Below are 205555 nucleotides of genomic sequence, written 5' to 3'. Positions count from 1 at the left end.
CTCCCACTAGCTAGGATATTACTATCGGGACTGAAAGCAACTGAACGTACTGCGTTATGGTGTCCCTGCAAAGTTTTAAAACACTGACCACTATTAACATCCCATAGTTTTACCGTTTGATCGTCACTCCCACTAGCTAGGATATTACTATCGGGACTGAAAGCAACTGAACGTACTGCGTTATGGTGTCCCTGCAAAGTTTTGAAACACTGACCACTATTAACATCCCATAGTTTTACTGTCTGATCATAACTGCCACTGGCTATAGTATTATCATCTGGACTAAAGGCAACTGACCATACCCAATTGGTGTGTCCTTGTAAAATTTTGAAGCACTGACCACTATTAACATCCCACAGTTTTACGGTTCGGTCAGTACTTCCACTGATGAGAGTCTGCCCATCTGAACTAAAGGCGACTGACCATACCCAATAATTTGTATGTCCCGGCAAAGTTTTCAGGCATTGACCAGTGTTGACATCCCACAACTTAATTGTTCCATCTTCACTCCCACTCGCCAAGATTGTACCTTGAGGACTGAAAGCAACTGAACGTACTCCATTATTGTGTCCTTTAAAGGTAAGAACTTGTTGCCCATCTAAAACTTTCCACAAATGAATCTCACCAACAACATCACCCGTAGCTAAAAGTTTCCCATCTGGACTGATTACGACGGTTGAAATACTACCGAATATTTTAATAAAAACACACTTAGCCAACGCTGAGTAAGCAAAGTTTATATGGTGCAAATTTACATCCTGTAAATACGCTTGCCAAATGGTTAGATGAGAAAAATCATAGCAACTCAAATCCGTCTTCAGTTGAACAAGCAGATTCAGGATATTTCCTCCAGCATATCCTAGTTTTCTCGGGTTTCGCTCTCGCATCGTTGATAGAAATTGAGTCATATGATACTCAATATTTATGGCACTCCCAAATTCCGCGAACAGTTTATTCACAACTGGTTTTAGTATTAGGCGAACTTGAGTATCTCTCACATAATCGTTTGCCGTAGCCTTGATCAGAGCATGGCTGTTAAACAGTGCCATTTCCCAATTGATGATATCTTCGTAAACCTTTTCGATCAATCTGTCAGTCATATACTCCATAACTACTGGCTGTTGCGTAAAACCTGTTTCACTTTCTTCAAGTAACGATCGCCGTCCTAGAGAATCCAAAGCTTCTATTAGTTCTCGTAATGCTACTCGCCATACAATGTCCTCTTCTAAGTCAGTTAATAAAACTGGATCGCGGTTGATTGCTAACCAGTACATTACCTCCTTTTCCCAAGGTGACAAGCGACTAAACTGTTCTTCTAACAAATCGTAAATATCACCAAAAACCGCTGTCCCTGTTTCGATAAATAGAGAGATATTACCGTTAAATAATCTTTTAATAGTTGCAGGAGCTATCTGCAATGCCAAGGGATTACCTTGATAAAACTCAATTAGTCTTCTAAGTTCTTCATTTGAACCAGATAAACCTTTTTCTTTAAGTATTTCCTGAGCTTCTTCTTTCAAACCAGTTAGCTGTAGTGACCGAACTGGTCGTGTTTTTCCTTCTAGTCGGTCAATTTCTCTGGGCTTCTCTCGGCTAGTTAACACCAAACAGCTACGTGATGGAGTCTCTCCCACACACTGAAATAGGTCAGCATAATTTTCATAACCTTCTCGATAGTACCCAGCCCGATTGCCTCCGCGTAAAATCGCTTCAGCATTATCTAATACCAGCAGACACCGATGCTGGCAACAATAATCAATCAATAGCGATATTCTGCCCTCTATGGCTTCGGGTAAATTAATTTCCCGCTGATCGGATAAAAATATGATTAGATCCGCCAGAATTTCTTTGATGGGTGGCGCGTTACGAAGGCTTCGCCAGATAATGTAATCAAACTCATCCTGAATTTGTTGTGCAAGGTTTACAGACAGAGCCGTTTTACCAATTCCTCCCATACCCAATAGTGCCACCAAATGACAACTGTCTTGTAAAATCCATTGCTTTAGCGTAGTTAACTCGTCAGTACGTCCAAAGAAAACAGGTACAATCGCCTCTCCCCAATCTTGGCGCTTTTTGACGGCGACTGGCATTTCGCACTCATCGCCGATTAGTTCAGGCAAGGATGTACGAATTAGATCGATTAGCCGATGTAGTTTACGTTCGTCATCTCCCCAAATATGAAACTTTTTGTAAAGCTGCCTTAAGTTCTGGTTCAGAGCGTCCTCGCTCATCTCCAAGTCAACCTGGATTTTAGGGCGGCTGTGACCTGCTAGAAGTCTTTCAAGAACAGCTTTACACTTCCGCGATCGTCGCAGACTATCGAAGGTAGCTTTAACTTGCTTTTTATCCATACTTGGTATTTCTCAGGAAACTGAGAATTCTTTTACTACCAATATATGAGATAACCTTTCGATAGTTTGGCTCTATACAGACAAGCTATTGAGGAGCCAATGACTATGAATCCTTGGAAATATACAGAGAACTGCATCAACGAGATAGTTAGGCAACTTTTGGAATTAGCTCCTGACATATCACGTATAGCTCCTTGCACTAAGGCAGTTACCATACCTCTGCAAGTTTACCGTAAAGGTTTTAGCTTTGAGCCTTTAGGAGAAGCTAGTTGCAAGCCTTGCTACGTAAACAAAATCTTAATTTTGAATTCAGAGGCTCACCAGAAATTTGCTGACACGGTTCCCTCCGACTCTTTAGTTGATGCACTGGCGTTGTTCGGTTTACATGAAGCATCCCACGTTTACCAAGGATTCAAGGAATATGCCGATGTTGGCAGAATGAAGGTTATTACTGGGTCAGAGTTGATGGGACAGTATGACCTGACCAGTGATTTCCTTGCAGCCCACACTCTTAGCTTGCTCTATACCTTGCAAAAAGAAGGAGTTTACAACGAGGAAGCTTATATAGGGAACTTCTACAAACTATGGTGTGAGATGGGGAAAAACTTGCAAAATATTTTTCCAGCAGGTAACAAGCCAGCAAAACAGCAGCGAGTTTTTGGCTCTCTGTTGATGGCAAATCTTACTGAAGTTGCCTATCTGCGAGGTCATCCTCTGGCCTTCAACTCCGCCCTGTGGCCCAAGTGGTCAGACTCCCTAGACCAGTTGATGATCTTTGGCAAGAACAATAATATTTGGCTGCTTCCTACTTCTGTAGACCCACTGCTGATGAAGCAAATTCTCAGTGCTATCTCCACAGGCAATCACAGTGATGCCCTCTTTCTGATTCGGGAAGTATTAAGGTGCTTACCCAAAATTTAAGGTGAACTACTCGCGATAGCCCCACAATCTTCTTACCTTGTAGGCTGTGGGGCCATCGCTTTCTTATTTTAACTCCTTTCTGTTGACCTAATGTTACTACGAAGCTTATACGCAATACTATTATTTAATTACGTACTTTTATAAAAATTATTTGATAAATATAAATTACGAAACTTACTTCTAGACATATAAACTGCTTCCTTGACTGTCCATTGCTTATGCAAAAGCAAATCAGCAACATTTCCCAACTGAACTAAACCTCTATAATCACCGGTGATTTGAAAAATAACTCTAGCAATAACTTTACAACAAGCATCAGGATATTTGACAACTTGCAATTCAGAAAACCGAATTACTACCCAATTTTTCTCTAAGAAGAACTGATTGCGCCGACTATCTTTACCCCTATCCACGCAATGATGAGGCTTTCCCGTTCGCCCATCATAAGGTTCATCAATCTCAATATCTATAGCTAAACCTGTTAATTGATGAACTAGAATAAAGTCGGCAGTATAACACAAAGATGTACCAGGTATAGGAAACTCACCCCCCATACAGAAGTCATAAAACCCAGAAAAATAACGGCATAAGTAAACAAAAAACTGCTTTTCACTGACCCCTTGCTGTACTCCTCCCTTACCCTGACCTGCTGGCGGTTGAACAATTTTTTTCAATAACCTCAAAAGCCGCTTATATCGCTCCTGTAATAAAGAATTATATTGCTCAATTTCCTTACCTTTTAACTGCAAATGACGCCATTGATAACTTTCATATTTAACTAATTGTTGTTGATACTCAGCCAGTCGTTGCTTGTAGCGATCGCGCACTTGAAAATCAACAAACCGCAGATAAGAGAAAGCCGCTACTGCACTAACTGACGCACATACCAGCGATGACCCGAAAGCCATAAGACTCATCCCAAACAGCCAGTTAACCAACATTACTACCGCAACACTGGCTATCCAAAGTTGAATTACTAGGGAGTAACGGAAATTAGTTAAAACTGGCGGTCGCGGTGTCAAAGGCAGCTTTATTGTAGGAGTAGCACTTTCTTCCAAAACTGGTATCGGGTTATCCGCGCAGAACTGACGAATTGAATCAGGGATAAGAATAACTGGATAAAAGCCTCTTATTTGGCTCATAATTATGCTTTTTGTAGACGATGTATAAGCTCAAATTATGCGTATTTTCAACCTTTAACTTACTAAATATGCGCGTCGTATCCCATCATTCCCAGGAATTATACACACCTATACCTAATTTCCGATGTCATCGACTTATACATGGGCTAACGCCCAGATATTGGGGTGAAAATAATAATTTGGTACGCCACTACTTATGCCTACAAATCAGCCCAATAATACACAAAAAATTGCCACAGACCGTCTCAAATCGACGCGGGACAAACTGACTAGAAAAATCAAATTGGCATTGAAGACTGCAACACCAGAAGAAACTCTGGAAGTGTGGATGCTAATGAAACAGCAGGAACTCAAGAGAACGACTCCTGGGTTATCGGAACAACAGATGGAAAGCGTAGTAAAGTCGCTAATCCTAGAACTAGGCTATGACATCATCGCTACCTCCACTACCTTACCTGCTGCATCGCCAGAACCAGAAGTCCAGACAGATGAAAGCGAAGTGGATGACGCGGATGAGGATAACGATGCTAATTTCACTAATGACGATATTGAAGACGATGAAGATGACCTTTCAGAAGAATTACCCGACATATTTGAAGAAAAAATTCCCTCTCGCAAGCAGCGAGTTCCTGCCTTGAAAAAGGTTGAAACTTTAAGGGGTTCTAACCGAAATGGCAGGCATTCTTAAACCCCTAAACTTGAGACTAGGTTTTACACAAATATGTCCCTGCCAAAATGTGAAGCTGATCTCCTCATTTCCTACACTAATGCTCATTTAGTTGGAGTAGTGGATTTCAAACCTGACTCCCTAGAAGTAATACCAGAGATGCAAAATAAGGAAGTAGGCGATGAAGAAATTGAACCAGATGAACTCACGCCAGGAACCCTAGCCATACTCGCTCGAATTGAAACTTTTGATGAATATTTTCATTGTTGTGGAAGGTGGTAACTAATGTATTTAGCTAAAGATTCGTTAGCCAGATATTCAATACAAGCAGTAGAACTCTGGAATCAATTAGAAACTGCTGAAACTCCCGAAGAAGAAGAGGCTATCCTCAAAGAAATTTGGGAAATTCAGACAGACCACGAAATTGCTGCTGACACGCAAGCCGAACTAGCAGACCAACTAGATGCTGAAATTTGTGCCGTAAAAGCACGCTTAAAACACTTAGTAGAACTGCATAATAAGGCAATTGAACGACTGGAACGGTGGCGCAACAGTCTAGATAAAACCCTGCTACAATTTCACTCAATGGGAGTAATTCCTACAGAGATTGTGGGGCGCTCGCGTCACATCCGACTCAAGGAAAATCCGCCGAGTTGCGAAGTGTTAATAAATCCTTGTGATTTGCCAACAGAGTACCGCACAGAAAAGCTAGTTGTTACACCCAACAAACGCAAAATCCTAGCTGACTGGAAACAAGGCATTCCCGTTGATGGCACTCGAATTGAGCGTAAACTCAGAGTTGAATACGGAATCGTGCCATCAAATCTGACCGCTGCCACTGAAGTAATTTCTAATCGTGCATTAAACTCTCAGGAAACTCATTCTACCACACAGAAGACTGGGCGTAAAGAAAAAGCGCTTCCTAAAAACACTGATACTTCTAATAAGAAGGTGAAAGCAAGAGTCGGCTAGCAGAAGGTTTTCAGACAAAAGATTGGGGAGATTTCACTAACCGCAGATAGCTATTATATGCTATCTGCTAACCTTTTTTTGAATTAATCTAGTATAACTATTTCCATGAAAAGACACAATAACCACTCGTTTGACATTTCAACATTTGATAGAATTACTTACCGAGTTTATCGAGGTAAACTTATCATGTTGATTCAGGAAGGAGACAATCACCTTGATATATCTTTTCCCATAAAAGATGGGCGATTATTCGTAATCCTTGGTTCTATGCGAGCCGCTGTCGCTGAAGCAATGACCGATTACTTGGAAATAGAAGCCTACGCCGATGAACCCCTTTTACTACTAAGTGGAGGTTTGAACAAAAATGATTTTAATTAACACCAGTTAGGGGGGCTATCGCCCAGATACACTATGATAAGCTATTAAATAACACCGCTCAAATGAAATGGTTAACACCAAAGAATGTAGTCGTTGCTGCCAGTTTATCGGTAACGAGCGAAGAGTTAATTGAGTATACAATTCAATCTGAAGATGAAGAAACCATAGAGGAGAGATTTCAAAAAGTTGGGCTGCTATTTGACCGAACTCGCTGGCAAGCTCAAAAACCTTATCTAGCTCTACTTTCGCCAGCTAAAGTTAAAAAATCAGTCGCTACTGAATCATCAACCTCTGCGAACGATTTAGACTTCATAGATGATAAAAAATGGGCAGAGGAAGATGAAGAAAATACTCTCTCTGAAACCGAAGAATCCAGCAATTTACAATCCGAACCTCAAGAAGAACCTTATATCTTCGATAAATGTATCGTCGAACTGCACCTAACATTTAAACCAGATGATGGTCATTCAGAGGGACGGATTGTAATCATTTCAGCAAGCAGTCACGGCGATTTTCCTGTTAGCCAAACGATAAGGGAGTCATCCTTGGGAGAATTACCGCCTCCTCTAAAAGAACTGCTGAAGGAACTTGTAGCAGATTTTCCCAATCGCCAAGTGCGGCGACAGATTGCTAATGCTCACAACCAAAAGAAAAGAACCACTAGCCCAAATAAACCCAGAGGCGAAGCAAATAGCACCACCGCGTCCGCAACTTCTACTCAGTCTAAAACTACTGGAACGCAACTGACCTTATTTGGGATTTGAACAATATACCTACTTTTGAGAGAACAAAATGACTTCAAAAAAGAAAGTGCTAATTTCCTTTGAGGGACAACAACATCCTGTTGATGAAGACATAGCAGCTGATGATAATGAACTGCGTAAACTGCTAACAACTTATTACCCAGATTGCGCCAACGCCGACATTATTAGAAAGCCCGGAGAACTGATTACAGTAGCTAAACGCAACGGCTCTAAAGGAGTAAAATAACCATGAAGATGACTCCTTTAGAATCCCTCATCAATGCACCAGAAGAAGTTAATCCTGCACTATCTATGTGTCGGAAATTACAACGGTTAGAGCTTTCTGGAGAACTCGATAGCGCGACTATGAAAGAAATGGCGAACGCTATTGAGTTAGCTATTTCTAAAGGGACAGACGATGTAAAAGCAGTTGAGCGAACTAAGGAACGATTGTTAAATAGTCGCTCTGTAGCTGGTGCAGTTCCAATGGGGTTTTAATATGGCTGCAATTTGGAATGCTAAATCCGCTCTGCAAATATTACAGCAGTGCCAACCAATCACCGATTTTAAATCAGCAACCGATTATTTGTGGACTAAGCTTAACACTTATCAGCTACTTACTCTTTACCAGGAATTGTTTCCTTTGGAATGGGAAAAAAGCCAATCCGAACTCGACTCGGAAGATGAAAGTCACAGTCCGAAGGAGTTGGAGTTTATTTCGCTAGTTAGCGAACATCTGTTTCCCATTGACGACATAATTATAGAGGGTGCTTATGAAGAGCGCCTCTATCAAATTCCTGTCTCGCCCAAAGGAGTAGATTGGCAAGACCATGAAGAAGGAATTGACGCATTGCGAAGCGGATGGCAGATATTACTGCCGCTTTCGCAGTCAGGTAGATGGTGGTTGGAATCGGTAGCAGGTGAGGAAGGGGAATCGTGGTACGAATGCACGTTTGGATACAGCTTGAAAGACATTGCAAATCCCGAAAAAACTAACTTCAAACTTCTTAAAAGATTAGCCCGTCGTGTTGCACCTCCTATCAGCGATTTGCCGACAGCATTAGCACTCCTTGACTTGGAAACAGGAAATATTTGGCTAGACCAAAGTGTTTGCTGTGAAAGTTACTGGAATCGCAATTTTGAATCAAGACCCTGGACAATTGAAGACATTAAATTCCTAGCTAGTGAATGGAGAAAAGCCACTCAGCTATTAGATAAAGCCTGCGAATTGATTGACTGGATTGAATCTGACCCTAACACCAATTTTTCGCACATCTTAGCATTATGGAATCTGACATTGCATCTGAAATAATTCGAGAGGTACTAGAGGTTGCCCCGCGAAAGTTGTCCGCTATTCAAGCCGAACTTCTCTTTATTGAGGGCGGTACTTACATTTTTCACTATCAATCGGGGGATAGTTCCAAGTACAAATGTCTGTCTCCAGCAACTCTGCGAGCAGCTTTTGCAAATACACCGATTGATTCGGGTTGGATAAACCCTGAATCGGGGATAGTACGTTGGGGAACTGGCAGCGCCGGGGAATGGACAATCAAATTTGTACCACCTCAGAAACACGAAATAAATCTATTGGAATCAAAGCACTTGGTTCCTTTACCAGCAATGGTGTTTTTGGGATTGAAATCTGATTACTGGATTTGGGCAATTAAAGGCTCGAAATTTAACCCAGAAGCAGAAGCTTTCCACGTTCCGCTGCCCAACGTTTATTTGCACTCATACCAATCTTGCGGACGCATCTGCTGGGGAGATAATAAACCGCCTGTAGCTGCGCCCAATACGATTACAAAAGCTTGGGAAATGTTCATCTCTAGTCCTTTCAACGGACATTTGAGTGATGGCAAATCTAGGGCACAACCCAGTGATGTACGCGGACAACTCGAAAAAGCGGTTAAACGTTCATCTTACCCTGTTAAAGATTTAATTGCTACCAAGCAAATAATTGCCAAATTAGTTGCAGCAATAACTGATGATTGAACCACCAAACCCTAATCCCTACCAGCTCGAACTGGTTGATTATAAGATTGTCAAACTCGGAGAAAATCTGCCGCCTCACTCTAGCAGTATGTTCGAGTACCTGATTGGCAGCAATGGTATTTTTGCTAGAGCAGTTAGACCGGGTTTAGAAGTGATAATTCCGGTTCAACTTTTTACCGCGTCACTCAGAGGATTAGAACCGATTGAGCCTTTAGTCCGATTAACTCCCGGACGAATCCCTCAGCAGATACTCATCCAGATGTGGAAGGAAAGTTGTATCGCCGCGCTTGCAGAACCGCCGTTAGAAATCACTTTTCATATTCATCAGGAACAAGGACAATGGCGGATGGTAATTCCAGAGCAAACGCAAAGTTCTGCTAAATGCAAAGCGATTGAATACGGTTTAGATTCTTCGTACATTAACGCCACTGTAGAGGTACATTCGCACAATCGGATGGCGGCTTTATTCTCTGGTGCTGATGATGCAGATGAAGGGGGTTTCCGCATTTTTGCAGTTTTGGGGAAAGTAACTGAATCGAGTGCTGAAATTATTTGCCGCGTGGGAGTTTATCGGCAATTCTGGCACATTCCTGCTGACTGGATATTTGAATTGCCTAGTTTCATTGTAGATGTCACAGTGGGCGGACAAAAAAACGATTTGATTTCTAAATTCTACTCTAGTTCTATTGCGCCATCTTTGTTAGATGACCCCATCGAATTGTAAACAACATTTGGAGATTTACCCCATGTTTAATTATGATTATTTGTCAGCTTCGCCTCTGATTGTCAGACAAGCTGATTCGATTGATATTTGGCTTATTGGGGCGGGAGGAACTGGTTCCTGGCTGTCGTATCACATTGCACGGCTGGCACGGAGTTTGGGTAAGTTGGGGAAGAAGGTGCAGTTTGCGATCGCAGATCCCGATCGAGTTGAAGAAGCCAACATCAGCAGGCAAGCTTTCTGCGATCAGGAAATCGGACTGCCCAAGGCGCAGGCTCTAGCGTTGCGATACTCTATCGCTTGGGGGGTGGACGCGACGGCTTTCGTGCAGGAATTTGACCCCAAGCTAATCCGCTACGCCTACGACAAACTGACCATCCTGGTGGGGTGCGTGGACACGGCAGCCGGCAGAGCGGCAATTAATCAGGCTCTGGAGTTAAACCAATTTTACAGCCGTTCTGAAATTCCCCGCGTGTGGTATCTGGATTGCGGAAATCATGCAGCAGCCGGACAAATTTTGCTGGGCAGTTCTTTGGAAACTGACCCGGAGTTCTATAATTTTGGGGGGCTGGGATGTGCTAGGCTGCCATCTCCGGTGCTCCTGGCTCCTGACCTTTTGAAACCGAAACCTGAAGAGTTGACAAATAACCTATCTTGTGCTGAGATGGCGGTGCTGAACTTGCAGAGCGAGAGCGTGAATGTTCGGGTGGCGGCTGAGGCGGCGGATTATCTGTATCGGATGGCTGCGGGGAGTCTCAAACGGTTTGCGACTTATTTTGATTTGGAGAGTGGGACGGCGAGGTCGATTTATATTACGCAGCAGTCTGTGTGCGCGGTGGTAAAAGCGATCGCAAGTGAAGCAATAATACCATGCTAACCTTACTCCAAAAGATATTTTTGATGCCTCAAATTGTCCAATCTTCGATTGCCAACCCTGCCACTTTCCCGAAATCTCGATGATTGCGAGTTAACAGAATCAATTTACGGGACAGTGCAATTGCGGCAATTCTTGCATCCATCTTTGCCAGTTGAAGCCGTCGTGACTTTAATTGTTCAAATGTTGTAGCTGCACCCGCATCAAATGAGACGAGGGGCAATACTTTAAAGTCACTAACCAGTCGCGCCATCATCTCATATCCTTTCACTATGTCATTGAGGGTGCGATCGCGATTAATATAGGCGTGACAGCCAAGCATTTGTTCGTGAAAGGTGACAATTGATACAGCACCCAAATTCTTTTTCTGTGTTTAGTTTGCCATCGAACGACACAGAAACCGAGTTTCTTTATCAAAAATTTGTTTCGTCAGATGGATGTACTAGGGAATCTGCTATTTGATCTGCTAGCTTTCTTGCGCCTACTGCGTCAATTTCCTGTAATTGCCCCAACAAAGTTTGCAGACCACTAAGTCGAATTTGTCTATCTATTATCCAACTGCGATCTGAATCCCAGAGTTCAGCAAAAACTTGAACTAAAAGTTCACTTTCGTCATTTCTACTACTGGGTAAGAGTTCCTGATTTTGGATGAGCATTTTGAAAAGTAAACGGCGGAAATATCTATAATTCGTTGATTTGCCAACACGGTACAATTTTCTTCTCAACCACCAATCAGGAAGTAAGACTTCTTGAAAACGCTCTAAAAACTCCATCAGCCATTGATCTGCTTGAGTTTCATACTTAAGATTATCCTGAGACACTTGCCCCAGCAGGTCAATCAATTTTTCCCAAATATCCCTGACGCTACCGAAGAATCGCAGATTTGACTCCGGCTGATTTCTAAGGTCAAAAAGATATTCTCCAAATGTACAGGCTGTGTAATTTCTAAATGAGTAGTCAATTATGTCCGAAGAATTGCTCTCAACAATACAGTAACTCAAACTATCTACAACATGACCTAAAACAATGCAATCTACAAGGTCAACATTTTTGAGAACCTGGAGAATTAGATTAATTCGTGTAGCAACTTCGCTAGAAGTTGATTTTACTATCGTATCTATTATTTGAGATTGAGCTGAAGAAAGTTGTGTTTCTACAGAATCATCTCCATCCTCTTCTTGCTCTGCTTTGTTATCTACATACACTGTTGCCCTTTCGTGCAACAAAGCAAAAAGCACTTGCTCGCGTAATAAACTGATTAAATCCAGCTCTATATCGCTATCTGGCTTTGCTTCTAGCACCGGAATCAAGGCTGCTGCTAAAAAATCCCAATCCAAGTAATTGTGTAACCAGCGAGGTTGTTGTTGCAGAGGTTGGAGCAGCATTTCTGGAATCCATTGAGAAGCATCAATTATAGAAATTACTGGATTGTTTTTCTCCTCAAACTCATTTTGAAAACTAGACCATGCCTCTTCAATTTGAGGATCTTCTCCTTTGCTTATTTCTTCATCAATAAATTCCGGACGCGGAACTAGATAAGACCCATCTGGGTTAGCAAAATTTTGGATAACCTTAGCATAGGATATTGCATGAGTCACGGAAATGAGGCGGGCTATTCGGGGTACAATATTGATGAGTTCTTGGGTGAGAGGGTGAACAAGCCCATATTCTCTTATCCATGAACTCATAAAAGCAGATGTATTGCAATTGCGGACACCAATAAAGCAACGGAAAGCAGATGCTCGAAGTAAGGTTTCAGATTTGCATCTTCGCAGTAATTTAGGGGCTGCATGAGCGAGAAAAGCTTCAGCATCCATATTATAATTCTGACAACGACTGCCGTCATCTAAACTTATCGGTAGATTAGAAAAATCACTAGCATAATCAGTGATGTAGTTCTCCAGCTCTGGGTTGAGATTATCAATAGGAAACTCTAGAATAACAGCAATGGTTGCCCAAATTGTATCGATAAAAGCTTTCTTTCCCAAGCATTCTTGTAGAGAAAAAAGCTGTTTTTCACTGGTCAGAAGAGTAACAAACTCCCTATGTAGTTCCGGTGTCTTTTGCAACTCACCATCTACAATTTTTCGGCACATCATTACGATTTGGAAATGCTGAAGATTCCAAATTGCAGATTCGGTTTGACCATCAACTTCAGGATCTTCAGGTAGAGTACCGACGAAGCCAAAGCTTCTAGTTCCATGTTCATCCTTTTCCGACAGCCAGTTGTTGCCATCAAACCAAGCTCGGATTTTTAATGCACGATAGCGACTGACCGCTGGAATAAAATTAAGTTGGTGATTATCCCAGTCTGCCAAAATCTGAGATGTTGCATCAAAAGGAATGTCTCCCTCTAGCCACATTCGGAGTGCTATCTCTAAAAGGGGAATTTTTCTGTGAGATAACTGATGAAATTCAGCTAACTCTTGATATTGTTCCTTTGACAGTCGGTTCCATGCCTTCAAAAAATCGAAGGCAAAATCTTGTCCTCGATCAATCTCTTCAAAATCTAACCAGATTAAAAGTTGTAGTGATGACAATAGAGGTAGTAGGGAACCTTTCAAAAGATTGGGAGCGCATTTAGCCAGCGAAATGAGTACCCCAAGTATTGCAACAGTGTCAGCACGCTCAAAGATAATTGATATAGAACGTTCGAGTGCTGCTTTAGTCGGACGACTGTAGAGCCATCCCTCCAGCGTCATTAAGAAACAAGCGACAATATTTGGAGACCAAGGATACTTGCGATGCCAATATAGTGCATGACGACCACCTTTAAAATATTTTCTACTATCGCCAACAAGTAAAGTTACACCATCAATATCAGTTTTTGGCATACCCTCCAGTTTGTTTTTTACCCAGCGATGCTCATGCCAGTAATCTGTGGCTACCTTACAAAGGGTTGCAATAACATCAATGGCAAGAACTTCATTAATTTGTAAGAGAGACAGGAGCGGAATAAACTTGAATGTACAGACATCAATCTCGTCCGCTCCTTTTGTTCCAAGATAATTGGTTAACCTATTAGAGTTATTATCGAATTCATAACGATAACCTGGCGGTGAAATAGTCAGAGCTAAAAGTAATTCAGCACCAAGTTGTGGATTGATACGAACTACACAATTGAGATATATACCTCCTTGCTTAAGCATGAACTTGCGAAAGTTCTTATTAACTTTTCCTGATGGCCCTTTTGGATGTGGAGGCTCAAGCACACCTACACCATCTCTAGTGAAAGAAAAAGAGGTTTCAGTTGGTTCTAATCTATTTGCTGCTGTAATCTCTCGTCCTGCTAAAACTCTCAAAAACCAGGCTGAACGTTCTGGAATAATCTTGAGCGCAAACACTATACAGGCAAAAGCATTTGATGAAAAATTACCTAAATAGTATTGCTTTTTATGGACAGGGAAGGGTAACGCTCCTTTCTGTCTTAGCTCGATTATCTGGTTTAGGTCTTCCCAACTGTCTACTCGCGCTTCTGGTTCAGGAGCGGGTGGATCGGGATCGGGCAGCAATATTCTTTGGAGCAAGTTAAGAACAAACTCTGCAACCTCAACCCGTAAGGAAAAATTTTCTGCAAATATTCCCCAGTTCAGCCAAGCCTCAGCCGCTCTGAAAACTAAACAAGATTCCTCGATTACAGTCTCTGGATTTTGAGATAAGAGCCATCGCCACACAGGTTCCCACAAATGCGCTTTTGGAATTCCCGTTATCTGCTCCTGTATGACCAGCCTTGTGCCCGCAGACGTAGATTCAGAGATTCCTGCAAGGGCTGGATTTGGAAAAGTTGCGATCGCTAGAAGACGAGAGATGAGACGCTCGATGAAAAAAGGAAGGTGTTCGCCAGAACAACTCTGAAGGACGTAGCCTCCCTTTCTACTCAAAATTGCGCCATCGAGAAGTAAGTCAATAAGTTGTAAATGATTACCTTCCTTTGCCTCTTGAAGCAATTCCTGCCATATTTCAGTCTCTTCTGACTCCATCGCAAGATACAAAGCAAACCAGCGCACTGGCTGAGACCAAAGAGGATTTCTCAGCTTCGTTGCAAGCTCACTGACATCTAGTTCGCGACGTTTCCCCAGAAGGTAGCGAAACCTTGCACAATCTCCTACAAAACGGTGTGTGACAGCTACTTTTTCTTCTACAACTCGAAGACAGTCTCGTCGCACCAGGGTATATAGGATTTTGGATTCAATCCCAGAGTCATAAAGAGATAGATCGGGAGTAAATTTATCGGCTAATGAAATGGCTGTTTTAATTAAGACACGACTTTCTTCACTGGCTTCATGGCTATCCCCCACATGAGAGCGCCAAAACCAAGCGAGTAGGTCTAAGTCATTTTTGAAGGATGAAACATTGATATTATCCCGTTGAACGCTACTAATCAGCCAGTCAAGAAGCTTAAGGTTTAAAGCAGGGCCAAACTCATCAGCGCGTTGAACAAGGCTTGCAACATCGCCTGGTAAAGCATTGGATAACTGAAGATCGTTTATAGGTAATTGTGGAAGCTTAACAACATTTATAGAAACTTCTGCGCCAAGTCGGGCAACAATTTTGTCGCGAACTCTGGATTCAGCATCTGTATGTGCCACGAGTACAAAGCGCACATCCGTTGATGTTTCGTTAGCTAGAGCATTTTGAAGGAGGTTAAGTACACAATCAAAGCTTTGATCATCGGCATCACTCAGGTCATCTATGATGATGATGGGTTTCTCAATTACCTGAGCTGTTAAGAGTTCATCAATACGTCTCGTATGTGGGCTAGATGTAGAGTCTGGGGTTTCTGTGAAGGAAATAATGTCAGATGGATGGAGAAACAAGCGCGTATAATCTTGAAAGCTTGTTTGCATACCCAGCTTGCAAAGCGCTGATTTTCCAGATGCCGATGAACCGATGATAAGGGTGATCCGCTTCGTGAGTACAGATGCTTGTAGCTGTGAGAGTAAATCTGTCCTGGGTAGAGATAGACTGCCACCCAGTGTATGTCGAACAGCACGAAGTCGATAGTGGGATAGGCTGAATAATCTTGCCTGTGTTGCTCGGAACGCTTCCAAGCTTTTATCATTTATGAGTTCCCGCCATATAAGAGCGCTTATACGCTCAGGAGATAAGCCTGAACCAAGTTGAAGAAGATAGCCTAACCATCGTCCTATAGTTGTTTCTGTATCCTCATCCCGTGAAAGATTTTCTAACTCTGTCGTTAAGTCGGTTCTTGGGTCAGCAACAAACTCATAGCTGACACAAGTTTTGAATGTATCAAGCCTTTCTGCTTGATCTCTTTGTAATATAGGGTTCCATTCTTTAATAACTTTATTAGGATTCCTATTATCCTCAAACTTTCCAGAGATTTTGAACCGTAAGTGTTCTACCAATCCAGGTGTATGCTTAGAGGCAAGATTGAAAATTTCCCAAAGTTCTTCAAGCGCTTTACCAATCGCCTTGCCTGAAAGAGTTCGTTTGACTTGTGTGAGGGTAACAACTTTACCTGATTCAGTAATGTCTGAAATGGCTTCAGTAAGAACTCTATGAGCTGTATTCGGGTCTTGGCGCTCCGCTTCAGAAGCTTCTTTCCATTGACGAACAATTTTCAGCAGTGTCAACATAAATTGGTGATCGAATCCGCTCAAAGCCAGTAAACCACCCTCTGCTTGTTTAGGATAAAATTCCTGCCAAGCACTCCTTAACTCATCTAACTGAGAGAGCAGGCTGAGTTCGGAGGCTGTTACATTCGGGCTTGTTGTTTCGCTATTGACCATGCCTAATCCTAACTTTTCCTATAAGAGTTTGTTGCCCCTTTGGACTTAAAGGGCGGCTATCGCCGCCCCGTAGAAAAAATCCCTAACTTAAATCCTATCTATATAAGTAGGGTCAGCCTGAATTCGCTCATCAAAATCCATATTCTCCCATTCTGCGATCGCTCTCCCCGGTCTGTCCATCAAATCAACAGGAGCGCTACTGGGACGCACGAATGGGTATTTATCCTCATCTTCAGGAGCGATCGCCAATTCCACCAGCTCAGTATCCTCATCTTCAAACAGAGCCGGATTAACAATTGCATCAACCTTTAGTTCCATTTCAATCACCTCAAAAACACTTCCAACGGTCAACACTTGACCGAGTTTCAACCTGTTAAGGCTTAGATAGACTTTTCTTACCTGCCTTACCAACTGTTTCAACAATTCCTATTCTAACACCTCGATTCTAGGGAGAAATCAACTCATGGTCGCCACAGTTGTTACCGAACAAGGACTCAAGATTCCCGTTTTTGATGCCGCTTACACTGATGCCAAAGGTCGAAATGCAGGCAAATTTTTCAACAATCCAGAAATCCTGCGCCACTCTATTCTGCAAGCAATGTTTCAACCAGAGGAACTGAAGTCATTAACGATCGTCAAACTCGACAAATCCAATCCAGATTCTCGCCAATTACGCGCCAGCATCCATGACCCAGAAGACGGCATCAAGCGACGCATGATATTTCAATCTGGAAACAGCTATTATTTTGGTGACGAAACCCTAGCCAAAAAGATAGGAGACTTATTCGTAACCGAAAAAGACACTGCCTGTCGCTACGGTTCCCTTCTAGTCAGCACTTGTATGTCCGGCGTATCAGAATGCGACCACCTGCGAGTAAAAATTGTTGATTTCACCGACCCGCAATATGCTAAATATCGAACCGGAGACTGTCACGGTGCAATCAGTTCCGACTTACTCAAAAGCATCGGCGGCGAGAAAAATCGAGCCAGCCAATTTCGTTTCGCTTGGCTTCGCAGTTGGAATACAGACAATACAGAATCCACACCCCAAGTCAGCTTTCTGGCTAAAGGAACGCTCCGTCCCGATGACAATTTACTCGATTCATTAGCCGACTCCGAAGGTAACAAACCCCAACTCATTTTAGACCGCTCTAGCATTAAAGGCATCAATAAAAAACAACTCAAAGAACTCATTCCTTGTGGCGATTACGAATTACCCAAAGCCATCCTTGGAAACCGCAAAAACAGTCAAATCGGCATCACCCAAACAAGCTGGCAGTCCACTGGGGTTTGGTTCGACGAAGCAGCCCAAAGACAAGACCTAGTGCCAGCAGCTAAAGCCGAAGCCCAAAGACTAGCAGCACTACAGCGCGACCCGATGAAATTGCGCCAAGCCATGATTGAAGATTACGACAGGCGCGAAGCATTTCTGGCTCGTTTGAACGAAAGAAAACTCAAGGAACAGCAGGAAAAATTATCAACTACAAGTGACGACGAAATTAACGGTGACAGCGAGGAAAATACCGAGGATAAAAAGCGGGAAAGACAGGACATCCAGATGCTCAAAGCCGATAAATTCGGACTGATGATAGGCAGTCCCGAATTCACCAATATGGCAGAAAGGTGGCTGGCATCCAAATGGCGAAATCTGGCAACCAGGGGAGCTTTATCAATGACTTCTGCAATGGCACTACCCTGCGAAGATTTACCCCAAGGCACGGTTTGCGCTAACCATTTAGAAGAAGGAGAATGCGTTCAAGGTCGATTCCCAATTCTTAACAAAGATGGTCTGAGGATATATCAAAATGTACACGCAAAAAACCTGGAAAATATTCCAGAGGAAACCCGCGCTGTCATGGCGAAAATCAAAGGGGTAATTTGGTTCAATCCCAAAGACTTAGAAAAGTTCCATCAAGGAGACTTTGACGGTGACGAACCATTTGGCATTGAATCTGGAAAACTTCCTCACATTGCCCAACAAATCTTACCAGCACAAGACGGGTTATTTGACTTCGGGGAAGTGGTACAAGCGGAGAAAATTCCCTATACGAAAGTTCGGTATCGAGAAGACGATTCTGAAGTCAGACAAGGTAAAGTTAAAGCAGGTCAGCGCAAATTTACCACCCTAGAACAAATTGGAGTTGCCAGCTCTCAAAATGAAGTCGGAATCGTCGCTTTAGCCATTGGTAAAGTAGCAGCAGCACTCCCCAACCCCGGCGAAGATGAAAAGCTATTTCTCAAGCAGCAAAAGCGATTTATCGCCGCTCTCAGCATCATGGAACAGTACGAAGTTGACTACCAGAAAAACTCGCTGCGGGGTAAAGATGCCAAAGAAGTGAAAGAGAAAACAGGTTTAAATCCCGACACTTTACTAGAAAAAGTAGATGAATGGTGCGAGAAACACAAAAGCTGCACTTACTTTTTCCAGTACAAAGGAGACGATCGACTGTACAAACAATTTCCCATGCCCGCCGACTTTCCCAATGCTGTTTACGTCCTAGCCAAAGAAGCTGTTAACCCTTATTGGGAACAGACGCGACTCATCCACCGCAACCGAGATGAATTTCAGCACATTCTTCCCCCCATCCCAGCTCATCTCATCGTGTCGAAAGACAATCGCCAGCAACTGAATGCAGCAGGCATTGAGTATGAAAAAGAAGGGAAGGAATTGCACGTTTCCTATGAGTACAAAAATGCCTTAGTAGAGAGAGGAATCGAGTACCGACACAGCAAAGAAAATGACCTGCCTTGGGAAGAAAACGAATTGCAATGGGCGAAAGACCTGGTGCAGCGATTTCAAGAGGACAAAAGTATTATCTACGATCGCACTGGCAGCGATATCAAAACTCGAAAAGAGGAAATGGGCAAACTTTATGACAGCTATCGAGCCGAAATTGACGAAATCTGGGATACTCCAGATAGAAAAACTAGGGCGGCTCATGCCTTATTCCAAGCTACCCACACTTCCGATAATCTGAGCAAACACCGGACAATTTGCCAGAAGGTGGCAGAGGATTTGGAAATTACCTTTTCCCTCCAAGAAGACTACGAATTGCTGCACGAAGCCTTACCGCGAGATGTCTACGTGCTGCAAGTTCCTTTCCAAAAAGTTAAAACTAAAGATGGCAGAACCATTGACCTTCCTAACCAATGGAAAGACGCACTCGATAGCAAAGGAATTGCATACGAAGCCACTGCTCATCCCGAATTGCCGCTAGTTGAATTCGCCTTCAAAAACTTACCCCAAAGCATGGTGGCGAAACTGGATACCAAATACGGAGACAATTCTAACGATCGCATCGACACCGACTCTTTGAAGGTAACAAACTACTCCGGTAATGAAACCAGACTCCTCATCGTTCCTCCCGTCGATTGTCGGTGGATTGAGTCTCAAGATAAAGCAGGTAGAGGCGCACTTGTCTACAAATTATTCATGGATGAAATCTCCGATGCTTTGTCAAATTATCGGGTAAATCAAATAGAAGTAGTTAATGTCAAACATCCCGATAATGACTACTCAGAGGAAGATTTCTCCAAGTCAAAATGGAAGGATCAGAAAGTCACTGTGCAAGTGGGAACGATCGATTTACCTCCCACTCACGAGAAGTATTACCGATTTCAAGGCACTCCCATTATCCAGCTTGACGGGAAAAATTTGGGTACATTTTCCCCCGAAAGTCCTAAGTTGCCCCCTGGAACTACTTTTGAGGCAATGCTTTCCCCCGACAAAGGCGGCAGGTCGGTTATGCTGAAAGTCGATCGCGAATCGATTCGGTTGCCTGAAATTCAATTGCCACCGATCGATTCACCTGAAGTATCTCAAAGTTCTGAGTTGGGGAAAACTGGGCGTAGTGCGATCGCACAAAACGATAACACGCCCCAACCTCCAAAACTCCCACAAGAACGGGTTTCAAAACCAGAAACAGCCGTTAATAGCGGAAAACGCCATACCACCAACGCTAAAGCTGACAACTGGCGGCTTTCTCTGCAAGACACCCTCTTTAGCGTCGTTTCGGAAACCTACAAGCAACGGCGGTGCCCACAGGCGACGGCTATGCGATCGCACCTTCCTTCCGATAGCACCCAGCACTTCAAATTTGGCGACAACCAATGGACGGCTTACGTACACCCTAACGGGGATTGCTTTGTCAGAAACGAGTCCAAGCGCACCGTGTTTAAAGCCAACGTTAACACCGGGGAGGTTCAAATTCCCCTGACAGAGCAAGCAGCGGCTCGTTTCCAAGAGATGATTGTAGAACGGGAAAAAGCTTTGTCTCAGCCCCGAACTACTTTCACGCCTGCGCCTGAATCGAAACCGAGGGAGTTGGAAATGGTTTAGTCGAGTGGGGGTGGTTGGGGAAATGGGGGCGATATGCCTCCGGCACGCTTCGCGATCGCGGAAGCCCCAATGGAAAATTTTCCATTAGCTTTTGTCACATATCCACCTACATGAGCGTGCCAACCGACTGCTTGTACGACGTGAGGTAAAAAAAGCGGGTTGAAAAAGTAGGTAATTTTGTGCATTTTTTACCTACTTTTACCTACTTTTACCTACTTTTTCTTCCTAGTACCTCCTAGCGTTGTTTATCTACCAGGATAGCTACATTTCTTGCTTCAAAAAAATTCTAAACTTTCAAGCAGTTTAATTAAGGTTCAACCGACCTATGACTAAATCCTTTTCATCAGGACAATAGTAATGAGATTCTTTAAATGTACTCCAAGTGTAACCAAGAATATTGCCGTTGTCTTCATTAGTATAGATTCGTATTGTTCCCTTTCCAAGTCCGTCATGAAAACGCTTATTTGATTTACAAGGATTATTTTGTTCATTTTCTGCTAGTCCATCTCCGTCAGGTTGAGAATTATCATCAGAACTATCCGGTTTACGCCGCGAATCAGCCTTACCATGTCCCGAACAACTTTGGTCAATAACTTTAACTTCCCACTGTAAAGTTTTTTTGACCATTGGTTTTGTAGAATCTCTTTTTTTAGGAGGTTCAAGCACCAACATTACGTGTCCTGTATTATCTTTAGTCTTTGGATTGTTATCAGGTATATACTTGATGGCAATGACATCTCCGGGTTGAACTTGTGTTATTTGTTGAATTTGAATGAAATCTTTTTGATTTACAATAGCGTAGTGGAAGTCCTCCGCTAAGGGACGCCCCCGACCGCTTTTTTTTATCCACTGCTTAAAACGTTCGTCCGTGAAATAATTACCATAACTATGTTGCAGTAATTTGCTCATAAACCCACTGCAATCTGTTTTTGATACATAATCAGCGGCTCCATTAATGCCCTTCCAAGTTACATTAGGTTCGCCGTGTTGATAGTTATTATTCTCCCAACGCGAACGCAATCCCTCAAGTAGTAATAAAGCATCTTCCAAGTGTTTTGGTTTTGTTGAAGTTTGAGCCTTAACTGGCGACGAGGGCAGTAGCGCGCCGATCGCACTAACCCAGGTCATAGCCCAAGCTTTTGCTAAAAAAGTACGTCTTGGTATCAGCATAAAGAGTTCATTGATAGCGAATAGTAATCTTTTAGTCTCAGAAAACATCCCTCGATCGGGAATTTTATTGACAAAATTTAAGTTCCTCCCGCGCTTCGGGATGGGTAGCAAGATAATCTTTCAGCCACAAACAACCCTGTGCTAGAAGTTCGTCTAATTCCCTAACCCGCCAAATTCTCGCGGTTTTGTCCTTTGAACCAGTGATAATGAACTTCCCATCAGGGCTAAAACTAGCGCGAATAATAGTATCCCCATGCCCTTCCAGTTTTGCTAGGGGCGCACTTCCGTCAGCTAAACCAGTCCCAGTCGCCTCTAGTGCTGCTAGTGCGTAAGAGCGCTCTCAGCCAAGTTGCATCCTTCACACAGGGGATGCAACTTTTTGTAAGAAAGAACCGATCGCGATTGTTACTGAAAGCCAGAAAAAGCTTTATATTTTAACCCTTCTATTTCCTAATATTTCCTAATATTTCCTAATTTCTCCTACTTGTCCCTAAAAATTCCTAAATTTTCCTCCAATTATCACAAATCTTAATTAAATTAAATTAATTCTCGCTGCTTTTTAATAGGTTTTTTGTACTCCAACACCTCCTCAATCCTCGTAGTTAGTGTGGTAGTCGCATAGCAAGCCATGTCAAATAGACGTAAGAGGGGGGTAAAAATGAGTAAATCGCCCAAATCACCCAATTGTCAGAATTTGTGCAAATGGCAACGACATATCTTCGCTTCAACACAAGTGGCTGACGGATACCTCTCCTCTGGCTACCGCCAGTATTGGGGCGCTCACTTGCTCTTAAAATCGACCAAATGCCACAAAAACACTACGCGCCGACTGAAATCGCGCATCCAACCAATGCTACCGCCCCTGAACCGACTGCGATCGCCCTGCCTGACTATTGGGCGCAGCCGGATTTTAACTTTGGGGATACGGTGACAGACAATGAAGAATCTTATATCGTCATGGGCCTAGTAATGGACACAGACTTGGACATTTGGAAATACCTGTGTCGCAGCCGGGATAACACAGAGCGATTCTTCTGGGAATATCAACTCAGGCTTGCTTAAACTTCCAGCACGAAACATTAAGACTTTGTTGAGCGACGGCGATCGCGAACTAAGAGCCGTCCTCAACAAATAAGCAAGATGGGCTGCAAACCATGCTCAACAATGATGTAATTTGCAGACTTCCATACAACAATGTCCGACTTTGACAATTTCATTGGCTACAAGCAATCCAGGCAGCAGTATCCACCCTCGAATCAGCCATCTGGATGATAAAAACTGCTCTAGTAGCTTCTCACTAATGCGACTTGTGACCGAACAAAACATAAACCGAAAGAAACAGGCTCATCTCCAACAAAATTGCTGACAATTGAATCAATGAAAGCAATGGATCAATCACCGCGCAAACCTTGCCATCAAGGTTCAGGAAAGTGTAGCGAACATCGGTTGCTCAGCATTAAATTAACTTGATGCCAACAACTGGTTTGACCTAATCGATTGCCGTTCAACTTTGCCTTAATAAACCATTTAGTTAACCCTAGAGAATTGATGTGCTTACAACTGCAACTCTCCCCAAAAACCAACTTTCCAAACCCAACGGAAAGACTGAAGTCGTCCGAGTGCGCCTAACCACCTTTGAAAAGGTAGATTTAGTGAAACGTGCCGCAGAAGCAGGTGAAAAAAGCCTGTCTGACTACTTGCGTAAACGCGCTTTTAGCCTTGACCGCACAGTCCCCGCTATCAATGAAGGAACTTGTGCCCAACTGCGAAAAATGAGCACGCACATTATTTGCCAAATGACCAGGGGTGTAGAGACAGCAGTAAAAGCAGGACAGTTACCCAAACAAAGCCTAGAAGTTCTGCAAGAATTCAGCAGAATGCTAGGCGAGTATCACCAAGAACTAAGAGGCAAAGTCAGAAAAGAACTTTTGAGCGAAACCCGCGAACCAATACCCCCGCTTGTGGATTACCAATAAAGCGATCGCGCAACTAGCCAATAGTCCTGTTTGACAATCTAAAGCACTGCTGAAAGTTCAATATCGAACCTAACAATCGCATCTAATTTCCTCGTAGGAGGTGAGAAAAGATGGCTGCAAAACTCTCAACTAAGCCAAACTCCAAAAGACAATTTTCTGCCCCAAAGCGCACTTGGTCTGTCCTAACAGCCACAGCTCCAAAACACGTCAAAAAACTGGAACACATTCAGGAAACCCTCGATGCTGCCATAGAAACAATCCAAGAAGAAGGTGGCATTGAGGACTGGGAGGATTTCAAAAACTTCGTTGAATCCTTCAACAAACGACCCGACAGAATCAATGAATCTGGCAATCACAAAGCTAGTGTCAGCATGGATTTAGTTACTGAAGGAAAAGGAGGTGAGGTGTCTGGCTTTGTTTTCTATTTAACTAAAGACCCCAGCCAGAGAACTAGCGGTGTCTATTTAGTTAAAAATTTGAAACAAGCTGACGTTGAAACCAAAGACAATAACAATTACTATACTCCATCCCAAATTATGGACTTAATCGGGCTGGATGCCAGTGATGAATTAGAGGAGGACAGCATTTCCGAAGAATTTGATGAAGAACTAGATGATGAATTGGAGGGTGATTTAAGCGATCTAGAAGAAGATGCAGACATTCCCAGCCAAAATACGCAAACTCGCAAATCATCGCAGTCTAAACGGCAGCTAGGAAAGCCAACAACTTCTCAAAAAACTGCCAGCAAAACGCCCCAAAAGGAGGAAGAAGATGATATTGACGAGTTACTATCCGATGATAGCGAGGATGCTTCTATTCCCAATGGTGTCTTGGGTAATATCGCTAAAAATCGTAGCCTTCAAAATAATAACGGACAAATCAAACAACAACTGTCTAAAAACTCCGAAGCAAAATATCCCTTACTTGACACCCTAGAAACTGTTCTAAAAGAAACCGAACACCAAGGTGCAAGTGTCGCTTCTATGGGAAGCGAAATTAACGGATTAACCGTAAGTGGCTTAACCGTCCAAACTGCCTCTTTAATGGGGCTACTTGGAGCCAAGAGTATTGGGGAACTAATTGATTACATTGAACGAGCGAGGGAAAAGGAACAGGCAGAAAAACTCGAACAAATTCTCGAACAAATTGACTCATTAAACACCCGCACCGACCGAGTTGCTACTCGTGCTAAACAAGCTGATGTCATTGCAGGTATCGAAGCAATAGATACACGCACTGAAAAACTTGCTGAACGAGCTAAGCAGGTATTAGAACCACCGACTGCAACTGAACCAGAGGAACTGGAAACGAGCCAGCCTCAGAGAATAGATCCCGACATAGAAACCAAGAGTTCCAACGGAATTAAAATCAACAATTCCGAAGCCAAAGCAGAGCAAATTGGCAAAAAGATTGACGACATAGAGAGCAAACTTAACCCAAACTCTCAGAAATCTAAGCCTCTCCATCTCGATAAAAATACCAGCATCAGCGAACAGCTAGACCAAATCCAAGACTATCTAGGCAACCTCTCAAAGAGATTGGATCGCCTGGAAAGCATCGTTGACAAACTGGAGCAGAAAATGACCATTCAGATGCCTGTTGAATCAGAATTTAATCCTAATTCAAAAGTGCCAGAAAGTCCTCAAAAAGTTCAGCCCACTGTTAACGGTATCAACGCAGAGGAAGGCGAACCAGAGGATCTTCTTAGCAAAATGGTAGCTCAAACAAAAGTACAGCAACAGCGAGAAACTGTAGCAGATTGCTTAGTCAATTATGCTTTCGCTACAGGGCAATCTCCCCAATCAGGCATTGCTTTTGATGGTGGCGGCAGCTTGTATGTAACTGCTGAAAACAACGAAGTTAAACTTGTCGTCAAAGGCAGCGATAATAGCGAACTTTTTTCGGGAACCAAGAATGGAGAACGCTGGAAATTTGAGCCGGGGGACAAGCTAACTCCAGAAGAAAGAGAAGCCATTTTCAAATTGCCTCAGTCGGAAGCAGAGTATAACAAGCTAGCAACTGCCCAAGCTTTAGTTGAAAAGTTTCAAGACACCTTCCCCAAACGCTTCAGCGGGGAAAAAGATCCAGTGTTTCCTTGGAGAGAATCGCGTCACGAAGACGGCACTCCAGGGGCAGTCAAATACGAATTTGAAATACTGGATCTGCCGGACGGGTCAAAACAACTGATCGGAACTGACCCCCGCCAAGGTGACGCACAAGTGTTCGATGCCGTTCTGGTCAAAGGAAAGCCACCAGACGTTCGACAGTGCCACATTGCTGTTGAAGAAATGGAGGCTGTAGTCGGCTCCCCAGAGCCACAAAAAACCCAATCTAGAGATTCTCACGCATCTAAAGACTACAACTATACCTCGCCAGAACGCAAAGAACGATCGCGAGAAGACAGCAACGAATTGCAAGCTTAAACCACTTTGAGGACAAATCCCATGCAAAACGATTACTTACACAACAACTACCGCTCTCATGGCGATCGCACCAGCGTTGCTAACCAAAGCATTATCCACAAACGCCGCAGCCATTTTAGCAAATTCATGCGTAAATTCAAACTCAATAACGCCGATTTAGCCTTCATTGCAATTTGCCTAATTGCAGCCATTTATCTAACTCTTGTCCAACCCTTATTTGTCAGCGTATTTAGCTGTGCATCTCTGGTGTTCTTCGGACTATGGCAAATTGCCCGCAGCATTCCCATCCTCGAAAAACTGCTAGGCAGCAAAATTCGATTCTGGCACTTAGCCGTTGCTGTCATCACAGTAACAATGTTCCTGAATAACTTTCAGACCCCAGCCCAAGCCGTTTTTCTAAGCGGTCTCCAAGCATTTATGACCAATCTAGCAACCGAAGCTGGAGCCGCCGGAGGAGGAACGGCCATTGACGAATCAACCATCGCTTTAATTTTCAATGCCATTCGAGGCGTATTTCTCTTATTAGTAGCCGCCGCAGCTTTATTCGCTTACAACCAAGCGCAGCAAGGCAACGATTGGCGGCCAATTGTCACCCAAATTGCCCTCGCCTTCGGCATTGTAATTGCCATAGACGTTGTTACCTTCTTATTCGTCGGCGACGGTAGCGGTACAACAGCTCGTTTTGCCCCCAACCTGCCACCGCTGGGAGTAATTACAACTTTGACCTTTTAGAACTAAAAAAAAGGAGTCACCAATGGCTTTACGAGATCCCGAAAAAGACTTTATCAGAGTCAATAAAATCCTGGGCAAACAAGCAAGTATCGGGTTCATCCCTGCCAATCAAATTCTACCTTGGTGCTTCTTAACCGCCATTGCATACACCTTAACAATGGGTCTATTTAGCCTGGGATTGGGTTGGTTCTTCACTGTCTCGCTTTGGCTGATTGTAAGCTGGTGGCTCCTCACAGGAAATCAACCCCACCTCTTTACTGACAAATTCCGCAAGCCCCCCGGAGATGAGTGGTGCAGCGGCGACAGCTTCTATATTTCTCCCATCTCTTCCCTGCGCCCTCCTAGCATCCAAGGCAAACCTTACGATTCGCAAATCCGAATCAAATTGAAGCCCAAAATTGTACCCAATCAATATGGTGGAAGGAGCAAATTTATGCCTTTCCAAAATGAAATCAACCTCTGCTGTTTGGTGGAAATTGAAAAAGATGGCAGGCAAGTGTCTGGGATGCTCCTCAATAACGGAACTAGCTACCAACTGGTATTTGGATTCCGCCTCCGAGGACTTCACAACCTACTATTCAGGAACGAAGTATCAGCATTTGCAGCTTCTCTTGAAGAAGGAATGAAAGACATCCCACCCAGTGAAAAAATCACTTTCTGCACCGGTTGTTACAGTAGCGATGCTGCTCGGCAAAAAGAATTAGAACAACTAGCTGACACCGCTGAACTCCAACCCGTATCTGTACTGCTCCGAAATGAACAGCGCCGCCTCCAACAACAAACTAATCAAGGCACTAGACAAGTATGGGAGCAAATTGCTTTCTGTACTTGGACAGCCGATAACGAAGGCGAAACCATCTCCAGAGATTTCATTGGCAAAGCCATTGATGGAGTCAAAAAATTGTGCGATTCCATTGTGGAAACCATTGCAGGCAACACCCGAATTTACAGAGAGCAATTTTACACCAAGCTGCTCCTCAACTCTTTTGAACAAGGATTCCTCCGCTGGGAAATTCTCCTGAACACCAAAATGGGACTCGAAATCAGTCCCATGAATTCCTCAGAACTTTGGGAGTGGCTGTGGCTGCGATTTAACAGCAGTAAACCACCGCAAATCCCACAAATTGTTAAACTTGAAGAAACCCATTCTGGCTATCAACTCAGCGAAATTAAGACAACTGACAAACACATTTGTACAGTTTTAATTGAAGGAACGAATGGCATATCCTCCTGCCCCGAACACCGCAAGACCAACAATCGCGTCTATCTCACCGGAAAGGGAAAAGAATGCGCTGTCCTGACAATGTATGACGCGCCCGCAGGCTGGATTAATACCCGCCAGCAATTGAAATGGATTTGGGAGGTGATGTCCTCAAGCTACGTCCGCGATACAGAAGCTTGGATAGAAATTAGCGCCGGAAATTTCCTCGTAATTAATGATAACTTAGCCCGACAAGCTAAAGGAGCAAAAGCCGCTAGTAGCAGAGCTATAACTAAAGGGCAAGGGCGCGATATTGGCGCTGAAATTAAACAGGAGGAATCTTTCGATGCCCAGCGAAGGCTTTACCAAGGAGCCGTACCTCTAAATGCAGCCGTTGCCTTTTTAGTGTACCGAAACACAGCGGAAGAATTGAGGCAAGCCTGCAACGTACTCTCTAATAGTTTTGGAACTGCGAAAGTCATCCGCGAACGGAACGTTGCTTGGGATATTTGGCTGCAATGCCTACCGATTACTTGGAAATGGTTGCTGCATAGCGGTTCATTTTTGAGCGAACGCCGCCTCACCCTCGACACTGAAACTGCCGCTGGAATTCTGCCGCTAACAGTTCCCCGCGACTTGGATAGAAAAGGAGTTGAATTTATCACCCATCGAGGCGGCAAGCCAATTTTTATCGACTTGTTCTACAACCAAATTAGCCGTGCTTTAATTACTGGCGAATCAGGTTCAGGCAAAAGCGTTTTGGGTTGGCGTTTTACTCTTGAAGCCTTAGCTAATAACATCCCTGTTGTCGGGATGGACATCAGCAGCGGTGGTAACAGTACCTTCAAAACCGCCATCGAACTTTTGGGCGACCAAGGCGCATATTACGACATCAGCCAAGGGTCTAGCAATTTAGTAGAACCGCCAGACCTCCGCAAGTTCGACAAAGCTGAAAGAGAACGGCGGATGGAATCTTGGAAAGAATTTATCCGCAAAGCTGTGGTGGCGATCGCCATGGGCAAAATTCACAACCCCCACCTAGCCCAGCGGGTAGATTCAATTATCCTGCGAATGCTCGATATGTACCTTAGAGATCCCGAAATCATCGCTCGGTACAACAAAGCTTTTGAAAGAGGTTGGCAATCTCCCGAATGGCAGCAAATACCAACTCTCCAAGACTTACTGAGGTTTTGCAGCAAAGAAAGGCTCAATCTTAAGTCTTTTGAGGAGTTAGACAGACTAGCCATCAATCAAATCCTCAGCCAAGGAAATGCTTTGCTAACATCCCGCTTGGGAAAAGCCATCGGTCAGCCCAGCACGTTTTCGCCGGAACCTGCTGTTAAATTCTTCGCCCTATCGGGACTTTCTAACGAACAAGATGCCTATTTAATGGCAATTAACGCCCATGCTGCTTGCATCCGCAACGCTCTTTCTCACCCCAAAAGCTTATTTATTGGAGATGAATTGAGCGTCCTACTCAAAAAAGATGGTTTTGCATCAGTTGTCGGCGAACTCTGCGCCACTGGCAGAAAAGATGGCATAGCTGTCTTGCTATTGAGCCAAGATTTTGATGCTATCTGCGAATGTTCCGCAGGAGCACAAATTCTGCAAAATATGGTCTACCGAATTACCGGAAGAATAACCAATTCTGGGGTGGCAGCCGCTCACAAATATTTGGGGTACGACCCGCAAATTATCAGTTCAAATGCAACGGAATCTTTTCTGCCAAGAGCTGCTGACCTCTACTCGTGCTGGCTGATTGAGAAAGGAGGAAGATTTTGGCGATCGCGATTCTACCCCGGAGAGATGATGTTGGCATCAGTTGCTAACAATCAAAATGAAAAAGAAGCCCGCGATCGCATCATGGCTCAATATCCTCCTACCCTCAAAGGGCAGCTTCAAGGGCTAAAGCATTTCACCCAAGAATACATTGCAGCGGTGAAAGAAGGAAAAGGCTTCGACCACATTGGTCAAAATTTAGAAATTGCCACCCTAGCTGCCAATGCTCAGCCAAAAATGGCATCCGACGTTCACAGCAACAATTCTCAAGTTTTTGCAAAAATACAAAAATAACTTCCATGAAATATCGACTTCAATTGATGCAGCAACCTGCTACAAAACTAGCAGCAGTTTCCCTGTTAGCCAGCTTGGAATTAATCGTTCAAGTCAGGCCAAGTTTAGCTCAAACAACTCCTCCTTTCGTACCCGGTACACAAGAAACGACTGTAAAAACTCCAGCCCCAAGCGTTTTCGTACCCGGTACACAAGAAGCGGCTGTGAAATCTCCAGCCCAAAACATTTTCGTGCCAAGTACACAAGAAACGACCGTGAAAACTTCAGCCCCAACTGCGGGAAGTTTCTTAGCTCCCATTGCAGATGTTTTCAAACAAGTCAACGATTTTATCGGCGACATCCAAGGGTTCGTGCAAAACGAGCTATTTGGCTCCTTAAACGAACTCCTTTCCTCTTCTCTCGGAGCTATCCAAATTCCCGATCTGAGCCAAGTCAGCAGCCAAATTATTAAAGCTCCAACATCCCAGACAGAAGGAACAAAACTGTCAGATTTACTCGAAACTAAATCGAGCAAATTAGACGGCAAAGGTTCGTATAACATCATGTCTGACTTAGACGCTCAAGCTCAGCGCAGCGCCGCTATCGGCATAGCTGACGGAGCAACCCTCAGCAAAGAAGCTCAAGAAAACAGCTTCCAAGTGTTAGAAGCCACTCGCCAAGATACCGAACAAAACATCCAATTGGGCGAAGAATCGCAGAGCCTCGATGTTACTCAACAAATTCTCCAAAACCTCTCGCAACAGACCGCATTGAGCGCACAAGTCCAGATGCGAAATTTACAGGAAGCTCAGCAAGCTCGCACAGATCGAGCCATTAATAACGTGCTGCTATCGCAAGCTGCTAAGGAAATATCCGCGCTCAATACGGGAGAGCGCCGAGGCAGCACTGCGTCTGGAAACCAATCCAGCTATCAGGCGGGAATGCTGATGCTCCCCGGCGGTGGCTATTTGGGAAAACCGAATGACAGCAGCACAACCCCGATTTCAACTAACAGGTTTGTCGCTCCCAATTAATGCTCCGAGCCGTTAAATTGAATCCGCGATTATCTGCCTAGTTTAGGTACAGACTGACAGTTTTGTCGAATACAAAGTTGAAGTTTTTTCCGAGGAAAAATGAAAGAATTTCTAGCACAAATTACACCCCCAACGAGTGGTGCAGAAGGGTCATCCTTAGACATCGTTAGCGAGTCAATTAACCTGGCTAAGACTACCTCAGAATCTTGGGACAAAGTTTGGATTAGCACGATTGACCCAATCGCTTCTGGGCTATGGGTCGGTCTAGTATCCCTCGGCATCACCCTAGCAGCCATCAGCATCCTGTTCTTAACTCTAAGCAGCGGGAAAGACATTATCGAAAAGCAGTCATGGTCAGAACTGGCAGCACTGTTCGTCTGGCCGCTCGTCATCATGCTGTTCCTCGGCGCTAACGGCAAATTGCTAGCCAATACCGTCATTTTTACTAGAAGTTTTGCCTACAGACAAGTCCAAAGTGTCCTAGAAGCGCAACTAGGAGAAATGACATTTAGGGACGCGATCGCCAACGTCACTATCAGTAACATCGGCCGCCAACAACTAGAAAATCTCTACGGTGAATGCCGAAATAAAGTCGGACAAGAACTGGTAACCTGCTGGAATTCCAAGCAAGAAGCGGCTCAGAAAATCGTTACCGAAGCTGAAAGGCAAGCCGCCGGCTCTGCCCCTCTGCAAGCGCTGCGGGCTTTTGGTGAAACCCTCTGGAATAATAGCTTGCTCGGTGCTGCTCAAGATGCCACGACTTTTATAACTGACCCCGGTTCAGTGTTTCGAGAAAAAGCAATACCAATCATCCGATTCATTCTTTATAGCATCCAGTGGGCGTTTGTCAACATCCTTGAAGCAGCCCTTTTACTAACAGCATTCTTTTCGCCGATCGCGATGGGGCTGTCGCTACTTCCCTTGCAGGGCAGGCCCATTTGGGCTTGGGCAACTGGATTTCTGAGCTTATTTGGTGTCCAACTTGGATACAACATCGTTGTCGGGCTAGCAGCCACCGTGCTAGTCAATTCTGGAGCCGAATTAGCCAGCGATGTCGCCTTCCTCTTTTTCATCAGCATTTTCGCACCCGGCTTAGCTCTATTAATCGCCGGCGGCGGCGGAATTGCCCTATACAACGGCATTGCTAGCAATGCTAAACAACTCGTCGATGTTTTGAGCAACGCCATAGGAGCAGCCGCTAATTTGGCGATGAACAAAGGATTTAAGTAATGTCACTAATTACCGAAAGATTTTATGAAACTACAAAGATTTTCACAGTCTGCATTGTTGCCAGAAGCTAAAAATCTGCTGGCATTGTGCTTCCTCATCCTAACTGGAGTAAATATCCTCGCCCTAATTCTGCACCTCTTCGTCGCGTACCGAATCAACTCGGTAGCTGCTATGAAGACAACGCAAGTCCAGCTAATCAACGGTCAAACTTACTACGTAGCAGAACGAGATCGGTTTTTTCGGTATCCCTCAGTCATCCAAAATTTTGTCAAAAATTGGGCCGAGTTAACCTTCAACTGGGACAATAAAATACCAGGAACTAACGATACAGATTCAGGGATTAAAGTCAATTCCAAACGAGTTCCTACCAGCAGTTATTTTGCTTCGTTACTCCTAGAACCCAATTTTGGCAAAGCTTCTCTCCCTGACATCGCTGAACTCGTCCCCAATAAAGTTTTTACGGGTCAATTGCGAGCAACTGTCATCATTTCTTTTTTATCCGAACCCAGAGAAGTCCGTCCCGGCGAATGGGAGATTGACATGATTGCCACTCGGTTGCTTGTCGATCGCACGTCAGGAATCGATCAAAGAATTCCTTTCAATCGCACTTTCCGAATCAAAGCAGTAGAAATCCAAACCCCGCCGCTAGGTAGCCAAGCCTCAGCTTTTGAACAAAAAGTTTATGAGCTTCGCTCGGCCGGCTTAGAAATCAACAAAATTACCGAATTTAAACCCAAATAATCGGATAAAAATCGAAATAATAGGAGATAAAAACATGAGTGAAAAAGAACTTCAAAATGGGCGCGAATTTGATGGCGAACCCGATGAAATTGAAGAAGTTTCCTACAATAGACCACCTAACAGCACAACTAGCCATCCTTTTAATGGCAACAACTCCTCTAATGAAGCCAATAACTTTTCCCATAGTTCTAACAGTTTTCAGGCAGCTAACGCTCCTGATGGCGCTGGCAGCAATGGTAAAAAGACGTTCGGCTTGCGCTCAGTTGAGCCGTTGAGCCGTGAGGAGGAAAGAGAATTAGCTGGACATGACGGAGAAACCGATGAATTATTGACCTCTGAACACAGAATTAAACAGGACAACGAAGGAGCAGAAACTCATCCTGTTTCTGAGAAGCCCGAAGTTCGGACGTTTTCAGTATTAATGGGTACTGGCGCAGTTCTCGGAATCTTGGGATTCTTTTGGTTTGTCTTCTTTGCTCCTAAACCCGTCCGCCAACAGGCAAAAACGACGAACCCTAAACCTGTTCAAGTTTCTGAAGACGAGTCAGGAGAACTAAAAAGCCGACTGGCATTTCAAGATCAGCAGCGGGCGCTGGAAGTTCAGCCGCCTGAACCTAAAAATCGATCGACCCCTGCTCCCAAACCAATGCCTGCACCAAAACCTGCACCAGCCGCTAGAAGGTCTCAACCCCCGAGGCCGGTTCAAAACTTTAATCCGCCACCAAGGACGGTACAGACCATTCCTCCTCCACAGCCGCCATTACCGCGCCCTGCACAGCAGCCTGCACCGCCCCCGCCTCGCCCTCGTCCGACGCCATTACCGCGCCCTGTGCCGCCACCCGCACTGCTGGCACTTCGACCTGCGCCACCACCCCCATCGCCCTCACCAGAAAAAGTAGATCCTTACGAGCGCTGGGCGCAATTAGCTTCTCTGGGGCAAAGCAGAAGTCAAGCAGTTAAAGAGCTAAATGCTGGAGGTATTTCTGCTAGTTCCCCAACTTTAGATCGCGCGATCGCGCCGGGGATGACAGCGGCAAGCTACCCTGCCATACCGCCAGCAATACTAGCAGCAACACAAACACCACCCCCCAGCACAGTAGCAATTGCGCCTACAGCAGCACAGGCACCGCCCCCTAGTGCAGTAGCAATTGCGCCGGTGCCATTGCCCCAACAGCAGCCGATGCCACCGATTTCTCAAAACCCGCAGCCAGTGCTAGTCAGTTCGCCAAAAAGCCCACAATCGGCTGCACCAATGCAAGAGATACCCGCGATCGCAATTGGAGTTACTGACTCTGCTGCAAACGCCAATAGAATGACCCCTGGAGAAGCTGGAATCCTCAACCGCACGACCGCCGGCGAAAACACTGAAGGCAGCACAGCAATGAGAGAGATAGCCATCGGGTCATCTGCTCAAGCCAAGGTAATCGTGCCGATGATTTGGGACGAAGCAGGCCAAAGCCCAACAGCCGGAAGGTTTGCCGTCCAATTGACCGAGGACGTGATAGCAACTGACGGGGCGATCGCCTTGCCGTCCGGCACCGTCTTAATCACTCAAGTAGAAAATGTCACGCGCGGAAATCGGCTGGTTTCTCAAAGCGTAGTGGCGCTTGTTTACCCCGATGCTGCTGGCCGCATCCAACAAGTACCCATTCCACCCGGAAACTTAATCGTTCGCGGAACCGATAACCAACCTCTTATTGCCGACAGTTTATTTGACAGAGGTTCTGAAATAGCCAAGGCTGATATTTTAGTGGGAATTCTCGGCAGCTTGGGGCGGGTAGGAGAAATAATTAATCGACCCGCCCAAGAGACTTTCAGCCAGCAGAGCGGCTTTTTTGGAAGTACGGCTGTTAAAACAAGAACCTCGCGTGAACCCAACATCCTAGCCGCCGCCTTAGAGGGATTCTTTACACCTACTGCCCAACGGCTGCGAGAAAGATCGGATCGCAACGCCCAAGAACTTTTAAAGCAAGGAAATGTAGCGATTGTACCAGAAGGAACTCAAGTTTCAGTATTTGTCAATGCCTTTGTCACAGTGCAAAGATAACGGAGGTAAAATAACCATGAACAAACTCACTCGAAAAATTAGTTTGGCTTTAATTTATCCTGCCTTAATAATTGCCACTGTATTCACTACAGTTAATATTGGGCAAGCTCAAACATCAGCGCTAAAAATTGTCGGAAGAGATGCAGCAATCAATACAACTACCAACCTTCAAGTATGGTCTGGCCGTTCCAGCGTTATTGACTTTAGCCAGACTGGTGAAGTCATTATTTACATCCGGTTAGCAGATCCTTCCAGGGCTGTCTTTAACACTGATGCTGAATTAAAAACTAACCAAGCTAGAACCATATTTGTCCAACCAATTCAACCCTTACAATTCCCTGGCGCTACAACAGCAAACATTACTAACCTGTTCGTTAAAACTCGCTCTCCAGAAGGAATTGAACGCCTTTATACCTTTAATATCGTTCACCAGAATGGGCAACCTACTAATAATGGCATTGCCATCTCTACGATAGTGCCTGGCCAAGAGCCCTGCGTAACTTTAGCAGACAATCGAACGGCGACGATCGGCGACATCGAACGGGGATTAGACATTGCCATCCGAAGAGGTTACACGCCTCCCAATGACTCCGTTGTCTTCAAAGTTCGAGAGTTCATCGCTCTAGCTCGAAATGGCACAGCTATTGCTAAAGCTGCTGAGAAAAGTAATCTATCAATGTCTGTTGTTATTTCACTAGGGCAGCTAGGGTTGAGTCGCGAACCTTTGTATGAAATTCCAAAAACGCCATCTCCTTCGCTCCCTCCTTTAACTCGAACTCCAGGAAATTAAATCCGTTTGCTCAACCAGAAATTTCAACTTCGTATCAAGCAACAGTCCGGACAGTTTTTAGCTCACAGCCTGAAATCCTTGCTGGTATGCTCAACTCATCAATAAAGGGTTTCCTTATCAAAAACCTGCTAATTTTGTCACTTCAGGAGTTGTAGGACTTGACCTAAATATTTCCAATAATCTACATCGTTGGGTTGAGCTCCTACAATCAACCTACTGTTGCTACTGTTGCATGATTTTGAAGAACTGGTAAGTTATTTCTGCCTTGCTAGAGTAGAAACTTGGTTATTTTACTCTAAGTTTGACCTCAGTTCCTACTTTCCCATCTCAAATTTATCGGTCATTTTTTAGGAACTATCTCAGTGAAGCTATAGCTATAGATTGGGGTTTAGCCACTTGTAAGTCTTCAATAAGATTATCAACCCACCCCTGATAAGAGATGTAGGGCACCTTAAAAACAGGTCTTAACTCTTCCCAATCCTCCACTTTAAAAAGATAGGGCGCTAATTGTTCTAAGTACGAACGACTGAACTGAAATTCCATGTCGAGATTCCGAATCTTCGACAGTAATTTCTCTGAAATGGAAAGTTTTTCAAAGATATCTAATTCTGAAATACCCTTAACTGCCATGCTGTCTATTAACAAGACATAAAGCCTTTTGCGGGATGTTATATCCGGTAATAAATCAGCTTTAATACGCTGTAAAAATAAGTCGCGCTTCTGAATTTGTTCGGCAGTTAGCGTGGCATTGAAATATTGAATAAATGGATATTTTTCTCTTGTTAAGATACTTTCCGATACTTCTGCTGTCGTGCTTTTTTTTTACGAGCGATCGCCTCATAGGGATCTTCATCCCCTTCCGCATATTGCATCAACTCTGTCATAGACCAACCGATCGCATAGGCAAACTGGACTAACTTTTGCAATCTGGGATCGGCTTTGCCCTCGCTCCAGTTCACCAGCGTGTTGAATGAAACTCCTGTAATCCTTCCTAGTTCCCTAGAACTACCAACGCGCTCATCCTCCACCAACGCCTCTATTAACTGACCGAGACGTTTCTGGATTCCACTATCGAGCGCTAAATTTTCCTCTACTTTCGTTGACATTCCTGTTTTCTAATAGCTAAGGAGTTGCCGCAGGCATAATTGTATCGCCTGTATTATACCAGAATAACTCGTTTTACAGTCAATAGTATGATTCGCCTAACTTAATCTAAGCTCCAATCGCTAGCCTTAGACGGGATAATGATAGCCACTAATACTTTGACCCAAAACGTAACAATTCTTTACTTGATCAAAGTTATACTCGGCTATATGCTAGTTAAATGATAAATACTTTTATCAGACCCTCTAAAAATTTTGCCTCACCCTAATCCTAGTCGGAATCGCAAGTGAGGCTATTCTACCAGTGGAAGAGATACAGTTGTACAGAAAAACAACCTTAGAATCCCCATTCTGATTTTTTTCTGAACTGGACTCTTCCCAGACATTAAACACCGACGGCTGTTTGACAGCGATAGCCACCGGACCTACTGAAGTTGTCATCTGACTTAGAGTTAACTGCCAGATCGGGCAGACTCTTGACTGTACTTCCATCGACCGGACTTAACCGACTCTTGATGGCGGTACATCACATCTATCGGCCGAATTGTTAGAGCCGACTCTTGATGATGGTACATCTCTGGCCGACTTGTTAAAGCTGCCTTGATGGTTTTTCCATATTAAACCATTAGAAGCACTGAATCAATAGGTATGTCTTAGAATTTCTAGTATTTAAGACATTTGCTGCTCCAACATTCGGCTTCCTCTACCCTTTGGAATAGGAGCCAAAATGCACTACAACGACCTAAGCACCCGCCTGTACCAGGGCTTGTCGCGGATTCCTCAAGACTGGCAACTCTGCTTGCTCGACGGCAAGAAAGTCCCTCAAGGCACGGGCTGGCAGCAAAAGCCACTGACTCCCGCCCAAATGAAAGAAGCCGTAACCAACGGCTGGACGGTAGACAAAGCCGATGGCACTCAATACCGCTGCTACCCCAAAGGCTACGGACTGATCACCGGTACGCCAATTGCCGCCAACGGCGCTGCTTACGTAGTCATTAGGGCAATCAAAGACTGGCAAAAGCAAAAGAACTCAGAAACCGCGAAGACGGAGGAGAGTTGATAGCGATCGCTGACATTTACCCCCAGCCCTGCCACCGCCGCTACTGGGTGAGTGATCGCAACGGCCCCACAGAAGAGCGATTTACTTCGTAATGCGAGAAAACTTTGTAATTAGCAAACCCATCAACCTGACAAGCACGATGGACCGACCATAACAGGTGGAGACAGATCACCCCCATGTCTGGCAAGAAAATCTGCGATAATCAAAACCTTGAGGTTAATATAGACTCTAATAACCTTAGCAACAGCTCCTACGCGGAGCCAAAGCAATCGCAACGGTCACATAAGTCATCTACAGAACCCCGCCTCTGCCAAAGAAAATTCTACGAAGAATGCCCCAGTAGTGCAATCACAGATACAATCTATACGGCTGGAGTCACTGGTATGGATTTCTGGGAAATAAGCGAAACCAGTTTGAATGGTCGCAAAGATTTTTCCAAAGGTCGAGTTGAATTGCAAATCCGCGATCGTTTCGACCTAACAGACTTTGCTGAAATTGCCTATCAAGCCAAGGAAATTATCGCCCAGAACTTCGGAGAAGAAACCCTCAAACTGCACTATGCACTGGCAATGATTGCCTTCCGCAAGCCCGAAGTCGGGAGAGAGCAAATTACAGTATCAGCATCTAAACTCCTAGCTGACTTTGGTGAGAATAACAAAAAGAAACACTACATCCCAAAAGCCGAACGAGACGCCAATAGCCAGCCAGCCCGATACCTTTCTAAAGAAGAAAAACTAAGAGCCTTAGCCTATCATGGATATCTGCTAAAACGATTAGAAGTTTCCGTTAAAGCTTGGCGGATACGCAATAAAATATTTACTATTGAACACTCCAATCTCTGGGAGATTTTTCAAATTACCGAGGTGTTTCATCAAGAAAAAAACACCTTGATCGATATTGAAATCACTTATCGCCCTGGCAAATGGTTTGACAAATTTGCAGGTCACGAATACTTGCGGGAATTTGGCTACCTTACCAGCGAGGCGCTAAAACTAGATTATTACCAGGAAAAAATGGCTCTCAGACTGGCTTATTTTGCCCTATTTGCCCTGCAACAGCACAAAAGCGGTCGGTATCAAATAGAAACACTGCTGACGCGAATCGGGTATAAGAACGACATAGAGACAGCCAAGAGAAACGGAGTTACTGCCTCGAATTTAAAGCGCAGCTTCGATCGAGGGCTGAAAACACTGGGAAATTTTGAATACCCCTACCTCTTTGACTACGAGCCCGATGTCCCTGACTGGGCGCATCCAAACAGCAAAGTCAAAAAGCCTAATCACTGGTTTGAAACCTGGCTACAGCTTAACGGGACTTTACGCCAGCCAGAAGCACTACCCAAACACCCACTACAACCTGAACCAAAACTAGAGCAACCGCAACCGCAAAAAAAACCCGCCCACAAGCAGAAGTCAGCTCAGCCAGCAGCCAACCTAACCGAACCCATAGCTTTTGGTCAGTGGGTGAGAGAAGCTCGGAAAACTCTGGGAGAAAGCCTGAGAACAATGGCAAAAGAGCTGGGGATCTCAGCATCCCAGCTATCTCAGATTGAGAACGGCTGCTATCCACATACCATCAAGCCCAGCCTGAAAACCAAGATAATTCGTCACCTTGGCTTAAATGAGTAACTAGCCAACCAAAAGGCATCTTGCATCCAGCGGAAAGACTCCCAGTTCAGGGGGTCTTTTTAGCTTTTTGAGCAGCAGAGTGTTTAAACCGCTAAACACCTAAAAAATTGGCAAATTTGCTTTAATCTCTTATCTGATAATGGTTTCAGCGCCTAAACACTTTGGGGGTATTCGGAAAAGTTTAGGGGGTATTCGGAAAAGTTTAGGGGGTATTCGGAAAAGTTGTAAATTTGAAACCTTTGTCCTGTATAGCTTTCAGCGCTTAAAAATCTCCTGAGTAGTTTGAGTAGTTTAACGGAGTGTCACTAACCACAGCAGCCGAGTCAGACAGGCTAAGGATTGATTTCAAATTCTGCCCAATATAAAACGTGACGAGAGAATTTTATCTGAGGTGCTGGAAGCATTGCCGTCAAACCAAACGCATGGGAAGTACCCGCAGCCTTGCTGACACCAGAGAAACACCCCTACCCCTACGAAAAGACCCCTCAACCCCGCCTGACCCCATCTGGCCTTCCTTCCATTTGACCAACACCGGGGGTGTCCAATGACATCACCCATCTCCCCCCTGTCCGAATGGCTGGCTTCGGCCATAGACCCCGAACTCATCGCCCTCAACGTCCAAACCCTAGAAGGCGACACCCCCTACCCCTACCTCCTTTCCGAAATCACCGCCGCCTCCGGTAGAGTCCACCCCGACGCACAATGGCGGTGGGCCAGAAAACACTACAGCCACATCGAACACGGTGGCTGGTGGTGCTCAGGCATAGACCCCCTCAACAACTGGCAACCCATGTATTGGGGCTGCTTCAAACCCCACCAGCCCCGAAATACCTTTGACCCCAAAGGCAAAATCAAACCCGTCAAATACGAACACCCCCCCAAAACCCCCACCAGAGCCTTCTTCCTGCAAGTTCCAGACCACATCTGGGCAAAAGTCGCAGCACGCTACGGTGTCCCCATCGACCCAGAGGATTTGGAAGGGGGAGCGGGGGAGAGGGGGAGAGGGGGAGATGGGGAGCGGGGGAGATGGGGAGATGGAACAGGAAAGACGAAGATTTCCCCTCTGCTCCCACGCTCCTCTGCCCCTAGCCCGTGCTGCCCCTCTGCCCCTAGCCCGTGCTGCCCCTCTGCCCCGGGGCCCCCCTGCTCCCCCTCTCCCTCTCTCCCAAACCAGCCTCAGTTCTGGCAATGGGTATGGGACAACAACATCCCCGTCATCATCGTCGAAGGCGTAAAAAAAGCCGGATGCCTACTCACACTGGGTTACGCCGCCATCGCCCTCCCCGGTGTCACAGGCGGTGTCAGAACCAAAACCCCGCAAGGCGAAAAATGCGACCCCTACCTCATCCCTGAACTGCAACACTTCGCCACAGAGGAACGTGAAATCTACATCTGCTTCGACCGCGACAGCAAACGCCAAACCATCCAAAACGTCAACCGGGAAATTGGCAAACTCGGCCGCCTGTTCGCAGCCGCCAAATGCCCCGTCAAAGTCATCAACCTGCCAGGGCCAGAAAAAGGCGTTGACGATTTCGTGGTATCAAAGGGCTCCGATGCCTTCAGCGCCCTCAAAAATGAAGCGCAAGGCTTCCAATTCTGGCTTGATAGGGAATCATGGCTTTTAACCTATCCCGCGTCTTTAAAGCTAAATTCTCGCTATCTGGGAAAACTCCCCTATCCAGAGTCCGGGTTAGCCTGCATCAAAGCCCCTAAAGGCACCGGCAAAACCCAAGCCCTGACTAACTTAGTCTCACAATCCCTTGACACAGGCGATCGCCGCGTGCTGATAATTACCCATAGGATTCAACTAGGCAGGGCTATCTGTGCCAGCTTAGGAATCAACTACATCGACGAAACTAGGGACTCAGCCGAGGGTAAACTGTTCGGATACGGCTTGTGCATAGACAGCCTCCACCCCCTATCTCAAGCTAAATTCAATCCTGAAGACTGGTTCGGTGCGATCGTCATCATCGATGAGTGCGAACAAGTCATTTGGCACGCCTTAAACAGTTCAACTTGCCGCGAAAACCGAGTCGCCATCTTGCAAACTCTGCAAGAACTCATCCACAATGTCTTGACAAGTGGCGGCTTAGTTGTTGCCCAAGATGCAGATTTATCGGATTACAGCATTGACTACTTAATAGCGATAGCAGGTATCCCTATTTCGCCTTGGGTTGTTGTTAACGAGTGGCAGCCCAAACGAGGGCGAGATGTGACGTTTTTTGCCACTTCTAACCCAGCTTCGCTGTATGTGCAGATGGAGCAAATTCTGTCTCAAGAAGTCACTTGTTGTGACCTTGAAAGTCATGCAGAATGCTGTCCGATAAGCTTAAACTGTGCCGAATGTGAATGTAAAAAACCTGCTAAATGCGTTTCAGAAAACCCTAATGAATGTGAATGTAAAAAACCTGCTAAATGTGGTTGTGAAACAACTGCAAAGTGTAGCCATATAAACTTTGCTGAAGATAGCTCTGTAAACACTACTGAATGTCCTCCTATAGAGCGATATCGACCGCGCATTATGGTTGTAGAAGACTCACAAAAAGTTACAGGCAAATGGTCTTGTCGCAACCTAGAAACGCAACTGCAAAAACGCTTTCCTCATCAGCGAATTCTCAGGATTGATAGCGAATCGGTATCAGATCCTAATCATCCCGCTTACGGTTGCATTGACCAACTGAATGCGCTCATACAAAACTATGACATCATCATCGCCAGCCCGACAATTGGCACTGGTGTCAGCATCGATATCCGAGGTTATTTTACAGCAGTTTTTGGCATCTTTCAAGGGGCAGTAGCCGTCAATGACGCTTTACAAGCCCTAGCCCGTGTTAGGGATGAAAATGTACCTTGGTTTGTTTGGACTAAACAATTTGGTCTGGGGAAAATTGGCAATGGCAGTGCTAGTTATCGAGCCATAATTAAATCTCAGCAGAAAGTCATTAAAACTAATATCAAACTGTTGCACGGTGTTGATTTTGACATAGATATCGCTCACGACCCTGTTCACTTGCGAACTTGGGCTTTAATGGCTGCTAGAATTAATGCGGGAATGTGGAATTACAGAGAGGCAATTTGGGAGGGATTAAAATCGGAAGGGCATCGGGTAACGCTGTGTCGAGAAAATCAATTACAGCGGGAGATTAAAGTTCTGCAAATTCAACAATTGGCAGCTAATAATTGCCAAGACTGGGATTTATTAGAACAGCTAACTGAACAAGCGCAAGAATTAGAAGAGGAATTAGACAACTTAGAAACTGTAGCTAATTATCTTAGCGATGAGGCTAAAATAATCAGGGAAGAGAATAAAGTGGCTGAGGCTTCAGGAGTTACCAATGCTGAAAATATTACTCTGTCTGAATACCTGAAATTGAAGGACAAACGGGCTAAGACAAAGGCAGAACTAGAGCAGCAGCGTAAGTATCAATTATGGGATACTTATGGAGTGCCTATTACGCCCGAACTCAAACTCAAAGATGATGATGGCTGGTTGCCCAAAATTAGCCTGCATTATTATCTAAGTTATGACCCTGAATTTGTCAGGTTGCGAGATAAAAATCACTTGGCTGGACATCAGGAAAGGGGTAAAGGTAAGGTTTGTCCCCAAGATTTGCGGTTACTTACAGCTAGGGTGGAAGCACTTAAGAAATTGGGAGTGATGGAGTTCTTAAACCCAGACGAAGAGTTTCGAGGAACTGATGCGCTTGTGATAGCTTTTGCTGAGAGAGTTAAGCTTTGTTCTGTTGATGTGAAAGACTTTTTAGGCATTAGTGTCAATCCCAAGGCTAAGCCAATGGAGGTGGTGCAGTATATTCTAAGGTGTAAACTTGGTTTTACTTTGCGGCGAGTTCGCCAAGAAAGGTCGGAGGAACGAGATGCTAAAGGTCGGCCAAAACGCATTAGAGTTTACCAGTTTGAGTTTCCCCAGGATGGTAGGGAGGCGATTTTTGAAGTTTGGCAGCAGCGGGATAAAGAGGCAGTGTCGGCGGAAGGTGCTACTCAGTGTTTAGGAGGGGTATCTAGTGGCACAGGGTCTGATAATAATATAGGGATATCTGAGGGTGTGTCGCCTCTGGATGAGGAATGGGTTCACACTACTCAAGTGTTTGGAGTGGAAGCTGCACCCGCAGAAGCATTAACAACAGAAGGGATGGGAGTTGCAGCTTCATATCAGGCGATAGAACCCGAAAATCATGCTATTCCCACTTATGAGGCAAAAGTACCCCAAATAGCACCGTCTGAGCTGAAAGTTGGCTCGGTGGTGAGGTTCTGCGGTGAGGTTCATAAATATGTCGTTAGAGCTGTTGCAGGGGCTCAGGTAATGGTGAAATCCCTGTTTTCGGGGCAATTCGTCAATACTTACGCACACCGCTTAGAGCTTGCAGAAGGGGGGACAGGATGAGTTATTTATGGCGATCGCGATTGATGCTCAGTATTTATTCAGGAGTTGCCTGCTGCTCAACATACTTTTTAAGTTGCTCATTCGGTAATTGTCACTTCACCCATAACGAAAGCAGTAGCCACTTTATCCTTCCAGCAAGCTACTGCTTTTGTATACGTAAGTTATGCGCTTGCTCCCTCTATAGCAGCGGTACGAAGTTCTAAGCATTGCAGGCATTATTAGTGCAATTTTATGGTTCCATCTAGCGTGCCAAGTTAGGGGTGAAATGACAGTAATGTCCGATTAATTTTTGATTAACTTTTATCTCCGCGCCTACCGTCGCGGAGTGGAAGACAGCTGAACTAACAATTCCCGCACCCGGCCTACAAACAAAGCGAGCTACTGAAACCACTTTCCGCAGAGAGTGCTAATTGTGGCGACTGAACGCTTACTCGCCACTGTCCCCTCGCATTGGCGCCCGTCACGCGCGAGGCGATCGCAAAGAAAGAAAACACAACTTTTCGCTTTCCTGAAACCGCTTAGATCCTCGTACAGCAGGTCGGAGCCTTTGAATTAATTATCAGAGGAGGTGTATTTCTCCTCAGTTAATCATCCAAAAGGCTGAAGTTAATTATCCGTTTTTTCAGCCCGTGTAGCCATGCTGCACCATGTTGTCAACTGTTGCAATCTAAAAAAGGTTAGCAATGCTTACCGCGAAAATTTTGATTTGGAGTTTTCTGTTAATATGACTATCCAAACTATCAACGATGTACTATTTCCCCCTTTCCTTTTTACCACTCTCTTTTGCTTAGCCTCAGTATTCCTGCACAAACCTGAAGCAGCCCAAGAAGAACTCACAGACAATCGAACCCAAGTAAATGTGTCAACAGTCGCAACACCATCCGATGGTATTGGCAGTGCCGTAAATGGAGCAACAATTGAAATTGAGAAACCAGCCAGATCCCATCACACTCGCCATCAGACCACAGGCAAAAAAACACCGAACAAACCAGCAAAACCAATTGATTTTGCCGCACATTCAGGCGCAAGCACAACCTCAGTTCCTGCCGTTAATACTTCACTAATTTCACTTAGGCAAGCTCGCAAAATTGCTAGCGCCATCAAAGCTGCTGCGCCAGAACTGGGGTTCAAGCAAAAAGTTAACGGCTCTGATTCCTCTATTGAATGGTTGCAGGCTCAAATCAAAAATCGGCTGGAAAATTATCCCCTAATTGTGATGCCTATCATCCTCAAGCTTGCTCCCAAAGCGGTGATTGCAAATACTCTAGCATCTGCTACTTCCGAACTAGGTGAAAGTGCGCGTTCAGTGTCCTAACAGCGAACGAAAAGTTTCTCAACCAACCAGCGTACTCGTTTACCCTCCGAAACTTATAACAATGCCCAAGTCTTACGAAGGCTTGGGCAGTTTTTTTGACCTGAATAAGCGATTTTCCAATAAAATCCTAATTTTTTATTAAAGGGGAACAAAACTAGCAAAACAACTTGCAAAGTGAATCAAAAAATAGTATAATCAAATTCTTACAAGCGCCACTTCTATTTGAGCGTACTGTTATGGCGGCAATTAAACCTGTTACCTTCCGAGACCTCATAGATGCGATCGCCACCTTGCCAATTATCAATTTGCCTGAGAATTTAAGTCAGTTGAGTAGCAATAAAAGCCAATCTAACTGCAATAAAGGACGCGGGCGGAGGCATCCTCGGCGCAGCGCCCCGCAAGTGGCCCATCAAGCGATAAAAGCTTTTCGGCAGACTTGACGAAAAGACACTTTCGTCCAATAATAAGGGAGCTTTCATTTTGGAGGGCTGCGCCGTGAAGGTTCAAGGCAACGGGCGTGCTAAGATTTTGACGCCCGCCGAAATATCTAGGCTGTTCGACCGGGGTTTTGTTACAGCAAGGGATAGGCTTTTGTTTGCTGTGACTTTTTATTGTGCCTGTCGTATTTCAGAGGCATTAGCTTTAACAACTCAGGACATTGTTGGCGGTGTGGTGACGCTGCGGAAAGCGACAACTAAGGGCAAGTCAGCAACGCGAACGCTGCCGCTACATCCCATGTTGGCTAAGTTTTTATTGGCTTACAATCCAGATGCGGGTTTTTTGTTTCCGGGGCGAGAGGGTACGAAGCCTTTGACACGCTCTCAGGCAGACTTGATTTTTAAAGAAGCTTGCAAACGGGTAAGAATTAAGGGAGCTTCCACACATTCGATGAGGCGGACAGCCCTCACGAATTTGAGCAATGCTGGGGTGCCACTGCGGGTGATTATGGAGATATCAGGTCACAAAAATTTGTCGAGCCTCCAGCGCTATTTAGAAGTGCAGCCGGAACAGCTTGTCAAGGCACTCGGGATTCTGAAGTGAAGCTATCGCGACTTTGGTTCGCCAGATTGTTTCAACAGTTGAAGGGCTCTCCCGTAAGTCTTCTTTGAATTGAGGCGATATTTGGACGCAAGGCTCGCGATGGCTACCCATTTCTTCCCGTCTGGCTAGCTAAAACAAAGGCAACTGCTATCCGCGACAATCCTGACTGGTTTGAGCCGCCTGCTCAAGAGTGAGGTGTGAATAAGCTTTCCTGACTCTTGAGTTGTAATTGACGTAATCCCCATAACTCCATAAAAACTATCTTACGGAACCAGTCAAAGGGCAGATAGATATATACGTACTGCTGCAAATGCTAGGAAATGCCCAAATCATTAAAAATGACTCCACCAATCAACAATCCGAAGGTACTTATCAGTGCGACACCAGCAGTAAATACACCGGAATCCTGATTGTCATTACACCCACAAACCGCCAATATTGACCCCTTAAAAGTTAGATATTTGGGGTAATTTTGATTGGTAGCAACTACTATATCACTAAAAAAAAGCTCAAAGAATTAAGCTATTTTCGGGCGAAAAGCCCTTGTAAAAATTTAGGGATATTCATTGATAGTCAGAAGATTGAACTGACAAATTTATCAGTACAAGACAGGTTTGGCGTTGTCAAAGAGCGGCAGCCCAGTAGGAGCGTGGTGAAGAAGGCTCTCAAACACCTTCCATTTGGTTGACGACGTTAGCGCAGCTCTCGAAGAGGATCGCTCGATCTGATTTTTTTCAACCGCGATCGACAATAAATCTTGTTGATTATCGATCGCGAGCACCTAGGATGACGTAAATACGTCGTTAGCGCAGCCGGAGAAGAGGATCGCACTCAGCCAGCGGGCTGGTCAAAGAGCGGCTATCGCCGCTATTGGGAGTGACCTGCTCAATTAAGTTTCATAAAAATAATACGGGAAGCGGGAAACGAGCGCGACTTTAGTCCTGAGAGGGAAGCGACGCGGGGACTTTAGTCCCCGTGTTCTTTCTTCTTTAATCTGCCGAATGGTGCGGGTCTTCTATGTATTTTTTCACAACCTCGCTACTAATATTGCCCGCTGTACTAACAAAATAGCTGCTCGTCCATAAAGACGGCAGCTTTTTTAGTTCTGGAAACTCAGCCCTTAAGTGATGACTAGAGCGTCCCTTAAATAACTTAACCACCAGCGCAGGAGTATCCGTTGGCTTAACAGCCACGAACAAGTGTACGTGATCTGGTGCTACTTCTAAGGCTAGAATGTCCCAACCTTTCTCAGTTGAAAGTGCTAAAAATATTTCCCGAAGTCTAGTCGCTACGTTACCAGTCAGAACTTTCTTGCGACGCTTGGGAATAAACACGAAGTGATAGTTAAGCAGGAATTAGACGTGATTGTGGGTTTGATACTCAGGTAACGGCAACATACACGAAGTTTTGTTGTTATAGCTAGACTTGTCTACTATACTCACTTAAACTAAACAAATCAAAAAATTTTTAGGAAAAAGAGGTGACTAAAGTCAAAAAAACAATGGGAGTGCAGCAGGTATTACTATCTCCAACTAAGGAAGTTGAGGCAATATTGGAGTATCTTTGCCAGCAATCTGGAAAGCTTTACAATAGCGGTGTTTATTTGGCTCGTCAGAAGTTTTTCAAAACGGGAAAGCTGTTGACTGGAAAATTTGACTTGTCTTCTGAACCGTCAATTTCAAAATCAATGGTTGCCAAGTCGTTGCCCTCAACACCCATGCAACAAACGTTGATGTCGGTCACGGAGGCATTTAAAGGTTTCAAAGAATTAAAAGCTTTGTACCTCCAAGGTCAATTACATTTTAGACCTAAACCTCCCTGCTACCTAAAAGGATCTAAACTGTTTAAAGTGGCTTACCCGAATTCTGGAGGATTGAAGCCAGCACTTGTCGGCAATCAGTTGCGATTTTCCTTGGGTTTAACAATACGGCGCTGGTTTGAAATTTCTGAATTTTTTGTACCTATGCCGTCAAATCTTGATTACTCAAGGGTTAAAGAATTTACAATTCTCCCCAAAAATGGTGCTTTTTACCTGGAAATGTCTTACGAGGTAGAACTACAACAGCACGATTTAGATCGCAGCCAAGCGCTGTCAATAGATTTGGGAACTGCTGACAATCTAGCAGCTTGTGTTGATACGCTAGGAAATTCCTTCTTGATTGATGCTCGCGCCATGAAGGCGATGAATCAGTTGTGGAATAAAAAAGTAGCAACTAGGAAAGAAGGAAAGCCCGCAGGCTATTGGGACAATTGGTTAGACCGCATAACCCGAAAACGCAATCACCAAATGCGCGACGGTATCAACAAAGCGGCTAAGTTAATTGTTGACCACTGCTTGAAACACGGTATTGGTAATCTAGTAATTGGATGGAACCCCGGCTTTAAATCTAATGCCGATATGGGCAATTTGAACAACCAGAAGTTTGTTCAACTGCCTTTAGGAAAGTTGAAAGACCGATTAAAACAACTGTGCGATTTACACGGCATTAAGTTTACTGAAACCGAAGAAGCATATACCTCGCAATCCAGTTTTCTCGATGGAGACTCCCTACCCAGATACGGTGAAAAACCGCCTGAGTGGAAAGCATCTGGAAGACGAATCAAACGCGGTTTGTATCGCTCTGCTGACGGAACAGTAATCAATGCAGATTTGAACGGCGCAGGAAACATTCTAAGAAAAGTAGCCAGTAAGTTGGGTGTAAACCTAAACCAACTGAGTAGACGGTGTTTGACTACCGTAGCGAGAGTAAGACTTTGGGTATTACCTAAAGCTGCTTTGTCCGCAGAATCTCAGTGTCTTCAGACGTGAGAGTGTCAACCATTCTTAACAATAGCGAACGCATTCACCTAGGAAAGCCTTCATCACGGGCGATCGCCCTCAAAAAAGCCAGTTAGCTGTTAACAATTAGGATTGACTTCTATTTCAGTTAGGAATGAAAAATCAATAACTTGCACAATTAAACCTCAGAAGCCTTGATCCAAGGTAAACTATTGCTCTATTAGTCACCTTATTTATTTTTCATTCCTCAGTGGATCTGGCGATCGCGTTTTTTTGCGACTGGGCGACGTGCCGTTTTTTGACGCCAGCAAGTTTTTTCCTGATAGACTTGTTACAGTTCCTCCACCGTATTCACCGTTCTGGCGTTGTAACTTACTGGCAACTGAGTCACCTCTTTCGTAAGGATTCAGGTCATGAAAAAAGCAGTAAAACCTATACAGTGTAACCATTTGGTCAAATAATCATCAAATATCCATTCTTATTAAGAAACCATGAAAGCTTTTATTTTCGTACCTATTGAGAATTAAGCTGTTGATTTAGCGAAAGCTTGAATTCTAGAAGTCCTTCTGTGACTACGTTTCAGATACCTGAATCCTTACCCTCTTTCGACACAGTTCCCTGAAGTTGTAGGAGATGCGATCGATAGATTATGCAAGATCCGACTTTTCCGACTTTACGATCCGACTTTTCCGACTTACAAAGGCGGGGGAGAGGAAGTATTATAGAGATCAGATGCCGTTTCACAACCTGTGGAAGCAATTAATAGACTTTCATAGCTTTTGAACGATACAGTTATAATCAGGGTTTCACGCTACACAAGGGACTTCTACTTAATTACTACCATATTGTTCAGAGCGTGTATGATCGCACGTCGAGCGTGAAATTACGGCTATTGTTTAGCTCGTAATTTACAGAATAGTGCGTCCATCATTTTTATATCAGTAAATCCCCTATGGATGGAGGGATATAAGGATGTACCAATTATCTCCAGAACTATTTGCTCTCGAAGTGAATGTAAATTGCGACATTTCTTCTCAACCTTTTTCTACGTTACTCACGTCCAAACAACGAAATGTTGAATTTTTACCTCCCATGACGTTTTCTTTACAAGAATTTTATGGATTTCCCTTGACAAGCATCTCTCCAAAGAATTATCTTAAGTATGTCTAGAGATAGATGACAAATAAATAAGCTGATGAGTACGGCTGGCAAAAAGATTAAATTGAATCTATAGGGGGTAGGGGCTCAAAAAATCAGATTATTAGTGTGATCAGGGCATTCAAGAGCGGACGTATGGGTGCAATAGTAGCGTCCGGCAAGAAATTTCGTACTGAGCCAACTTTTTGAAAGGTGCTCAAAGATTGGGAGAACAGTGGGTGCAGTTGACTGTTTTCTAAGTGAAGGCGAGGGTTCGACTAACACAACAGCAATAGCATAATTCACCTATTGCTTAACAAAACCATCCAACAATAGCAAGGTGCCGGAATAGGCTGCGGTTGGAGCAGAATTGAGCCTCGATCGGAACCCATGCCAATTGAACGCACAAATTATCGAATTACAGGAGTATGACCATTCTTAACTACAACGAAAGCACCTATCTGCAAGAAAATCCCGACGTGGCACAAGCCGTAGCTTCAGGCATTATTCCCAACGGCTTCGAGCATTGGGTAAAGTTTGGTTTTATTGAAAAAAGAACGCCACAAATTTCCTTCAACGAGCAATTTTATCTAGATGCTAACCCCCAGGTAGCAGCAGCAGTTGCCAACGGTAGTTTCTCAAGCGGATTTGAACATTATGCGCGGTTTGGAGCGGCTGAAGGTCGAGATCCCGTTGCCAGTACCACACCCACAGGATCTCAACTTCAAGAAATCTTAAAGCGCGGGTTTGTGCGGGTTGCAGTTAACGAGGATGCACTCGGATTTAGCAACCGGGAAGCCGACGGTTCATTTAGTGGGATTGGCATTGATTTTAGTCGCGCCATTGCCACTGCTTTGTTTGGGAACCCGAATGCAGTAGAATTCGTAGTCGTCAAGGCGGGTGAAGACTTTAATAGTGTTGCCAGTGGCGCAGTGGATATCGCCGCCACCCTGCCCACTCAATCTGTGCTCCGCGATGCCAGTTTAGGAGTAGATTATTCGCCTACCGTTTTATTCGACACTCAAGCGGTATTGGTGCGTGGTAATAGTGGAATTAGTTCTGTTGAGCAGTTACCAGGAACAACCATCGGCGTATTAGCAGGAACGCGCTCTGGGCAAAATTTAATAGATGCCGCCCAACGTGCCGGAATCGCCCTCAACATCCAAACTTTTCCCTCACAAGATGCTCTGTTTGGCGCTTACGATGCGGGGCAATTGGGGGCAGTTTCGATTAATCGCGGGGTTCTAAGCAATCGCATTCCCACCTTATCCAATCCGGGAAATCAAGTCATCCTGGATGAAGCCATTTCTAAAGAGCCTTTAGCACTCATCGTGCCGGAAAATCAGTCTGAATGGGCTGATGTGGTGCGCTGGGCGGTCAACGCTCCCATCCAAGCCGAATTCTTTGGCATCAACTCCCAGAATGTGAATGAATTTCTTGATGGAAATTCTGCCAGTAAGCGCTTCTTAGGCGTGGAAGGGAATTTAGGAGAATCTTTGGGACTCAAAAATGATTTTGCGTTGAAAGTTATCCAACAAATTGGTAATTACGAAGAGATTTACAATCGCAATTTCAATCCCGAAGTGCTGCCGCGCCAGCTCAATGAACTAATGTTTGTCGAGCCTGGGGGACTGCTTTATTATCCACCATTTTCGGGGACTGACGAATTAAGTGTGCCCTTGGTAAATAACGACAACCGCAACGTTTTACAGGAAGTTTTAGACCGGGGGTTCGTGCGCGTTGGGGTGAGAAATGAAGCACCTGGACTGGGTTTTTCTGACCCCAACGGCAACTTAAGCGGATTTGATGTGGATTTGGGTCGGGGACTAGCAGCTTCCCTATTTGGCGACCCCAACGCAGTGGAATTCGTGATTCAGAAAACGGGGGCTCAGCGCTTCAGCGATGTCGCCAATGGCATCGTTGATGTAACTAGCCGTAACGCTACACATAACCTCAAGCGGGATGCTTTACTGGGGGTAGATTTTGCCCCCATTAATACTTACGATGCTCAATTTGTGGTAACACCAACCGCCAGCGGAATTACCTCTTTTGAACAGCTTGCAGGTCGCCGAATTGGCGTGAGTGCAAATACCACTTCTGAGGCAACTCTGCGAGAAAAGCTGAGTGCTTCGGGTATTAATGCGGAAATCGTAGCCTTAGATAGCTTCCAGGTCCTATTTGATAGTTATATGAAGGGCGAATTGGATGCGCTCACCGGCGATGGAGGTCTGATTGTCTCTCGTCTTCTCACCTTACCTCCTGAGCAGCGAGACCAACATGAGCCATTTCCAGAAGTTTTGGGAGAGGAGCCTTTAGCAATGGTGGTGGACGAGAATCAATCCCAGTGGAAGGATGTGGTTTCTGGAGTTACTTATTCTCTTTATGAAGCGTTAGAACTGGGTTTAACTTCAGAAAATGTACGCCAGGAAATCAATAGTTCAGATCCAGTTGTCCGCCGCTTTTTGGGAGTGGAAGGAAATGTGGGTGAAAGTCTGGGTTTGTCGAATAATTTTGCTTTGAATGCGATTTCCGCAGTGGGGAACTATAACGAGATGAACGCTCGCAACTTCCCAGGTATTCCTGTTAGCCCTTTGCAAGCGCCTTATACTGAGGGCGGTGTCCTGTTCTCGGTTCCTTTTGCTTGATTTTGCTGAATAGGGGTGATTCATGAATCACCCTTACAACAATAAACCGTGCATCTTCGCTTTCAATCCATTGACTAGGTGAAATCATCATGCAAGCCACTACTAACCCCATTGCCAACCGAGCCGAAGAACAACAACTTTTACACCGTCTTGCCGCAGGCGAAACTCGTGCTTTCTGGCACCTCTTCCAACAAATGTGGCGATCGCCCCTCTATCTTTCTTTAAATTGACACAACTTTGAAGAAGTAGGGCGCTCGCGGCTGACGAGAAAACCTACAGCAGCATTTCCCAGCAAATATCCCACCCAAAATCTCAACAGTTTTTTGACAATGCCTAAACTATCCAATTTTGAAGCCAGCGAGTTTTCTTTAACCCCGAAAGCAGTTATAGTTCACGATCCAAGCGACTATAATGTATTTAGTCATTTGAAGAACTTGCCAAGTCAGGAACTTCAAGAAAATTATCTGTTCAGAGCGCTTCCTGATGCTCAACTGTTTCGGGAAGATCATCAGGATTTTGCAAATTCTCTCAATCGGGAACTAAAAACTTTCTATGTATCAGACATACTCAGATTGAAAGGTGAAGAGATTAGCCAGCAATTTAGCAGCTACCTGACAACTAACCCCAATTTAGTTTACACTCGTGATGCCATTATTACTATGCCCTGGGTTCCGGACGGATATATAATAGGAAGGATGGTCAAAAAAATTCGGCAGAAAGAGCCGGAATTTATGTCGAGCGTAGCCAAATTGCTGGGACTCAAACCAATTCTGGAAATTCCCGAAGGTTTATTTCTAGAAGGTGGAGATGTCATCCCTATTTGTTACCAAGAGAAAAAATATTTAGCAATCGGGTATGGCAGAAGAACAACCAGAGAAACCTTAGATTTCTTGATTTCAGAGTTGTTGCCAAAGGGAATTATAGACGGCATTATTGGCATTGAACTGGCCCAATGGCGTATAAACCTTGACGGTGGGATGGTTCCTGTAGCTGAAGATTGCATTATAGCCCATCCCGAGAGCCTAATAAGTGGCGTGCTTTTAGATGGGAGTGAAACAGCAATCAATCCTATTAACTTTTTTAAAGATATAGGTTTCAACTTCATTGAAGTCACACAGGAAGAATCTCTATACAAGCAAGCTTGTAACTGTTTTTGTTTGGGAGGGCGAAGAATCTTTGCTTACGACCTCTGTGAAAGAGTGCAAGATTTATTAAAGAAATCCGATGTGGAAGTCATTAAGGTGAAGGGTCAAGAGTTAGTAAAAGGTACTGGTGGCCCTAGATGTATGACTAGACCAATTTACATGGATGTGACTTTATAAACTTGCGTGGGAAAAATTTATGAGAAAGGTTTTACCTTTCTCAAGCCACCTTTCGTGCCAATATCATTTGAAGCTTGTCATGTCAATACCAGAATTCGTTTCCGATAAAAGTCTTACTCTACATGGGTTATTTGAAGCACAGGTAGAGAAAATCCCAGAAGCAATCGCTCTTGTTTTGGATTCAGAGCAATTGACCTATCGCGAACTCAATGAGAAAGCCAACCAACTGGCACATTATTTAAGCTCTTTAAATGTCGCTTCAGAAATGTTGGTAGGCATTTGTCTTGAGCGTTCTATTGAGATGATAGTGGGAATGCTGGGTATCCTCAAGGCAGGTGCTGCATTTGTTCCGCTCGACCCATCGCAGCCTCAAGAGCGCTTGGCGTTCATTCTAGCGGATACAAAAGTTGAGGTATTGCTAACTCTCAAGAAACTGGTAGCAGGAATTCCATTACCTCCAGGTCATTTTGTTTGCTTGGATGCTGAAGAGGAGAATATTTCTGCAAAAAGCAAGAGTAATCCTGTGAGTGGCGTTCAGCCTAAGAACTTAGCTTACACAATCTATACTTCGGGTTCTACAGGACAACCAAAAGGTGTAATGGTAAGCCACCGAGCAATTTGCCAAGGCTTTTTGTGGATGCAAGAAATTTTTCCCATCACGCAGCAAGACCGGATTTTGCAAAAATTACCTTTAACATTTGATTTTTCATTCTGGGAGCTATTTTGGCCTTTAATGACTGGGGCTAGGGTTGTGCTTGCCAAACCAGGCGGTGAAAAAGATCCCGCTTATTTAGTTAGGCTGATCGCTCAACAAGAAATCAGTGTCCTTGTTTTTGTTCCTTCTGTATTGCAAGTATTTCTTTCCGAAGAGGGATTGGATAATTGCCGAAATATCCGAATGGTATTTACAGGGGGAGAGCCTGTAACTGCGGCATTAAAAAAACGATTTTTTAACCAATTTTCTAATTGCAGACTTTACGATCTTTTTGGCGCTACAGAAAATATTGTAGTGGCATACTGGCTTTGCAAGTCAGAAGAAAATTTATCTGGCTGCCCTCAAGGTCGCCTATTTCCCAACCTGTCAATTTATGTCGTTGACGAAGAGTTGCAACCAGTTCCCGAAGGAGAAAAAGGAGAGTTATTAGTTGGGGGATGGGGACTAGCAAGAGGATATCTCAATCGTCCAGAATTAACGACGCAAAAATTTATTTCCAATCCTTTTCAGGAAAACTCACAAGAACGATTTTATAGAACTGGAGATTTAGTTCGCTATCTCGGTGATGACACAATTGAAATTCTCGGTCGCATTGACCATCAAGTAAAAATTCGCGGTTTTCGGATTGAATTGGGAGAAATTGAAGAAAAACTGAGCAAACATCCATCTGTTAAGCAAGCTGCTATTACTGCTAGGGAAGATGTACCCGGTGATAAACGATTAGTCGCATATCTTGTACTCCACTCATCGCCAGAGTCAGAGTCAAATTTTATACGAGAGTTGCGCCAGTTCCTCCAACAACAACTTCCCGACTACATGATTCCCTCGCATTTTGTAGTATTGGAAAGCTTGCCATTGAATCCAAATGGTAAAGTAAATCGTCGAGCGTTGCCCAAACCAGAAATCAACCCAGCAGAGTTATCTACTTTTGTTGCACCTCGCACTGCTATTGAGGAGATATTAGCAGGGATATGGGCTGAAATTTTGAGAGTTGAGCGCGTAGGAGTTGACGATAACTTCTTTGAATTGGGGGGGCATTCGCTGTTAGCGGCCCAAATTATCGCTCGAATACGCGATCGCCTGAAAGTAGAGTTACCTTTTAGCCGAATCCTAGAATCTCCTACTGTAGCAGGTTTAGCTCTAATAGTAGAGGAAGTTCTTCAGCAAGAACAACGACCAATAGGCATAGCTTTACAACCTATTTCGAGAAACCAAAGGATTCCACTTAGTTTTTCTCAGGAACAATTGTGGTTTTTGGCACAAGTAGAACCAAATATTCCGGTATATAACGAACCTTGCACTATTCGTTTTCCAGGTGCTATTGATGTAAATGCTTTAGAAAAAGCTCTGAACGCAATTATCAACCGTCACGAAAGTTTGAGAACGCGCTTTATGACGGTAGACGGACAGCCAGCGATGGTTATCGATCCATTCTCTACTTTTAATTTAGCAGTAATGGATTTAAGGCAACTGCCAGAACAGGAACGGGAGGCAGAAGCTTTGCGGTTGGCGAAAAGAGAAGCTATACAGCCATTTGACTTTAGTTCTGGTCTACTGCTGCGGGCTGCATTGATGCAACTCTCAGATGAAGACTACAGGTTATTTCTGACTTTTCACCACATTATTACCGATGCTGTTTCGCTTTACGATGTATTCCTAAAAGAATTAGCAACACTCTACAAAGCTTTTTCTAATAGTCAGCCATCACCTCTGGCAGAATTGCCCATACAATATGCTGACTTTGCTGTTTGGCAGAGGCAGTGGTTTACAAAGGAAATTCTGGAAAGTCGATTAAATTACTGGAAGCAACAGCTAGCCGATTTACCCGTACTACAACTACCGTTAGACCGTCCACGACCCCCTGTTCAAACTTTCCGGGGTGCGAGGCAATGTTTCGCTCTATCTAAAAACTTAACAGAAACACTCAAAGCTCTCTCGCGACAAGAAGGGGTCACTCTCTACACGACGCTGCTGACAGCATTTAAAACCTTGCTCTATCGATACTCAGGGCAAGAAGATATTGTGGTGGGAACTGTTAGTGCAGGTCGCAACAAACCAGAAATTGAAGGACTGATTGGTTTTTTTGTCAATACCCTGGTGTTGCGTACTAATTTGTCGGGGAATCCTAGTTTCCAAGAGCTACTTTCTAGGGTACAGGAAGTAACTTTGGCAGCTTATGCCCATGAAGATTTGCCGTTTGAAAAGTTGGTAGAGATACTTCAACCAGAACGAAACCTCAGCCAAAACCCTTTATTCCAAGTAGCATTTACTGCACAACCTTCAATGTCATTTTTGGATGAGGGTTGGACTTTAAGTTACCCAAATGTGAATACTGATACGGCTAAGTTCGATCTGACTTTGGATGTAGAGGAAAGATTAGAGGGGATTATTGGTCAGTTTGAGTATAACACTGATTTGTTTGAGGCTAGTACGATCGCTCGGATGGCGGGACATTACCAAACTTTGCTGGAGGCGCTCGCAGTCAATTCAGATCAGCCGATTTCAAAATTGTCTCTCCTAACACAAACAGATCGTTACCAGCTATTAGTGGAGTGGAATAACACAGAAGCTCAGTATCCCTTTGATAAGTGCATCCATCAGTTGTTTGAAGAACAGGTAGAGCGATCTCCCGATGCTGTAGCAGTGGTATTTGAAGGAGAACAACTGACCTATCGAGAGCTGAACATAAGGGCAAATCAGCTAGCACATTACCTCCAAACGTTGGGTGTAGGGCCAGAAGTTTTGGTGGGCATCTGTGTAGAACGTTCAAGTGACATGATTATAGGACTGTTAGGTGTACTCAAAGCCGGTGGTGCTTATGTCCCTATAGACCCCGCCTATCCAACAGATCGCATCAGTTATATGCTCGATGATTCACGATTGCCAGTTTTACTAACTCAACAAAAACTGGTTGTCTCGTTACCAGAACATCAAGCACGGGTAGTCTGCTTGGATTCTGAGTGGCAAGAAATCTCGGCTCAACGCGAACTTTTTCTTATCACTGGTGTGACACCGGAAAACTTGGCTTATGTCATTTACACCTCTGGTTCAACCGGCAAGCCCAAAGGGGTTTTGATTCCCCACTCTGGTTTGCTAAATCTAGTTTTCTGGCATCAACGAACCTTTGAGGTAACATCATCAGACCGAGCTACCCAGCTAGCCGGAACCGCGTTTGATGCTTCCGTGTGGGAAGTGTGGCCTTATTTAGCATCGGGAGCGAGTATTTATTTAGTCAAGCCAGAGATTCTTCTGTCTACAGAAAAACTGCGCGACTGGCTTTTGACCAAAGAGATAACAATTACTTTTGTCCCCACCCCAATAGCAGAAAAGTTGTTGTCTCTTCAATGGCCCTCTGACGGAGCCTTACGAATTATGTTAACGGGTGGAGATAAACTTCATCAGCATCCATCAGCTTCAATTCCTTTTAAAGTAGTCAATAACTACGGGCCAACCGAGAACACTGTGGTCACGACTTCTGGATTAGTCGAAAGCGATGCCATACAGAATACGTTGCCTCACATCGGTCGTCCCATAGACAACATCCAAGTTTATCTTCTCGATCGCCATCTCCAACCAGTTCCTATTGGTGTTCCTGGGGAACTCTACATTGCCAGTGTGGGGTTAGCGCGAGGATACCTCAATCGGCCCGATTTAACTCAAGAGAAATTTATTCCCAACACTTTTAGCAATGAACCAGGTTCTCGACTCTACAAAACTGGCGACTTAGGTCGTTACCTCCCAGATGGCAACATTGAATTTCTCGGTCGCATTGACAATCAGGTAAAAATTCGCGGCTTCCGCATCGAATTAGGCGAAATTGAAGCAATATTGAACCAGCATTCCGGTGTAAGAGAGACAGCAGTTATCGCCAAAGATTTCGTTGCAGGTGATAAGCAATTAGTGGCTTATGTTGTTCCGTATCAAGAAGGAACACCCACAATTACTGACCTGCGCCACTTCCTCAAACAAAAACTGCCTGATTACATGATGCCGGGTGCTTTTATCGTTCTGGAGGCACTACCACTAACACCCAATGGTAAAGTGGATCGTCGCGCCTTACCCGCACCAGATTTGCGTCCCGAACTGGAAGAGTTTTTTGTCGCCCCACGCACTCCGATTGAGGAAATGTTAGCCAGCATTTGGAGTAACATCCTCTTAATTGACTCTGTAGGCGTTCATGACAATTTCTTTACCTTGGGCGGACATTCCTTATTAGCAACCCAAGTAATTTCAAGAGTGCGCGACACGATATCCATCGAATTACCATTACGCAGTTTGTTTGAAGCTCCCACGATTGCCGAATTCGCTTCACGGGTTGAGATAGCGCTCAAAAACGGAAAATCTGTAGAAGCTCTGCCTCTTCTACCAATTCCCAGGTCAGAGTCCATCCCCTTATCCTTTGCTCAAGCGAGATTGTGGTTCCTCGACCAATTACAACCAGAAAGTGCATTTTATAACATCCCACTCGCGTTGCATCTGAGCGGTCAGCTTAATATAGCGTCGCTACAGAAGGCTATCAACGAAATTATCCGGCGGCATGAAGCCTTACGCACCAACTTTGCAATAGTAGGAGATCAACCCGTTCAAGTTATTGCCTCAACTCTTAGTTTTCAACTACCAATTGTGAACTTGTTGCACCTCTCTGAGAGCGAACGAGAAATTGAAGCGAAACGATTAGCTACGGTTGAAGCGAATCGACCTTTTAACCTGGAGCAAGAGCCTTTACTCCGAGGTACGGTGCTACAGCTAGGTGAAACAGAGTACCTCTTGCTGCTCACCATGCACCACATTATTTCTGATGGTTGGTCGCTGGGCGTATTCGTGCGAGAACTAACAGAACTTTACCAAGCTTTCTGTACAGGAAAGCCTCCAGTTTTACCAGAGTTACCAGTACAATATGCCGACTTTGCTCTTTGGCAACGACAGTGGCTAACTGGAGAAATACTAGAAACCCAACTTCACTACTGGAAGGAACAACTCAAGAACGCTCCGAATTTATTAGAATTGCCCACAGACAGAGCGCGATCGGCTGTTCAAACCTTCCGTGGAGGATATTACTATGCAGCCCTTTCCAAAGAATTGAGCGCGGAACTTGCCACGTTGAGTAAGCGAGCGGGAGTCACTATGTTTATGACGCTTTTGGCAGCGTTTCAGACATTTCTCTACCGATACTCAGGGGAAGATGACATCGTAGTAGGGACGCCTGTAGCTGGTCGCAACCGACGGGAACTTGAAAGGCTAATCGGCTTTTTTGTCAATACTTTAGTGCTGCGTACCAACCTCGGCGGCAACCCCAGTTTTGAGCAGTTACTCAATCGAGTTCGGGAAGTGGCGCTGCAAGGTTACACGCATCAAGACCTGCCATTCGAGCAGTTGGTAGAAGCATTGCAACCAACACGCAATTTAAGCTACACGCCTCTATTCCAGGTGATGTTTGCTCTTGACGACGGAACAGTACCTTCTATGGAACTGCTTGATTTAGCGGTAAGCTCGTATTCCGTGGAACTCGGCACAGCCAAGTTTGATTTGACCCTATCAATGGAGAATACGGCTGATGGATTGGTAGCAGAATGGGAATACAACTCGGATCTGTTTGATGAGACTACCATCATTCGGATGGCGGAACATTTCCAGACCTTGTTGGAAGGAATCGTCGCCAATTCCAAACAGGCGATTTCAGAATTGCCTCTACTGAAACCAGGAGAGCGACAGCAGCTATTAGTAGATTGGAACAACACCGCTAAAGACTATCCCCAAGAGAAGTGCATCCATCAGTTGTTTGAAGAACAGGTGGAACGGACACCCGATGCCGTAGCAGTGGTGTTTGAAGAAAAACAACTCACCTATCGAGAGTTGAATGTAAAAGCCAATCAGTTGGCGCACTACCTGCAAAGCTTGGGCCTGAAACCAGAAGTGTTAGTAGGGATTTGTGTAGAGCGCTCTCTGGAAATGGTAATCGGTTTGTTGGGCATCCTCAAAACTGGGGGTGCTTACGTTCCTCTCGACCCTGCATATCCGAAAGAGCGGTTAGCTTTCATGGTGGAAGACTCGTCATTACCCGTTCTGCTTACCCAAGAGAAATTAGTGGAGAAACTTCCTGCACACTCAGCGCGTGTTATCTGCTTAGACTCAGACTGGAAAGAAATTGCTTCCCACAGCGAAGAAAACCTGTCAAGCGGAGTAAAGCCAGAAAACTTGGCTTATGTTATCTACACATCAGGGTCTACAGGAAAACCCAAAGGCGTTTTAATCCAACATGAATCGCTAGTCAATTACACAACGGTTGCGACTGCTGAATATAGAATACAGAAGTGCGATCGCATTTTACAATTTTCCTCAATTAGTTTTGATGTCAGTGCCGAAGAAATTTATACTAGCCTAACTTCTGGTGCCACACTTGTATTGCGTACCGATTCAATGCTGGACTCCATTGAGGGATTTTTGCAAAAGTGCAAGAATTGGGAAATCACTGTAATGGCTTTCCCGACAGCCTACTGGCACGAACTGACTGCTTTCTTAACTCAAGAAAGGGTGGTATTACCCTCATCATTGCGCTTAATAATCATTGGCGGAGAAAAAGCACTGCCCCAACGACTGAAAACTTGGCTTGAGTGTGTGGGAGAGCGAGTTCGTCTGGTGAATAATTACGGCCCGACAGAAGCTACTGTGGGGGCAACAATACATGATTTATCGGTAGCGGACACGACATTGAAGGAGTTGCCGATAGGTCGTCCGATTGTGAATGTCCAGACCTATATTTTAGATCGGAATGGACAACCTGTACCTGTTGGCGTTCCCGGTGAGTTGCACATCGGTGGTGCTGGTTTGGCACGGGGATACCTCAATCAGCCCAATTTGACCGATGAGCGTTTCATTCGCAATTCCTTTAGTGACTCTCCCACTTCGCGTCTCTACAAAACTGGAGATTTGGTTCGCTACTTGCCCGATGGTAATATCGAATATCTCGGTCGCATTGATAACCAGGTAAAGATTCGTGGCTTCCGCATTGAAATCGGAGAAATTGAACAGGTACTAGCTCAATACCCAGATGTGCAAGAAGCAGTAGTTGTTGCCCGTGAAGACATTCCTGGTAATAAGCGTCTTGTTGCTTATATTGTCTCTAATCTCATCCCAGAGCGCGTTTTTTATCAAACCGAGTGTGTAAGTGTAAAAAAACTCCCAGAAGAACAGGGGTTATTGAAAACGTTGCAGCACACAATCACAGATAGACTGCGCGATTACCTCAAACAAAAGCTGCCTGATTACATGATCCCGTCTGCGTTTGTCCTTTTGGAAGCAATACCCCTTACCCCTAACGGGAAACTAGACCGTCGCGCCCTAATAGCGCCAGATAGTTCTCACTTTTGGAATGAAACCTGTTTTGTTGACCCCCACGACACACTAGAATTACAGCTTTCACAAATTTGGTCAGAAGTTCTCGGTGTATATCCCGTAGGAGTTAGAGGCAACTTTTTTACGATGGGAGGTCATTCTCTTTTAGCTGTACGGCTAATGGCGCGTCTTGAACAGCAATTTGGAACAAATCTACCTTTAGCAACCCTTTTTTCCAGTCCAACTATCGAACAGTTAGCCATTCATATTCGTTCGTCAAGAGATTCTGGCAGATGGTCTCCTTTGATCCCGATTCACTCTAGCGGTTCCAAGAAACCTTTCTTCTGCGTACCTGGCATTGGCGGAAATGTTCTTTACTTTTACGATCTAGCACGTCATCTGGGTTCAGATCAACCGTTTTACGGTCTACAAGCACGAGGTCTTGACGGAGAATCAGAACCTCTCACACAGGTGGAAGATATGGCTGCCTACTATATTCAGGCAATACAGACCGTTCAAAGCCAGGGACCCTACCTCCTGGGAGGGCATTCGTTTGGAGGTTTAGTTGTTTTTGAGATAGCCCAGCAGTTGCAGAAACAGGGGCATGAAGTCGCTCTTGTGGCAATTATCGATGCTGTAGCGCCAATTTTTAGTAAAAAGTCAATTTCAGTTCATGAAAATGATCTAGATTATACCGAGTTTGCCAATTATATGGAATATATGTTTTATCCTCAATGGAACTTATCCAAAGAGACTTTTGCTTCCCTGAACCAAGAGGAACAATTGGATTATCTAAAAGAACAATGGATCGAGTTGAATTCCTTACCTAAAGATGTAGCAAGTAAGTCATTTAGGGGTTTAGTGGAAGTTTACAAGGCTAATACTAAAGCCCATCGTAATTATTACCCAGAACAGGTACTCCCCAATCGGATTTCTGTTTTCCGCGCCAGCGAAATAGATGCAATTGATGTGGCTAGGGAGGGGCTAACTGATTTGCTAAAAAATCCAACATTAGGCTGGAGCCAATTTTCTACAACTACCGAAAATTATCTGATTTCGGGAAACCACATGACCATGATGCAAAAACCTCACGTACAGGAATTAGCTGCACAACTAAAAATTAGTTTGGATGTAGCACAATCTCATTCAGAAGAGCTATAATTAAAAGGCTTTACTCCCAAATATAAAGTCAAGTTCATCCTCTACTAACTATTTTGCAAGTGAATCAATTATGAATGCTAACGAACACAAATGGCTCATTCCCTCTTATTCTTCTCCTTCAGAAGACGAAAAAGATACTTGGAATAAAGTTCACCAAAATTATTCTAATCATACTTACAGCCTGACAAAAGATCCTCAAATTTGCGAAAATCTAATCAATCCTCTTCAATCCCCTAATTTTAAAATCCCAAATTCTCCCGACATAAAAGTTCTGATTCCGGGTTGTGGTTCGGAAATAGGACTTCAGAAAACTTTGCTAACTCTCTGTCCTCAGATTGGACAAGTTTACTGTACTGACTTTGCTGAAAATGCGATTGAAAGAGCCAAAAATAATTGGCAAGAGACAAATGGAGATACAAAATTAAAAAATCAACAATTAAATTTTAAAGTTGCTGATTCTACCAAATTAGTGGAAGAATACCCAGATTGGCAAGAAAAATTTGATTATGTCCTTGTTGTTAATTCAGTTGTTGCGGGGGAAGACGATCAAAATCGTCAGATGATTGATGAGTTTTATAAAATTCTCAAACCAGGTGGTAGGCTTTACGGTTTTTTCCCCAGTATTTTTTGTGACTTGGAGATTGCTTATCTAGTTCAATCTAAAGCTCATTGGTTAACTGATGGGCAAATTAATTTAGCCCATAGTGCCTGCTATGACAACAGGTGGAATTCTCGCCAGATATTTTACACCCCCTTACGGTTGAATCGAATTTTCAAGGAAGCAGGCTTTAAACGACTCAGCTTTGAAGTTTCTTTTGACGATTCTGATATTGCAATCTCCAATCTCAAGGATATTTTTGGCGTTGACGAACCTGATGTTTATAATTGGGAGCTTTTAGTCAGGCTTGAGAAATAAGAGCTTATTTTTCAGCAATACTCACAAAAATAAGACATATAGCAACAGATAAGGCGGTTAGGACATGAACCAATGCTACAACTTAGACAACAAAAGGCTTTTAGCACTGTTACCTGTTACCTGCTATATGTCCGCTTTTTAACGATTCCATAAAAACTGTAGAGAAGATGCTGAATGACGAAACTCCCTCCGTTCCATAAGATACGCGTTTTTCTTATTGTCTGGTTTGGACAACTAATATCCCTCATCGGGTCGGGTCTAACGAGCTTTGCATTGGGAGTGTGGGTGTACCAGCGTACAGGTTCAGTCACCCAATTCTCTCTAATTTTGCTATTTGCTCTCCTACCCAGTATTTTAATTTCCCCGGTAGCGGGTGCCTTAGTTGACCGATGGAACCGGCGGTGGTGCATGATTCTATCTGACTCCGGCGCGGGGATAACTACAGTGGCGATCTCCCTATTACTCGCTACCGGGAACCTTGAAATTTGGCACATCTACCTGGCTGTCAGCCTCAGTTCCGTCTGCAAAGCGTTTCAGTTGCCAGCTTACACTGCTTCGACCTCTTTATTAGTACCGAAGGAACACTTGCCGCGTGCTAGCGGTATGGTTCAATCAGGAGAAGCGTGCGCCCAGCTAATTTCACCGCTGCTAGCAGGATTCTTGCTGGGAATCGTCCAACTTGAAGGTGTCATTTTAATTGACTTTGCCACCTTCCTGTTTGCCCTCACCACCCTATTGCTGGTTCGCTTTCCTGACGCTAAGACTGCTGCGGTTCCAGTTAATGGAAAAGCCTCTCTCTGGCGCGAGGCACTTGAAGGTTGGACTTATATTACTGTTAGACCCGGACTTTTAGCTTTGCTAATTGTTTTCGCTATCAATAATTTTGTTTTTGGACTGATTGAAGTTTTATTCCCGCCACTGGTACTTTCTTTTACTTCTGTTACCGTTCTCGGAACCATTCAATCCCTCGGCGGTGCCGGGATGCTGCTGGGTAGTGTAGTTATGAGTATTTGGGGAGGTCCCAGAACTTTAATTCGTGGCGTATTTGGTTTTGCCTTTCTCAGTCAACTGTGCATTTTAGCATTGGGATTACGCGCCGATGCCGCCCTTTTTGCTCTGGCTTTCTTCTTGTTTTTCTTCAGCTTACCGCTCATCAATGGCTGGTGCGATGCCATCTTACTCCGAAAAGTGGCTCCCAATATTCAAGGCCGAGTCTTTGCCACAATTAATATGATTTGTTTCTCGTGCATCCCCCTCGCCTATGTTGTGGCTGGCCCTCTAACTGAACGAATCTTTGAACCTCTAATGGCGACTGATGGTTTATTAGCTGGAAGCATCGGTCAAATCATTGGCGTGGGGCCGGGCCGCGGTATTGGCTTGCTATTTATTACGATGGAAATTCTAGCCATAGGGGTGACAGTTGCAGTTTACCGACATCCGCGCGTGCGGTTTGTGGAACGCGAATTACCAGATGCGATTTAGGGCTTGGGGAAACCTATGAGTGTATCGGTGGTGATTCTCAGTCGGCGCGATAGCTTCACCAATTTCTGTGGGTGATGGTGGCGATCGCCAGTTATGTGATCGGCGAGGATTAATGATGCCTCAGTCGTGTCGGTGGAAACGGCTGAGTCCCCACCGCCTCATTTATGTGATACTCTCAAAAAACTATTCCATTACTAGGGCAAGATTTGGGGATACCCGTTTAGGGCAACAGTTGGGGTGCGGGCCGTCAGGAGGGCGATCGCTTGTTGAGTGAGCTTGCAGAAAACGACCTGTAGCGTGCAGCCGTTGGGGGCATAAAGCGATCGTACCTCTGTCGCCACTTAGGAATGAAAAATCAATAACTTGCACAATTAAACCCCAGAAGCCTTGATCCAAGGTAAACTATTGCTCTATTAGTCACCTTATTTATTTTTCATTCCTTAACTGGCTCCCTTTCAATTAACCACACAAAATTCAAAGAGGGAGGCTATCTCGCCTTGACATCCTCACCGGGAATTGAGCCACGGTGATTCCAAGAATCACTTCTTAGACCTTTCTGCTTCATCGCAACTGCCATCAGACTGATGCCTATCCGGTCTTACGTTCGCTCCACAGACTTTCACCGCAAGCCCTGCGGCAAGAATATTTTTTGCTGCATTGATATCTCGGTCGTGGTGCGCCCCGCAGATTGGGCAATTCCATTCCCGAACATTCAATGGCATTTTTTCCATGATGTGACCGCAATTGCCACACCGCTTAGAACTCGGAAACCATCGGTCAATCTTGATTAAAGTACGACCGTACCAGTCACACTTGTATTCAAGCTGTCTTACCAACTCGCCCCAACTCGCATCACTGATGGAGAGGGCAAGTTTGGGGTTCTTCACCATATTCTTCACGGCCAAATCCTCGACGGCGATCGTTTGGTTTTCGCGCACCAATCGAGTGGTCAGCTTGTGAAGAAAATCCTTTCTCGCGTCAGCGATGGACTGATGCACCTTTGCCACTTTGAGTCGTGCCTTGTGGCGATTGTTCGATCCATGAAGCTTGCGACTCAACGCCTTCTGAGCTTTCCTGAGCTTGCGGCGTTTCGCATTGAAGCCTTTGGGGTTGGCAATCTTCTCGCCATCGCTCAAGGCAACCAGGCTGGTCACACCCAAATCTACCCCAATTTCACTGGAGCATTTTGGCAATGGCTCAATCTCGACATCCACCAGCAAGGAAACTGTCCAGCGTCCAGCAGGCGAGAGCTTCACCGTAATGGTCGATGGAGTTGCACCTGGTGGCAATTCTCGACTCCAGCGAATCGACAGGGGTTCAGAACACTTGGCAAGAAAGACTTGCCCGTCTCTGAACTTGAAGGCAGACTTGGTAAACTCTGCGCTGCCGCCGTTGCGTTTCTTCTTGAAGGTGGGGTATTTCGCCCGCCCGTCGAAGAAGTTCGAGAATGCTTTCTGAAGGTGTCTCAATCCTTGCTGCAATGGGACACAGCTAACCTCGTTGAGGAATTGCAGATATTCCTGCTTTTTCCATTCGGTCAACATTGCCGAAGTATCGCTGTAACCGACTCGCTTCTTCTGTTCGTACCAAGCCTGTGTTCTCACAGCAAGGGCGCGATTGTAGACCAAACGAGTACAGCCCATCGTGCGTCTCAACAAGGTTTCTTGTTCAGGCGTGGGATAGAAGCGGTACTTAAAGGCTTTTTGCGTCATGTCTCACATTATAGCAATTATCCTGTGAGATGCGTAAGTTCTAATGTAAAGCCGTGCTAGAAGCACGGGGTTTCTAACCCATTTTAGCAGGAGCTAGTGGAATTAACGCATTGGCTTGACCAACAACTAACTGAAGATTCGATCCGGCGATATCTCGAAGCTGCTAATAAAGGTAATTGGACAGCGATTTCTGTACTGCAAAGATTTTTGCAACGCATCCATAAAAATTTTTGACAACAGAATCATTACCATTAAGCGAACGCAATCTTTCCTTGTAACTATGAGAGAGATTGGTATTAGTGCCAATTCCTAGCAACACTAATTAATGGCCAAAAACTCTGCCTATTTCCGTAACAAAAATAAAACACAGAATCAAGTAGTAGCCATTGGAGAAAGAGCGCTTGTACAATGCGTAAAAAGCTGGTGTCCTCCCAGTTGGGAATCAAGATTTCCCTGGAAAATCATCCCTTTCTGGATTTCTATACTTCCTGAGCGACCGCACTCTGATGCAGAAATTCTCAAGTTTGAACCGCTCCACTATCACTTTGACTTTCGCTTTTGGCATGACCGACTTATCAACTTATTCTTCACAGATGGGGAAACTGCTGAAGATTGGCAAGCACGAGTTCAATTAGCTTGTGAAGTTATCGAAATAAAACAAGTGGTGCGCTTGTGCTACCGCAATATACCAATCCTTTCAGCCGACTACAACTTCTTGCCACGCTTGGAGGAAGCTTACTCGAATTGCTCCTTGCTGCCTGGTAATATTTGCCCCCACAAAGGTTATAAACTTTTGCCAAATACCAAGCATCCTAATTTAGGAACCTGCCCGGGTCACGGCTTAGCATTTAACTTCAAAACAGGGCAATTATGCCGGAGAAAGGAATTTACACAGCTTGATTTCAGTTGATTGATTTAGGGGAATATCGCGCTGCAATTTCTTTATCAAGAAATTTGCCTGAAAACCTGTCAAAAAAAGTCAGGTGCAATCGATTCACAGCTATGAACTTATGTCAATCTTAAAAGGAAGTCGAGATTTGATTTCGGCGCTGTTGCTAAGAGATTTGAAGGGGATGCCAACTTCAATCGAATTGCCTGCTAATTTTGCCAAAATTCACACGCCGCGCTTTGAGTGCGGGGAGATGGTGCGCTGGACGGGTGTTGGCGAAGAAGCTGATTGGGGGATAGTTATTGGCAAATTTTACAACTGCGAACCGCGCCGGTACTGTTGGATGTGGTGCTACATAATTTGGCTGGCTGCTAATTCCAAGAGCGCAGCTTGGTGTCAGTTTGATACGGCGCGGGAGGAAGATTTGGAGGGGTTTGAGGATGAAAAAGCCACGAAGTTTGACAAGTAGAGAGCGCAATTTGATTGCCGTTTACAGTCAATGCCAATTGGGAATGACGCCGAAGCAGTTTTATGGCAAGTGGGCGGTGAGTTACGAGGAAATCGCTTTTATTTGTTCCCGTTCAAATTCTACAGTGCGGGGTTGGTTTAAAAAGGGAAAAAATCGAAGATTTCCTACTCCTGTCGATTTGCGTCATCTGGCAGTAATGGACTTTCTGCTGGAACATTTTGAGGAAATTCCAGAGGCACTGGCAACCTTGCTATGTCGGCTTTCTGAAGATAATAGCGTGCATTAGTAATGGCGCGTCTGCTTGAAATTAGTGTATAGAACAATTGCCCGTGTTTTCTCAAATTGATAAACTTCAAAGCGTTTCACGGAGGCGGATCACCCGTTATGGATCAAAGAAACTCTTTCTCCCCCTCTCCCCCTCTCCCCTTCTCCCCTGCGAGTTTCTGAGGAGATTTCTAATGCCTCATTTCCAAATAGACGCGCCACTATTGTTTTTGATTTTATATACATCAAGCCTTTTCAGCATCAAAAAATAATTTGAGCTTGTTCTAGCACAAATATAGTCAATTGTCAATATCACCGTGACCTGTCTTTGACAATATTGTTTCAATTAAGGTAATGGCAGGTAATCAAACACAAACACAATTTGTTACTGTTATCAGGAGGTTAAAATGACCTATTTTGAGAAGTTGCACCCGTGGTGCTTAATTCGCTTACTTCCTAATTGCCAGCGTATTGTTGTGGCGCGATTTCGCAAGAGAAACGATGCAGATGAGCATCTGCGGGTTTTGCAACGGTTGGTTAAACATCGCACATTTGTGATTATTTTTGATAGTCAAGAACAGCCAGCTTTGCCTCAAGATTGATGGGCAAAACTTATTTTGAAGTCGAATTAGTCAAAGTACCTGCATTAGATTAATAACTCCGCTTCTCCACAATTTCTCCTAGTTATCAATCCAACTGATAACTGGGAGAGTTTTTGATGGGTGCATAAGTCCTAACTATGGAAAATTTGAGTAGCAGTCAAATCAACAGAACAAATTATACAAGATTTACGCCCCAAGTGTTTAAATAAACTATTGGTAGCGGTAAGGTGCTTATGGCTCACCCTACATATAGAGGTTATGCGTAAGTCCTGTTAGAGTTATTATTATCGTCTCCATCAATTAATGATTGTGTAAATTTCAGCTAGCGCTGATTAGTGTTTGAAAGATAGTGGAAGAAACCAACCCTATGATTCAAACACTGGTAAAACCGAATTTTCAATTAACTTCTCAACAAAACAACGCCCTCCAACTCCTCGAACAATTTGTAGCAAGTTCTAAACGGGTATTCGGGCTATTTGGATATGCAGGTACGGGAAAATCAACCCTTGTCAACCTGGTAGCAGAACAATTAGTCAGCGCCGGAAAAAGAGTCGCTTTCACCGCTCCCACCAATAAAGCTGTAGGCGTATTGCGACGGATGGCTGCTGAAAAAGGACTGAGAGGAGTAGACTTTATGACCATCCACCAGCTATTGGGGTTAGCTCCAGTCAAACAGGGGCAAAATAAAATCCTCAAACAAGTTTCTCCTTCTTTCCTTCACCTGTACGACACTATTTTTCTCGATGAGTGCAGTATGGTTACAGCAGAACTGTGGAATATTATTCAAGAAAGAATTGCTAGCGCTTTACTCATCGGCAGCAATCGGCAGCTTATTGTTATGGGCGACCCCGCACAATTGCCTCCTGTTAATAAGGGCGAAATAGAAGAGAAAAAATCTCAATCCTTCAGCGTGCCTGAAAAAGCCGTTTTAACAGAGGTCGTCAGGCAAGGTGCGGGCAGCCCCCTGCTAGAATTCGTAACAGCTTGCCGCACGGCTGTCAAGAGCAAAGAGGCGTTCAAACCCTTCTCCAAATTCAGCCTTGATAAAAAAAACGGAGCCTTCTTAGTCCGAGAAAAAACGCTGCTGAAATACGCCTTAAAAAAGTTCTCTTCTACTTTCCCTCAAGACCCTGATTGCTTTCGCATCCTCTGCTACACTAACGAGCGCGTCGCCTACTGGAATAGCAAAATCAGAGCCAAAATCTACGGAAAAAATGCTCCCAGATTTATTATTGGAGAGAGGTTGATTGCTAAAGCTCCCGTTATTGCTCCCGACGGCAAAACCGTCATCCTGCCCACATCAGCAGAAGTGGAAATTGCCGAATTTCAAGAGGATAGGTACTCTGGCTATAAAGCCTGGAATCTCCAGGTTAAAACCGATGCAGGCGACCGACGCCAAATCTATATCCTCCACGAAAATGACGCTCGCCGATTCCAACAGAACAATGCTAGGCTGCTGCAAAATGCTAAAAGCAATCCGAGCTTATGGAAGGCATGGTACGACCATTGTGAAATCTTTGCAGATATGAGAAATTGTTGGGCAATTACTGTACACAATTCTCAAGGCTCTACTTTCACGGAGGTGGGAATTGATAGCAGTGATATCGGCAGGAAAGTCGCTACTAAATTGCTGTACCTCGCTAGGGTTTGTCCCAGTCAAAAAGCTCAATTTCTCAAAGAGTACCGCGACAGTATTCGAGCGCACAATCAGCTTATGTACGTGAGTTGTAGTCGTGCGAAGCAGCGGGTTTTTGTTACTAAGTAAGCCTAGTTTATATTGGCTGAATGGCACTTTTAGAGTTTAAGGGCGATGCCTGCGGACTTCGACGGTTCCGGCTGAGCGCAAACCGTCGAACGCTAGCTACTCCTACTTGCTTGCAGTCTGACCAGACGATCGCCCTTGAAATGTGCTACTTTTTTAATCGTACTCAAGGGCGATTACAGTAATCTTTATATAAAGATAGCATGGGGTACAATAACAATACGGGAGTAAAAGCTGAGAAAATTGTTAGGTTGCGATCGCACTCTTTATCTCACCAAAAAAGTTGCACCAACTTAAAACAGTGCCACACAGACGGAAGTAGTGTCAAAGTTTCCCGGAGGATGGTATGAGTTTAACTAGAGCAATTCCAGAACTGGGTCAGTTAGTCAAAGTGCGATCGCGCCAATACGTCGTCACCGAAATCCGGCCCACTGCCATACCTGTTAATCCCATGCTACCAGGATTACAGCAGTTGCAAAACCTGGTGATGCTTTCCTCGGTGGAAGATGATGCTTTGGGAGAAGAATTACAGGTAATCTGGGAATTAGAACCGGGGGCTTTTATTCGCGAACGGATGGAACTACCGCCACCTACAGGTTTTGATGAACCCGCTAAATTAGACGCTTTTTTGGATGCGGTACGCTGGGGGGGCGCTTCAACTGCTGATATTCGTACTATACAATCTCCCTTTCGCAGCGGTATTGATATTGAAGATTATCAGCTTGACCCCGTTGTGCGTGCCATTCAAATGCCCCGTGTTAACTTACTAATTGCTGATGATGTAGGATTAGGGAAAACCATTGAGGCGGGATTAGTCGCGCAGGAGTTGACAATTCGCCATCGTTGCCGTCGCATTTTGATTATCTGCCCTTCAGCGCTACAAATTCAATGGCGTGACCAAATGCGGGATAAATTTGGTTTAGATTTTCGGATTGTGGATAGTAACTTGATGAAGGAGTTACGGCGTTCTCGCGGGATTCATGTTAATCCTTGGCAGCATTTTCCCAGATTGATTACCTCGATCGACTTTATCAAGCGCGATCGCCCCCTGCGTCTTTTTCGCGAACTCCTCCCCGCCGAAGGCGAACCCCTCTATCCCCGCCGTTTTGACTTGCTGATTGTCGATGAAGCGCACAACGTCGCACCATCCGGCGGCGGAAAATATGCAGTTGACTCGCTCCGAACCACTACAATTAGATTATTAGTTCCTCATTTTGAACACAAATTATTTTTAACCGCAACTCCCCATAACGGTTATCCCGAAAGTTTCACCGCTTTATTAGAATTGTTAGACTCCCAAAGATTTGCTAGGGGTGTTTCTCCTGACAAAAACCAACTGCAAGTTGTCATGGTGCGGCGACTGAAACAGGAGATGCAAAACTGGGATGGTTCGCCTTTATTTCCAGTAAGGAATTTAGCCCCTATTTTAGTAGATTATCCCGCCGGAGAACGGAGGGCGCACGCAGCTTTAAAACATTACACCGAATTACGCGGTAAAGGTGTGGCAGATAATACAGAAAAGTATGCTACTGAATTTGTTTTAAAACTGTTAAAGAAACGCTTGTTTTCTTCACCAGAAGCTTTTGCGATTACCTTAGCTCAGCACGAAAAATCTTTAACTTCAGCCCGTCGCCGGACTGCTACCACTTTATCACGACCAACTGAGGGAATTTTACGCCGTCAATTAGAACAAGTTGAAGAAGAATTTGCCGATGATGCGGTTTACGAAGAAGCAACCGATGAGGCAATTACTAATACTAGCAGATTGTTTCGCCCACTTTCGGCAGCAGAACAACAATTATTACAAGAAATGCGAGACTGGGCAGAAGATGCTGCCAAACGACCGGATGCCAAAGCTCAAGAGTTATTGAATTGGATTCATACTCAGATCAAACCTAATGGGAAATGGTCGAAAGAACGGGTTATTATTTTCACCGAATATCGCGCCACTCAAAAATGGTTGTATAATTTATTAGCAGCCGAAAGATTAATCGAAGGAGACAGATTGATGACTCTTTATGGCGGCATGGTTTCGGAAGATAGGGAAAAAGTCAAAGCAGCTTTTCAAACCGACCCTGATATTTCACCTGTGCGGATTTTACTGGCAACTGATGCAGCTTCGGAAGGGTTAGATTTACAGAATTATTGTTCTAAGTTGATTCATTATGAAATTCCTTGGAATCCGAATCGGATGGAACAGCGGAATGGCAGAATTGACCGTCACGGACAAAAAGCTCAGGAGGTTTTAGTTTATCATTTTGTCGGCAAAGATTATAAACAAAATTCGGTAACGGGAACTAAACCGGGTGATTTAGAAGGTGATTTAGAATTTTTAATGCGGGCGGCATTAAAAGTTAATAATATTAGAGAAGATTTGGGTAAAGTGGGTATGGTGATTGCCCAGCAAGTAGAAGAAGCAATGTTAGGATATCGGACTACTTTAGATACTAGCAAATCTGAACGGGAATCGGAACCTGTGCGACGGATGTTAAAGTTTGAGCGCAAAGTGAGAGAACAGATTGATAAATTGCGGGAACAATTAAACGAAACTCGCCAAAATTTACGATTGACTCCTGATAATATAGAATCAGTAGTAAAAATAGGGCTAGAGTTAGCAGAACAACCGCCACTGATAGAAACTCAGATAGCAGGTTTAAAGGGAAAAGCTTTTTATTTACCAGCCCTAAAAAGCAGTTGGGCGATGTGTAGCGAAGGGTTAGCCCATCCCCATACCAAGGTGATTCGCCCCATTGTTTTTGACCCGGAATTAGCCCAGGGTAAAGATAATGTGGTGTTAGCACATTTGAATCATCGGTTAGTACAAATGTGTTTGCGCTTGTTGCGGGCTGAGGTGTGGTCTGGCGAGGAAAGAAAATGCTTGCATCGCGTGACGGCGAGGTTAGTTTCTGCTAGTTCGGGGTTGGAAACTCCGGCGGTGGTTGCTTATGGTAGATTGGTGATTTTAGGAACCGACCAACAACGGTTACATGAAGAGGTGATTACGGCGGGGGGAATGTTGAAGGATGGGAAATTTACCCGGTTAAAAGTGATGCAATTGCAAGGGGCGTTAAATGCAGTTTTACCAGACGCAGCGCCAGATAGCGTTCAACAAAAATTAGCAAATTTTTGGCCGAATTATGCCGATGAATTGCTGAAAACTTTGCAGGCGCGGATGAGTGATAGAACTGCTAGTTTACAACGGGATTTGCAGAACCGGGCTGATAAAGAGGTGGCGGATATTACGGCTATTTTAACTGAGTTAAAGCTTAGTATTGAAAAAGAGTTTGTTGAACCGGAGTTTAAGCAATTGGAGTTATTTAATACGGAAGAAAAGGCACAATTTGAGCGAAATGTCAATAGTTTAAAGTTGAGAATTGAGCAAATTCCTCGCGAGATTGAACAGGAAACGGATCTGATTAGGGCGAGATTTGCTAATCCAACGCCGCGATTGTTTCCTTTGGCGGTGACATATTTAGTTCCGCAGAAGCTTGTGAGGTAAATTAATATCAATAAAGGCACTGAAGTGCCTACTACAAACAAGTTCGTAGTAAGCACTTTAGTGCAAATGGAGATAAAACAAATGGCGTACAGCGATTTTAAGTTAAATGAAGTAAGTCAACGGTTTGGTTTGAGGGTGAATGAAGCGTCGGGAATGTTTGCGGATGTACCGGAAGCAGAATGTAGCGATTTACTGGTGACAATTCTCGGTGAAAATGTTGATTTGGCGGTGGCGATTAATACGGAAAAAGCTCGTTCGGAAATGATTATTAGTCCTGTTTTGTTAGAGATTAGGCGCAAATTTAAGGATAAAATTAGTTTATTTTCGGGGGTGGACTTTCCGGTTGATGTCCAACAAGGTTTAAATGGCATTTGTGATTTTATCATTAGTTCATCGAAAGAACACTTATTTATTCGCGCCCCGGTAATTACGGTGGTGGAGACGAACAATGAAAGCTTAAAATCGGGGTTGGCGCAGTGTATTGCGGAAATGGTAGCAGCACAGTTATTTAATGAACGACAAGGAAATGAAATCAAAAGTATTTATGGAGTCATCACCATCGGCACGATTTGGCAATTTTTAAAGTTACAGGATAAAGTAATTTCGATTGATTTAAGCGAATATTATATTAAGGATATCAAGAAAATTTTAGGTATCTTAGTCAGCGCCATTCAACAGCCATAAAAACCTATTCCCCATTACCCATCATGTCTACCGCACGTCACCACGCTGAATGGTTATCTCTGGTTGAAGCTTCCGGGCCTTTTTTAAGTTTACCGGTATTGCTGAAAGTGTTTCCCAGTGGGTTAGATGCCCATGACTCGGAACATTTTAAGCTGTTACGGTTAGCCTATGAAGAATGGCAGGATAATCAACTCGGGGCGCGTCCTGAAAAAGCGATTCATCGCGCTTGGGTGGAATTTGTTTTGCGGCAGACTTTGGAATTGCCGGAGGAGGTATTGTTAGAAGGGCAGCGCATTCCGCCTGGGTTGCAAACCACTGTTGCAGAACAGGGCGAAACTCTCCGGCCAGATTGGGTAATTGTTAATCCTCAAGAAACACCCAATGCAGGGACACCCCGGCTATTAGTTCAGATTGTACCTGCCGAACAGGATTTGGAGAAACCTTTGGCAGGACAACGCTGGAAAGCAAGTCCCGCGACTCGGATGATGGAATTATTGCACGCTGCTAATGTGCGGTTGGGGTTAGTAACTAATGGCGAACATTGGATGTTAGTTAATGCGCCTAGAGGTGAAACCACGGGTTTTATTTCTTGGTATGGGACGCTGTGGTTGGAAGAACATTTGACTTTGCGGGCGTTTCGCAGTTTGTTGGGGGTGAGGCGGTTTTTTGGGGTGGATGACTCGGAAATACTGGAAACTTTGCTAACTCAAAGTATTAGCGACCAGCAAGAAGTTACTGACCAATTGGGTTATCAGGTACGGCGGGCGGTGGAGGTGCTGGTACAGGCATTAGACCGCATTGACCAAGATAGAAATCGCACTCTTTTGCAAGATATTTCGGAACCTCAGCTTTACGAAGCGGCGCTGACGGTGATGATGCGTCTGGTGTTTCTGTTTTCAGCGGAGGAACGGAAGTTGATTCCTTCGGCGGGGGGAGAAGCGCTTTATCACGAATATTATGCGGTTTCTACCATTTCTGCTAAGTTACGCAGCGATGCGGATAAGTTTGGTGAGGAGGTGTTGGAACGCCGCAGCGATGCCTGGTGTCGGTTGTTGGCGACATTTCGCGCCGTTCATGGGGGAATTCGCCACGATTTGCTGGATATTCCGGCTTATGGCGGCAGTTTGTTCGACCCGGACAGATTCCCGTTTTTGGAGGGGCGAGTGCGGGGAAGTCGCTGGCAGGAGATTTCTGCTGAACCTATCCCGGTGAACAATCGGATTGTGTTGCATTTGTTGGAAGCGTTGCAAATTTTGCAAATCAGAGTGGGTGGGACGCTGGAACCGCGCCGGCTTTCGTTTCGGGCGCTGGATATTGAGCAAATCGGTCATGTCTATGAAGGCTTGCTCGACCATACGGCAGTCAGGGCAACGTCTCCGGTTTTAGGATTGATTGGGACGCGGGAACGGGAACCAGAGGTGGCGCTTTGGGAGTTGGAGCGGCTGCAAGCCAAGGGCGAGGAGGATTTGGTCAAATTTGTCAAAGAGCAGTCGAATAAGTCCCCTGCTGCCCTGCGTAAGGCTCTCTCAGCGGAGATTTTGCCAAGGGTGCAGGAGCGGTTGCGAGCCGCTTGCAATAATGATGGGGATTTGTATCAGCGCGTTTTGCCCTTTGCCGGATTGATTCGCCTGGACACGCTGGAGTACCCAATGGTGATTCCAGAGGGCAGTGTCTACGTCACGAAAGGTTCAAATCGTCGGGAAACGGGGACGCATTATACGCCGCGCAGTTTAACCGAACCTATCGTGCAATATACCCTGGAACCGTTGGTTTATGAAGGGGTGGCAGAGGGGAAGCCGAAGGAACAGTGGCGGCTCAAGTCAGCGAAGGAGTTACTGCAACTCAAAGTCTGCGATATGGCGATGGGGAGTGGGGCGTTTTTGGTGCAGACTTGTCGCTATTTGGCGGAACGTTTGGTGGAGGCGTGGGAAGGGTTGGAACGGGAAAATCTGGGGAAGGTAGTGATTGCGCCGGAGGGGACTTTATCTAAGTTTCGTCCTGATGAGTGTCCGATTCCGAAAGATAGTGATGAACGGTTGACGGTGGCGCGGCGGATTGTGGCGGAACGCTGTCTTTATGGAGTAGATAAAAATCCTCTGGCGGTGGAGATGGCGAAGTTATCGCTGTGGTTGATTACGTTAGCGAAAGCGCGTCCGTTTACGTTTTTAGATCATGCCTTCAAGTGGGGGGATTCGCTGGTTGGGGTGAATTTGGAACAGTTGCGCTACTGGAATTTGGACACGACGGGTACGCCTGCTTTGTTTGCGGATAAGATTCGCCGGGAGGTTGAACAGGTAATTGAGTTGCGGCGGCAAATTGCAGCAAAACCTGGGATGACGGCGCAAGACCAAACCGAGAAGGCTTATTTGTTGGCGAAGGCAAATGCTGTTGCTAATGATTTGCGCGATGGCTGCGATTTGCTGGTTGCTAGTTATTTTAATGATTTGTCTGAGGTGGAACGAGAAGGGTTAAGGCAAACGCTGTTAACGGTGTTTCGGGATGGGGCGAGTGTTTCTGAGCGGGTGCGTCAGGTGCTGCCTGATTTGGAAAAGTTGCGACCGTTTCACTGGCATCTGGAGTTTCCAGAGGTGTTTTCGGATGATTCAGCACCCAAGGGGTTTGCAGCTTTAGTCGGAAATCCACCGTTTCAGGGAGGGCAAAAAATTACGGGTGTACTGGGTACGGATTATCGAGATTTTTTAGTAGAAAAAATTGCTAATGGAAAAAGAGGGCTTGCTGATTTATGTGCTTACTTTTTCTTAAAGGCACAACAGTTACTTAATTCTCAGGGTGGATTTGGTTTAGTTGCCACAAATACAATCGCTCAAGGGGATACTCGCGAAGTTGGTTTAGATCAGTTAATTGCTACAAATTGTGTAATTTTTCGTGCCGTTTCTAGCCGCAAATGGGAAGGTTCTGCGAGTTTAGAAGTGGCTCATGTTTGGTTACAAAAAGGTAACTGGCAAGGTAAATTTATTTTAGATGAAAAGCCTGTTGATGGAATTACTGCCTTTTTGACAACGCCGGGTAAAGCTGTTGGTAATCCTTATCGGTTAGCTGCTAATCAAGATAATTCTTTTAAAGGTTCGTATGTGCTAGGTATGGGTTTTGTTTTGACTCCAGAAGAAGCACAAGCTTTGATTGAAAAAGACCCTCGTAATAAAGATGTTTTATTTCCTTATTTGAATGGCGAAGATTTGAATTCTCGCCCGGATCAATCTCCGAGTCGTTGGGTGATAAACTTTAAGGATTGGGCTTTGGATGCTGAACATGATGATCCGAAAAAGCCAAAAGGCAAACCTTATGCTGCTGATTATCCTGATTGTTTGGCGATTGTAGAAGAGAAGGTTAAGCCTGAGAGAGAAAAGAATACATTCAGTAAGTCAGTGCGTGAAAAATGGTGGCTATATGAGCGATCACGTTCAGAACTTTATAATGCGATCGCAGGTATGACTCGGGTATTATTTCACGGATTCACTAGCAAATATGTTTGTTTTGGTTTCGCCCCAACAGGGATAGTTTATGCAGGTCCTCACGTAGTTATTGCTTTATCAGGTTACAAAGATTTTTCTATTTTACAATCATCTTTACATGATGTTTGGGTTTTTGCTAATTGTTCTACTCATGAAACACGATTGAGATACGCCCCATCAGACTTATTTGAAACCTTCCCCTTCCCCTCATCAACCTCAAACTTAGAAAAAATAGGCGAAAAATATTACACCCACCGCCAAAGCATTATGCAAACTCACCAAGAAGGATTAACTACAACCTACAACCGCTTCCACAACAGAGACGAAACCGCCCCCGATATTCAACAACTGCGAGAATTGCACGTAGAAATGGATAACGCCGTCGCCGCCGCCTACGGTTGGCAAGACATAGACTTAGGGCATGACTTCCACGAAACCAAACAAGGATTGCGCTACACCATCAGCGAAACAGCACGGCGGGAAGTGCTAGATAGACTCTTGCTGCTGAATCACGAACGCTACGCCGAAGAAATCGCCCAAGGGTTGCACGACAAAGGGAAGAAAAAGGGTAAAAGTGGGGGGAAAACTGCTAAAAAACAGGTATCATCTGAGGGACAGTTAAGCTTATTTTGATTAGCAGATGAAACAAACGTTCGTAGTAGGGACTGAAGTCCCTTTAGCACTAAAGTGCTTACTACAAACGTAAAATGTTCGTAGTAGGGACTTTAGTCCCTCTAGCACTAAAGTGCTTACTACGAAATTTATTCTACTTTTAGCCCACTGCATAATCACTCATTTCCCGCATGAAAGGAGGATAAAAACCTAACACAATATCTTGTTTTGGTACACCCAAATTGACTAAATCTGCTGCAATATCATGTTCTGTTGAATTGTAAAAAATCCAGATTTTCTCATTGCGAATATCAAGATGTATTATACAATCATGTACCCAGCGTTTATGCTGCCAACCCAGATGCACAATTTGATAGTGATTTCGCTGTGTATCAAAGATAGTTTCAACTTCAATATCACCATAAGCTGGCTTAATTTCTGCGTAATCCATCAATAATTGCTGTACAATTTGCTGATAGTTGGTTAATTGATCCGTTAGTTTTTCCATTGTGAAATTTGCTCCAGTTCAATGTCGTAAATAATCAATTTTACGGAATTTTCTTGCAGCATTGATGCTGGAAAATCACGTTGAAAGAAGCTGTTATAGATTAAATCGGGTATGGCTAAATAGAGAATGCGATCGGGTTCTTCACGACGCAATGCAGCCCGATAGTTAATAAACTGCCCCAGTGCTGTATGAAACTCAGAAATTGCCGATGCACTAGCTAAAAAACTTTTGACTTCCACCGCAATTTTCTCATTTCCTCGCTCTGCTGCCAGTAATCTTTCTGCCCCCAAGTCAATTTCCATATCTACACCGCCCACTTTAATTTTAAGTGGATCGTGAGTAACATTCCACCCATCCTTAGTAAGAGCAGTTTTAACAACTTGATGAAAACGATCCTTAGCCACAATAGACGATTTGATATAAAGGTGCAATTTAAAACTATCACATTTAGTGAAAGATGGTGCGTTAAGCGTAGCCGTGACGCACCCTATGTATTTAAATGTGGTATTATGCTAAAAGGCTAAATTTCTAATTTATGAATATTACGAAATATTGCAATATTATGAATATTATCCAACTCCCTGCTATACTACCTGGCAACTTAGACCTCGCAGCGATTAACGAACAGTTAAAAAATCGCACCGCCCAACTAGATTGGAGTAGCGTAATTTCTGCCAACAAACAACATTTAGCAGTCTTATTAAATGGCCTTAGCTTAGATGATAGCGATGTCATCGACTTAGAAAATCCTACAATGTCCGATAACATTGCTCAAAAAGTTGTACATTATTTCAATACCCATCCAAATATTGAAAACAATACCCATCAAAATAGTAAAAATAATCATCCTTCTCTTTTAGAAACGCCAAGTTATTATCAAATTCGGGCAGAATTAGAACAAGCAATATTAGATGATTTACTCGGCCCAGCGGGAGGAGACTATGAAGAAATAGACGAAATGCGAGTTAGCGATCGCTATCTCGTCGGATTAATCGCACCTAGCGATCGGCATATTGTACCCGAAGAACTCGAAGAAACGCCCGAACAAATGGATGAATTAGCCATTTCCGGTAGCGGTACTTTAGAAGAAGGCACAACCGAAAGTAACATTCTCCCCGCCGAGAAAATGTTTCCCTCGGCAATTGGCATGACTTTTTGTGTTGATGGAAATGCCAAAGCAATTAAAGTAAAAGCAGGGTGGGGACAATACGAAAGAGAGAAAAGCGAAAGCGCCAAAACTTCGACTGGCGAAGCAAAAACCTTGTGGCGGCGCTACCCGATTCGAGGAACCTCACCGGATATTATCTTAAAAGTAGGCGCGATTAATCCTTGGCAAATCGATCCCGAAAAAGCAGTATTTGTTCAAGGTCAAATTCGCCAACAGCATCAAGATTGGATCGTGACTCTCTTCTTAGTTAATGGACAAAAAGAACCGGAAATTAGACGCGATAGCGCTTGGTTATTTCAACCAGAATTAAGCGTTGAGTCTGCCGACCCCAAATATCCCGAGATTTTCATTAAACGGCGGCTGAAACGCCAACTCGGTAAACTCAACCCCGTCTTATTTGCCGAAGAACAAGCAATGGCGATGCAGTACCGCAACTGCATAGAATTTGCCGTCGGACACGGGACAGGCGTACACGCGGAACTTTCAGGCGGAAAGTGCGATGGGGAAGCCAGCCAAAAGCATCGGGCTATCCGCCTTGAGACTAAAGTCGTCCCCGCCTACGAAATACCCCAAACTACGCCGCCAACTATTGAGGAAATACCGGGACTGGCGGGATTAATCTTAGATATGAAAGAACTAGCAGAAATTCCCGATTTATCAACTGCTTTAAGTTCTTTAACTATTGCTTATAGTGAATGGATTACCCAACAAACTGCGAAAATTGCCGACTCCACCGCCGATTTAGAGGATTATCAGGAAGCGGCAAAATCGGCTTTGGCAAATTGTCAAATAACTTGCGATCGGATTCAAGCAGGAATCACGTTATTACAAACAGATAATCAGGCTGCTGAAGCATTCCAATTTATGAATATCGCCATGTGGAAGCAGCGGATTCACTCAATTTATGCAGAAAATAAACGGCGCGGCGAAGCCAGCGAATGGGATAATATTGATATTCCCAGGAATCGCACCTGGCGACCGTTTCAGTTAGCTTTTATCCTGCTAAATCTTCCCAGTATCACCGAATTAGACCACCCAGATCGATGTCATCCCACAGATGCGATCGCAGATTTACTTTGGTTCCCCACCGGCGGCGGTAAAACCGAAGCCTATTTAGGATTAACAGCCTACACCATTGGACTGAGAAGATTGCAAGGAGATATTGCCGGACGTTCCGGCGCAGCAGGCGTTGCTGTCCTGATGCGCTACACCCTCCGCCTCTTAACATTACAACAATTTCAACGCGCCACAACCTTAATTTGTGCCTGCGAAGAAATCCGTCGCCAAGATGAAAATAAATGGGGAAAAGAACCCTTTAGAATTGGGTTATGGGTAGGGATGAAAACCACACCAAACCGAACGGAACAAAGCAATGAATTTCTCAAACAAAAACTCGGACAATACCAACCCACTAGCAGCGGTTCCCCCCATCAATTAACTAACTGTCCTTGGTGTGGTTCTCAAATTGACCCCGGCAAACAACATATTAAAGTAGAATCCTTTGCCAAAGGATCAGGACGCACTTTAATTTACTGTGGTGATGCTTTAGGTAAATGTTTATTTACCCAAAAGCAATCTCCCGCCGAAGGTTTACCCATCGTAGTTGTAGATGAAGAAATATATCGTCGTTTGCCAACATTAGTCATAGCAACTGTTGACAAATTTGCCCAAATGCCCTGGAATGGTGCTGTACAAATGCTATTCGGACAAGTAGACGGATATTGCAGCCGTCACGGTTTTCGTTCTCCTGAAATCGAAGACACAGACTCTCACCCCAGTAAATACGGACTCCCTACTGCTAAAACTATTTCGACTAATGCCTTGAGGCCGCCAGATTTAATTATTCAAGATGAATTACACTTAATTAGTGGCGCTTTGGGAACCCTAGTCGGACTGTATGAAACCGCCGTAGATCAACTGGCCTCCTGGGAAGTCAACGGTAAAATAGTCCGTCCAAAAGTAATCGCTTCCACTGCGACGATTAGACAGGCGCGCGACCAAGTGCATAACCTATTTTTGCGCCAAGTACAAGTTTTTCCACCCCAAGGATTAGATATTGAAGATAACTTCTTTTCCTGTCAGCGTCCGCCTTCTGAGGATTATCCCGGTCGGCGATATTTGGGGATTTGTGCCACAGGAAGGCGATTAAAAGCAGCATTAATTCGCGTTTATACAGCAGTATTGGCAGCCTCTCAATATTTGTTTGAAAAATATGGCGATCTGGTTGACCCTTGGATGACCTTAGTGGGTTATTTTAATTCAATGCGGGAATTAGGAGGAACTCGGCGTTTAGTAGATGATGACATTCAATCTCGCTTAGGAAAAACCGATCGCAGAGGGTTAGCAAAACGTCTGAGACTGGAAGTAGAAGAATTGACCTCGCGCAAAAATTCTACCGATATTCCCATCGTATTAAATTGGTTAGAAACTCCTTTTTCCTCAGACAAGTCCAACAAAACTAACAAGCGCAAACCCTTAGATGTTTTACTAGCTACTAACATGATTTCTGTGGGCGTAGACGTAAAACGTTTAGGCGTAATGGTAGTGACAGGTCAACCCAAAAACACTGCTGAATACATCCAAGCAACCTCGCGGGTAGGGCGAAGTTTCCCCGGTTTAGTATTTACTGTTTATAACTGGGCCAGACCGAGAGATTTATCTCATTACGAGCAATTTGAACATTATCATGCTACCTTCTATCAGCACGTTGAAGCCCTCTCAATTACTCCTTTTGCTCCCCGCGCCATTGACCGAGGGTTAGCTGCTTTATTCGTTTCTTTAGTGCGTTTGGCAGGTAGCGAATTAAACGCGAACGATAAAGCCGGTAGAATTTCTCGCCATCATCCTTATGTCGAAGCTGCTATTAATGCGATTTGCGATCGGGCTTTAGCAGTAGGAGATACTAAGACCCGCGATTTAGTAAAACAGGAATTAGAAGCTAAATTAGACTATTGGTTAGCAGAAGCGGATACAACGGGAGGAAAAGTATTAGGATATCAGACTAAAAAAGATGGGGTGACAATGGGATTATTAGAACAACCAGGACAAAGCAATTGGCAATCATTTACTTGTTTAAATTCATTGAGAAATGTTGAACCAAATATTGGATTAATTTTAGACGATCGCATCCCCGATGATGACGATCGTCCAATACAATCAATGAGTGAAACTACCCCAATTGATTTAAACTTTTAGAAGCAATCCCCCACGATTCACTTGTCAGCCGACGGGCGGGCGCGCCGTCGGCACAACCGCTAGATATTTGCACAAATCATTTAGGTTCGCCATATATTAGTTAATACAATGACAACAAATCAATCCTCTTCTAAAAACAAAGTCGGCGAACTCCGACCCAGCCAAATTTTATTTTCTTCAGGCATTGGTTCTATTGTAGATTTACCCAACTTATCAACTATGGTAATGGGATTAGATGATTGGGAACTCACTCACGCCTCAGAATTAGGAGAAGCCCGGTTACTAGCAGCAGTGCAAAAAGAAATCGGTACTCAAGTCAAAAAACTGCTAACGCCACCTATATCTCAATCAAACAACCTTATCCCTAACTTATTTGATGAAAGCGCCAAAGTAGGAATTCCAGTCTCACCTTTCCCCACCTGGGTAGTTTGTCCCCAATGTCGATTACTCGCACCTTTAAGAGCAGGGCTATTTGAGTTAAAAACCGACCGCCATCGACCCGACCAAAATCGCTACATTCATAGGAATTGCCGCAATTTTTCTCCAACAGCCATCCCTGCGAGATTTTTAGTAGCTTGTCAACACGGACACTTAGATGATTTTCCCTGGCGCTACTTCGTTCATAGAGGTAACAGTAATTGCAAAGGTTCTCTGCGTCTCTATGAATATGGTATCTCTGGGTCTGCCACCGATATTGAAGTAAAATGCGATGGTTGCAGTAAATCTCGTCGGCTGTCCGATGCCTTTGGCGAACTTGGTAAAATGAATATGCCTCAGTGTCGCGGCCGCCATCCCCATTTACGCAACTTTGCAGAAGACGGATGTACCAAGCAAATGAAAAGTATCTTACTCGGTGCATCAAATAGCTGGTTTCCCATCACCCTTTCTGTACTCTCGATTCCCACTACTATTAATCAACTGGGGCAACTAATTGATAAACATTGGACGGTGTTAGAAAAAGCTACTACAATTGATATTTTAGCTGCTTTCCGCCAAATCGGTCAACTCAAAGAATTTGCTAAATATTCAGATGGTGAAATCTGGCAAGAAATCGCACAAAAACGTCAGGGGGCTGGGGAAGCCCCTCTTCTGGATGTGAAAGATATCAAAACCCCCGAATGGCAAGTTTTTTCTAACGTAAACACCAGTTTAAATAGCGCTGATTTTCGGTTAACATCTGTCGCCGCTCCTGATGGTTACGAAGCTTATTTTGAAAAAGTTGTCTTAGTAGAACGCTTGCGAGAAGTTCGTGCTTTAGTTGGTTTTACCCGCATCGAATCTCCTGGTGATTATGCTGAAACAGGAGAATTACCCGAAGAATACTGGGCTCCTTTGAGTCGTTCTAAACCTACATGGGTGCCAGCTTCTGAAGTGCGTGGCGAAGGTATTTTTATGCAATTTCAAGAGGAAATCTTACAAAAATGGTTATCCAGTACACCTCGATTAACAAAATACGAACAACAAAGCTTAGAAGCGCATCGTCGTTGGCGCAGGGCGCGTTCCTTAGATCCTGATACTAATTTCCCCCGTATTCGTTATATTTTACTGCATTCCTTCGCTCATGCTTTGATGCGGCAATTAGTAATAGAATGTGGTTACAATGCTGCTAGTTTGCGGGAACGCATTTACTCAAAAGATCCTAATGAAGATAATGGCCCAATGGCTGGTGTGTTGATTTATACAGCCGCACCAGACAGCGAAGGTACGCTAGGGGGATTAGTCAGTTTAGGTGAACCGGGGCTTTTGGGTCGTCATATTGACCAAGCTTTAGAACAAATTGGTTTATGTGCTTCTGACCCTTTATGTGCAGAACATAGCCCTTTACAAAATACAACTTCTTTGCATTGGGCGGCTTGTCATGCTTGTTTGTTTAGTCCTGAGACCTCCTGCGAACGGGGAAATAAATATCTCGATCGCACTTTGTTAATTCCTACTATGAATGCTGATTTATCAGAATTAGCTTTTTTTCAATAATCTTATATAGTAATCCTTGCAGGAGTCGTAAATTTTTTACCCCACCCCAGCCCTCCCCGATGCCTTGGGGAGGGAGTAAGAAATTCACAAATGATTTAGGATTGATTGCTATATCTAAAGTCAATTAACAAGCTGCTAATGCGAGCTATTCTCTGGGCAGCTAGCGCTGCCCCCGCTTAGCAGCTATTTTAACGCACAAAGATGCAAACCAAATCCCACACCGCGACAGCTAAAAGCCGAAAAAAAGAGAGCGGATATTCCAAAATTAAACCCAAGGCAAGTGTTCCCTTAGAACAAACCGAACCTTTGGTCGAAGATGAACCAAAAGTTGAAGAAAAATCCGATCGCAATTCCTCCAATAGCGCAGGCGATTCTCCCCAGCTTTTGCCAGCAGAAATTAAGCTCGTCTGCACGCAAGACAATTTAGCCAACCATCTCGAACTTGTCAGCAAAGCTGTCCCAGCAAAACCCACCCACCCCGTGTTAGGAAATGTTCTCTTAGTTGCTTGCAAAAAAACGCAGCGAGTCCAACTTACCGTCTTCGACATGAGATTGGCTATTCAAACCTCCTTTGAGGCCAACGTTCAATCTCCCGGCGACATGACTATTCCAGTCGGACTTCTCAATGATATTGTCGGGAAATTCTCGCCCGGAGATATCACTTTAGTCAGTCGCGAAGCCTTGAATCGCGAAGGTGAAGATAGCGAAGATAGCGGGAATAACATCACCTTGCCAGAGGCTGTTAGCAACAGTCCAGTTGCTACCCTAATTGCTGCTTGCGGTCGCTATCAAGTTCGAGGGATTTCGAGTGAAGAATTCCCTGCTATTCCTGAAGTAAAAACAGCGCAAACAATTTGCATCCCCTCTGAAACTTTGAAAGAAGGGCTGAAAGGGTCACTGTTTGCCACCGCTACCGATGAAGGCAAGCAAATCCTAACAGGTGTTTACTTCAAAATCGGTCAAGATAGCCTCGAATTTGCTGCCACAGACGGCCACCGTTTGGTTGTCCTCAATACTTCAATTCAAGGTTTTTCTAAGAAGAAACGAGCGGAAATTACACAGCCTCTAGAGCTTACAGTCCCAGCTAAATCGCTTGCCGAACTGGAGCGAATTTTATCGAGCAGGACATCCGCTGACCCAGTAGAGCTTTCTTACAGCACTGAGAGCGCTTTGATAGAATTCCGGTGGGGAGCGCAGCGCTTAGTAACGCGCTGTTTAGAAGGCGCATACCCAGCTTATCCCGATTTGTTGCAGCAGGATTTCCAACATCAGGTAACGCTGGAAAAAGCACCTTTCATCAAAGCTATAGAGAGAATTGCTGTGCTGGCAGACAAGAAAGAAAAAACGCTCAGCATCCGCATTAATAGCGAAGCACAGCAAGTGTCACTGTCGCTTTTCAGAGAATTTGGAAACGGTTTGGAACAGATGGCAGCGCACGTTAACTCAGACGGCAATTGGTCAATTTCCTTCAACATAAAATACCTGTTGGAAGGTGCAAAAGCGATCGCTAGTTCCCAACTCCAAATGCACCTCACTCAGCGCGACGGCCCCGCCATTTTAGTTCCTGCTGGCAACCGCTCCAAGCCCAACATCCTAATGGATACCAAATACTTGTTAATGCCGATTTTCAAAGACTGATGTCTTTTGCAAAAAAGGCTCGCTTGGCAGAAGTAAAAATATTGAGTTTTTTACTTCTCTCTTCTTCTGAGTGCAAACTCCGCAAATATGACTCTAATTCTCAGCAAACAATTACACCTAACCATTCAATCATGTACGCAGCATTGCCTCAAAAATACCGCCCTCGTAGCTTGTCTGAACTGGCCGGACAGGAGTACATCCAAAGGACACTTTCCAATGCGATCAAAACTAATAAAATTGCTCCGGCTTACTTGTTCGCCGGCGAACGGGGAACGGGCAAAACTTCAACGGCGCGCATTTTAGCTAAATCTCTCAACTGCACCAGTGCAGACAAACCCACAGTAAAGCCGTGCGGCAAGTGCCAGTCCTGCCGCTCGATTGAAAAAGGCAGCAGCTTAGACGTTGCTGAAATTGACGCGGCTTCCCACAACGGCGTGGATGACGCTCGCGGCCTGATCGAGCGATCGCACTTCGCACCAGTTATCAGCCGCTACCGAGTGTTTATTTTAGATGAAGTTCACTGCCTAAGTTCCCAAGCTTTTAACGCTCTTCTAAAATGTTTGGAAGAACCTCCGCATCATGTAGTGTTCATCTTGTGTACAACAGAGCAACACAAAGTGCTGCCAACAATTAACAGCCGCTGCCAAACGTTTCTGTTTCGATCGCTGCCAATCCCAGCCATTGTCAAACAGCTAACAATGGTAGCCCAGAAAGAGTCAATTGCAATTGCCGAAGCAGCTAAAATTGCGATCGCCCGCGCCGCGAATGGCGGGATGAGGGACGCCTTGCAGTTGCTCGACCAGTTGAGCTTATTAGGAGAGGAAATTACCAGTTCTCACGTATTGGAGCTGTCGGGGCGGATACCGGAGTCGGATTTAGTTGCAATTTTGAAATCGACCCGCACCGGCAACGCGCTGAAGCTGCTGCAACTGTCCCGCGAACTCATTGACAGCGGGAAAAGCCCTAAAATGCTGCTGGCGTCGCTGCTAGCCTGCTACCGGGACTTGTTGCTTGCAACGAGCGTGCCGGACTGTTCGCTGATGCTAGTTAGCGGCATTTCGCACTCGGCCCTGATGGAAATTGCCTCTGCTTGGGACTGCAATGCGATCGCTGCTGGCCTCGAACAGTTGCAGGCTTCGGAATGGCAGCTCAGCAAGAGCGCTCACCCAACGCTGTGGCTGGAACTCTGCTTGCTGGGATTGGCAACAAGGGTGCCACAATTAAAACCCCACGTCGCTCTTGGCGCTCTTGCTAACCCCAGGCAGCCCGATCGCACCCAGAAGCTGCCCAGTACCTCCAAGTTGCGATCGCCCCGTTCCAAAGAGGGAGCCATTTGGGAAAAAGTGCTCTCAGCAACTTCTGAGAAAAACCGCGCTTTACTCTGTGCTGCTTCCCTGGTAGCACTGACGGAAAAGAAAGCGGTGCTGGCCGTGCCCGCCCAATACCTGGACAAGTTCAACCGAAACGCAGCTAAGGTGCAGAAGATATTTCTGGCCGCAACGGGCGTCCGCTATCTTGTGTCGTTCGAGGAGAAGAACCCATGATTAGCTTGCTGATAGGGGATGACCTCCACGCGATTCACAAAAAGCTTTCTGCCTTTAAAAAGAACCTCGACCCCGGTTGGATTGGCTTCAATTATCACCGCTTTGATGCTTCGGCATTGAATGAGGCAGTTGACTGCGCCTTAACTCCCGCCTTGGGAACGGAAAAAGCAAAGTTAGTGGTGGTAGAAGGGTGTAATTTCAAACAGTTTACTGAAGAGGCGCTGGAGGTTCTCCAGTTGCTCCCGCAGGTGCCGGAAAAGACGCACCTGGTTTTTGTAGCGCCTTCTATTGACAAACGCCTGAAGGTGGCAAAATTCCTGCTTTCTCAAGCTAAGCTGTTCGAGTTTGACCTTATTCCCCCCTGGCGAACGGATCTCATCGCCCGATCGATCCGAACTCAAGCTTTGGCAATAGGGCTGTCGCTGAACTCAAATGCTATTGATTACTTGGCGATTGCGATCGGCAACAATCCTGCTCGCGCTGAATCAGAACTGCACAAGTTGGCGACTTACAGCAGCGGCGCTTCCCTCACTTTAAACTCTGTGCGATCGCTGGTTCCTTCAACCACTCAAAATAGCCTTCAGCTAGCCGTTGCGCTGAGGGAAAATAACTCTAAGAGAGCAGTCTATTTGCTGCTTGACCTTTTGGCAATAGAAACTTTCCCGCTGGCGATTTGTGCGACGCTGATTGCTCAATTTAGAACTTGGTTGTGGGTGAAAGCGGCGATAGTTGGAGGAGTTAAGCAAGACGCTGAAATTGCCCGGATTTGTCAAATTGCCAACCCGAAGCGAGTGTACTTTCTGAGAAAAGAAGTAGCTGCTGCTTCTCTAACATCCCTTTCGTCTGCGGTGTCCCTGCTGCTTGACTTAGAGGGTTCGCTGAAGCTTGGGCGTAAAGGGGATTCCATGTTGCCTGCAATTTTGGCGATCGCCCAACTGTTTCCTCCTAAGAAAGCAAGGAAGCGCGAAGTAGAAGCGATGTAGGCGCGATGTAAAAGATAGTGTTGGTCAATTAACAAGGGGTTAAACCCCTCACCCATAAAAATGGCGGATATTGGCTCAATTTCTAATTGACCACATAGCTGTTGACTCACTGGGGGCGAACGCAAATGCTTCGTTCTAGAGGTGAGGGGTGACACTCCCTACGAATTCGCCAACAGTCTCAGTAGAAGCGATGTAGGGACGAACGCGAGTGTTCATTTCCCTCGTTTAACTAATGCAAGAAGTTAAACGGGGGAAATTTTTAATCTTTTACCCAAAGACATTATAAAACTTCTTAATTAAATTCAACTAATATCACTCCAAATCGCTCCCCCAACCGCGCCGGAGGGTAAGCGAATTACATTCTTTGATAGGCACTCAGTGTTGAGGTTTAATAAACAGCTTTGTGACTTTCATAGCGGTTATTTAATCGAGTATAATTTATTTTATTTATTTGTACACTTTTTATCAGAAACGATATCATAATAATCAATAACACTTTAAAAAGCTTTAAACAAAATAGTCTTTTCTTATACCATTCTGTAGCGCATTGCTAGTTTAAGAAATATGCTATTCTTAAGAATGTAAAAGCAGCGAACCTTTTGACAGTGAAGGCGACCTGCCGATACAGCCCGCGCCGCCCCGACAGAGAATAACCCCAGCTTTCTGTTAGGAAACCTTATTGGGTTTAGCAGGCAAAGGTACAAAGCCCCAATCCCCAAATAAACAACCAGGGCTATCCAAATGAATAAAAATGAAACTGTGTCGCTCTCAGTCAGCGACGCGATTCAGCATATTGGTCTTGACCAACTCAAGCCTCACCCTCGAAATGAGGAAATTTACGGGTGCACCGAAAGTATTGCTGACCTGGTAGAGTTGATCCAACTCAAACGCTACGTCCAACCGCTGACCGTCAAAACAGATGGCACGATCGTCAGCGGCCATCGGCGGTGGAGGGCGCTAGCAGCGCTGGGCTGGAAGTTTGTCCCAGTTATTGTCTGCCACTTTCAGACTGAAGATGACGAGCTCTTCGTCTTGGTGGCAGAAAACCGCCACCGCCACCAAAGTCCAGTACAGAGAATTCGGGAAGGAATTGTTGTGGAGCCTATAGCTAGAGAGCTGAGGAACAGACACGCTGCCAAGAAAGCTCGCCACCAAGCTGCTGAGTCAGCAGAGCCGCCGTCGGACAACCAGCAACCGCTGATGGAAAATTTTCCATTGAACCCGATCAACTTGGGCCTGACTCCAAGGGAAATGGAACTGACGGAAAATATCGTGGCGGCTATAGTCGGCTTGGGGTGCGGCAGGAACTACAGGAAAGGGCGCATTGCCGTCAAAGCTGCCGACGAGCTCAAGAGAGACAGCCCCGAATTGGCTGCAAAGTGGTTGGACATTATTAATAACCACAGCATAGATGTAGGATATCAACTTGCAAAGATGCAGGAGGACAAGCGAGTAGTAGCGTTGGCGGCGCTCTCGTCGGGAGCAGCGAAAACCCCGAAACAAGCTAAAGCTCTGATTAAGGGTGCTTTGAGAAAATCTTCCGCCTCGAAGAAAACCGAGGGCAGCAGTAGTAGCGAGCCGGTTCAAGAAGGCGATTGCGGTGAAGAATGTAAAACTTGCACTCCTTGCGAACCAATTACGGGTGAGGGAGTCAAAACGCGCTTTGGTCCAGACAGCGCGGGGGCATGGGTTATTGTCAAAATCCCTTTTATTCCTAAAGAAAAAATAGCGGAAAGGAAGTGGAATGGATTTTGGGGCCGGATTGTGGAGGTTGGAGCGACTTTGAAAGTCGATATGGGTTCAGAGGTGGTATCGCTCCTTCAATCGGATGTGGTGGCGATATTGAACCCAACGCCGAGTTTTTGCTCAATAGCTGAGCGAATTCTTAGGCTGCAAAGCTTCGGCACGGTGTACGAGTTTGGGAAAATCGTCTTGAACAGGATGCAGAGAAAAGTGGTTTGGGATGCTGCAGCGCTAGCTTATCTGGATGCTGTGGAACAGGTGGAATTGGCGCGGCGGGCGATCGAACAGGCTTTATAATGAGGCTCTCGTTTACTGGCACTAAATTCGGAATTAGCGATCAATTTCTTTAATTCCGAATTATTGGGCCATTAGCTTGTACCTTTAATTACAAATTATTCAGTCACCCCTCGTTGGGGCGATTGCACAACTAGAATTTGTCGGTGCCACGATCGCCCCTACCTTCTTATCCTTTATGCGACAGACAGCAACTGTTCGGCTTCTTGTCCCAAAAACCGTCGATCGACGATTTCTCTGTAAGCCTCTAAATCCGGCTGCCAATTCTCTAGAAGCTGGTACAAGTGTTGCAGCCAACGCTCTCGTAGATATTGATGAGTAGCTGGCGATCGCTTCATTGCTATAAACACATAGGAACTCTCTTAGAAGAGTTCCTGAGATGTTCTAACAGAGGATCTGCCAAAATTTATTCCTTTCCAGAAAGTTAGCCCATTAAAAGCATTCATTGACTGCCTACAGTTATCCGGAAAAACTCGATAAACTCTCAATGCTTGACATTAACTTTAATTACAAAATGTTAATTTTAAAAAAAAATATGTCTCGACAACGCTTTCTAGGCTAAAACTGTAAAAAGTTGAGCATATTTATAGTCTGAGTCGATGTGCAGCCTAGAAGCAAATTAACTTTTAAGTGCAATCTACACATAAGCTTTATAGTTGTTTTTGAATAAAAACAATCAAAACTATAAGTTGAAGCACGAAAATAAATACTAAAAAATAGTGTTTTTACCCTTATATAGCTTATAATCAGGTTTGTATTTTATTCAAGAATGCTGGATTTCATCCAGACTAAATATAAGCTTTACAGTTACAGAGTGATTGGTGAAACCAAAAGCGCTGATGCAAAATTAGTGTCTGATTAAAATTATTCGTACAACTGTCACATATATGACTTGTTGAGTCATACACAAGCTGTTCAGGATCTATCAAGCGAACTAGAAGGAGTTATAGACAGTGCCAAAAACTAAAATGCGCGATATTGTGGTCATTCTGCCAGGAATTACAGGAAGCGTTCTTCAAAAGGATGGCAAAGACCTTTGGGCAGTGTCAGGACAAGCAGCATGGGAAGCGCTCATCACCCGTGGAGAATCATTTCAGCAATTGAAGCTAGACCACGATGATCCTGAGCTTGAGGATCTCGGAGACGGGATTAAAGCTGTTCGAGTTATCGAAGATGCCCACCTTGTACCGGGTTTAGTCAAAATCGATGGATATACAGCAATCTCTGAAGCCATTAATGACTATTGTGATGTAACACTTGGTGAAAACTTCTTCAAGTTTCCCTACGATTGGCGACGCGACAATCGAGCCAATGCTCGTATATTAAAGCGTTTTGTAGATGAACGGTTGAAGAAGTGGCGAGAATCTCCTAACGGTGCTGAGGACGGGAAGGTGATTCTATTGGCGCACAGTATGGGTGGCTTGATTTCTCGCTACTACCTGGAAGTATTGGAAGGATGGCAAGATTGTCGGGCTTTGGTTACTTTTGGTACTCCTCACCGTGGCTCTGTCAATGCAGTTAACTTTCTTGCAAATGGCTTTAAGAAGCTATTCTTCGATCTCACTGAGGTAATGCGATCGCTGCCTTCTGTCTATCAACTGATGCCAATTTACCCGATGCTCAAGATTGATAACGAGTATAAGCGAATTGCTGAAGCTGGTATTGAGCTTCCTAACATTGACAAGGCAAAAGCCGAAGATGCTTTGAAATTTCATCATGAAATCCGGGATGCTGTAAACAAGCACCGTCAAGATGCAAATTATCTAGCAAATAAGTATGCGCTTATTCCTGTAGTAGGCACGAAGCAACCTACGTTTCAATCGGCGAGTTTAACGACGAATGGTCAGATTGAGATCAGTTTGGAACTACCCGAAGGCTCCGATCCGATTCTAGGAAGTGGTGATGGAACAGTTCCTTATATATCTGCCATTCCTATCGAACTTTCTACAGAGTATCGACAGAGCTACATTGCTGAACGACATGGCTCTATTCAAAATCATGGACAGGTGCTAGACCAACTTTGCAACCTGATTGCAGCAATGCAAGTTAGGGGAACAGAAAATTTCCAAAATCCGGGAATAGTTGAGGTTTCAAGAGAGCCAGCAGCAATCAGTTTGGATCTTGATGACGTATATCTTCCTGATGAAGTTGTTGAGTTCCGTGCCAACATCATCAATGCGAGTGAGGATTTTGGAAAACTGAAAGCGCGAATTACGTCTGTTTCAGATGAGGACTTTTCGCTACGTGCTGATTTTCAAGAAGAAGATGGTCGATGGATTTTGCACTTAGACAAAAGTGCTTTTCCGACTGGAGGATTACACCGAGTGGAGGTTCGAGTCGAGAAAGGTGGTGTAAAGGCTCCTACGCCTGTGCATGATTTGTTTGAAGTGGTGAAGCAAGTTTAGTTGTGGTAGTACCTCTAGGAGTTGGATGATGGAATGGATTTGGACGAAAGCAAATGAGAAGGAGTTAGCTCAGTTTGCTACAGACTCAGCGCTTCAACTGTTTAACTTGGATGTCAGCAGTTTTGATCTAATTCGAGAAGCGCAATTTGAGAGTCTGATAGAGGCGATCTACAACACCCTTGTCGAGCAGAAAATCAAATATGACCTCGAAAAATTCAGCACAGTAGAAACCCATCAGCGCATTCGCACGCCTGTTGAAATTCTTTCCCAACCACGCCAAGGAACCTGTCTGGATCTTGCAATCCTATTTAGTGGTTTATGTCTCGGCTGCAATTTACTGCCGAAGCTAATTCTGCTAGAAGGTCATGCCTTAGTTGCTGTGTCACTCACCTTGAAACGTAGTGAGTGGAGCAGCAATAGAGATAATCAGAAAAAGTTTTCGGGTAAGCGGGTGAAAGATTCGCAAGGAACTGAGCGAATTGAACCTGAAGTTTTCAGAGATATAGAGACTCTGAAAGAGATGATTGGTGATGGTATCTACTGTGTTGTTGAATGCACTGGCTTTGCTTACAGCAAAACTTTGCAGCCTGATTCGACAGAGCTTGCAGGAGTCGCACGAAACACAGATGGATTTCTGGCGTTTGAACAGGCAAAAGAAGTTGGTCGTAAGCAATTAGAGCGATTGCCTTTCCGGTATGCGATCGATATTGCTGTTGCTCATGTATCTTGGGGAATTGAACCAGTATCTTTTGAAATTCCAAGCACTTGGGAAAAACCAGTAATTAAGATGTATACCAAGCAAAATCTCAAGAATCTTGATGGTGTCACCGCTCGTGCTAATAGAAATAAATCTGATGGCCCAGTTGACATGAATGCTGATCAGACAGTAGAAAACGCAAAGAACTCTGTAATCGAAGGAAATGTAAATGAAGGAAGGGGAAGCTCAGGTGAATCTAGAACTACACAAAACCTGGGTTCAATTGAGCAGACGAAAGTTACAGCAGAGAAACATCGAGAGCTGTAGGCAAAGGCTCTGAAAATTATGGAACTTTCTGCCAATCCTGCGACTACGGCAATGGGTGTTTGATGACATCGATCGCTGGTTAAAGAAGTCTGAGGAACGGTTCTTCATCCTGATGGGGGGAACCGAGGGTGGGGCAGAGTGCGATCGCCCTCAAAACCTAAATAACTACAAGCACCGTAGAGTAAGAAACGATGACTGGAACTGTTGCAACTCAAGTGAAAGCGATCGCCTTTTATGTTGCTTGACCTATAGACAACCTTATAACTGTAACTAGCCATGCCATTTCTCAACCCTAAACTAGGAATTGACTTCTCAGCATACATTGCCGATCGCACTACCAACTTCACCGGACGGGAATGGGTGTTTGAGGCAATTCAGAATTGGCTAGCTGACCCCAAGGGCGAGCGCTTTTTCTTATTGACGGGGGAGCCGGGGAGTGGCAAGACGGCGATCGCGGCTCGTTTGACTCAGTTTGCTCAGGGTGTAGTATCGCCTCCGAAGTTTGATGCAGGATTCCTCCATGCAGTTCACTTTTGTTCTGCACGGGATAGTGTCTGGACAGACCCGAAGGAGTTTGTTCGCTCTATTGCCTTGCAACTGGCACAAAGTATCCCTGAGTTTGGGCTGGCGTTGAAAGATATTGGAGAAAAAACCAACAATATCAATGTCGATATCAGCGTTGGAACGGCTCAAAACAGCACAATTCAGGGAGTGGTTATTCAGAATCTAACGATTTCGGGGCTGACGGGGCAGGAAGCTTTTACCCAAGTGGTGGTAAACCCATTGCGGCAGATTCAGGGAAAGGGGTTTAATCAACCTGTAACCATTTTAGTGGACAGTTTGGATGAGGCGCTTACCCATGATGGAGAAAGCACGATTGTTGGTTTGCTCTCAAAGCTGTCCTCTGAGGTCAAGATTCGATTGATTCTCACGAGTCGGAATGAGGAAAGGGTTAAAAATAAACTGGTGGCTTACGAAGAGCTGTTTCTTTCAGCAGCGAAACATTTGGCACAAAACCAGAAAGACGTGCGGGTGTATATTATTGACCAGAGATTTAGCAAGGATGAAACGCTACAGAACTATTTAAAAGCTGAATCACTCGACAAGGAAGCGTTGACAACAACCCTGATAGATAAATCGGAAGGTAATTTTCTGTATGTCCGTTTTTTGCTGGACTCTGTTGCTTCAGGGCAGCAAAGCCTAACTAATCTAGAAGGGTTGCCGCAGGGATTGGATGAGTTGTATTACGACTCTTTGATACGGGTGGTGGAACTCGGTAAAAAAGACTGGTCAGACCTTTATGCACCTGTGATGGGAGTGCTGCTGGCAGCTCAGGGCTTGACCAAGAGCCAAATTGGGGCATTTACGAAACTGAAGGGGTCTGTGGTTGGGAATTGTCTGAATGACTTGCAGCAGTTTCTCGATGAAATTAAATCGGAGGATGAGGAGACTCGATATAAGCTCTACCATCAGTCAGTAAGAGATTTTTTAGGAAAACAACAACTGCTGATTCGCAAGAATCAGCAGAACAATCTCTATTATCTGCCTGCCCAGGAACAACATCAGCGGATAGTGGAGTACTACCGCCCAGATAATAAACCCTGGAACGAGGTGAAGCTAGAGATGATTGACCTCTATGGGCGGCGCTACCTAGCTCAACATCTTGTAGGGGCAGAGCTTGTAGAAGAACTCCATACGCTGTTGAATCTGGAGAAAGAGGGCAAAAACGCCTGGTTTAAGGTGAACGACGATGAGGGAGACACCGCTAGTTTCCTGGCAGATGTAAATTTAGCATGGTCTCAAGCTGATGAGGCGTATCATCAAGCTGATGAGGCGGATCACTGCGAACGAGGAAAAAGTATTGGACTACAGTGTCGCTATGCACTGATCCAGACTTCGATTAATAGTTTGGCAGGGATTCCAACGGCACTGATGGTGGCTCTTGTTAAACGTCAGTACTGGAAACCCGCTAAGGCTATAGCCTACGCTCGCCAGATTCCAGATCCGAAGGAGAGATGTGAGAGTTTGGCAGCACTGGCTGACCAACTGCCCAACTCAGAACCATTGAAGTCCCAAGTATTACAATCTGCATTGCAGGATGCCCTAGCTATTGCGGATGAAGGTGATCGTGCCCAAGCCCTCACGGCACTGGTAGACAAACTGACTCCAGAGTTACTCCCCAAAGCCCTAGACGCTGCCCTAGCCTTTCAGAATTACGAGTATCGTGCCTCAGCCCTCACGGCGCTAGCAGACAAACTGCCCGAAACACTCCCTAAAGCCCTAGATGCCGCCGTAGCCATTCAGAATTACGAGTATCGTGCCTCAGCCCTCACGGTGCTGGCAGGCAAACTGACTCCACAGCTACTCCCCAAAGCCCTAGATGCCGTCCTAGCCATTCAGAATTACGAGTATCGTGCCTCAGCCCTCACGGCACTGGTAGACAAACTGACTTCAGAGTTACTCCCCAAAGCCCTAGATGCCGCCCTAGCCTTTCAGTTTGAGCACGATCGTGCCTCAGCCCTCACGGCACTGGTAGACAAACTGACTCCACAGCTACTCCTCAAAGCCCTAGATGCCGCCCTAGCCTTTGAGGATGAGTCCTCTCGTGCCATAGCCCTCAGGGCACTGGTAGACAAACTGACTCCACAGCTACTTTCTAAAGCATTAGATGCCGCCCTAGCCTTTGAGGATGAGTCCTCTCGTGCCATAGCCCTCACGGCGCTGGCAGACAAACTGCCCGAAGCACTCCCCAAAGCCCTAGATGCCGCCCTAGCCATTCAGGATGAGGAGTATCGTGCCTATGCCCTCACGGCACTGGCAGACAAACTGCCCGAAGCACTCCACAAAGCCCTAGATGCCGCCCTAGCCATTCCGTTTGAGAATAATCATCGTGCCTATGCCCTCATGGCAGTGGCAGACAAACTGCCCGAAACACTCCCTAAAGCCCTAGATGCTGCCCTAGCCATTCCGTTTGAGAAGTATCGTGCCGAAGTCCTGACAGCACTGGTAGACAAACTGACTCCACAGCTACTTTCTAAAGCATTAGATGCCGCCCTAGCCTTTGAGGATGAGGAGTCTCGTGCCATAGCCCTCACGGCACTGGCAGACAAACTGACTCCACAGCTACTCCCCAAAGCCCTAGATGCCGCCCTAGCCTTTGAGGATGAGAAGTATCGTGCCTCAGCCCTCACGGTGCTGGCAGACAAACTGACTCCTGAGTTACTCCCCAAAGCTTTAGATGCCGTCCTAGCCTTTCAGAATAAAGGGTATCGCGCCTCAACGCTCACGACACTGGCAGGCAAACTGACTCCACAGCTACTCCTCAAAACTTTAGAGGCCACCCAAACCATTCACGATGAGCTCTATCGTGCCTCAGCCCTCACGGTGCTGGCAGACAAACTGACTCCACAGCTACTCCTCAAAACTTTAGATGCTGCCCGAACTTTTCAGAATAAAGGGTATCGTGCCTTAGCCCTCATGGCACTGGTATATAAACTGGCCTCAGCCCTCACGGCACTGGTATATAAACTGGCCTCAGCCCTCACGGCACTGGCAAACAAACTGGCCTCAGCCCTCACGGCACTGGCAAACAAACTGACTCCACAGCTACTCCCCAAAGCCTTAGATGCCGCCCTAGCCATTCAGGATGAGTTCTCTCGTGCCTCAGCCCTCACGGCACTGGCAGACAAACTGACTCCACAGCTACTCCCCAAAGCCTTAGACGCTGCCCTAGCCTTTCAGAAGGAGGAGTATCGTGCCCAAGCCCTCACGGCACTGGTATATAAACTAACTCCACAGCTACTCCCTAAAGCATTAGATGCCGCCCTAGCCTTTCAGGATAAGTACTCTCGTGCCATAGCCTTCACGGCGCTGGCAGACAAACTACCCGAAACACTCCCCAAAGCCCTAGATGCCGCCCTAGCCTTTGAGGATGAGTCCTCTCGTGCCATAGCCCTCACGGCACTGGCAGACAAACTGACTCCTGAGTTACTCCCCAAAGCCCTAGATGCCGCCCTAGCCATTCAGTATGAGGAGGATCGTGTCCGAACCCTCACGGCACTGGCAGACAAACTGACTCCTGAGTTACTCCCCAAAGCCCTAGATGCCGCCTTAGCCTTTCAGGATGAGAAGTATCGTGCCTCAGCCCTCACGGCAGTAGCAGACAAACTGACTCCTGAGTTACTCCCCAAAGCCCTAGATGCTGCCCGAACTCTTCAGAATTACGAGGATCGTGCCATAGCCCTCATGACACTGGCTTTTCCTCTAGTTAATACCTCAAATCGATTTAACCTCTGGAAAGACTTGCTGCATTTTCTCTCCTATCGAACTCGACAGGACTTACTAACCGATTTGGCAGGCCTCACCTCTGTAATCATTGCTTTGGGCAGCGAGGCTGCCGCCGCAGAAACGGCTCAAGCGATTCAAGATGTATCCCGATGGTGGTCTTAATGCGAGATTCGTTAATGTTGCATTAATGGTGCATTGAAAATACTGAGACATTCACTCAGCAAGCCATTTCCTGATTGCCGAATTCAGCGTTTCCCCAAGCGCAATCATCCTTGACACATCAAGCAATCATTCATCTGTGATATAAAGCACCATTCCATGATTGGCACTGTTTTAACTCAATTAAAAGCGATCGCTTTCATCCTCCAAACAACCATAACCTCATGCAGTAAGAGACAATGCCTGAAAACGTTGCAACACAATTAAAAGCGATCGCTTTTGAGCGCGATCTCGAAAGATTCACCGAAGGCTTTATAGGTCGAGAGTGGGTTTTTGAGGAAATTGACCGATGGTTGCAAAAGGAAAATGAAAGGTTTTTCATTTTGACTGGAGAACCAGGGGTGGGAAAAAGCGCGATCGCGGCGCGTCTCACCCAGCTCCGGCTGGATATCGCTGCCTATCACTTTTGTATTGCCGGACGCAGTGGCACCATTGAACCCAATCATGTGCTGCTATCTCTGGCGGCTCAGCTGATTGACTACTTTCCCGACTACGCTGAAGCCTTGGCAAATACCATCAAACCGTTAAGGCTTTCGGTGAATGTGGAAATCACAATCGAAACCATCAAAGACAGTGAAGTCAGGGGTGTTGTCATCAACAACTTGCACACCCAGAATCCGCAGGAAGCTTTGAATGTCGTGCTGCGGCGATCGCTTGCTGCCCTACCCAATCCACCTCAGCAACCTGTCCTACTCCTGATTGACTCCCTAGATGAAGCCGTAACGTTGAGAGGTGATAATAACTTAGTTACTCTATTGGCTGAGGCGAACGACCTACCGCTGTGGGTGCGCTTTGTCTTCACCACTCGATCAGAGCGACGGGTACTGCGCTACTTTGAGCGCTTGAAGCCCTATACCCTGGCGGCAGAATCGCAAATGAACCTGGACGACATCCGCCAGTACATTGAAAATCGGGTGGGTAAGGAAAAGATGCAGGCGCGACTTCAATCAGCTAAGGTTGAGCCACAAACTTTTGTGAATCGCCTGAGTGAACTTTCGAGTGGTAACTTTCTATACACCAAAATTCTGCTCAACGACATCGAAGCTGGACGGCAAACCCTCGATGACCTGTCTGCATTACCCCAAAGTTTAGACGAAATCTATCACGGCTTCCTTAAGCGCTTCACGGTTAGTGAGTGGGAAGAGCGCTACCAGCCCATCTTAGGAGTATTGGCAGTAGCCCAGGAACCAATTACTGAAGTACAGTTAGCTCACTTTACTGGAATTGGGCAAGGCAAGATTCGACAGAATCTGGGAGTGGTGCGCCAGTTTCTCGATATTAGTGATGATGGGCATGGGCGCAAGACTTTTAGTGTGTTCCACCAATCGCTACGTGATTACTTGCTCAACGAAGAGCGCAATATTGACTTTTGGTGCGAGGCAAAAGAGCAACATCAGCGCCTTGTAGATTATTACATGGCAGATGACCAATCTTGGCACACTAAACCGACTAGCGATCGCTATCTTTGGCACCATCTTGCTTATCACCTAAGTGGAGCTAGCAAGAATTCTGAATTACGTGCGTTGCTATTCAACTTTGACTGGCTGCAAGCCAAATTAGATGCTACAGATGTTAATGCCCTAATAGCAGATTTTAATTTTTTAGCCAACGATTCAGATTTATCTCTAGTGCAGAGTGCTATCCGTCTATCAGCGCATATTCTGGCTGAGGATAAGACACAACTAGCTGGGCAACTGCTGGGACGCTTGCTTATGTTTGAATTGCCTGAGATTCAAGTAATGCTAGAGAACGTTAAGCGCTGGAAAGGAGCATCTTGGCTGAGACCCTTAGCTCCTAGCCTAACCCCGCCAAGTAGTCCACTATTTTACACTCTTCAAGGACACACTGGAGGAATCCGAGCTGTAACCATAACACCAGACGGGCAACAGATTATTTCGGCTTCTGCTGACCATACCATCAAGATTTGGGATTTGCTGCGTGGAATGGAACTTGCTGCCCTCAAGGGACATACTGATGAGGTTCGGGGGTTAGTAGTGCTTCCTGATGGACAACGACTTCTCTCAAGCTCTTGGGATGGCACTCTCAAAATTTGGGATCTACAGCGTGCAGTAGTACTGTGTACTCTCGAAGGTCATACTGAAGGAATTAGTGGGGTAGGAGTAACGCCAGACGGAAAAATAGCCATCTCTGCCTCACGAGACTGCACACGTAAAGTATGGAATCTGGAAAGCGGACAATTGCTTAAGACCTTTTCTATCCGAAAAGGTTCTAATGAAGCACCAGTATTAATAAATGGACAAAAGATTGCCTTTAATATCTATAACCCAATCAGTGAACACTTAGCAGTTACATTAGATGGGCAGAAAGTTATCTCTACGACCGCTTATCCTACTCCGTGGAATCCTACTCTAGTAGTTTGGGATTTACTGACAGGTCAGGAGGAATTCTCTCTCAGTGGTCATCAAAGCTTGATTCATGATTTGATAATAATGCTAGATGGGGAAAGGGTAATATCTGCTGCAAACGATCGCACCATCAAAGTATGGAACCTGAAAAATGGAGAAGAACTGTTTACCTTAGCTGATTCTGCTTGTATTGAATCAATTGCATTATTGCCAGATGGTAAATACCTTGTCTCAGCTTCTGGTAACAATAGCATCAAGGTTTGGGATTTAGAAAATAGAAAAGAACTAAGTACTCTCGGTGTCCATCATGAGGTTCGTGCAATCGCTGTCACACCTGATGGAAGACGAGTTATCTCTGGCGCATCTGATGGTTCTCTCAAAGTGTGGAACTTAGACGACAACTTGCAGTTGCCTCCTCAGCCGAGCCATGCCACTTGGGTAGATTTTGTGTCAGTCATACCAAATGGACAGCAGGCTATCTCTGTTTCAAAAAGAGATGGAATTGTAAAAATCTGGGACTTGCAGAGTGGAAAAGAGGTGCTGACATCAGATCATCAGCGACCTATTAGGGCAATTGCAGCGCTACCAAGTGAATACCTCGCTCTCTCAGGTTCTCAGGATGGCAGTGTGAGAATCTGGGACTTGCAGAGCGGGAAAGAATTCTACACGGTAAACATTCCTACCCCCACCGTCTATGCCTCTACTCCAGCAGGTGCAATGCCTCTTGAAACCTCGCTGGCAAAATTGACTTTAGCATTTTCTATAACGCCAGACAGACAAGTGGCTGTTTTTGGTTTAGGTTTACATGACAGTATCAGTATTCTTAAAGTTTGGCATCTGAAGCACAAAACAGAATTATTTACTTTATCTGGACATACTCAACAGATTAGTGGGGTAACAATCATACCAGATGAACAGAGGATTATCTCTAGCTCATTTGATGGCACTATTAGAGTTTGGGAATTGGAAACAGGAAGACAGCTATTTGCTTTACAAAGTCATGAAGAGCCTATCAATAAATTTGCATTAACGCCAGATAATGAACGTCTCATCTCGGCTTCACAAGATGGCACGCTCAAAGTGTGGGACTTACAAAAGCGAACCCTGTCTCTAACTCTAGAAGGTCATGCTGACATCGTCTGGGCAGTAGCCGTTTCGCCAAATGGACAACATGCTATTTCCGTATCTGAAGATTGCACTCTTAAAGTCTGGGACTTGTCTGGTGGAAAAGTTATCGCTAGCTTTAGCGGAGAAAGTCCACTGATATCCTGTGCTGTAGCTTTAGACGGAGTAACGATTATTGCAGGTGAAAAATCAGGTCAAGTGCATCTCCTGCGTTGGGAGGAATGTGAAGCAGAGTTTAATGATTCTTCATTCTAACTGGGGATCGAGGAATCGGTAAGAGTGCGATCGCCGCCCACCTCATTCAAACCCACAAAGACATTGTTGCTTATCACTTGTGTCAAGCAGCAGAATTGGAAACCTTGAAGCCGGGACAGATATTGCGATCGTCCTCAAAACCTAAACCACTAATTAGAGCAAGAAACGATGACTGGAACTGTTGCAACTCAAGTAAAAGCGATCGCCTTCGATCGTGATATCGAAAGACTCACCGAAGGCTTTACCGGGCGAGAGTGGGTTTTTGAAGAAATTGACCGATGGGTGCAACAGGACAATGAACGGTTCTTCATCCTAACTGGGGAACCGGGAGTAGGGAAAAGTGCGATCGCAGCTCAACTTGTCAAAACCCATAAAGAAATCATTGCCGCCTACCACTTCTGTATTGCAGGGCGTAGTGGCACGATCGAACCGAATAATGTTTTGTTGTCTCTAGCAGCCCAGCTCATTGACTTCTTCCCAGATTATGCGGAAGCTTTAGTCAACACTATCAAACCCCTGAAACTTTCCGTTAATGTCGAAATTACCATTGAAAACCTCAAAAATAGTCAAGTTAGGGGAGTTGTCATTGAGAATCTACACACGCAGAATCCCCAGGAAGCTCTAAATGTTGTACTGCGGCGATCGCTTGCAGCACTTCCAAATCCACCTCAGCAGTCCAAGATTATTCTGATTGACTCATTGGATGAAGCAGTAACCTTCAGCGATCGAGATAATTTGGTCACGCTGCTAGCTGGGATGCATGACTTGCCATCTTGGGTACGGCTTATTCTAACGTCACGTCCTGAAGATAGAGTCATTGTGGAGTTTGAGCCGTTAAAGCCTTATAGATTAAAGGAAACATCAGAAGAAAGTTTGGCAGATATCTGGCAGTATGTGGAAGAACGGGTTGAGCAGCAAACGTTTCAGGAGCGGTTGAAAGAAGCTGAAGTAATTCCTCAAATGCTAATTGAGGAAGTCACCAAGCTTTCTAGTGGCAATTTCTTGTACACTAAGCTGCTGCTTAACGACATTGAGGCTGGACAGCAAGCATTAAACGAGATATCTGCTTTACCTAAAAGTATTGATGACATTTATCTGGCTTTCCTTAGACGATTCAAGTCTCAGGAGTGGAAAAAGCAGTATCAACCTATCCTGGGGACGCTGACTGTCACTCAAGAGCCTATAACCGAGGATGCGTTGTCAAATTTCACAGGTCTAAGACCGAGGCAATTACGACAAGATCTAGGAATCATCCGTCAATTTTTGGATGTGGTTGAGAATGCAGAGGGTGAAGAGACTAGAACTTACGCTATCTTTCACCAGTCTCTACGAGATTACTTGCTCGACAAAAAACGCAACAAATATTTCTGGTGTGATGCTCAAGAACAGCACGAGTTGATTATCGAATACTACAGGGGAAAAGCTCCTACATGGGAAGATGTAATTTGGAATACGAAAAAGGTATCACACTACGGTTTGCAGCATTTGGCAACACATTTTTACATATTGATTCAAATAGCAATCGCTAACGAAGACGAAGATAAAATTCAAGCTTATCGAGAAGAATTATATGGACTAATTTGTAAGCCTTTCATGTGGTCTAAGTTTGAACGTTTTGGCTCGCATCAATTTTTTGCTGAAGATGTTAAATTATCGATTGCTACCGCCCAATCTGAGACTCCTCCTAACCTTGTTCAAGAAGTACGGAGTAGCTTGCTCTATTCCACGTTAGGTTCACTCGCTACAGATGTTCCTCCTGAAATTCTGGGAGCAATGACGAGTGTGGGACAGGTAAACAAAGCTAAAAGTTATACCTCACTCATTCTCGATCCCGAAAAACAGAGTAGAGCTTATCAACAAATCGGTGAAGCTTTATTGACTCAGGCAGAAGTAGAGGAAGCCAGAAAGCTTATCTTAAACGCATTAACGATTACAGAAGGGATTTCGTATGAACATACCCGAATTATCAGGTTGGATGAGCTACTTTCGTCTTTAGCACAGTTGGCTGAATCCGATCGACTTCTTGCAGCAGCACAAACAGTTCAAGATGAGCATAGTTTTGGAGAGTTACTCTCCAAGTTTGTTCCACTTCTAACTCAGTTGAAGCACTTCGATCGTGCACTGGTTATTGCTCAAGCGATTCCTAGAAATAGAAGTAAAGGTAAGGCACTTAGCACTTTGGCGCAAGCACTTGCTGAAGCAGAAGATAATCAACGACTGAATACACTGCTAGAAATTATAGAAACACGACCAGCAGATTGGATAGAGACGAGTCTGTTGAGCGTAATGGCAGAGGCATTCATCCAAGTTGGAGATCGGACTGGACTCGATAGAATTCTTTTAATTGTAGATGAATTGACTCAAGTAGCACAGCTAAATACCGAAGTAGGAAGTTTAGCAAAAGTGCTGACTGTTGTTAAAGATCCGGTGAGATTAAATCATCTCCTGGAAGCTGTGAGCAAAATAGAAGACGGATTTCGACAAGTTGATGCACTCAGTGAAATTGCTTATGCTCAATTTGAAATCGGAGATCGTGGTGGATTGAACAATCTCCTGAAAACTGTAGAAGAGCTGGGAAGCCGAATTTCAAATCCTAGAGGATTGTCAGGAATTGCTTATGTTTTTTCCAGCCTAAGCAATCAGGATGCCCTACATCGACTGCTGATAGCAACTCAGAGGATTGAAAGTGAATATTCAAAGACTGAAGCAATGAAGGGCTCGATCGAAGCTATGGCAAACACTAAGAACAAGGAGGGATTATCCCATGTTCTAGAACTTGCAAAATCTGGATCGCTATCCACCGTTCCAGAGAATCTTGTTGAAAGCCTTGCCTTAGTATTAGCTGAGCAGGGAGAGCTTGACCAAGCATTAGACCTCTCAGAAGATATAAAAGATGGCTGGAGTAAAGGACATATTCTTGAGACTGTTGCTCTAAAGATGCTGCAAGAAGGAGAAGTTGAACAGGCATTGCAATTGTTGGACAGGCTTGAACGTCAGCAATTTCAAATTCGAGAGCGTATCAAAATGCGGGTTATTGCCCTCACGCTGATCCAGCAGGACAAATTCGATCGGGCTCTAGCTGTAATAGAAAGTACCAACAGTAGTGATAATTGGGACTGGGAATCAACGTTAAACTCAAGTTCTGTTGAAAGTCTTGCTCAAGCATTTGCTAAAAAAGAAAACAAAGATGCACTCTATAAGTTAATGGCAATACTCAGGGAGATTACTAATAAATATAAAGAGTACGACCGTAATTATAATCATCACAGAGAATATTCTTTAAGAAGTATTGCTGTAGCATTTGCCCAGATAGGAGAGTTTGAACAGGCTTTAGCAACTGTCAACGAGATTGAATCAGAAGGTTACTATGCTGCAACAGACAGCAAAGAAGATGCACTGTGTAAAATTACATCCTTCATGGCTGACCTTGGCGATAAGAATGGATTAGAGAAAATTTTGGCTATGCTGGAAACTGTTCGATTTCCAGGACAATTGAGCATTAGCCTCGCTCATGCATTCGCAGATGTGCATGACTTTGAACAAGCGTTAACCGTAGCAGAAAGAATTGGAGATGAATTTAAGAAAGCAGAGGCACTCATCTATATCGCACAGAAAATGATTCAAGCTGGGCATAAGACGAATATAAATCAGGTGTTTGCAAGAACCAAGATGATAACCAGTGAGTATTGGAGAGCAAAGGTTCGGATGGAAATTTCTCAAGCACTTGCACAGGCGGGAGAATTGGAATTAGCGTTACAAGCCCCAGTTGGGATTGGAGAGGAGGAGGCCAAAGCAGAGGCACTTTCTTGCATTATTCATGAGTTGGCTCATGTAGGAAAGTTTGAATATGCTATCTCTGTCTTGGAATCTATTCAGCAGGAAGAGATTAAATCAAAAGCAATCATTCAACTGATTCCGCTCCTAGCTAAAGAAACAGATAAAACCATCTTAGAACGGCTATTAACAATAGTAAAAACTTTGAACAAACACTATCGTGTCGAAGTTTTAAGTATTCTGCTACCAGAAATTGTGCAACTCGATCCTAGAAATAAACTGAATCAGGCTATAGAAGTATTACAACAGATGATTGAAGCCAAATATGACCAATTTGAGGTACTCAGTGCGATCGCTCAAGCACTTGTTAACCAGGGAGATAAATCTAGTTTCGACCAAGCTCTGGAATTAGCAGAAATAGTCGAAGATTGGCAACCAACACTATTAGTCGAAGATTGGCAACTAACACTATTGGCAAAAATAGCTCCAAACTTAGCTAACACAAAAGATAAATCCGTCTTGTATGAGGTTATTCTAAAAATAGAAGGAATGCAGGAGGAAATTTATAAAAGGGAAATACTCACTGGTATTGCTCAGGGATTTGCTCAAATTGGAGACAAGGCTGGAATAAACCAGATTATAGAAATAATAGATACATTTGACGAGAAGCGACATCAAGAGATCGTAATCAGCAAAATAGCCGTTGCTTGGGCTCAGATGAATGAGATGGAGCAGGCATTTGCCACAGTAGAAATCATAGAAGATGACGAATATCTCAAAGCAAATACGCTAGGCGAAATTGCCAATATCTTAGCAAAGAGAGGGCAGACACAAGAAGCTATCACAACTGTAGAAACTATTGATATACCTGATATATTAAGTGGATTAGCTAAAACCTTTGCTCAAATGGGTGATGAAGAAGGAATGATGCAGGCATTAGATGCCTGGGCAAAAACTGTGCAAGACCCAACGATTTTAGTAGAGAAGTTGTTTCAAGAAATAGCTCCTCTCCTGGCACAAGTGGGTAAAGTTGATTTGGCAATCGGTGCAATAAATTACATTTTAATTTCTAAGCCCAAGACAGAAACACTGATTGCAGTAGCGCAAGTGCTAGCTTCGACGAACAATCGGGATGGACTAAATCAGGTATTAGAGATTGCAAGAGAAGTCACCGGAGAGGAACCTCAAACAACAGCTCTATCAGAAATGGTTCAATGCTTTGTCCAAGTCGGTGAGATTGAGCAAGCCTTATGTGTCACCAATGAAATTAAGAGTGAGTGGAGCAAAATGAGTGCTTTAAGCGAAGCAATGCTGAAAGTGGCTCAAGCAGGGGATACAAATAGCGTTGAACAAATTTTCAAAGCAGTTCAATTGATTGATAAAAAATATTTAAATACAGATTCGTTAAGTAGAGTTGCTCAAGCTCTCACTCTTGTCGGATTAAATGAGGAGGCATTTTTAGTTTGGAGAAATCAGTTAGCAGTTGCTCAACTTGCTGGACGCAGTGCTGTATTTAAAGTGCTGACAGCCAGTACTCCATTTCTATCAATCTATGACCAAGGAGAAACTTTATGGACTCTCCATAGGACGGTACAAGAGCTTGAGAGTTGGTGGATTACCCAGTAATGACTAGAACTGTTTCAACTCAACTACTCCCTTCCCGGCATAAGATTATGTAGTTGGCATCTCCTCCGAAAGCTTATGCGTGCATCGAAAGCGGTCGATCGCTATACAAATTCTTCGGGCGGGAAGGGAGTAAAAACGATCGCCTTTTCCGACTCCATTCAACAATTGGACTTTGGACAAAGAAGAAAGCAGTTCGCGAACTAGACTCGCGAACAAAAGAGAGACAATGAGAGATTATCGCTCTCGATCTTCAAGGGCAGCGATGTTGCGATATTTCGCTCGCTAGATGCGCTATCGGGAAATATTACAGCTCAATCTCCCGTAGCCGACATGGGAACACCCGTCGTTTCGCCGGGGTTATAGTGCTTTGTACAAAGCTATTGTACAATTGTTTGAGTCGAGTAGTATCGAGCGAGCAGCAGCAGAAAGAAAACAGTTCGCCCTCAAAGAGAACGTCAACGGTCGCTGGTATCTATCCACGCTCTTGTGCCTCATAGCTTGCTCGCCAGATCCCGTTGCCGTTCTAAATTGACTTCATGACAGGAGATTCGATCGCGCTTGCTGAGGGTCTGCTTAGTCTAAACTCCAGTTGATAACCCGACTCAAGAAAAACATGAAAAATAAACTGATGCTCCTTTCAGATAAAATGCGATTTACAATAAAAATTTAGTCCGCACAAATTTCATTTAGTCCGCAACAAAATTTCATTTAGTCTGCACAAATTTCACAGTTGTCCGCACAAATTTCATTGAGTCTGCGAACCCACACCACACTGCGAGCCCACACCTGCACGCAGGCCAGTGCTGCCAGTGCTACTATAGCACGTACAGGCACACCAGCTCGGAAATAGTCAGGGGGTTGAGTATGCCTTAAAAGCACGCGATGCGGCATACTGCGAGCCGATCGCGGGAGCGCCAGCAGCGAGCCTTCCCCCAGTCCGGCTCTAGGAGAAGTCCGGCAGTCCAGCAAACAAGCTCGCCAAAAGCAACTACTATCCCGAACCAGAGAGCCGATGGCAACCAAAAACGTCAGAATTGTGGGCTACCTGCCAGAAGAGCAACACCAAAAGTTACGCGACTACATGGCATGGCAGAGCAGTCTTTGACCGAAAGCGCCGCGCTCGTGAAAATCATCAAGCAATTCTTTGAAGCTGCCCCAGCAATTTCGGCCGTTGCGGTAGCTTCTGAAACCAGGGAAAATTTCGCCCGACTTCAAGCAGAAATTGCTGGTTTGCAAGGGCGAGTTGCAGCCTTAGAAGCAGGAGGAGGAAAACGCCAATTCAATAAAAGTTTCCCGCCTCATTTTTCAGCAGGGCAGCCTGCAATGAAGCTGCGACCCCTGAAAGCTGTCGATTTAGCAAAACGATTGGGAGTGAGTGCCGAAGCTGTTGAGAGTGCCGCATCCCAAGGCAGCGCTTCCTTCTTGGAATGGAGCAAGCGGCGAGATCCGGCTTCGCGGGCGTGGCTTCATCAGGGCAACCTCTTCCACCCACAGCAAGATTGAGGCTTGCAGCGAACAAGAGTGCTAGCGGCGATCGAGTAATGCAGCCGGTAGTTTGACGGTCGCACCCGAGCCGAGCATTCCCAATCGGAAGCAACGCCCTTAGAATTAGTTGTAGAAGGCATTACCGCGCCAGAAATCAAACAGCGTACTGGAGCGTTCGTGGCGGGAAATAATGCTGCATTAATTGCGTTAGCGGGTGCACCTACAAACCTGCTTTTAGGAGAATTGTTGTTGATGTGGCTTAAATACGGCGTTGCTCCCGGTGGAGAACTGACGGGCATTGATGGAGTTGTGCGGGGAAAAACTCAACTAACTTGTCTCTATTGTGGTGGTGGATTGACAGCAAAAAAGGGTTCAGTGAAAGAACATCACTTCGCGCACACCGGGGAAACTTGCAAGCCCGTGTCGCAGCGGATTAAAACCAAAGCTTTTCCCTCGCTTCCGCTCTACGACAGCTTCAATATCGAACTCAAGGGTGAGGAACTAGAGCAACTAAAAGTGCTGTGGAAAGAGTACGGCGCACGGGATTACGCCATTCCCAAAGACTTGGTAAACTTTCGATGGCAGTTGAAGGGATTGCTGGAGTCGGAAGGATCTCGCTCTTATCGGTTTACCGACTTGGGTAAAATCCCAATGGGCGCGCTTCCCCTGGCATCGTTCAACAAAGTTCAAGAGCCGCTACTGAAGGAGGAGTTAGTTAAGTTAGAACGCTCAGCAGCGGTGGCTTTATCTGCGGGTTTATCTTGTTTGGAAGAACGGCGGGCTGATTTGCTGATTTATCGATCGCAGCTTCGTCGGATTCTGTCGAACTCGCTCTACTTTCTTGAGGTAAAAGCTGACGGTCAAACGTTCTATAAAATTGGGATTACGACTCGATCGATCTCCGAAAGAATCGCAGAAGTGCAGCGGGATGTGAGAGCGCATTACTCGGATGTTACTGTCAACTTGCTGGGATTGTGGGAGAGTCGGGGGAATGTGGAACTGTACTTCAAACACCGATACAAAACGTTTAATTACCGCATCGGTACGCTAACGGAGTATTTTCAGTTTCCCGATGTCAAGGCTGTGTTGAATGATTTGTACGGGATGGAGCCGCCTGCGTTATTTGCTGGTGAGGTCGATGCCCGTGCTAAAATCAAATCGCTTGAGCTCGCGTAAAAAATGATAATGAAAAAACATCGAGATAGTTATCATCATTAAAATTTAATATTTCTAAATTTACAAGCTATATATATTCGCCAACTTATTATTAATAAAAACTTTCTAACTGTAATATTCATTATCCAACGACAGCGTTCAGGCGACTAGCGTCGCATCCTCATGGTAAGCTGTAACTGTCTTACCCACCTATGCAATTAATCACCCTCACTGATTTAAGTTTTCTAGCCAATCCGACACAACTAACAGTTCCCATTGAATTGAAACAAGAGGAATTTCAACTAATAATGAAACAAACTTTCTTAAAACTCCCCACTGAACCCCTGCTACTTGCGAATCCCAAAGTGGATAAGTGGATTATGGAAGTTAGTTTGCTATTTCCAGAGGTATTTGAATGGGAACCTCCTACATTCTTAGTCGATACTCAGTTTAGCACTAAGCTTAATAAAGATGTATGCGTGCAAATCAACGCCAATGCAGCTTTTCTTGAACGTCAATCCGTCCATTTAATTGAATGGGCAATCCGCCATCCTGCATTAAATTGGTCTGACCGAGTAAAATTGTGGACAGCAGCCGAATCTCTCTCGCTGTCGCCAGAAAATATCAAGCTGACCGTGTTAGCACTGCACCCCGCCCATCCGGGGACGAGACACGAAATCAGTTGGGACAGCCAGCAACACGCACAGGCGAAAGACTGGCTCGCGGACGCGCTGGCAGGACAGGCGAGATCGCCTGTTGCTCCTCGAAGAACATCACCGCCTATGCGAGCGCCCCTCACTCATTTCGACATCGAGGGAATTCCAGAGGTAGAGATTTAGACTATTATCGCAGTCGCTCAGAATCCGATCGCGGCTGTTACTATCCGAATCGATCCCCACTTCCAAGTCAAGACAAATGGAAAATTTTCCATTGGCTGCCACACGCCCGCTAGCGCTTGCCAATACTGCCAGTGGCAAAAACCCGCCTGGAACGCCCAGTTTTACTGACAACTGAGTCTAGCGGGTCAGAGCCAAATTTCTTGCCTGAAGCTGGCGGCGTCGGCGATTGGGATGGAACGTTACCTCCGGCGTCTGGCAGAGGCAGCATCCGTTCTGCTTCCTCAATGCGATCGTACAAAGCGGCTGTAAGCTGGTCAAGACTGGCAAGTTGCACCCGACTCTCCAGCCGCAACCTGACCTCTGCATCCCAGAGAGCCTCACTCTCGCTTTGCCGCTGCAAATCGGCTTTGGGAATGGGTATGGTCAGCGCGTAAGGAATTGACCCCTCGCCGCCGGAACTGTAGCCGGGGTTCGTAATTACACACCGTCCCTGGGGGAACCGCAAAATTTCGTCCACCGAAAACAACGGCATTTTTTGAAGCGACTCGTTCCAACTAATAGATTGATTGCTTTGAGATTGGCCGCCCATTGAACGGCTGGTGGACTTGCTTTTCAGCAAAACTTCTTTTTCTCCGTAGCGATCGGAGTATTTTTTTGCAGTATCAGTGTTACCCGGATTGAATAAAATATGAGTGCTGCAAGCAGAGGCGATCGCCGCCCCCATTTTCTCTCCGTACCCTTCGTACAGTTGCTCCAAACTCTGAATTCCTAGAATGAAACAAGCTCCATTCGAGCGATATTCGTTAATCCACTGCGGCATCCGATCCAATCGAATGGAGGGAAATTCATCGAGTGAAATAACCAGTGGATCTTTCCGAGAGCGACTTAAGTTGGACACAACGAGGAGGTGAATCGCGGCTGCTAGCAGAGGCCCCACGACGGAGCGCCGCTCGTCATCTAATTTGAAAATAATCATCTGTCGGCCTTCTATTTTCGTTGGGATGTCCGACTTTCCCAAAAATGCTCGCAACAGGTCAGCTTGGATAAAACTGCTGAACGTTCCGGCCGCTGTCGTCAGAATTCCTGAAATAGTTTTTTCTGCTTCCTTAGCGCTCAAAAATTGGTTGAAGCTGGTAGCGACCCACTCATCGATTCGACGGGATTGAACCGCATAGTCAATCCGCTTTACCAAATTTGGCAACCTCAAAATTGCATAGAGCATTGCCATATCTGGATATTTAGAACCCTTGACTAATTGAAGGAGTGCTTTAGCCAATAAGTCTCCAGCTTTTGAGAAAAATTCATCACCTTTTCCATTGCCTGCACTCGCATTTCTATTAATAACCTGACCAATTTCCCCCGCCATGACCGAATCTTGAGGCGATTTCATAAAGTCGAGAGGATTAATAATGCCTGAATAAGGTTCTCCCGGTGCAAATACCGACACTTGGTAGCCATACCGCGCTGCCAGAGGTGCGTGGAGTTTGAGCTGATCTCCTTTCTTATCGTAGAGAATAATCGGAAATCCTTGCACCATTGCACTTTCTAGCGCCCTATCAATTGTCGAAAAAGTTTTACCAGATCCCGGTGCTCCAATTACTAAAGTTGACCGTTCTGCATGAGGGAGCCAAACAGTGGGAGAAGAACCCATAGCTGTCTGAATAGTGGTAACAAAACCTCTAAGTTTTTTTCCTTTCCACCAATAGCGAGGACTGCCACACCATAGCGTGACTTTATTATGTTTTCGTTCTTTAATTTGTTTCAAGGCAAGCTGAGTGGCTGCCATTTTTTCGGAAGTTCCGCATACTTTGCCAGTGGTAATTTTGCCCTTGCCGTTCCCTAGAAACCGAGACAGTAAGAGGAGGAAAATCAGCGCCCCTATTGTTAGATACCCATCCGGGTTATTATATTGTTGGAAAAGCCCGCCTAAGTCGATTGACGATAGAGGTGAGGGTTGCTGTGTTCTCCTTTGAGTTTGAGCGAGAACTGGAGTAGAGTTAGCCTGTGCTATCAAAAATTTAATCTCAAAATTCATAAGTATGTATTTGAATGCAAAAGTTGGTCGTAAGAGCAATTAAATCTGACCTGACTTGTAGCTACAACTTACTGTTGCCAGACAAGTAAGCTTAAATCAAAATTACTCAGTGTTAGTTCAGTCTTGGGAACGAGCAATTACAGCCCACAGTTCTAACTTTCGGTATAAAGCAACCAGCACTTGATATTATCCCTGCTAGCGCAGTTAACAGGATAGGAAGCAAAATTATTAAAAAATATTCTTACCGTGAACAAGAAACAAAAAGAGTGGCTGTCAGAGCTTTTGAAGAGACACCCGGACTATGAATTTTTAAAACGCAGCACTATCAAACTAGGAAGAGGCGACATCTCGCTAACTTTAGAACGTACAGAATGGATCTACATGGGAGCTGTTGAAGTAAAATATTCAGGAGCCTATTTACCTGGATTAAAGTGGCATTATCTTAACGCCAGACTATCCAGAACGGGCAAATTGCTTTCCGACTTAACCTACAACTGTAAAGTCGTGTCTTACCCTCACTGTCCGCTGGCGCCTGACTGGTTGACAAAATCTAACTTAGAAGAGGTGAAAATTCAGGAAGGAGAACAGATGAATTTCCCCTTTCACGAAGCTGTATTGATGGTAAGCCAGCCCCCATTATTGAAAGGGAGTTTTTACCGAGCCAAGCGGTGGCGTAGGCGCAAACCAAAACGATCGCCTGTAACAAACTGTCGTCGTACTCCAAAACCTTTCCAACGCGAACTGCCATTTTTGAAGCCAAAAATCCTAGCTCCCGATACTAAATTTGTCCCCCTTGCTTGTATTGATGGCGCTCTTATACAGGTTCCTGAATATCTAATAAAGTTGTTAGAAGAAGCTAATGCTAGCCCATCCGAACGAGCGGATGCAGCTTCTTTGTACGCGATCGCGGGTTTGAAAGCAGCTATCAACTTGGTAGAAGGGCTGCCATTATTGCGAGCGAGAGCGGTAAACCCCAAAAGCCACACCAGATTTTAGTGAGATCGCGGACGCGATCTCACTTTGAACTCCTTCTAAACCTGATATGCGATCCTCTATCTAATGGAATACAATAAAATTTGGTGTTATAAAAGCGATATATGTATGACTGATGAAATGTCCAAACCAAACTTCGATGAAAACGATGCCCTGTTATCTGACTTGCTCAAAGAAGTTCAGAAATGGGAGGGACCTTTAGCTGGCGGGACAAAACTAGGGATAAATGCAGACAAAGTTGATAGCTTATTTCAAACTAAAGTCAACTTTGGCAATCCTAGAGATCGACTAATCCGGCTGACCGAGAATATCTTTACAGATAGCGGTACTGAACTAGATAGCATCTATAAACAACAGATGCAACAACAGTTTGACTTCTATTATATGACCCTGACAGTCGCTCTAAGTCCTGAACGTGGCGCTCGATTCTGGCGGTTAACCTGTGAATTAGATTTTAGTCCCAAAGGTAGCAGCGAGCCAATTATTACCAGCTTGTTTCCTGCTCAAAAGTGGCGCTCAGTAATGAACTTTGGAGTGGGCATGGATGTAGGATTAAATGGTAACTTAAACTGGGATGTAGGCGTGGATTCCTCCAAGTTAGCAGAACTATTGGACTTGATACCAAAAGATATCAAAGCCAATGTCACCAGCAAGAATAACTTTAAGGCATTTTCAGCCATGCCTGCCTATCAATATAATCTCGGTCATTCCGAAATTCTGACCAACGGTGAAGGAAATTCTACTTGCTACTGGCGAATTCAGGATCAAGAACTACAGAAAATTGGCACAGCGAAATTCGGAATTGTTTTTAAAGTACCCAAAGGAACTGAATCAATTACTTTGCAGGGCACAGTATGGGCTGAACCCGATCTTAATTGGCTGACGGCTGATATTCGAGATGTTTTTGCCAATTTGTCCGAAAATTTGAAACAACTACTTAAGCAGAAAAATGAAGCAGCTAGCCATTTTTCTCGTGGCGATGCTGAAAAATGGGAGCTAAATATGCCGAAAGGATGATGACTAAGAAATTTTAGTGTTAAAGTAGGCTCAAAGGCAGAGGCGGAAACTTATGGCGAAAACATACTACACCTATCGCATTCGCGTTGCCAACCGCGATCGCGTCCAGGTGGAAAAGTGGGATGCTCAACATCAAGACAAGGGACAACCTAGCGGCGCGTTTCGATATCAGGAGAATCTAGCAGAGATTGCACCACTGCTGCAAGCTGCCAAGAATAATGAGTTGAACGATTCTAATTTAGCGCGATTGCTCGGAGAAGCATTATTTAATGTCCTCTTTGATGATGTGCTGCGCCAAGATTTCGTCAACTTTTACTATCAAGTAGTCCAACAGGAAAAACAACTACTGCGAGTTGAACTGGATATTGACGAACAGGGAATGCCTGAGATAGCTGCCCTGCCTTGGGAATTTATGTGCGTGCCTGCAAGAGCTAATCTAGGTACAATTTGGATCGGGACATTACCGGATCTAGTTTTTTCCCGTAGGCGATCGCAGTGGATTGCAGCACAACCAATTCTGTTAGAACCTGATGAAAAACTGAGAATTGCTTTAGTTATCTCTGCTCCACCTAATTTACCACCCGTCGCTTACGAACCAGTTCAAGCAGCATTAGAAAAACTGGCAGTTGAGCAAGCAAACCGAGTGGAATTATTACCAATCGTTAGTTCTGCTAACCCCAAAGCGATTGACACTATTCTGTCAAGAAAACCTCATATTTTTCACTTCATCGGTCATGGACGGATGCAAAATGAGGATAAGCAAGAAGTCGGTGAGATTGCTTTAGTCGATTCTGGACTTGATGAAGTAATGTGGGTGGATGCAGATTATTTCAGCGAATTGTTTAATCGACACCGCCCAGGTTTAATTATGTTACAAGCTTGTGAAGGCGGAATGCTCTCTTCATCCCAAGTATTTGTGGGAGTTGCATCTAAACTTGTACAACAGAATGTGCCTGTGGTTGTGGCGATGCAATATGAAGTAACTAACAGTACAGCTTGCTGCTTTGCGCTGGAGTTTTATCAACAACTGGCAACAGAAGCTCCGGTGGATATTGCGACTCAAGATGGAAGACGAGCGATCGCTCTTGGGCCAACCCAATATCGCAAACGCGACTTTGCCATCCCCGTCATCTTCATGCGCGTGCGGGATGGCTATCTATTCAAGCATCAAGAAGCAGAAGCTGAGTCCAGACAGCCTAATCGCCAACCTATTGATAAGTTGTTTAACACCAACATTGGGCAAATAACTGGATCAGAGATACAGCTTGGCGATCGCAATTACTATGGTGTTGAAATTGAGCGGAAAGCCGATGCTGTACCCGGTAAGCCCCAACAACCTACCGCTAAAGATAGTACTCGGATTATCCAGAACGTGCAGCAGTCTGGAGAGAAGAACTTAAACTTTGAGCAAGCTAATAACCTCAATATTGGAGAAGATGAGCGCTTTTGAAATTTTTCAGAGCCAATCTCTGCCAGTTAGGAAAATACATTAAATATGATGAAATATAGATGTTTAGGTCGCTCACCGCTAACAAATGCTCAGAATATTCAGATTTTGGCAGCATCAGAATGTGAACCAGCAAGGCAAATACAACCCACATCTGCGGAATGTGGGTTGTATTTTTTAGAATTATAGGACTTACGCACTCAGCCAAATTTTCAACGAAATAATGAGCTTTTCACCCTCATAACCAATGCCTAAACCAACGCGATTTCGTTTCAGTGCGTAAGTCCTAAATTAGTGAAAAAATGAACCCCCAAACGGTTTTTTGTTAAACTTATGGAGTTTTAATATCACATTGCGTAGCAAATATAGTATTGATTAAATAAATAGAAATAACAATACTATAGCCCAATACGGTTCAGTTAAAGCTCAAATAGTGGTAAATTAGGTATGGTGTCCAAAAATGGAGAGCAAGTAAGGTGCATCTCAAAGAATTCTCATTAGTATCTCCCAAAATCCCAAGTAAGGAGATATTCAAGGCCATAGAGATAGCAATTCCAGCAAGTGCCATCGAACAGGCGATTACTAAAACGAAGGTTGAAGAGAAACGTCATCGCGCCCTACCAGCACAACTGGTAGTGTGCCTGGTAATCGCCATGAGTCTGTGGTCGAAAGATTCAATGCGGGATGTACTAAAAAATTTGATTGATGGTCTTAATGAAGCGTGGATAAAAGTGGGTAAATATTGGCGATTTCCATGTAAATCGGCAATTACTCAAGCCAGACAAAGATTAGTTAGGAGCAGGGGTGATGAGACAGTTGTTTCATTCCTTAGTGCAACCAATGGCTACAGTTGAAACAGTAGGAGCTTTTATCAGCGAACTCAGGGTCGTAGTGATAGATGGAACCTGCTTAGATATACCAGATAGTGATGAAAATGCCCGGGTTTTTGGTCGTCCGGGAAGTCGTAAGGGTACAAGAGCAGCGTTTCCGAAAGCTAGATTAGTTATTTTAGTAGAGGCGGGAACACATTTAATATTTGACGCCTTAATGTGTCCATATAAAATGGGAGAAAGAGTAAGAGCGTTAAAGTTGTTACGCTCAGTAACGCCAAGAATGCTATTGATGTGGGATAGAGGTTTACATTCTTATGCGATGGTAGAAGCCACAGTCAGTAAAGGTTGTGAGTATTTGGGGCGAATTCCATCCAACGTTAAATTCTTAAACGAAACACAATTAGATGATGGTTCATACTTGAGTTGGATTTATCCATCCGGCAAATTAAGGAAAAAAGGATTTAAGCCCATACAGGTAAGAGTAATTGAGTACACAATTGAGAATTACGACAGCCCCGAAGCACAAATTAGATATCGTTTAATTACCAGCTTGTTGGACGCGGAAAAATTTACGGCCCAGTTACTTGCCTGTGAATATCATCAACGTTGGGAAGTCGAGAATACGATTGATGAAATGAAAGTACATTTATTAGGACGAAAAACTCATATTCGTTCTCAAAAGCCTCTTGAGGTAGTACAAGAAATTTATGGTTTACTACTAGGACATTGGGCTGTAAGGTCATTGATTTTTCAAGCAGCAAGCAGTGCAGGTGTTTCACCATTGCGTCTTTCTTTTACTGGAACATTACGAGTTATTCGTCGCGCTCTGCCAAAATTTCAGCGGTTACAACCACAGGAACTTCCCTTTTTTTTAGTTGGTTAACTTTGGAGATTCTCGATCAAGTTCTACCTGAAAGGGTTCAGCGAAACAACCCCAGAGTTGTCAAAAAGCCTGTTTCAAAATTTCGGTCGAAACAAGTTAAACACAGAGGTACTGGAATCATAATGAATCCTCCTGTATTTATTGTTTTAAGCACTGCATAGCCCTTAACTGAACCGTATTGTACTATAGCCAAATTACGAGGGTTAAACGGCTGTAGAAGCATTGTGAATACGACCAAGAGAGGTTAGTTTGGCAAAAATCTGGGATAATAAAATAGGCTCAGGCTGTTGCGGAAGCATTTTTAACATTTCCCGAACATATCGAAAACCCCGACAATAAGCTTGAAGATCAACAATGCCAGAGCCAGGATTATCTTCACGAAACTGAGCTAAAAGATAATGCGATAAATTGACCATAAAAAAAGAAAGATTAACAGCATTAGTCACAGCAGTTTGACTTCTGTTCATAAAATCTTCCAATCCCCAAAACTGTTTGGCATCCCGGAAATTAAATTCGATTTGGAAGCGCAGTTTATAGTAGTCAATTATTTTCTCATAAGACAAATCTAGCTCACTAGAAAACAGAATTACGTGACTGCGAGCATTAGTTTTGATATTGGTTTTTACCAAGATAACTACATTTAGAGGTTGGGCAAATTCTTTATGAAGTAGAGTAGATTGATAAATATCGGTTTTGATATCTTCTTCAATACTACTGTGACGCAAATATTCCCCAGAAATATTACGCCAGTCCAGCTTATCTCCCTTCGGGTTCAGCAGTCCCCTGCGACGGGAAACCCGTCTTCAGGGCTGCTTCACCGTATTTACGACGAGAACGATGATTGGGGTCAGGATGTTGGTAAGGTATATATAATGCCCAATCGTGGCGTAACTTGGAAATTATGTGTAATTTTACCTGCCTAGCCATTTGTAAAGCATTATTGTTCCCAAAATGACCATCTACGACTAAGTAAGTAAGGGGAATAAAGTTAGTTATTAACTTAAATAGCTCATTAATCATATAGCTGAATTCTTAGTAATTCAGATGTAAAAATCACCTCCTGTTTATTTTTGTTCTTACTCCGTTTTGGTCGTCCGCGCCCACGTTTTTCTTGGGGTTTTATTTCTGCGCTTGGTGAGACAATACTTTTTTCTACATCACTCTTGATTACCTGTTCTATCTGAATCGGAAATGAGTGTCTTTGTTCAACACTTACTAATGATAAGGTAAAGAAAGATAATCCCGATATTGGTTTACTTATTAGACTGGAAAAGAACCTATCTAATCCATAGGTTTTTTTCCCGGCTTTGCTTATTACTACTTCGTCTCCTGCCAACAGATAAACATCATTTGGGCAAAACAAATGCCGCCGAAAAAACACCCAGAACACCGTTGCCCACCGTATGACTGTCCGAAAGAATCTGATTACCGTCCGATAACTACCACCACTAAGCGTCCAACGCGAAATTCCCAACATTGTTACTCGCCCGCTCATTGCTAATATAGCCATGATGATCTGACTCAACTGACGCATTGTCGTCACTTTTATTTCTGGTAGTAGGCATTGCAACAGTGCTAGTATGTCAAACATGGGCTGTGTGTGGTTTTCGAGTTGTCGTTGTGGAAGACTATAACTCTACTACATCAGCCCTCTTTTTATACTCTTTTTTTGGCTACAGTATTGAATAATTAATACTTTTTCTCATATAAATATAGCGCTATGTCCCTAACACAATTTATGTTTTATTGCCAAAAGCAACTTGAAATTGACACAAGGCAAATAGCAAGGGTGCGCTGATACTGGCTGTGAGTACGGGCAGACGGGGTGCTACACACCGGACATTTTGCAATATGTTGGGTTGAAAGCACACTCAAAGTAAGCTGCTGTTGCTCGGTATCGAGTTCACACTGCTCCAGGTAAAATTGGCTGGAATTAGGCAGTAACTGTTGAAAAAACTGTCCGGTCTGAGCCGTGATTAAGTTGAAGATAGGCAGCTTCTCCTGACTTCTATTCCATTGTAACCTTTCACCAAAAGCTGGGAAAAACCCAAGATAGTTGACATTTAACAGGTGGAAGAAAAATTAAAAACAAGGGGATGCTATTAGTGCAAGTTAGATGCGCGATAGCTTAGAACCGCCATAGCATAGTTCAAAAAATTTACTCTTCCAGCAATACTTGAAATCGCGAATCATATTTGATAGCGTCAAAATCCGAGTCAAGCCTAGCTAACTGACGATTTTTCTCAGGAGCAAGTTCGATGGCTTGTTTAAGATTTTCAAGAGCGAAATCAATGTTTCTTTGTAGAGAATAGCAACAAGCTTTATTATAAAAAGATGCATGTAGACTAGGGCAAATTTCTAAAGCTGAGTTAAAGCTTGTGATTGCTTCATCATAGTTTCTAAGAGTAAGCAGCGTTAAGCCTTTCCGTTCCCAAGCCTGATGCGACTCAGGGTGTAACTCAATAGCTTTGTCATAACTTGCCAGCGCTTCTTCATAGCGTTGGAGTTGATAGAAAGCGTTGCCTCTGCAATACCAACCTTTGACAAAATCTGGCTGAAATTCAATGGCTTTGTCATAACTTGCCAGTGCTTCTTCATAGCGTTGGAGTTGGTAGAAAGCGTTTCCGAGATTCCCCCAAGCTGCCGTGTTACTAGGTTGCAATTCTAGAACACGATTCCAGCTAGTAATTGCTTCTTCATGACGCTCAAGACTTTCTAAGATAATGGCTTGCCCCTCCCAAGCTTCTATAGAACTGGGTTGAATTTCTGTCGCTCGTTTGAAACTGATGAGAGACTCGTCTAGAAGGTTTAAATCAGCTAGTGCAAAACTTCGATAAAAATGAATTTCATAACTTTCAGGAAACTTTTTTAACGCCTTGTTATACATCACGACGGCTTCCTCGGCTCGCTCAAGTATATCCAATATTCTTCCTATCCAATATTGAATAGATACATTGTCCGGCTGAAATTCAATGACTTTGTCATAACTTGCCAGTGCTTCTTCATAGCGTTGGAGTTGATAGAAAGCGTTTCCGAGATTCCCCCAAGCTGCCGTGTTACTAGGTTGCAATTCTAGAACACGATTCCAGCTAGTAATTGCTTCTTCATAGCGTTGTAAAGTATGCAGAGTGTTACTGCGCCCAAACCAGGCTTCGGAAAAATCTGGCTGAAATTCAATGACTTTGTCATAACTTGCCAGTGCTTCTTCATAGCGTTGGAGTTGATAGAAAGCGTTTCCGAGATTCCCCCAAGCTGCCGTGTTACTAGGTTGCAATTCTAGAACACGATTCCAGCTAGTAATTGCTTCTTCATAGCGTTGTAAAGTATGCAGAGTGTTACTGCGCCCAAACCAGGCTTCGGAAAAATCTGGCTGAAATTCAATGACTTTGTCATAACTTGCCAGTGCTTCTTCATAGCGTTGGAGTTGATAGAAAGCGTTGCCTCTGCAATACCAACCTTTGACAAAATCTAGTTTAATGTCAATCGCTCTATCATATCTAAGGCAAGCTTCGTGATAACGATTGAGTTTTACCAGAGTAAGTCCCTGATTCAACCATGCTATGTAATCACTAGTATCAATTTCTGTGACTTTTTCATAGCATATAAGAGATTCTTCATATTGATTTAGCTGATAAAGTAAATTACCTTTATACTCCCACGCTTTTGCGTAGTCTGGCTTTATGTTAATTACTTTCTCATATTTAAAACAAGCTTCTTCACAACGTTCCAATTTTTCTAGAACAATTGCTTGATTCAACCATGCTACATAATTGCCAGCATCAATTTCTATAACTTTCTCATAACTTGCTAAAGCTTCTTCATAGCGCCCAAGTAGACAAAGCGAGTAACCTCGCTGCTCCCATATATAAGAAATACTATCCTGAATTTCTAAAGCTCGCTCAAAGCTATTAACAGCTTCTTGATGACGATTTAATTGTGATAACACGATCCCAATTTGCTGCCAAGCATGGAAAGATTTAGGATAGGCTAATACTGATTTTCTATAACTAGCAAGTGAATCTTCATATAACCCTAATTTTTGAAGAGTATCTCCTAGATTGTTTAATGCATCTTCATAATCTAATTGAATTTCTATTGCTTTCTTATAACTAGCTATTGCTTCTTCATGGTATCCTGCTTTTTCTATCACAACACCGTATGCATTCCATACATGAGGATCATTAGGATTTAATTTAGTGATTTTTCGATACTTGTATATTTTCTCCTGTATTGGAGTGAGTTTAGTAAGAGCTTTGCAATTATTGTACGAAGACTGGTTAGTACCTGTAGGTACAGCCTGAAAATTATCTACTTCAAGAGAATCCTCCTCCCTATCCCATGCTTTGTAAAAAGTTTTGATATCTAGATTTTCTGCACAGAACCATACGACGTAATGACATTGAACCCAGCGATAATAATCATCTTCATATACTTCATCAGTAATATGCTCTTTTAAAATTTTAACTGCTTGAAAATATTGTTGATTTTTTATGACTTTTATTAATGTTTTTGCAGCCTGTTCATATATCGACCTATTCTGAGTAGTAGTCAGTAAACTAATTAACTTGTCAAAAACAATAGAATTTCCTACTCCAATTACTTTAAATCCCTCAAATATCTTATTGTAAATATTATCTCTTTTCTCTTCGCTGAGTAATTTTAGGAAAAAATCAATGACTTTTGAGTTTTTAACTCCCACTTCTGTCAGAGTATCAATAATAATTTCCGAAACGTTATCATTCTGATTTTTGTTGAATAAATGTATCAATTCATCTATAATTTTTGGCTCGTTAATAGCAGGCACCGTAGATCCACACATTGAGCCGAGACTTGTCACAGCTAAACAAATACTATGTTCATCACTGCTTTTATTAATAATTTCTAATAAAACAGAAACTGCCTTTATATTATCTGGATCAAATAGCCTGATATTACTAGCTGCTTGACAGCGTAGTATCTCATCTTTATCATTCTGTATTAAGGAAATGAGAGAACTCATTGCAGTTATATTTCCAGGGTCAACTACTCCTAATCCGCAAGCTAACCAGCAACGCTGAAAAACATTAATGCTGTCAAAGCTTAATAAGGAATTTAACTGATTAATTAAATCCCTATTCCCCATTGCAATAACCTTTAGATGGCGTACAGCTCTGTAACCCATCGCATCTTCAGCACATTCTACATTCTGTAAAAAATCTAGAAGTATTGAAGTAATACTGAGATTACAAGCACCTAGCCATTGTAAAGCAATAGATGCTATAAAAGGTATAAGTCCATTTGTATTGATATCCATTGCCTCCTTCATAATATCAATCAATTTGGTCATTTGTTCACTATCACAGCGATCTAAATATCTAAAAGTTGCGATCAATGATTCTCTATAAGCGGTTTGAATTATTTCTAAATATCCAAAATTATATGTAAAATTATATAGATATTCAACAAAAGAAAGGTCAGAAAATAAATTCAAGATAAGTCTATTGTTAACCATAAGTAAAGTATCATCTTCAACTCTATTTCTTACGTTGTCAAAGATTAAATAAACAACTAAAACAAAAATGTCTGCTGACGAGTTATCTAAAATTATTGCTAAATTACTCATAGTTTCCTTTAAATCAAAATATACTAAGCTAATTATTTCTATCAGTAAGTCGAGCAATAAATGAGTGGCTGCTTCGTTTGTAACTTTAAGCTCTTTCAATTGGGATAGTAGTGATGGTAACTCTGTATAATCCTTGCCCATGAAGAGGGCTCTTAGAATTTCTACTCCAATCTGGCTGCTTGTCTCAGAGTCCAGGAAGATTTCAGAAATTTGAAGTGCCAAATCCCGTGAATAATTACTGTATAGAATCTGCTTCAGATATGAGTTTACGTACTCTGATGGAATTTTTTTAATTGCCTGTTTGCTTTTCAATTTGATTATTTCTAAATATAGCTGATTATCACCTGTTTTTGAGTGAACTCCAAACAGCCATTCAATAAGCTGATTAGCTGTTTTTATAAGAGATTGGTCATCTCCAAACTCTAAGATAAGTTCTGAAGCAATCAGAAAAGCAAAATGCTTATAGAAGTTGCCACGATTGTCTTCAAAATCTTGTAATTTCGTAATGACTTCGAGCTTTTTCTCATGATTTATATCGGGTCTACCCATCCATATTTTTGCTACCTCTTTCCAGAAAAGTTCCAAAACTCTATAAATTCCTTCTTCAGAAACGGTGGTGTCATAGTGCAGAAAGAATCTAGTATCATCAATTGCTAATGCAGCAAAATACTCCTGAAATGTGGGATGGAAGAACGCATAGACTGCCTTCCTCCGATTCTCCCCATCCACCCCCACCTTATTCAGCCAACCCAACTGCAACGCCAACTGAAACAACGAACCTTCCTCATCCGGCTCACCCAAAAACTTACACACAAAGTCATGCCGCAGCCGAAATCGAGTTGCTTCTTTATCAATCGCCTCCCGCGCCAACTCACCCAACGCCGCATTCAACTGCCTGCGCTGCTCCGCCGTCGTCGAAAACTGCTCCCGCTTCCACTCATAAAAATCCGCCACAAACTGCTCATACAACCCCGCCTTCGTCTCCGGCAGCGCCCCCTCCCCCAAATACCAGTTGAAACACAACAGCGTCAGCCGCAGCGGATTCTTCACCAAATCCCGAATCCGTTCCTTCCCCGGTGCCTTCAGTGCCGCACACAACTGTTCCGCCTGCACCCCCTGCTCCTCTGGCAACGCCCCAAACCACTGTCCAATAAACTGCTGCACCTGCTGCGGATAGGAAAACTCCAGCGTGCGATAGGTGTCAAACGTATCCAACGCATTACGGTTGCCATCCCACAGATTCAACCGACAACTCAGCACAATTCGTGCCTGCGAGAGCAATCCTCCCATCCGCACCTGCCGCGAAATCTCTGCCAAGGGATTGCCCGATGACACCTGCATTTCATCTACCCCATCAAGCAACAGCCACACTCGCCCCTGCTGAAACCGGGCAACGAAGGCATCCTTAACTTGTCCAGAGGCTTCCGCTTGTCCCAGCTTCCAAGCAACGGCTTGCAGCCATCCTTCCAACAAATACGGTTCTAGTTCTTGCCCCCGCAAATCTGCCAGCGACACCCAAACCGCGATCGCTCCCTCTCCCTGCTGAGTCACCCATTGGGCAATCTGCTGCAACAGCGTCGTCTTTCCCGCTCCCGGTTCCCCAATGATCGCAATGCGCTTCCCCCGACTCTTGGGACTTTGCCCCTGCTGCAATACCCGTTCGAGAAACTGCTCGTGCTCAAAGCGCTGGGTAATCTCAGTTTCTTCGTACAGCAACGAACCCTGATCTGGAGACACATCCTCCCCTCGCCGAGTCTGCCGCTTGCGCTCCACCAATCCCAGCGGCACATACACCTGCTCGGTTCGATAGCTAATCCCCTCGCCACTGGTTAGCGGGTTGGTGGTGAGCCGCAGTTGCTCCTCCAGCATCGCTTGACTGACAGCGTGCCAGTCAATGTTGGGTGCATGAGTCGTCGGTTGGAGGAGTTCCCGGAGTGCTGCAACGTCAAATTGGTAATGGCGATCGCCAATGTGAATCTCGCCCCCCTGCACCTGTCCAATATTCGTATTGAACTTGCCATCCTGAGAGACGAATTGCAGCGTAGTGCCACTGACTTTGAGCCACTGCCGCAGTTGGGCAACTTCTGACTCATCTTGGCTTCCATTGAGAATGCGATCGAGAATCGCTATCAACTCGTCAGGGTTAGGCATTTAGTGGAAATTAACTTAGAAGAATAGCACTGGCTTAAACTTAACCAATACCCCTTTACCTTATTCTTTTCTACATCAAAAACAAAAATATTGCCAGATCCTCCCTCTAGGAGTTAAGGCTACCGCCTTTCTGAGTTGTTCTTTTCAGCAACTTTTATAATGGTTAAAACCAATAGTAAAGCTAAAACTAAAACCCCAGTCAAACCAGAAATCACAGAAGACACAACTCAATTTGACTCAGAAGACTTTGATTTTGAAATTGACCCCGAACTCCTAGAACCAGTTCATAATCAAGTAAGGCGACCAATTCTGCCCTATGGCATTGTTGTTAACGAACAAGTGGCAGGAATATTAATTCCAGAGGATCAGCTAGAAAAAGCGAATTGGTTTGTCATGCCAACAGAAGAGGAAATGACTACAATTGGACTAACAGAAGATGTTACAGGTCTGCTACTCTCTAAATGCCACTTATGCGTGCTGGGATTTGTACCTGAATACATTCGTTACAAAAATGACGTTGCTAATTTAGGCGGTGCAATGGTCGGGCTGTATGAAGAGTATAAAGCTCAACTTGATAAAAAGATAATGGATGTTGTCAGCGAACACGCCGTTGTCTTTCTGGATGAAAACAATCGTCCCAGACACAGCACACCTATTGTCGTCAGATTTAAGAATGTCGCACTTTGGAGCTTTAAAGCAGCCAGAGACGAATTTTACCGTTTGTTGGAAAAAGCATTCGCCGACTATTTCCAAATTCCTTTCAGCGGGAAAACCGATAAATGGCGAAGCCTGGGTATCTTAGAAGTTCAGTTCAAAGGAGTTAAAGAAGGTGAAGGCTCTAATAAGAGCTACTGCTGCAAAACTGTTAACTATACCAAGCCAACTGCTGATAATTTTCCCTTACTCTATCTGGGACGGCCGCAGCATAAAAATGTGATTTGGGGACTGCATGATACCATTGCGGGATTTACTGAAACTCCTGCATTACCGGGTACAGCAGAACCACAAATTCAAGTGCTACCACCCATTGTTAAGAAAATAGAAAATGGGAAAAAGCCGACTGGGAATCATAAATCCCTTCGTAAAATTGCTACTGAAGTAATAGAGGAAGAGGATGATTTCGACGACTTAGATGAAGAAGATGAGTTTGAGGATGAATTTGATGCGGAAGAAGATGATTAACAGTTTCGGCTAGTTTCTTTTCAAGAAATGCCTCATATCCAGTTCAGGAGCGAGGCATTTTTTTATTGGTAAAAAACAGGCGATATTTAACGGAGATTCAAGCTCAAATACTTTAAAATTGCCTATTTCTTTTGATTTGGCAGTTCAATCAAAGAACTGTTAGCTAACTGGTACTGATGACCGTTGAAGCAAAAAAATAACTGCCGCATACCATTCTTTGACTGCTGCTGTACTTGCAAACAAGGCAAATCAGAGGTTTTTGATGGGTCGCTTACTGCTTGAATTAGCGGTCTTTTCGGTGGCAAATTGGGATTTAAGTAACTAGCAAATACACGATTAGGAGGAGCATTGTTCTTGAATAAATACGCCGCGTATAAGCAACCTTCCGCACCGCAAACTCCAGGGCTGTTAAAATTAAAAATAACTAACCTGCCTGCTTGCCCATTTACAGTCCAGGCTAACACATTTGATGCTAAATCTTGGGGGTTAAGCTCAGAATTTTCAGCAACTATGGTTTGAACAGTTTCAACAGGGATGAATCTAGTAGCAGGTGCCCAAGAAATCGTTGTAGCACTGGCGGTACAACCAGCAGTTCCTAACAACATTGATAACAGCAAGAACAAGATGACTCCAAAGCGGAACCACCGCCCAATAAATAAAAACGATGATGCTCTGGGCGGGGAACTATTTAGGGAATTACAAGCGGGGTTTGGTAGTTGATTATGAACAGGTGGAGAGAACAGTAATAAATTTCTCTTTGCAGCTAGAATGCGTGGTTTATCTATTTGTTCTGCACCTAAAGTTAGTTGTTGGTTTTTGCTAAACATTGCTTTAACCTCCATGAATTATTTCTATGTAGATGTCATCCCCAATCCGGTCATGAAAGACACCATGAAGATTTACTAAATCCGCTTTAAGCAAAAGTTTGATTGTTGCTGCTAGGAGTCTTATTAAAGCGAACATATCTCACTTATCTTTGCTGGTTTTACTAAGTGAAGGAACAGTAATACCCACCTGCTTAAATGCCCAAAGTGCCTCTTCCGAAAATTGCCAACCGGGATCTCCAAAATTGGGCTGCAAAGTAGAGCGAAACTTATCAATACTCCCTGCCTTGTTGATAGAGTAGCGCAATTCTCCCAGAGCGATTTGTTTGGCTACTGATAGCTTGACCGCACGGCTGTAAGGATAAAAATCGTTCGTTGGGTTGGAATAAAGCAATTTACACTGATTCTCTTGGAGAGAAACCAATACAGAAAATGGCACGGCATCTCCCTGCAAATACGCATCGAACAAGCGATATTGAATGCTGCCATCTGTTACTTCAGTTACAAACTCTGTTCTGAGAGTCCCTAAACCAACTGGAAGGCAAGCTGAAGGGAAATCAGCGTTCCGAGTTGACTGGCTAAAAGCTGGGGAATAGCTGAATAAACTGGTTAACAAATAAATCAAAAAAGCTGTTAATAAGCCCCAGGCAAATTTCAACAGAATTGTCCGTTTTTTCAAGGAAATCATAGTGCTGAATATCTCCGTTTAATTCAAATTCCTTCTTGATATGGGTTAACAGCCGTTCCATTAATGCGGGTTTCAAAGTGCAAGCGAGGCTCTGCCGTTGTCCCAGTGCTGCCTAGTTCGCCTATGACTTGGCCTTGAGAAATGCGATCGCCAACTTTGAGTTTTACTGAACCCTCGCGCAGGTAAGCGTACCGAGTTGTACGACCGTTACCGCGATCGATTTCAATCCAGTTACCGTAGCCACCGCCGCAGTTTCGTGCCCTTTCTTTGCAGTTAGAAACCACTGTCGTGACAACCCCACCATCAACTGCTTTTACTGGACTTCCCATTGATCCCGCAATGGCAATGCCACTGTAGGTTTTCCGCACGCCGGAAACGGGACGAGTTCGCATCCCAAAGCGCCTGGTTACTGGTCCATTTGCAGGCTTGATACCTGTTGATTGACCGCCGGAGGTAACACTCGCAGAATTAGAGGATTGCGCCGCACTAGAGGTAGGAACGCAAGCAGCAGTATTCGACCCCGCGACTGTTGTACTTCCCCCTCGATAACGCTTCAAAACATCCTGTCCGTAACTTAAGAGAGTTAAACGACCGAATGTATCGGTTGAAGAGCCGTCAACTTTGGAGTAGTCGCCCCCGAAATGCTTTTGAGCTACTCGCTCAATCAGGCGATCGCCACTAAAAAAACTCCCAGTAGTAGGGTCTTTTTCTTGAGAGGTGGCATTCAGCTTAGAGGCGATAGTTTGAGCAAAAACAGCTTCTTGATCGGCAGGCGGGAAAAATTGAAAAAGTTCTGCTTGAGTGGGTTGATAACCCCCTTGTAACTTGGCTAAAAATTGCTCGCCTTCTGGTTTAGATGAAATTGAACTAGCAGCGTACTCGTTGTAGCTCATAAACTGGTACTTGCCCAATGGAACCCCGCAATTCTTGCCACCATCAGCGCAAACATGAACGCCAACAGTCTCATAAGAACCGCTGCTTTCGATATTGGCGATCGCTTCTGACAAAGCCGCAACTTTTACTCCTTGAACATTGCCAACTAAGACTGGTACAGTGGCGCTAGGAGGGCAAGGAACATTAATATTAGCTGCTGTACCCACACCTTTTGTAATAGGAGAAGATACTGAGCCGCGAACCGCCCCAGTTGCTACAGAGGAAGAGCCGCTAGAGGATGATTCCAGGGCTCCGACGAAAATGGGAGAATTAACCCGATAGGTGAAAAAGGGTACTGGCCCAATAAAATAAGGAGAGCAACCGCAAGGGGAACAAAATCGGAAGAATAGAGCCGTATCAACGGTATCGGTTCTCTCGTCAGGTTCCATAACTACTACTTTAAAAGCGCTGCCAAAAGGCAATCTTCCCGTCGGTTCTTTGCCGCCGTTGACAACTTTAAGACAGCCCGAACCGCCCTCGACTTCCTGGTACTTACCGCTAATCCATTGCTTGCCTTCCAACGAACCGCGAGCGTTCCGACCAGAATTCTCCAAATCGTCTAGTTCGATATAAGCGCAATCATTTTCTTGGCAATTAACCGAGAATCCTTGAACGTCGGAGCCTGAGATCGTCTTCGTTCGCCGTCGCTCTGCGGGGCCATAAATCGCATCAATTCTCATTACTAAATTGCCAAATTCTGCTATTGGATTGGGAAAGCTAGACAGAGGTAAAGCATTCAGCCCGGGTACGTCCTTAATTAAGGTCGTTTGCCAATCTGAAAACGCGCCAAGTTGAGCGCTGTTTAAGTTCGGAATCGAAGATATTGAATACTGAGACAGGTCAATTTCTCCCAGTTTCAACTGACCTAATTGTGGATTGGAACTGAGAACCAGCTCTAGAGTGCGATCGGCTACATCAATGCCAGCAGCTTTTGTGGCTAGAAGTCCCGCCACCGGCGCAATCTCTGCGACTTTAAATTGACCGAGAAGAGGGATAGCCTGAACTAACTGATTTAACGACTGCTTGGCAACTAAAGTAAATGCGCTTAAAGCTACGCTATCTAAATTCAGACCAGCTTGCTGCGCGACAAAACCGAACGATAGCAATTCTGGTTGCAAAGCTTGGCTGATATCGCCCAACATGATGTACTGGTCAGGAGTTTGCCCTGCTGTCCAACTTCGGCTCAAATCATAGCCAACTGCCTGCTTGTACTCTCCCGCTGAAAGGCTTCCAGATTGACTGATGGGTGGCATTTGAGAAAAAGAAATTTGTGTCCAATCTGGCAAGAGGGCGTTAACTGAAGTAGGATTTCCTTGCCTGTCCATCCCTGGTATTTCTAAAATTTTGGTTGGCATTTCAGTTGTATCAGCAGGGGTTCGTGCCATAGCAAATATTGGTTGCTCAAACAAAATGGAAACTATTAAGACTAGAGAGAATAACGATACTGATAATTGCCAGAATCTTGTTGATAATATTCTTCTCATGTTTGTGCAAAAAACTTTGGTTATTGGTTGAGGATACTGTACAAAAGTTAAGCAATTAAGTGGGAGAAAGGAACCCACCGAACTTGATGAGGCTGCAATTGCGCTTCTTAAAATAAATGAAGCAGCCTACCGAGGCTTTACATGGAGCAGCCTCGGCGTAAAACACTACAGCTCTAAGTCACCGCCGTCGAAATGAGAAGTAACTGTTTGATTTTGATAGGAATTAGCGTCATTTACCCCTCCCTCAAAATAAGGGTTAGGGTTAGCAGCCGTCTCCGTCCACGGAGTATCTGCTAAATTCAAATCGCCTTCAAAAACGTTTTCTCGATAGCCATCAGCAAAGTAGTCGGGAGCCCCGTAACCCTCTGTTTGCTGACTGCTATAACCGTTGCTTTGATATCCGTTAAGGGAGGACTCGCACGGGTTACTTTCATAGCCGCTAACAGCATAGCCATCAGCGCTGTAACCGGGTTCATTGCCATAGATATTGTTTGGCTCGTTCATAAATCCTGTAGCTACAAAGTAGTAAGAATCAACAATTCAGCGTAGCTAGGGAGAACGAGCAGCCGTTTCATCCGATAGTCGTAATTAAACTACCGCCTATCGGCGGATAGGCTACGGCGATCGACGTAGCCTATCTGCAAACAACCAAGACCTACTGCTATTGCACGAAACAAAATATAGTGCTGGCATTGCTCTTAATTTCGCCCGCCTTCCATCTAGCAAGGTGGGTAAAAATTACTCAGAAATATAGAGGTGCGTATCTTTGCCGAATTGTTTGCCCAACAGACGGCGCAAATCCCTGTAACTGAATTCGCTACGCGATTTTTCTGACCTTCATTCGTCACACAATTATCCTTCAAAAAGATATGACTCAGCTAAATCTGTTAACGCCCGAATTACTTGAAGAAATTACCACTCACCCTGTAAAACCTCAGTCCGGCATTTTGGAAAAGCTGAAGCTATTAGCCCAGATGGGTATGCACCGCGACTTAATAGCCGTGCTACTGGAATTGACCGGAATTCCCCTTCCCCTTTTACGTTACTATGCAGGCCCATTAGTTTTACACAAAACCCCCTGGTCAGAAAGCATACCTGACTGGTTGAAAACGGCTTGCTTATCCGATAGGCTCGATTTGATTGTAGAGGAGCACAGCAACAGAATTGTAGGGAATTACTGCACTTCCACAGAAGTCGTGGCTTATATGATGGGAGCCACATTTGAAGCTCCTCTGCACCACAGTTATTACAACGTCTATATGTGGGCAGCACAAGACACATTGACAAGACATAATCGGCTACCAAATGGTTACAACTTGTCCGAATTAGCTGAATTTTCAGCCGTGAACTTTGACAGCATCCAAAATGATTATTACCATCTAGCTAGAGCAATTAGGAAAAGCGTTGTCCGCCATGCAGCATCCCAAGGCTGGGGCAAACGTAAATTGTCCCAAGATAAAAGCGCTGATGCAGATTTACCGACAGAAATGGTAACAGCTAAGTCACCAAAAGATAAGTCAAAAATTGAAGGGCAATTGACTTTATTTTAACACGGAAAAAAAGGCAATGTTCGCGAATTATAGCCCGAATAGCAGCACAATTAAAATGAAAGATACTTCATCGCTTGCAGAAATGCTATATGAGCGAATCCAAGAAGCTCCACCTTATTCTTGGTTCCCGTCTCCCCCAGAGCTAATTGAGCTTATGATTGAAGAAGCTCAAATCATTTCAGGAACCTACGCCTTAGAACCAACAGCAGGAGACGGCTTATTGGCGCAGGCTATGGTTAGAGCGGGTGCGATCGTTGATGTAATTGAAATAAACCCGCTGCTACAACAACTTCTGTTTCAAAAAGGGTTCAATCTAGTTGGAAGTGACTTTGTGAACTACCCCAACTAAACTGACGTTATAGTTGGGGCTTCTGTACTCACAAGGGAATGCCAAAGATGAGACTTTCGTCCCCTCTTTGGTCTTACTCCCCCTCCTACAGCAGAGACGGCTGAACCATCCGCCTTTAGCATTCTGATACCTTCCGCTCTAATATTGATGGCTGCATTTCCATCTCGGTCATGGTGAGTACCGCAATTAGGACAAGTCCATTCCCTGATATCTAGCGGCATCTCATCCATCTCGTAAAAACAATTAGAGCAGAGTTTAGAACTAGGGAACCATCTATCAATCTCCACCAACTTTGCGCCTTTGCGTTCTAGCTTGTAGGCTAAAAAATTAGTGAACATTCCCCATCCACAATCAGATATTGATGCAGCCAAATTATGATTTCGAACCATGCCCTTGACATGAAGACTTTCTACTATGACAGCTTGGCTATCGCTGACCAACTTGTAACTAAGTTTATGTAGAAAATCTTGCCGTGAGTTGCTAACTCGTTCGTATACTTTGGCGACAACTCTACGATATTTATCTCTTGATTTACTCCCCTTTTGTTTGCGTGCTAATTTTTGTTGCTTGCGCTTGAGGTTTTTCTGATGCTTGGCAAGATGCTTCGGGTTGTCGTATTTGGAAATTTTCTCACCATCAGTGATAACTGCAAAGTGTTTTAGCCCCAAGTCAACACCATAAATCTTGCCTTCTGAAAAATTGGGCTTTTCTCCATCTACCTCACTCAAGATGGATGCAAAGTATTTACCCGATGAAGTTTTGCTGATGGTGACGGTTTTGATTTTCCCCTCAATTGGTCTGTGTATTTTGGCTATGACTTCACCGATCTTGCCAGGAAGCCTGACATTACCGTTTACGATTTTGACCTTTTGAGGGTATTGAATCGACTGTCTACCGTGCTTGGATTTGAACCGAGGAAATCTCGCTCTACCTTCAAAAAAGTTTTTATAAGCTGCAGTTAAGTTGAGCGTTGTAGCTTGCAAAACTTGGCTGTAACAATCTGCTAACCACTGGGTATCTTCTGCTTTTTTGAGTTTAGGTAATAAGGAATTGAGTGCTACTTGTCCAAGCCCTTTGCCTGTCTCTTTGTATGTCTCAATAGATATCTTCAAGGCATAATTCCACCACCAACGTGAGCAACCAAATGCTTGAGCTAGTAGTGTTTGCTGTTGTTGAGATGGGTATAAGCGGACTTGCACAGCTTTATGTAGCACTTAATATCACCTCCCTGTTATGTTTATCTTACTATAATTTACACATAACAGTAAAGCTAAGCCGGAAATATTTAGGGATTGCTCGGAGATCCATAAAGGATGTACCTCACAATCCCTCGGCTTATATCCCCACCTCACATTCGTATAGGTGGGGATATAAGCCATTTTAGTTAACAACTGAACCCCAGAGGCGATATAGCAGAATTTTGGCAAATCCCCCATTTTCTACGCCCCACATCAAAGGAGTTGATTTAGATATCATACAACGTGCCCATAACCTTTTTCTAGCCAATTCTGGACGGCTGGTAAGTGTTGTTAGCAATTCCATGAATGTCCGAGCCGAGCCGCGATCGCAAGCATTCCGAGCCTTTCTTAAGCGCACGTCAGCCAAGTTAATAGAACTTCCCTTAGAAATCTTTTGGGGGAGCGGTCGCCCGGTGACTGTTGAGAGCTACCTAGTCGTAATAGACAAAAAATAGACGATTGCTTCCCCACTATACCGTTTTATTAGTGGGGACAGCACAACTTACCTTTCAACAAATCACTATTACTTTGTCTCGAAATAAATATTAAGAATGTAACTTACCCTTCTCTACCGAATATCTGCCCCAATATCTCCGCTATTTCTATCACTTTTACAACTAAAACTATTACCTTAAAACCCCTCTACTTTCATGAATAATTCCCCACACTACGCCCCAAATTCTATTGTGGAATACGAGCTGATTACAAACTTTTCCCGACTAAAGGATGTCCTCTCGCCTTTAATAAAAGCTCGTGTTATAGCCATAGACACAGAAACCACCGGGCTAGATCCACTTACGGAACGCATCCGACTTATCCAAATAGCTGTCCCCCACCGCCCAGTGATAATTGTCGATCTAGCTGCTTTTGCCGCTCGCGAATTATCGCCTTTAAAAGCACTTCTAAACAGCAGTGCGCTCAAAATATTTCAAAATGGTAAGTTCGACTGGCAGGTACTAGAAATAGCTGGACTTAGACCGTCTGGCCCATTTTTTGATGTCATGCTAGCGAGTCAGGTGTTGCAATCTGGACTCAAAAAAAACCACGATCTACAATCCCTCGCTCTTGAATTTTTAGGAATCAAACTTGACAAGAGCCTACAGTCGAGCAATTTCGGAGGTAAGCTATCAGCTTCTCAGTTAGAATACGCCGCTTTAGATGCTGCTGTCCTGCTGAAACTTAGAGCGCGACTCATCTCAAAACTTCGGAGTGCTGGGTTACTAGAAACCGCCCAAATTGAATTTGAAGCGATGCCTGCTGTAGCCCAAATGGAACTAAATGGAATCTTACTGGATGCAGAACAATGGCATTTGGTGGGGGAGGAACTGAAAGCTCAAAAGCAGACTACGCTGGTTGAATTAGTGAAAGCCGGTCTCAAACCAGCCCCTAATCCCCAACTTTCGCTATTTCCCGAGATGGTGGAAACCATAAACCCCCGCTCGTCTGTACAAGTTTTAAGTGCTCTTCAGGCCTTCAATATTCCAATCAAGTCAACAAGCAAGAGCGAACTTATTCCTCTAGCTCGCCAATACCCGATTATCCACTTGTTACTAAATTATCGAAAATTAGCATCTTTGTGTTCAAATTTTGCTGAGGCATTACCGAAACATATTCACCCGAGCACGGGAAGAATCCATCCCAGCTATCGGCAATGCGGTGCGCGTTCTGGACGCTTTAGTTGCAATAAGCCCAACCTGCAAAACGTTCCCACAAATTGTACGGCTAAGGGAATGCGTGCGTGCTTCATTGCCGCTCCCGGATATCAAATTATTAAAGCAGATTACAGCCAAATCGAGCTAAGGATTGTCGCTGAAATATCTGGCGATCGCCGAATGTTAGATGCCTACGCTAAAGGTGAAGATTTGCATACTTTAACGGCTTCTTTGATTACGGGAAAGCCATTAGAGGAGGTAACGGCAGAGGATAGGCGCATAGCTAAATCAGTTAATTTCGGATTAATTTATGGCATGGGTGCTGCCAAACTTCAAGCTTATGCTGAGGAAAAGTATGATGTTTTTTTAACCTTGGACGAAGCTAAAGAGTTCAGAAGACGATTTTTCCAAGCTTATTCTGGAGTCAGAAGATGGCACGACAGCATCAGGAAAACGGTGTACGTCAAAGACATCAAGCAAATCCGTACAATTGGCGGACGCAGAAGACGGTGGGCAAAGAAACCCCGACTTTCTGAGTTGCTAAATCACCCTGTTCAAGGAACTTCGGCTGATATGTTGAAAGTGGCGATCGCTCGTTTGTTCAAACTCCTACCCAAAACAGGAGCGAAGTTGATTGGTGTGGTACATGACGAGATTCTGTTAGAGTGTCCGCAAACAACTTTAAAAAGAACCAGTTGCATTCTCAAAAAAGTTATGGTGGAGGCTGGAGAGCTATATATACAGCAAGTTCCGGTTGAGGTAGAAGTAAAAATTGCTTCTTCTTGGGCTTGAATTTAACAAAATTCACCAGCTATTCATGCCTCACTTCAACACATATCTTACGAGTAGCCACAGCCGATCGATCTCAGTTTTTACATCTTGAATCTTCAATTGCCAGCTATTCATAGGGAGATTATTATCTTTAATCACGAATGATTTCATTGTTTCTCCTACTGGTGAGCCATCTGTGAAAGGAATTATCTCGGTGTCCTGCATCAGCGAAGCTGACAGCTTCGTGGGTGTAACTAAATACACATCAATGGCTTGAATCTGCTTGGGATCTCTTCCTTTAGTAAAAATTGGCAACCGATCGTTTAGATTGTTAAGCATTAGCACTCTCTCAGTGCTGCCAGCAGGAAGATTCATAGCCTTGTACCACTCGTTAGGAAAGTCGTGTTTGAGGTCGAAAGCAGCGAATAAACCTTCGTCACGGCTTAGTTCTTCCACGCTTTTGATATATGCCATCACTGAGTCATTAGCAGGCTTCTTGAGCTTATCTCCGCCATCTAAGGCTGTGTAACGTATATGTACGATCGCATCTGAGATCGTATTATAGTCAAACTGTCTGAACTCTTTTGGTAATTCTAGCCGCCATTTACTGATAACACCTGCTCCCTCAAATGGAATGTAACGTTCGTCTTTGAAATTGAGTTCAAATACGCCACTGTCGTTTTGTCCCGAACTAACGGCGATCGAGGTGATAGGCACGTTAACCGTACTGAAGCGATCGTCAGTTTCATCGGTTTTTTCTAGATAGTCGTTTTTGTCTTTGGCGATCGCACTTGTCCGAAACTTGTGTTCTAATAGTCGCAGCGTACAATTTAGGCTAGTGTAGGGGCCGACAACACAGGGAACTGTCAAGGCTACGGATTTGATGCGGCGCATATAGTGACCGGGATGATCCATGTCAAATAGCACTTCTGGTAATCCAAATTCGCAAGTTCCAATTTCTTTTAGCTGAATCAGCGCCATCGGATTAATTTGCCGTAGGGAAACGTGCTTTGTAACTTCGTAATCATAGCCACGTTTTTCTTGGTAAGCAGTTTCGAGTTGTTTTAGACCGATGTATAACCGTTCACCAGCTAGTAATCCATCGCGGGCAGCATCCCAATAGCCAAATTGGATGAAGTTGGAAGTCGTCAGGCCTCGCTCGAAACGGAAGACTTTTTCAGCTTTCTTAGCCAGTTCGTAGGCTAGTGTATAAGCCTGATAATACAATGTCTGGATTTGCCCTTCCATCCAGGTGTAGAGTTCTTCGTTGGTGTATTTATTACGCAGGAACTCCTCTACTTCTTGGGCGCTATCAATATTGTTTTGCTGATTGATAATCTCCTGATTGGCAATATTGATCTGAATTTTCTGGGTAAGTGCCTGTTTATCAATATTTTTGATTTGATACCCAGCAGCATTCGCTTGTTGTACGCGATCTTGTAGTTGGCGCAGGAATCCAGCTTTTCGGCCTGCACTTGACGATTGGTAGGAAAGATTATCGGAGTATATTTTTAACCCTCGTGCAACCGCTGAGGTGGCATTTGCCAGATGAGGAAACCCCCACTTCACATCTGCACCAACACCCAACGGGTGTCCAGCTAAAGTCATGTTTGGGAACGCATGGAATACGCTTGCCAAGGTTTCTACTACCCCGATACCAATCTGCCAATCAGCAGCAGCACTTGCCTTATCTATCTCATCTTTCTCGGACTGAATTAATTTCAAACCGCTTTCATTGATCGGTTGTTCAATCTGGTTGGGCAATTCGCCAAAATCGGTATTACCATCTGGCACTTTGCCCAAATCCTCGCCAATAAGTTTTAGGTAGTGTTGCAAGCGATAGACTGGTTCTTTTCGGCTTTGTTGCAAAGCTTCCAATGATTTTGTGGCTGCCTCTAATTGCTGCTTTTTCACTTCCATTAGCAGGTTGTGCATAGTGCTTTCATGACCAGCCCGGAGTTTAGATAGTGCTTCTGCATCTTTTTTCTCTTTGGCTGATAGGAAGGCATTGCCCATCGATTTTAGTTCTGCACAGACTTCTAAAGCTTTTTGCAACAAGTAATAGAAGCGGTAGTTTGGCATCGGGCTGTTCAAGTCATTAAGCACGCTTGCCAAACTAAGTCCTTGGGCAGCAGCTTGTACTAACAATGCTGGATCGATCGGCGGCTCAAACAGTGGCAGTTTACGGAATACACCCTCGATGTTCTGACAGTGCCGGATTTTGAACAGGCGATCGTCGATCGTATCCCGCAGACCTCGTAATTTGGGATTATCAGGAATACAGAAGTATAGGGTTGTTGCAAAGCCAAAGACATTTGCTAGTCCTACAACACCATTGCTTACACCAATCAAAAATGGGGTTTGATTACTGAAGGGAAATGCTAGTTCTAACTCAACCATCGCGTTACCAAAAGCGTCCCATTTGTCCAACAGCGACCTGTAAGTTTGAGGTTGAACTTTGCCAAGTTTGGGAATCTTCTGCCCTCTCGGCCCATAAATATGAGCCGCCAGCACGTAAAGTTGTGTAGCTTGGTTAAGAGTTTCGATCGTATCCTGCCGGAATAAGTAGTCACCCCAAGCAATCAGGATTTCGATGTATTTCATCACCACCCACTTCATGTATGCTGATGGGCGCGATCGGGCAATAACATGAGGCTGGAAGGGTTGATCTCGCCATTCGTTAATAGCATCATTTGGCTGACCGGGTTGCAGTCCTGTAAACAAATTTGCCAGCACATTCTCTGCATCAACTTCCTTAAACGGCGCAAATTGCCAAAAGCGTTTAGAGTCAGTACCTTTGGCAAGCGGATTGAAAACGTAGTGACACATCTTCAATGCTTGTTCAAACTGCTGTGACTTCAGCAAGCGGTCTACCAACTGCATTGGTGCGTGGAAAGCGGCTTCCCAGTTATAAAGGGAGTAACTCCCTTTCAGTTCATGATAAGTTGCCTTCGTATCGGCTCCAAAAGCGTCAGCCTTATCAGGAACTTGATTGAGGTAATAGTAAAAAAGAGCATCCAAGTTCCCCACCATCAGTTTGCCTAATAGTTCGGGGACAAAGGGATGGTAAAAATTAAATTCTTGTTCGTTTTTGTCAACTTTAACCATTACCTTTGTTTGAGGAACATCAAAAAAAGGCTCATTGTTATATAGATTTGGTGTAGCAGAATCAATCGCCTGCAATGAAGAAATTTTAGTTCCTGTGTAGTGAAAGTCGGTACTAATTGAGTGAGACTCCAGGACGTTACCTTTGGCAATTTGGCTGCCTGTAAAATGAAACGCTTTGGGAAAATCGTCTGGTAGTGTGGCCGTTTTTATCCATGTGTCTTTGAAAACCTCAATCACGACTTTAGGTTCAGAACCTGTAACAATTCTGGGGATAAATTCATAAGGACTTACATCTAGTGAGGCATCTGGAATATCGTAAATAGCCTCAGCGGAAAGTTGTTTTTGTGTCCATTTCCCATTGCGATATTCGCTCCAAGCCATCTTAATTTCCCAGCCCTCTTTTGGTTTACTAACTGGTATTTCCGCATTGGGATTGATTGGCTTCAGTTCTACTGCGACTGTCTTTTTAGCAAACTGCGGAAAGAAAATCAACAAACGCTTATCCCAAACAACAGGGATTAAATAAGTTCCGTTCTTAATAATTTTCCCCTTGTTATTATCTTCCTTGACCCCCTCCACATCGTAACTGGGGATATCCACTTGCACTTTTTCCCACGGATACCAGTTTTTTTCGGTTATATCAAAATACCGGTAATAGAAAAAGTAGGGTGCATTCCGTGTTCGGGCGAAAATATGCAGTTTGATATACACAGGATTGTTACTATCAAATAGTAGCTTCCCGTCTTTATCGATTTGCTGTTCTACAAATAGCCCCACGACTTTCAAATTCGCTACCTCATCTACTTTAAATAAGTAGCTTTTCAGCGCATCTTGAACGGTTTGCGTGTTGATATCCTTCTGCAATAATTCCGATTCCAGTTCTTTATAGAACGGACTTTTGTCATCGCGAAGTCCAGGTTCGATCCAGTTTTCAGGGTAGAGGAATACTTTACGGTTGGCTTCCCAAACGCGGTAACGCTGCATCCACTCCCAGCGATCGCGATCGAGTGCATCATTTTTAACATCATATTTGTCTTCGAGTCCCAGAAAACATCGTTGAATAAACAACTGCACACTCGAAATTGCCTGCTTGATGCGGGAAGTTTCCATGCAAGCATCCATCTGCACGTCAATTAGGAAAAACTCGAACAAGCTGTCAGCATCTACCACGCCCCATTTTATCAAATCTTCTTGGACCAGCAGGTAACTAATCAAGGCTAGTTTCTGGTTTTCACGCAACTGGTCATTAAGCGGTTTGACGACTTTTTCCCAATCTTCTTGGTCGTAACGGGCACGGATAGCCTTACGAATGTCTTCAGCAATTTGATGACATACCCAAAACTTCGATGTTGGTTTTGCCCACTCAAATAGTCGATCGATATCAACAGCTATTTTGTCGGCTACTACTAATGCGTGTTGTAGCTTAACTAAATTTACCTCGTTGCGAAAAGCCTCTGGGCTTTTTAGGTCAAAGTGTTCGGCTTTGAGTAGTTTCTCAATGTTGTCTGGCTTCCAAGTAGTTACATCAGCTATTTTCTGACTCAGTGTGGCTATTTTTTCGCCTGATTTTGTTGCATCAACTGGTTTGGCTGCCCACTCAAATAAGTCCAGCAAATTTGTTTCTGTTTTGGGCAAGCTGTTACGAAGTTCCGTATAAGCCTGAAGTCGCTGCCACTGTTTCAGTGTTACAGTATTGATGTTAAATTGATCGAAATCATCTGCGTGAGTTTGCCAGTAAGTTACCTCATCAACGCTCAATTTAAAGCCATTGACTAACAAGGCGGCTTTAAACAGTTTGATAAATACTTTATCGACTTCGGACTCTTTCGAGTAGTCGGGTAATAGTGCGGAAGTCGGAATATTGGCTTTAGCTAAGGTTGCTGTTTTCCACTGAATATCTTGAGGCTGTTGACCACTTACTTCCAGCCAGTATAATTTCCCACTTTTCAACTTCTTCGGAGTCGGATCTGTTGACCAAATGTTAGAAGGATCTTCTTGTTGGTATTTGAATGGAATCGACTCACCATCTAGCATCAGAGGTAGTGGCTGAGTTTCACTTTTTGCCACAAACGCATAGGCTTCGTCTGTCGGTGGAATCAGGTAGCCTTTCCAGTTGCTGGTAGTTTCTGCCGATCGCACTTTAATTTCTTCTAAAATACCAATGGCAGATTTATCGGATGTCCCCACCTTTAGTAAATTGGATAACAGTACGTCTGTAACATCGATCAACAAACTCATTGCCCCTGCGAGGGTATCGACAATCAACCGATGTGCCAAACGCTGCCGCAGGAATGGCAGGAAATGCTGGAGAAAGTAAAAACGTTTGTCAAGGGGGGTATTTCCATCATCACCCGCCAATAGCTTAATTTTTGCCTCATTTTCTTCTGGTTTGGGAGGACATTGTGTAGCAGGCAGATTACTGTTTGTTTCCCTTGCATTTTGTTTTGAAAAAATTCCTAACAGCGCGTCATTAAAGATATTTTTGGGCTGTTTGCTAATGCGATCGATCGCCTTTGCCCATTCTGGATTGCTGGAAAGAGCTTTAGCCTGTGTGCGTTCCTCATCGGTGAGAATACCTGTTACCTGGAGTCCCGCACTGGGTGGAGTTGCATCTTTGTGGTAGCTGTATTTGAGTTTCTTGGCGAGTGTCTTTTGTGACTCTGGAATATCAATTGTGAGATTCAAAGGAGCATTAGTCGAATAAACGGTTGTTCCTTCCAGCAAACCGATTATTTGTTCTACTACCGATGGTTCAAAAAATAACCCACCTTTGGTACGGACTAACTCAGCCGTCGCTGCTTCTTTATTGTTTTCAGGTATATCTTGGTGAGCGCGATCAATGCCATTTAACCCATCGTAAAGTGTTTTAGTAATTTGCAGAATTGTTCTTTTTGTGGGAGCTATTGGACGTAGGATATCGTCACGATCGCGGATGAGATAGTTAAGTTGGCGGAAAGTAAAGCCCGCATCCTCCATTTTGCCCCAGATTTCCAGTAGTGATAGTGTGTTCCAGGCACTTGGGAACGGGTCGCCAAATAATGCGATCGCATCTGGCAAGTCTGCTACTTTAATATGTAGGGTTTTAGCCAGCAAGCTGTGCCGATAAAGCACCGACAAATTGGGTAATGTTAGATCGTCGGAGAGTGGGTGGAAACCCATGATTGCCGTGATGTCATCAGCTTTCAGATTCAGCGCAGCCATCAACACTGGTAAATGGTCTGTGATTTTGGCTAATTGTGTCAGGTAATTTCCATCTGCATCTGCTTTAAATACCTTGTCAATCCCCAGCAGGTTATGGGTCAAAAACAAGCGTGAATAGAGCGATTTTTCCCCAACAGTGCTGATGTTAGCCCAAAAAGTCAGCAGTTTTGGTAGTGGTAATCCCGTTTGGTCGAGCAATTTACGAACAGCTACCAACTGATGCAGAAAATCGGGGGTAATTTCATAAGTTAGTTGAGGGATATCCGGACAATTCCAATCATCCGTCGAATCGGTGTCGTTGTTGCAATCGCTATCATCCCCACTATGGCTCATACTGCTACAGTCAACGTCAATGAAAGCATCGAAACCAACGTAGTCGCAATTATCGGGATTTGGGGGTGTTCCCCCATTAGTTCCTGTTGGGTGGGTAGACAGTCCAACTAATGCTTTGTCAGTTTCATCAATTGTCCAGCCCATTTTACGCCAGAGTCGGATGAAACGATGGATGCGATCGTACTCATCAACCCTTAGTACAGTTCCATCAAGGTGAGTTAATCGAACTTTGTCTAAATTGCAGGTATCCGGAGTTGGTTGCCACAGTACCAGCGGTTGAACCTCAACAGTATCAACTTGAACTTGAAGCATTCCTTGCTGATTAATTCTGACAGAAATACCATCACTTCTATCCTTGACTAATTGAAATTCATCTCCGTATTTTTCGGCGAATGACTTGCCATCCGGTGTTTTTGTTTTGACTGGTCCAGCAACAAGGACAGGTACGTTGTCACCAATAGCTTTATCATTAGCAACTGTACCAATCCGCGTCCCACTTAAATCTACAACTGTGTTGTCTTTACGTAATATGCCAAAAGTAGCGGAAACAATGCCAATAACAGTCTCACCATCTTTATCTACAATTGTTCCGTCTTTGCGTAATGTACCAACAAATAATTCATTTTCTGAAAGCGGGCGGGGTCTCGATACCTCTGGCGGGGAGATTGATGCTGACGTTGGTTCTTGTTGTGGTGGCTTAATAAACAATTGACCTTCGAGCGGCAATTGTGGCCCTTCGCCCGATTCCAGCACAATCAACTGACCGATTTTTTCAAAGTAACAGTACACCCACCGCCGCAAATCTTTAGTGTTCAAACACCAATTAAGTTTTTGTTGCTGACACGGATCGGGATGTAGCATCGCATCAAGCAACGGGACAAATGGCTGAAACGTCTCCAGAAATTGAATCAGTTTGGCAAAACGAAGTTGTAGCGATTTAGTTTTGTCTGGATCGACCAGCGTTTGAAGAAAGCGATAGCTAAAGCGAAGGCTTTCCAATATCGTCAAGGCTTTACCTTGGGGATAATTAGGATTGATAAACTGTGTTTTTAATAATTCGACCAAATCGACATACTGAATGCCTGTACGCCGTAAAAATTGCTTCTTCACGAATGTTAGACCCAATTTCTGGGTTTCATCCATACTGAGCATGTCCTGTTGCGTTTTGTAGCCATAGTAATCATGTACAGGCTTAACACCAATGTTATGCTGATATTCGTGTTCGGTATGAGTCTTTTTCAGTGTGATGTCGAAATACCGCTTAGACCAAAATGCCTCTTTGGTGAGGATAATGTATTCCTCTTGCGTTAATCCCAAAAATTCGGCATCAACGACGCGATCGAGAACAGTATCATGCAGCTTTTTGAGTTCATCTTGCTGGATAGGGGTTAAGGACGAATTAGTACACTTCTCATCGGCTGAACGATATACATCAAGGAGTTCATAACGGCTTGTGCCAAGGTACTTCAGAAAGATTCTAATCGCATCAATGGGCTGGTGGTACGGTAGTGTGAACGGATAAACAGCATTTTTAAGGATGCAGTATGCTTCGTAATTTATATGCTGTGGTTGTGCTAGTAACTCGCTGGTAGTTTCGTCTTCAATGTTGAATGTTTCCAGTTTTGCTTGCTTTGGAACATTTGTATCTACATGGTACTCACCCAGATGCACCACGAAGCTTTCCATTACTTCGTTTACGAGGTCGATGTAGGGCAGAACTGTAAAGGTATTGTCGCAGGTGAGTTCCAGGCAGCCTAAATCTGGGCGACGGCGAAATAACTTTTCCAGTGGTGTATCCTTTATACCCAGATGGATGTTCGGGTTCGTTTTTGATGGATCGGTTGGATCTTTCGGGTCGAGGTTGCTATTGCGTAGAAATTGTAGTAGCTCAACAAAGTACGAAGCAGGACTATACACAGATGTACATTCCTCACATTCGCAGAAGTCCATACTGCCGAATAATTCTTCCAAATTGAGAGGAAATGCTTGCTGATTAGCAACAGCTTGCATCATCGCCATGCGTGTTTCAAGAGGTTGCTCACCGTCAATAATAGCCAAGCCCGTTCCTCGCACAGCTTCTCGCATCGTTATTAACGCCTGTTCGTTGCGGATGCGGTTATTGATGGCGTTGGTATACACTTGTCGGGCAGTTTCCTCACCGAGTATTTGCCCGTGTGCGCTGAGGAATGTGGATTCTGGCATCTCAGCGACTTGGAAAGCTGAGGTTAAATTAGCATTAATTAATACTGGCACAGCTTCTGGGATAGGACTGAGTGCTTGCACCCGTTGGAGAGTTTTTAACTGCTCAACTACACCGGCGCGATTTTCTTCAGCAATACCTGTAAACGCTTCGGTGTTTTGCAGTGCTTTGTAAACCGAGGTTGTGTGAATATTGAAATCGGGTTGGTTGTTTAAGAAATTTGCTACACCAGTTTTCACTGTCGTATCTGCAATGGGGATTTCTGCATCCTGCACCATTCGTTGCAGCACAGCAGTAGGTTCGGCAGCAAATAGTTTTTGTCGCAAGGCTATAGCGAAGCTGTGCTTTTTCTCATCGTTGGTAGCTCTAGTAAAGGTTTCCGGTACAACCTCTGGGTTTACCAGTGCAGTCAAGCTTTCGACGTTGAAATGTAGTGCCAAATCACGCAGGTTGTTTACATCTGGATGTTCGGTAAGGGCTGTAACTAAGGGAATATTATCATCTGACCAATCCGCCAGCGAATGGGCCAATGTAATTTTTTGCAGCGCCGCTTTTGGCAGGGTTTTTTGCAAATTTTCAAAGGCTGTTGGAATGTCACCGCTAGCGTCCCGAAGTGCTGTTTCCACTGCTTGTTGGTGTTTGTTATTGGTGAGAACTGCCTTGAGGGCATTGATTCGGGTTTCCAGGTTGCAAGGTTGTGATGTCATGGTTTTTACCTAAACTATGGTTAAAGAAATGAGTTGTTCTGAGCCACTAAGTTTGTGTTAGGAGATTAAATTTGCTACTGCCAATCAAATGGAGAAATTTTTATTAGGGAGAATCTTAAGGAAAAACAACATCTTCATACAGCAGAGAAAATTGACTGTGCTTTTCCAACAGGGTTTGGATTCTCAATGAAGGTGTTGTTGCGCGTAGCCTCGCTGCTTCCCTCAAGATAGTCTGACTAATCGGGATGAGTTGCAGCACTGAGGATAGAAGCAACTGCTCATAGGTATCAATTAGATTAACATTGGATTGTCTAAATGGGATTATCAGAGATTCCATAAACTTGAGTTCGCTAGTGATCAGCTCAATTTGTCCCGCTTGGAATTTTTGCCACAGCGGTTGCAGCAGTTGCCAGTAATTGGGATTGACCTCGATTGTGTAAATTACAACTGAGGTATCAATGTAAATTCTGGCGGGGTCTGGTAAGTTTAGTTGTCCCATGAATCTCTTTCAGCTTGCAGGTCACGGTTAATTTCTTCGACGCTTCTGAATGTTCCTCTGCTACGCGCCTGCTCAATCCATTCCAGGATATTTTGCCGCATTAATTGCGGTCGCTCAGGCAGCAGAACAATCACCTCAATGGTTTGTCCCACAGAACTTGAGAGCATATCGGCAGGCAAGTTGATTTCAATCTTGTTGCCTGGTAAAACTTTAGTCTCAATCCGTAATTCTGATCGCATAAAAACCTCTCCTTTTAAATTGCCCTATATTGGATCAATCACGGTGCATATTGTGCTACCGCTATTAGACTTCTTTAATCTTCTAATCTCTAAATCCTATTAATCTTCAAATTCTGTTAATCCTGATTCGCATTTGATTTTTTCTCCTTGTTTGGGTTGTTTTTTGGGATTTGGTGTCTTGGTAAACGACTGGACATTGGTGGACGATCGTGTTCTCATTACTTGGGTCAAAATCCATTGCGTGCTCCCCAGTTCAGAATGCCGCGAATCGCTTCACCAGCCAAATGCTGTACTGGGCCAGAACCATGTTGCTCATAAGAATTCACGGTCAACATAGGAGGTCCACCAAAAAATGGTGCTTGCGCAACGGCAAAAGCATCATCTACCACACCAGCCAAGACTCCAGCTACCACAGTGCTAGTTCCCATTAGCGCTGCATTCAACTCTCCGCGATTGTTCCGTCGCTCAAGTTCAACAGTGCGTTTTCCTTCTTCTATGGCTCCTAAAACTGTTACTACACGTCCAACAAATGTTGCAACCTTTGGGGCTGTCTCAGCTGTCCATGCGGTGGCACGCGCCAATCGACCTGGTGCAGGTGGTACTGTAGGCGTGGGAATGGGTGTAGTAGTAGGTGGTAATTCAACAGGTGGTGCTACTGGTTTGGAAGCAGGCACTGAGAGTGTTGCTTTTGGCACTTCTGGCGGTTTATCAAATTGAAGAGGAAGCTGTTCGGGTGGAGTTAGACTGAGGGCGGGAGTGGGTGAAGGAGATGGGCTGGGTGAAGTAGGGGGCGGTGTGTAGACAGGCCCCTTCCATTCACTAAGAGGACCTCGCCACGGTGCCTTTGGCGGTCGTGGGGGTTTAGAACTTTTCGATACAGCTGGAGCGTTGCCTTTTGTATCACGAGCAAACTCACCTTTTGCGCGTGCAGCCTGAGCAGCTTGTTTATCTGTGGTAGCCCCATCTTGTCTATTCGGTCCCGATGGCTGTGGTCTGACACGCCCTATTTCTCCGTCCCGTAACAATACCTGTGGTTTGCCTTCGTGTCCCGCATCAGTCGATCCTCCTGGACCAAATGCATCAGACGCTTTCTGCATATCCCCTGCAAGGTCTTTGTCGAAACCTCTCCCTGTGCGAGTAGCTCTAACGTCCTGTTTCAGCTGCTGATCGAGTGTAAGTTGCTGCTTACCAGTCGGATCGGTGCAACGGATTGGTGAGTTGTTCACATACACATATAGGTTTAGCCCATCTACCATTCCCGCTGGATCGCAACTTGTCCACCTCCCCAACCACGGCGCATAATATCGCGCTCCGTGATAATAAAGCCCAGTCTCCTCATCCCGCTCCTTGCCCGTATAACGATACCGGTTTGCCGCAGCCTTGATGCTCTTATCTACCGTCTGATAAGCGGTACTACCGTAGGGATAATACTCCTCATAGGAAATCACATTTGCCATATCATCTAATTCCAAACTAGCCGAACCAAGATGATTACCAAACTGAAACCGAATCAATTGTGCAGGCGATTCATCATCGGGATTAGTAACAGTCTTAGTCTCCACCAACGCAATCCGCTGCTTATCATCCATCACGTGCAGCGTCTCACGCTCTAACTTAATATCATTCCCATTGCTATTAAATTCGCGGTAAATCTCAAATCCACCCAGATAAATTCGCTCATTCTTGCGCGTCCCATTTTGCCTTTCCGTAACCTTACGAACCCGCTCACCACTGGCATCATAAACATAGAAAGTCGTCTCCGGCACTTTGTCAGGTGGCGGCGCATCATTCACAGCCTGCCGAGAAGTCGCACTCAACTCATCCTTGTAATTCCACTGCATCAGCATCAAGTGCGGCATACTCATCATATTGCCGTGAACATCGTAGGTGTAAGTTTCAGTTTTTGCACCTACAGTCGTGTTACTTAGACGATTACTCTTCTTGGCAGGTTCAATTAGACTCGCTTCGTTATAGGTATAAGCACGAGTCCAGTTCCCATTCGCCGCCTGATGGATTAACTTCTCAAAGTTACCAACAGCATCATAGAGATATTGTTCTGTATAGTTCCGCATCGCCTGTCCCTCATTAGGATGCGGCAGATTCACGCGAAACTCGTCATTCCAGTCCGTTTCTGGCTGCCCAATCTGTCCGATATGCTCCCGTCCCGTTGCCTCAATCAGTCGGTAGATTGCGTCGTAAATATAATCGCATTGCGGCAATACAACCTGTCCCTTGAAAAAGATGGTTTGCTGGGCATCATCCCGAATCCGGGTAATATTGCCAACAGGGTCATAGGTATAAAACAAATCTTGGAATACCGCACCACCCCGCGTGGTTTTAAGATGAGTTAAACGGAAGGTTTTATCATCATAGGTATACTCAGTTTTTGCTCCATTTCCATATTCAATCTTCGTGCGCTGTCCCTTGGCGTTGTAGTCGATATTCGTGACAGGATTAAAATTTGCTGACTGCGGAATGAGTAATGCTATTGACTCAGCCGTTTCTCCCAGCCAAACATCCATCCGTTCCAATAAATTCGCCTCATTGTAACGAGGACGGATGATATTGAGTTTCGTATTCTGCTTGCTACTATGGGGTGCAACTAACTGAATCGATCGATTCAACGCATCATAACGGGTACTGCTACTAAAGATTTCAGTTTCTAAAACGGGATTGTCCGACCAATTAGGAATTTTTGTATAATCCTTCACCAATTGGCGCTTGCTGCGTTCCAGATTTCCCTTAAAGTCGAATTCTACATTCGTGGCAACACCAGCACTATCAAAATGTTGATAAATCCTGCCACGATGGTTTTTGACATCGCCTTGTCCTTCACCATAAACCGTCTTTTCTGTCAGGATTTCCGGCTCATTACCAGCCTTGACAAATAATTGAGTCGGACGCAATAACTCATCATAAATAGTACGCAAAATGTGGTTACGGCTATCCCACATCCTGATTGGTTTGCCTGCTACATTATTTAGCATCCAGCGATCGCCCGCTTCCATGCTCGACTGATGAATGCGATCGCCCAACAAGTCATAGTCATATTTCATCACAATGCGATCGAGAGCATCTGTTACTGCACGCTGATTCCCCTCAATATCCAACTCAACATGAGTGCGATATTTTTGCTCATTGCCATTAGCATCTTTTCCATTATCAGCAATGGTTAAAAATGTGCGTCCTAGCGTGTCTAAATACGCAATAGTCGGAGTATCCGCGTGTTTTGATGCTTTTTGGGCTGCGCCTTTCTCATCACTTCCTAATGCCTGATTAATCCGCTGTTGATACCAAGTAGGTAAATAATCCGCCTCCGGCAATTTAGTAAAAAATGCACGCACATCCGGGTCGGTTTTGGGGTCAAAAGTCACCGTATCGTTAACATCGTAAGTTTTTTGCTGCCACGGATCGAAAACGACTTTGTCGTAGGTATGATTCGGATGCAGGGTAGCAACAACTCGATCGAGCGGGTCATAAAACAGTGTGCTGCTAACGCCATGTTTTTCAATACCGAATTTGTGCGTAGGACTGAAAAACGGCTCGTATTGCCTGACTGGTTTACCCTTATTGTTGTAGATTGTCGCCCCCGTACCCACCCAGCGCGGATTTAGGATGGGTGAATTCGGCACACTTAAATCGATCGCTCCCGGTTCTGCTTGCACCTTAGTTTGCGCTTCCCGTCCAAAGCCATCGGAATAGACAAAACTTAGTTGAATTTTTGATTGTTGTCCTATTTCTAAATCGCTAATATGGGTTTCGCGAACAATAGATGCCGCACAAACAGGAGTGCGATTCAAATCATAAATAATCCGCGTCGTTGTCGTTCCCAGATGTTGTGCTGCCAATGAATGCGGGTCGTTAGTATCAAAGAAAGTCTTAATTTCATCATCGGTGAGGTCGGCTTTAAAGTTCGCAAACGAGTCCCCTTTGTTCTCGCTTTCCTTACCCATAATCGCTATAGCAATCACCATTCCCAAGGCATCAAATTTCGCTTGCGATCGATTACCATTTGGATCGGTAATTTTTTCTGGTTGCAGGGTGCGGTAATTGTTCTGAATTGCGATCGTATTATTGAGCGGATCGATTGTCTCAATCGCCAGTAAGTGATAGTTGTCGTAGGTGCTGGTATAAACATTACCAAACGGGTCTTTGATTTTAACAGGTAAATAGAACTCATTCGGGTCAAACGCCTGCCGACCGGATGGAATCCACCAACCACCATTTTGCTGTACGTATTTTCCTTCGTTACTTAGTAGCGCATTTAGCTCGCTAGAGGTTAGCTTACTGCTATAAACCTGAGCCAACAATCCCGGCGTAAATGCCAATTTAAAGCTTTCACAAGGCAACGCCAAAGAGTCAATTTGCCCTAGCGGTAACGGGGTTGGATCGGTGTTGTTGGCTTCGCTATCTTTGCGGTAAAGCGTTCTCACTCGCTCGATTAAACGCTTTTGAACACCAGTTGTAGCGATAGTTTCGTAAGCTATTTCGATCGCACTTAACAACCACCTGCGGATGAAATCAAGCGTAAATGGAATTGTCGAAGTTAAACCAGTAATTTCGTAGGTGCGTGTCTCAATCGGTACTCCAATCCTATACCATTTTGGCTCGATCGGTTTGTCATTTGGCTTGTTTGTTACCTGATTTTTGGTGTAGATAATCAGTGTTTTTGCTTGTTCGGGATAAGCAGGAGAACGACGGGGATAAGCGATCGCAACTGATTTCAAGACATTCCCAAACGCATCTACTTCTAATGTCATCGCATGAGTCACACGCGGATCGAAAATCTTCCGTTTTTTCTTTGGATCTGTTTCTGGATGGGTAGGATCGAGAATGAAACTCCGCTCATAGTGATAGTCAATCGTTTCGCGATCGTGCGTGTAGAAGACAGCATGTTGCTTATCCTGCTTTGGTTGCAGCCAACAAATTTCATAATTGCGTTCTGAAACACTGTAGGGATACTGGCTTTTTTCTAAACCGTCCATCGCATAGATTTCCTGACGCAGAATTCGACCTTTAAGCGATCGACAAGCTTCGTACTCTTCCGCGATCGTTAAACTGCGAGATAGAATCGAACTATCTGGTAATTTCAAACCAATAGGAAGTACCGTATCCGGTAATAAAGTTGCTTTAAATTCCGTTTCATTTACTCCAGGTTCCTGATAGTATTCTTTGGCAAAAAATCTAGAAATGCGATCGCTGTCTATAAAAACACCTGTATGAAACCAAGTCTTAGTATGCACGGGTGGAACAAACGAAGCTGCATCCAAATTGGTACCGTCGGATGTTGTGTCTCCAGACTTAATTGTACCGATTTCTTCCGTATCCCACTGTTCCACCATGCCAAAGCCACGAAATTCCCGTTCCACTCCATCAAAATAACCGTGGTGGTAGGCATAGCGGGTGACAAAGCGGTTGCGGCTAATGCGATCGTATGTTTCCACCCGCTCCACTACATGAACCGGAAACGGCAATTTCGTAATCCAGGGTTTACCTGCTAATTTGTCTTGCAGGTAAAACTTAGTAGAAGGCGCATAGTGTACAACGGTTTCTGCACCCAGATTATTGACTGTATTAATTAACAGATGCGGCTTCTGTCCGCCCATCAGGTCGATATACCGCATTACACGAGGAATACTCCCCGGTAATGACGAAGACCATACTAAACAAGCTGTCCCATTTCCCAACAAGTCAATTGTTGTTACCGAAACCACATTGTCGATCACTGGGAAATACCTCAACGTGCGCTTCGCCGCCCAACCGTTGCCTGACTGATTAAAATAAACCTGTACCCCTTTACCACTCAGGTACAAAATATCCGTCGTCCCAGAACCGTCAATATCCGCTAACAGAATCCGTTGCTGGTTAAAGATATCGGGCGCATCAAACCTAGGGGCATTATCCATTGTCACCTTCGCCCCAAATCTTCCATATCCCAAATTTGCCCAGTAACACACCTCCCCATTGCGAATTCGCACGATATCCGTCAGCCCATCCCCTGACATATCCGCCAGGTAAATCGACTGGGTACTGTCAGAAAACACCACTCGCGGGCCTTTTTCCTCATCCCAGGGTTGATACACCCGTTCCGCCGCCCCAAACCCATCTTCTGCTAGAGATGGATGCCAAACAAAACAATCATCTTCCGTAATCAGAATGTCGCTATGTCCATCCCCATCCAAGTCAATAAATTTCAAGTTCGGGTTATCCCAATCCAGGTTGGGCAAGGATTTAAAGGCAACAAATGATTCCCAACCTTCATTGTGAGTACGTTCGTAAAAACCGGGAGTAGGACTGCGTAAAGTTACTAAATCAAGTTGACCATCGCCTGCTAAGTCAAGAAATTGAGCGCCATTATTTAAACCAGTTGCAGGTTTACTAGCAACTAACTCAACAGGGGCAAAATGTGCTTCAATCTGCTTAGAGCCATTAATTTCTACATTGTTAATCGGGCTTAAATTGCGCTTATAAAACCACCCATTACCCTGCTCGCTCAAAATCCCGGACAATCCTTCCCCATCCAAATCGACCCACTGATACCGCGTGCCATCCATCCCTTGGGGCAGATTTTCCAAACTGGTGCGATCGACTTCACGTACTGTCTCGTCAATATTCGCTTCGGTATAAGTAAATTCCACAGGCGGCAGGGATTTCTGAATGTAACCGCCGTCAGGATTTCGTTTATAGCCTGTTTGTTTGACTGAAATTAATAATGAGTAAATTGGATTGCGAACATCGGTAGTGTTTTGTTCGTAGGAATAAGTAAAATCGGTCGATCGCACTAAACAATTTTTTCCCACACCTTCTGCTTCTGGGAAGTGATGAAACATCAGCACACGCTGACACAGGCGATATGTGCGAACTTCAAAACCCGATCGATAAGATGAAAACGGATCGTTACGAACAGTCCAAACGCCTGAATCGTTCGGTTTGGGATTTAGTAAATTGTGTTCTCCATAATCGAAGATAACTTCAAACATCCAGTCCGTTTTCAGTGCTAAATCTTCATTGAATGTTCGAGGCATTTGATTGCCATATTTAATTCGTTTTAGATAGCGATTTGCCGCTCGGCTGTCTGGAGTCCGATTCCGTTCGTGTACCTGTGCTGTAATTATTCCTGCTGAATCTTCCGATCTATATTCATAACGAATTGCATTACCTTTATCGTCATAACTTTCGCAGATTGACCAGCTAAAAATACGGTTTGAATCGCTGGGTTCGGCAATCCGACTTTCGGCTGTTTTGCCATACAGTGTCGTAATATTGTCTTTGGAAAGCGATCGCCAATGAACTTCTTCTGAATCTAATTTTGTCCAGCGTTCAATTCGAGCAAACAAGCCCTCAATTCTGGGACGATAGCGTTGAATCTTGAACTGACCATCGGGGGAATTAAAGCTCTCCCGGCTGCCATCTGCTCTCAGCACAGGAACCAAATCTTCTGCACCAGAAAGAATGAAGATATCGGACTCTTCTAAATCTTGATAGCGGGGTAAACCTTTGTCCGTCTTGCGGGTAATTGAGGGAAGCGATAGATTCCAACCAAAACCAAATATCCCATTACCAGCACCCGAATCATAGGAAAGCGACAACTGCGGCCCAAATCCCGATCGACCGGGACTGGTAACAATAGGTACACTCATGGAACCCGTGCCAGTCACTGGGTTAGCTGCAAATTTCTCACCCATCCCTTTAATCGCTCCTCCTCCTTTGGGCAGGGATACGGTCGGAGGTGGTGAGACGTAACTTTTATCTAACTCTGTGGCTTGCTTGTCGCTTTTTTTGTTTGAGTTAGCAAACATAGGCTTACCCTATACCCCGTATCGGAGCTACGTTTAGGCAATGAACTTTGGGCTTGCAACTGGATGACTGGCGATCGCTACACCCGATAGAAGTCGCCTTCCATCAAACTGCCTTACTTCTTATGCAGACACCCTTGTCTCTACTCCATTAGCTTTGAGGAATTCTTAATCAGCCACGTTAAGCTCTAATTTTCTGAGAAGTCTGGTAGACACGACAGTACTTTTGGAGGTACTCTTTGTAGAATTATGTTCTGAATTATAAGACAAAGTTACAACTGATCCGATGTTGCTTCAGAAAAATTTACACTCTTTGCGATCATCGCAAGAAAGCCACTAACCAAACAATTCCTGTAGGGGAATGGAAAATCGCGATCGATCCGGCCCACTAGCCGATCTAGCATAACTCGCTTGATTGCGAATCGCTAGAATCTGCTCCTCATCCCGCAGCATCGACGGCGTAAACTGATAGCGCTGATGTCGCAAGTCCTGCAAAGTCACCTTCAATTCATCACGCTGTTTCCCTTCTACCCGATCGCGATAATATATCTCCTCAGCACATTTTCTCACGGCATTGCCTATTTCTGCTGGCGTACAAAGCCTGTAATCCCTCAATAAAATCCGCCACTCATCATCCGTCCAAGGCGAAATACAAGCATTGCGGAACTCAGGAAAATATTTTTTGAGATGAAGATTAAAAATTTCATACATCGCCCCTTCGTGAGGCAAATCCACAAAGAAAATATCATCAAAGCGACGAATTAATTCCGGTGGTAACATCCCCAAACGGTTAACTGTCGCCACGATATAAATTGGGTATTGATGTTCCTGCATCCAGGTTAAAAGCTTCCCCGATAAACGGCGAGAAACTCCACCATCCGCATTGGAATCCCACCCTGCAAAGCCTTTATCAAAATCATCCCAATACAGAATTGTAGGGCTTAAAGCCTGAGTCAGTTCCAACAGTTCGCGTAAAGCTAAGTCAGGTCTGGAAGAACCGACGATCGAACCCCAGTCAGCCGCCAACAGCGGTACTCCCATCTTCTTAGCCGCAAGTTTAGCACTCAGACTTTTGCCCGTACCCGGCGGCCCCCAGAGAATCATTCCCTTCGGAAATTTGAGTCCGTATTTCTCTGCTTCTGGACTCAACAACGAAGCCACCTTTGACAGCGACTCGTCTAGCAAGTCTAAACCACCTGCATCCGGCACATCTGCCTCAGCAATAAACTCTAGGCCTCGCCCCCGCAGCTTGTTAACCTTGTGGTCGAGTACCAACTGCGCTATTTCCTCGTAGCTAGAAGCAAAAGCTAGCGATCGCTCTAAAATTAACTCGATCTCACCTTGGGGCAACCCCTGGCAAGCTCGAACCAAACCAGCTTGCAACACCTCGTTACTTTTGTCCCCAAGCCAAGGATGGCGATCGCAAAACAACTCCACCACCTTTTGCGCTGCAACTCGGGACGGTAATGGAGTCGTCAGTACGGGAATCAAAGGCTGCAAGTTCACCGGCAGTTGTATGTAGTTTTCCAGCATCACCCAAAACTGAGGAGCCGCAGACCAAGATGAGTGATAGTAAGCATTTGCCAATTGAAACCCCAGACGCGAACTCACCTGACCGGATTCGTCAAAATCTAACACTCCCTCAAGAATGTAAATTCCCTCTCTCTTACTCTCTAATAGAAACTCAAGCACGTCAGAATCTGGGCGCAAGTCACTATTTTGTAATATACACTCACCCTCTCCACTCACAATTTCCTGCAAGCAACTGTACCCTGAGTTCCAAAAGAAAACAGGCAAATGCAGCTCCTGTCCCCAATTGTGGAACTGTGCTAACACTCTGATTCGGTCAGGCGTGTAATACTCCAGCCCGACAATCTTAATGCCTCTTTGGACCAAAGCGAGCCAGTCATTAATGGTACGCATAAATTCCACGGTAAGAAATATTCAAAGGTACTTTTCTCATTGATAGGCTACGGTCGAGCGTTGCCATCAGCCAATAGTTCTACAGCAGCCAAACCTCCTCTTAATTCTTAGGAATTATTTACCTAATTTCCTCAATATACATAATTATGTATTTCTGCTACTCAAAAAAAGATACACCGAAATATTACAGAAATTTATTTCACAGGAAAAACTATTAATTATTATTAATAATAATAAAAAACTAATTATAAATTTGATGAAATTTGAGAGCGCCTAACGGCGCTGTTAGCCGTGAAGTAGTTTAATTAAATCAAACTTTATGGCTACAACAACAGCTAAAAACCATAACTCTCCTCGCCCATCCAATGGAGCGGTGACTTTGAATGGCAAAAGCAATGGTGCTGCTAAGTCAAAGAGCCCAGCGACAGCTACCCAATCGCAGGTCAGTCGCCGTTCGACACTCACTGTAGAAGAGCAAGCAGACGCACTTCTAGACCGCGTGCGAACTACCATCCTGAAAAAATTTGGAGTCAAAATTCAACTTCGCGAAAAACGCCTCCAAACTAAGGTAGGTCACGCTACCAAGGAAAAACTAGGTTTGGATATTGCTGCACAGTTGAAAAAACGCGGCAAAACGATGAACTGGCAGCGTTGGAATAATGAAGTGTTTCCAGCTTTATTCGGTCAACCTGATGCACTGCGCCACGACATCGAAGTCATTGCTCTTGTAATGGCCAAACTGTACGACGTTTTCGAGATTGACCCGCAAGAAGCAATTAAAGGTCTCGTCAAATTCAATCAAGAATCGCTTGCTAAACGCAATAGCTATAACAAGCAGGATGAATCCGATGATGAAGATGATGATGACTTAGAAGATGAACTTGATGCTGATGAAGATGAGGAAACAGATGAATCCGAAGAAGACTTGGACGAAGACAGCGAAGATGATTTCGATACCGAGGAAGAAGATGAGGAAGATGATGCTGATGAAGATGAGGACGAAGACGAAGATTTAGAATAATCTTTCACCCTCGCTCAAATTTTACAGCTTCCTTCACCGTCGCTCTTGTTGAATATGTAAAACTCTGCTCTACCTAAAAACGGTAGAGTAGAGTTTTTTATTTTATTCATATTATGAGTATTTTAATCAAATTTCAGCTTTCAGGGAAATATTTAAAGTATTAATTACTTTCAACTTAATTAGTTTTAAATACAGTTATTAATATTTTATTTGAAGTTAAGCCCAATAATTAAACTTAAAGAGGCAGCGATTGCTGCTGTGTATATGAACAAACTTGAATTCAGGAAAATTGAGAAATGAGAGTCACTGAAAAAGTTCAAAAGACTAATGCAACCCATACCGCTAAAGCTCATAAGACTCAGATAAAAGCCCTCGACAAGTGCATTAGTTACAACGATAAACTTCGCCTAATGGTACTAGAAGTTTTGAGAGAAGAATCAGGTCGGGAACTGGCAAGTGTTGCTCGCTTTAACGGTGGCGAATTTGATTGGGAGACACATAATGCCCAATTTCGCGCTGACTACAGCGAAACACCTTTAAAGGAATTGATGCGTGCTGGTCGCATCCTATACGGATTGACCGACATGGATGCAATCCGCGATCGCCGCGCCAAGCATCGGGGCATTCGCAATAAACGGCTCGCCCGTCAGAGCAGCGGAGTCGCTTCAAGCTCGCAAAGCGTGCATGAAGAAGTGGATGTTGCTGACGACGACATCGATGATTTGGATTGAGTCGCTTGAGCAACTCAAAAATTGCCCGTTAAGGGCAGCTTCCCTACTCCTCATTCTAGGAGTGGGGAAGCTTATTGCCACCCGCCCACCCTTTGATTGAGAGCTATTTTATTTTCTTAGAACTATATTCGACCTGGATGTGAATTTTAGGCGGCTAAAAAAGGAGGAAAAAAGAGGAGAAACCAGCATAGTTATTACTCATTACACCTCGTAATTCCTACTTTTTCGGTCACAATCAGTATAAATACTTATCATTTTTCGTAAAGAATTGTTGCTTTTGACGCGATTTTTTGTATTTTAGACCCTTCTAAATCCTCCTCAATCCTCGTAATAAGTACGGTAGTCGCATAGCAAGCCATGTCAAATAGACGTAAGAGGGGGGTAAAATTGAGCACTCTTTGCAAATTAAGGGTTTTTGCTAGACTGCGATGAGAACTGTTGGAAGTTGGAGTTAGCGATCGCACACTCTGGGCAGCCAAGGGGAGAAGTTTAACGGGCAGTTTGGACTTCAACAGAGCACAAGCATGAGCAAGTGAGTCGATAGAATATTTAGTTAACTTGTAATAAGTAGTAAGACACAATTAATTACACAAAAATTGGGGTTACAAGCCTTCCCGGCACTAATTTATAGATAGATGCCGTCGCCTGTGATTCGCTAAAGGTCATAATTCACTCCATTCTCAGCTAACCAGCGCTTACGTTCCTCGAAATCTGGCAAAATCCGCTCGACTCTATCCCAAAACGCATGATTATGGTGCGGTTCAACCAAATGCACCATTTCGTGAATCGCCAGATACTCAATCATCGATCGCGGTAACATCGCCACTCGCCAGTGAAAATATAAATCTCCCTTGTACCCGCAGGAACCCCAGCGATAGCCTAAATCTCGCACTTGCACGGAACGGGGAGAAGCTTCGAGGCGATCGCCCAAAGCAGCAATTTGTGTATCTAAAATCGACGGAAGGCGATCGCAATACCATCGAATAAATACTTCTCTCCCTTGAGCCTGCGCTTCTTGCTGCAATTCAAAACGACTTTGATACAATCTCAAAGGTGGCTTTCCCTGCACGCCATCCACCAGTTTGAGGCTGTAGCTGCGGCCCAGATAGTAAAAGCTTTCCCCGGAAACGTATTCTTTAGCAGGGGTAGGAGGATTGAGAGATTCTTTCTCGATTAGTTTACTGTGAATCCACAAGCGCTTATCGTTGACGACTTTTTCTAATGTTTCCATTGGCACTTCTGGGGGTGTTGCCAAAATTAATTGACCGTCTCGTTCGACAGTGATGCCGATCGTGCGACGTTTGGCACTGGGGCGTAATTTAAAGGAAAGGTCGCCAAAGGTTAGTGTTGTCATAAAATTAGGCGATCGCGATTTTTACGGGCAAGTTGTACCAGTTTATCTGCCACTGATTCTAATTGTTCGTAATTGATTGCATCCTTATCATCTAAATACCCGGCTATCCACTTTCTTAAATCTTCTTGAACGACAGGGCTGTCCCAATTTACCCGTCGAAGTTGTTGCATAATGTGGTTGAGAATTTCGACGGTTAGTGCTGCAAGTTCGGTGAGATTTTTGTCAGAATGTTCGCCTAAAATATTCAGAAATGGCAGTTGAGTTTTCGGGTCTAACCCGGTTTCATCGGTCTGGCGACCTATTTGGATTTCTTCGATATATTTCCGTAAAGCTTGTAATTTTTCTTGCCAATTTTCTGCGAGAGATTCGAGGATTTCTTGCAGTTTGTCACTCAAGTTTTTGTAATAAACTGGGTCTTCATCATAGCGGATAGTAATGTGGTGGCGGGCGGCGAATTCCATTTCGGCTGCTTGGGCTTTAATTGACCGATGCCGCTGGACGTGAGTTTTAAAGTCCAGAGACATTATATCAATAGGCGGAACTTTTGGATCGATTCCTTGGGATTCAATATATTGGTCAATTAATGCCCGGACTTTTTCTTTGGTGTTGAAATTGAATACATTGAATCTTTCATCCCGGTAAAGGTCGGCAACGGATTTTTTAATTAGACCCAATTTTTTGGCATCTTGGACAAAGTTATAAGGATAACGGGCTTCGGGACGGGGTAAAATTGTGTCTAAGGTGTCGAGAAAGTCTTTAAGATAATTGTTGAATTCGACTCTGAGGCGCTCGTCTCTAAGCAAGTCTACACAATCATCTAAATCGTCTATTGTGCAACCATTTTGGCTGAATAAATTAATGACTAGCTGGTGTTTATCTCGCAATTTTGGCAACTCTTCCCGAATATCAAACCAAGCGGCTTCTGTATCTACTTTTTCGTAAATTGCTAAAGCTTCTGCTAGATTCACGCCGTAATAATCTACAACTAAGCCATATTCTTTAGTATCATCATGAACGCGGTTGACGCGGGCAATAGCCTGTAATAGTTCATATTCTTTCATTCCTCGGTCTAAATATAAAACTTGTTCTAACGGCGCATCAAATCCAGTCAATAGCATACTTTTAACTATTAAAATTGCTAAACTGTTTTTGGCTAAAGGATCTTTAAACTTGGCAATATGGATTTCTTGTTGACTCTTATCAGTCCACTTTTTCCAGTTGGGAGCGTCATCTTTATCAGCAGAAATGACGGCGGCGAATTCTAGGCGACGGATTGTTTCTAAATGTGGTAATGCTTGGGCGAGAAAGCGAGTTTCTGAATCCAGGTTTTCTAGGGTTTCAGTGTCGAAACTTCGCAGGATGGGGGCGCGAGTTTCGAGTTGTTGCACCAGTTCTATTTGGGCTTCTAAAAATGCTTCTTGATAACGGACGGCGGCGCGGCGAGTTGAGGCGACAACTTGCGCTTTAAAACCTCCGGGAAGGATACGATCGCAATAATGGCGCAGCATATCTTTAGCTTTGGCTTTAATCAGTTCTCGCGCTTCGCAGACTTGGGTTTTAGTCGCGTATTTAGCTTTAATTTGCGCCCGTTCTTCTGGGGTTTTATCCTGAAATACGATTTCAAATAGTTTATCTAGGTCATCGCCTTGGGTGACGGCACCTCTGGCTTCTAACCCTTCATAAAGAATGGGTAAAGTAACTTTATCCTCTTGAGATTGGCGGATATTGTACTGGTCGATAAAATCACCAAAAATTTGCTTGGTCGTTTTCTTGGCAGATTGGACGATCGGAGTACCGGTAAAACCAATTCGCGCACAGTTGGGTAATGCTGTCAAGAGGTTTGTGTGGAGGGTGCTGGCGTGTGATCGATGCGCTTCATCAATTAGCACTAATATATCTTCAGAAGGATTGAGATTTTTTGGCATAGGCTCAATTTTTTCTTCTTCTTCTGAGTCTTCACCACCTTTAAATTTTTGAATCATCCCGAAGACTAAGCCAGCACCGGGTTGTTTGAGGTACTTTTCTAGCTTTTTGACGTTTTTCGCTTTTTGTAAGGGTTCGCCTGTAAGGACGGCTGTCTCGGACAGTTGTTTTTCTAAGTCGGTGCGATCGGTAACGACGACTATCTTGAAGCGACGCAAGGCGGGGATGGTGCGAATTTTTCTGATCAGGTACACCATTGTCAGGCTTTTGCCGGAGCCCTGGGTGTGCCAGATGATTCCACCACGTTGGTCATCGGTGCCGTGTTGCGTGTGGCTTGGGTTGTCGAGGAGTCGCCTGATGGCTTCGTGGACTGCCCGATATTGTTGGTAACGGGGGGCGAGTTTAATCGTGCGTCTGTCGCTGGTTTTGAAGAGAGTAAAGTTTCGCAGGATGTCGAGGAGGTTGGCGGGTTGTAGCATCCCGGCGATAAGCATTTGGCGCGAGTTGAGTTCGGTAACGCCGAGTTCTGCGGCTATTTCGGTTTGGGGGCAGGGAGTGGTGTCTTTCCACTCGACATAATGCTCGTAGTTCGCGCCGATGGTTCCTGCTGCTGCCCGATGTTGAGACGCGGCTATCATTAACTGGTTGTAGTGGAATAGCTTTTCTGCGCCTTCGGGTTGGCTGCTTCCCCGTTGGTTGGAATATTGCAACAAATCGCGGATTGCTTCGGTGATGGGCTTATCCAGTTCGGGGCTTTTGCACTCGATGACGACGAGGGGGATGCCGTTGACGAGTAGCACGATGTCGGGGACGATAAACCCCCCTTTGCCTGTTGCCCAAGGGGGGTCTACTCGGTATTGATTGATGGCTAGGAATTCGTTGCGGTAGGGATGCTCGAAGTCGATGAAGTGGACGGTGCGATCTTTGCCGTCTTGTCCCTGAACTGTGGTGCCTTTGAGGAGTAAATTTGTAGCGGCTTGATTGGCTTCCATTAGTCTTTGTGCGCCCAGACGCTCTAATTGACTCGCGGCGGCATTCACTTGGGTATCATCGAGCCAAGGATTGCCGCTGTCATCGAGGTTGATGCGTTTGATGGCGGCTTTTAGACGATCGCCAATTAATACTTGCTTGAAGTTCTCGCGATCGGTAACTTGGGGATTATCCCAACTGCCTTCGATATGCTGCCAACCCATGCTGATAAGTTGGTCGATGGTTGGCTTTTCAACATAAATATACTCTGGCGTTAGTTGGGGCATTGTTCCAGTAAAGGTAGGTTACGAGGGTCGATCGGCTGCATCGCTCGCCACAGTTGCATCGGGTGCTAATGATTCTAGCTCTGGTGGCAGATGATTGGTAATAAAGGAACTCCAGTGAGGTATCCCACCTGAATCAAATTCCATCTGCAAAATTGACGCATTCGGTACTCGAAAGCCTCGCGAAAATCCCAAAAGCCGAGTCATCGCAACGGCATCAATTACCGTTGGGTTAGCCAAAATCTGCCACAGCATTGCTTTGATAAAAAATCCATGTGAAAAGACAACTACAAAACCGGATTGTTGTTGTAACTGGTTCAGGGTAGTTCGGACTCGTTCCATCAGTTGAACCAAGGATTCGGCGTTGGTTCCATCGACATATTCAGGGTCGCAGCGATCCCAGTAAGCTTTGCTCAAAGGTTTGCGAGCCTCGGTTGTGGTTGGTTGGTCGAGCTGTAGGCCCAGATAGGTAAATTCCTGAACTTGCCAAACCTCAACGGGTGTATGTGGAAATTTTTCAATCAATGGTTGAGCAGTGAGTTGTGTTCTCAGATAAGGCGAAATCACAATCTTGTCGGGAGTTTGTTGGACGGCGGTTGGAATACATCTTGATTGTCGATCGCCCAATTCACTCACGGCGTTTTCATGCGGCCCCATAGTTGCCAACCCTGCATTAGATTGACTTTGACCATGACGAATAAGCCAGATAGACACGGTTTGATATTTCCTCTTATTTAATGGGTGAAAATCCCAGGACTGGCTAAACTGTATCACCTACAGAGGTGAATTTATCGGCATCTTTGACCCGCACTTTTCCGGTTAATAAGTCGTGCATCAGTCCTTGTTTTTGGAGTTTGAGCTTGTCGCGGTAGGCTTCTTCGCTGCGGATGCGGGTGTCGTAAGTGTCAAGTATTTCAGCAATGCGTTGCTGCTCTTTATAAGTAGGCAAGGCTAATTGATACTCACTTAACTCCTCTCGATTAATCTTCGGAAATCCACTACGCATAGAGACTGCTGTAGCAAATCGAGAAAAATCCTCACCTAAAATTAACTCTAAAAGAAAGCGTGACACAATAGTTGGTTGAGGTCGAAGCGGGTACATATCTGCACTACAAAGTCCTTCTCGATTTGCAAGTACAGCTTTACGAAGATAAGGACGAATTTTGCTGTACAATACATCCCCTGATTGGAAACCATATTTCCCGCTGATAGCATTTTGTTCTGCTGCTGTCTGAAGATTAAGAATTCGCCCAGTTTCCGATTCAATATGATCGGGAGCAATTAGAACCCAATTACAATAAGGTTGTTGTTTTGGATCTAGCTGACCATTTGGCAGCGAGATATGATCCACTAATTTCACCACTTCCCAATCCTTTGGAATTCGTCCCAGTAGTGAGTCTTTGAACTGTTCGGGGTGCCCGATCGCATCCCTCAATTCCCCATTCTCATCTAACCCCCGTGTTAGCAAGTCGTGCAGCAGTCCAGCCTTCATCTGCTTGAGCTTGGCGATGAGAGAGGAGGTATGTGCGATCGTCTCATCACAGCTTTTAAGAATTAAAGCAATTTTTTCTTGCTCTGCTAAGGGCGGTCTAAGAAATGTTAGTGAATAAAAATCGCGATGTTTTAAATCAGGAATAGTTGTGGTTCCTGCTCTCAACTTAATCTCTTTCTGGATTTGCTCAAGGTTTAGATAGCAAACAAGGTAATCTCTGTTAACTTTGCTCCTATCATAGTCAACCAGAAAAAAGTTGTTATGGAAAACTCCCTCAACATCAGTAATAATTTTTCCGGTTGCTCCTGTTCTGGTAACTAGAACATCATCTTGGTGACAAATAACGCGATTACCAGGCGATTCGATAAACTCTAATAGGTGGGAATTGCCAATATTATTAAGGTATTCAACTGTGATGTAGATATATCTACCAGGCTTGTAGTCTTTAAATCTTCTGGAAATAGCAATTTGAAGACCTTGCCTTACTGTTGAAACGTCCTCAAAAGTTAAAACTTCCCAATCAGCCGGAATCTTTCCTAAAGGCGAATCCTTAAACTCCTCAGTCTTAACCAAAGTCTCACGCATAACCCAACCCACTCAAAAACTCATTCAACTGCTTCGCCGCCGCATCCCGTTCCGTTTCAATATCCTGCAACGTCACCCGATACTTATCCCACCAATTCTCTACCGCCACAATAACCTGCTGACGGTGAGCCGTGACATATCGCTCCAACTCAGCAATTAAGCCATCCTTGAAAATCGCCAACACCAACCCCTGACAATCCTCATCCGTCAACGCCGCACGTTTAGCTGACAAACGCTTCTCCACTTCTTTCTTCAGCATCCTCAGTATCCCCTTCGCTTCATTCAATTGCTTTTTAATGTCCTTATAGGGTTCCAGTTGTTTCTCAATCTCGGCAATTTCCGCTTCCATTGGCTCAACCGTCGCCTCAAGTTCTGCGATTTTAGCCGCATTCAACAGCGGCGAATTCTTCTTTAAATCCTTAATTTCCTTCTTCGGCTCCTTAATCGAACCTTTCAGAGTCTTGAGCCTTGTCTCCAACTCCTTAGCAAAATTAACCGCCTCCGACTCCTCCTCAGTTGCTTCTCCCTCTTGGGCCTCTTCTCCCCCTTCAAACGCAACCTTAAGCTGCTCTAACTGGGCAATTTTCGCCTCAGCGTCCGCAATTTCCTCCAGATAGTCCGGCATCAACCGCACCACCAGCTTATGATTGAGCGGGTCGAACTTCGTCTGATTTTTCTGCGTATCATCATCCTGTTCTAAAGCATCCCGAATCGTATCCACCCAACTATCAACCAACCCGCCAAAATCCGATTCCGAGAGCGTTCTGAGTTCATACTTCACTTCATCCCACCAACTCGCCACCACACCCGCAACCTTGAAGCGGTCAAGTAAACCCACAGGTTCCAGGCTATCAACAAACGAATGCAAAAACTCCCCTCGCAGTTCCATCACTTTCTTCGTTTTCGGCAACTCCCCCAAATCTGGTGCATGAAGTTGCCACCAAGCAGCAAACACACTATGAAGTTTACCTTCTTGTTGTTGAACGCCAGCATCAGATTCAATAAATTTTTTAATCTCCCCTCTTTCCGTAATTGAGGCAATAAAATCTAAATAATCCATTAACAATGCTCCACTAAAATTCTAGTTGGATCGAATCCATGCGCCTCTAACAATAGACGCTTTGCCTCTACCTCAACTTTAGGAATTCCTCCCAATAAATGTGCTTTCACATCCTGCGGTTCTGGCGGTGGCGCATTGTCCGCATAGCGGCGAATATTGCAGTTATAATCATTGTCTGCTAATTCCTGCTTTGTCACCACTGCCGAATAACCCGGTAAAGCCTTAAAATTTTCAAACACCCAGGTAATCTTTTCAATATGTTCGGGGCGCAAATAATTCTGAGCGCGACCTGCATAAAATTCCGCATCGGCATTAATAAATAACACCTGATTTTTACGTGCCGCAGGTTTCGCATCTTTACTCCCGCGCATCACTAAAATACAAGCAGGAATCCCCGTTCCATAAAATAAATTTGGCGGCAAACCAATCACCGCTTCTAAACGATCTTTCTCAATCAAACTCTCGCGAATCTTCTTCTCTTCACCCCCCCGAAACAGCACCCCATGAGGCATTACCGTCGCCATCATCCCATTATCTTTTAGCACCGCCATCATGTGCTGAGCAAACATTAAATCTGCTTTTTTCCCGTCTGCTGGACAAAACCCATGCGTAAACCTTCCCTGAAATGCCATGCCTTCACGGCTATAGTTTTGGGAAAAAGGCGGATTGCTAATTACTCGGTCAAACCGCATCAGTTCCCCGCCTTCAATATGTAAGGGATTAAATAGGGTATCATCATTGTGAATATCCGCATCCCGAATTCCGTGCAGCAGCATATTAATCTTACAAATTGCCCACACGCCGCCGTTATTATCCTGCCCGTAAAGCGCTAAATTTCTGGCATCGCCGCCGCACTCTTCAACATATTGCTGTGCCAGAATTAATATACCCCCCGAACCACAACAAGGGTCATAAACAGACATCCCTGGTTGTGGTTTCATCAGCCGCACCATCAACTGCACCACTTCACGCGGCGTATAAAACTCGCCCCCTTTCTTCCCCGCAGAATCAGCAAAATCTTTGATCAAATACTCATAAGCAGCACCCAATAAATCGGGGAAAACCAAATCTTCATTTCGCAACCGATACTTACTAAAATGTTGAATTAATTCGCGCAATTTAGAATCAGAAAGCCGATTCTTTCCCACCTGACGATTAAAATTAATGTGACCTAATACTCCTGCTAAAGCTTGGTTATTATCTTCCAGAGCTCCTAAAGCTTTATTCAATCCATCTGCTACTTTTTCATGTACTTCATCGCGAATATAAGCCCATCGCGCTTTTTCCGGTACAAAAAAAGCCTCTTGGTAACTCATGGGATTTTCCGCCCTCAGTTTCGCATCTTCTGGCGTGCGTCCCCGTGCCAGATTCTCCTGTAGAATTTGGTCGTAACGTTGCTCAAACACATCCGAAGCGCGTTTGAGGAATAGCATCCCAAAAATATACTCTTTGAACTCCGAAGCATCCATATTGCCCCGCAGGATATCGGCGGCGGCAAACAGATGTCGTTCCAGTTGTGGCAGAGTTAGCTTACTCATGAAAAAATACTTAATATTAAGAAAAAAATATTCCTGATAAATGCGATCGCCCCTAACTCACCAGCTTACTAGCTAGCCCTTGATGAATCCGATCTAACCAGACAGGAATTACCGGCTCACCAGATTTTAAGGATGCGTTCGCGAAGCGTGCCGGAGGCATCTCGCACTCTCCTAATCAAACTCTACCAGTTTAAGCGATCGCTTTTTTGAATCCCAGCCCAACATAAACCACCCTAGCGGAACCGCATTTGTAAATTCCGGTTCATTCTCCCTCAGCCGTTGCCGCGTCCGAAGCGCCACCTCAAAACTCAACCCCACAGACAGACAAAGGTCAAACGGCGCCAACTCCTCGACTTGATGGCAGGCAAAAACAAGCTCTAATCAACAAATTACTGATCCAAGCCAGTAAAAACATCAAAACATAGAGTCAAGCATTTCGGTAACGTCTTGTTGGTCGCGGCCCCGGTTGTCGTCCTATATCATGAGAATGTCTAGCTTTCTGTGCCTGCTGAGTTGCGGAATGTGGGTTCAAAAAAAAGCTGCCCCCTCTGGACTAAGCGTGCAGCTTTTTGCAGCCTGGCGGATACTACTTCTTAGAAGAACCTGACTTCTTTCGTAATATTGGTAGGGTTAGTACCTGAATTAGTAAGACAATAGAACGGATTAGGAAGGGTATAGCTACAATGAATTCAATTTCCGTACCCAAATTACTGAGGCGGTATACTTGGTGGAATTTCGCTCGGAACAGCAATGCAGTTTGAAAACAATCCTGATTGCTGTTCCGAACAACTAGAATTTCCTTTGGGCTATGGCTGCTGTATCGGAACACCATTCAACACAGCCATGACGAACCCAGAAATGGCATCTACACTCATTAAGCTGCCTAACCGAGGGATGAATCGTCGGTCGTCCTAACCAGTCTATAGTAACTTTCCATGAAGGATGCTGAGTCTGGTTTAACGACAACAAAATCGCCTCTCCGCATTCACCGGGACATTGAAAACAAGCCCACTTTCGATAGCGGGCATCACCAACGACCAATACCTGTTTCGGTATAATTTCTTCAGGTGCTGGATGAAGTTTAACTATCCGTGCTGACAAGTCGGGTCTTTCAATTACTTTCAGCTTGATTAGAATCCATCGAATTATATTGCGAAGAAACATAGCTCACTCCACCAAATCGAGAAATGGAACAATATCGCCTTTGCCCCAACAATCAGCAGTACCGCAAATAGGGCAATGTGACTTGGAATCAGCAGCTTGCTTTCGATCGGTCATTAGGTGAAATTTTCTTACTCTTTGGGCTATCGCACCGTTCTCGCCTCGAAATCCTTGAAGGCGGTGTACCAACTCTTCAATCGCCATAATCGCAACACCTGTGGTGAAGAGTACCACTGCGGGACTTGGGTTTCCTTCACCTAGAACGTAAGCCTCTGCTTTCCGCCGTTCGTATTCGACTGGATGGTTCCGCTTCAAAGCCTCATCCCGCGCTGCCACAGAATTGATAACTTCTCGGCACAACAGGCAGGTGTGGTTGGGTATCAGTGCCGTTACTCGACCATCTAGCGCTTTGATTTCTGGCGGTTCAGTTGGAGATACCTCAATGGCAAGCCCTCCATCGAAAACAGGAGTCAGGTAATAGTAGGCAAAGCGGTTAAGCAACAACCGTCCGGCATGGTCATCCGTGCAACCGAAGACTATATCGCAGGATTTCAGGGCATCTCGGCAATCCCGATCGCCTATCCACGATTGATAGGACTTTACTTGCACTCCAAGCCCTAGCTCCGAGAGCGATCGCGCTACAGCAAGAACCTTCGCGTGCTTTGCTTCAGCGTCTTCCCGAGTCGCGCCGTGAAGTCGGTTTAAGTTACTCTCTTCAACTACATCTGGATCGAAGAGCGCAATCAGCCGTACTCCCATTTTGGGAAGCAGCATGGCGACTGCGCTGCCCGTACCGCCGCAGCCTACAACTCCAACCCTGAGCGTTGATAAATCCTGAGTAAGTGCTTCCCCAAATGCGAGCGATTGTCGGTGAAAGACTGACGAAGGTATGCCCTGCCTCCGTCCTTTGTAGTGGAGCTGAATTGCTTTTCCTACAACACAAATCAGTTGTAGGGGAATCGACTCCTGCTGGCTCGTCCACAGGCGACCGACAAGCTCTCCTGAGTCTGTGAGAATTAGGCTCAGGAGTTTTGTCTGGGGCCCGTTTCTGTGCTGGGCAAGCTCTACAAGGTCAGGCTCGTTTCTATCATCCTGTTCGGAAAACGCAGCGATACCTCTCGGATGGCTGTGAACGATAGCCACTGTCATCCCCCTCGTGTGAGCGAGCTTCAATGCTCGAACAAAAGAATCAGTTTTCCAGGTAATATGCCGATCTGAACTCGAAACTATTTCATCTTCAGGTACCGCGAGGATTTCATAGGAAAGATATTTCCTCCGCTGCTGGCTATCCCAAGGATCGGATTCAACGACTACCTCACCGCAGAGCACGTAAGCAGCCCGTTCTCGTCCATCTTCGAGGCTCAGGCTTTTTTGGAGGTATTTAAGGTGCTCCTCCTGCAACACCATACTGGCAGTAAAGCTCATGCAGCCACCTCCAGGGCGTGTTCCACGCGCTTGAGCATCGTCCAAATACCGTCAGTACCGGAACGCCACTCGTTGTTGTGGCGCGACCACCGCTGCCAGGATACTCCGTTGAACATAAAAGCCTGGTTTGCTGCTGTGGGGTAACGGTTGTGAGTGGCAAGCTTCACCCAGGGTTGCAAGTAAAACATATCTGGCGGGACATCTGGGTAGCCTGGCGGAAGCACGATCAATACCTCTGCCTGGTGGACATCGTACTTGTTAGACGGCAACCTAAAGCTAGGGAGAATGACCCCTTTCTGGCTCCCGTCTATAACTTCCTGAAAAACAATACCTTTGCTTTCAAGATATTCCCGCTCTCGCGACGGTAAGAAACTCACGGATTAACCCTCCGTCGTAGTCTTCTTACCGGTGAAGAAGCGCTCGACTCCGGGAGCTTGGAGATCCACCGACTCCTCATTTCCCACCGGGCGGTCTTCTCCGTCCCGTACCTCCAGCCAAACTCCATAAGATTTGGGGTCAACTCCCGCAAGTTGTTTGAGCTTCAGTCCGGTAATTAGCGGTATCCCCCATTCAAATTTCCGGCCGTCAATTACAAAACGGAAAGAGCGATCGCTTTGCCAGGTGATAAACGCCTCTATACCCGGTTTCCGCAGATCGACCGTTTCATCAGGCCTGATTTCCTCAAGCTGCCCGTTCTGCAACCGCTGAAAGATGAGGTATTCATCAGATGGCCTCTTCCCTGCCGCGTCCAGAAGCTGAAAGCCCGCAATAACTGGATCGTCCACTTCATAAGAAGTTTCATCAATCTGAATCCGATAATTTTTTGACGCAATCACAGTAACACTCCTTTACTAATTGCGAGAATGACTAGCAATTGCTAGCTCGCAATTACCAAGATTACACAAGTGACTTAAAATTGCAAGGTAGCAATGGGAGAGGGAGGATGGCTAAGGTAGAGTTCGATGTAGAGTCCTTTTACGCAGCGTTAGACAGTCAGCGACAGTCGCAGCGCCTAACGTGGAAGCAGGTAGCGGCACAGTCTGAGGTAAGCGCGTCCACTTTGACCCGCATGGCTCAAGGAAGGAGGCCTGATGTGGATAGTCTCGCAGCACTGCTAAAATGGTCGGGATTGCAGGCTGAGTCCTTTGTCAAAGGAGCTCGGGATGTTCGGACTGAATCAGACCCGCTTACTCAAATTACTGCGTACTTGCGGGCCGATCGCAATCTCACGCCAGAAGGAGCAGCAGCTCTCGAAGCTATTCTCAAAGCAGGTTACGAGCGTCTACGCAAGGATCGAATAGATTGATGAAACAGCAGTTACGCCGCGGGTTCAAATCTGAAGCGGATGCTTATGCTCGGAAATATAGAAAGGAACTGAGTCTCAGACCTCATGACCCCCTTTGTCCCTGGAGATTGGCCCAACACTTAGAAATCCCCGTAGATCCCCTATCGGCTTACACCGAAATACAAGAAGCGGTTGCCCATTTTATGGAACAGGCTCGGGAAAGCTTTTCGGCTGTCACCATCATTGACGGCGACCGACGGCGTATCATCCACAACGATTCGCACGATCTCCTCCGACAGGCTTCAAATATCGCTCACGAACTCGGTCACAGCATTCTCGGTCATATCGCGCGTCCTGTACTCGATAAGCACGGCTGCCGCCACTTCGACGTGGAACAGGAGGATGAAGCGAATTGGTTAGGGCCAGCGCTGCTTATTTCAAAAGAAGCAGCCTTTCACATCGCTAAAACTAAGATGAGCGTGGTGGAAGCAAGTAGGGTTTATCTGGTTAGCGAGCAAGTCATCACCATGCGCCTCAATATGAGTGGAGCGCGCAAGATATTTACCAAGTAATTGACAAAAATGAAAGACTTATTCCCCGGCTATTATTCCCCATCTGACGAAGATTTTTTGGAGCTTTGGCAAAAGTGCATCTTTATTTTTGATACTAATGTTATTTTAGATTTTTATGAACATCGTAATGAAACACACGAAGATTTTTTTAAAGTTTTAGACGCTATAAATTTTAAAGCATCTTGCAGAGAGGAGCTAATTCAAATAAGGGGTATTTCCAGGGATTCAGCCCCCTAAACCACTTTGACTATCTGGTTCCGATCGCTCCCAATCCCTATTCCTCGCCTCTATCCGATCTAGCTGCTCTGCCACAACTGCCCAAAAATCAATATCTTCAGAGGAAATACCCTGAGCTAAAACCAAATCTTCTCCACGCACCTTGATTAACTCCCCTCGGACAGAAACAGTCAGAGAAGACACCGAAACCCCTTCCGACTCTTCCACGATCAGATCGTACAAATCTCCTACCCGAACGCGAGTGTACTCATCAGTCTCTTCCACGCGATCGCGTGCATAATTGAGGAAATACTCAAAAGCTCTTTGAGCCGTTGGCAGAATAGACTCAGCCATTTTTACCTGCTGAATGTCCATTGTGGCTGCTGGCGGTACTGAATCAGCATTCAAATCGCCCGCTGGCGGGTTCGGAATTATCGGCTTTAACCAGTTACCCAAATCCTCAGAGTTTTCTTTAACAGTTGCACCCAAAACCTCTGCATCGCCATAAGATAAAGCGCTTTGCACTTCACCCTCTAAAGTAATCCGCAGCACAATGTGGCTGTCTCGATCTGAAATTACCCTGATTGCTTCACCCGACTCTAAAAATGCTGTCCAATCTTCTATAACTTTGCATTTCCCTAGCTTTAACTGTTGATAGCTATCTAATAAAGCCCTAGATAGCAAATTCTCTAGCTCTAAGCGCTCTTCTTCTTCCAGCTTTACTACCTCTTCTGTAAACTGTTCTCGGACTCCCTCTTCACTTTCAGTCTGGTCTTTCAAAATAGCCAAATTGCTTAAACCCAGAGGTACGATTAGTTCGCTAGAATCAGAGCGATCGCTCTTTAAATCTTGCTCCTGTATTTCAGCTAAAGCCCCCGCTTCTGTCGAGAGCGAATCAGCTTCATCGCCCTCTGCTTCACTACCCAGCGTCCCAACTTGATTGTCACCATCTGCTTGCGAAAGCCAAACCAGCAAATTTTGTTTTGGTTGCCAATCTTGCCTATTTGAAGAAGATAAGCCTTTAAGCTCGAGAACTCGGCGCTCCCAATCTTTGTTTAATTCGATGAAATTGGCTGCGTTAGTTTTTACCAAACTGATTTGAGCATAGGCATATTTCTCACCTGCCAAGGACAGGGCAAAATCAATAGCAGCAAGGCAGCCGTGATAGAAATCTTGAGTCTCGCCGATGCAGATGCAATCTTTTATAATCGGTTCGCAATCGGTTTCTTTTCCAATTTGTCTTAGTTGAGAAATGGAGCTAGCAGGCAACCTACAAATGGATAGCTTAGAGTCGCCCTCTTCTAAATTTGAACTTAGATGTTGTTGGGGCAAATCATCTCCTCCATCATTGATAAAAGTTGCTATTTTAGCTTCTAAAAGGCTAAGTGTTTGTACCCCGCCTTCTTCATCTATTAACTTGACTGCCCGATCCAATCCTGCAAGCAATCCCTGATAAAAATCTTGGGTTTCTCCAGCTATCGATCGGTCAGTTGCTATCTTCTCAAAAAAAGCTAACCCTATTTGTTTCAGCCTCAAGATATACTCAGGAGAAAATCTCTGCATCGTGCCTAAAAACATAAGCGTGCCGCCCTCTAAAAGCGCGTCGATCTTTTAGCAATCAACCTATCATGCATTGTTGTCGTTCTCAGTAAGCCTTCAGTTGTAACTAACTTTAGTTCTCAAGGCACAGAACATTAAAGCGGTACTTGTTGTATCAAAAAGTAGCGATCTCGAAAAAAAGCCGTCAAACAAATTCCTATTGCTATAGCTAGCTGAAATTAGAACAAACAACAGCCACTCGGATGATAATTTCTGCATCTGAATCGCGTTTGAATAGTCCGCAAGAGTAATTTTGCTGATGACTTTTGAGCTGGAAAATTAGGAGGGACGGCGGATTGAGTTTACAGCCTTTAGCTTTTAGCTTAAATCAGTAACTTTTACTGTTAATAGGAGAACGGCGTTCCCATGCAGTTTGACCATCAACACAGCTCTCGAAAGCCTGCACCCGTTGCCGATCCGCTGCGACACAGCAGGAGGCACATACTAGCATCCGTCCTATTGCTACTGGACAGCGATCGCGCTTTTGCCGACTGGTCTCTCCCCCAACTGCCCCACGTATCAGGGTTTACCTATAAAGGAAATCGCTTTTTGGTAGCAACTCACAAAGAGGCTGAGCAGATAGTTTGGGGGTGGCTCGAGGATAATTTATGGGCAGTAACCAATACTGATGAAGATATGGACTTGCTGCTCCAGCACTTGCAAATTTCCCCATCTCTAGTTGAAGCATTTAATGGACAAGCTGCTATCAATTACCTTCGGACAGTTCATCCTAGAAAATTTTGCAAGCTTCTGTCCCCTGCCATAGCCAATCCCACCCAGTTCGTGCAAGCTCTGTTTGAGAACCGCAGCAGACCGGGACTGGTTAAACGCGCCATTTGTGAGTCAGCCCAGTTCTCGCCTTTGGCTTGGACAGAAGTAGAATGGGCTGGATATCTCATTTACTGCATTGTTAACCAACCAGAGGTACTTCCTGGCTCGCTCAAACTAACAATCAACTATCCTTATCCCTACAAGTCAATGAAAGAGCGAGCTTAGAAGTATTTAGCGTCACCTGCCAGCATTTATACCCGACCACATTGCCGTTGTCTTTTACAGCAACGGCATGGTCACTGTTACCAATTGCCTTTCCGAGTGGGAAAAAATAAAAAAATTGCTAATGCGCCTTCTGAGATATCACTTTTATATGAGAGTATAACTATAGTTTTTTTACAAAACGGTCTGGGGATAGTGACGGTTCATACCTAAAGCGCAGACATTCCCAAACTTCAACAAGAGTGCAAATATGCTTACAGTTTTAACCGCCGCCTCCTTTTGCACGCAAGATTGGAACTATGGTGGCACGTTACCGGAGGGCAAGTCATGACAAAGATAATCTCGCTGTTCAACCAAGCCGGTGGTGTGGGGAAAACCACGATCGCGCTCAATCTCGGCTACCACCTCTCTAAGCGAGGCCACAAGGTTCTTCTCATCGATATCGATCCTCAAGGTTCTCTGACGCTCTTCATGGGGGTTGACTCTCAGAATTTGGATAAAACTGTATTTGATGCCATTGTCAATGAGGAGCCTATGCCCATCCACACTGGCATTCACGGTATGGATTTGGCTCCTACCAACATCAACCTCAGCGCGGCGGAAATTCAACTGGTTAACATGGATTTTCGGGAAGTTCGCCTCAAAGATGCGATCGCCCCAATTCAAGACAACTATGATTTCATCCTCATAGATTGCCCTCCCAGTTTAGGGTTGCTCAGCTACATCAGCTTGGTAGCCGCTACTCACGTCTTAGTCCCCGTTGAGACTCACTACAAAGCCTTTGAGGGCACCAACCTCCTGTTGCAAACAGTAGCGAGAATCAGAAAGAAAGGAAACCGCTCTTTGCAGATAGCTGGTTTTGTTCCCTCCCGCTATGCTGCTGCAAACTCTCAGGACAAGCGGACTCTCAAGGCTATGAGCGAGCAGTTTACGACCTTCGGCCCCGTTTACACTCCCATCCCGCGCATAACTGCTTTCGCGGATGCTTCCGAGAAACAAGTCCCGCTTGCTGTTTACGAACCTAAGAATCCCGTCGTCAAAATATTAGACCAGCTAGCAGCCAAGATGGAGAAACTCAATGTCAAGTAAGAATGACCAGCCCTATAAAGGTAAGGCAAATTTGAGCGTTTTGTTTGGAGATGATGAAGTGGCAGAACCAACGGCAGAAAAACTGCTCTCGATTGAGTCGATAAAGCTTCCATCCTCTCAACCTCGCCGATACTTCGACTCCCAAGCTATGCAGGCTTTGGTTGAGTCAGTAAAAACTGATGGAATTCTCCAACCTCTATTAGTCCGTCCTTTGGGAGATGAAAAATACGAGCTAGTAGCTGGCGAAAGGCGGTATAGAGCTGCTAGAGAAGTGGGATTGACAGAAGTTCCTGTTATCGTTCGGGACTTGACCCAACAGCAAGCTCTGCGCGTCGCATTAGTTGAGAACCTCCAGCGGGAAGACCTCAACCCAGTCGAAGAAACGGAGGGTATCTTGCAACTGCTCTCCCATCACCTTGAATACGATCTCGAAGAGGTGGTGCGGCTGCTCTACCGGATGCAAAATGACGTACAGAGGATGAATGATAACGTTATCATTCATCATGAAATGCAAATAGTCGTCAAGGTTTTTAACGAATTGGGGCGGATGTCGTGGGAATCTTTCGTCAGCAACAGACTGGGACTGCTGAAGCTGCCGACAGACATCCAAGAAGCCCTGCGCTGGGGTCAGATCGAGTACACCAAGGCGCGAGCGATCGCCAAAGTTAAAGATGAGCAGGCAAGAAAGTCGCTTCTAGAAGCAGCGATCGCTGAAGGTCTATCTTTAACTCAGATTAAAGAACGCATCGCGGATTTAAAGGCAGGTACTTCGGGAGAAGAACCGGAAGAGAATCTAAAAACCCAAATAAAGGGAGCTTTAACAAAAGCGAACAAGTCCAAAGCTTGGAGCGATCCAAAGAAGCAGAAGCGCCTCCAAAAAATCCTAACAGAGCTAGAATCTCTTTTAGCAGATTAGAAAAAGTAAGGGCGATAGCGCATCCACCTAATCGCTACAACCGGAGTCTAGACAATAATTTTAGCCATTGAAGGTGATGGTTGTGCCCCTTCAAAGGCAGAAGTGAGAAGACACTTATGATCAGTTAAATATCCGGCTTCTAGCTTCTGCCTTCATACTTCGGTCTTCGGATGTCTTCTGCGTTTGTTTTGTAAGACTAAGAAGCATTCTTGGTGCAAGTCATTGTACAACCGGACTCCTAAAAACTTATTCAGGACTAGGCGCAATTGTCACAATTAGTAAGGTGCGTCAGATATCTAAACCCTCAATAATCGTTCGATCGATTTACCTGACGCACCCTACAACTTGATTTTAGTATGCCAGTTGCGTCCAGTCCTGCGATTGTTATTTGGGTTTGTTTCTAGCTTAACGCGCGATCGCGCTGCGTGCAGGGCTTGATATTATTTCTGCGCTGGCTGTTCAGAGGCAAAGTTTAAGTTTTTGTGACGGATGCCCTGTTAATCGAGAGGACATTATTTTTTGGCGATCGGTCTGATGCAGGCGATCGCGCGCGGGACGGCACAATTATTTATGTAAAAATAAAAGTCGCGCTAATAACAATTCTAACCAACAGTGGCAGTGAATGAGAAATTAGCTTTACGACAGTGAATGAAAAATCAGCTTTTAGGTAGAACTCGCTCAAGCTTGGCAGTTGATAGGTTGGAGACAGGAGATGAAATCGAAAAAAGCCAACTAAAACCAAGTTTTGCTTATGTTGACAGTTATGCCACCAACTCACACTCTTTCAAACCGCAGCCGACTTTCACCATCGTCAAAGTATCAAACCCTGTTAGACTGTTTTTTGGCAGATTTTCAAAATTCGCTAAATGCTTTTGCTCGCGCCTGGAATAAGTATCAGCCAAACGATTCCCTCTCGAACGACAGAAAACAAGACTTAGATTGGCTTGAATCGACGCTCCAAGAGTACAAGATTTCCATCCAAACTTCAACTAGCAGCAAAGAGTTTTGGAAAGGCTGTAAGGATGGAAAACAAAGCAGGAGAACAATTTCTGACTTCGACTCGCCAAGCGTCGCACAAACCTTACTCAACGCGAGCGCGAATCCGAAAGCCACTCAAATCTACGATCTGGGATTTCAAGTTGGATGGCGGTACGTTCGCCTCAAAGACTACTTGCTGCGAATCAGAAAACAGCGAAAGTTGGAAGAATCTCAGCAGCTTCAAGATTATCGACAATTTTTAAGTTTTATCCGCCAAAAGGCTGATTCAGAAGATATGGACTCATTCGTAAGTTTTGGATGGAGGGGTGAAAGGAAGTCAGGACAATGAGAGATAAACCCAGTAAAATCTTGGCCGTTGACGATGCAGCCGACAACTTATTTATTATGCAGGCAATCCTCTCAGAAGAAGGCTACTGCGTCACCACAAGATCAAGCGGGCTTGAGGCTTTAGCTCAAGTTGAGGAGTCACCGCCAGATTTACTCCTGTTGGATGTAATGATGCCAGAAGTAGACGGTTACGAAGTAACTTACAGAATTCGCTCAAATCCTCAACTTCCCTTTATCCCCATCCTGTTAATTGCGGCTGACAACTCAACAACCATAGCTGATGGACTTGACTTGGGGGCTGATGATTTCGTTTGCAAGCCCATCCAGGTGAATGAGTTACTGGCCCGCGTCCGCAGCCTCCTCCGGCTCAAACACAGCATAGATGCGATGCTGGAAATGACAAAGGCACGAGAGGATTTTGTGGCTCGTCTTACCCACGACTTGCGGATTCCCCTAGTTGCCGCTGATAGAATGCTGACCCTGCTCAAACGAGGGAAATTCGGTGAACTGCCCATTCAAGCGGTAGAGGCGATCGCCACCATCGGTAACAGTAACCAAAATTTGCTTTCGTTAGTCAATACTTTACTGGAAGTTCACCGATTTGAATCTGGTTGCAAGAGCCTGGCAATCGCCCCCTTCGACCTCAAAAAACTGGTCAAAGAAGTCGTCAAAGAACTGGAGGCTGTGGCTATTGATAAAGGACTTGTCCTAACCTGCGACGAGTCAGACTCGCAACCGCTGCGGATTGAGGGCGATCGCCTCGAACTCCGCCGAGTCATCACCAACTTAGTCGGAAATGCCATTAAATTCACCGATTTTGGTTGTGTGAAAGTCGTTGTCCGTCCAGATGCCAAATCGGTAAGCATTAGCGTAGAAGACACCGGCCCCGGCATCAGAGCCTCAGAACAAGCCTCGCTGTTTGAACGATTTCGCACCGGAAATCATGCCAGAGCAGGTTGCGGCTTGGGGCTGCACTTGTCTCGCCGGATTGTAGAAGCCCACTCTGGCAGTATTGACGTAGCATCAACGGTGGGTCAAGGCAGCACATTTACTGTACGGCTCCCTATCTCGCTCTAAAAATCTTGTTTGGATACAAAAGAGCGCATACGTTCTACCTCGGGCACACTCGTGCCGCTGAAGTACAATTGTCCTTTTTTTAAACAAACCAACCATGAATAAAATTAGCGTTGCCTTAATTGAAGACCACCACCTGACAAGGGCCGGAATCAAAGCAGCTTTAGAAGACTGCGAAGAACTCGAATTTATCGGAGAGGCAGCTAACGGCCTGCAAGGGATAACTTTACTGGAGAAAACCCGGCCTGATGTAGCGATCGTTGATATCGGACTACCGGGGTTAGTAGATGGGATTGAACTGACCAAAAGGTTCAAAGAATACATACAAACTGCCCAAACTCCAAGCGTGGAGAACCAACCGAAAGTATTGATTTTAACGATGCAGGATAATGAGGAATCCGTGCTGGCAGCTTTTGCAGCGGGAGCAGACTCTTACTGCATGAAAGATGTCAGTTTTGAAAAGTTAGTGGAAGCTGTTGTTGAGACAAATGCTGGTGAAAACTGGATCGATTCTTCAATTGCCAGAATCGTTTTGGCTCGCATGAATAACCCTTTCAAGGAAGCTGTTAACTCAGCAACTATTTCCACTGTGTCAATCAATGGAGTCGAGCCAGAATACAGTCATTTGTTAATGGCGAACCCTTTAACAGAACGAGAAAAAGAGGTTATAGAGTTGATTGTTGAAGGGTGCAGCAATGAGGAAATTTGCAAGCAGCTATACATTTCTCTCGGTACTGTGAAAACTCATGTGCGTAATATCCTCAATAAGCTGTCTTGCGACGATCGCACTCAAGCGGCTGTCAGAGCCCTTCGCGCGGGTTTAGTTGACTAAATCCGCTTCAAGAGCAACCGCTTGGTGGATAATACAACAGAGACGTTCCAGCAATCTAAGCTATTTAGGCGAGGGTCGCGATTAGAGGAGGTGCAGTGCCAGTTAATGCCGACAAACCACACTTGTGGAAACCCGATATTGCCCTGTCGGTAGACTTCTATAACAATTGGTTCATGCTGTTCGCTCCAAAAGCCTACCGCGACACTCGCATTGTTACAACTCAACAAGTTAAATCCGCCCTAGCAGAGACAGCCAATCTGAGCAACATCACGTCCGCCCTGCTGCGACAGCATCCAGAGGTTTTGCCCATTTTACGCATGGCGGCAGCGCCGCCAATTGCGCGAGATCGCCTGATCGGTTTAGCAGGAGTGTCGCCCAACCTGGTCAAAAATATGGAAGAGAAACAGCGAATTCCGCCCCGGGCAGACATTGCAACTCTGGATGCTGAACTCACAAAAATTAGTCAAATTATTGCACGACTGCTCGACAAAGATATTTTTCCTTGGCTAGAAAGCGGACAGCAGCCAACGGAGACTGAAGTTCAAAGAGCAGCGACAATTGTTGCCGATCGCCTTTGCGGTGCTATTTCTGACCCAATCGTTCGTAACGCTCAAGAACGAAGGCAGCTTGCTATGATTAAGCAATGGCTGGAACAGCGCGGTTATTCCTACATTAGAGGAGGAGCCGGATTAAGTTTTGAAACCATGCAGCCTGGGACTTTCTCGTTTCGGCTCAATATCCCGGTACTTTTACAGTCCGGCAGCAAACAAATTAATATCCCTATTGATGTTGCGCTTGTACCAATTAATTCTAGCCCTGGTGAATTCCCGTTACTGATTGAAGCGAAATCTGCCGGTGACTATACCAATCCCAATAAGCGACGCAAAGAAGAAGCTATTAAAATGACTCAATTGAGGAGCAATACGGCAATAACGTGCGTTTTATTTTGTTTCTTTGCGGTTACTTTGACAGTGGCTATTTGGGTTACGAAGCGGCTGAAGGAATTGACTGGGTTTGGGAACATCGGATTGAGGATTTGGGGCTGTTTGGGATATGAATGTAACTGCAACAATTGAAGTGACACGAATGTTGCGGCAATCGCAACTGGATGGAGCTAGAACTCAAGCTCAGCGAAATAAACTAGGTCAGTTTGCTACGCCTCCAACACTGGCAGCAGATATTCTCAAATATGCTTCAATGCTGTTGCCGTCGGATATTAAGATTCGTTTTCTAGACCCGGCTTTTGGTACAGGTTCTTTTTACTCGGCATTATTGCAGCAATTTGGGCGATCGCAAATTGTTAAAGCAGTCGGCTATGAAATTGACCCCCATTACGGAAACGAAGCGATTAAGCTTTGGAATGACACTTCGCTACATCTAAATATCGCTGACTTTACCCAAGCAATACCCCCTGACTCTGACGAGGCAAAAGCTAACTTAGTCATTTGCAATCCTCCATATACCCGACATCATCATTTGAACCGAGTTGAAAAGCTGCGGCTGCAACAGCTAGCACAGCAAACAGCGGGAGTTAAACTCAGTCAGTTGGCTAGTCTTTACTGCCATTTTTTGTGCATTGCGGATGCGAGTATGGCTGTTGGTGGATTAGCAGGGTGGCTGATTCCCAGTGGATTTATGGATGTGAATTACGGACAGCAAATTAAGGATTACTTGCTAAATCGCGTTACCCTACTACGAATTCACTGTTTCGATGCTGCTGACGCGCAGTTTGAAGATGCACTCTGTACGTCAGCAGTGGTTTGGTTTAAGAAAGCTTTGCCACCTGCTAATCATGCTGTTGAGTTTACCTATGGAGGGAGTTTGACAGCATCTAAAATGTCGCTGATCGTGTCGGTGGAGTCGCTACGCAGTGCAGCTAAGTGGACTAAATTTGGACTGATGTCTGGTAGTGTAAATTCTCAAGAGCAGCCATTGAAACTTAAGGACTTATTCACTATCAAACGGGGGCTGGCGACGGGAGCGAACAATTTTTTCGTGTTGACACCAGATCAAGTTTCTGCTTACAAATTGCCCTTTGAGTTTCTCAAGCCAGTTTTGCCTAGTCCCCGGTTGTTATCAGTTGATGAGATTGAAGCAGATGACTTGGGAAATCCGATTCTCGATTGTCGGTTATTCTTACTATCGTGCGATTTGCCCCCTTTGGAGGTGAAAGCTAAGTATCCGTCGCTTTGGGAATATTTGCAGATGGGAGTAAAACAGGGAATTTGCGATCGCTACCTGTGTAACCATCGTACTCCCTGGTATTCGCAGGAAAAGCGTCCTCCTTCGCCGTTCCTCTGTACTTATATGGGTCGTCAGGATACTGGTAGGGGCAGACCTTTTCGATTTATCCTGAATCACTCAATGGCTACGGCGACCAATGTTTATTTGATGCTGTATCCCAAACCTGCTCTTGCCAAAGTGCTTTTTGGAGTTTAGACTAAGCACAAATTGACTCAGCTAACGCTGAGCGAAATTCTAGTGAATTTAGAAAGAGTTTTCCAGGTTAAATTACGAATTTGGGAGAGTTTTGGAACCGACCTTTACCCTTTTTGACCACGGGATAGCGACATCTTTGAGCGCGCAGTTTACCGGATGACCATCCAGCCGATTTTCCTCGGGATTTGGGAGCAACAGCCGGACTCCCAATCCTAATTAAAAGTGGAAGCATTGATTGTGCAACCCTTCCAGGTGTCAATTCAGGGAGAGGCTAATGCCTGCGGTAGACGAATTTCCCTGACTAAATCTTGAGCTAACCATAATTGCCAAGTTAGCAATGGCATCAAATCACTCCATCGTTCACATTGTTCTGGAGTGCTTAGCTTCGGAATTGTCCAATGCAATGTTTGTTTCGCTAAGCGATACCAGTGTTCGATGGCAAAACGACGTAGATATAGTTGCCAAATTTCTGTAAGAGGTGGCATTTGAACACCAACCCAAACTAACCACAAAGGTTGAGTTTTTAATTGACCCGTTACAGTGTCTAAGCGTTCTACTAAAATCAGAGTCATCGGATGTTTGGGACTACCTCGGAAATGTAAGTTATCCCATGTTCTCAACCTGATTCGTCCGAGTTTCGGCTCAAGGGATTCCAGGGTTTGTTCTGGTTCCCACCAGCTTGAGGAGTCGTTAAGCTTAAACTGGTTTCCATGAATTTTTGGCCGTCCTCTACCACTATAGGCTGGGGGTGTTGACCATAAGCAACGATTGGAGCGAATACGCATTAGTTTATCAGCGGCGATCGCAGCAGTAGCTTTAACCAGAGGGGCGCACCCATACTCACTATCAAATAGGGCGATGGGTCTATTCTGAAGATATTCACAGACTTGTGCCAATTGTTCAGCGCCTTTACCGATTGGGTTGTCCCAACTGGTAATACGTTCGTGTCTTAATGGCAGCGCCCAACTCCCGCTAATCGTTGGTATCAGTGCGATCGTACTATATCCTTGACCGATACCAACAGGTATGCCGTGAGGTAAGGCTGTGGGTTGATGTTCATAGGTCCGCTCTTTGAGAGTAGGTGCATGGGGTCTCAACCATGCTGTATGATCGATCGCTAATACTGGACGTTCCACTTGTGACATCTGTTGGATATATAGTTGCATCAATTGGTCTCGGTCTGGTCTACAATCTTGCAGCGCTTCGTAGACGCTTGACCACTCACGCCGAAATAAGGGATTGAGGGCTAAATCTCCTAAACATGAGACGTGGCGAGTCGTCATTATCGCGTCTGCTAGTTCAAAGGTGGCGTCTTTGGCATTGCCGAGACATTCATAAGCAAGTTGACGAAATTCCCGTAATTGTTCAAACAGAGATGGCAGGTAGATTTGAGATTTTTAGCTGAATTCTCAATCTTCTACCCTTACGCTGTCTGTTGAAACTATCGCAGACAGTTTTTTTTTGAGGTTGTCAGCCGAAGAGAACGTCAACGGTCGTCGGCATCTATGCTAGTGGTTGAGCCTCATAGCTCTTCACCAGCGACCATTGCCGTTCTTAAGTTGAAATCTAACCGTGCTATTAAGACGTGCTTAGTCTAAACTCCAATGCTTTTAGATAGGCCAGAATTGCTTAAAGAGGTGTGGCAGGCGCTCGATCGCATTTCCGATCAGGCGCTGATAGGTGAAGGGCGCGTTTACGGGGGTGGATTGCATAAGCTGGAGCCGAGGGAATTGGGTAATGCGATCGCAGGAAAGATTCTTGAAGTTTTACCTAAATTGGTTAAAAACTCACCTCGTAATCTAACAACCCCGTTCACCTGCCGTGAACAACCTCTCGAACTCAACCAGCCATCTCGATAGGGTCGATGTGCAACGGGATTGTTAGCTAGCTTGTGCTACTAATCGATTCCAAGTACACTCTCCATTACTATTAGCTATGCGGACAAAAGGGAATTACCCTATTTATCCAAGCAATAATCTGTAGTTTAGGCTGAGATAATAACTGAACATTAGCACCGTTTATATTAGCTGTAACGCTGAGATTACGGGCAATAATGAACCCTGTTGGTAGTAATGGAAAGATTCCCTTATTGTTTATCAGGATGCCTGTAGAATAGCTGCCCTTCTGTCTTCCAGCTACACTCCATTGCTCAAAAGAAAACAAGTCAGGGTTTAACCAAGGACGGCGAATTTCAACACGAGCAAACTCCAGAGAAAAGAATTCAGTGGCGATGGGCGTAAAATTGATCGAATCAACATCAAACCATTTTGTTGGAAATGCAGAAGTAAGATGCCATGTTAGTAGCGGATTGATTAAACTGGCACGCTTAGTAGTTTCATAAATCCGTTTTGCATTGCTAAACATAGTTGCAATAGTTGAGGAACCAGCACTTCGTAAAATGTCTAAGGCTGCTTCAATTTTCAAAGATTGTGGAGTTTGAAGATTAGACCAGGCTAGACTAACTTTTTTATCAAGTTCTGGCACTAAAAGTGCCCATTTCACGGGATCTAATTCGCTATATTGTGAGGATGAGCTAGCATACTCCAACAAAGCATTTCTATAAGTTGCTCTTTTATCTAAGTAGTCCCGGTATTCCAACGATTCAATTTTCATCGTTATGGGATTCCCTAAAGTATCAACACTATGAGAATCAACGTATAGAAGGTTATATGCAGCTTCGTAAGTAGCAACTTCACTTGGATTAGGAGAAACGGTTTGAACATTAGCGTTAGCTACTATTTCTCCATAAACAAAGTCAACAAAACTTCCACTTGGTATATGCTTATACGAAACTAGAGGAATAGAGTTTACTAGCAAAGCGAAATTTTCAAGCGCTACAGTTGAGCCGCTAGTGTTATCGGGAAGCCATGGATTTGCAAATTGATCGGTATCAACAATTTCTCCAGGAATATTGATTGTCAAGAAAATATTTTTTTGTTCTATAGGGTTTCGTCCTGATGAATTTCCTGTTAAAGATTCATATAGAAATTGATATATTTGCTCTATTGTGTCATTCAAAGCTGTTTGGGGATTTCCAACTTTGACCTTGTCAGGCCATGTTTGAAAAATGTGCTCTCCATTAAAGAGGTTCCAATCAGAGACTAAACCAACAATTCGTATAGGTGAATCATTAACCTGTATTCCCCAGTCCATACCCACTGAGTCAGCTAGATAAATGTTTTGATCAGAGTCAATTTGATGAATACTATGTATCCGATTAGGAACGTCAGGATCATAAAGCTTGACAAACACTGTCTTGTTAGTGGTGTTTACAAAAGCAAGTTTACCAATCTGTCCTGTCCAACCAGGCATACCAGGACGGTAGTTGCTTGGATCGTACAAGGGAATCTCACTAAAGAATGTAACTCTAGCTGGCCATGTCTGAAAAATGTGTTCTCCCTCAAAAAGGTTCCAATCAGAGACTAAACCAACAATTCGTATAGGTGAGTCATTAACCTGTATTCCCCAGTCCATACCCACTGAGTCAGCTAAATAGATGTTTTTATCTGGATCAATTTGATGAGTACTATAGACTCGATCTGGCGCGTCGGGATGATAAAGCTTGACAAACACAGTCTTGTTAGTGGTGTTTACAAAAGCAAGTTTACCAATCTGTCCTGTCCAACCAGGCATACCAGGACGATAGTTGCTTGGATCATATAAAGGTTCACTCATCTTTTCAGCTTCCTCAGCAAGTGATTCTAGAGAATTTTTTGATAGGGAAAAGGGAATGACTGTATCAAAGTAGCCGAGGATTTATCAACTTGTTGTTGTGAACATTTCATCGTGCCCCTTTGATCGCTATTTCGCTCTTTCCAATTAGCTAATGAGTCCAATAGTGGGAGTATTTAACTACCCCCACTGCCGAGTTACACCTCTAATTAGCAAAATTGTTCAGAGCGCGAAACTTAATCACTGTGGAGGGCAAGCTGGCACTACATTACAAATCCAACCTATGATCTGCATACCTGGAATTTTCAATGTAGAACCGTCGCGTTCTGCTTTGAAAGTCTCTTTACTGGAACTGTGGCTATAGGAACCACTGACAGAAAATGGTCCCCATCCAACGCTAGCAGAACCGCTGATGGCCTTATCGATAATGTCCAGATCAGTTTGTCCCCAATTTGCAGTAATTTCTACATCCTGAACTACGATAAATCTCTGAGGAAGTAATGGTATGAGGCTATTGTTCTGAGCTTGCTTAGTTCCATTGGAGAAAAATTTAGGCTGAATGCCTGAAACATTCCACCCGGGAAGTTTGAAGAGCGTATAGTTTAACCAAGGACGATCAAGCGTTACAGTTGCATACTTAAAGCGAACAACTATATTACTGCTCTCTGATTGTTCTTGATGCTTTGCTTCACTGCTTTGAAAGCCGCCTCCAAAAGACCATAGCCCCAAACCAAAACCACCACCTCCGCCGTAGCTAGTAAATTCAGAGCTTGTCTCATTAACGTAACTACTAGAGGATGCTTCCATTACTGCCCAATCTGCTGCTATAGCTGGATCGTGCCAGTCAGATGGTATGGCACGAGAACGCCAATAAAAAATACCTTCTAAAAGTTGTTTATAAGAATCTAACAACTTCTTTGCATCAAAAAAAGCACGACCAATTGCATTATTAGAAGTCATGTCTTTCGCTGCTAAAGCATCCTCAACTTTTGTTGCATCCGTAGCACGCCAAGCATCCCAAGCATCTTCTACATCAGCTTGATACCTTCGACCTAATATAGGCCAGTTGTTTCGCCCGTCTTGCGTTTGGTTTGCCTCCTTAAACTTTATCCCAAATATTTCTACAGCGTCATCATACTTCTTCTTTTTCGCCTTATATCCCTTGAAACTTTGAGATTCAAACTGATTTACCGTCGTTACCCCGTCGTCATCTGTTTTCGTAACATCTGTGTAAAGCACTTTATAAGCATCTTCATATGCCTTCTCTGCTTGGGGATTAGGAGGAGAAGGAATGACTTGAGCATTTAAAATCAATTGATAAATTTCTATGATCCTTGAACTATTAGGAGCATAGATCGCTGCTACCTGCGGAATTTCGTTAGCTAAGTCTGCTAAATTCACAGCAGCTTGTTGATTTCCCGATGTATTACCTGGACTCCATGGATTGGCAAAATCCTTAGAACGGATTAAACGACCTGGTTTCTCAATAACTACAAAGATATTATCTGTCGACCCTACTGCTGGTTTGCCTGGTGGTGCTTCGGTCAATGAGGCAAAAAACTGGTCGTAAATTGATTGGACTACCTTCATTTGTTCTTGAGCGCTCATTGAAATACTCCTTTGGGAACTAATTGTCTACATCGATTCAAATCGGATTTTTCAGCCAGAGGACAAAGACACTGCATAAAACCGCAAGCACTTAATCCCTAAACTTACGCTTCTTTACAGGTTCCACCCAAATAGTGCAAAATCCGGACGTAGATGCACGCCCCGCCACTTCCAGAGTCACCCCCAAACGCCTGACATCCTTTTTACACTCTAAATTACTCAGACTATCCGAATTCCACTTCATCAAATTCCGAGCCAACTTCCCCTCAGCGGTAGTAGCCCACCGCAAAGCCTCCGTCTGCTCCTGAGTCAAATGAACCGCTTCCCCCGGCGCAAACCCTCCTTGCGACCAAAGTAAACCCATCCATCCCATCAAAGCACCGATACCCAACGTCGTCAACAGAATACCCGCCGCCACCACCAAAGAACCCGCAGAAGTCGCCACCCTCCTCAATTCCGTCTGACGCACCAGAGAATTCACAGCCTCAGCAATTTGCCCCTCTTGCTTCTCAACCGCCACTCGTTCGTAACTCGCCAAAGTCTTATTAATCCGCCCCACCCACCGATCGAATGCCAACTCAAAATCCTCCGGTTTCGGACTCTCTTGAATCAGCACTTCCAAGCGGCCAGTCGCCAACAAAATCAGAAAAATTGGGTCAGTTGGCTCAATTTTCCCCTTAAAAGCCAACTCCAAAACCTTGCGCCGATACTCCTCAGATTGCCCCTCTAAAGCAATATCAAGCAAAGATTTAGTATCAACAGCACCATAACTCACGGCAACATCCCCGTAGTTTCAAACGCCTCATAAGCTGACAACATAAATGACTTAATCCGCTGCCGGCCCAACACACCTAGTTCCTGACTATTCCTTGCCAAATCAAAAGTTATCCCCCGTGCATCGATCGCATTCCTTTCCCGCGAATAAAACTTAGGGAAATCAATCACCTTCACCTCATATTTTTTAATCGCATTCTGCACCTCCTCCATCTCTTCCACAGAACTCCAATCATCCTCCAATCCTAAATTGCGGACGAGGACATGAGCAATCTTATTGTCAAAATGCTTAACTGACTTCAAAAATAGCTGCACGCTATCGTAGCCCCCCGTGCAAATAAACCACTTGCAAAAACTAATGCGAGACTGCTTCCCCAACTCAATTAAATTGTTTCTTCCCATCCACTTAGTTACCAAAGGATAAACCTGAGCCGGTAAATTGACAATCACGCTCTTCTCAAACGCAAATTCAAAAATTCGATCCGCTTCGTAAAACTTCTTCTCGTCCTCGCTAAACAGAGCTTCACGGCATACGCTCTCATAGATTCGAGATACATCAGGATTAGAGCGATCGCTATCTACGGCAAAAAATGGGAAATTCTTGTCCAAGAAATACTGAATCAAAACCCTAGCAAATAAGCTCTTGCCAACCCCGCCTTTCTCTCCATCAATCAGATGAATTTTAGTAGCAGACTTCTCAACCTTTTCTAAGCCGCACTCTTTGAAACCATTCGAGTTTTCTGTCGCTGTACCCATACCTAAATCTCCTCCTTCATCAACCTGTTTAACCAGAGAATCTGTTAGCTGAACTTGATACTTAGAGTTCCTACTTCTACTTGCCATGTCCCAATCCCCTATTTCACGTTTATTTTCTAACAAATCAATAATTGCCGCCTAATCACGCGAATCCTGAATCATCAAAATCGTCTAATTCAAACAAGTCATCCGCAGTCAATTTGCTAGGGTCATGGTTAGAAGACATCAAACTAGCACCGCCCAGCATAGACCTGTCTGCCTCCTCAATATCAGCAGGTAATTCTCGCGAAGATGGTATTAAAGAAATAGGCATTCCCCCTATATGAATAGGAGGATATTCAAGCCCGCCTCGCTCGCGCAAATAGAGAGCTTGCTTTTCCAGAACATAGACGGCATTTTTAAATAACCGCCCTAAAATAACAGGATCAATATCCCCTTTTTCCAGATATGCTAACGGCAGCCAGTAAGGGCGAAGAGCTTGGAGAATCATTTCTCTCGAAGGCAACATTAAATTGCCTTTAATATACGACAGCAAAACTCCATCAGGAGTAGATTTAAAAGGCTGATAGCGCCACAAAAAGTCAACCCTTTCTTTTTCCTTAGCCATGAGCCACTATCTCCTTTAAAGCTAAAGCAGAATCTTTTGACCCACAAACAGCGTCTTCCTTTACCTGAGAATTGAACTGCTTTTTCAAACTTCCCTTGAAATACGAAAACATCCCATAGACATCATTGAGCCGATTTTCAAACCCTTTCTTTGCCAAAATAGGTGGCATAGCAACATCGGCATTCCAAATAATCGGGAAGCGATCGTAATGTTCGTTTAACTCCTTACGGAGATAATCAGCCGTCCCACCACAGAACACCAATTCATCGCAATCGGGCGGCAAATTCTCATCCAACCAACTGGTGAGACTCCGCACATATTCAGGCCGCGCCTCTTTGATTGCTGCTATCATCTGCTGCACTTCTTCAGCGCGTCCTTGCTTAGTCGTGCTGCGAGCCAACCGCATCAAAGAAGCTGCCTTAAACTCAGAGCCCGCTGCGGCGATCGCGGGAGTCAATCGCTCAGCAGTTTGCCCCGAAGTCCTAGCTACCACCCTCTCCACCATGCGGATGAAGCCCAAATCGCTCGTTTTTCCCGGCCTGACATCCCCCCGTTGCACTACCAACAGACTGGCATTACGGTAGCCAATCATGGCGATCGCGCACACCCGCTCTTTCAAAACAGAGCCGACTTTCTTGTTGTGCATCAGGTAAATGCCACCCCCCTCTGGCTTGCAGTTGAACGCCAATAATTCCACGCTCATTGAGCCTGTAGGAGTTTGGTAATCCGCTAAAGCCTCCCGTAGCACCCGCTCGAACCGATTTCGGTCTTCATATTCCCCCGGTGGCAACAACACGGCGATCGCCGCCGTAAATTTCGCAGGCAAATTCAGCTTTTCCTTAATCGCCCACATCCCAGCTAGAGTTTTGTGCAGAGCCCTCTCGTACTTGAGTTCCGAAAGGCCAGCATTGGCGTGAAACCTCTCTTTCGCCAAATACCCCACTGCCCTGTAATCATTCCTAAAAGCAACCCAAGCCGTATTCTCAGGCTCAGCTAACCCCAACTGGTCTCTGGTATAAGCCAAAACTGATTCCTGCGGTACAGATACGACCTCCGGTTCCATGCACAGCAGTCGAATTTGATTCTTTGGTCCTGCGTAGAGAATTTTAGTAGCAGACCCCCCGTAATCGTAGGCCGCGATCGCTTGAGGCCAGATGGTTTCGATAGTAGTTTCGCTCATATCGCAGGTCTTCCTAATTGAAGTTTTAAGAGTGGTAAAAAAACAGCCCTGTACGCTTGGGCGTGCAGAAATAACCCTTACGCTTCAGCCAAGTGCACCTCAAAAGAAGGCTGTAAAACAACAGCTATTCAAGGATTAAAACGCACTTACTACTTATTAACCCTCGTAAAACCTCGCCTCCCTCAGCCAGTTGTCTGAATCCCAGCACCCGCAAAAATCGGACTCACGGCTTAGGCTTTGACACAGCTTTTGGTAGCAAGCTGTGTCAGAGGTGCGTGCAAACTGCTTTCTATAACGGGGTAGCACCCCTATGAGGAGAGCGCTGCTGCCAGCCTGTCGCTGTTCAATGGAAAATTTTCCATTAGACAGACATCTCGAAAAAATATCTAGAGACAAGGGCGATCGGGTATGCAAGCAAAAGTGGAAGAGCACGCATCATTGATTTTCGGAGAGGTCTATTGGAAATTCCCACGCCTGTTAAGTTCAGCCAAATCTGGATCTCGGCCGCAGTGACAATGGAAAATTTTCCATTAGAAATTCCTACGCCTGCTGAATTCAGCCAAACCTGAGTCTGAACCAAGGGTGGCAATGGAAAATTTTCCATTGGAAAGGCTGACATCGAGTTTCCATGCGTTAAAGCCACTCCTGGCAACAAGCGATCGGCAGGTGGCTGAGGCGCGATCGCCCGGAAGCGCACTCTACCCGATCACAGCCGAAGGATAAAGTTCGTTACCCCAACATCGAATCGCGAGCAAACTAGCCATGTCGAGATCCAAACGAATCAAAAGAATAGCCATACACCTAACGCCAGAAGAACTTCAACTTGCTGAGACAATGGCTAAAAATCTCCATTTGAGCATCAGCAGTCTGTTCCGATACCACACTTTTAAACAACAACATCAACCAGCTTTGTGCCAAAAATTAGCCGAACTTAACCTCCGCCTCAAACCGATTGCCCTTGCTACAGAACAAGCATTATGGATGGGGGAAAGAATTACACAGCCCGCCAACTTTGAGGATCTGATTGAGCAAGCTTTGGCACTGCTCAAGCAAGTACAGCAACAGCAAATGAACGTACCAGTTCTAATGAATTTAAGCGATATTGAGGAAAATTTAGAAGCTCCTAGCGAAAAGTTTTAATAAAAACATCCACAAATCATCAGTTTTTTACTACACAAGTTTTAACTTTAGTAAATAATGATTGGCAAGCAGAAAATTGGTAAAACTTTTACCCCATTGCTCAATTACCTCTTCTCCAAAGAAGGAGCTTCACTGATGGGAGGAAATATGGTAGGAGAAAATGCCCAGGAATTAGCTGCTGAGTTTCTGTTCTCCAAACAACTCAACCCTAGAGTTGAAAAACCAGTTTATCATGCGACCTTAAGCGTGCCTTCTGGCGAGTATATTCCCGATGCCAAATGGCGGGCGATCGCTCTTGATTATCTAGAAGGAATGGGACTGGATAAAAACCTATTTGCTATCATCCGCCATACCGACCGCGACCACGACCACATTCACATTGCAGCCAGCCGCATCAAATTGGATGAAAAAGGAACTTGCGTATCAGATAGCTGGAACTATCTACGCAGCGAAAAGTTAATTCAAGAATTAGAAGAAAAGTACGACTTAACACCCGCTGCACGCAGTTTTGATAAAGAACGCCGCTCTCCCACGACAGGCGAACGCCGACGGTTAGCGCGAACCGGAGAGATTAGTGTACGGGAACAACTGCAAACAGCACTAGATCGATCGACCACTGACAGTCCTGCGATCGCTCTTTTGATTGACCGACTCGTTGAACAAGGCATTAGTGTAAAAATAGAACCTACCCCCGCAGGCGAATTAGGGATTAGCTACAAATTAGGCAATATTGCTTTTAGCGGCACTCATCTAGGCAAAGCTTACACTTTCAAGGGGTTGCAAAAATACAGAGGAGTCACTTACTCTGCTAATACTGACAGAAATGTGGCAACCATTCCCCCATTGCAAGAGCCAGAATTGAACGGGATTTTGGAAACAGAAAACTCTAAACCAAATAGCGACGCGAACACCGATAATGATACTGATGACTGCGATGAAATGAGGAACAGCAGCATCGAGAGCAATTCTTCACCAATATACTGGCAGAGTAACTCTAATATTGACAGACCAGAGCGAGAAGGAAGCTGCACAGGGACTTCCTTAGAAACCGACAAAGATTCTCTAATCGCTGAGTCAGAAGATGTAGGCAAACCCGACTCGCCTGACGATCGCGAAACATCGGGGTTCGACTCACTTAACTGGGAGTATGTACGAAGCAATTTAATAGAAAATGCTTGTCTGCCAGTCGAATTAATTGACCTGCTACACGACAGGGGATGGATAGACGCAGACAGCCTGAACCGCCCTGTATTCCAACTCCGCACTCTTACAGGAGAGCACAGAGGAACCTGCACCTTAGAGGCCAATGGAAAATTTTCCATTGACAGTCATGGCGGAGGTTCGCATCAAACAGGCTCCGACAGTGAAAAGGGAGTTTTCTGGATAGCGGTTCAAAACAATATTGAAAGAGCCATTATTGCCAGCAACCCGGTAGAACTCCTGTCTGTAATTGCCTTAGATCCAGATTTCAATAAGAGGCCGACTTTATACTTAAGCATTGATGCGGTTTCTTCGCTGCCAACCGACTTTCTTAAGGAAGTAGAAACTATAGTAGTCGGCTTCAAAGGAGATCGAGATGGCGATCGACTGTCAAAAGAAATTATTGAAACATTCCCTCAATCAAAGCGAATCAATCCAGGCTTTGCCGGCTGGAACGCAATCTTAGCATCTCAAGAGCAAGAAAACGAAAATGGTTTTAATGCTCGTGATGAAGCAATCGATCGCAATTTTGGCGTAATTTTGGATTAATCAAAGCTCACTATTAGTATTTTACGCAGCTTTCATGGGGCCAGGAAACGATGACTGAAGTTGGGCGATAAACAAATTGCTTATTTCCCCCCCTTTTCGACTTGTTTGAGCAGTAAAACCGTCGCTGCAACCCACCTAAAAACAAAACAATATGCTATTGGGAAAAGAGCTTTTTCCAAACCTGCTTGTCCAAGCCGTGACTCAGCCTCTATTATCAGTAGTGTGAAAGAGTGGAAGCGCCACCTTAAAATTATGAATCTACGTCACTTACTTCTCTCGACTGCGCCCTAAATCTTCGTGCAACCAGCGAGAATGGAACTCTACTTTGTTAGAAGTAATGGAAGGATTAAAAGCAGTGTATTTCTCAATTAAATTCAGCGATTTGCCATTGGTGAAGTGGCTGCTAGCGCAGCATTATGAATGGCTTGCTAACAAAAATTTGAATCTGAAAAATTCCCAACTATCATCATGAAACTGCATTCACCCATTTGCGATCTGCGAGGGTTAAGCCGAAGCAATTACAAAATGCTAGAAAGGCTGGGCCTTGCAAATGTACGAGACTTACTGCTCTACTTTCCCCGTGATTACATCAAGTATCGGCGAGTAAAAATTTATCAGTTGAAAGTAGGCGATTCAGTCACGGTTGTAGGTAAAATTCAACATCAGGAAGTAGTCAGTTCGCTTAAAAATTCTAGGCTAACAATTCAGACTATTATTGTCAAGGACAAAACCGGTAAAATAGCCTGCAAGCGTTTCTTCAACCACCCGTACTACCAATCAAAAAAGTGGAGGAACGAGCAAGCCGCCACCTATGTTGCTGGAGGCATTGTTGCTATATCTGGGATAGTCAAAGCCGATCGCTATTGCGGAATGACATTAACTTCCCCTGAAATCCGATTAATCGGTCTAGACGAAGCCAAGGATACGAAAAATTCAATTATCCCAATTTATCCTTTGACAAAGGGAGTTAGCAACGAAATTGTCCAAAATGCAGTAACCTCAGCTTTGGAATCTGCCAAGCTGCTAAATGACCCCCTGCCGCAGGAGTTCAGACGAAAATGTGGTTTGATGCATTTACAGGAGGCGATCGCAAACATCCACCAGCCCCCAGACGAAACAAAACTGGAAGCTGCCCGCCGTCGCCTGGTATTTGATGAGTTTTTCTATCTTCAGCTATCGTTTCTCGTGCGTCGCCACCGACTTTTGGCGCGATCGGCTCTTACAAAAATAACTCCTGCTGGCCCTCTAATCCAACTGTTTTACTCTCAACTTCCCTTCTCGCTTACCTCAGCTCAACGTAGGGTCATTAACGACATTCTCAACGACATGACTTCCAAAACGCCGATGAACCGACTGGTACAGGGGGATGTCGGTTCTGGTAAAACAGTTGTTGCTGTCGTTGCTATCCTCGCTGCCATCCAGTCTGGCTACCAAGCGGCACTTATGGCACCTACAGAAGTGCTAGCCCAACAGCATCACAGGAAGATTGCGACGTGGTTTGAACGCCTTGGCGTTTCTGTTCAATTGCTGACGGGTTATACCAAAACCGCCAAGCGCAGAGAAATCCACGCCCAATTAGAGACGGGTGAACTTTCACTATTGGTAGGAACTCACGCGCTTCTGCAAGAGAAGGTCAACTTCAACAAACTCGGTCTGGTAGTCATCGATGAACAGCACAGATTCGGCGTGCAGCAGCGACAAGATTTACTGAACAAGGGAAATAGACCTCACGTACTGACGATGACGGCGACTCCTATTCCACGTACCTTAGCACTGACGTTGCACGGGGATTTGGATGTCAGTCAGATTTACGAGTTACCGCCCGGTCGTCAGAAGATTCACACGAAAGTGCTTAATAAAAGCGCTTCAGCATACGATTTAATCCGCCGCGAGGTACTTCGAGGTCGTCAGGCGTACATCATCCTTCCCTTGGTGGAAGAATCGGAAAAGCTAGATTTGAGAGCAGCGGTAGCAGAATACGATCGACTCTCAGCAGAAATCTTCCCCGAATTTAGCGTAGGATTGCTGCACGGTCGGATGACATCAGCCGAGAAAGATGAAGCGCTCAAATCATTCCGCGACAACAAAACCCAGATACTCGTTTCCACCACTGTGGTTGAAGTGGGCGTGGATGTTCCAAATGCTACAGTTATTTTAATCGACCATGCCGATCGCTTTGGCTTGGCTCAACTGCACCAGTTAAGAGGTCGCGTCGGTCGAGGTTCCCACCGTTCCTATTGTCTGCTGCTAAATACCAGTAAAACAGCAGAAGCCAAGGCACGTCTTGAGGTGTTGGAAAAATCCACTGACGGGTTCTTTATTTCGGAGATGGATTTGCGACTGCGCGGACCGGGAGTTGTCATGGGCTACCGTCAGTCAGGAATTTCGGAATTTGCTTTGGCGAATATACTGGAGGATGAGGATTTGCTGAATTTAGCTCGTTATATGGCAGTGGCAATTGTTAAGAGTGACCCGAATTTACAAGGACATCCATTGATGGTTGCAGAACTCGAAAGACGGGGGCTGACGAGTTGGAATTGTGCTCTCAATTAATGGCTTCTAGTCAGTTTTTAAATGGAAGGGGTGCTTTGGTCGATAACGGGCTTTACTCTCTGAGAATAAGGAAAATAAGGTGATAACAGGTAACATAAAGCCATCTTACTCATTTCCAGGCGGGTTTAAACCCCTACCGCCAGACCACTATATTGCTCGTGGACTAGGGGGACGTTGTTGGGATCAAAACGACAAAGCGTATATTGACTTCATTTGTGCCTGTGGCCCCCTTGTTCTGGGACATTGCAATGAGGAAGTTAACCAAGCTGTTATCGAACAGATGCAACGGGGTATGATTTTTCCCTCAAACACTCCCCAGCGGGATGAACTGGCTTCTGTTTTGAAACGTATCTTTCCGTATGCCGAACGAAGCCTGTTTATGAAAACTGGGTCTGAAGCTGTAGCTGCTGCAATGCGCTTGGCACGTGCTTTCACTGGAAAAACAAAAATCATTAGGTGCGGTTTTCATGGTTGGCATGATCCAGTTGTATCACCAGATGTATCGTGGCATCGTTATGAGGTCGATTCTAAGCCTCCATGCTTAATAGCTGGCATACCCACCATGCCAGACCCCCTAGTTTTAAGTTGGAATGGAGAAGACATACAAAAGTTGGAGGAAATCTTCCGAGCAAACCGTTCCAGCGTAGCTGCTCTACTCATCGATCCTGTCCAGTTGAGAGAACCAGTTGGGGAGCATCTTCAGCATTTGCGTAGACTGACACGCCATGAAAATGCACTACTAATCTTAGATGAAATCAAGACTGGCTTTCGTGTTAGTCTAGCTGGTGTTCAAGGACTGTACAATGTAGAGCCTGATATGACAGTTTTAAGCAAAGCGATCGCTAATGGTTTTCCCTTAGCTGCGGTGATAGGTTCTGCGGAAATTCTAGATTTGGCTCCTAGTGCTAAAATTATGGGAACGTATAACAATGAACTTGTGTCAATTGTAGCAGCGTTGAAGACCATTTCAATTCTGGAGCGACCGACGAGCATTCTTTGGCTATGGCAGGTAGGTCAGTACCTAATTGACGGAATCAATCAACTTTTGAATCGGTACAGCTTGACTGATGATATTGAAGCAGTTCCATACCGATGGTCTTGTATGCCCTATATCTGGTTTCACAGTAGTTCAGAGCGGGCGCAGTACCTTAAGCCGATGTTTTATGAGCAGTTAGTCCAACGTGGTGTACTATTGCTAGCTAATCACATGAACTTTGTCTGTCTTGCACACACGTTACGTGATATAGAAGACGCGCTTCAAGCTATTGATGATGCTTTAGCACATTGTCTTTCAAGATAAATGATAATGAGACAAATAGTAGTAAATAGCCGAGACGTTCATTAATAATTCTATAAAATCATCAATTCTTTAATAGAGTGAGTTATGAATAAAAAAATGGAGCTTTTAGAAACCATCCGTGACATAGCAAAACCATTCGCTCTAGCTAAATACGTGGATGATTGGCAGCATCGAGCTATGAAATTATCAACGATTAGTGATTTTTACAAAATTCGTATAAGAGAAAATGCTTTTATTTCGGAAGGAAAGATACAATTCGATCTAGACTTTTTAAGTCTTTCTCCGTTGAAACAAGCGCTTAAGGAGAAGTTTTTTTGTTCGTACAAAACCAAGAAGATTGGCTATGCTTTTGAATACGACTGTTTATCTGGTCAGCAGTATGATATTTCCTACAAAATGTATGGCGACCTAGATGCAAGTGAAAAAATAGTTATGAGTACTTGCGCTCATGCAATCTGTAATCTATCTTGTCCGCTAGAAGTTGTCCTAGACTTATGCAATCTTTTGTACGAAGAAGCATTACATTTAGAAGCTATTAGCACATTGCTAAGTATAGATCAGAGTAAAAAACCTTGGATTCCTAATGATAAGCAAGGTAATTGGCGATTAGTCTCTAGTACAGATACGATTTTCTCCTATCTTTTTATTGAACATTGCCTATATGAAGGGCGAGGCTTGATTGCCGCCGCTAAAGGGGTTTATGAATTACAGAAATATGGAATTGATCCGACTGTTTATCAAGTAGTAAAAAGCATTTTTGAACAGGAGACTAATCATGCTTTGATAGGTTATTTCTGGCTGAAGCAACTGGATAATGGAAATAAGGATGAAGAGCTAAAAACTGCAATAAAAAAATTTTTTGATACTGAACCAATGGAGGGCATTGAATCTTTCCGAGGAAAAAGACAACGATTTCCTCTGTTTCTCGTATCTAACTATCTCAAAAATAGAGATTATTGGCAAATTAGAAAAATAGTGATGGAGAATGCTAAACACTGTGTATTAACAGGTGAACTTGCACTTGATGATGAACAACTCGCGAGAGCAACAACAGAGTTAATATGGTGATGCCAAGTAGAAAATTCTAAGTAAGTGTAGAAGCTATTAAGTTAGCTCATTTTTCTACAAGAAGGAATTGAATTAGGTAAAACTATCATGTGTCGATTGTAAGATGGTTACTATATAGGAGGATATTCAATGATTCCTGAAAGCAATGGGGAGTTCAAAGGCTTTAACGAGCAGGATTTAGTCTTTGCTATCAATGAAGTCCGAGAAAGATTGCTAAAGCATAGAAGTAAGCTACTTGTAATAGATCAAAGAATAGAAGACGTTATTTGGCCGTTACTTAAGTATAACAGGGTAAGATTGAGTGACTTTGAAAGACCATCTATGTGTCTGTTAGCTGACGATGAAGAGCTTACTATTTATTTAAGCAGAACAATAGTTAAAGAATTTGCCACCTCAATTCCTTCCCCTTATGGATTTATGGCAATTATTTGGTTTTGGTTTCATCAACTGGTTCATCTGACTCAGGGACTTTCCTACCAGACTTTTAGAGACCTAAATGGAAGCGGAAGTCGTGAACATATGACACGCATAGATTGTTGGTCTGACTTTATTTCATTAAAAGCTTTCGCTTGGCTTCAGGTTCTTCATACATCTAGTGATGAATACAACCACCAAACTGCTCCAGTAAGCCTTTACTACCGGGAAAAGCTCTTTGAATTAGCCTGTAAGGTCAGTCCCTTGGTGCTGGGAATATCCCAAAATTTATTTTTCCCTACTAATAGACAGGTAGAGCTACAGCGAATCATAGGTTTATTCATTATACGATTTTATATAGAAGAGAGTTACAAGAATAATTCTCTAAACGTAATCGACGGATGTATCTTTCCACAATGGTTAGAGAAACAGGATAAACTGTACATTTGGCTTAATCATAACCGTCTCCTTGGTCGCTTTCCTATTGACGTTGACCCAAATCTTCTGAATAGTATCTTAGGTAACATCCACGCAGGGCTATATGACGACGCTTATCGAAATGTCAAGAAACTAGCATTGCCTCAACTTTAGATTATGAAAACATATAAGTATTAATACTGTAGTTTAGACTAAAAAATGATTGCAGCCAAAAGTAGCCGCCTTTGAATATCCGGCAAGCTGTTACTCAAAAACTCAAGAGGGAGAAGATTAAATAACTAATCTTGAAGACTTTTTACGTCGAGAAACCCGTTTTTTCACAGTGGGATATCGCGGTGCTACCGTCCGTACCCTTCCTTTTTCCCAGCCGGGGGATTTTCCCCTCTGTTTAGGCATTTTTGCGGGAGTACCAATGTCAACTAAAAGCGACAACATTGATTGAGCAACACGTCCAGGGGTTAAATTAATCGTAGCAGATTGCCAAGGTAATACATTCTCAACCACTAAATCCCTAGCTAGCCAGAGTTGCCAACTCATCAACGGCATTAAATCACTCCAACGCTCGGATTGTTCGGGAGTTCTCAGGTTAGGCAATGTCCAGTGTAGTCGTTGCTTGGCAAACCTATACCAATGATCCACTCCAAAACGTCGTAAATATTTGAACCAGACTGTTTCTAGAGGGAGAGTTCGTTCTCCCACCCAAGCCAACCATAAGGGTGGAAATGGCTGACCATTTGACATGGGCTTCATTCTTGCGACGAGGATTAAATTGACTCTCTGTCCAGGCGCACGATAAAAATGTAAGTCTAGCCATTGACTGACTCGGACTTGTCCCAAATGTGGATGTTCGTCAATTTCGATCGCAGTATCCGCGATCAGCCATGTGGTTGGGTCGCCCGGCCTCATTTTTGACCCATGTTTCCGTGGTCTGCCACGACCACTATAGGTTGGTGGTGCTGACCACAAGCAGGCATTCTTTCGCACTCTCATTAAACAATCAGCTTGAATATCTGCTTGCGCCAGTACCCAATTTGCATTGCCATATTCTCGATCTAAAACTGCTAAGACTGGATTGATGCTCTGTTCACAAACAAGTTTGAGTTGGGAAGCTGCTTTTTCTATTGGTGAAGACCAACTACTAATTCGTTCATGTAGTAGGGGTAATGCCCAACTTCCTTCTGCTTCGGGTATCCACGCAATTGTACTGTACCCCTGTCCAATAATTACGCCTTTGTGATATTCATGGGTTCTTTCTTGTAATGTTTTGGCATCTGCTCTCCCCCATGCAGTATGGTCGATTGCCACTAATATGTGTTCCGTTGGGGGTGCTTCCTCCTGTAATTGCTGGAAATACAGCAGCATCAGTTTTTTCCGGTCTGGTCTACAATCTTGTAATGCCTCGTAGATGCTTGACCATTGACGATTGAATAGCGGACTGAGCGAAAATTCCGCCAAACAGGCTGCATTCCTGGTGGTCATCACTGCATCCATCAGCTCGAATGTTGCATCCTTGCCTCGTACCAATAACTCGTATGCTTCTTGACGAAAGTCCTTTAATCGTTCACTGTTCATTTAAGGAGTGGATAGGTTTTTATTTTTCACCCTCATTCTCTCCTTAACGGTGGCTCTAGTTCTTCTTTGGCCACCGTTCTCATCTTTAGTTAGTCTAAACTACAGTTAATATCTTCCAACAATAAATTTTCCCACTCCTCTCTGTTTAGTCTATAGAGATTGTCGCCCCTAGAAATTTTAATGTGAATTTTTGTATTTCAGTCAAGCCAGTAACCCCAGTAATATTCATGCCCTCGTAGAGTCTTGGAGCTTTGAAGATTTTAAGGCATCTACCTGACTTTGCGTTCCACAGCCTAATTGTTTCATCTTCACTGCCACTAGCTATAGTCTGACCATCGGAACTGAAAGTAACTGACCATATTGAATTGGTGTGCCCGTACATAGTTTTAGAACATTGTCCAGTGTTCAAATTCCACAATTTTACTGTTTTTTCAGTACTACAGCTAACTAATGTTTGACCATCTGGACTGAAAGCAATTGACCGTACTGAGTTAGTATGTTCCTGTAATACGGCGAAACACTGACTGCTACTAACATTCCAAAGTCTTATTGTTTTATCAGTACTGCCAGTGGCTAAGATTGTACCTTCGGTACAAAAAGTGACTGATCGTACAGAATCAACGTGTCCAGGTAAAGTTTTGAAGCACTTGCTATTGTTATGGATATCCCATAGCTTTATGAGTTGGTCTTTACCACTACTGGCTACGATCTGACCATTAGGGCTGATAGCAACTGATAATACCTGGCTCGTATGTTCCTCTAAAATTTTGAAACACTGACCACTATTGACATCCCACAGTCTTACCGTTTGATCCTCACTCCCACTAGCTAGGGTATCACTATCTGGACTGAAGGCAACCGAGCGTACTGTATTATCGTGTCCGTGGAAAGTTTTGAGGCATTGACCAGTGCTGACATCCCACAGCTTAATTGTTCCATCTTCACTCCCACTCGCTAGGAGTTCCCCTTGGGAACTGAAAGCAACTGAACGTACTGCGTTATGGTGTCCCTGCAAAGTTTTAAAACACTGACCACTATTAACATCCCACAGCCTGACAGCTTTATCATTACTGCCACTAGCTAGGGTATTACTATCGGGACTAAAAGCAACTGACCATATCGAATTCGTGTATCCCTGCAAAGTTTTGAAACACTGACCACTATTAACATCCCACAGTCTTACCGTTTGATCGTCACTCCCACTAGCTAGGATATTACTATCGGGACTGAAAGCAATTGAGCGTATCGCGTTATGGTGTCCCTGTAAAGTTTTGAAACACTGACCACTATTAACATCCCACAGTCTTACCGTTTGATCGTCACTCCCACTAGCTAGGATATT

At 44.6% G+C, this 205555-nt stretch carries 138 protein-coding genes and 5 pseudogenes; 91 read left to right on the top strand and 52 right to left on the bottom strand.

All coding sequences use genetic code 11. The features are described from left to right. Positions 1-2231: WD40 domain-containing protein (locus tag QUA07_RS05610; RefSeq protein WP_333323274.1), on the bottom strand; the 2231-nt coding region annotated here is incomplete at its 3' end. Between the two features lie 219 nt (positions 2232-2450). Here QUA07_RS05610 and QUA07_RS05605 point away from each other — a divergent pair. After that, positions 2451-3272 carry a hypothetical protein gene (locus tag QUA07_RS05605; RefSeq protein WP_333323272.1) on the top strand — a complete coding sequence of 274 codons (822 nt, stop codon included), beginning with the start codon at positions 2451-2453 and terminating at the stop codon, positions 3270-3272. Positions 3273-3400: 128 nt separating this feature from the next. Here the strand turns inward: QUA07_RS05605 and QUA07_RS05600 are convergent, their stop codons facing one another. Then, complete coding sequence (locus QUA07_RS05600) at positions 3401-4414, bottom strand: hypothetical protein (protein WP_333323270.1); 1014 nt, start codon at positions 4412-4414, stop codon at positions 3401-3403. Positions 4415-4610: 196 nt separating this feature from the next. Between QUA07_RS05600 and QUA07_RS05595 the strand changes: the two genes are divergently transcribed. The 11 genes from QUA07_RS05595 (at position 4611) to QUA07_RS05545 (ending at position 10764) form a co-directional block, all read left to right on the top strand. Further along, entirely contained in the window at positions 4611-5102 is a 492-nt protein-coding gene (locus tag QUA07_RS05595) for a hypothetical protein (protein WP_333323268.1), read from the top strand. A gap of 33 nt (positions 5103-5135) precedes the next feature. Next, on the top strand, positions 5136-5363 hold the full coding sequence (locus tag QUA07_RS05590; RefSeq protein ID WP_333323267.1) for a hypothetical protein: 228 nt from the start codon (positions 5136-5138) through the stop codon (positions 5361-5363). A gap of 3 nt (positions 5364-5366) precedes the next feature. Beyond that, the gene (locus QUA07_RS05585; protein ID WP_333150520.1) at positions 5367-6053 is read left to right on the top strand and encodes a siphovirus Gp157 family protein; all 687 of its coding nucleotides are present in this window, start codon (positions 5367-5369) and stop codon (positions 6051-6053) included. 186 nt (positions 6054-6239) lie between these two features. Continuing rightward, positions 6240-6431, top strand: coding sequence for a hypothetical protein (locus QUA07_RS05580; protein WP_333048808.1), 192 nt, complete (start codon positions 6240-6242; stop codon positions 6429-6431). Positions 6432-6493: 62 nt separating this feature from the next. Next, complete coding sequence (locus QUA07_RS05575; RefSeq protein ID WP_333323265.1) at positions 6494-7195, top strand: hypothetical protein; 702 nt, start codon at positions 6494-6496, stop codon at positions 7193-7195. A 28-nt stretch (positions 7196-7223) separates the two neighbouring features. Continuing rightward, on the top strand, positions 7224-7421 hold the full coding sequence (locus QUA07_RS05570; protein ID WP_333294565.1) for a hypothetical protein: 198 nt from the start codon (positions 7224-7226) through the stop codon (positions 7419-7421). A 2-nt stretch (positions 7422-7423) separates the two neighbouring features. Further along, entirely contained in the window at positions 7424-7672 is a 249-nt protein-coding gene (locus QUA07_RS05565; RefSeq protein ID WP_333294562.1) for a hypothetical protein, read from the top strand. Between the two features lies 1 nt (position 7673). Next, the gene (locus tag QUA07_RS05560; RefSeq protein ID WP_333323263.1) at positions 7674-8486 is read left to right on the top strand and encodes a hypothetical protein; all 813 of its coding nucleotides are present in this window, start codon (positions 7674-7676) and stop codon (positions 8484-8486) included. After that, a complete protein-coding gene (locus QUA07_RS05555; protein WP_333323261.1) occupies positions 8459-9166 on the top strand; it encodes a hypothetical protein in 708 nt (235 codons plus the stop codon). The genes QUA07_RS05560 and QUA07_RS05555 overlap by 28 nt, the downstream gene beginning before the upstream one ends. Beyond that, positions 9159-9890: a hypothetical protein gene (locus QUA07_RS05550; RefSeq protein WP_333323260.1), complete on the top strand. Its 732-nt coding sequence runs from the start codon at positions 9159-9161 to the stop codon at positions 9888-9890. The genes QUA07_RS05555 and QUA07_RS05550 overlap by 8 nt, the downstream gene beginning before the upstream one ends. 22 nt (positions 9891-9912) lie before the next feature. Then, positions 9913-10764 carry a ThiF family adenylyltransferase gene (locus tag QUA07_RS05545; RefSeq protein ID WP_333323258.1) on the top strand — a complete coding sequence of 284 codons (852 nt, stop codon included), beginning with the start codon at positions 9913-9915 and terminating at the stop codon, positions 10762-10764. Between the two features lie 28 nt (positions 10765-10792). On the opposite strand, the gene QUA07_RS05540 is transcribed toward QUA07_RS05545, so the two are convergent. The 3 genes from QUA07_RS05540 to QUA07_RS05530 all read right to left on the bottom strand — a co-directional run bounded on the left by QUA07_RS05540 (position 10793) and on the right by QUA07_RS05530 (position 16832). Continuing rightward, entirely contained in the window at positions 10793-11119 is a 327-nt protein-coding gene (locus tag QUA07_RS05540) for a type II toxin-antitoxin system VapC family toxin (protein WP_333323257.1), read from the bottom strand. Positions 11120-11174: 55 nt separating this feature from the next. Further along, positions 11175-16514 (bottom strand): hypothetical protein, encoded by a 5340-nt coding sequence (locus tag QUA07_RS05535; protein ID WP_333323255.1) that lies wholly within the window; start codon positions 16512-16514, stop codon positions 11175-11177. A gap of 87 nt (positions 16515-16601) precedes the next feature. Continuing rightward, positions 16602-16832 carry a hypothetical protein gene (locus QUA07_RS05530; protein WP_333323253.1) on the bottom strand — a complete coding sequence of 77 codons (231 nt, stop codon included), beginning with the start codon at positions 16830-16832 and terminating at the stop codon, positions 16602-16604. Between the two features lie 145 nt (positions 16833-16977). Between QUA07_RS05530 and QUA07_RS05525 the strand changes: the two genes are divergently transcribed. Next, positions 16978-20853: a hypothetical protein gene (locus QUA07_RS05525; protein ID WP_333323252.1), complete on the top strand. Its 3876-nt coding sequence runs from the start codon at positions 16978-16980 to the stop codon at positions 20851-20853. On the opposite strand, the gene QUA07_RS05520 is transcribed toward QUA07_RS05525, so the two are convergent. From QUA07_RS05520 to QUA07_RS05510, 3 genes are all read right to left on the bottom strand, one after another. Beyond that, complete coding sequence (locus QUA07_RS05520; RefSeq protein ID WP_333323250.1) at positions 20850-21038, bottom strand: hypothetical protein; 189 nt, start codon at positions 21036-21038, stop codon at positions 20850-20852. The two genes, QUA07_RS05525 and QUA07_RS05520, sit on opposite strands and share 4 nt — an antisense overlap. 118 nt (positions 21039-21156) lie before the next feature. Continuing rightward, the gene (locus QUA07_RS05515) at positions 21157-22023 is read right to left on the bottom strand and encodes a hypothetical protein (protein WP_333323248.1); all 867 of its coding nucleotides are present in this window, start codon (positions 22021-22023) and stop codon (positions 21157-21159) included. Between the two features lie 64 nt (positions 22024-22087). Continuing rightward, positions 22088-22288, bottom strand: a complete 201-nt coding sequence (locus tag QUA07_RS05510; RefSeq protein ID WP_333323279.1) for a WD40 repeat domain-containing protein — start codon at positions 22286-22288, stop codon at positions 22088-22090. Between the two features lie 539 nt (positions 22289-22827). Here QUA07_RS05510 and QUA07_RS05505 point away from each other — a divergent pair. From QUA07_RS05505 to QUA07_RS05460, 10 genes are all read left to right on the top strand, one after another. Beyond that, positions 22828-23085, top strand: coding sequence for a hypothetical protein (locus QUA07_RS05505; protein ID WP_333323246.1), 258 nt, complete (start codon positions 22828-22830; stop codon positions 23083-23085). A 488-nt stretch (positions 23086-23573) separates the two neighbouring features. Next, positions 23574-23999 (top strand): plasmid mobilization protein, encoded by a 426-nt coding sequence (locus tag QUA07_RS05500; RefSeq protein WP_333323244.1) that lies wholly within the window; start codon positions 23574-23576, stop codon positions 23997-23999. 110 nt (positions 24000-24109) lie between these two features. Then, positions 24110-26422: a hypothetical protein gene (locus QUA07_RS05495; RefSeq protein ID WP_333323243.1), complete on the top strand. Its 2313-nt coding sequence runs from the start codon at positions 24110-24112 to the stop codon at positions 26420-26422. Between the two features lie 21 nt (positions 26423-26443). After that, entirely contained in the window at positions 26444-27154 is a 711-nt protein-coding gene (locus QUA07_RS05490) for a hypothetical protein (protein WP_333323241.1), read from the top strand. Positions 27155-27176: 22 nt separating this feature from the next. Next, positions 27177-30428 carry a hypothetical protein gene (locus QUA07_RS05485; protein ID WP_333323239.1) on the top strand — a complete coding sequence of 1084 codons (3252 nt, stop codon included), beginning with the start codon at positions 27177-27179 and terminating at the stop codon, positions 30426-30428. Positions 30429-30433: 5 nt separating this feature from the next. Next, on the top strand, positions 30434-31441 hold the full coding sequence (locus tag QUA07_RS05480; protein ID WP_333323237.1) for a hypothetical protein: 1008 nt from the start codon (positions 30434-30436) through the stop codon (positions 31439-31441). A gap of 99 nt (positions 31442-31540) precedes the next feature. After that, on the top strand, positions 31541-32671 hold the full coding sequence (locus tag QUA07_RS05475) for a hypothetical protein (RefSeq protein WP_333323235.1): 1131 nt from the start codon (positions 31541-31543) through the stop codon (positions 32669-32671). A gap of 24 nt (positions 32672-32695) precedes the next feature. Beyond that, entirely contained in the window at positions 32696-33412 is a 717-nt protein-coding gene (locus tag QUA07_RS05470) for a hypothetical protein (protein ID WP_333323233.1), read from the top strand. Between the two features lie 34 nt (positions 33413-33446). Beyond that, positions 33447-35459, top strand: coding sequence for a hypothetical protein (locus QUA07_RS05465; protein ID WP_333323231.1), 2013 nt, complete (start codon positions 33447-33449; stop codon positions 35457-35459). Positions 35460-35475: 16 nt separating this feature from the next. After that, positions 35476-36249 carry a hypothetical protein gene (locus QUA07_RS05460; RefSeq protein ID WP_333323229.1) on the top strand — a complete coding sequence of 258 codons (774 nt, stop codon included), beginning with the start codon at positions 35476-35478 and terminating at the stop codon, positions 36247-36249. Positions 36250-36603: 354 nt separating this feature from the next. On the opposite strand, the gene QUA07_RS05455 is transcribed toward QUA07_RS05460, so the two are convergent. After that, the gene (locus tag QUA07_RS05455; RefSeq protein ID WP_333323227.1) at positions 36604-36879 is read right to left on the bottom strand and encodes a lipase; all 276 of its coding nucleotides are present in this window, start codon (positions 36877-36879) and stop codon (positions 36604-36606) included. A 152-nt stretch (positions 36880-37031) separates the two neighbouring features. Then, positions 37032-37355 (bottom strand): transcriptional regulator, encoded by a 324-nt coding sequence (locus QUA07_RS05450; RefSeq protein ID WP_333046225.1) that lies wholly within the window; start codon positions 37353-37355, stop codon positions 37032-37034. 724 nt (positions 37356-38079) lie between these two features. Here QUA07_RS05450 and QUA07_RS05445 point away from each other — a divergent pair. The 3 genes from QUA07_RS05445 (at position 38080) to QUA07_RS05435 (ending at position 44442) form a co-directional block, all read left to right on the top strand. Then, on the top strand, positions 38080-38412 hold the full coding sequence (locus tag QUA07_RS05445) for a DNA primase (RefSeq protein ID WP_333150568.1): 333 nt from the start codon (positions 38080-38082) through the stop codon (positions 38410-38412). 383 nt (positions 38413-38795) lie between these two features. Further along, on the top strand, positions 38796-40040 hold the full coding sequence (locus QUA07_RS05440) for a helix-turn-helix transcriptional regulator (RefSeq protein WP_333323225.1): 1245 nt from the start codon (positions 38796-38798) through the stop codon (positions 40038-40040). Positions 40041-40584: 544 nt separating this feature from the next. Next, positions 40585-44442, top strand: coding sequence for a plasmid replication protein, CyRepA1 family (locus QUA07_RS05435; protein WP_333323223.1), 3858 nt, complete (start codon positions 40585-40587; stop codon positions 44440-44442). Positions 44443-44804: 362 nt separating this feature from the next. Here the strand turns inward: QUA07_RS05435 and QUA07_RS05430 are convergent, their stop codons facing one another. Beyond that, positions 44805-44936, bottom strand: a complete 132-nt coding sequence (locus QUA07_RS05430; protein ID WP_333002731.1) for a hypothetical protein — start codon at positions 44934-44936, stop codon at positions 44805-44807. Between the two features lie 230 nt (positions 44937-45166). Here QUA07_RS05430 and QUA07_RS05425 point away from each other — a divergent pair, with 230 nt between their 5' ends. From QUA07_RS05425 to QUA07_RS05410, 4 genes are all read left to right on the top strand, one after another. Then, the gene (locus tag QUA07_RS05425; protein WP_333323221.1) at positions 45167-45757 is read left to right on the top strand and encodes a hypothetical protein; all 591 of its coding nucleotides are present in this window, start codon (positions 45167-45169) and stop codon (positions 45755-45757) included. A 236-nt stretch (positions 45758-45993) separates the two neighbouring features. Beyond that, a complete protein-coding gene (locus QUA07_RS05420; RefSeq protein WP_333323219.1) occupies positions 45994-46197 on the top strand; it encodes a hypothetical protein in 204 nt (67 codons plus the stop codon). 55 nt (positions 46198-46252) lie between these two features. After that, on the top strand, positions 46253-46798 hold the full coding sequence (locus tag QUA07_RS05415) for a tyrosine-type recombinase/integrase (RefSeq protein ID WP_015211723.1): 546 nt from the start codon (positions 46253-46255) through the stop codon (positions 46796-46798). A 310-nt stretch (positions 46799-47108) separates the two neighbouring features. Continuing rightward, on the top strand, positions 47109-47240 hold the full coding sequence (locus QUA07_RS05410; protein ID WP_333323217.1) for a hypothetical protein: 132 nt from the start codon (positions 47109-47111) through the stop codon (positions 47238-47240). A gap of 547 nt (positions 47241-47787) precedes the next feature. On the opposite strand, the gene tnpA is transcribed toward QUA07_RS05410, so the two are convergent. Further along, a complete protein-coding gene (tnpA, locus tag QUA07_RS05405) occupies positions 47788-48150 on the bottom strand; it encodes an IS200/IS605 family transposase (RefSeq protein ID WP_333323278.1) in 363 nt (120 codons plus the stop codon). 128 nt (positions 48151-48278) lie between these two features. Between tnpA and QUA07_RS05400 the strand changes: the two genes are divergently transcribed. The 7 genes from QUA07_RS05400 (at position 48279) to QUA07_RS05370 (ending at position 66287) form a co-directional block, all read left to right on the top strand. Continuing rightward, complete coding sequence (locus tag QUA07_RS05400; protein ID WP_333323215.1) at positions 48279-49607, top strand: transposase; 1329 nt, start codon at positions 48279-48281, stop codon at positions 49605-49607. A 1535-nt stretch (positions 49608-51142) separates the two neighbouring features. Continuing rightward, positions 51143-53359, top strand: a complete 2217-nt coding sequence (locus QUA07_RS05395; RefSeq protein ID WP_333323212.1) for a transporter substrate-binding domain-containing protein — start codon at positions 51143-51145, stop codon at positions 53357-53359. A gap of 89 nt (positions 53360-53448) precedes the next feature. After that, complete coding sequence (locus QUA07_RS05390; protein WP_333323210.1) at positions 53449-53589, top strand: hypothetical protein; 141 nt, start codon at positions 53449-53451, stop codon at positions 53587-53589. A gap of 99 nt (positions 53590-53688) precedes the next feature. Next, entirely contained in the window at positions 53689-54681 is a 993-nt protein-coding gene (locus QUA07_RS05385) for an arginine deiminase family protein (protein ID WP_333323208.1), read from the top strand. A 79-nt stretch (positions 54682-54760) separates the two neighbouring features. Next, on the top strand, positions 54761-63889 hold the full coding sequence (locus QUA07_RS05380; RefSeq protein WP_333323206.1) for an amino acid adenylation domain-containing protein: 9129 nt from the start codon (positions 54761-54763) through the stop codon (positions 63887-63889). A 70-nt stretch (positions 63890-63959) separates the two neighbouring features. After that, positions 63960-64805 (top strand): methyltransferase domain-containing protein, encoded by an 846-nt coding sequence (locus tag QUA07_RS05375; RefSeq protein ID WP_333323204.1) that lies wholly within the window; start codon positions 63960-63962, stop codon positions 64803-64805. 174 nt (positions 64806-64979) lie between these two features. Beyond that, on the top strand, positions 64980-66287 hold the full coding sequence (locus QUA07_RS05370) for an MFS transporter (protein ID WP_333323202.1): 1308 nt from the start codon (positions 64980-64982) through the stop codon (positions 66285-66287). A gap of 183 nt (positions 66288-66470) precedes the next feature. Here the strand turns inward: QUA07_RS05370 and QUA07_RS05365 are convergent, their stop codons facing one another. Both QUA07_RS05365 and QUA07_RS05360 read right to left on the bottom strand, forming a co-directional pair. Further along, positions 66471-66683, bottom strand: coding sequence for a hypothetical protein (locus QUA07_RS05365; RefSeq protein ID WP_333323200.1), 213 nt, complete (start codon positions 66681-66683; stop codon positions 66471-66473). A gap of 143 nt (positions 66684-66826) precedes the next feature. Then, positions 66827-67999 (bottom strand): RNA-guided endonuclease TnpB family protein, encoded by a 1173-nt coding sequence (locus QUA07_RS05360; RefSeq protein ID WP_333323198.1) that lies wholly within the window; start codon positions 67997-67999, stop codon positions 66827-66829. A 325-nt stretch (positions 68000-68324) separates the two neighbouring features. On the opposite strand from QUA07_RS05360, the gene QUA07_RS05355 reads away from it, so the two are divergent. From QUA07_RS05355 to QUA07_RS05320, 8 genes are all read left to right on the top strand, one after another. Beyond that, positions 68325-68909 (top strand): hypothetical protein, encoded by a 585-nt coding sequence (locus tag QUA07_RS05355; RefSeq protein WP_333323196.1) that lies wholly within the window; start codon positions 68325-68327, stop codon positions 68907-68909. Between the two features lie 100 nt (positions 68910-69009). Further along, positions 69010-69357: a hypothetical protein gene (locus tag QUA07_RS05350; RefSeq protein WP_333323194.1), complete on the top strand. Its 348-nt coding sequence runs from the start codon at positions 69010-69012 to the stop codon at positions 69355-69357. Next, positions 69329-69643 (top strand): helix-turn-helix domain-containing protein, encoded by a 315-nt coding sequence (locus tag QUA07_RS05345; RefSeq protein WP_333224315.1) that lies wholly within the window; start codon positions 69329-69331, stop codon positions 69641-69643. Before QUA07_RS05350 ends, QUA07_RS05345 begins: the two co-directional genes overlap by 29 nt. A gap of 385 nt (positions 69644-70028) precedes the next feature. Next, the gene (locus QUA07_RS05340; protein ID WP_325314622.1) at positions 70029-70223 is read left to right on the top strand and encodes a hypothetical protein; all 195 of its coding nucleotides are present in this window, start codon (positions 70029-70031) and stop codon (positions 70221-70223) included. 367 nt (positions 70224-70590) lie between these two features. Next, positions 70591-71988 (top strand): AAA family ATPase, encoded by a 1398-nt coding sequence (locus QUA07_RS05335; protein ID WP_333323192.1) that lies wholly within the window; start codon positions 70591-70593, stop codon positions 71986-71988. Positions 71989-72331: 343 nt separating this feature from the next. Further along, positions 72332-75484: a DISARM system SNF2-like helicase DrmD gene (drmD, locus tag QUA07_RS05330; RefSeq protein ID WP_333323190.1), complete on the top strand. Its 3153-nt coding sequence runs from the start codon at positions 72332-72334 to the stop codon at positions 75482-75484. An 81-nt stretch (positions 75485-75565) separates the two neighbouring features. Then, positions 75566-76168 carry a hypothetical protein gene (locus QUA07_RS05325; RefSeq protein ID WP_333323188.1) on the top strand — a complete coding sequence of 201 codons (603 nt, stop codon included), beginning with the start codon at positions 75566-75568 and terminating at the stop codon, positions 76166-76168. 23 nt (positions 76169-76191) lie between these two features. Next, positions 76192-80274, top strand: a complete 4083-nt coding sequence (locus QUA07_RS05320) for an Eco57I restriction-modification methylase domain-containing protein (RefSeq protein ID WP_333323186.1) — start codon at positions 76192-76194, stop codon at positions 80272-80274. Positions 80275-80413: 139 nt separating this feature from the next. Here the strand turns inward: QUA07_RS05320 and QUA07_RS05315 are convergent, their stop codons facing one another. Continuing rightward, entirely contained in the window at positions 80414-80761 is a 348-nt protein-coding gene (locus QUA07_RS05315; RefSeq protein WP_015211713.1) for a XisI protein, read from the bottom strand. After that, positions 80749-81165 carry an element excision factor XisH family protein gene (locus tag QUA07_RS05310; RefSeq protein ID WP_332968503.1) on the bottom strand — a complete coding sequence of 139 codons (417 nt, stop codon included), beginning with the start codon at positions 81163-81165 and terminating at the stop codon, positions 80749-80751. Before QUA07_RS05310 ends, QUA07_RS05315 begins: the two co-directional genes overlap by 13 nt. 158 nt (positions 81166-81323) lie before the next feature. Between QUA07_RS05310 and drmA the strand changes: the two genes are divergently transcribed. The 6 genes from drmA to QUA07_RS05280 all read left to right on the top strand — a co-directional run bounded on the left by drmA (position 81324) and on the right by QUA07_RS05280 (position 93303). Then, positions 81324-85124 (top strand): DISARM system helicase DrmA, encoded by a 3801-nt coding sequence (drmA, locus tag QUA07_RS05305; RefSeq protein WP_333323183.1) that lies wholly within the window; start codon positions 81324-81326, stop codon positions 85122-85124. 108 nt (positions 85125-85232) lie between these two features. Beyond that, on the top strand, positions 85233-87098 hold the full coding sequence (locus tag QUA07_RS05300) for a DUF1998 domain-containing protein (RefSeq protein WP_333323181.1): 1866 nt from the start codon (positions 85233-85235) through the stop codon (positions 87096-87098). A 201-nt stretch (positions 87099-87299) separates the two neighbouring features. Beyond that, positions 87300-88736: a DNA polymerase III subunit beta gene (gene dnaN / locus QUA07_RS05295; RefSeq protein WP_333323178.1), complete on the top strand. Its 1437-nt coding sequence runs from the start codon at positions 87300-87302 to the stop codon at positions 88734-88736. Next, positions 88736-90280, top strand: a complete 1545-nt coding sequence (gene dnaX, locus QUA07_RS05290; protein WP_333323177.1) for a DNA polymerase III subunit gamma/tau — start codon at positions 88736-88738, stop codon at positions 90278-90280. The genes dnaN and dnaX overlap by 1 nt, the downstream gene beginning before the upstream one ends. After that, the gene (holA, locus tag QUA07_RS05285) at positions 90277-91263 is read left to right on the top strand and encodes a DNA polymerase III subunit delta (RefSeq protein ID WP_333323175.1); all 987 of its coding nucleotides are present in this window, start codon (positions 90277-90279) and stop codon (positions 91261-91263) included. The genes dnaX and holA overlap by 4 nt, the downstream gene beginning before the upstream one ends. A gap of 741 nt (positions 91264-92004) precedes the next feature. Next, positions 92005-93303, top strand: coding sequence for a ParB N-terminal domain-containing protein (locus QUA07_RS05280; RefSeq protein ID WP_333323173.1), 1299 nt, complete (start codon positions 92005-92007; stop codon positions 93301-93303). A 173-nt stretch (positions 93304-93476) separates the two neighbouring features. Here the strand turns inward: QUA07_RS05280 and QUA07_RS05275 are convergent, their stop codons facing one another. Continuing rightward, a complete protein-coding gene (locus QUA07_RS05275) occupies positions 93477-93650 on the bottom strand; it encodes a hypothetical protein (RefSeq protein WP_333323171.1) in 174 nt (57 codons plus the stop codon). A 603-nt stretch (positions 93651-94253) separates the two neighbouring features. Here QUA07_RS05275 and QUA07_RS05270 point away from each other — a divergent pair. From QUA07_RS05270 to QUA07_RS05230, 9 genes are all read left to right on the top strand, one after another. Next, the gene (locus QUA07_RS05270) at positions 94254-95705 is read left to right on the top strand and encodes a lipase/acyltransferase domain-containing protein (RefSeq protein ID WP_333323169.1); all 1452 of its coding nucleotides are present in this window, start codon (positions 94254-94256) and stop codon (positions 95703-95705) included. 25 nt (positions 95706-95730) lie between these two features. Then, on the top strand, positions 95731-96729 hold the full coding sequence (locus tag QUA07_RS05265) for a transglutaminase-like domain-containing protein (protein WP_333323167.1): 999 nt from the start codon (positions 95731-95733) through the stop codon (positions 96727-96729). A gap of 276 nt (positions 96730-97005) precedes the next feature. Continuing rightward, entirely contained in the window at positions 97006-101178 is a 4173-nt protein-coding gene (locus QUA07_RS05260; RefSeq protein ID WP_333323165.1) for a hypothetical protein, read from the top strand. A 236-nt stretch (positions 101179-101414) separates the two neighbouring features. Next, the gene (locus tag QUA07_RS05255) at positions 101415-104981 is read left to right on the top strand and encodes an AAA family ATPase (protein WP_333323163.1); all 3567 of its coding nucleotides are present in this window, start codon (positions 101415-101417) and stop codon (positions 104979-104981) included. A 168-nt stretch (positions 104982-105149) separates the two neighbouring features. Further along, positions 105150-110381 carry a hypothetical protein gene (locus QUA07_RS05250; RefSeq protein WP_333323161.1) on the top strand — a complete coding sequence of 1744 codons (5232 nt, stop codon included), beginning with the start codon at positions 105150-105152 and terminating at the stop codon, positions 110379-110381. A gap of 75 nt (positions 110382-110456) precedes the next feature. Further along, the gene (locus tag QUA07_RS05245; protein ID WP_333323159.1) at positions 110457-110585 is read left to right on the top strand and encodes a hypothetical protein; all 129 of its coding nucleotides are present in this window, start codon (positions 110457-110459) and stop codon (positions 110583-110585) included. 678 nt (positions 110586-111263) lie between these two features. Continuing rightward, positions 111264-111884, top strand: a complete 621-nt coding sequence (locus QUA07_RS05240) for a hypothetical protein (protein ID WP_333323157.1) — start codon at positions 111264-111266, stop codon at positions 111882-111884. 159 nt (positions 111885-112043) lie between these two features. Continuing rightward, a complete protein-coding gene (locus QUA07_RS05235) occupies positions 112044-113042 on the top strand; it encodes a GIY-YIG nuclease family protein (RefSeq protein WP_333323156.1) in 999 nt (332 codons plus the stop codon). Between the two features lie 191 nt (positions 113043-113233). After that, positions 113234-113860: a hypothetical protein gene (locus tag QUA07_RS05230; RefSeq protein ID WP_333323154.1), complete on the top strand. Its 627-nt coding sequence runs from the start codon at positions 113234-113236 to the stop codon at positions 113858-113860. A 109-nt stretch (positions 113861-113969) separates the two neighbouring features. Here QUA07_RS05230 and QUA07_RS05225 read toward each other — a convergent pair whose 3' ends face one another. Further along, a complete protein-coding gene (locus tag QUA07_RS05225) occupies positions 113970-115895 on the bottom strand; it encodes a type IV secretion system DNA-binding domain-containing protein (protein ID WP_333323152.1) in 1926 nt (641 codons plus the stop codon). Between the two features lie 246 nt (positions 115896-116141). On the opposite strand from QUA07_RS05225, the gene QUA07_RS05220 reads away from it, so the two are divergent. From QUA07_RS05220 to QUA07_RS05205, 4 genes and pseudogenes are all read left to right on the top strand, one after another. After that, positions 116142-116891: a hypothetical protein gene (locus QUA07_RS05220; protein WP_333323150.1), complete on the top strand. Its 750-nt coding sequence runs from the start codon at positions 116142-116144 to the stop codon at positions 116889-116891. 105 nt (positions 116892-116996) lie between these two features. Continuing rightward, a complete protein-coding gene (locus QUA07_RS05215; RefSeq protein WP_333323148.1) occupies positions 116997-117905 on the top strand; it encodes a hypothetical protein in 909 nt (302 codons plus the stop codon). 52 nt (positions 117906-117957) lie between these two features. Then, complete coding sequence (locus QUA07_RS05210) at positions 117958-119355, top strand: CHAT domain-containing protein (protein WP_333323146.1); 1398 nt, start codon at positions 117958-117960, stop codon at positions 119353-119355. Between the two features lie 563 nt (positions 119356-119918). Next, a pseudogene (locus QUA07_RS05205) lies at positions 119919-121068 on the top strand (IS4 family transposase). A 203-nt stretch (positions 121069-121271) separates the two neighbouring features. On the opposite strand, the pseudogene QUA07_RS05200 reads toward QUA07_RS05205, so the two are convergent. The 4 genes and pseudogenes from QUA07_RS05200 to QUA07_RS29985 form a co-directional block, all read right to left on the bottom strand. Continuing rightward, positions 121272-122659 (bottom strand): annotated as a pseudogene (locus QUA07_RS05200) (transposase). A gap of 567 nt (positions 122660-123226) precedes the next feature. Further along, the gene (locus QUA07_RS29995; protein ID WP_445305871.1) at positions 123227-125887 is read right to left on the bottom strand and encodes a tetratricopeptide repeat protein; all 2661 of its coding nucleotides are present in this window, start codon (positions 125885-125887) and stop codon (positions 123227-123229) included. A gap of 1932 nt (positions 125888-127819) precedes the next feature. Then, a pseudogene (locus tag QUA07_RS29990) lies at positions 127820-128299 on the bottom strand (NACHT domain-containing protein); the annotation flags it as partial. Positions 128300-128599: 300 nt separating this feature from the next. Next, a pseudogene (locus QUA07_RS29985) lies at positions 128600-128821 on the bottom strand (hypothetical protein); the annotation flags it as partial. A 159-nt stretch (positions 128822-128980) separates the two neighbouring features. On the opposite strand from QUA07_RS29985, the gene QUA07_RS05190 reads away from it, so the two are divergent. Next, positions 128981-130003, top strand: coding sequence for a DUF5895 domain-containing protein (locus tag QUA07_RS05190; RefSeq protein ID WP_333323142.1), 1023 nt, complete (start codon positions 128981-128983; stop codon positions 130001-130003). Positions 130004-130125: 122 nt separating this feature from the next. On the opposite strand, the gene QUA07_RS05185 is transcribed toward QUA07_RS05190, so the two are convergent. The 4 genes from QUA07_RS05185 to QUA07_RS05170 all read right to left on the bottom strand — a co-directional run bounded on the left by QUA07_RS05185 (position 130126) and on the right by QUA07_RS05170 (position 134436). Then, positions 130126-130830, bottom strand: a complete 705-nt coding sequence (locus QUA07_RS05185) for a hypothetical protein (RefSeq protein ID WP_333323140.1) — start codon at positions 130828-130830, stop codon at positions 130126-130128. 139 nt (positions 130831-130969) lie between these two features. After that, entirely contained in the window at positions 130970-131485 is a 516-nt protein-coding gene (locus QUA07_RS05180) for a hypothetical protein (RefSeq protein ID WP_333323138.1), read from the bottom strand. A 53-nt stretch (positions 131486-131538) separates the two neighbouring features. Continuing rightward, the gene (locus QUA07_RS05175; RefSeq protein ID WP_333323136.1) at positions 131539-133833 is read right to left on the bottom strand and encodes a M23 family metallopeptidase; all 2295 of its coding nucleotides are present in this window, start codon (positions 133831-133833) and stop codon (positions 131539-131541) included. Between the two features lie 264 nt (positions 133834-134097). Continuing rightward, entirely contained in the window at positions 134098-134436 is a 339-nt protein-coding gene (locus tag QUA07_RS05170) for a hypothetical protein (RefSeq protein ID WP_333323133.1), read from the bottom strand. A gap of 365 nt (positions 134437-134801) precedes the next feature. Between QUA07_RS05170 and QUA07_RS05165 the strand changes: the two genes are divergently transcribed. Next, on the top strand, positions 134802-135482 hold the full coding sequence (locus tag QUA07_RS05165; RefSeq protein WP_333323131.1) for a hypothetical protein: 681 nt from the start codon (positions 134802-134804) through the stop codon (positions 135480-135482). A 55-nt stretch (positions 135483-135537) separates the two neighbouring features. Continuing rightward, a complete protein-coding gene (locus QUA07_RS05160; protein WP_333323129.1) occupies positions 135538-135831 on the top strand; it encodes a hypothetical protein in 294 nt (97 codons plus the stop codon). On the opposite strand, the gene QUA07_RS05155 is transcribed toward QUA07_RS05160, so the two are convergent. Beyond that, complete coding sequence (locus tag QUA07_RS05155) at positions 135828-137045, bottom strand: RNA-guided endonuclease TnpB family protein (protein WP_333323127.1); 1218 nt, start codon at positions 137043-137045, stop codon at positions 135828-135830. The two genes, QUA07_RS05160 and QUA07_RS05155, sit on opposite strands and share 4 nt — an antisense overlap. Positions 137046-137251: 206 nt before the next feature. Here QUA07_RS05155 and QUA07_RS05150 point away from each other — a divergent pair, with 206 nt between their 5' ends. After that, a complete protein-coding gene (locus tag QUA07_RS05150) occupies positions 137252-137524 on the top strand; it encodes a hypothetical protein (RefSeq protein ID WP_333323125.1) in 273 nt (90 codons plus the stop codon). 195 nt (positions 137525-137719) lie between these two features. After that, positions 137720-139513: a bifunctional 3'-5' exonuclease/DNA polymerase gene (locus QUA07_RS05145; protein ID WP_333323123.1), complete on the top strand. Its 1794-nt coding sequence runs from the start codon at positions 137720-137722 to the stop codon at positions 139511-139513. 30 nt (positions 139514-139543) lie between these two features. On the opposite strand, the gene QUA07_RS05140 is transcribed toward QUA07_RS05145, so the two are convergent. From QUA07_RS05140 to QUA07_RS05120, 5 genes are all read right to left on the bottom strand, one after another. Further along, positions 139544-149041, bottom strand: coding sequence for a Tc toxin subunit A-related protein (locus QUA07_RS05140; RefSeq protein WP_333323121.1), 9498 nt, complete (start codon positions 149039-149041; stop codon positions 139544-139546). A 115-nt stretch (positions 149042-149156) separates the two neighbouring features. Next, complete coding sequence (locus QUA07_RS05135; RefSeq protein WP_333323119.1) at positions 149157-149540, bottom strand: PIN domain-containing protein; 384 nt, start codon at positions 149538-149540, stop codon at positions 149157-149159. After that, positions 149528-149779 (bottom strand): hypothetical protein, encoded by a 252-nt coding sequence (locus tag QUA07_RS05130; protein ID WP_333323117.1) that lies wholly within the window; start codon positions 149777-149779, stop codon positions 149528-149530. The genes QUA07_RS05135 and QUA07_RS05130 overlap by 13 nt, the downstream gene beginning before the upstream one ends. A 227-nt stretch (positions 149780-150006) precedes the next feature. Continuing rightward, on the bottom strand, positions 150007-157578 hold the full coding sequence (locus QUA07_RS05125) for a SpvB/TcaC N-terminal domain-containing protein (protein ID WP_333323115.1): 7572 nt from the start codon (positions 157576-157578) through the stop codon (positions 150007-150009). Positions 157579-157911: 333 nt separating this feature from the next. Continuing rightward, positions 157912-159498 (bottom strand): AAA family ATPase, encoded by a 1587-nt coding sequence (locus tag QUA07_RS05120; RefSeq protein ID WP_333323113.1) that lies wholly within the window; start codon positions 159496-159498, stop codon positions 157912-157914. A gap of 319 nt (positions 159499-159817) precedes the next feature. Between QUA07_RS05120 and QUA07_RS05115 the strand changes: the two genes are divergently transcribed. Both QUA07_RS05115 and QUA07_RS05110 read left to right on the top strand, forming a co-directional pair. Next, positions 159818-160519 (top strand): hypothetical protein, encoded by a 702-nt coding sequence (locus tag QUA07_RS05115; RefSeq protein WP_333323111.1) that lies wholly within the window; start codon positions 159818-159820, stop codon positions 160517-160519. Between the two features lie 296 nt (positions 160520-160815). After that, positions 160816-161250: an aminoacyl-histidine dipeptidase gene (locus QUA07_RS05110; RefSeq protein WP_333323109.1), complete on the top strand. Its 435-nt coding sequence runs from the start codon at positions 160816-160818 to the stop codon at positions 161248-161250. A 655-nt stretch (positions 161251-161905) separates the two neighbouring features. Here the strand turns inward: QUA07_RS05110 and QUA07_RS05105 are convergent. The 10 genes from QUA07_RS05105 to QUA07_RS05060 all read right to left on the bottom strand — a co-directional run bounded on the left by QUA07_RS05105 (position 161906) and on the right by QUA07_RS05060 (position 173877). Then, on the bottom strand, positions 161906-162604 hold the full coding sequence (locus QUA07_RS05105) for a SprT family zinc-dependent metalloprotease (RefSeq protein ID WP_333323107.1): 699 nt from the start codon (positions 162602-162604) through the stop codon (positions 161906-161908). Beyond that, on the bottom strand, positions 162601-165783 hold the full coding sequence (locus tag QUA07_RS05100; RefSeq protein ID WP_333323105.1) for an HsdR family type I site-specific deoxyribonuclease: 3183 nt from the start codon (positions 165781-165783) through the stop codon (positions 162601-162603). Before QUA07_RS05100 ends, QUA07_RS05105 begins: the two co-directional genes overlap by 4 nt. An 18-nt stretch (positions 165784-165801) precedes the next feature. Beyond that, entirely contained in the window at positions 165802-166494 is a 693-nt protein-coding gene (locus tag QUA07_RS05095; RefSeq protein WP_333323104.1) for a histidine phosphatase family protein, read from the bottom strand. 46 nt (positions 166495-166540) lie between these two features. Further along, positions 166541-167857 (bottom strand): restriction endonuclease subunit S, encoded by a 1317-nt coding sequence (locus tag QUA07_RS05090; protein WP_333323102.1) that lies wholly within the window; start codon positions 167855-167857, stop codon positions 166541-166543. Further along, on the bottom strand, positions 167850-168917 hold the full coding sequence (locus tag QUA07_RS05085) for a hypothetical protein (RefSeq protein ID WP_333323100.1): 1068 nt from the start codon (positions 168915-168917) through the stop codon (positions 167850-167852). Before QUA07_RS05085 ends, QUA07_RS05090 begins: the two co-directional genes overlap by 8 nt. Further along, positions 168917-170455 carry a class I SAM-dependent DNA methyltransferase gene (locus QUA07_RS05080; RefSeq protein ID WP_333323098.1) on the bottom strand — a complete coding sequence of 513 codons (1539 nt, stop codon included), beginning with the start codon at positions 170453-170455 and terminating at the stop codon, positions 168917-168919. The genes QUA07_RS05085 and QUA07_RS05080 overlap by 1 nt, the downstream gene beginning before the upstream one ends. 789 nt (positions 170456-171244) lie before the next feature. Next, positions 171245-171619, bottom strand: a complete 375-nt coding sequence (locus tag QUA07_RS05075) for a DUF6527 family protein (protein ID WP_333323096.1) — start codon at positions 171617-171619, stop codon at positions 171245-171247. A gap of 3 nt (positions 171620-171622) precedes the next feature. Next, positions 171623-173041 (bottom strand): ThiF family adenylyltransferase, encoded by a 1419-nt coding sequence (locus tag QUA07_RS05070; protein ID WP_333323094.1) that lies wholly within the window; start codon positions 173039-173041, stop codon positions 171623-171625. Then, on the bottom strand, positions 173038-173418 hold the full coding sequence (locus QUA07_RS05065; protein ID WP_333323092.1) for an E2/UBC family protein: 381 nt from the start codon (positions 173416-173418) through the stop codon (positions 173038-173040). The genes QUA07_RS05070 and QUA07_RS05065 overlap by 4 nt, the downstream gene beginning before the upstream one ends. A gap of 3 nt (positions 173419-173421) precedes the next feature. Next, positions 173422-173877 (bottom strand): multiubiquitin domain-containing protein, encoded by a 456-nt coding sequence (locus tag QUA07_RS05060; protein ID WP_333323090.1) that lies wholly within the window; start codon positions 173875-173877, stop codon positions 173422-173424. A 107-nt stretch (positions 173878-173984) separates the two neighbouring features. On the opposite strand from QUA07_RS05060, the gene QUA07_RS05055 reads away from it, so the two are divergent. Genes QUA07_RS05055 through QUA07_RS05045 form a run of 3 tightly spaced genes read left to right on the top strand, consistent with a single transcriptional unit; the run spans position 173985 to position 175135 of the window. Continuing rightward, positions 173985-174347 carry a helix-turn-helix domain-containing protein gene (locus QUA07_RS05055; RefSeq protein ID WP_333048851.1) on the top strand — a complete coding sequence of 121 codons (363 nt, stop codon included), beginning with the start codon at positions 173985-173987 and terminating at the stop codon, positions 174345-174347. Beyond that, complete coding sequence (locus tag QUA07_RS05050; RefSeq protein WP_015211632.1) at positions 174347-174898, top strand: ImmA/IrrE family metallo-endopeptidase; 552 nt, start codon at positions 174347-174349, stop codon at positions 174896-174898. The genes QUA07_RS05055 and QUA07_RS05050 overlap by 1 nt, the downstream gene beginning before the upstream one ends. Before the next feature lie 9 nt (positions 174899-174907). Beyond that, positions 174908-175135 carry a PIN-like domain-containing protein gene (locus QUA07_RS05045; protein WP_333323088.1) on the top strand — a complete coding sequence of 76 codons (228 nt, stop codon included), beginning with the start codon at positions 174908-174910 and terminating at the stop codon, positions 175133-175135. Here the strand turns inward: QUA07_RS05045 and QUA07_RS05040 are convergent. Next, positions 175124-176692: a hypothetical protein gene (locus QUA07_RS05040; protein ID WP_333323086.1), complete on the bottom strand. Its 1569-nt coding sequence runs from the start codon at positions 176690-176692 to the stop codon at positions 175124-175126. The two genes, QUA07_RS05045 and QUA07_RS05040, sit on opposite strands and share 12 nt — an antisense overlap. Before the next feature lie 387 nt (positions 176693-177079). Between QUA07_RS05040 and QUA07_RS05035 the strand changes: the two genes are divergently transcribed. The 9 genes and pseudogenes from QUA07_RS05035 to QUA07_RS04995 all read left to right on the top strand — a co-directional run bounded on the left by QUA07_RS05035 (position 177080) and on the right by QUA07_RS04995 (position 185382). Further along, on the top strand, positions 177080-177709 hold the full coding sequence (locus QUA07_RS05035) for a hypothetical protein (RefSeq protein ID WP_333323084.1): 630 nt from the start codon (positions 177080-177082) through the stop codon (positions 177707-177709). 324 nt (positions 177710-178033) lie between these two features. Further along, positions 178034-178795, top strand: coding sequence for a ParA family protein (locus QUA07_RS05030; protein WP_325314687.1), 762 nt, complete (start codon positions 178034-178036; stop codon positions 178793-178795). Beyond that, positions 178785-179711, top strand: a complete 927-nt coding sequence (locus QUA07_RS05025) for a ParB/RepB/Spo0J family partition protein (RefSeq protein WP_333323081.1) — start codon at positions 178785-178787, stop codon at positions 179709-179711. The genes QUA07_RS05030 and QUA07_RS05025 overlap by 11 nt, the downstream gene beginning before the upstream one ends. Positions 179712-180193: 482 nt before the next feature. Next, entirely contained in the window at positions 180194-180337 is a 144-nt protein-coding gene (locus QUA07_RS05020) for a hypothetical protein (protein ID WP_333323079.1), read from the top strand. Positions 180338-180462: 125 nt separating this feature from the next. Continuing rightward, positions 180463-181038: a hypothetical protein gene (locus QUA07_RS05015; protein ID WP_333323077.1), complete on the top strand. Its 576-nt coding sequence runs from the start codon at positions 180463-180465 to the stop codon at positions 181036-181038. After that, on the top strand, positions 181035-182114 hold the full coding sequence (locus tag QUA07_RS05010; RefSeq protein ID WP_333323076.1) for a hybrid sensor histidine kinase/response regulator: 1080 nt from the start codon (positions 181035-181037) through the stop codon (positions 182112-182114). The genes QUA07_RS05015 and QUA07_RS05010 overlap by 4 nt, the downstream gene beginning before the upstream one ends. Before the next feature lie 94 nt (positions 182115-182208). Continuing rightward, positions 182209-182943, top strand: a complete 735-nt coding sequence (locus QUA07_RS05005) for a response regulator transcription factor (protein ID WP_333048843.1) — start codon at positions 182209-182211, stop codon at positions 182941-182943. 173 nt (positions 182944-183116) lie between these two features. Beyond that, positions 183117-184000: pseudogene (locus QUA07_RS05000) on the top strand (XamI family restriction endonuclease). Next, on the top strand, positions 183997-185382 hold the full coding sequence (locus QUA07_RS04995) for an Eco57I restriction-modification methylase domain-containing protein (RefSeq protein WP_333323071.1): 1386 nt from the start codon (positions 183997-183999) through the stop codon (positions 185380-185382). Before QUA07_RS05000 ends, QUA07_RS04995 begins: the two are co-directional and overlap by 4 nt. 260 nt (positions 185383-185642) lie before the next feature. Here the strand turns inward: QUA07_RS04995 and QUA07_RS04990 are convergent, their stop codons facing one another. After that, a complete protein-coding gene (locus tag QUA07_RS04990; RefSeq protein ID WP_333323276.1) occupies positions 185643-186755 on the bottom strand; it encodes an NF041680 family putative transposase in 1113 nt (370 codons plus the stop codon). 231 nt (positions 186756-186986) lie between these two features. Between QUA07_RS04990 and QUA07_RS04985 the strand changes: the two genes are divergently transcribed. Further along, positions 186987-187241 (top strand): hypothetical protein, encoded by a 255-nt coding sequence (locus tag QUA07_RS04985; RefSeq protein WP_333323068.1) that lies wholly within the window; start codon positions 186987-186989, stop codon positions 187239-187241. Between the two features lie 70 nt (positions 187242-187311). On the opposite strand, the gene QUA07_RS04980 is transcribed toward QUA07_RS04985, so the two are convergent. From QUA07_RS04980 to QUA07_RS04955, 6 genes are all read right to left on the bottom strand, one after another. After that, positions 187312-189057 carry a hypothetical protein gene (locus tag QUA07_RS04980; RefSeq protein ID WP_333323066.1) on the bottom strand — a complete coding sequence of 582 codons (1746 nt, stop codon included), beginning with the start codon at positions 189055-189057 and terminating at the stop codon, positions 187312-187314. Between the two features lie 237 nt (positions 189058-189294). Continuing rightward, on the bottom strand, positions 189295-190662 hold the full coding sequence (locus QUA07_RS04975; RefSeq protein ID WP_333323064.1) for a hypothetical protein: 1368 nt from the start codon (positions 190660-190662) through the stop codon (positions 189295-189297). Between the two features lie 91 nt (positions 190663-190753). After that, entirely contained in the window at positions 190754-191437 is a 684-nt protein-coding gene (locus QUA07_RS04970) for a DUF6753 family protein (RefSeq protein WP_333323062.1), read from the bottom strand. Then, positions 191434-192279, bottom strand: a complete 846-nt coding sequence (locus tag QUA07_RS04965) for a mobilization protein (RefSeq protein WP_333323060.1) — start codon at positions 192277-192279, stop codon at positions 191434-191436. The genes QUA07_RS04970 and QUA07_RS04965 overlap by 4 nt, the downstream gene beginning before the upstream one ends. Positions 192280-192334: 55 nt before the next feature. Beyond that, positions 192335-192799, bottom strand: coding sequence for a hypothetical protein (locus QUA07_RS04960; RefSeq protein ID WP_333323058.1), 465 nt, complete (start codon positions 192797-192799; stop codon positions 192335-192337). Continuing rightward, a complete protein-coding gene (locus tag QUA07_RS04955; RefSeq protein WP_333323056.1) occupies positions 192792-193979 on the bottom strand; it encodes a ParM/StbA family protein in 1188 nt (395 codons plus the stop codon). The genes QUA07_RS04960 and QUA07_RS04955 overlap by 8 nt, the downstream gene beginning before the upstream one ends. Positions 193980-194567: 588 nt before the next feature. On the opposite strand from QUA07_RS04955, the gene QUA07_RS04950 reads away from it, so the two are divergent. The 7 genes from QUA07_RS04950 (at position 194568) to QUA07_RS04920 (ending at position 202794) form a co-directional block, all read left to right on the top strand. Next, entirely contained in the window at positions 194568-194702 is a 135-nt protein-coding gene (locus QUA07_RS04950; RefSeq protein WP_333323054.1) for a hypothetical protein, read from the top strand. 39 nt (positions 194703-194741) lie between these two features. Further along, the gene (locus tag QUA07_RS04945; RefSeq protein ID WP_333323052.1) at positions 194742-195119 is read left to right on the top strand and encodes a hypothetical protein; all 378 of its coding nucleotides are present in this window, start codon (positions 194742-194744) and stop codon (positions 195117-195119) included. Positions 195120-195176: 57 nt separating this feature from the next. Next, positions 195177-196868, top strand: coding sequence for a relaxase/mobilization nuclease domain-containing protein (locus tag QUA07_RS04940; RefSeq protein WP_333323050.1), 1692 nt, complete (start codon positions 195177-195179; stop codon positions 196866-196868). Between the two features lie 468 nt (positions 196869-197336). After that, a complete protein-coding gene (gene recG, locus QUA07_RS04935) occupies positions 197337-199421 on the top strand; it encodes an ATP-dependent DNA helicase RecG (protein WP_333323049.1) in 2085 nt (694 codons plus the stop codon). A gap of 79 nt (positions 199422-199500) precedes the next feature. After that, positions 199501-200721 (top strand): aminotransferase class III-fold pyridoxal phosphate-dependent enzyme, encoded by a 1221-nt coding sequence (locus tag QUA07_RS04930; protein ID WP_333323047.1) that lies wholly within the window; start codon positions 199501-199503, stop codon positions 200719-200721. A gap of 84 nt (positions 200722-200805) precedes the next feature. Continuing rightward, positions 200806-201789 carry a hypothetical protein gene (locus QUA07_RS04925; protein ID WP_333323046.1) on the top strand — a complete coding sequence of 328 codons (984 nt, stop codon included), beginning with the start codon at positions 200806-200808 and terminating at the stop codon, positions 201787-201789. Between the two features lie 129 nt (positions 201790-201918). After that, positions 201919-202794: a hypothetical protein gene (locus QUA07_RS04920; RefSeq protein WP_333323044.1), complete on the top strand. Its 876-nt coding sequence runs from the start codon at positions 201919-201921 to the stop codon at positions 202792-202794. A 117-nt stretch (positions 202795-202911) separates the two neighbouring features. Here QUA07_RS04920 and QUA07_RS04915 read toward each other — a convergent pair whose 3' ends face one another. Both QUA07_RS04915 and QUA07_RS04910 read right to left on the bottom strand, forming a co-directional pair. After that, complete coding sequence (locus QUA07_RS04915) at positions 202912-204213, bottom strand: NF041680 family putative transposase (RefSeq protein ID WP_333323043.1); 1302 nt, start codon at positions 204211-204213, stop codon at positions 202912-202914. A gap of 145 nt (positions 204214-204358) precedes the next feature. Beyond that, positions 204359-205555: WD40 repeat domain-containing protein (locus QUA07_RS04910; protein ID WP_333323042.1), on the bottom strand; the 1197-nt coding region annotated here is incomplete at its 5' end.

The sequence above is a fragment of the Microcoleus sp. T3_A4 genome (genome assembly GCF_036700465.1).
GTDB lineage: Bacteria > Cyanobacteriota > Cyanobacteriia > Cyanobacteriales > Microcoleaceae > Microcoleus.
Note: the sequence above shows the minus strand (reverse complement) of the source record. Positions and strands in the feature narration are given on the sequence as shown.

What these genes read in the sequence shown, in the direction of transcription:
- QUA07_RS05605 (WP_333323272.1), top strand. Translation starts at nt 2,451, where the DNA reads ATGACTATGAATCCTTGGAAATATACAGAGAACTGCATCAACGAGATA.
- QUA07_RS05600 (WP_333323270.1), bottom strand. Translation starts at nt 4,414, where the DNA reads ATGAGCCAAATAAGAGGCTTTTATCCAGTTATTCTTATCCCTGATTCA.
- QUA07_RS05595 (WP_333323268.1), top strand. Translation starts at nt 4,611, where the DNA reads ATGCCTACAAATCAGCCCAATAATACACAAAAAATTGCCACAGACCGT.
- QUA07_RS05590 (WP_333323267.1), top strand. Translation starts at nt 5,136, where the DNA reads ATGTCCCTGCCAAAATGTGAAGCTGATCTCCTCATTTCCTACACTAAT.
- QUA07_RS05585 (WP_333150520.1), top strand. Translation starts at nt 5,367, where the DNA reads ATGTATTTAGCTAAAGATTCGTTAGCCAGATATTCAATACAAGCAGTA.
- QUA07_RS05580 (WP_333048808.1), top strand. Translation starts at nt 6,240, where the DNA reads ATGTTGATTCAGGAAGGAGACAATCACCTTGATATATCTTTTCCCATA.
- QUA07_RS05575 (WP_333323265.1), top strand. Translation starts at nt 6,494, where the DNA reads ATGAAATGGTTAACACCAAAGAATGTAGTCGTTGCTGCCAGTTTATCG.
- QUA07_RS05570 (WP_333294565.1), top strand. Translation starts at nt 7,224, where the DNA reads ATGACTTCAAAAAAGAAAGTGCTAATTTCCTTTGAGGGACAACAACAT.
- QUA07_RS05565 (WP_333294562.1), top strand. Translation starts at nt 7,424, where the DNA reads ATGAAGATGACTCCTTTAGAATCCCTCATCAATGCACCAGAAGAAGTT.
- QUA07_RS05560 (WP_333323263.1), top strand. Translation starts at nt 7,674, where the DNA reads ATGGCTGCAATTTGGAATGCTAAATCCGCTCTGCAAATATTACAGCAG.
- QUA07_RS05555 (WP_333323261.1), top strand. Translation starts at nt 8,459, where the DNA reads ATGGAATCTGACATTGCATCTGAAATAATTCGAGAGGTACTAGAGGTT.
- QUA07_RS05550 (WP_333323260.1), top strand. Translation starts at nt 9,159, where the DNA reads ATGATTGAACCACCAAACCCTAATCCCTACCAGCTCGAACTGGTTGAT.
- QUA07_RS05545 (WP_333323258.1), top strand. Translation starts at nt 9,913, where the DNA reads ATGTTTAATTATGATTATTTGTCAGCTTCGCCTCTGATTGTCAGACAA.
- QUA07_RS05535 (WP_333323255.1), bottom strand. Translation starts at nt 16,514, where the DNA reads ATGGTCAATAGCGAAACAACAAGCCCGAATGTAACAGCCTCCGAACTC.
- QUA07_RS05530 (WP_333323253.1), bottom strand. Translation starts at nt 16,832, where the DNA reads ATGGAACTAAAGGTTGATGCAATTGTTAATCCGGCTCTGTTTGAAGAT.
- QUA07_RS05525 (WP_333323252.1), top strand. Translation starts at nt 16,978, where the DNA reads ATGGTCGCCACAGTTGTTACCGAACAAGGACTCAAGATTCCCGTTTTT.
- QUA07_RS05520 (WP_333323250.1), bottom strand. Translation starts at nt 21,038, where the DNA reads ATGCACAAAATTACCTACTTTTTCAACCCGCTTTTTTTACCTCACGTC.
- QUA07_RS05515 (WP_333323248.1), bottom strand. Translation starts at nt 22,023, where the DNA reads ATGCTGATACCAAGACGTACTTTTTTAGCAAAAGCTTGGGCTATGACC.
- QUA07_RS05505 (WP_333323246.1), top strand. Translation starts at nt 22,828, where the DNA reads ATGCCACAAAAACACTACGCGCCGACTGAAATCGCGCATCCAACCAAT.
- QUA07_RS05495 (WP_333323243.1), top strand. Translation starts at nt 24,110, where the DNA reads ATGGCTGCAAAACTCTCAACTAAGCCAAACTCCAAAAGACAATTTTCT.
- QUA07_RS05490 (WP_333323241.1), top strand. Translation starts at nt 26,444, where the DNA reads ATGCAAAACGATTACTTACACAACAACTACCGCTCTCATGGCGATCGC.
- QUA07_RS05485 (WP_333323239.1), top strand. Translation starts at nt 27,177, where the DNA reads ATGGCTTTACGAGATCCCGAAAAAGACTTTATCAGAGTCAATAAAATC.
- QUA07_RS05480 (WP_333323237.1), top strand. Translation starts at nt 30,434, where the DNA reads ATGAAATATCGACTTCAATTGATGCAGCAACCTGCTACAAAACTAGCA.
- QUA07_RS05475 (WP_333323235.1), top strand. Translation starts at nt 31,541, where the DNA reads ATGAAAGAATTTCTAGCACAAATTACACCCCCAACGAGTGGTGCAGAA.
- QUA07_RS05470 (WP_333323233.1), top strand. Translation starts at nt 32,696, where the DNA reads ATGAAACTACAAAGATTTTCACAGTCTGCATTGTTGCCAGAAGCTAAA.
- QUA07_RS05465 (WP_333323231.1), top strand. Translation starts at nt 33,447, where the DNA reads ATGAGTGAAAAAGAACTTCAAAATGGGCGCGAATTTGATGGCGAACCC.
- QUA07_RS05460 (WP_333323229.1), top strand. Translation starts at nt 35,476, where the DNA reads ATGAACAAACTCACTCGAAAAATTAGTTTGGCTTTAATTTATCCTGCC.
- QUA07_RS05455 (WP_333323227.1), bottom strand. Translation starts at nt 36,879, where the DNA reads ATGGCAGTTAAGGGTATTTCAGAATTAGATATCTTTGAAAAACTTTCC.
- QUA07_RS05450 (WP_333046225.1), bottom strand. Translation starts at nt 37,355, where the DNA reads ATGTCAACGAAAGTAGAGGAAAATTTAGCGCTCGATAGTGGAATCCAG.
- QUA07_RS05445 (WP_333150568.1), top strand. Translation starts at nt 38,080, where the DNA reads ATGCACTACAACGACCTAAGCACCCGCCTGTACCAGGGCTTGTCGCGG.
- QUA07_RS05440 (WP_333323225.1), top strand. Translation starts at nt 38,796, where the DNA reads ATGGATTTCTGGGAAATAAGCGAAACCAGTTTGAATGGTCGCAAAGAT.
- QUA07_RS05435 (WP_333323223.1), top strand. Translation starts at nt 40,585, where the DNA reads ATGACATCACCCATCTCCCCCCTGTCCGAATGGCTGGCTTCGGCCATA.
- QUA07_RS05425 (WP_333323221.1), top strand. Translation starts at nt 45,167, where the DNA reads ATGACTATCCAAACTATCAACGATGTACTATTTCCCCCTTTCCTTTTT.
- QUA07_RS05420 (WP_333323219.1), top strand. Translation starts at nt 45,994, where the DNA reads ATGGCGGCAATTAAACCTGTTACCTTCCGAGACCTCATAGATGCGATC.
- QUA07_RS05410 (WP_333323217.1), top strand. Translation starts at nt 47,109, where the DNA reads ATGCTAGGAAATGCCCAAATCATTAAAAATGACTCCACCAATCAACAA.
- QUA07_RS05395 (WP_333323212.1), top strand. Translation starts at nt 51,143, where the DNA reads ATGACCATTCTTAACTACAACGAAAGCACCTATCTGCAAGAAAATCCC.
- QUA07_RS05390 (WP_333323210.1), top strand. Translation starts at nt 53,449, where the DNA reads ATGCAAGCCACTACTAACCCCATTGCCAACCGAGCCGAAGAACAACAA.
- QUA07_RS05385 (WP_333323208.1), top strand. Translation starts at nt 53,689, where the DNA reads ATGCCTAAACTATCCAATTTTGAAGCCAGCGAGTTTTCTTTAACCCCG.
- QUA07_RS05380 (WP_333323206.1), top strand. Translation starts at nt 54,761, where the DNA reads ATGTCAATACCAGAATTCGTTTCCGATAAAAGTCTTACTCTACATGGG.
- QUA07_RS05375 (WP_333323204.1), top strand. Translation starts at nt 63,960, where the DNA reads ATGAATGCTAACGAACACAAATGGCTCATTCCCTCTTATTCTTCTCCT.
- QUA07_RS05370 (WP_333323202.1), top strand. Translation starts at nt 64,980, where the DNA reads ATGACGAAACTCCCTCCGTTCCATAAGATACGCGTTTTTCTTATTGTC.
- QUA07_RS05360 (WP_333323198.1), bottom strand. Translation starts at nt 67,999, where the DNA reads ATGACGCAAAAAGCCTTTAAGTACCGCTTCTATCCCACGCCTGAACAA.
- QUA07_RS05355 (WP_333323196.1), top strand. Translation starts at nt 68,325, where the DNA reads ATGGCCAAAAACTCTGCCTATTTCCGTAACAAAAATAAAACACAGAAT.
- QUA07_RS05350 (WP_333323194.1), top strand. Translation starts at nt 69,010, where the DNA reads ATGTCAATCTTAAAAGGAAGTCGAGATTTGATTTCGGCGCTGTTGCTA.
- QUA07_RS05345 (WP_333224315.1), top strand. Translation starts at nt 69,329, where the DNA reads ATGAAAAAGCCACGAAGTTTGACAAGTAGAGAGCGCAATTTGATTGCC.
- QUA07_RS05340 (WP_325314622.1), top strand. Translation starts at nt 70,029, where the DNA reads ATGACCTATTTTGAGAAGTTGCACCCGTGGTGCTTAATTCGCTTACTT.
- QUA07_RS05335 (WP_333323192.1), top strand. Translation starts at nt 70,591, where the DNA reads ATGATTCAAACACTGGTAAAACCGAATTTTCAATTAACTTCTCAACAA.
- drmD (WP_333323190.1), top strand. Translation starts at nt 72,332, where the DNA reads ATGAGTTTAACTAGAGCAATTCCAGAACTGGGTCAGTTAGTCAAAGTG.
- QUA07_RS05325 (WP_333323188.1), top strand. Translation starts at nt 75,566, where the DNA reads ATGGCGTACAGCGATTTTAAGTTAAATGAAGTAAGTCAACGGTTTGGT.
- QUA07_RS05320 (WP_333323186.1), top strand. Translation starts at nt 76,192, where the DNA reads ATGTCTACCGCACGTCACCACGCTGAATGGTTATCTCTGGTTGAAGCT.
- QUA07_RS05315 (WP_015211713.1), bottom strand. Translation starts at nt 80,761, where the DNA reads ATGGAAAAACTAACGGATCAATTAACCAACTATCAGCAAATTGTACAG.
- drmA (WP_333323183.1), top strand. Translation starts at nt 81,324, where the DNA reads ATGAATATTATCCAACTCCCTGCTATACTACCTGGCAACTTAGACCTC.
- QUA07_RS05300 (WP_333323181.1), top strand. Translation starts at nt 85,233, where the DNA reads ATGACAACAAATCAATCCTCTTCTAAAAACAAAGTCGGCGAACTCCGA.
- dnaN (WP_333323178.1), top strand. Translation starts at nt 87,300, where the DNA reads ATGCAAACCAAATCCCACACCGCGACAGCTAAAAGCCGAAAAAAAGAG.
- dnaX (WP_333323177.1), top strand. Translation starts at nt 88,736, where the DNA reads ATGTCTTTTGCAAAAAAGGCTCGCTTGGCAGAAGTAAAAATATTGAGT.
- holA (WP_333323175.1), top strand. Translation starts at nt 90,277, where the DNA reads ATGATTAGCTTGCTGATAGGGGATGACCTCCACGCGATTCACAAAAAG.
- QUA07_RS05280 (WP_333323173.1), top strand. Translation starts at nt 92,005, where the DNA reads ATGAATAAAAATGAAACTGTGTCGCTCTCAGTCAGCGACGCGATTCAG.
- QUA07_RS05265 (WP_333323167.1), top strand. Translation starts at nt 95,731, where the DNA reads ATGATGGAATGGATTTGGACGAAAGCAAATGAGAAGGAGTTAGCTCAG.
- QUA07_RS05260 (WP_333323165.1), top strand. Translation starts at nt 97,006, where the DNA reads ATGCCATTTCTCAACCCTAAACTAGGAATTGACTTCTCAGCATACATT.
- QUA07_RS05255 (WP_333323163.1), top strand. Translation starts at nt 101,415, where the DNA reads ATGCCTGAAAACGTTGCAACACAATTAAAAGCGATCGCTTTTGAGCGC.
- QUA07_RS05250 (WP_333323161.1), top strand. Translation starts at nt 105,150, where the DNA reads ATGACTGGAACTGTTGCAACTCAAGTAAAAGCGATCGCCTTCGATCGT.
- QUA07_RS05245 (WP_333323159.1), top strand. Translation starts at nt 110,457, where the DNA reads ATGCGTGCATCGAAAGCGGTCGATCGCTATACAAATTCTTCGGGCGGG.
- QUA07_RS05240 (WP_333323157.1), top strand. Translation starts at nt 111,264, where the DNA reads ATGCGGCATACTGCGAGCCGATCGCGGGAGCGCCAGCAGCGAGCCTTC.
- QUA07_RS05230 (WP_333323154.1), top strand. Translation starts at nt 113,234, where the DNA reads ATGCAATTAATCACCCTCACTGATTTAAGTTTTCTAGCCAATCCGACA.
- QUA07_RS05225 (WP_333323152.1), bottom strand. Translation starts at nt 115,895, where the DNA reads ATGAATTTTGAGATTAAATTTTTGATAGCACAGGCTAACTCTACTCCA.
- QUA07_RS05215 (WP_333323148.1), top strand. Translation starts at nt 116,997, where the DNA reads ATGACTGATGAAATGTCCAAACCAAACTTCGATGAAAACGATGCCCTG.
- QUA07_RS05210 (WP_333323146.1), top strand. Translation starts at nt 117,958, where the DNA reads ATGGCGAAAACATACTACACCTATCGCATTCGCGTTGCCAACCGCGAT.
- QUA07_RS29995 (WP_445305871.1), bottom strand. Translation starts at nt 125,887, where the DNA reads ATGTGTGGATCTACGGTGCCTGCTATTAACGAGCCAAAAATTATAGAT.
- QUA07_RS05190 (WP_333323142.1), top strand. Translation starts at nt 128,981, where the DNA reads ATGGTTAAAACCAATAGTAAAGCTAAAACTAAAACCCCAGTCAAACCA.
- QUA07_RS05185 (WP_333323140.1), bottom strand. Translation starts at nt 130,830, where the DNA reads ATGTTTAGCAAAAACCAACAACTAACTTTAGGTGCAGAACAAATAGAT.
- QUA07_RS05175 (WP_333323136.1), bottom strand. Translation starts at nt 133,833, where the DNA reads ATGGCACGAACCCCTGCTGATACAACTGAAATGCCAACCAAAATTTTA.
- QUA07_RS05170 (WP_333323133.1), bottom strand. Translation starts at nt 134,436, where the DNA reads ATGAACGAGCCAAACAATATCTATGGCAATGAACCCGGTTACAGCGCT.
- QUA07_RS05165 (WP_333323131.1), top strand. Translation starts at nt 134,802, where the DNA reads ATGACTCAGCTAAATCTGTTAACGCCCGAATTACTTGAAGAAATTACC.
- QUA07_RS05160 (WP_333323129.1), top strand. Translation starts at nt 135,538, where the DNA reads ATGAAAGATACTTCATCGCTTGCAGAAATGCTATATGAGCGAATCCAA.
- QUA07_RS05145 (WP_333323123.1), top strand. Translation starts at nt 137,720, where the DNA reads ATGAATAATTCCCCACACTACGCCCCAAATTCTATTGTGGAATACGAG.
- QUA07_RS05140 (WP_333323121.1), bottom strand. Translation starts at nt 149,041, where the DNA reads ATGACATCACAACCTTGCAACCTGGAAACCCGAATCAATGCCCTCAAG.
- QUA07_RS05135 (WP_333323119.1), bottom strand. Translation starts at nt 149,540, where the DNA reads ATGGGACAACTAAACTTACCAGACCCCGCCAGAATTTACATTGATACC.
- QUA07_RS05130 (WP_333323117.1), bottom strand. Translation starts at nt 149,779, where the DNA reads ATGCGATCAGAATTACGGATTGAGACTAAAGTTTTACCAGGCAACAAG.
- QUA07_RS05125 (WP_333323115.1), bottom strand. Translation starts at nt 157,578, where the DNA reads ATGTTTGCTAACTCAAACAAAAAAAGCGACAAGCAAGCCACAGAGTTA.
- QUA07_RS05120 (WP_333323113.1), bottom strand. Translation starts at nt 159,498, where the DNA reads ATGCGTACCATTAATGACTGGCTCGCTTTGGTCCAAAGAGGCATTAAG.
- QUA07_RS05115 (WP_333323111.1), top strand. Translation starts at nt 159,818, where the DNA reads ATGGCTACAACAACAGCTAAAAACCATAACTCTCCTCGCCCATCCAAT.
- QUA07_RS05110 (WP_333323109.1), top strand. Translation starts at nt 160,816, where the DNA reads ATGAGAGTCACTGAAAAAGTTCAAAAGACTAATGCAACCCATACCGCT.
- QUA07_RS05105 (WP_333323107.1), bottom strand. Translation starts at nt 162,604, where the DNA reads ATGACAACACTAACCTTTGGCGACCTTTCCTTTAAATTACGCCCCAGT.
- QUA07_RS05100 (WP_333323105.1), bottom strand. Translation starts at nt 165,783, where the DNA reads ATGCCCCAACTAACGCCAGAGTATATTTATGTTGAAAAGCCAACCATC.
- QUA07_RS05090 (WP_333323102.1), bottom strand. Translation starts at nt 167,857, where the DNA reads ATGCGTGAGACTTTGGTTAAGACTGAGGAGTTTAAGGATTCGCCTTTA.
- QUA07_RS05085 (WP_333323100.1), bottom strand. Translation starts at nt 168,917, where the DNA reads ATGGATTATTTAGATTTTATTGCCTCAATTACGGAAAGAGGGGAGATT.
- QUA07_RS05080 (WP_333323098.1), bottom strand. Translation starts at nt 170,455, where the DNA reads ATGAGTAAGCTAACTCTGCCACAACTGGAACGACATCTGTTTGCCGCC.
- QUA07_RS05075 (WP_333323096.1), bottom strand. Translation starts at nt 171,619, where the DNA reads ATGTTTCTTCGCAATATAATTCGATGGATTCTAATCAAGCTGAAAGTA.
- QUA07_RS05070 (WP_333323094.1), bottom strand. Translation starts at nt 173,041, where the DNA reads ATGAGCTTTACTGCCAGTATGGTGTTGCAGGAGGAGCACCTTAAATAC.
- QUA07_RS05055 (WP_333048851.1), top strand. Translation starts at nt 173,985, where the DNA reads ATGGCTAAGGTAGAGTTCGATGTAGAGTCCTTTTACGCAGCGTTAGAC.
- QUA07_RS05050 (WP_015211632.1), top strand. Translation starts at nt 174,347, where the DNA reads ATGAAACAGCAGTTACGCCGCGGGTTCAAATCTGAAGCGGATGCTTAT.
- QUA07_RS05045 (WP_333323088.1), top strand. Translation starts at nt 174,908, where the DNA reads ATGAAAGACTTATTCCCCGGCTATTATTCCCCATCTGACGAAGATTTT.
- QUA07_RS05040 (WP_333323086.1), bottom strand. Translation starts at nt 176,692, where the DNA reads ATGTTTTTAGGCACGATGCAGAGATTTTCTCCTGAGTATATCTTGAGG.
- QUA07_RS05035 (WP_333323084.1), top strand. Translation starts at nt 177,080, where the DNA reads ATGCAGTTTGACCATCAACACAGCTCTCGAAAGCCTGCACCCGTTGCC.
- QUA07_RS05030 (WP_325314687.1), top strand. Translation starts at nt 178,034, where the DNA reads ATGACAAAGATAATCTCGCTGTTCAACCAAGCCGGTGGTGTGGGGAAA.
- QUA07_RS05025 (WP_333323081.1), top strand. Translation starts at nt 178,785, where the DNA reads ATGTCAAGTAAGAATGACCAGCCCTATAAAGGTAAGGCAAATTTGAGC.
- QUA07_RS05015 (WP_333323077.1), top strand. Translation starts at nt 180,463, where the DNA reads ATGTTGACAGTTATGCCACCAACTCACACTCTTTCAAACCGCAGCCGA.
- QUA07_RS05010 (WP_333323076.1), top strand. Translation starts at nt 181,035, where the DNA reads ATGAGAGATAAACCCAGTAAAATCTTGGCCGTTGACGATGCAGCCGAC.
- QUA07_RS05005 (WP_333048843.1), top strand. Translation starts at nt 182,209, where the DNA reads ATGAATAAAATTAGCGTTGCCTTAATTGAAGACCACCACCTGACAAGG.
- QUA07_RS04995 (WP_333323071.1), top strand. Translation starts at nt 183,997, where the DNA reads ATGAATGTAACTGCAACAATTGAAGTGACACGAATGTTGCGGCAATCG.
- QUA07_RS04985 (WP_333323068.1), top strand. Translation starts at nt 186,987, where the DNA reads ATGCTTTTAGATAGGCCAGAATTGCTTAAAGAGGTGTGGCAGGCGCTC.
- QUA07_RS04980 (WP_333323066.1), bottom strand. Translation starts at nt 189,057, where the DNA reads ATGAGTGAACCTTTATATGATCCAAGCAACTATCGTCCTGGTATGCCT.
- QUA07_RS04975 (WP_333323064.1), bottom strand. Translation starts at nt 190,662, where the DNA reads ATGAGCGCTCAAGAACAAATGAAGGTAGTCCAATCAATTTACGACCAG.
- QUA07_RS04965 (WP_333323060.1), bottom strand. Translation starts at nt 192,279, where the DNA reads ATGGCAAGTAGAAGTAGGAACTCTAAGTATCAAGTTCAGCTAACAGAT.
- QUA07_RS04960 (WP_333323058.1), bottom strand. Translation starts at nt 192,799, where the DNA reads ATGGCTAAGGAAAAAGAAAGGGTTGACTTTTTGTGGCGCTATCAGCCT.
- QUA07_RS04955 (WP_333323056.1), bottom strand. Translation starts at nt 193,979, where the DNA reads ATGAGCGAAACTACTATCGAAACCATCTGGCCTCAAGCGATCGCGGCC.
- QUA07_RS04950 (WP_333323054.1), top strand. Translation starts at nt 194,568, where the DNA reads ATGGAAAATTTTCCATTGGAAAGGCTGACATCGAGTTTCCATGCGTTA.
- QUA07_RS04945 (WP_333323052.1), top strand. Translation starts at nt 194,742, where the DNA reads ATGTCGAGATCCAAACGAATCAAAAGAATAGCCATACACCTAACGCCA.
- QUA07_RS04940 (WP_333323050.1), top strand. Translation starts at nt 195,177, where the DNA reads ATGATTGGCAAGCAGAAAATTGGTAAAACTTTTACCCCATTGCTCAAT.
- recG (WP_333323049.1), top strand. Translation starts at nt 197,337, where the DNA reads ATGAAACTGCATTCACCCATTTGCGATCTGCGAGGGTTAAGCCGAAGC.
- QUA07_RS04925 (WP_333323046.1), top strand. Translation starts at nt 200,806, where the DNA reads ATGAATAAAAAAATGGAGCTTTTAGAAACCATCCGTGACATAGCAAAA.
- QUA07_RS04920 (WP_333323044.1), top strand. Translation starts at nt 201,919, where the DNA reads ATGATTCCTGAAAGCAATGGGGAGTTCAAAGGCTTTAACGAGCAGGAT.
- QUA07_RS04915 (WP_333323043.1), bottom strand. Translation starts at nt 204,213, where the DNA reads ATGAACAGTGAACGATTAAAGGACTTTCGTCAAGAAGCATACGAGTTA.